Origin of the sequence: Arachidicoccus rhizosphaerae (assembly GCF_900107765.1) — a bacterium.
GTDB lineage: Bacteria > Bacteroidota > Bacteroidia > Chitinophagales > Chitinophagaceae > Arachidicoccus > Arachidicoccus rhizosphaerae.
This window is the reverse complement of record NZ_FNQY01000004.1, coordinates 57,672-254,200: the sequence shown is the minus strand read 5'-3', so window position 1 is coordinate 254,200 and position 196,529 is coordinate 57,672. Positions and strand designations below refer to the sequence as shown.

The window sequence follows — 196,529 nt, the reverse complement described above, 5'->3', positions numbered from 1 at the left end:
AAAATTGGGGGTACATACTCCACCAGTTTTTGACTATATTTGAGGACAGATGCCGACTTTAAATTTTCTGTTTACACAATATTTTTGACAGTCTCTTTTATCAATCGTTTTTAACGGCTCTGATAAACTTTTCTACCCACTGTGGTAAAATACTTGAATAAAGTTCTATAGCTCCATTTTCTATAAACACAATTTTTTGAGGGAAGGATTCTGAACTTCCTGTAGTGATAGAATTATCAAATAAAGTAATGGAATCAAAGGATTTATAAAAAGAATGAAGATTTTTATAACCGTGTTCAAAATTATATTTTATGGATTCCTCAGCCACTTTATGTCCACCCAATTTGACTCTAATGGAGACTCTTTGGACACACTCCTCTATTGTGCTAATCCCCATAAATATTAAATGGGCCTTATAACCTGCTGTTTGAAATTGGCGAACTGAATAGGTGGGGTCCTCCGAGCTGAAATTTGTTTCAAATGCAAAGTTACCTTTCGCTTGAATAGCGGTGTCCTTAGCTTCCTGAAAGTCTATTTCGTTTACTCGATTACTTAGAATATCGCTCCCTATCTCTGGAAACTGATGTTGTAGACGACTAATATATTTATCGCCGTCGAAAACTTCAAAATCGGTATCTACTAAGGTTGCTGAAAATAAACTTTTTCCAGCACCATTGGGACCAGCAATGACATATAAATTGGGGCACATGGAAAGCTTTACAATTGTTTTATAACTACTTCCTTTGATGTATGACGATCTTGGCGAATTAGAAATGTTTTCCCATCCGGATATTGATGGATGAATTGGTTTTTTCTAATGCAATGCTTATCTCTGTATACCAAAGGGATATTGCGACTTGCCTGAATTTTAAGTGCAGTATGCAAAGTCTTTTCCAGGCGTTTGTTTAACTCCTGAAAAGCGGGACTCATTTTATTTTGTATCTGCCTTTTAATAGTCATTTTATCCTTTAATGTTGATTGGACAAAGATACAATTTTTTGGGGATAAGAAAGTTACTTTTTATATGGATGTTAATATTGTATTAACTATTAATATGTATGTAATTGTTTGATTATAAATATAATATTCTACCTATTCGTTCTTCAGACTCCGGATAGGGTTTATGCCGGCCGTTTGCCGGGTCTGTATATAGACAGTCAGAAAGGCCAACAAGATTACCAAAAGATCCGGCAAAATAAATAGCTGTATAGACAGCGGTATTCTGTACAGCATCGTCTGCAGGAATTTTCTGGCAGCGAGAACCGTAAGAGGTGTTGCTATAACAAGGGCAATGATAACGAGTTTTAGGTAATCTGCTGTCAACAGCCGGATAATGCTCCTGGCAGAAGCGCCGTATACTTTGCGTATGCCGATTTCTTTTTTCCGGCGTTCAGAAGAAAGGACGGAGAGCCCGAAAAGGCCCATAAAAGAGATCAGAACGGTAATCAGACCGCCAAAAAAGAGGATCTGACGCCATTTCTCGATGTCCCTGTATGCAAATTTATTAGTGTCCTGCACAAAATTATAGCTGTAGGGCGATAGCGGATATACTTGTTGAAAAGTGTTTTTGATGGCGGACAGGGCGGCGGACGTGGCCTTAGGCTTGATTTTGATATAGTAGGCATTCAGCTTGCTGAGGTCCTCCCACTCAAATACCTGTGGCCCAACCTCTTCGTTCATCGAATTATAATGATAGTTTTTGACCACACCGATGACCTGCATAATTTTATTGTCCTGTGTAGTAAAGGTGATCTTCTCACCAATGGGGTCACGCCAGCCGGCCTCTTTGGCAAAGGCCTCATTGACCAGTACCTTGTCGATCGAATCAGTCGGATTGGAATAGGAAAAATTACGGCCGGCGGTCATGGGGATTTTGAGTTCCGTCAGGTAGTTGGGTGTAATAAGGTCCTGACGGAAATTCATGACGGTTCCGCTGCTGATTTTGGCAATGGTTGAGTTCTGACCGGCATTCTTTGCGCTGACTTCCAGAACGTTCGGATTTTCTGATAATAATTTGGTGAAAAGCGGCCCCTTTGAATTAACATCGTATTGTTCAATTGAAACCAGATTGCTGTCATCATAGCCCAGATCGGCACTCGTAATATAATTGAATTGCTGGTACAGCACGAAGGTGAGTGCAACTAAAAAGGCTGCCATGACAAACTGAAAAACAACCAGCGTCTTCTGGAAATAATTTTTTCCGGCAACCTGAAATCGGTTGTACAGAATTTTGGTAGGATCAAATTTGGTGAGCACGACAGACGGGTAGAAGCCGGCAAGAAAAGTGGTCAGCATAAACAAGGTTATAAACTCCAGGATCAGTCTCACATCCAGCAGGTAGGACAGGGAAAGCGACTTGTTGGAAAGTGTGTTGAACAGGGGCAAGACTGCTTTTGTCAGAATCAGCGCCAGCACAAATGCCAACAGGCAAAGCAGCAGAGATTCGCCCATAAACTGGCTGATCAGTTGCTTTTTACTGCTGCCAACTACCTTGCGAACGCCGATCTCCTTAGCTCTTTTAATGGAGCGGGCGACCGTCAGATTGATAAAGTTGATACAGGCGATGAGTAGTATGAATAATGCGATAGCCGAAAGAATATAAGCATTGGTGATATTTCCTGTAGGGACAATACCGTTACCTGAACTGATGTTTTTATCCAGATGCATCCGTGTGAAGGGTTGCAGATGGTATTCTGGCAGAGAAATAGCGTTTTCGGCCATCCCGAATTTTTGAAGCATGGCTTTAAAAGTACCGGTGGCGTCTTTTGCGAAATAATTTTGCATCTGGGCTTGCACCTGGTCTTTGCTGGCACTGGGATCCAGCAAAATAAAGGTATTTAGATAGGAACTAAACCAGTTTTCTGGATTCTGCTCCTCAGCCTTGCTGAACCTGAAAGGAGCCAGTGCCTGAAATTGAATGGAGGAGTTGGCCGGACAATTGGCCGCTACCGCTGTTACCCTGTAGGGAACAAACGCACTGTCATCTTTTAGCTGGACGGTTTTACCAATAATATCCGTCGTGCCGAACTGACGGATGGCCTCATCTTTTGACAGCACGATCGAGTAGGGATCTTTAAGGCAACCTGCAGCATTTCCTGCCAGTAACGGAAAGGTGAACACGTCAAAAAAGTTCGGGTCCGTCCTGAATAACCGTAAGGACTGCACTTCATTACCCTTTTTTATATTGGTCCCGGCTTGCTGGTAACGGATATAGGCTTTGATGCCGGGCACATTCTGGGCAAACCGAGGCCCTTCCAGCGCACCTGTAATACTTTTCTCGTTGGTCTCGCCCTTGGCCGTCATCTTTTCTGTGACCCTGTAAATCTGCTGACCTTTCTCGTGAAATTGGTCGAAGCTTAACTCATCCTTGACGAAAAGGAGAATAAGAATGCTGCAGGTAAGGCCAATACTGAGCCCCAGTATATTAATAAAAGCAAAGATTTTAGCTCTTTTGAGATTTCTCCAGGCAACTTTCAGGTAATGTTTGAACATCGTATTGGGCCATTTAAAATGATGACATAATGGATAATATAAGATTCATCAATTCAATACGATTCTAATGCCGTACTTATAAGTCATCTAAGATGAACATGTTAAGAACTTTGCCCGCTCCAGGTACTGTCCGTTTTTGATACACTCCCGCCAAAAGCGGACAGTTTGTTGTCGTGCCCTGTTATAACATATCCTTTGTTACCGATACCCAAGAGGTGTTCCGGCCATGAACTTTAGCAATCTTTTGCAGAATATCGTTTGGTGTATAGTTCCCAATAATTATCATAAACCCTCCTGGGATATTTCCTTTCTGAATATCCAAATCACATTTCTCCACTTCAAAAACTGCTTTTCGAGTACCCTAGCCAGGTGATATTTGGCCATCGCTGAAATTGTTTTGATTGGAGACAATGATAGTAATTATTCGGAATTTAGGAACCATCCCGACAAACATTCAACAGCCAGCCTTCATGATATCCTTGCCAATCCAATCAATATAAATGAACTTTTAAAAACAGATCTGGATCAAAAGAGGCACCTAAAGAAACTATGATCTTGAATTTTAATTATACGGACACCATCGAACAATACCTACAAAATACATCAATACCGAAAAATATCATGGTCAATTATATCCACGGTAAACTTAATGATCCTCATAATCCTATCATCTTCGGATTCGGCGATGAACTCGATACCGACTACGCCAAAATGCAACTGGAGAAAACCAATGACTATTTCGAGCACATCAAATCCTTCGGATACTTCAAGACTTCCAACTACTATAACCTCATTCGTTTTCTGGACTCCGATGAATACCAGGTCTTCATTCTCGGCCACTCCTGCGGTCTTTCCGGTCGTACTATGCTTAATATGATCTTCGAGCATGAAAACTGTAAATCCATCAAAATCTACTATTATCAGGAAAATGAACACAAGAATAACTACACTGAACTTACCCAGGAAATCTCCCGCCATTTTAAAGACAAACCCATGATGCGTCGCAAAATCGTATCCATCGATAAATCTTCCCACATGCCGCAGGTAGACTAGGAGCTTCGATATAATTAAATCCAAGCGCCTGATGGTTTTGTCAGATTCTGACACTGCCGCATTTATTTTTGTGTCTCGGTTAGCTGAAGGGGATTTGCCGAAAACCCTATTATCAAAACAGAGTAGGCTATCACAATTATAAATGTAAAACTATGGGTATCCTATCAGGTTTACTGGCTACTTTAGCCTCGTTATTAGGCGGTCTGGGTCTTTAGTATCCTCCTCCTACTATCAAACAGCAGAATCAAGCTGTTGATAATTCATTAAGAGGTCGCTCCGGAATTTATTTTACCTGAGCGGCCTTTTAAATATAAAATACGTGGCCACCGATTTCAAAAATTCCATCATTGATAATCAATCTATACAGATTATAATTTTCCCTAATTTTAAAAATTCCCCTCATCCTCTGATTTTTCTGTTCTCAAATCTCGTTATCTTCGTTTAAGTATTTACAAACGCATTCGTTTTTGCGTTGAATGTTTTTGCCACTAACTAATGAAATCCACCCGGATTTATTGATTGACTGACTTTGTCTTGAAAACTATAAACGGACTTAACTATTGCCTTTATGCAAACTTGTATTCCATTAAATGAAAAAACTGTTACGACTGTCTTTCTTCTCGGCCTGATTATCCTACTGTTTTTCGCAGGCTGCGCCGTCGTGAAAACCAATTACTCCTCTGACATAGCCAAAGACGCCACCGTTTATTACTATCTCCCCGAAACATTGCTTAATATTCATGTGACCGCTAAAGTGGCCGTGGTCTACACAAAAAAAGACAGTGTACTTACGCCATACAGCAGAGTCCTTTCGGAGCGTTTTGAACTCATGCCCGAAATGATCGCCGATACGAGGGAATTGTTATCGCTGAATTACAAACCTAATGCATTGATGACGGATTCCATTAAATACGCGGTTAATGCCAAAGGACTCCTAGAAACTGTAAATGTTGTCACAGAAGACAAAACTGCCGCTATAGTTGAGGCTATTGCCCAAGGATCAGAGGTTATCCTTCCCCTTTCAGATGCTGATAAAAAAAATTGGGCAGGCGACCAACCGATACTTGCTGGTTCCTTTGTTAAAATAAAAGACTTTACAGATACCATTGCAATCAAGGTGTCTGAATTATCACAGGTACCTAAAGAAGTTCATTGGAATCTGGTACTCGAAAATGAAGTTAAGCCCGAGGCTTTACCAGCAACATTGGCTGCTAATTTTAATATTTCGTCAGATAATCTGTCTAAACTTCCACGTGCAGTTTCTAGACCAGGAATTGATACTACAATTGGGTATTTGCTGACTAAAAGGGATAGTAATAGAAGAGAAGTTAAAGGTATTTTAACCAGACCCCTTAAAAATATAACCGTTAAGATAAGTCCGATTTCAGAATCGAAACCTGATCAGATCCAGTCACAAACCTCATATGTGACAATTGCGGATCCCGGTAAATTAATCGTGATCCCTATTAAAAGAACGGCATTTGTTCGACAAACAAATAATGTTACTATCGCTGACGGAGTCGTTCTGTCTAATTCAATCTACAAGCCCTCCTCCGTGGAAGGCTTCATTTCCATTCCCATCAATATCGCTAAATCCATTGTCTCCATTCCCGCGCAGCTCATCCAGTTCAGAATCGACAATACCAAAAGGTCAACCACCCTTGAAAACGAAAAATTGAATTACGAAAAATCACTGCTGCAAAATCAAATGTACACCCTGCAAAAAGGTCTGCAAATGGACAGCCTGCAACTTGAAATCCAGAAGGCAGATATAAGGAGTCAACAGGCCCTCGAAAAGTTGAAAGCGGAACTCCAAACCAGTCTTTCCACCGCACAAATCGCCCAACTCCAAACCCAACACCAGCTCGACAGCCTAAAACAAGTCATTGATTCATTAACAACTCAAAATTGACAATTAAGGCTAACTATTTAAATTTTCTGATTCCCCTCAGCCCCAAAAACAGTCCTACGGTCGCGCCGTACTTTTAGCCTTGGCCGCTCAGTATGATCTGGAATAAGATGGCGCCAATTAGGGCCGAGAGTATTGGAACCACGCGCTTGATCATGCTCCTCATAAATAGCCTTAAACAACATCACATTTTCATTTATAGGCTGTTCGCCCTTAACTGAAAATCCTTCTACCTGATAAAATCGTCTAATTCTTATCAGGTAGGGGTACCCGATAACCGAATACGCTGTTGGTGGACAGTCTTTCTATCCTGGCTATTAAAATTTCTTGCCTTAAATAAGCCAATATCCTCATTGTCAGTAGACGATTCACTAGCATAATATCCACTTTATTTTGTCGCTATTACCCCTCAGATATATGTGCTGATAGATTTAATTTTGGTAAATAATTAAACATTTAAATTATGCGCAAATTAATGATGAAAATGTCCATTTCTGTTGATGGTTTCGTAAGCGGAGAAGACGGAAAAATGGACTGGGTCTTTAAAAGTTCAGATGAAGAATCCCGGGCCTGGGCGGTCGGAGTATCTGCGGAAGCAGGATTAATTATTATGGGGAGGAAAAGTTTCCATGCAATGGCTCCATACTGGCCCTCTGCCACCGGACCATTTGCTGCGCCTATGAATGCAATTCCTAAAGGGGTATTCACTCAAAAGGGCTATGATCCGACAAGTAGTATCGCAGATAAAGATAAAAACCTTCCTGCCGCTGCTTCCTGGCTAGAGACAAGAGTATTTAACGGCGATCTGGCAGAAGAAATCAAAGCGCTCAAAGCAGGTGAAGGAAAACCCATTGTTGCTATTGGAGGTGCCGAGTTTATGAGGAATCTCATTGCAACCGGACTGGTAGATGAGTATCAGCTGGCAGTTCACCCTGTTTTCTTAGGCAAAGGACTACCTATTTTAAACGGAATAACAGAAGCGATGGATGTAAAGTTAATAGAGGCCAGGTCGTTTCCGGGCGGTATTGTTGTCCATACCTATGTCCCTGAATCCAAGCAGGCGTAAAATATATCATCCCTATTTACGAATCAAAAACGCTGCACATTTAAGGCAGCGCTTTTGATAAAATTTAGTTTTTGATAAATTTGAGCTTAGAGTGACCAATGACTCCAAAATAAATTCCCGAACTCAGGCTATGCACATCTATCTTATTATCTCCGGCACTTAAGCTTTCGGTAAGGACCAATTTCCCGGACCCGTCATAAATATGAAGTGTTTCGTTTGTAGTGGTCTGTATATGTATGAAGTTGTTTGCGGGATTGGGTGTAAGTGTTATGCCATTTTTGGCTAGCGGATCTTGAATGGTGACCACGTCACTGTAATCAGGGTTTCCGTTTTTATTAATTAGTTTCAGTCGGTAATAAGCAATTCGCTCATTTTGGACAGCAGAAAAATGATAGCTTTTGCCACTGCCTTCAGCTTTCACGGACCCAATCCTGATAAAGGCAGCCCCGTCGAGGCTTTTTTCAATTTCATAACCTTCAAATTCGGATTCTACGCCGCTGGTCCATTTCAAATCCGCATTTCCGTTATTTATTTGCCCTGTAAATGTTTTTAAGTCTACTGGCAGTGAAAATGTAGTTGTATTGAGAAATACAGACAGCGTACCGGTTGACATATCTAGTGCAGCCAGGTCAGGTTTATTGTCATTATTAAAATCTTCACTTAACATGGCCACCGTATATACTGCGGGAATCGTGCCGGCCGCTGAAAAAGTGCCTGGAGCGGAAACGTTATTCAAAAAAATGTCCAGTGCATTCGCGCTCAAGCCTGAGACTATAAGATCAGTCAATCCATCTCCGTTAAAGTCGTTGCCAGCGAGCGCTGTAGTCCCCGACGGTGTAGCAAGCGGTCCAAACACGGCAAAGTTTCCATTTCCGTTATTGATTAATGAGAAAAATGCATTGTCATTAAAAGAGGTCGATACAATATCAGGCTTGTTATCGTTATTAATATCTTTAATGACAAGTGAAAATACGGTTGTACCTGCTGCATAGGAATTTGAAAGGGTAAATGTTCCGTTCTGATTATTTAAGTATATTTTAATATCATTTACGTCGCCGTTCTGAGCGTACTGGCTGCCAATGACAATATCATTAAAGCCGTCCCCGTTAAGGTCCCCGACGGCTGCACACCAGGGGGTCTGCCCTGCATTCTGGCTACCGGCTACGCCAAAGCCGCCATTTCCATCATTTTGAAAGAAACTCAGCCCATCGGACGCACTGGTAATGATCAAATCAAGATTGCCATCGTTATTAAAATCAATTGATTCCAGATCCGTAGGGTTTTGGGCTGTTTGAAATGTAGCTCCTTGTGTGAATTGACCAGGATTGCTTGGATTATTCAAAAAGATATCGACTTGCCCATATCCGCTTTGAATACCTTCGATCACCGCGAAATCCTGATAACCATCTTTATTAAAATCCCCTATGGTAATAGCATAGCCTGATTGTGTTAAACTTTGGCTGAATCCTGACTGGAAGGTGCCATCTCCTTTATTCAGTAAAATTGTAACGCCAGTAGCCTGCATGCCTATACCAATAATATCCTTATACCCGTCCATATTGAAATCTGCAGATCTGATTTTCGAAAACGTGGCATTTGGTAAAAATGAATAGGATACAGGATCGGAAAAGCTTATTTGCGCTTTAAGGCTCCCGCAGAAGGCAAGTGTGCAACCTGATAAAATTATAAGTAAAAGTCTTTTCATCTTCAAGGACGGCGTTTAGCAGAGGTAAATAATTTAAATTAGCCCTACAAAGGAAAAAAGAAATAACATAGTATCACCTACCCTGACGGGTGGTTTTTATGAAAAGTAGAAGATAGTCCGGTCGTAGGCAGGCTCTCATTTTACAGTTATGCATAACATGCAGTAATCAGAGAAAATTTTCTTTTATAACTTTCGTCTGAAAGTGAAAGCCCGTTATTTTTAGGTTTACTGTCCAATCTATCGCAGATCCAGGGGCTATATCTGTAATTGGTTGCAAAAATTACAGTCCCCATTTCTTTTAACAGAATAGCGTTCAAGAGCGAATTGTTTTACAATAAGTTACGTAGAACAACAATGATTGCTTCTGTTAAAAAAAATGTTTGTTGCGAGATTAATTTGTCTACCTACTAATAGGTAGGTACATTTGCTGTATGAATACACGGGAAAAGATCATTCAGGTCGGCGATGAATTAATCCGCAATAGAGGCTATAATGCGTTTAGCTTTAGTGATATATCAAAAGAACTAAAGATTAAAAACGCTTCCATCCACTATTATTTTCCCACCAAATCCATGTTGGTCATCTCCATTATCCAAAAACATGAGTTGATTTTGGAAAAATTCAAAATGTCAGTCTCTGCAGGAAGCAGTATGGAAAAGATGACGAAGTTCCTTTCTGTTTACGCTGCCGGAAGGTTCAATAACAAGATCAGTATCCTGGGGGCTCTGACCAATGATTATTACACTTTTGAAGCGCCGATTCAGACCGAACTTAAAATCCTTATGGAAAACACATTAAACTGGTTAACCGATACCCTAAAAGAAGGCAAGACAGGGGGAGAGTTCCATTATAGCATGGACCACAGAACCAAAGCACTTATGATCATTACAAACATCCTCGGTGCAGAACAGCTGGCAAGAATTACATTCAAACATGATTTTCAGGAAATCAAGGCCACGCTCCTTGCAGACTTGACAAAATAAGAAAACGAAAATGAGAAGAGTAGTAATAACAGGAATGGGTGCATTAACACCGATAGGCAATAGTGTTCCGGCGTTTTGGGCATCCCTGATTAAAGGGCAGAGCGGAGTTGCACCGATAACCAAATTTGATGCAGAAAACTTCAAAACAAGATTTGCTGCGGAAGTTAAAAATTTTGACCCGCTGGATTATATGGAAAGGTCTGCCGCAAGAAAATATGACCTGTTCACCCAATATGCACTGGCCGTCACAGAGGAGGCTATCAGGCAGGCAAATATTGACTTTGAAAAACTCGATAAAACCCGGATTGGAGTTATCTGGGGTTCCGGCAATGGAGGCATCAGCACTTTTCAGGAGCAGGTTACGGCGTTTAATAATGGTGACGGTACCCCAAGGTTCAATCCCTTTTTTATTCCTAAGATGATTGTAGACATCGCAGCTGGCGTAATTTCAATAAAATATGGTTTAAGGGGCGTAAACTATGCCACGGTATCAGCCTGTTCCACTTCTAATACCGCCATTATTGATGCGTTTAATTACATTAAATGGGGAAAGGCGGATATGATTATAACCGGTGGATCGGAAGCGCCCATCACAGAAGCGTCTGTCGGCGGTTTTAATGCGGCCAGAGCTCTTTCCACTAATAATGAAAGCCCCGGTACGGCATCAAGGCCGTTCGATGTCACCAGAGACGGATTTGTAATAGGCGAAGGGGCAGGGGCTATTATTTTGGAAGAACTGGAATATGCCAAAAAGCGGGGAGCGACAATCATTGGAGAAATAGCAGGCGGCGCCATGGCGGCCGATGCCTATCACCTGACAGGTACACATCCTGACGGTGAAGGGGCGGTTTTAGGTATGCGTCTGGCACTGGAAGATGCTCAGGTCGGCCCCGACCAGATTGGCTACCTGAACGCGCATGCCACTTCTACCAGCCAGGGAGACACAAGTGAGCTAAGGGCAATCGCTCAGGTTTTTGGCCGGTCTGATCGAATAAATATCAGCGCTACTAAATCCATGACCGGTCATCTATTGGGCGCTGCAGGAGCCATTGAAGCCATTGCCTGTGTATTGGCGATAAAAGAAAAGACCATTCCTCCAACTATTAACACAACGCAGGTAGATCCTGAGTTTCAAAACGCGTTTAACCTTACACTGGGGTCGGCTCAGAAAAAAGAGATTATCTATGCCATGAATAACACATTTGGATTCGGCGGCCATATTGCAACCAGTATATTTAAAAAATATGATAACAGTTAGCCCGGTTCTGTACTATTTTTTAAAATTTGAATGGAATATTCATCAATGCTAAAAGTAAAGGTCAATTTTTCTTTATTTGTTTTAGAAAGCAAGAGCAAGAATAGGGTAGCCGAATTTACTGTAACCAACTTCAGATGAAGGTAGACATGGATAACCGCGTTAATAGAACTGTATGGAATAGTTCTGGCCAATATGGCTGGAATCTTATTTCATATTATGAATTACGGCTTCACTTTCCCAGTCTTCTAAATGGTATTGCGTTGTATCATCAGGCTTTTGTTATGTCTTGAACATAACGGTATGCCCTAAAAGAAGGCCTTCAGGATTTTTAAAGAGACTATTTGTTGATTAACCCTTTTTTATCTGATTCAAGAATTCCTCCAGATCATTCAAAGTCGCCGTAATGCCTTCCTTGAAGCCCATTTCAATCATTTTTTCCATACGTTCCAACGATTCGTTATAAATAGAAATCCTGACGCTTGTGATGCTGTCATGTTCACGAAAGTCTAATGTCCAGTCAGAGCCAGGTAATTGTTGATTTTCATTTTTATCAGCAAAGGTGTTGAAAAACTTGAATTCAGAGATGGGCGTTATAGACGTATACTGTTGTAATGCCCAGCTTTCTGCACCCTCTGGGCTGACCATTGCGTAAAACCTTCTACCACCCACTTTAAAATCCATTATTTTTGTTTTGGATACCCAGGGTTTGGGCGCCCACCACTGATCTAAAAGTTCTTGTTTGGTAAAAGCATCCCATACGAGAGATTGTTCCGCATTAAATTCCTTATGGATGAATACTGTTTTTTTTGACTTATCCACGGTAAAATTGAATAATAAATGGTTCATTTTTCTTTATTTTTTATGGTTAATAATAAATCATCCAGTTGACTGAATCGGCTTTCCCAAATTTTGCGATACTGATGGAGCCATTCGTCGATTTCTTTCATTTTTTCAATCTGCAAAGTATAGTATATCTCCCGGCCCTTTGTTTGTTGTTTTATAAGGTCGCATTCCTTAAGAATTCGCAAATGTTTGGAAACAGCCTGCCTTGTAAAATTGAAATTGTCGGCAATGGCATTTGGAGTCATGGCCTGCAAGGCTATTAGAGCGATAATGGCTCTTCTTGTTGGATCTGCGATTGCCTGGAAAATATCTCTTCGCATTACGTCTAAGTTGTTTTATGAAACCGATTAGTTGCAAATATAAGTGCAACTAATCGGTTTCGCAAACTTATTTTCGAAGGATTTGAATATTCCAACTTCTGGATTCTTAACTTATTGATATTAGTTGATTTATATAATGATAAAGGAAGAAGTGATTCAGAGCTAATGGATAATCAATGAAAATGAAAGTTCATGTATAACCGGATGGGAATAACTACACCAAAATAGGAAATAGCATTTTTAACGTCCTCAAAGTTGTATTAGACAGCATTACAGTCATTATACCCTGATATTTAATATTCCACCGGAAAAGGATCCATAAAAGCAATATTGTTTTCCAATAAATATTCTTCATTTTCCTGTAACAGGCAAAGGTTGAGATCACTGACCATCTGTTCTTTTGCTATGTCCTGACCAATAAAGACAATTTCATTAATTCGATCTCCCCATTTTTTACTCCACCCACTTTCAATTACCTGCTGATTATAAACAAAGGCCGGGTATTTTATCCTGTCAGAATATGGCATACTGCACCACCAGACTCCGGCTTTGTCTAACCTTGAGGAACCTCCTGCCTGGGAGAAATTAAAAGCTTCATCTGGCCTGGATGCCAACCAGAAGAGTCCCTTGGCCCTGATTACACCCATGGGATAATCTTTATTTAGGTAGTTCCAGAATCTCTGCGGATGAAATGGACGTTTATTTCTGTATACAAATGAACTGATTCCATATTGTTCCGTTTCTGGTGTATGACCATCCGTCTCCAGTTCTTTTTGCCAGCCGGCAGACATCGAAGCCTCTTCAAAATCAAAATTTCCGGTGCCTATTATCTCTTCCAGATGAACCTGGCCAAAGCTGGCTCTGATGATCTTAGCTCCAGGGTTCAGTTTATGAATGGCAGCTTCGAGTAAACCAACCGTATGATTGTCCACAAGGTCAATTTTATTTAGCAAGATTACATTCGCGAACTCAATCTGGTCGGTCAATAGATTTACAATCGTTCTATCATCTCCCTTCATATTAGTCAGGTCCCTGTCCAAGAGTAAATCCGAGGTGCTGAAGTCGCGGAAGAAATTCTGACAGTCTACCACGGTGACCATCGTATCGATATAACTGAAGCGGGAAAGGTCGATGTGATTTACCGGATCCACATAGCAGAAAGTCTGAGCAACCGGGATAGGCTCACTGATGCCGCTGCTTTCAATGAGAAGATAATCAAACCTGTTTTCCGCCGCCAACCGCTCCACTTCCTTAATCAAATCTTCCCTTAGGGTACAACAGATACAACCATTGCTTAGTTCCACTAGTTTCTCTTCGGTACGGGAAAGTACTTGCTGGTTTTCAACTAATCTCGCATCCACATTTACCTCACTCATGTCGTTGACGATGACAGCCACTTTAAGACCTTGCTTATTATGGAGTATATGATTCAGCAGAGTGGTTTTGCCTGCCCCCAGAAAGCCACTCAGAACTGTGACGGGGAGTCTTTTTATTTGCTTATCTGTAGTCATAAAATCTGTTTTATTATTGATACAAGAGTGCAAACATAAGGAAATTATCCATAAATGCAACAACGTTGCAAAAAATAAATATAGAAAGTATTTCAAATGAAAAGTATTCTGCAACTCATAGTTTATTTGTGTTATGGGTAAAGCGCTGATGGCAATTTCAACAATTTCTTTGCTCCCGCGCTTTTTTAGGTTAAAGAGATTCTATTTACCTGCCCTAGAAGGGCTTGAATTACCATCATTGTTTTTTTGACAAAATGGCCTGAAAGAAAAAGCCAGTTTGCTTTGACTTTAAATTGCGCTGCAATCTATTTATCAAATCATACAACGCTTTGATTTTGCCTGCGCCGGATTTTTTTTATTCTTTTGTACAAAAAATAGCAAACGAATATCAATAGGATAGTGCCGGTAATCCTTACCGCGTAATATTCGTCTGGTTTCTTATAAGGAGCAGTCCAAAATGAATTTGGTTTCAGATACATATATCCATTTCTGTTGTCCAGCACCATATTAAATCTGTGTAGTAAATCTATACCGAGAATCGCCCTTAAGCCTGGAACTTTACCCATTTCTCGAGTCTTAAAATGGAACCCTTTCATTTGATAATTAGCCATGGAAATGCTTGGCGCAAACCCTTGATTCAGGCCTATCAGTGAAGCCAGTTGAACCATCAGTCGCAAGGTCATGGTTGCATCATTATTGTTTAGAATCGTGGTCCAGGCTCCCGTATCAAACATGACCCAGCCACTAAGTGTCGAATCAGACAAATTAAGGTGTACAGGAATATAAGGTATAATTCCCTGATCCAGAATCAGGTTCAACTTGGTATAAGATTGTATGTCCAAAGGCAGCGTATCGCGTATAATCAGTATTTGTTTGTTATAATCAATCTCCAAAATTCTGTTTTTAAATAGGGCATTACCCAATACCAGATCTTCGGCTGGCTGCAGATTTTTAGCCATCAGGACCGGGAGGCTATCCCAGGTCAGTTTGCCTAATTTCAATTGATTAATGGTGCTTAAAGGCACCTCGTTCACACCATCTGAATTCGATAGCATGGTTTTCTGATCAAACTGAATTCTGACTTTTGGAATAGAGCTTTCATTAATAACAATGCCGCCGGAGCCCAGATCTAATTGGCAATTTTTAACGGGAGATCCATTTAATTGGCCATTCAGATAGAGTTTTCCGTTCTCTCCCAAATGAAAAGGAAGTGTATCTGGTATGCTGTTTGTCATCGGGGCATGAAGCAGGCTCCTGTCATCTTTATATCGGGTAACAATTCTTGTATAACAACTGTCCTTTCCATCCCGCAAGATGATAAAATTATATTCATGGTTATACTCAACATTAAAGGCCAGGCTGTCCTGATCTGTGATAAAGGTGACCTTATGAGCAGATTCTGGAATCTCTACGTAATAATCGTCAGGTTTTCGCTCCGGCACCATCCGCCAAAATCCGTTTTTCAGGTGCTTGCCATCCCGGATATCTATCGGGACGTCACCAGATTTTAATACCGGGAGTTGCTGTTGCGCCGCCGTATGGGTACTATATTGCAGCATCATAAGCAACATAAGAAATGCCAGGACCCGAATATTCATGGTTTTCATAGGTATTAAAGTTAATCAATGCCCGGTTTATTTCGTGGACTTTCTGATAGATATTCCTGATGAGCTTTTTCTGATAGATAAAATAGCGCTTAAAATTTTACATACCTGGGGCTGATGCAGATAAAATATATGCCGTTGCCTAACGACCCGATGTCAATTCATTTACTTACGCCAACGCCCCTTTTATTATTTGGCCGGTGTCGATGAAGCGTTGCATTTAAAGAACCTGTCAACTTCTGCTGCAGGTACAAAGGTGAAGCGTAAAAGTTCTTTTAATTTAAATTGTATGAGGATACTTTTATTTGCTGTCCAGGCTCTTCATAAACGCAATTATGTCATTTTGCTCATCTTTAGAGAGGCCCAGGCTGTCGGTTGAAAGCGTTTGGTTCGGAAGGTCAATGCCTAAGCCTACGGCTCCGGCATTATTATAAAACTCCATTACTTCTTCTAGCGTATTATATACTCCGTTATGCATATAAGGAGCGGTTTTAGATATATTGCGGATGGTAGGAATCTTAAAGGCATATTTATAAGAGTCAACACCTATTATCGCATAATATCCTAAATCAGGATCCAAGGTAGAATCCGTAAGGCTTTTAGGAGTGCCAAGGACTTCTGTTTCACTTTGTATGTATTTAGGAGGTGTTATGCCATTAAATAATGGCATAAAATGACAGGTACCGCATTTCGCTTTTCCCATAAAGAGATTAAAGCCTCTGATTTCCTGCTGACTCAATTGATTTTTCTTTCCCTGCATATATTCATCGAATCTGCTATTTAGTTTTACCAGGCTGCGGACATAAGAAGCTAAAGCATTCGTGAATTGATCGTTATCAATTTTATTATCCCAATGGTTGCTCGGGAATGCCTGGGCGAATAATTTTTTATAAGTAGGATTATTACGCACATATTGAATGGCAGCGCTTAAAGAGCCATCCATCTCATGTTTATTACTGATAACGTCCCTAATCTGATCCTCTAAGGTAAGTGCCCGCATGTCATAGAAATAATTGGACTGCAGCGCAGCGTTTACGAGTGTCGGAGCATTTCGGGAAATATGTTTACTGGAATCCAAAATATCGGCAGGTGTTACCTGCCCGTCTGTATAATCAAGATCAGGCTGATGACAACTGGCGCAGTTTCTGGTATGGGTGCCGGATAGCATTTTATCATAAAAAAGCCTTTTGCCTAAAGCAACTTTGGCAGGAGTGATATCAAATTTAGCGCCGGGAGTAAAGGCGTTTACATTGAAAGCACCCGAATCAAACATGGTATTGATATCCTGGTTCAGCAAGCGGTTGTAATGGATCTTAGGTCCAGGCAGTTCCTTTTCTAACTGATAAATTGCTGAACTGACCGGATTGGCAAAAAGAGTAATAAAAGCGGCTCTGTCAAAACTATTAAAATCCTGGTGGTCTTTTAGGTAGGCTTCTGCAGCTATTAGCTGATTTAATAATTCAGGCTGATGTTTTCTGTCAATATAATAACTTAGGGCTTGTCGCAGACTATTGATCGCAACTGCCGCTTCCTGTATACTGTTTAAGCAGAGTGATGCATCATAACCGGTTATACCTAAGGTGATGATTCTGAATATTTCCAATTTAGCAGCGTCCAGTATGCGCCAGTCTACGAAGCCATGATCGGCGTAATAATCAATCAGGTAGTCGGTATTATGAATCAGATAGTTGATGCCATCTGAAAGTGCTTTTGGGCTATTCGTATCAATCTGAGGATAAATAAGCTCCTCGATTACCTGCAAACCCATTGGATCCGACCCTCTTGCCAAGGTTGGATCCAATAAATCCGCGTTTTCTATTTCCTGTACGGGAGGACCGTTGAGCCGGTTGGTTAAATCAGCTGTAAAATAACTGGTAGCCCATTCGAATTTTTTAAATAATAATCTGGACTTTATAAAACAGTGCTCGACTTCTTTTTGATTAAGGTGCGGCTGGCTTGCTACCAAAAGCAGGCTGTCCTGAAGATAATCACGGAATTGCTGGATTTGCTGCTGTATCTCCCGGTGTATTTTTTTTGCCCGGGAATGATTCTCTTTTTGATTATAGGCGTTCTGTTCCTTGTTTATAGAGGTAAAACCTGCCATAAATAAGCCTAATAATAACAGTAAAACCAGTCCCGTCTTCCGATATTTCATCCTCTTTGCCTTTTGCCTCCTACTGGCTTTATTTAAATATTAAGGCATTTCTGAGCGGGCTGGCATTTTTGTCTCTGTCTGCCAACGGCGCAAGTCCCCATCTTTTTTCTATAAATGCCAGCAGGCTTACCGTTTCATACTGTGTATGATCCACAAATTTCTTTTTAGCGAATGGTCCGATGATAATAGCGGGAATACGGCTGCCAGGGCCAAACTGGTCTATTTTAGGAGGGTTTACATGGTCAAAAAAGCCGCCAAATTCATCATAAGTTAAAATAACCAGGGCATCTTTACCATTAGGCCCGTTCAAGACATCATTAATAAGATTGACTGCCAGTTGTTCTGAAGAATAAACGGCTGAAGCTCCTGGATGTTCATCATTTCCTGCACCCGGTTTAACAAAGCTGACACTGGGAAGGGTACCTTCTTTGGCTGCTTTAATAAAGTCATTTTGATCCTTTAAATGTTTACGTCCTTCTGTGCCGGGTTTGTAATTATCAAAGTATAGGAACGGCTCATGGTTATAGGCGAAATTATTTTTTCTCCCGGCCACTGCATCATCCCAGCCTTCAGAATACCAAGCCCAGGAGATATTTTTTTCACTTAAGCGGTCTCCAATGGTTGGGAAGTTCTGAGAAGGTAAAAATTTAGAGGTATCTGATTTTAAAGGATAAGGCCAGTTTCTGGAGAGCACATGGTTGATAGCATAGCCATCTGGGGAAACTACACCGTCTTTAATGATTTTGCCGTCTGGCCCGATTTTGGCCACTTCTGATTCAGGGGCATCCGGCCATGTCGGAATTCCGGCGGAAATCAGGAAAATGTGGTTAAAATAGGAACCTCCATATACGCTTTGGAAAAAATTATCACAAAGCGTGTAATTATGGGCAAACTGATATAAAGGCAGTTTTTGAGTACTATAATAGCCCATGGCTAATCCCTTGGAATCATTATAGGCGGCGAATTTGTCCATTTTTCCGCCATCGATCTGCAACTGATTGTGATAAAACCGGTGGGTTACATCGGGGGTAGGCTTATCATTTGGGACATACTGGTCAATATTAAAAAGCTTGTTAGGCAGGTTGGTCGGGAATGAATTATTTCTTGGAATAGCAGGCAGGTACTGGTAGGGTTGGCCTTTTTTGTCCACTTGTACAAAATTACCTTTTATAGCATTATCTATTCCATTGGCTCCCTTAAATTCACCATAGAGATTGTCAAAACTGTGGTTTTCCATATAAACCACCACAACATGTTTGATCTGATTAATTCCTTGATCGAAGGTTGTTTTCTGGTTCTGTGCTTTTTTGGCAGTGCCACAACTGGCTAAACCAAGACCAATCAGGCCAGCATACAATAATCGGGATGAACGCATTTTGAATTTATTTTGTTTTTTGTTTGTTTCGCGACGATTGAATTAAATAAAAATATTATTTGATAGATTCCTGAAACCGTATAAGTAGAATAATAAATCCGCCTTTATCACAATTTCGATGTTCGTTCAGGACCTACTCCTAATCTCCTTTATTATTACCCGGTCTTTAAACCTAATACTCCTGTAGTTATTCAATTTCTTCCCTACAAATATAGGGGTTTGAGGCTTTTTTAAATGTTATTCAATTTTAATCGCTTTAAAATAATGACTTTAAATAAAGAGGAATACAAAGACCTGAATGCCTTGTTTTGAGTCTGGTTATTGATAACTTTTAGACTTTTAGTGAGGTAGATATAAGAAAATCTGGAATTTAAATGTTAAACACCAGAAAGCTTATTAATAAAGTAATATCATTCTCAGGGCGTTGGCCGAAGATTTTTTGTTAACTTAGAGACCTGTTTGGTGATTCAGATAAGGTATATCGGTCCATTAATATTACTAGTGTCATCTTATATAATTAAATTTTATGATTAAACGCTTTAAACGTTTAGCCGGACTCATAACCATCATGGGGGGGCTGCTTTCAGGAAATGTCTTACTCGGGCAGGGAAACCCACCTGAATCTATTAAAATTATACCCGAGCCGGTAAGTGTATTGCCAGGGACCGGAACCTTTTCTTTGCCCAGTCAACTCGTCGTGTCTTATCAGGGAATCGAAAAAGGAGAAAATGAGCAGATGGATTACGTAAAGGCGGCCTTTATTCGAACGATGCATCAACAAAATAATTCCATTCAGATCAAAGAAGCAGCGTCTGCAGCCAGTAAAGCTGACGTTCGATTTGAACTTCTATTGAAAGAAGATACTGCTTTAAAACAAGAAGGTTATCGGTTAACGGTAGATGGCAGGGGGATTAAGGTAGTGGCCAATAAACCGGCAGGACTTTTTTACGGTATTCAAACGCTTAGGCAATTAATGCCTGTGATGGAAATGACCACGGGAGCCATTCATGAACAGCAAATTGTTGGGATACCTTGTGTAGTCATTGCAGATTATCCCAGATTTGGCTGGCGTGGGCTTATGTTGGATGTATCCAGACATTTTTTTACCAAGCAGGAAGTAATGGATTATATTCAGGAAATGTCCCATTACAAATACAATATGTTTCATTGGCATCTGACGGATGATGAGGGATGGCGTATTCAGATTAAAGCATTTCCTAAACTGACAAGTGTAGGGGCATGGAACGTAAAAAAGACAGGTTATTTTGGTACTTTCTCACCGGTGACTGCGGATGATAAATACGACTATGGCGGATTCTATACTCAGGAGGATATAAAAGAGGTGGTTGCTTTTGCTAAAGCTCATTTTATCAATGTCTTACCGGAACTAGATATGCCGGGGCACAGTATGGCTGCCATCGCTTCATATCCGGAACTTTCCTGCACACCCGGAGCTGATAAATATCATGTAAGATCCGGAGAGGCAGGCTTTATGGATTGGACAGACAGTGGTATTGTGGCGCATTATGATAATACCCTTTGCCCGGCTAATCCTAAAGTCTATGACTTTCTGGATAAAGTATTCGGGGAAGTAGCGGAGTTATTCCCTTTTGGTTATATTCATATCGGGGGAGATGAATGTGCTAAAACGTTTTGGAAAATAAATCCGGAAATCCAGGCCCTTATGAAAAAAGAGCACCTGAAAAATATGGATGAGGTGCAGAGTTATTTTGAGAAAAAGGTAGAGAAAATTGTAGAATCCAAAGGCAAAAAAGTAATTGGCTGGGATGAAATATTGGAGGGCGGTGTAGCGCCCAATGCTGCCATTATGAGTTGGCGTGGAGAAAAAGGAGGGATTGCCGCCTCTAAAATGAAGCACGATGTGGTTATGAGCCCGACGACCTATGCTTATCTGGATTATATGCAAGGGGATCCGGCACTGGAACCCCGCGTATATGCTTCGCTTAGACTCAAGAAAGCTTATCAGTTTGATCCCGTTCCGGCGGGTGCAGATCCGGCTTTTATTAAAGGTGGACAGGCTAATTTATGGTCAGAGCAATTATATAATATCCGACACGCCCAGTACATGACCTGGCCCAGAGGGCTGGCGATTGCCGAATGCCTTTGGACACCTAAGCATCAGAAAAACTGGGATAGTTTTGTAAGCAGGGTGGAAGCGCAGTTCGCTCTTTTTGACAGAGATAGCGTAAAATATGCCCCCAGTATGTATGATCCTGATATTGCAGTTAGTCAAAACGGGGATAGCACCCTTAAAATTACGCTCTTAAAAGAGCTGGATAATATTGATCTCTATTATAGTGTAGACAATTCTTTTCCGGATAACTTTTACCCTAGATATACAGTGCCATTTGATCTGCCCAAGGACGCTGCCATGCTCCGGGTGATCAGTTACCGGGACGGCAAACCAATTGGCAGGCTGATTACTATTAACCGCAACGATCTTGAAAAGCGTAATAAAAAATAACACAGCCTATGAAACGCCTAAGTTGTATGATTATCGGATTGCTATTGTATGGCTGGAGCCCGGCCCAGCCATATACGGCAGGCAGTTTTCCTGATGTAATAGCCTCAGGTGCGCAAGGGGCGTTCCATGTTCAGGGGATGGCCGTTGATAGGCAAAACGGATGTGTCTATTTGTCTTTTACGGATAAACTTTTAAAACTGGACCTAAAGGGCCATCTTGTGGGGAGCGTTACAGGGCTGGTGGGGCATTTAGGAGATCTCACCATGGATGCCCGCACAGGCAAGATATATGGATCTTTAGAATATAAAGATGATGCGATAGGCAATGGTATCCGGCAAAAACTTGGGATAAAAGACAGCAGTGGGGTACATTTTTATATAGCAATCTTTGACGGTAGTCAGATTACCCGGCCTGATATGCCGGCCACTGATCCTAGTATACTTAGAGCCGTCCATCTGCAAAATGTGGTAGATGATTATGAAAGTAAGGTTGAGGATAATGGGAAGGCATATAAGCACAGGTACGGCTGTTCGGGTATCGACGGTATTACCATTGGACCTGCATTTGGCGCAGAAAGCGGCCGTAAGGGTAAAAACTATTTATATGTTGCCTACGGTATCTATGGAGACACTTTAAGGACCGATAATGACAATCAGGTGATTGTGCAGTTTGATGATAAGGACTGGTGGGATAAGTACGGCCGCCCGCTAATCCAAAGTCATCCGCACCGCTCCGGTCCTTCCAAGCCCCTGCATACTTATTTTGTTTATACCGGTAATACGACCTATGGCATCCAGAACCTGGAATATGACGCTTATACAGGTAATTATTACGCGGCGGTATATGCGGGCAAAAAGTCCCGTTTTCCAAACTATGACTTTTTTGTGCTCGATGGTCATCGCAGGCCGCATAAGGGAAAACTGCAGGTCGATGACCGGCAGCAAAGGGCTGATTTTCTTTCGCTGGCCAGTAACGGAAAGGCTGACAGTTCTTCTGGGGTCCGGGGCTGGCATTTTAAATGGGGCTCAACCGGGATTTTTCCATTAGGGGACGGTTATTTTTATATATCGCATAATGGCAAGTCCGAAGACGGACAGCAGCAGACCACTTTATATAAATACAAATGGACGGGAGCCAGTGCTAAAGACGATGCTCCGTTTACAAAAATATCAGTACAGTAGCCCTGCATTGATCACATACTGCGGGAAGAGCAGCTTCATTAAGATTAAATAGTGTCAGCGCATTGGGAGTAATTATAGCTTGCCTCAATACGCTGACACTATTTGTTTATTTGTCAAAATCCGGGAAAGGCCGACCTTTACCCGTCTCACAAAGCTGTTTAAGGCTTTTTAAAAACAGGGCCCAGACATAATTACAACTGGCAAATTCATCGGACATTTCCTTCCAGTGAGTATGGGAGAAATTAAGCATGGTACCCTTGATATTTGCCTCCAGCTCAAAACGGATACTGGTGTCTGCCCACCCTGGATGGGCATCTATAACGTTCCATTTTACCAGATCGTAGTGATGCAGCGTGGCCACTTGAATCCTTATCTCATTTTCCTGCTTGGATCCAAAGCTAAACTGGATGAAATCACCCGTTTGCGGGTCCTCCCGTTCACTTATGACACTTGGTGTCCACCAGCCTTTGAGTCCTGTCACTGTGGTCAGTGCCTTGTATACCGTTTCTATGGGTGCGTCAATTCTTAATCGATGGTGGATATCTATATTCGTTGAACTGGAAACGGGTTCGGGTTCTTTTTGAATAGTGGCGTCCTCTTTGGGGGTGGGTTCTCCTGTGCCCGTTGTAATCAGTTGCTTCAGGCTGCCTTGTATATAATGCGTCCAGGCGTCCTTGCATAGATCATAGCAGCTGTAAGCGGGGGTGAGTTCTTTATGGGTGAAAGTAATTAAGGTGCCTCCATTTTTTGCCTGGATATCAAAAATGATATCAGAATCCTGCCATTCATGCTGGTCTTCCAGGAATTTAAAGCGGTTTTTGAGTACATGCCATCTGACTTTTTGTTCACTAAGTTCCATGATTTGGAAGGTGGCTTCATGAACATCCTGGTAATGATAATCAAAGATACTGTGTAACTGATCGGTGTCTCCTTTAATATTCTCAGACCACCAGCCTCTGACATTATTTATGGCTTCAAGGACCGATGACGGTGTCTGGTCTACTGTAAATTGAATCGTAAAATCTTGATTTTTCATGGTTTTTTTGATTTTGAAGTAAGCGTGTTTTAGATTATGCCATTGAATTTTGATGTTTTATCGTAAATGTTTAGAGTGTTTTGCTGTGTTAACAGGGCGATACAGCGAAGTTAAAGGTAAAAGTCAGTTTGGATACAGTGCGATATAGACAATCTTAGGTGGTGAATTGGCCAAAATATTACTGTATCTTTATCCAAATAGTACATAGCTATGAAACATCTGACAATTTTAGTGCCTACCGGCGACGGGAATAATCTCAGCAGTATTGTTGGGGCCTTTAAGATCTTTTCCAGGGCCAATGCTATCTACAAACAGCGTCATGGACATGAAGTATTTAAAATTGAGTTGGTAGGCTTAAATGACTGTGAACAGTATTATGGGGGATTGTTTTCTGTGCAGCCACAAAAGACGATTAATGAGCTGAAAAAGACGGATTTAATTATTATTCCTTCCTTGAATCACTGTTATGAGCAAGCTGTGGATCAAAATGCAGCGATAGTCGACTGGCTCGACGCTCAGTATCACCGGGGAGCAGAAGTGGCCTCCATTTGTACAGGTGCCTTTTTGCTGGCTGCCGCTGGATTACTGGACGGTAAGACTTGTTCTACACACTGGTCGGCCGCCCATGATTTTAAGGAGAGATTCCCGGCAGTTGATTTACAGATTGATCAGATTATTACCGATGAGCAAGGGATCTATACCAATGGAGGGGCATATTCTTTTCTGAACCTGATTATTTATCTGGTGGAGAAGTTCTATGACCGGTCAGTAGCTATATTATGTGCCAAGATTTTTCAGATAGAAATGGACCGAAATAACCAGTCAAGTTTTGCGGTCTTTACCGGGCAGAAAGCGCATGAGGATGATATCGTCAGGCAGGCGCAGCTTTTCATGGAGGATCATTTTATGGAAAATTTTTCATTGGGTGCTTTAGCCGGGCAATTTGCGGTGAGCAGGCGCAATTTTGACAGGCGTTTTTTAAAGGCTACCGGTAACACTCCGCTGGAATATCTGCAGCGTATCCGGGTAGAATCTGCTAAAAAAATGCTGGAATCAACTTCTAAAAATGTGACAGAGGTGATGTATGAGGTAGGCTACTCGGATGTGACGGCTTTTAGGTCCGTATTTAAAAGGATAACGGGGCTAACGCCTATAGACTATCGAGGCAGGTATCATAAAAGTGCCTTAGTTTAGGTATATAGCTCCTTTTTTTCAGTGTGGGTATGCTTTAAAAATCATTTATTGGACATTTGAGCTATCTTTATTATAAATAAGCAGTTTTAAATACAATGAAAATATCTTCAAAGACTATTCGCGGTTTATTATTGTTTTTCTTGATTCTATTGATCTTGTTTGTTATGCTGGACTCGAAGGAAGATAACCGGATTTACAGTATACTAAAATATCTTTCTGCTTTGGGTATGGTTGTATGTTCCGTAATTTATGGGAAGGTCAAAAAGCTCAGATAACCTTATTTGTTCTGGATACTGAATGCTTATTGGAGTTGGTTACTCATTTTCTTTTTTATTTATCCCAGACTAAGGTGCACCTGCCTACAGCGAAAAACTTTTTACCGCCTTTTGTTGTAAGCGCCGTATAAATAACAGCAAAACTGCCGTCTTCCTGTTCAATCGCACATAAGGGTGTCCTGGTGCTGTGATCGCCATTTTCTGCCCAGATATGGTCCTGGAACTGTACTTTGACTCTCTGCTCACCAGTCCAGTGGAGTCCGTCGCTGGAAAGGCTATAACCAATCTGCTGATCTCCGAAACTATCAAAAACCATCATATACCTGCCATCTTTTAATTTTGAGACCACCTCGTTTTCCATAAATACTTTGGCAACGCCAATGGGGTTAAAGCCTTCAGGCATCCTGGTCCAGGGACCGGACAGCTTTTTGGCGAATGCCATACCGGTGGGCCAAGGGCCTCTGGGTACATGATTATGCCCATCGTACATCGCATACCAGGTATTGCCTACTTTATAAGGGTTAAAGCAGGCAACGGCCTGCTGTCCTTCCCAGCGCTGGCTATTGCTATCCGGCTCAAGTACAATGCCCATATCTGCATAGGGACCGGCAATGCCGCCTGTGCCATTAACCGTAGACTTTGCCCGCCAGATTCTGCCGGAATAATCATTGCCGGCAATCTCTGCTTTCGTTGAATCTCCAGCTCTGTATGCTACGTAAAAGATATTCCAGGCGTCTTCCAGGTGATTGTATTTAACGCCTGTCACCCAGACCTCTGCTCTGGGGTTCGTAGCGGTTCTGCCTGGTATGCTATTGACGATGGTGGACTTTCTATGCCAATGGAGGGCGTCCTTACTGGTCCAGTAGGCAATACGCATATCTTTATGTGGCCGGTCAAACATCTCGTTGATAAACATATGATAGGTGTCCCCGATTTTGATAACCTGCCCAGTTTCAAAACCGGATTTATTATGGCTGGAGATCACATCCGGGTTTTTACTGTCAATAACAGGTGATTCAGGGGCACTCTTCAGGATCAGCCTCGTGGGTAGCTGGGCATCAAGGCTTCCAGTCAATATAAATAAGGAACTGAATAACCATACAATCAGTGCAAGATTGTTTGATTTTATAGTAAACTTATTACACGTCATTGTTTTTTATTTTTCTGATGATGGGCGGTCGCTGGTATCATAGGTGTTAGTCTGCCAGCCATTGGGGCGCTCTGGTTGGCAGTTTTTGAAGGTGATATTGCGGGAGGCCGGGCCTTGCACATCCATCACCAGCTTCCTCGCTTTCGTATTAAAGCGGGTATTGTCAAAACGCATATTGCGACAGTCCAGTAAGTGTATCGCGGTGTCTTTTGTGGATATCAGGGCATTTTTAATGCTAAAACTATCCACATCAGCAGCTCTGAGCAGATTATCGGCATAGACCTGAAGGTTCTCTATCTGCACCTGGGTTAAAGGACTTTCAGGTATGGCATTTAATTTAATAAACCACTCAGCGCTGTCTATTTTTATATTCTTAAAGTACGTATGTTTAAAGGAGGGCGTGAGCGCATTTACGGGTCTGGCGGGTAGTCTGGCAGCCAGGTCGCCAACGTAAACGGTGCTGCCCAACATATCCCACTGAAAAGCCTTGCCTGTTGTAAGCATCCGGATATTTTCATAATACAGACTGTCTCCGCCTCCGCCTCTGGGACGTCTGGTTTTAAAACGCAGTCCGACATTGGTCTGTTCAAATAGGCAGTTTTGTACAAATACGTTTTTAATCATGGCAGCGGTCTCGCTGCCAATGGTGACGCCACCATGTCCTTTAATGGCCAGGCAATTGCGGATGACGACGTTCTCGGTAGGCTTGTTGACCCTGAGCCCGTCTTCGCCTCTGCCGGCTTTTAAGGTAAAGCAGTCATCGCCACAGCTTAAGGTGCAGTATTCGACCAGTACATTTTTAGAAGAAGAAATATCCATGCCGTCACCCCTTGGAATGCCTACTGAATGAACAGTGATCCCTCTTATAATTACATTGTCGCAATAAACAGGCACAATGTTCCAAAAGGCAGTATTTTCTAAAGACAGGCCTTCTATAAATACGTGGGTGCAGTTAATGGGAGAAATAAACATGGGTAGAAATATATAACCGCCATTTTTGCCGTCATATACCCTGTCTTTAACGGGTGTTTTATATGACACAAAGTCTTCTATAACGATGGAATCCATCACCTGATTTCTGACAGACCCATTCAGGGCCGGACCAATAAGTTTTCCCTTGCCGGTAATGGCGATATTGTCGGCGTTATTTGCGTATATACAGGCACCTAAAGACATGACTTCAATTCCTTCGCTACGGGTAAAGACGGCTGGCTGATAGTCCTCCACCGCGCCACTAAAGCTAAGCGTGGCCTGGTCGCTGAGATGTAAATTGATATTGCTTTTTAATTCGATTCTGCCCGTTTTCCAATGACCAGCGGGGATGAGCACGGTTCCGCCTCCTGTGGCACTGAGCTGGTCAATTGCTTGTTGAATGATCGTTGTGACTGATTTGCTGGTATCTGCGCCGTTGTTTGCTATATTAACGGTGGTGTCTGGAAAATCAGGCCTTTTAAAATCCACTGTGGCAAAAGGTGCTTTAATTGGTGTAATTGAGTCCGGCAAGTGGGCTGCACCTACCTGCATGCTATCAGGCAGGTAGTCCAGGAAGTGATTGCGGTCACGATCACTGCCAGACGCACAGGCGCTGAAGGTTAATGCCAGCATAATTAATAATACACCTAAAAGGCTACGTACAGGTAAAAAATAATTGAAACGCCCCTTTTGCAGATTAAACATCTATAATAATTTATATGGATGATGAATGTCAGATGATGCTTATTGCTGATTTTTCAATAGAAAATAACAATAAACGGCGCAAATATCAGGGGGCTATTGGTATTTGCTTCCAATCACTAAGTAGGTGTAAAGATATGGTATTGTTTTTTAAAACTGTCCTGCTCTGTCCTGCAATTTGTTTGCCCCCCGGGGGGTTAAACAATGGTGACGCCCAAATTTTTAAAAGGAGTCAGCTCTTTATGATCCGGGGATGAATTGGTGATAATCGTGTCAATAGCTTCTACGGGGCAAATATAATAGGGATCTGCTTTATTAATTTTCTGTGTAGTGGCTAAGGCAATGGTTTGTTTGGCCATGGTGACCATTTGGGCTTTTAGCTGTGCTTCTTCGTAGTTTTTTGTAGTAACACCCAGCGTTGGATGAATACTGCAAATCCCAAAAAAACAAATATCTGCTCTAATAGATTGAAAGGTCTTAATGGTATCTTGTCCCATGGTTGTAAAAGTATCTTTATCCAGCCTGCCGCCTGCAAAGATCACCTCCGATAAAGGATGATCCTCTAAGGCGTTGGCAATAGGGAAGCTGTTGGTGATAATGGTAATGCGTATATCAGGAGGAATGCTGGCGGCTACGGCCAGGGTGGACGTGCCTCCATCGAACAGGACGACCTGGCCATTAGCCAGAAATTGAACGGCTTTTGCGGCAATAAGATCTTTGGAATCCTGATCATAATGCTCCCGGGCTCTATAGTGTCTGGGTATGGAAGAGTGGGGAACAGCGCCGCCACGTACTGCTTTTAATAAGCCACGCTCTGACAGGGACTTAATATCTCTGCGTATAGTGTCCTCAGAGACCTTAAGCTCTTTACTGAGCTCGGGCAGTAATACCCGCTGGTCTTTGCTAAGTATCGATAAGATCAGATTGAGGCGCTCTTCTTTAATCATATTGCAAAAATATGCAAAATAATGCAGGTATGTGCAATAATATGCATATTTGTAGTAAATTTGTTGCATGAAGCATCTAATTAAACGAAAATCAATCGCCATTGATATGGATGGCGTTCTGGCAAGTGTTGAACCGCAGTTGGTAAAATATTATAATCAGGTCTATGGAGCGAGCCTCACTTTGGAGCAAATCCAGGGTATGTCTGGCGCTGAGGCTTTCCCAAAAGATGCAGCCACCCGTAAAATGCTGAATCTGCCTGGTTTTTTCAGAGATTTGGAGGTGATGGAAGGTGCTGTGGACGCAGTGAAGAAACTCATGAAGCATTATGAGGTATACGTGGTATCTGCGGCCATGGAATTTCCACTGTCGCTCATGGAGAAGTATGAATGGCTGCAGCAGTATTTTCCTTTTATCGACTGGCATAATATTGTCATGTGTGGTGATAAAAGTATTATTAATACAGACTATATGATTGATGATTATTGTAAGAATCTGGATGTATTTAAAGGTAAAACGCTCATGTTTCACGCGTATCACAACACAACTTTAGATCACCATTACCGGGTTCGTTCCTGGCAGGAAGTGCTTAATTGGTTTGAGCGGGAACTTGACCTGGAATTAAAGGTCACTTCCGAAAATTAGGACAGTTCCCTAATCAAATATGGATTACCCTCTGTTGGATGTTCTGGGTTCAACAGGGGGTAATTTTTTACATATCAATCCATATAGGATGCGCCAATAGACTTTGCCCTCTGCTGGTGAAATCTGACTTCAAAATCTGCTTTCTTTCCGTTTTGCCATCTTAAAGCTTTATTGAATTGATTGTTAATCTTTTCTGAAACTAATTTTCATTTTTTTTATAATTTTTGAAAGGAATTCTTCTAACTGTTTATTTAACAATGGTTTGAGTTTTATAAATATGATTAAAATAAATGTATAATTTCTTTTAATTCAGTAAATAATGTTCAGCTAATTAACGGTCATTATTTTGTGTGCCTGCTGGCTGTGAATTTAGATTTGATATCAAAAAATTAATAAAAAAGGAAAGTTTTGTATAAAATAATGTAAATAATCGACAATGTTTATTTTATATATGAATTTATCTTTGACTTATAAATATTCAATTTGTTTTTGAAACCCCTAATACCGGGTAAATAATTGTTAAGGAATTGTAGATCAAAAGCTGCTTTTAAAAGCTAAATAAAGTGGCAATTGTTAGAGATTTTGGCATTTGAGCAATGTTTTTATTTCAGGGGGATTCCAGGTTTTTCCATAAATATTAAAAATTAAAATCATTTTATCACTGCTTTGAAAAAATTAAAAAATGAGTAGACAAAACATGAAATTTGTATTTCTATTCCTGCTCACCCTTTGCTGTACTGCGCTCTTTGCACAAGAGCGGACGGTTAATGGGGTGGTTGTTGATGGAAAATCCGGGGAACATCTCCCTGGTGCTATCATAAGTGCCAAGGGCAGACCCAGTAATGTGAGTACCAAATACGATGGCACTTTTTCTATTAAACTACTGCCTACAGACTCGGTTTTAGTGGTTTCTTTTATTGGTTATAAAAGAGTGCAGCAAAAGGTAGGTTCAGAAGATTTTATTACGATTCGATTGGATTCCACAGTTTCTGCTGATTTAAATGATGTCGTTGTTGTGGGCTATGGAACTCAAAATAAAAGGGATATCACAGGATCCATGGCAACGGTTAATTTGAAGCAGATCGAGGATATGCCTGCCGCCTCTATTTCTGAGATGTTGCGTGGGCAGGTGCCTGGCTTAAATGTTTCCGGCGGAGCACAAAGGCCGGGTGAAATGGCCACACTCAGCATCCGTCAGCAGTTTAACTGGGGCAAGGATGGTGGAAATGAGGCACCTTTGATTGTTATTGACGATGTGTTGCAGGTGGACCCGCAAACAGGTCTTCCGACGCTGGACCGCTTCAATCAGCTGGATCTCTCTGAAGTGGAAAGCATTACTGTTCTTCGGGATGCAAGTGCCGCCATTTATGGTTCCAGGGCTTCTCAGGGTGTTGTCATTGTTAAAACTAAAAGAGGCCAGATTGGTGCGCCTAAAGTAACTTATAGTGGAAAATTTGAACGCAATGATGCTGTTAGCCATAGTAAGGTGATGAATGCCAGGCAATATGGTGAATATTCCAACAGTTTCAACAAGGCGCTGGGCCGTAGCGACGATTATCAGTATTCAGCGGATGAATTAAATATGATGGATACGCTGAATTATGATTGGTTAGGCAACGATTGGAGAGCTGCTAATACCATGCAGCACTCTTTGGATATCAGTGGAGGATCGGATAATGCTACTTATTTTATGGGTGCATCCTATTATACACAAGGCGCAAACTTAGGAAAACAGGATTTTGATCGCTGGACCTACCGCGGGGGAGCCGATGTGAAATTAATGAGCGGGTTACATCTGGGGGCGACCATAGCGGCATCCAATACCAATGTTGAAAAATCTTTTACCAAGATCAACTTTAGTGACGGATATGCAAATGGTGGTGAACAAAATGACTATAGCGTCTTATTGCATATGCCTAAATATATTCCATGGATATATAATGTAGATGGCCAGGATGTATATGTTTCTCCGCCTTTAGGTTCTAACAGAGCCGGTAATGTTAAGGGTAATAATTCCTTAAGTAACTGGAACTATTATGCATTATTGAATAACGGATCTAAAACAACTAATAAGAATTTCAATTATAATGTAAACTTCTCTTTAGCCTACGATGTTCCATTTATACAAGGCCTCAGCTTTAAATTGAATTATGGTTTATCACAGGCTGCTACCAATACCGAACAGATAATGATGCCGCAGATGCTGTATCAGGCAACCACGATTGCTTCTGCTGGCATGCATTTATTCAGTGAGACAGAGGATGGTAAATTTAAGGCGACCAATAATACCGCAAATTCCCGTGTGACATATGACAATACAACCTCTAAAAGCGAGCAGTCCAACTTTTTCATAAATTATACCAGGAGCTTCGGTGATCATAATATTACAGCGATGGCTTCAGTGGAAAAATCGACCAATGAGCTGGAAGATCGATATCAGATATATGATAATCCTACTGCAGGTATCTACAACGGTACTTCTGTAAGCGCAGGTACACTAAATGATGGAAATACTATCACTTATAAATATGAAAGTGGTAGTCTGTCCTATCTGGGCCGTGCCAGTTATAATTATAAACATAAATATCTGTTTGACTTTGTGTTCCGCACAGACGCTTCAACAGTATTTGCTCCGGAGAATTATTGGGGATTTTTTCCCGGAGTGTCAGCTGGCTGGGTAATCTCTGACGAGCCTTTTTTCAAAAATAATATTCAATGGATGGACTTTCTGAAGTTCAGGACATCCTGGGGTATAACGGGTAATAATAATATTAAAGCCTGGAAATGGCTGCAGGTATATACAGCACAGACAGATAAAGGGTTTGGTTTCGGGAGTGACGGCGGTTTATATACCACTGGCATGACCCCCGGGGTGACGCCTAACCGGGATGTTCACTGGGACAGAACGCTGCAAAGAAACTTCGGATTAGATATGGATTTCTTAAAAAACCGATTATCAGTAACTTTTGATCAGTATTTTAATTCTACTTCAGATATGTTAACGGATATGTCCAAGGCTATAAATACACCTATATCCGTTGGCGGAGCCTTTGCAGAACAGAACTATGCCGCTGTTAATGCCTGGGGCTCAGAATTGTCCATTACCTGGAAAGATCATGTCGGAGATTTCAGCTATTCCATTGGTGTCAATACAGGACTGGGCAATTATAAAGTGACTAAATATTATGATCAGGCATTTGCCTATCCTTCAGAATCTACCACCAGAAGAGCAATGGGGAATTATGGTATCGTGCCGGTATGGGGTTTCAAGACCTGGAAACAGACTTCGGGCGGAGATGGTATGCTGAGAACAGATGCCGATATTGACAATTACTGGAACTATCTGTCCCAGAATGCGGCCAGTTCCGGCGTGGATGGAGCAGCTCCGAACTTTTTGGGTATTACTGATAAATCGGGTTTGAAAAAAGGTATGCTGGTTTATGAAGATGTAGCCGGTGACCTGGACGCAAACAGCAAAACAATTGCAGGACCCAATGGTCGGATTGAAGCTGATGAGGATTATGTGAAACTTAAAAAATCCAACAGAAGTTACGGACTTTCCACCAATATCAATTTAGGTTGGAAGAGCCTGTCCTTATACATGCAGGTGGCCACTTCCTGGGGTGGAACACGTTTTCTGGATTATGTAAAACAAGGAACCTCCAGCACAAATGCGATGTGGGGACAACCTATTTATCTGGTAGACATGTATGATGAAGATACCAATCCAAATGGTAAATACCCCAACATTGCCTATTATGATAATTTCGGCGGTTCACAATCCGATTTCTTTATGCTGCCAACTTTTAGAATGGTCATCAGAACCCTGAGTCTGGGATATACGATGCCAACTAAGCTGGTCAATAAGGCCCGGTTGAAAAGCGCACGTTTCTTCCTCTCTGGTAACAATTTGTGGGATTTATATAATCCATATCCTAAAAAGTTCAGAAATATGTACGATGCAGCAGATGTAGGTTATCCTACTTTGCGTACCTGGGCCTTAGGTGTAAATATTGGATTCTAAAACAATAAATTTCTAATTATAGATTATAAATTATGAAAAAGATATTTTATTTACTGATCGGGGTCTTGCTGGTCATTACGACGGGATGCAGCAAAAAATTCCTGGAGGATATGCAGCCTTATAACCAATACGGGGAAGATCAGGTATTCTCCAATGAAGAGCTGACAGAGTGGTATATTGCCCGGTTATACAACTATTATTTTGTGAGTTATAAGAATCCATTGCAGAATGTGATCGGACTCTATAATACGAACAGGTCCAATATGACGGAAGAAATAGGAGGGACGATACCTGACTATATTAATTCCACGAAGACGCTCGTCAATGCAACTGATGCAGACACTTATTATGGAACTACTTCCTCCAGTGTAACCAATAACCCTTATACGCGCATCAGGTACTGTAATGATCTTCTGGAAAAGATGGAAGAGCCTGTTTCCGATCCTTTATCTGCGGATTTTAAAAAGGAGGCTAAAGGTCAGGCTTATATGCTGAGGGCATTGCAATATTTTGATTTGGTCAGGGTTTATGGGGGAGTGCCGCTGGTGTTGAGTGTTCAGAATAACAGTACTACGGATGCATCCATTCAGACACCAAGATCCTCTTCTTCGGAGTGTTTTGCGCAGATTATCAAGGATCTGGATTCAGCTGCAGCGTTGCTGCCTATGGTGTGGGATGATTTAAGTGATAATTACGGCAAGTTTACCGCGGCTGCCGCCATTGCCATGAAGAGCAGGGTTTTACTAACTGCAGCAAGTCCTTTATTTAATAAAGATTGGGATAATCAGGGTAGTGAAAAATGGAAGGCAGCCTTACAGGCAGGTCTGGATGCGGAAACAAAATTAACAGCCGCCGGTTACGGACTGTATGGCTCAAGTGCGAAGGACTGGTCAAATATGGCCTTCACCGGCAATACGGCCTTTAATAAGGAAGCTATTATGGTGTTTTTATTCAGCAGTTCCTCCACTTCATCAGAAGGGTATAACAATACATGGGAAGATCAATTACGACCAAAGGATTATGATGGGGATGGCGGATTATCAGCGACCAAACAAATGTTGGATTTATTCCCTCTGGCTAGCGGGCAGAGACCAACGGCAGCAAATGGATATGTAGATACTTTCTTCTTTGAAAATCGTGATCCCAGATTTTACCGGACTTTTGAATTCTCAGGAGAAAAGTGGGGCATAAAAGGTAATGAAAACAAAACGACCTGGTTTTACCGTTGGAAAAAAACTGAATCTGGTTCAGCCACTTATTATGGGACTAATCAGACCAATAGTCCGGCTATTGTTCGGAAAAATTCAAATCCTAATGCGGACAGCACCGGCTATTCCTATTCTAATACGAGTATCATAGAATATCGTTATGCAGAGTTACTGCTCAATATTGCAGAGTGTTATGCGGCCACCGGCGATATTAGTCATGCTATTGAATATATTGGGAAAATAAGAGCCAGAGTAGGTATTCCTTCAGATAATAACTATGGTGTAGGAAACTTAAGTACTAAATATCAGGCCATTGAAGCTGTATTATATGAAAGAAGGGTAGAGCTGGCCTATGAAGGAAAAAGGTTCTGGGACATTCAACGCTGGATGTTGTATGATAATACTGATAAGAGCGGCAGTTCGGTCTCTAAATTGGGATTAACGCCTATCAACGGAACTGCCCGTGAAGGTTATTACTGGCAGGCAAAAGACTATTCAGACAGTGACCCGTTGACAGCTGAGGACCGCAGTATTCTGATTGATCCGGATGCTGCTGATTTTAAAGCCCAGCTGGATAGCCTGAAGGCCATCTATCAGGCACACTTTGTCATGACGCCGCTTGATAAACCTTGGGATCAGGTAAATAGTACGGCTACTACCATTGAATTTCAGCCGAACTATTATCTGTCGGGCTTGCCTGCTTCTGTACTCAGTACAAACAGCTGGTTGGAACAAAACCAAGGTTGGAATGATTATTCAGGGGCAACAGGTAGTTTCGATTATCAAAATTAGAAGATTTAATGTTTGATTATAGGGTTTATTGATTTTCGTAATTGTAGCAATATTTCTGGCAGAAGAATTAAGTATTCTGTCCAGAAATATTTGTTTTGGAGGACAATATGCCGGATTAAATAGATGTAAGCAGCTGATATTAATCCCGTCCACCTGAAGGAGTTTTTTGAATTTAACTGGAATAATAAAAGATAATAGATGCACCGCTCACCCATCAAAATAAAACCTTTATGCTTTGTCCTATGGGCCGTTGTGTTCAGTAGCTTTCAGCTAAGTGCGCAGCAGACCGTGGTTAAAGTTGATTTTAATATGTCTGGCAGAAAAACTGCTGAAGTGAATGCCTTTGGTTATACCCCCTGGGAAGTGGTTAACGGAGGACCGGATACGTTAAGAAGGGAAGGGATTGATTTTATCGTCTCTGCGGCAGGGGACCAAAAGTTAAATGCGTCCTGGTTTAAGGCCGGAGTGAGGGGCGAGGCCAAGGCGAAGTTTTCAGATGACGGGCTTATGGTTCGCCAGGCGAGCGATGGCAAGTCGAGTCAGCCAGAAGAAATCCGGCTTCGTATCAGGGGATTGACACCGGGTAAGCATACGTTGATCACCTACCATAATTTAACCGATCAGTTAAATGAATCAGATCCTTGCCCCTTGGATATCTATGTAGATGATAAAAAGGTAATTTCAGGGCTGCATCCTACTATCCGCGCATCCAGGGTAGAGGACTGCGCCGTGGCTGTTTTTGGTTTAAACGTGATATCCGGAAAGGACATTGTTGTAAGGTTTGTGGCAGATGGTAGCGGTAATGCATCTTATCATAAAATAATCCTGAATGGCTTTCAACTGGATGGTATAAATCCCGCCTTACAGTCCAGATCGCCTTTGCCTGCTAACAGAGATGAACATATTCAGATCAGTAAGGATGGTAACAGTCTTTTAAAATGGCAGGCCGCACAAGGAGCGCTTTCTCATGAAATCTATTTTGGTACGGATTCCGCACAGGTAGCTACTGCAGGTACTAAATCTCCCTGTTTTAAAGGGAGTGCCGCGGCCGCAGATACGAGTTTTACGTTAACAAAGCTGAATAGTCTGGATACTTATTACTGGCGAGTAGATGAGGTATTTGGCAATAAGACCATTAAAGGTCTTGTATGGGAATTTCGCCTGAGGCAGCTGGCATTTCCAGATGCGGAAGGATACGGGCGTTTTGCCCGTGGTGGCAGAGGCGGAAAGGTCGTTGCTGTCACGAATTTAAACGACGACGGGCCGGGTAGTCTGAGGGCAGCGGTAATGGATAGTTCCGGACCAAGGGTCATCATTTTTAATGTAGGTGGGGTGATTGAATTAAAATCCAGGCTAGTGCTCAGTACTCCTTATGTAACCGTTGCAGGGCAGACCGCGCCCGGCAAAGGAATTTGTATTCGGTCTGCCCCTTTTGGTGTTACCGGCAATGATGATATGGTCCGTTTTGTTCGCGTACGGGTCGGAGACGGGCCTACTTATGACGGAATGGGGCTGACAGGAGCTGATCATAGTATTATAGATCACTGCTCTATCAGTTGGACAAAAGACGAGTCTTTTAGTTCCAGGGGAGCGCACAATATCACCCTGCAAAGGACGCTTATCTCTGAGGCTTTAAATGCCGCGGGACATAAAAATTACCCAAAGGGTAAAGAACACGGATTTGCCGCAACAATTGGCGGAGATATCGGAAGCTTTCATCATAACCTGCTGGCCGATTGTTACGGCAGGAACTGGAGCCTGGGCGGAGGACTGGTAGACGGCCATTATGGCGGCAGAATGGACATAAGAAATAATGTCGTGTATAACTGGGGGCACCGTGCCACTGACGGTGGCGCGCATGAAGTAAACTTTGTTGGCAATTACTATAAACCCGGTCCGGGAACAGACTTTTTTTATGCTTTTAATGCACAGCATGAGGGCGTTGGCCTGGGGATGCAGCGTTGTTTCTTTGCAGGTAATATAATGCCGGGGTACTTTGACCTGTCAAGTCAGCAGGCCGGGAGGAAAATTAGTCACAGCCATGGCGATACCAGCAGTTACGCGACCTATGTGGATCAACCTTTTTTCCCGTCCTATGTGACCACACAAACAGCCGAAGACGCTTATAAAGATGTGCTGTCCGATGTAGGCTGCAATGCCGGCGGACTGGATGAGCATGATCAGCGTATTATTTCGGAAACCTTAAAAGGTGTGACTTCCGTAACAGGCAGTTATACTCATAAAAAAGGCTTTCCTGATAAGGTGGCTGATGCCGGTGGTTACGAGGATTATCCCACTACTCATCGTTCAGACAACTGGGACACGGACCAGGATGGTCTGCCAGACTGGTGGGAAATCGCTCGGGGGCTCAACCCGCATTCCGCAAAAAATGACAGCAGCGAAAGCAATGCTGATCCGGATGGGGACGGGTTTACCAATCTGGATGATTATTTAGACTGGATGGCACATGCACACTATTCAAGTGCGCAGGGAGGACCTGTATATATTGACCTGAAGAAACTCGCGGTGGGGTATCAGAAGGCCCCTCAATTTACGGTGACTCATATTTTAAACGGGAGGGTCAAAATCGAGCGAGATGGGCAATTGATATTTACGCCGGATATAAATAAAGGACAGAATACCAAACTGGGTGGCTTTGATTTTACCGTTAAAGATGCCAGGGGTAGCTCCATGACGCGTAAAGTAAATATAGCCATTGGGGTGGACATTGACCAGTAACTATTTTCATAATATGTAGTGATTCACCACTATTGGCAGGAAGGAAGCTTATTTGCTGTACCAGTTGGACAAGGTCATGGTATTTTAATTTTAAGGAATCAAATAAATCTTATAAACGATTGAATTATATGGAGCTGATGGATGTTGTAAAATCCGGAGACCGGCATTTGAAAAGATGCTTTCATTTGGCAGGAGGGCATTTGTTGCTTTTTATGGTACTGCTGCTCCTACATCCCGGATTATATAGTCAGTCTTTAAATAGTCAGAATGATCCTTATGTTTTAGCCTACCAAATGGAATCAACGGGCAGAATTAAATATGGAGCAGAAAGGCTTGCGGAAACATTTAGAAAAGTAGGTTACCGCATTGATTTAATAGGATTCAGGCAGTCTGAGTCGCCTGTTACCCCTCAGGCGGGAAGAGTGATTTATATCGGAACCAGCCGTACTAAATTTTTAAAAACACTGATTGCGTTACAAAAAACGAATCTTCGTCCTGATACGGTTAAGGAAGGATTTAGCCTGCTGGGTTGTAAAGACGGAAAACTGGTGATTGCCGGCGCCGATGCGTCAGGCACTTTATACGGATGCCTGGAATTGAGAGATAGAATCCTGCATCTGGCATCAGAGAGTGAAACTGCAACTGGAAAGCGTCTTTCACTAAATGCTTTGATGGACACCCTCCACTGTAGCGATCAGCCCCAGATGGTGCTTCGGGGAGCGTGTATCGGACTTCAGAAAACATTTTTGTTGCCTGGCAGAGGTACTTATGAATATCCGATTACCAGAGAGAATTTTCCGTGGTTTTACAATAAAGAGTTATGGATTAAATATCTGGATATGCTGGTAGATAACAGAATGAACACACTGTATCTCTGGTCAGGTCATCCTTTTGCTTCCTTAGTACGGTTAAAAGAGTATCCGGATGCGGTGGAGGTGGATAGTGCTACTTTTGCTGCGAATCAGCATATGTTTGCATTTCTGACAAAGGAGGCTAATAAAAGGGGTATTTGGGTGATCCAGGCATTTTATAATATAATCGTTTCCAAGCCCTTTGCCGAAAAACACCATATTAAAACACAGGATAGAAACAGACCGATTTTGCCTTTGATTGCCGATTATACCCGTAAATCTATTGCTGCTTTTGTACGGCAATATCCAAATGTGGGCTTACTTGTTACTTTGGGGGAAGCAATGGAAGGCGTGGGTCCGGATGATACTGAATGGTTTACAAAGACCATTATTCCTGGCGTAAAAGATGGACTGAGCGCGCTGGGAGAAACCCAGGAACCTCCGATTATATTAAGAGCACACGATGCAGATGCTCCGGCCGTCATTGCAGCGGCCAAGCCTTTATATGGTAATTTATATACAATGGCCAAATATAACGGTGAGGCCCTGACGACTTATCAGCCAAGAGGATCCTGGGCTGAGCTACACCGTACCTTAAGTGATATAGCACCTGTTCAGGTAGAAAACGTGCATATTCTGGCAAATCTGGAGCCTTTCAGATATGGTGCCGATGATTTTATTCAGAAATGTGTCCAGGCGATGCATAAGATTTACGGCTCAAACGGCCTGCACCTGTATCCGCAAGCCTCCTACTGGGACTGGCCTTATAGTGCTGATAAAACAGACCCGAGACTCTTGCAAATCAATCGGGACTGGATCTGGTATAGTCAGTGGGCCCGTTACAGCTGGAATGCTGACAGGGACAGGGCCTCAGAAAGGAAGTACTGGGCTGGTCAGCTGGCGGGGAAATACGGGAGCAGCCTTGAAACGGGATCAGAGATATTAAAGGCATATGAAGCCAGCGGAGAAATTGCTCCGAAGCTGCTAAGGCGATATGGCATAACAGACGGAAACAGACAGACCTTAAGTCTGGGTATGACAATGAGTCAATTAATTGATCCTGAGAGATATGGTTTATTCACGCTTTTATATACCTCTGAATCTCCCGAAGGAGAAATGATTACGCAATATGCTAAAAGAGACTGGTTACATGAAAAACATATCGGAGAAACGCCCGTGCAGGTGGCCGGTGAGGTAGTCCAAAAGGGTAAGGAAGCGGTGTCTGCCATAGAGGCTGCATCCGGCGGCGTTACAAAGAATCTGGATGAGTTTAATCGGCTGAAGGCAGATATGTACAGCTATCAGTATCTGGCATCCTTTTATAGCAACAAAGCACTTGCGGCCCTGAAAATTTTACGATATGGCTATAGTCATGATATCTCCGATTTGGAGAAAGCTGTCCCTTTAATGACAGCGAGTGTGGAAGCTTTCAGACGACTTGCTCAGGTTGCGGGTGCTCATTATTTATATGCCAACAGCCTGCAGACAGGAGCAAGGAAAATTCCTATGACGGGCAAAGATGGTCAGTATAAGCGCTGGTCTGAGCTATTGCCGGTTTATGAAGGGGAGCTTACGCATCTTAAACAAAATATTCAGTCGCTTAAATATCATAAAGATGCAAAGTCTGCCACTGGCAGCCCATGGCATCATTTGCGGCCGGCTTCCGTGCATTTTCTGGCCCCGTCTGTTGCGGATCGTTTAGATGGAAACGGCTTGGGCAGTTATTATATACAGCAAGGAAGTAAAGATATGGCGGGTACGTATCCGCTAATGAAATCCGCCCGCCCTTTTGCTGACACAACGGCTGGATTTGATTCTATGGCAGTCGCTTTGACTGGGCTTCATGGCATACAAGTGAATCGTAACAGGCAGGTTCAGGCAGGCACCAGATTGCGATTTAAGACGGATCAGCCCGTCACTTTATTTGTAGGATATTTTATTCAGAAATCAAAAGTGCTGCTCAAGGAGCCTGAACTGGAAACGGACGCCAGTGCCAATGATTATGGGCAGGCTGCAACAAAAATAGCCAACGGCGCAGCATTAGGTGGGTATCCGGCAATTAACATACATACTTATACCTTTGACAAAGGAATACATGATTTACAGCTGGGTAAGGGCATCTGTTTATTACTGGGCTTTGCAAAAGGCAGTGCTGATGATTTGCCGGCCTTTGATGCCGGGATTGGTAATGCGGGATCTGCTCCTGATTTGGACTGGCTCTTCAGATAATCCTTTTATAACTTAGATAATGATGGTAGTGGTAAAAATGAAAAACTTTATGGGAAGAAATAAAATAATATATAGTAAGGCAGGAGACTGCAAATATGGAAGGGTGAGCAGCGTCTGCATCACATGCTTACTATGTATTTTATTTGGTTTAGCGAAGGCACAGCAAAAGAGCAGTTATAAGCAGCAGGATCCCGTTCATAAAGCACTGATACTGGATCCTTCCATCATGCAGCGTCAGGTTACCTTATTTAACAGCCAGGACAGCGGGGATGTGGTGAATTATGTTGATAATGCGGATGCATATCAATGGCTCAGTGCGAATATTCCGCTATTTGACTGTCCGGACAGCACATTGCAACAGATTTATTATTTCAGGTGGTGGAGCTTTAGAAAACATTTGGTGCAAACTCCCTTCGGATTCATATTTACAGAATTCATCACACCTGTAAAATTCGGTGGGGCTTTTAATGGGATAAGCTCCGCTACAGGGCACCAGGTGTATGAAGGCAGATGGCTGCGGAACGCTGCTTATATTGAACAGTATGCGGCTTACTGGATGTTTGGAGATCCTCAGCAAAAAAAGCCTGTATTTCATAAATTCAGTACCTGGATTGACGATGCCGTTTATGGGCTTTATTTAGTCAAAAACAACAGCGCATATGTGGAAAGGATGCTGCCGGCACTAGCGGCTGATTATAAAAAATGGGAATCGGAAAATTTATTGCCTAATCAGCTTTTCTGGCAATTCGATGTAAGAGATGCCATGGAAGAGTCCATCAGTGGTTCCAGAAAAGTTAAAAATATGAGGCCTACGATTAATAGTTATATGTTTGGCAACGCCGCAGCTCTTGCTAAAATGTACCATTTAACCGGGCAGCAGGAGCAGGCCGCCTTTTTTGAAAAGAAAGCGTCCCGGCTTCGGACACTGGTAATGGACAGTCTCTGGGATCCAAAAGCAGGATTTTTTGAAGTGAAGCATCCAAATGGAAGATTTGCGGATGCCAGAGAGGCCATAGGATTTATTCCCTGGTATTTTAATCTGCCTTATGACGCTAAAACTTATGCGATTGCCTGGGATCAATTAACAGATACCGCAGGTTTTAGCGCACCCTGGGGGATTACAACGGCAGAAAGAAGACATCCTTTATTCAGGACACACGGAACCGGTCACGGTTGTGAATGGGATGGGGCTGTATGGCCTTATGCCACAACACAAACCTTAAAGGCGCTTTCCAATCTTCTCAATAACTATAAGCATCAGAATAACATGTCCAAAAAAGTGTTTTTTGATGCGCTCCATAAATACAGCTGGGCCCAGCAAAAAGATGGCAAACCTTTTATCGGAGAATATCAGGATGAAAAGACCGGATTCTGGCTTCGTAATAATCCGCGCAGCAGGTATTATAATCATTCAGGATTTGCGGATCTGGTCATTAACGACCTGGTGGGTATTAAGCCTGCTTCGGGTAATACATTCATCATCGCACCTTTGATTCCAAAAGGGGCATGGGACTGGTTTTGCCTTGATAACGTAAGTTATCATGATAGAAATCTGACGGTCCTCTGGGATAAGACAGGTCATCATTACGAAAAAGGCAAAGGATTCAGGGTGTTTGTAGACGGCGTCCAGGTAAGGCATAGCAAAACGCTGAAAAAAGTGGTGATTTCCTTATAGTTTGGCAGGCATGAAACTTTGTGGTATTACAGAAATGATTATTTATGAATGACAACTACAGATATTTACGGAAGGCGGTTTATATAGCTTTATTAGGTCTTCTGTCCACTGGTTGTGGAACAAATTCAGTGAGCCAAAAGGAGCTGGCACCTGATGCTCTGATTTTATGGTATAATCAACCGGCTGCCAATACGGACTGGACGGATGCGCTTCCCGTTGGCAATGGTCATATCGGTGCCATGATTTTTGGAGGTGCAGATACGGATCATATTCAGTTTAATGAATCTTCGCTTTGGACGGACGGTCCAAGGTCCTATGCGCATGAGGGGGCATACAAATATTTAGATCAGATAAGAAATTTCCTTTTTACCGGTAAGCAGCAGCAGGCGGAACAGTTGGCTGAGGCGCATTTCATGGGCGTTAAAAATCATGATCCCGAGACCTACCGGAAGTTGCGTCTGGCATGGCTGAAAAAGATCCGTCGTGACACGACGGCTGCTGCTGTAGCTTATAATGACGCTGACTGGCCCGTTATGCAGTTGCCACTGTTGAACGGATGGGAGACAGCCGGACATCAGGGCCTGGACGGAGCCGTATGGTTCAGAGTGGGTTTTGATGTGCCTGAAGATTGGAAAGGCAAAGACTTGTTTATTGATTTAGGACGTATCAGAGATCTTGATTTTTGTTATGTGAACGGTAACTATATAGGACGTGATTCCGGCATATCCACTAAAAGGCATTATTTAATACCTGCCAGTGTATTACACACGGGGCGTAATCTGTTAGCCGTGCAGGTGGTCAACTTTTTTGATAAAGGCGGCTTTACCGGGGTAAAAAATGACCGGCCGTTTTTTGTCGCATATCCCACGGATAAAACCCCGAAAGGGGGTGTTAATATTTCCCGAATCTGGAAATTTTGGATTCAGGATGATAACCCACCTGCTTATCCGCAGTATGAGGCTAGCTACCAGCCATTTGGTGATATTTTTATAAAAGATGAAGGCAGGCTTGCCGATGGGGAAGTCAAAGATTACAGACGTTCTTTAGATATCAGAAATGCGCTCTCTGTTGTTACTTATAAAAGAGGAGGTGTCACTTATACCAGGAATTATTTTGCCAGTGCGGCAGATCCGGTGATGGTGATTGATTTAAAGGCGGATAAGGCAGGTGCTGTTCAATTTGAGACTAATTTCGGAACGGTTCATAAAGAACATCGATTCTTTAAAATAGACGATCAGACGATAGGTTTAAAGGTCCAGGTAAAAAACGGTGCCCTGTTTGGCGTGAGCGCCTTAAAAGTTAAGGCAATTGGCCCTAATGCCCGGGTGAGCGTTACTGACAGCGCTCTAAAAGTCCAGGGAGCGGACAGCGCAGTGCTATACCTTGTGGCGGCAACGAATTTTATCAGCTATCAGGATGTATCCGGCAATCCTGACAGCCTTTGCAAAGCCTATCTTGCTTCCTTGGAAGAAAATAAAAAGAGTGATTATAGAGAGTTGCTGCAGCGTCATCAGAGGGTTTATCACCGCCTGTTTGACCGTTTTGATATCCGGATAGGGACTCGATCAAGATCTGATCTTCCAACGGATCAACGGATTCGTCAATTCTCCGTGTCTACTGATCCGGGACTGATAGATTTGTATACACAATATGCCAGATATCTGATGATCAGCGCAACACCTCCGGGCGGCCGTGCTGCTAATTTGCAGGGAATCTGGAATCCATTACTTACACCGCCCTGGGGGTCTAAATATACCAGTAATATCAACCTGGAAATGAACTACTGGCCGGCGGAGCCGCTTAATTTATCTGCCTGCACGCAGCCATTATTTGAGCTGATGGAGACTTTAGCTAAAACAGGAGCCGTAACTGCCAACAGGCATTACGGTGCACCGGGCTGGGTACTGCATCATAATACGGATATATGGGGGGCCAGTGCTCCTATAGATGCGGCCAAACACGGTATTTGGGTTGGAGGAAGTGCGTGGCTGAGTCATCACTTATGGGATCATTTTGCCTTTACGAGAGATACTGTTTTTTTAAGGGATACCGGCTACCCGATTATGAAAAAAGCCGCGGAGTTTTATGTGCATTTTCTGGTAAAAGATCCTGTAACCGGATTTTTAGTGTCATCCCCTTCTAACTCTCCTGAACACGGGGGGCTGGTAGCAGGGCCCACCATGGATCACCAGATGATCCGCGACTTATTTGAAAATTGTATTCAGGCAGGGACTATTCTAGGGGTAGATCAATCCTTCAGGGATAGTCTGGAGGATAAATATAATAAAATAGCACCCAATAAAATCGGGCGGTATGGCCAGTTGCAGGAGTGGATGCAGGATTTCGATGATACCAGCGATACGCACCGCCATGTATCTCATTTATGGGGGGTCTATCCTGGTAATGATATCAACTGGGAAAAAGATACGGCTATGATGCGTGCAGCCAGACAGTCTTTGATTTACAGAGGGGACGGGGGAACAGGCTGGTCCCTGGCCTGGAAGGTAAATCTATGGGCCAGATTTAGGTCAGGTAACCATGCATTAAAAATACTGGAAGAATTACTGAGACCGGCTGAGGGGGCCGGTGGTGGAGAAAGAGGGGGTGTTTATCGTAATTTAATGGACGCACATCCGCCTTTTCAGATTGACGGAAACTTTGGTGGTGCTGCAGGCGTCGCTGAGATGCTGATACAGAGCCAGAATGGATATATTGATCTCTTACCCGCGCTGCCTGATAGCCTTGAAACTGGCTGGGTCAGCGGCATCTGTGCCAGGGGTGGTTATGAATTAAATATCTGGTGGAAGCATCACCGGCTTGAGAAAGTAGCCATAAAGGCAATAGCCGGCGGTAGTTGTAATGTGCGATATGGCGAGTTGCATAGGGCCTTGTCCGTGAAACCGGATCATTGGTATTATCTGAACGGTCAACTGGAAACGATCAATCAATAGGCATTTTTTATAAGTAACGGGAATAGTAAACAGGTTCGTGTTTTTATCTTATGAATATGGTTATCAGAAAACATAAAAAAATATACGGCAGTGAGGGGGCCGGTAACCGGCACATAGCTGATTTGATAAAAGCGGGGTGTGTTTACCGGAGGTTATACCGTGCGGTTTTTGTTGCGGCATTTTTTATTTTCCTTGCTCCGGTGTTGCAGGCGCAGCTACCCTGGAGTTCTGATACCCGTGCAGATATTTTACTCGATAATGACTGGTCCAGCGTGGCGGACAGTTCTGGTAGTCATAATTTTGATGGATTTGAAAAATTAAGTTACCGGCCACACAACTGGAAAGTGGTAAACGTACCACATAACTGGGATGATTATGGCGGATATATCCGTAAGAAGCATGGTAACAGACACGGGGATGCCTGGTATAGAAAGTATTTTGACGCGCCTTATGACAGCACCAAATCCTGTTTTTTATTTTTTGAAGGAGTGAGTTCCTATGCGACCGTGTACTTAAATGGTAAATTGGTCGGACAGCATAGCGGCGGGAGAACGGGTTTTAGTGTAAATATTACCTCTTTTTTAAATGCCAGTGGAAAAAAGAACTTATTGGCCGTGTATGTACAGCATCCGTCGTCAATAAGGGATTTACCCTGGGTTTGTGGAGGTTGTTCTGAAGAAATCGGCTTTTCCGAAGGTAGTCAGCCTATGGGTATTTTCAGACCGGTGCATTTGATAGAAACCGGTCAGGTGCGGATTATTCCTTTTGGCGTCCATATTTATAATGACACAACGGTGAGTGAACGGTCGGCCACCTTATTTTGGGAAACCAGCTTGTCAAATGATGCAAAAAGATCCAAAGACGTCGTGATCAGGCAACGTTTACTGGATAGAAACGGCCGGCTGGTCAGCACAGCCCGGCAGCGTATAGTCATAGGAGATAGCCAACAAACGATAAGCGGTAGCCTGAGGCTGGCAGGTGATGTAAAATTGTGGTCATTGGCATCTCCGTATTTATATCAGCTTCAGACCAGCGTAATCGATATTTCCACCAGGAAAGTCCTGGATGAGGTGAGTACTCCTTATGGTATTCGTTGGATTAAATGGCCCGATTTAAACAGCCAGGCGCCCAGGCAGTTCCTACTCAACGGTAAGCCCGTTTTCATTAATGGGATTGCAGGCTATGAACATGCTTTGGGTAAAAGCCATGCTTTTACCGCAGAGGAAATTGCCACCCGCGTAGCAATGATTAGGGCAATGGGCTTCAATGCTTTCAGGGATGCTCATCAGCCGCATAATTTAAGATTTCAGTATTACTGGGATCAGGAGGGCCTGCTGTGGTGGCCTCAGTTCTCGGCGCATATCTGGTTTGATACGCCTGCCTTTAGAAAGAATTTTTTACGGCTGCTGAAGGATTGGGTGCTGGAGCGAAGAAACAGCCCTTCGAATATTATGTGGGGGCTGCAAAATGAGAGTAAGCTCCCAGCTGATTTTGCCAGACAATGTGTGGCTTTAATCAGAAGTCTGGATCCGACTGCTTCCAGTCAGCGGCTGATCACCACCTGTAACGGAGGAGAGGGAACGGACTGGAACGTTTCTCAGAACTGGAGTGGAACTTATGGGGGTAATCCGGATACTTATAGTGAAGATCTCAAAAAGGATGTATTGGTAGGAGAGTATGGTGGTTGGCGCACGGTGGATTTACATTCAGAGGGAGGCTTCCGTCAGGATGGCCCTTATAGTATTGAAAGCTGGTGTGCTTTACTGGAAAAGAAAATCAGATTGGCATACGCTGTTAAAGACAGCGTATGCGGTGAGTTTTTATGGCTTTTTAATTCTCATGACAATCCGGGAAGACAACAGGCAGCAGAAGGATATAGAGATCTGGACAGAATCGGTCCCGTTAACTATAAAGGGATATTAACGGCCTGGGAAGAACCTACGGAGGCTTTCTATTTATATGCTGCTAATTTTACGCGTGCGGATACGGCGCCGATGGTGCATATTGCCGGCCACGACTGGCAGGAGCGTTGGACAGGCATAAATGAACCAAAAGATATCACTATTTATTCAAACTGTGATTCGGTGGTACTGTTTAATGGAAAGGGGCAGGTCTCACTTGGCGGCAGGACACGCGGTGGAATCGGAACGCACTTTAGCTGGAAAGGTGTTTCGCTAAGATATAATCAGATATATGCGGTTGGATATTATAACGGAAACGCAGTTTGCTCGGATGAGATGCAGGTAAATAATTTGCCAGCCCCTCCTTTTCCCGTCATTAAAAAGCGGGATAATGCAGATGAAGATGTATTGGCGCCAGTTCAGGGTTACCAGTATGTATACAGATACAACTGCGGTGCGGGGGCTTACACAGATCATTACGGGAACGTATGGTCCGCAGACCGTAACTGTCTTAACTGCGTAACCGGAAAGGAATTCGGTTCCGTTTCCTGGACAGCAGATTATAAAGGGTTGCCTGCTTATTTTGCCAGCCAGCGCTCGGTGAATGACCCCGTTAAAGAGACCAGCGATGATCAGCTTTTTCAGCGTTTTCGTTATGGAAGAGATAAATTGAAATTTATATTCCCGGTTACAAATGGCAGGTATATCGTGCAGCTGTTTTTTATCGAGCCCTGGTGGGGCAAAGGCAGTCATTATAATTGTAATCGCTGGCGAGATTTCGATGTTGCAATAAATGGAAAAATTGTATTGCCGCATTTTGATATATTTAAGGAAGCGGGTAGTCTCAGGGCATTAAAGAAAGAAATACCTGTGGAAGTAAATAATGGTCAAATTGTAATTGATTTTCCCAATACGTATAGCGGTCAGGCGGTCATATCAGCCATCGCTATTGCCAAAAAGACCCTAGATCAGACATTGCACAAAAAGCAGATACCGCCTGTAGCCAATTCGCCTGCGCCGATATTGTCCGCCATCAGGCCAGCAGAACCGGCAAACGGAAGTTCAAACAGAAATGCTACCGGATTTATAGTACAAGACTGGTTAAACACAGGTGATGAGTTTGACATAGAACCTGTTTTGAAGCCTGGCATAACTCAACCGTATAATAGCGCAATAAAAGATTTGATACACCTGCATATTTCCAGTTTGCCGGCAGCTTTATTTGGAGCGCAGTGGCTGGCACTAAAGAAGGGATATTTGAAAGAGGCTACTGAAAATAAGTGGAAAGCCACAGGTGATCTTAAGTTATATGTCGGATTACAAAACAAGGATAGTGCTGAGATTAAAAAGCTGGAAGGACAGGGGTTTGCCAATACGCTTCAGTCTGTACTGGTTATAAATAGCAAGAGCGAAATGCCAAAAAAGGACAGCCTTATCTTACTGGAAAAGGATCTGAAGACGGGAGATGTACTTTTTGTTGAGCCCTGGTGGTCACGGAGTCTGATTGCTTTTAAACCTGCCAGCCAGATGCAGCCTCCTTTTGATCAGAAGCCGGAATTTACTTTTGGGATAAAGGATGCGGACGGCCGGCACAAAGGAAAAGTAGTTCAAAGAGATAATAAGGATTGTCTGCTGTTTAAGGAAGCGGGGTTAAACGCTTTAAGCTGGCCATTTGTAACAGGGGTCGCTGATTTTCATTCTTTTCAGGTGAAATATGCCTATGAAGGGACAGATAGCCTTCGGGCTAATCTGACGCTCACGGCCTTGGACGGCACGCTGCTGGCATCCAAGCAGATTTGGCTTACACCTACCAGAAAGGGCAAGTGGAACAGTAGCGAACTGGTAACCCCTACAATGATTAATGCAGGCCATTATCAATTGAAAATCAGTTGGGAAAAGGATAAAAATCCTTTAAAGGCCGGAGACGTTTACCTTTATAATATGAAATTACGGTAAGCATTTCTTGCATATAAATCCATTAACTACCCGCAATGCTCAAATTGACGGGTAGTTGTATTTTATAAGATATTGATTTGTAGTTTTTAGCGGTTGTATGACAAATCTGAAGGTTTTCACGACATCGCTCAATTCCGGGTAAATGTCCTGAATGTGTATGATTATGATAATTTTCTACAATCTTATGAAAATAATAAGGAAAGTTATATTTATATATAAAATTAACTTTGACATATAAATATCGAGAATTAGTCCTGTTGTTTTAACCGAAAAGAAATCTACATTAAAAATCGCGTTATTATTAAATATTAAAGGTCTGAACAATCGGGGATTCAAAATAACAAATGTGTGTTAAGTAAGTGACGAGGGGGCTCCAAGCGGCTTTTCCACATTTGTTTTCCCTCCAATTAAAATTAAAAAGCAATGAAAAGTGTTGTCGCGAAATTATTTTTACTGAGTATGGCAATCGGCGGTTTAAATCAATGGACAAATGCCCAGAATCTGAATACAACTGCAAAGGAAGATCCAGGCTATGTTAAGGTTATTCAACAAAGGGTCTCTAAAATTGTAGAACCCTTACATCTAAAAAACCAGGATAAGGCGGGGAAAGTTCAACGGGTCATTGAACAACAGTATTTTGATTTAAACAGAATCGATCAAAACAAGCAGACGGCTCTTAGCGCCGTTAAAACCGGTACTCAGGCAAAGCAGGCTGAGAAAGCTGAAATGGCCCGGATTAATGAAAATGCCACTGCAAGTGTTGATTCCTTACATCCTCATTTTGTAAGTCGTTTAAATAAATTATTAAATAAAGATCAGGTAGCAGAGGTAAAGGACGGTATGACCTATCATACCCTGGAAGTAACTTATGGTGCGTACACGGATATGCTGCCTCAGCTGACCAGTAAACAAAAAAAGCAGATTATGCAGTGGCTCGAGGAAGCCCGTGAACATGCAATAGATGGCGGAAGTTCCAAAGAGAAACATGCCTGGTTTGGTAAATACAAAGGCCGTATCAATAATTATCTGTCCAAGTCAGGTATTGATATGAAAGAGGCGGAGGTTGCCTGGAAAAAGCGAAGAGACTCCGCTGGTAAATAAAATAGGTTAATCAATTCAAACATAGATTGCGAGCCATATGATTCCTTTGTTGACTTGATAGATTATAAGCGGAAAATCAACAAAATTATTTAGTGAAAGTGCCGGTTTATATAGCGCTTCCCTATTTGTATTAGATTAGATAAGATGTGATGGTTGGCTTTGAGCCCGACTGAACCGAATAAAGAACTTTGTATCCTGCTGCAATTGGATAAGTTCCCGGGAGTACCCTGGTATTGGTTGTAGATCAGTTGAAAATCGTAACAAATTTAAAAAACAAAATTAGTCAAAATTAATTAATGAAAAATTATTCTTTGCCTTTACTCTTTTGCACACTGCTGATTGGCGGATCAAAAATTGTCAAGGCACAGTATCCGACAATCACCGCTCAGGTGCGTGATTCCATTAAACATTTTTCAGATGGGTTTGAGGCGCATTCGGATTCCATGTGGAAAATAGCCTATCCCATCGTTGAACAGGAAGCAAAAGAAGGCAAGCCCTATATTCCGTGGGCGGCAAGACCTACTGATTTGCCGCAATCGGCTCTTCTGGCCTTTCCCGGAGCAGAAGGAGGGGGCGCGCATACGGAAGGCGGAAGAGGCGGCAAGGTATATGTGGTAACCAGCCTTGCGGATCATGGACCTGGCAGCTTCAGAGAAGCCTGTGAAAAGGGTGGTCACCGGACCATCGTTTTTAATGTTGCGGGGGTTATTCATCTGCAAACACCTATTATTTTAAGAGCGCCTTATGTTACCATCGAAGGGCAGACAGCTCCAGGCGATGGGGTATGTATTGCCGGGGAGTCATTCTGGATTAATACACATGACGTTATACTTCGTTATATGCGGTTCAGAAGAGGTAAGACCTGGGTAGGCAGAAGAGATGATGCTTTAGGCGGTAACCCTGTTGGTAATATCATGATTGATCATGTATCAGCCAGCTGGGGATTAGATGAGAATATGTCTATTTACAGACACATGTTTGATCCTGGAGACGGATCCAAGGAAGAAAAGCATGGAACGGTCAATATGACTGTTCAGAACAGCATTTCTGCTGAATCGCTGGATTACTGGAATCATGCTTTTGGTTCTACGATGGGCGGGGAAAACTGTATGCTGGCAAGAAATTTATGGGCGGATAATACCGGTAGAAACCCCTCAATCGGTTGGAACGGTATCTTTAATTTTGTGAATAATGTCGTATTTAACTGGCATCACCGTTCAACGGATGGCGGTGACTATACTTCCTTATATAATATAATCAATAATTATTATAAACCCGGTCCTGTTACGCCTAAGGATGATCCTGTAGGGTACCGGATCCTAAAGCCTGAATCCGGGCGCAGTAAACTTCCCTATAAAGTATTTGGGAGAGCCTACGTGCATGGTAATGTAGTAGACGGTAATGAACAAGTTACAAAAGATAACTGGGATGGTGGCGTTCAGATGGAAGGTGTTGACGGAGAGCTGATGACGCTAGATAGTGCTCGCAAATATTTCCCGTATATGAAATGGGATAAGCCTTTCCCGCATGCCTCCGTGACAATTTTACCCGCTCAGCAAGCTTTTCAATATGTCTTAAATAATGTTGGTGCAACCTTACCCGTCAGAGATGCGGTAGATAAGCGCGTGGTGGAACAGGTTCGGACGGGTAAAATTGCTTATAAGGAAATCAATACGGATGATGATTATCAGTTTAAGGTTCGTAAATTGCCTAAGGATTCTTATAAATTAGGGATCATTACGGAAATTAAACAAGTGGGAGGTTATCCTGAATACAAAGGAACTCCTTATAAAGACAGTGATGCAGACGGAATGCCGGATGCTTATGAATCTAAAAATGGCCTCAATCCAAATGACCCGTCGGACGCTTCCAAAGAAGCTAAAAATGGGAAAGGTTATACCAATATAGAGGTATACCTGAATAGTGTCGTACCGGTAAATACGGTAAGGCCTGATTATCAGCCATCTTAAATTTTGTTTTGTTTGAATAATGCGTGGCCGATTATAGGCCGCAAAGTAAGTTTTGATGTTGAAAGTAATGTGTTTCTCTTTTGACCCGAAAAAGAGAAACACAGGCTTTCTGAAAACTTTTTCCGGATGTACGCTGTATTGAGTTTTCAGGTGGCCTAAGCAATAAATTATAAACCGAAAAATGAATAGAAAAAATTTTCTATCCGGTTTTCGAATCTAAATAAATTATGAATAATTCTTTTAATTTGTCTCAGACAAATTCTTTTAATAGTGGATTTGTGCGCAAAAATATTCTGTTGGCGGTTTCCTTTTTAATGATGGGGGCTGCTGCAAAAGCGCAGTATCCTAAAATACCGCCTGCTGTTCAGGCAAAATCAGACAGCGCATTAGCCGTTGAACAAAAGCGCTCCGATGAGGCCTGGGCAAAGGCATTACCAATTGTAGAAAAAGAAGCCCAGCAAGGCAAGCCTTATGTTCCATGGGCCTCTAAGCCTGAGGATCTGAAACAGGCGAGCATCGTTGCCTTCCCGGGTGCCCAGGGAGGAGGCGCTTATACGCCCGGCGGAAGAGGCGGAAAGGTATATGTTGTCACCAGTCTGGAAGACCGCGGGCCAGGTACATTCAGAGAAGCCTGCGAAAAGGGAGGTGCGAGAACCATTGTATTTAATGTCGCAGGAATTATCCATTTAAAAAGCCCGGTAATTATACGGGCTCCCTATGTAACGATTGAAGGACAATCGGCTCCTGGTGACGGTATCTGCATTGCCGGTGAGTCAGTCTGGATTAATACGCACGATGTGTTGATTCGTTTTATGCGTTTTAGACGCGGCGCCACGGATGTCGGAAGGCGTGATGATGCTTTGGGCGGCAATCCGGTGGGAAATATCATGATTGACCACGTTTCAGCCAGCTGGGGATTAGATGAAAATATGTCCATATACAGACATGTATATGACAGGGGCGGCATGAAACAAGAAAAAATGCCGACTGTAAATGTAACCATCCAGAACTCCATATTTTCAGAAGGGTTAGATACTTATAATCACGCATTTGGAAGCACCTTAGGCGGTTTGAACAGTACCTTTATGCGCAATCTGTGGGCTAATAATGTAGCCCGTAATCCTTCTGTTGGTATGTATGGGAGTTTTGGTTTCGTCAATAATGTTATATTCAACTGGTGGAACAGAAGTGTGGATGGCGGAGATGATCATTCTTTTTATAACTTTATCAATAACTATTATAAACCCGGTCCCATTACACCTAAGGATGAACCCATTACCCATAGAATCTTAAAGCCGGAAGCGGGAAGAGATAAACAACGGGTGAAACATTATGGAAAAGCCTATGTGCATGGGAATTATGTGGTGGGGAGTAAGCAGGTGACAAAAGACAACTGGGACGGCGGTGTGCAGATTGAAGATATGCCCAATGCAGGGGAGTTTACTGCATCTGTTAAAGTGGATAAGCCTTTCCCGTTAAAGGGAAACGTCAGTATCATGAGTGCAAAGAAAAGTTATGATTATGTGTTGAATAATGTAGGCTCGTTTTTGCCAGTTCGTGACCCGGTAGATACCCGTGTTATAAAAGAAGTAAAAACAGGTCAGATTGTATATACTGAAGGGGGCAAATCAGGGGTGACACCGTACATCAAACGCCGGATGCCGGCAGATTCGTATAAGAAAGGAATCATTAGTGATATTAGTCAGGTAGGAGGCTATCCGACCTACAAGGGAACGCCCTATGCAGATGCAGATCGGGACGGTATCCCTGACAGCTATGAGACAAAGCACGGTTTAAATCCAAATGACGCTTCCGATGCCAGTCAGTTAGCCAAAAACGGTGACGGCTATACCAATATCGAAGTCTATTTAAACAGTCTTGTTCCTTTAAAAAGAGTGAGACCTTAAGATTACCTGTTTTTGCTGTTGCCTTAGCTGATTTAATCACCAAAGTGTAAATTTAAAGTATGAATCAAAAGCGCTACAAAATGAAGATGGGTACAAAAAAACTAAAGCAGGAATGTATCATTCCTGCTTTAGCTATTTGTAGGTCTTCGGTGGCAAAATCCAGCCTGAGTTGTGTCCTGATTTTCGTCATGAGTCTTGGTTATGGACAAAATAAAAAAAATAATGAGGAGGCAAAACCCATACCGCCATTAGAGTGGAATAAATCAGGGGGCTTCATTTACCATGCCGATTCTCTGGGGAATAGAATAGTTGATTTTTCTTATTGTGGATATATGGCTTCAGATGAAGCTATTGCTAAGGCCCTGCCTGTTAAAGTATTGGTTCCTGTTCAAAAGGAGGATGCCACAAGGGTGATTCAGTCGGCGCTGGATTATGTTGGCGGACTACCTGCGGACAGTGCAGGCTTCAGAGGAGTCGTATTGCTGGCACCTGGCACCTATCATGTAAATGGCACCATTGAGATTAATAAATCCGGTGTGGTGCTCAGGGGTTCGGGGCCGCAGGCAGATGGAACGGTTATCGTAGCAGAGGGAACCACCAGGGCCCCGCTGATTAAGGTTCTGGGGAAAAAAGACAGTATTGTGGCCCCGGCAGTGCACATTTTGGATCCTTATGTACCTGTTAATAGTGCTTTTCTGACCCTTCCGGATCCTGCAGCCTTTAAAAAAGGAGACCTGGTTGTCATCCACAGACCCTGCACGGATGCATGGATAGAAAAGTTAGGCACTTCCAGTTTCGGGGGTGGTGTCTCTGCCCTGGGCTGGAAGGCGGGGGCTGAAGATATTTTCTGGAGCCGAAGGGTAAAAAGTGTGACCAGTAAAGGGGTAGAGCTGGATGCACCCATAACTACAGCCCTGGATAAAAAATATGGGGGTGCCACGATAGCCACCTTCAAATGGCCTGGAAGGATAAGCCGGGTGGGTGTTGAGAACCTCCGGTTAGAATCTGCATTTGACCATAGCCAACCTAAAGATGAAGACCACAGATGGATGGCCATCGTTGTAAATAATGCAGCAGATGGATGGGTCAGAAGGGTTGACTTTAAGTATTTTGCCGGTTCTGCCGTCAGCCTTCTGGAAGGTGCACAGCGTTTTACGGTAGAGGACTGTATCGCCACCGATCCTGTTTCTGAAGTCGGGGGGCAAAGGCGGTATGTATTCAGTACTACCGGACAGCAGAACTTATTTCAGCGTTTATATAGCGAAAAGGGCTACCATGATTTCTCTGTAGGCTACTGCGCTGCAGGACCGAATGCTTTTGTACAGTGTCAGGCAGAACAGTCTCTGAGTTATAGCGGTCCGGTAAATTCCTGGGCATCGGGTGTGCTTTTTGACATTGTTCGCCTGGACGGTCAGACCATAAAATTTGCCAATTTGGGTCAGGATGAACAAGGGGCGGGATGGAACGCAGCCAATTGCCTGCTTTGGAACTGTTATGCCTCTATGGTAAACGTGGCTAAGCCGCCAACGGCGCAAAACTATGCTTTTGGAACCTGGTCACAATTTGCAGGGGATGGTTATTGGGCGGAATCCAACAACTGGATCACACCCAGAAGCTTTTTTTATGCGCAACTGTCCTCAAGATTAGGAAAACAGGTGGATAATCAGGCCCGACTCAAACCATTTGAGGGAGAAGCCAGCAGTAGCCCTACTGCACAGGCAGCGGCCGCTCTGACAAAGGAAGCTTATCAGGCTGCTACGACCATGAAGGACTGGATTGAAACTGTAGAAAAATCGGATCCGATACCGGTAGCAATAAAAGGTGTAAAAACAATAGAGCAAATCGGTATTCAACCTGCTGCGAAACCGGTCGCCATTACCCCTATGACCCTTCAAAATGGCTGGCTTGCAAGAGGCGGTGTGGTGCTGACAGGAGCCAGACAACAGACACCCTGGTGGTTTGGAACGGTAGAGCGCGATTTTATAAGCAAAGCCAAGCCCGCGATCACGAGGTTTGTCCCCGGCAGGACCGGAACCGGTCTTACCGATAACCTGGATACAGTCACCAGTCAAATGAAAGACAATCATATTTTGGTGATGGAACAAAATTATGGTTTATGGTATGACAGGCGAAGAGACGACCATGAAAGAGTGCGGCGTCAGGATGGCGATGTCTGGCCGCCATTTTATGAACTTCCCTTTGCAAGAAGCGGACAAGGCATTGCCTGGGATGGATTAAGTAAATATGATCTGACAAAATATAATCTTTTTTACTGGTCCAGGTTGAAAAGGTTTGCCGAACTGGCAGATCAAAAAGGTCTGGTATTAATCCATCACAATTATTTTCAGCATAATATTATTGAAGCGGGAGCGCATTATGCAGATTTCCCATGGCGGCCGGTTAATAATATTAATCATACCGGATTCCCCGAGCCTGTAAATTATGCGGCGGATAAAAGGCTTTTTATGGCGGAACAGTTTTATGACGAAACAAATCCGGACAGAAGAAAACTCCATCAGGCTTTTATCGATCAGTGTCTTGAGAATTTTAAGGAAGAACATAACGTTATACAGTTTATTTGTGAAGAATTTACCGGCCCTACTCATTTTGTCCGGTTCTGGCTGGAAACAATCAGAGACTGGGAAATTAAAAACCATAAAACGGGGGTAAATGCACCTTTTATTGGTTTAAGTACCACAAAGGATGTCCAGGACAGTATATTAAAGGATCCGGATTTAAATAAACTGATTAAAATAATTGATATCAGATACTGGTATTATCAGCAGGACGGATCTGCTTACGCACCTAAAGGAGGCCAAAGCCTGGCTCCCAGACAACAGGCGCGGCAGTTTAAGCCCAAAAATACCAATTTTGAACAGGTGTATCGGGCAGTAAGAGAATACAGGGAATTATATCCGGATAAAGCAGTCATGTATTCTGCCAAAAACGCACCTGAACTTGCCTGGGCCAGTTTTATGGCAGGCGGCTCTTTGCCGGATTTACCAACAGGGGTGGCTACTTCATTTTTGACGGCGGCTACCGGGATGCATATTAAAGATCTGACAGCTACTGCCGGGAAAAGCTATGTACTGGGTGATGATAAAGGAAATTTTATTATTTACCTGCCGAAGGCAAGTACTTTAAAAAGTGGAGCTCCAGGCTTTAAAGGGCGTTATAAGGTGGAAAAAATAAATCCTGAGTCAGGAGCTGTGATAGCGGACTTTACCTTAAAAGATGGCGATACCTTACAGGCGGATCAGGGAGATACTGTTTTCCTATTAAAGAAGTAATGGGCCCTCAGGACTAAATATTATTGCTAAAAGAAAAGCTATGAAATTCATGAGCAGCGATGTATCACAAAAGTTATTCAAGCCTAAAATAAAGGGAAAATCCGTTAAGGCAGGACTTGCGACAGCTGCGGTTGCACTGTTATTGGGCGGATGCCAATCCGGAAGCCGTCAAAAGGAATCAAAAAAGGCGCAACAGGAGGATGGGACTGCGTTTCCTATTAAAGTGTCTGATAATCACAGGTATTTTGTGGATCAGTCCGGGAAGCCGTTTTTCTGGCTGGGTGATACCGGCTGGTTAATACTAAGCAAGCTCAGGCAGGGACAGGTAGACAGCTATCTGGAAGACAGGGCAGACAAAGGGTTTAATGTGATTCAGGTGATGGTTATTCATGATCTGGCTGAAGAGAATGCAGACGGCCGGACGGCCTTGATCAATAAGGATCTGAGCAGGCCTGATACGGCTACGGCTCAGGGAGGTCATATACTTAATTATTGGCAGGGCTTGGACTCTCTTGTGGTAAAAGCGGACAGCCGTCATATGTTGGTCGCCTTGGTGCCGGTTTGGGGCTCTGTAGTAAAATCAGGAAAAGTAAGTTCAGACCAGGCAACGTCGTTTGCCCGTTTTTTAGCACACAGATATCATAGCGCTAAAAATGTGATTTGGTTAAACGGGGGGGATATTCCAGGCAGTGATTCTCTAGGTATCTGGCAAGCTATCGGGACAACTATAAAATCAATAAATCCCCAACAGTTAATGAGCTTCCACCCAAGGGGAAGAACACAGTCCTCTACCTGGTTTCAGACGGCTGAATGGTTGGATTTTAATGTATTTCAATCAGGCCACCGCCGTTATGATCAGGATAATGAATCCGGGAGCCTTAGATATGGTGAGGATAATTATAAATACGTATTAGACGATTATCAGAAAAAGCCAATAAAACCAACACTGGATGCGGAGCCGTCTTATGAAGGGATTCCACAGGGATTGCATGACTCCTTACAGCCGAGATGGGATGCCGCATCCATTAGGAGATATGCTTACTGGTCTGTGTTTGCAGGTGCCTGTGGTTTTACTTATGGAGCGAATGCAGTGATGCAGTTTTATGATCCGTCAACAGGTTTGGCAGGGGCGTACGGCGTGACTAAAAGCTGGCAACAGGGGCTTCAGGATACAGCCGCCGGTCAGATGATCTATCTGAAAACCTTAATGTTGAGTAAACCTTATCTAACCAGGGTGCCTGATACGGTCTGCGTGCTGGATCAGGGGGAGAAATATAATTACGTGGCGGCCACAAAGGGGCCCGGATATGCCATGTTTTATACGCCGAACGGCAGAGCATTTAAAGTTGACCTCAGTGAATTACAGTTAAATCATCAAAAGGTTAATATCAGCTGGTTCGATCCGAGGACCGGGGAAATTTCGCCAAAAGAAGCAGTGATTACGGAAAATACTTACGATGCCCGGCCACCGGGACAAAAAGGGCATGGTAATGACTGGGTACTGGTGCTCCAAAAGGCAGGTTGACAATGACTCTTTTTGTTGATTTAAATGGGCTATTCAAAACGGATAAATCGTTTGAATAGCCCATTTTGTGATAATATATGATGATATAATGCAAATTTATGGCAAGTTATTATTTATATATAAATGTACTTTTGATATATAAAGTGACGAACGTTGATTTGTTTTATAATATGCAAGGCGCAAATCATCAGGCCATGAATATATGGGGAGTAGTGCGCTGAGCTTCTGATAATAAGTGCAGCTTTTGAGGGTTTTATGTTTTGGCGATCAATTTATTTAAGTCCGAATTTAATGCAACAGAAAAAATCGATTTTTAAAGCATTGCTGCTTTGTTATAGCAGGCTTTTCTCTGCCCGGTTGGGTGGGGTGCTATGGTTATGCGTGATGAGTATGATACTCACCACCTCCTGCCAACGGCATGCTTTTTTATACACTTCGTTTCACGAACCTGCTAATCAGGGATTAAGACTATTATATAGTCAGGATGGCTACCACTGGGACAGCTTACCGGGTATTTTTTTACAACCTGAAGTGGGTCCGGATAAGATTATGAGAGATCCTTCCATGGTTCAGGGACCGGACGGTGTTTTTCATCTGGTGTGGACCCTGGCCTGGAAGGGGAACCACGGATTTGGCTATGCCAGCTCTAAAGATCTTATACACTGGTCTGAGCAAAAAGTAATTCCTATCATGAGTACACAGCCGCAAACGGTGAATGTCTGGGCGCCTGAACTCTTTTACAGGAAAAAAAATAAGGATTTTTTAGTCGTCTGGGCATCTACCATCCCTTTTAAGTTCGCTAAGGGCATTGAAGATGAAGATAACAACCACAGACTATATTACAGCATAACAAAGGATTTTAAACATTTCAGCAGCCCTGAACTCTATTATGATCCCGGTTACAGCAGTATTGACGCGACGCTGGTGCAAAGAGGCAGTTCAGATTTTGTGCTGGTATTCAAAGATAATACGAGAAATGAAAGGGATATAAAGGTCGCTTTTGGGAAAAGCGCACTGGGTCCTTTTACCAGTTCGTCCAAAGCGTTTACACCTATGTATAGTGAAGGGCCATCTGTACTCAAAACAAAAGACGAATATTTAATTTATTATGACTGGTACAGGCAGGGGCGGTTTGGTGCTGCCAGAACCAGGGATTTTAAGCATTTTGAAGATATAACCAATAAGGTAGTAGTTCCTAAAGGGCATAAACATGGAACAATTCTGCCTGTATCCCGTCGTTTTTTAAATAAACTGAAGGCCAAAAGGCGCTAGTGATGCGTTAAAACGGGAACTGATTTGTGTAATAAGAATTGAACAACAAATAGCACGGATATCATGAATAAAAAAAGCCTCCTTCGGGACTGTCTTATTATCCTTGCCGGATTAACCGGCCTGGCTGCTTCAAAAGCTGAGGCTCAGGATACGGTGCATTATAGTGGTAAGCAACAGGTGAATGTTGATTATCACGATGGACGACTCCCGATGGCAGTTGGTGTTCATAACCAACAGATTTTCAGAGCAAACAGACAACATCCCCAGTTGGCAGAAGGCTATGGCTGGACGTATAACCATCAACCGATGATGGCTTACTGGAATCAGCAGTTTTATGTTGAATATCTGAGCGATAAAGTTGGAGAAAGCGTCCCGCCTGGTCAGACATTATTATTGACCTCCAAAAACGGACAGGACTGGACACAGCCTAAGGTCGTTTTCCCTATTTACCGGATACCAGATGGTACAACCAAGCCGGGGGTGGATGGAGTTGCTAAAAACCTGGATGCGGTCATGCATCAGAGAATGGGCTTTTATGTCACCAAATCAGGCAGGCTTTTTATATTAGGTTTTTATGGAATTGTTCTCCATGCACATGATGATCCAAATGACGGCAAAGGAATCGGAAGGGTAATAAGGGAAATTTATAAAGATGGTAGTTGGGGACCGATATATTTTATTCATTATAATCCCGGATGGACCACTAAAAATACGGCTTATCCTTTTTATACAGAAAGTAAAGACAAGGGCTTTGTTGAGGGATGTAATGAATTAATGGGCAATCCTTTAATGATGATGCAATGGGAGGAAGAGACGGACAGGAATGACAGTCTTATTCCTTTAAAGAAAAATTACAAGGCGTTTAATTTTTATCATTTACCCGATGGGCGCGTTGTCGGCCTGTGGAAATATGCGTTAACTGCCATAAGCAAGGATGATGGGCATAGCTGGCCGGTGTCTGCGCTAAGAGCTCCAGGTTTTGTTAATTCGAATGCGAAGATCTGGGGACAGCGTACCAGCGACGGGAAATATGCAACGGTTTATAATCCATCTGAGTTTAGATGGCCGCTGGCCATCTCCACCAGCAGTGACGGATTAAATTATACCAATTTACTTTTAGTGAATGGAGAAATCGCTCCCATGCGCTACGGAGGAGCCTATAAATCCTATGGCCCACAGTATACCAGAGGAATTATTGAGGGCAATGGACAGGTGCCGGATAAAAATCTCTGGGTGACTTATAGTATGAATAAGGAGGATATCTGGGTGGCGGATATCCCCGTTCCTGTGACCAGCACTGTGAAAAATCAGGCAGATGATGATTTTAATGCATTACCGGATGGCCAGGAACTGAGGTGGTGGAATTATTATAGTCCGCTGATGGCGCCGGTAAGGATAACTAAAATGAAAAATGGTCGGAAGGCTTTAACATTAAAAGATAAAGATCATTTTGATTATGCAAAGGCAACCCGTTTAATACCGCCGGCCAGATCCCTGGTGACTGAAATTAACTTAATGGCTGCTCAGAATAATCTGGGACATCTGGATATTGAGTTCCAGGATAGTGTAGGTACAGCGGCTATTCGTTTAAGTCTTGACAGCCTTGGGTCTTTTTATACAAAAGCCGGATACAGAAATAAAGAAATCATGCATTATGATGCAGATAAACTGTATCATATTGAAGTTAGCTTAAATACCGATAACCGGTTTTATACGGTAAATGTTAACGGACAGGAGAAAATGCGCAATCTGTTCTTTGCACCGGTCCATGAAATCAGCCGGGTTGTATTTAGAACAGGCGGCGTAAGAAGATTTCCGGATGCAGATACGCCGACAGATCCTGTGGATGATTTACCAGACGCCGGTAAAACAGATCCGGAAGCAACTTATTTTATAACCTCATTTAGGACAACAGCTCATTAGAAATGAAAATAAAAGCAAAATATCGGAGGCGGCATCCTTTAGCCAGCATCAGGTTCTGGGGACTGCTGATGCCAGGGATGCTCGGCTGGATCAGCGGCGTTTCTGCGGCTGTCACTGTGCCACAGGTGATTGGTAATAATATGGTACTCCAAAGAGACAAACCAGTGTCCATATGGGGAGAGGCTGCTCCTTTAGAAAAAGTATCCGTGCAGTTTAAAGGACAGTCCTTGCAGACAACTGCTGATGCGAGCGGACATTGGCTGGTGGTGCTTAGTCCTATGAAGGCCAGCGCGACACCTGCTACAATGGAAGTGTCAGGCACTAATAAAATCGTGTTACATAATATCCTGGTGGGAGAAGTCTGGCTGTGTTCCGGTCAGTCCAATATGGAATATACAATGAGGAAAAACAGCAAGGTAGCATCCACATCCCTGCCGGTTGGCTATCAGCATTCCCCGGTAAATGCCATTCAATATGCTCATAATGATGAAATCAGAATATTTTTAGGTTTGAGAAAGTCGCTGGAAAAACCGCATCCTGAGCATGAAGGCTGGTCTGTTGCTGAAGATTCTGCACTTCGATCCTTTTCCGCAGCGGCCTATTTTTTTGCCAGAAAAATAAATAAGGAATTAAAAGTGCCTGTAGGCATGATTGCGAATGCCATTCCTGGCAGTGCAATTGAACCCTGGCTGGCCGGTCAGATTACAGCCATTGAACCATCTAGTGATCAGTTGTATTTTGATTACAGCAATCCGGGTAAATTTTATCCATCGCTGGTTCAGCCTTTAGCACCTTTTACACTTAGAGGTTTTTTATGGTACCAGGGCGAAACGAATTGTTTTATGAATGACAGCTTGCAATATGCCTACAAAATGCAGGCTTTGATTCACCAGTGGCGTACGCTTTGGGGAGACCGTTTATTGCCTTTTTATTATGTACAAATTGCTCCTTTCTATTACAGTAAGAATAAAGGAGACTATGCGCTGGATACATTCAGTTTACCTAAATTTTGGGAGGCGCAGTCTTTATGCTTACAGATACCCAATACGGGCATGGCGGTAACTACAGATTTACCCGATAATTTAAATAATATTCATCCGCCAGGAAAATGGGCAGTTGGGGACAGGCTGGCAGACATAGCGCTGGCTAAGACCTATGGTCAAAAAAGATCGTTCAGCGGCCCCAGCTTTAAATATGCAAAGACTGTTGGAAATAAATTACTGCTGTATTTTGATCATGCGGAAGGCGGACTCAAATCCAGCAATGGAAAGCCGCTGGATTATTTTGAACTGGCTGCCAGAGACGGAAAATATTACCCGGCCAACGCTAAAGTAATAGGTGATCATATTGAACTGTCCAGTAAAGAGGTGGCAGATCCTGTTAACGCCCGGTTTGCCTGGATAGAATCTGCGCAACCTGATTTTGTGAATCAGGCGGGGTTGCCGGCTGTACCGTTCAGGACGGATAGTCCCTATAAAAACATTAAATTAAATTAGGCTATCCGTAAATTCTTGGATAGAATATTGAACTAAAGGAATGAAAAGAAATGTAATTAAAAACACGGTATTGGCTGGTTTGCTCTTTTTAGCAGGACTGTCTTTTACCCATGTCTGTGCCCAGGAAAATACCCAGACGCAGGTAGTCATGCTATCAGGAACCGGTAGTGATCAAAGCGTGCCATGGGCGTTTTATTGTACGGCTGGTAACAACAGTGGGAAATGGACAACGATTCCTGTTCCATCCAACTGGGAATTGCAGGGCTTTGGCGGGTATAATTACGGGCTGGATAAAGATAGCCTTAGACTCAATGAAAAAGGGATTTACAGGCATTCTTTTAATGTGCCGAAGAGTTGGCAGGGAAAAGTAGTGCGCATTGTTTTTGATGGCGTAATGACAGATGCTGATGTGAAAATAAACGGCAAATCTGCAGGACCTGTTCATCAAGGTGCTTTCTACACATTTAAATATGATATTTCAAGGCTGCTGCATTTTGGGAAGGAGAATCAGCTGGAAGTGATTGTTTCAAAAAATTCCAGTAATACTTCGGTTAACAAAGCAGAAAGAAAAGGAGATTTTTGGATTTTTGGAGGTATTTTCAGACCTGTCTATCTGGAAGTTTTGCCTGATATTTATATTAACCGCGTATCTGTTGATGCAAAGGGCAGCGGAGACTTGAACGGCCTGTTACATATTAATCTGCCTGAAAAAAGTAAGACTGATTTTAATAAAGGATTGACGGTAACGGCCCAGCTTTTGGATGAAAAAGATGGTAAAATCGGAACCCTTTTAAAGGGCGACCCCACGGGTCAGGATAACCGCCCGCTGGAGGTCATTGATTCGCTGAAATTAAAGCAGCACCAACTGGTTTTTCTAATTCACGGCCACTATGGTAAAACAGAAATAAAACCCTGGACTCCTGAAACACCGCAGCTCTATAGACTGCGGGTTCAACTGCTAAGGGATGGAAAACTGATTCATGAAGTTGTAAAGAAAATCGGATTCAGAACGGTGGAAGTGAGGCCAAGGGACGGAATATATGTTAACGGCGTAAAAATTAAATTCAAAGGGGTCAATCACCATAGTTTTTGGCCTTCCACAGGCAGAACGATGTCCAAAACGTTAAGTATAAAGGATGTATTGATGCTGAAGGATATGAATATGAACGCGGTTCGCATGTCTCATTACCCGCCGGATGCTCATTTTCTGGATGCATGCGATTCATTGGGTTTATTTGTTTTAGACGAGCTGACAGGATGGCATCAGCATTATGATACACAGGTAGGATCAAAGTTAGTTGGTGAAATGATGGTGAAGGATGAGAATCATCCAAGTATCGTTATGTGGGATAATGGCAATGAAGGGGGGTTTAATTTTGATCTGGATCATCTCTTTGATCAATATGATATCCAAAAAAGACCGCTTATTCATCCCTGGGCTGTCTTTGGTCATATGGATACCCAGCATTATATTAATTATGACTATGGCAATGGAACTCATCTGCATGGTCATGAAATTACTTTCCCTACTGAATTCTTACATGGCCTTTATGACGGCGGGCTGGGTGCCGGGCTGGGTGATTATTGGCGGGAGATGTGGTCTAACCCGCTGTCGGCAGGAGGGTTTTTGTGGGTCTTCGCCGATGAGGCAGTCGTGAGAACGGATAAAAATGGCATCCTGGATGCTGATGGAGATCACGGTCCTGATGGTATTGTCGGGCCATATCATGAAAAAGAAGGGAGTTATTTTGCGATTAAGGATATCTGGTCGCCCGTATTTATTGAACATAGGGAAATTACACCAGGTTTTGACGGGATATTCAGGGTAGAAAACCGGTATGATTTTACTAATTTAAATACACTTACTTATCAGTGGAAATTAATGCAGGGAGCTCTTCCTGTAGTCAATGCTCATGCGAAAGGTTTTAATCAATTATCTCCCGGTTATAATGCCCTGCTGTCTGGTTCCGTTGTATTAGACAGTGGTTTCGTACCTGAAAATAAATTGCCCGACGTACAGCCCCATGAATGGGGTGCGCTTTCCATTGATTTGCCCCGTGATTTTGAAAAGGCAGATTACTTGTCTTTGGTAGTGAGAGATGCGAAGGGGGAGATTATTGTGGCTAAGACCTATGCAATACGCAGTCCATTGCAAAAAGCGGCTGCAACTGTGCAGAAACTGCATCTTACCCGGCAAAAAAATCAGGTACAATGGCTTATTGACAAGCAACCTGATTTTTATGACATCTCAGACGGTAAGGATGGTGACTTCAGTTACCGGTTTGATAGGGCTACCGGTGTTTTGACAAAAGTCGTAAAAGAAGGAAAGGAGATTCCCTTTAATAACGGTCCTGTTTTATGTGATGGATCGGCGCAGCTAAAAAGCTTTGATATTTCTGAATATAAAGATTCGGTCGTCCTTACATCCAGTTTTGAGAGAAAAAGTGATATTCAGAAACTTACCTGGACTGTTTATCCGGACGGGGTATTGAAATTAGACTGCGGATATTTCCCGCATCAGTATGATTATGATTTTATGGGGCTTAGCTTTAACTTTCCTGAAAATCTGGTGACAGGTGTAAAAAGAATGGGTGCAGGGCCTTACAGGGTCTGGAAAAACAGGATGGAAGGAGTGCAGCTGGGGACTTGGGAAAATCGTTATAATAATACCATTACCGGTGAGAATGTTCCGAAAATGATTTATCCTGAGTTTAAAGGATATTTTGCCAACCTGTATTGGATGCAGTTACAGACTAAACTAGTGCCTATTACCGTAATATGCAGTTCAGAAGATGTTTTTGTTAGACTGTATACGCCTGATTCTGCCAACAAACCTTATAATACGGCACCCAGATTCCCTGGTGGTGATATTTCCTTTATGCATGCCATTAACCCGATCGGAACAAAATCTCAGGTAGCTGAAAATATGGGTCCTTCCGGCAGAAAAAATATGTATTATGATTATGGGAAATCTATGGATTATGCCAAACCTTTAGTGCTGTATTTCATCTTTGGCGATAAGTCTGATAAATAATTAAAAATTGATTGTTACTATCACATATAAACAAAATATTAAAAAGATCGGACTTGATGAAGCGTGCCTGAGGAGCGTTCATGCTCTATGGGCATCTGTTGCACGTCGGTTATTTTTATTCGCCGTCATGCTTATGGTGGTTATGGTCTCAATAGCTGGTAACCGTTTATACGGAGCCGATGTCATTGCAGAGAACCTGAGTTGTGCAGGCATTACCGCACCCAATAATCTGGATATGAAAACACCGGAATTAAGCTGGCAGATCACCGTGGGGGCAGGTATTAAAAACGTGCTGCAGACAGCCTATCAGATTCAGGTCGCCAGCGATTCGGCGATGCTAGTGACAGGCGCAGCTGACCTATGGGATAGCAAAAAGATGATCAGTGACCAGCAATTGAATGTAGTCTATGGAGGCAGCCTGCTGCAGAGTTTTCAGAAGGTTTACTGGCGGGTCAGGGTCTGGACAAACAAGGGCGGCTCTCCATGGAGCAAAATCAGTAACTGGCGCATGGGAATGTTGCGTATTTCTGATAGGAAAGCAGAATGGATCGGTTATGATCATCCGTTCGAAGGGGATACGATCATGAAATTTCCCAGGCTTTGCTCCAGATATCTGAGGCGGGGATTTACTACTGATAAAAAAGTGAAGTCCGCCATTGCCTACATCAGTGGATTAGGCCTTTATGAACTGCATATTAACGGGCGGAAAGCAGGGGGCGGGGTATTAGCACCTGCACCCACGGATTATACAAAAACTGTACTCTATAATGCGATTGATGTAACGGATCTGCTTCGGGCTGGTGAAAATGCGGTTGGCGTTATATTAGGTAATGGACGCTTTTTTGCGATGCGACAAAATTACAAAATCTGGAAGTGGCGGACCTTTGGTTTTCCAAAACTTTATTTTCAATTACGCATTGAATATGAGGATGGTAGTATCAAAAATGTTGTTTCAGACAGGCACTGGGATATCTCCGGAAAAGGGCCCATTCGCAATAATAACGAATATGACGGGGAGGTTTATGACGCGAGAATGGAACTGGCAGGCTGGGATAGTCCGGGGTATACCTGTCCTCATAACCTATGGCAACCCGTTGAATGGGTGGATGCACCTTCGGGGGTATGGAAGGCGCAGCTGAATCCGCCCATGAAAATTATGCAGCGTCTGAAGCCCCAAAGAGTACTGCCTGCTGCTGATGGAGGCTTTATTCTGGATATGGGGCAGAATTTTGCGGGCTGGCTGGAGATGGCCTTAAATGGTAATGGTCACAGAGGCGATACGGTTCAAATGACGTTCGCGGAGAGTCTGGTTAAATCAGGGGATAGTTATCAATTGTACAGGGCCAACCTTCGCGATGCAAAATCAACGGACTATTATGTAATTAAAGGGGAAGAAAAGGAAACCTGGCATCCTGTTTTTACCTATCATGGATTTAGGTATGTAAAAATAAATGGTTATCCGGCTAATCCGAGCCTGCGCCCTACCCTTAAGGAGGTGACAGACGTGTTTACGGGTGATGTGATTTACGATGATCTTTTGCAAAATGGCCAGTTTACCTGTTCAGACAGTACCATTAATCAGATTTACCAAAATGCAGTCTGGGGTATACAATCAAATTATAAGGGTATGCCGGTGGATTGTCCTCAGCGTAATGAACGCCAGCCATGGCTGGGTGATCGTACCACGGGTGCATATGGGGAAAGTTTTGCATTTAATAACCAACTCCTTTATGATAAATGGTTAGGTGATATCAAAGATGCACAGCTGGTGACAGGAAGTATTCCGGATGTAGCACCAAATTTCTGGATGTATTATAAGGATGATGTTGCCTGGCCTTCCACATTTTTAACCGTCGGAGAAATGTTATTTCATCAATACGGAGATTCTGCCATCATTCAGAAGTGCTATGCTTCCATGAAATTATGGATTGAATATATGCGGAAAAAATACCTTAAGGATGATTTAATAGATAAAGATAGTTATGGGGATTGGTGTGTACCTCCTGATTCTTTAAAAGTCATTCACAGTACGAACCCTTCTAAAATAACGGATGGCGCTTTAATCGCAACGGCAACCTTTTATCATGATCTGCAACTGATGACCCGCTTTGCTGTGATAGCCAGGCAACCGGGGGATACTTCGGATTATCAGAAGGCAGCCAGGCAAATAAAGTCGGCTTTTCAAAAGAAGTATTTTAATCATAGTGCCGGCTATTACGGTAATAATACGGTTACGGCGAATCTTCTGCCCCTGGCATTCGGACTTGTTGATTCGTTGGATGAATTAAAAATTTTTAATCATATCATTCAAAAGACCAAAGAGGACTATAATAATCACATCAGTTCAGGCGTAATTGGTATTCAATGGTTTTTAAGGATGTTGAGCCGGTATGGCCGTAATGATCTGGCAGTCCGTATTGCAGCAGACAGAACTTATCCGGGATGGGGATATATGGTAGCCAACGGCGCTACCACTATCTGGGAGCTGTGGAATGGCAACACCGCCAATCCCGCCATGAATTCTCAGAATCATGTGATGCTTTTAGGAGATTTACTGATCTGGCTGTATCAGGATCAGGCCGGAATAAAATCTGATAATCATTGGGTGGGATTTAAGAAAATACAATTTGAACCATTTTTTACCGGCCGGTTAGATAGTGTGAGCGCCACTTTTCATTCAGGGTATGGTTGGGTCAAAAGTCATTGGGTGAAAAAAGAAGGTTCATTAAATTGGACCATCCGGATTCCACCGGGGACAACAGCCACTGTTCATATTCCGTCTGGATTGAATAGCGTGTGCTTAGATGGTAAATCTGTGACGAACTTATTAAGTCAGGAAGGGAAACGGCAGATTGAATTGGGTTCAGGTTCTTATATTATATCCGGAAAATTCTTAGTTGATAAATAGATCGTTAATAAAGTGTCCCTTACATATAATAAGCAGGGGGTGCTTAAAAAATGTAATGAATATGAATAAAAAAAATAATTTGTCTTTTACCTGTAAGGGCCTTTTTGCAGCGTTTTTGTTGTTTGGGTTATTAACGCATACAAATACGCTGTATGCCCAGGACGGTCTGGATCAGGAAGATGTACAGAAGATTCACCAAAAGGCTGCCAAATGGGTAGATGCCATCCATCTAACGGAGCAACATACAATAGATAAAGTGACAGGTTTTGTCATTAATCATCTGAGCGCCGTTTATAGCTGGAATAAGACACATGATTTTACGGAGGTGCCTGCCGGGATAAATCCAAGGACAGGTGAAAGGTTAACGGAACTGGACCGGAAAATGATCGTACAGTCATCCATGCCTGAAAATGTTCATCAGGATTTAATGGATAGCCTGAAGCGCTATCTAAATGAACAACAAGTGGAAGAGATACTGGATGGCTATACAGTCGGGAAGGTGGCTTTTACCTTAAAAGGCTATCAGGCCATTGTTCCCGGTTTGACACAGACGGAGACCGCAGTCATTCTCAAGAACTTAAAATTAGCCAGGGAGCAGGCTATTGATTATAAAAGTATGAAGGCCATCTCGGCGATTTTTGAAATTTATAAGACAAAAAATGAGAAATATCTGAACGAAAACGGCCGCAACTGGCATCAGCTATTTAAAAATTATGTCAACAAAGTTCAGGCAGAGAAGGCGGCAAAGCAAAAAAGATAAATGGATTGTAGGTAGAACATAGGTTTGAATAAAATAATTGGTGAAGAAAATAAGTATATAATGACGATTAGAAAATATTTTGGATGGAAGCCCCTGATGATTTACATGGTTGCAGCAACTTCCATGGTTGTAGTGATTTCATGTAGTGCAGCCAGAAAATCAGCAAAATCTGATGATAGCGGAACTGCTTACTGGAAAGCGGGTATTGTTAAAGATGAATTTTTATACGATACAGCCCCTTTTCCTTCCTGTCATTCTGCTACCATTGCCCAGACTCCTGGCGGAATGGTGGCCGCATTTTTTGGTGGTACAAAGGAAAGAAACCCGGATGTTGAAATATATGTTTGCAGACAAGTCGGAGGTAAATGGACCGCTCCCCGGTCTGTAGCCAATGGAATACAAAATGATACTTTACGCTATCCAACCTGGAATCCTGTTTTATATCAGGTGCCTGGCGGGGACTTGCTTTTGTTTTATAAGATTGGTCCCAAACCCTCCGAATGGAAAGGCTGGATGGTTCGTTCCAAAGATAATGGTAAAACCTGGTCGTCTCCTGACGCGCTTCCGGAAGGCTTTTTGGGGCCCATTAAAAATCAGCCTGTTTTATTATCCGATGGCAAAACCCTTCTTTGCCCTTCCAGTACGGAAGACCATGGCTGGCATCTGCATATAGAAAAAACAACCGATTTTGGAAAAACCTGGACCATGACAGGACCTATTGATAACGGACAGTTTCAAGGGGCCATTCAGCCCAGTATACTAGTTCATCCTGATCATCGTATCCAGTTACTTTGCAGAAGTAAAGACAGGGCGATTTTACAATCCTGGTCAACAGACGGTGGCAATACCTGGAGCGCACTCACCAGAACGGAGCTTCCCAATAATAATTCAGGAATTGACGCCGTGACGCTCACTGGCGGGAGATTCGCCTTAGTTTATAATCATGTGATTCCACCTGAAGGTAAGGCCAAGGGCGCCAGAACCCCGTTGAATTTGGCCATTTCAAAAGATGGTATTCACTGGGATGCGGCGGCCATATTAGAAGATTCGCCAATCAGTCAATATTCCTATCCTTCCATTATTCAGTCTTCTGACGGGAAATTGCATGTAGTATATACCTGGCGTAGATTAAAAATCAAACATACGGTAATTGATCCGGCTAAATTACACAGTTTACCTATCCGGGATAGTATCTGGCCGGCAGTGAAAGGATATGTGGCCCCTGTGCCTGAGGGATAATTTTAATAGATTTTACTAAAATTTGAAATATGACTCATTTTCAGATTGAATTAATTCAGAAGCTTTTCAGGGTATCAAAGATGAAAGCAAGCTTACTTGCTATTCTATTGGTGCTCGCAGGTGTCGGTGTTAAAGCACAGCAGCAAAAGCCTTTATATGACAATGTCTTTCAAAATACGGATAGTCTGTATAAGCTGCCCTTAAAAGAAGTGATCCAGCAGATTGAATCAAGATTTAATGTGAAAATAAGATATGCGGCGGATTTAGTTAAAGATAAATGGGTGACCTATGCATTCTGGCGGTTCAGGCCTTCCCTGGATGCGACATTTGAAAATGTGCTGACGCCTTTAGATTTAAAAGTAAATCCGGACGGAGATCATAAATATGAATTGAAACCATTTGAATATTATAGGTGGCCCGTTAAAGAAGGCTGGGCAACGCTCGATGCGATCGCAGGTCAATATCACGATAAACAGAGTTGGGAAGCACGTAAAGATTCCATCCGAACCGAACTCTATGCAGCCGTTGGTTTGTTTCCCATGCCCGCAAGGCCAGATAAACCTGTGATGCTTACCCCGGAAAGGAAATATGCTGATTACCAGGTACAGAATTTCGCCCTTGAAATTTTACCGGGGCTATATTTGAATGGTTCTATTTATCAACCATTGAAAGTAAAAGGCAAAATTGCGGTTATGTTGAGTCCGGATGGGCACTGGACAGATCAGCGATATCGGAAAGATTGTCAGATCAGGTGTGCCACGCTTGCTAAATTAGGCGCAATGGCGATCAGTTATGATTTATTTGCCTGGGGGGAGTCCTTATTGCAGTTTAATGGAGAAGATCATAGAAAAAGTTTATCGATAACGGTCCAGACGTTAGGAGCCATCAGGCTATTGGATTATGTGACATCTCTGAAACAGGTAGATACTTCCAGAATAGGGATTAGCGGTGGCTCCGGGGGCGGGAGTCATACCGTGCTGATAGCGGCGATGGATGCCCGCATTAAACTGAGTGCTCCGGTAGTTTCCGTTTCTTCCTATTTTTATGGCGGGTGTCCTTGTGAGAGTGGCAGGGGGATTCATGAGTGTGGCGGTGGGACGGATAATGTGGAATTAGCGGCTATGGCGGCTCCTAATCCTCAGTTATTAATTTCAGATGGCCATGACTGGACACAGCACATGCCAGAGCATGATTTTCCATATCTGCAAAGGGTCTATAGTTATTACGGTGCTGAAAACAACGTGGTCAATGTTCATTTACCCAAGGAATCTCATGATTTCGGACCTTCCAAACGTACCGCACTCTACCGATTTGTAAGCAAATATTTTCATTTGCCAATAGATAGAATACTAAATAAAGAAAACCATATTGATGAATCCTTTGTTCATATTGAACCTAAAGAAGCATTATACACCTTTGGGGATCACGGACAATATTTGCCAAAGGATGCAATAAAAGGCTATGATCAATTAGTTGAAGTCTATAACTCAGCTATGCGGTCTGCACAATCGGACTGGAATAATAAATAAGTATTTGAATAAAAAGAGGGATATGAATAGAGTTGTTACAGATTTATCGCTGCAGCGGGTGACAGGACGTCAACGGTTATGTATAGGTCGTTTGTGCGGGGTGAGTTTTGTGCTATTGCTGCTTTTTTTTAATTTTTGTTACGGGCAGCATGCAGGAAAGTCACCTAAACAATTAGCAAGGGAGCCTTATACGATCTATGTGTCACCACGGGGCAGCGATTCAAATGACGGAACGAAGCTATTGCCTTTAAAAACGATCGGTTTTGCTGTTCGCAAAGCCAGGGATGCGCGTAGGTTAAAGTTGAATGTGACTGCTGATGGTATTGAAAGAGCTGTTCAGATATTGTTGGAAGACGGGGACTATCAACCGGAACAGACGGTTGTCATCAGACCGGAGGATGGTGGAACTTCGCTGGCTCCTACTATAATGGCAGCGCTGCATCCCGGGCATGTTACCATAAGCGGGGGCAGGGAAATAACCGGGTGGCATAAGATTGACAGCAGCGATCCTCTATATGATTTAATGGCTCACAGGGCGTTAGCTGAAGTTTATGTTGCTGCACTGCCAGAAGGCTATGGAGCAGATTTGAATTTCAGACAGCTCTGGGTAGGTGGACATAAGGCTGTCAGGGCTGAGTTACAAAACGGGGGGAGTAAGGGTATTAATATGCAACGGATCTTAAATTGGAACCATAAAGACGAAAGCTGCTGGATTCCCAAACCCGCTGACTTTAATCCTTTGGAGGTGGCAGGTATGGAAATGGTGATTCATCAATGGTGGGCAATTGCCAATCTCAGGATAAAATCTGCCAGGGTCCAGGCTGACAGTGTAGAACTTTATTTTTTGAATCCAGAGTCCCGAATAGAATCTGAACATCCATGGCCGGCGCCCTGGATGTCTGCAAAAACGGGAAATTCAGCTTTTTATTTATCCAATGCTGCCAGCTTCCTGGATACAGCGGGGGAGTGGTATCTGGACAGAGCCAGACAGAAAGTGTATTATATCCCAAGGCCCGGGGAAGATTTATCACGTGATAAGGTAGTATTTCCTTACCTGACCAGTATCATCAGAGTTGAAGGAACAGATATGCAGTCTGTAACAGATTTTCATTTATCAGGGCTTGCCTTTAATTATTCGACCTGGCTACGTCCTTCCCAAAAAGGCCATGTCCCATTGCAGGCGGGAATGTATCTGCTAGAAGCCTATAAACTTAAAAAGCCCGGTACCAGACAGAAAGCAGGACTGGAGAATCAGGCATGGATCGGGCGACCTCCCGGAGCGGTCGAGTTACAGTATACACAGAATGTGGTTATTAAAAATTGCAGGTTTCAGCATATGGCCTCTACGGGTCTTGATTTGTTAGAAGGCACTGCAAAAACGCTGGTAGAAGGAAATCTGTTTAAAGATATCGGTGGTACCGGGATTCAGATCGGGACTTATTCGCCTGAGGGTTTTGAAACGCATTTGCCCTATAAGCCGGCAGATCAGCATGCTGTTTGCCGATTTGATACCATTCGTAATAATCTTGTGACAGATGTAACTAATGAAGACTGGGGCTGCGTTGGGATAAGTGCAGGATATGTTCATGATGAACGCATTGAGCATAATGAAGTTTCAGACGTATCCTATTCCGGTATTTGTGTTGGCTGGGGCTGGACTAAACAGATAAGTGCTTTGTCAAATAATAAGATTGTTGATAATAAGGTGACTCATTATGCTAAAAGGATGTATGATGTGGGCGGTCTTTACACCTTATCTGCTCAACCCGGAACCCTCATTGAAGGGAACTATATAGACTCCATATACAAGGCGCCCTATCCTCATGACCCCGAGCACTGGTTCTATTTCTATCTTGATGAAGGTTCTTCGTTTATTACCATTAAAAATAACTGGTGTCCGGCGTTGAAAGTGATGAAAAATTCAAATGGTCCCGGAAATACATGGGAGAATAATGGTCCTGGTGTACCCGATTCAATTAAAAATAATGCAGGATTGGAAGCCGGGTTTAAGTATTTGCTGAAATGGAAAGTACAGGATAGCGGCTGGCCGATTCAGCCTATACCTAAGATTCATAATGATTAATTATAAAAAAATGGGACAAAAAAAATTAAATATTGGCATTCTGGGACTGGGAGAGGGACGAAGTGCTATGTCCGCAGCTTTAAATAGCCCCTTACTAAATTTGCTATTGGTATGTGATCTGAATGAAGATATGTGCAGAAGACGAGCGGAAGAATTTGGCTTTCACGCGTATACGACAAAGTATGAAGACCTGTTAAACCATGCTGATTTGGATATTATCGCTATCTATACACCGGATCACTTACATGCAAAACATGTGAAGCAGGCCCTGGAAGCCGGCAAGCATGTTATCTGCACAAAGCCATTCATTGATGATTTAGCGGATGCGGCCGGTTTGCTGGAACTTGGACGTAAGACGGGGCTGCGTTGCTTTGTCGGTCAGAGTTCTCGTTTTTTTGAACCGATGCGCAAGCAGCGACAGGATTTTGAAAAGGGCGCAATCGGGGACCTGATCACCATAGAAGCTTACTATCATGCAGATCACAGATGGTTTTTGGAAAAGCCATGGGCACTGGAAAGCTCTTTTAAATGGTTATATGGAGGCTTGAGTCATCCGGTTGATTTTATCAGGTGGTATTTACCTCATCTGGAATCGGTTATGGGGTATGGGATGCTGAGTTCCAATGGAAGGGCTGGTGGATTGCACCATGAAGATACCATGCATTTTATTTTTAAGTCCAAAGATGGCCGGGTCGCCCGGGTTAGCGGTTGTTATACAGGGCCGGTCCAGCCTGTTGTCCGCGACAGTGAAATGAGCTGTATTCTTCGCGGGACAATGGGGTGCAGTCAGGGTGATTATATGGATTTGCGTTACGCTATTACTAATAAGGAGGGAGAGGAAATAGTTCAGACATGGGAGCATAAGCTGAAGCATTATTTCAGGTTTGAAGGCAAAAGTCATCATGCAGGAGAATACCAGAATTATATGGAATATGTGGCGGAAGCTATTTTGTCGGATAAGCCCGCCTATCCGGATATTCGTGAAGGCATCGGAACGGTGGCTGTCTTACAGGCCATGGATATGTCATTGAAAACAGGTCAGCCAGTAATGATTGATCCTTTATTGGAAGGCTTTGGTCTTCCGTCGCTCTGATGCCAGTATTTTAATTGACAAATTCCTGAATATGAACGGTATATATAATTCTTTACAACCAGTCGATTTTTTGATTGTCATTGTGTATCTGGTGATACTCTTTGGCCTGGGCTATTATATCTCTTTTGTAAAGAAAAGAAAGCAGGATGAAAATCTGTTTCTGGCGCAGCATACTTTAGGCTGGTCAAGTATAGGCCTGAATATGTGGGGGACGAATGTCGGCCCTTCCATGCTGATTGCTTCTGCCAGTATCGGGTATTCAACAGGTATTGTCGCAGGGAATTTCGCGTGGTATGCCTTTGTATTTATCGGACTTCTGGCGCTTTTTTTTGCACCCAGATATCTGGGTGCAAAAGTTTCGACCCTGCCGGAATATATGGGACTTCATTTTGGTCCCAAAACCAGAAATATACTGGCCTGGTATACGTTAATTACCATACTTATTTCCTGGCTCTCCTTAGGTCTGTTTGCCGGAGGTATTCTGGTTCAGCAATTGCTGAATATTCCCATGTGGCAATCTGTGCTGGCCATGATATTACTGGCGACATTTTTTGCTGCTTCCGGCGGGTTAAAGGCTATTGCGCTGACCAATATGTTTCAGATGATCTTACTGATTGCGGTCTCCTTGCTGCTTGTTTGGCTTGGAATTCAAAAGATAGGCGGGATAAGCCAGTTGTTTGAGAAGACACCGGGACATTATTGGAACCTACTATTGCCTGCAAAGGATCAGTCCTATCCCTGGCCGGCTATTATTTTAGGATACCCGGTGATGGGAATCTGGTTTTGGTGTACGGAACAGTCTATGGTTCAGTCTGTTCTGGGTGCTAAAAGTCTGGAACAAGGACAATTGGGCGCTAATTTTATTGGTTGGCTTAAAATTCTGGATGTTCCATTGTTTATATTACCCGGAATTTTGTGCTTTATTTTATACCCGCACATGAAAAATCCGGACGAGGCTTATCTGGTGATGGTCACCCAGTTGTTTCCTGCCGGAATGAAAGGGTTAATTATAGTAGTGCTAATTGCTGCTCTTGTTTCTAATATAGGATCTTCCTTAAATTCAGTCAGTACGGTTTTTACGATGGATATCTTTATAAAAAAGTACCAGCCAGCAGCCTCTAATAAAGATATAATTAGAATCGGCCGTTGGGTAACCGTCGCAAGTGCAGCCCTGTCTGTCATCATAGCCCTTGCCATCAATTCGATAAAAGGATTGAACTTATTTGATGTTTTTCAATCGATCCTCGGCTTTTTAGCTCCTCCCATGTCTGTGGTATTCCTATTTGGTATCTTATGGCGCAGAACAACTGCAAGAGCCGTTAATATCGTTCTGACTTACGGCACCGGCTTCAGTGTGCTGGTAGGGGTGCTGTATTTGTGGGTTTTTCCGGCAAAGCAAAATGCCTGGTGGCCGCATTTTTTGTTACTTTCCTTTTATATATTTTTGATTTTATCGATCGTTTTGTTCATCGTTTCCAAAGCCGGTAGTAAGGACGCGCAAACTTTTGAGGGGCAGCCTGCGCTTGATTTTGTTTACAAAAAGCCCGGAGGGAAAGTCATTTTCAGTTGGGTGGCTTTGTCTTTGGTGATGCTGGCCCTGTATTTATATTTTAACGGACATTAAAAGTTGTTTATGAATCAGTCCTCTTTGACTTGTAGATATTCAAATGTGGCAAAGGCATTAAAAGCCGTTATTTTAACGCTTTTGATGATCATGCTATGGCAGTCGGCATTATTTTCCCAGGGAAACTTTCCCGGATCAACGGCCGGTGTAAGGGCTGGAGAGGCGACCTGGATTTGGTATCCTGGTGATTACGCTATCTGGCTGGCCAATAAAATGCAGAATCGGCGCACCGAAAGAGGGTCATTTTTGCCCGTTTTCTGGAAAATGGACAGTCATTATGTGTTGGTGGAATTTCATAAGGATTTTGAACTGAAGGCGCCCGAAAGGGTTCGTATTGCCGCTGAAGGAAGATTTAATATTAAAATAGACGGCAAGGCGCTGACAGGGAGTCCGGAGAATATTGTCATGCCCTCGGGAAAGCACCGCCTGAGTCTAAAGGTGTTTAATCAGGCAAATGTGCCTGCAGTTTTTGTCAGTGGCGACGACGTGAAGTCAGACAGCAGCTGGAAGGTGACTTTTGAAGATAAGGAATGGATTGATGCCTCCGGAAAAGCGTCCGACAAATCCGGTACTATCTATCAGTCAGTAGGTTATTGGAATTTTAATAGTGCATTGCAGAAGCCTTCGCAGTTTCATCTTAGGACAAAACAAAAGCAGGCCGTAAAAAAAGAATTTTTGCCAGACGGATCCATACTGCTTGATTTTGGCCAGGAGACTTTTGGTTATGTCCGGCTTAAAAATATTACCGGTAAAGGGGTGGTACGAATGTATTATGGGGAGTCCAGAGAGGAAGCGCTCTCTAGGGACAGTTGCGAGACATTGGACACGATAATGCTGCAACATGCCGTTTCCGGTTTTGATACCATGACGGCTTCAACAAAGGCTTTTCGCTATGTTCAGATTTCAACCCCAAAAGGGTTAAGCATAGATGATGCAGACATGCTTTATGAATATGCGCCTGTTACAACCAGAGGCTCATTTAGCTGTTCAGATACTTTGATTAATAAAATCTGGCAGGTAGCTAATTATACTTTACACTTAAATACCCGTGAATTCTTTATAGATGGGATTAAAAGGGACCGTTGGATCTGGTCCGGAGATGCCTATCAGAGTTATCTGATGAATTATTACTTATTCTTTGATCAGCCAACGGTTAAAAGAACGCTTTATGCGTTAAGAGGGAAAGACCCGGTTACCAGTCATATTAATACTATTATGGATTATAGCTTCTATTGGTTTATGGGAGTTAAGGACTATTTTGAATATACGGGGGACTCGGCACTGGTCAGAACAATTTATCCCAAGATGGTTACCCTGATGGATTATTGCCTGTCCAGAAGGAATAAAGACGGATTTATGGAAGGTTTGCCAGGAGACTGGGTATTTATTGATTGGGCAGACCATTTAACAAAACAGGGGGCCCTGAGCTTTGAACAGTTGCTTTTTTGTCAAAGTCTAAAAACAATGGCCATTTGTGCCCGTGTTTCAAATGATTTGAAAGGAGCAGCAGAGTACAGTAAATTATCCAATGAACTAACCCGAAAACTCTTTGATGTATTCTGGGATCAGAACCGGCATGCTTTTATTCATAGTGATATAGGCGGCCGGAGTGGTGAACAGGTGTTCAGATATACGAATATGTTTGCCTTGTTGTTAGGCTATCTGGATAGTGCAAAGCAAAAAGAGGTAGTAAGTCATGTGCTGCTGAATAAACAGGTACAGGCCATACATACGCCCTATATGCGTTTTTATGAGTTAGAAGCGCTCTGCGCTGCCGGGAAATTAAATGTTGTGACCGGTGAAATGAGGAACTATTGGGGTGGAATGCTGGCCAGAGGAGCTACCAGTTTTTGGGAACAATATGATCCGGCTGCCAAAGGGGCTGCCCAATATGCAATGTATGGAAGGCCTTTTGGTAAGAGTTTGTGCCATGCCTGGGGGGCAAGCCCAATTTATCTGTTAGGAAAGTATTATTTGGGTGTAAAACCGACCAGTCCCGGCTATCAGACTTATGAGGTGCGGCCTCAGCTTGGAGGGCTGAAATGGATTAAAGGAACCGTGCCATCTGCAGATGGAGATATTCAGGTTTATTGTGACGCAAAAAAGATTTCAGTCAAAAGTAGTGGTATTATCGGAGTGGGTACTTTGATTATTCAGAGTAAAACGCCACCAACTACTGTTCAGGGCACAATCAGGAAAATACAGGATGGCCTATATAAAGTAGAAATTCTGCCTGATCAGCAATATGTTGTAAATTACGTAGCGATGTAGTGATCTATGTTGTGCGTAATTAGTGAAGATTAAATTATTAGTAAAGATGAGGCTTCTTAGAAGATATGTTTTTTTATGGATGGTTCTTTTTCTATTTAAAAGGCTGGATGGTCAGATTTTAAAGGTGGATTGGCGGACAAGTACCGAAAAGTTGCTGATATCCGGCAAACAGCCTCGTTTTAGCTGGGAGTGGTCCGTAAAGGACGGGGCTGCTGATCATTTTAGCGGGATTACCGGCTATCAGGTTATCGTTGGTTCTAAGAACGAATTAGAAAAGATAATCAATAGCCCCAGCCCCGAGATGGCGATGGTCCATACCGGGGAAAATAGCGGGACGGGGCTGATGTGGAATAGCGGAAAAGTCATATCTGGCAATTTATTGTATGCTTATTACAACAGTCCCCGGCAGCTTCAATCAGATCATCTTTATTATTGGGCGGTTAGAGTCTGGAACCAGGCAGGGAAGCCTGTCCGCTGGAGTCCCCTGGATTCTTTTCAAACCGCATTATATAAAAGAAAAGATTTTGAGGGTGCCAAATGGATCGGTAAAAGTCAGCTGCGCAAAAGTGATAGGATTTTACCAGGAGATACGGCTTTAAAGGTAAAGGGAAAAGACGGGGTGATTAAACCGTTGCCTTTTGGGACGGAAAATGATAGTTTGCCTTTATTCAGGAGGGTATTTGAACTCTCTGGTCAAAATAACAATATCCAGAGAGCTACGCTTTATATTTCAGGTCTTGGGCAATTTGAAGCCAGTATTAACGGAAAAAAGGTGGGGGATCATTATCTGGATCCGGGCTGGACAAATTACCAGAAAGAGGCCTTGTATGTCGGCTTTGATGTCAGTGACTTATTGATCAAGGGTCAGAATGCAATTGGAGTAAGTCTTGGAAACGGTTTTTATTATGTTCCGAATAAAAAAGGGTGGTACAAAAAACTATTGGTCCAGTATGGTTATCCGAAAATGATCTGCAGGCTTTCTATTCATTATAAAGACGGATCTGTTCAGAATGTGGTATCTGATGAAAGCTGGCAGACTGGCAGCTCTCCGATTCTTTTTTCCAGCATCTATGGAGGCGAGCTGGAGGATGGACGCATTCAAGATGATAACTGGAATAAAGCAGGGTTTAATGCAGCTGCGGCGGGATGGAAAAGCGCAATTGCTGTTACTGACACGCCGCTTGTTTTGAATATGCAGCAGGAGGATCCGGTTAAAGTAATGGAGAAATTTACTCCCCGTTCTGCCATGCCGGTTTTAAGCAATGGTGACAACTCAAAAGTTACCGGCTGGACCTTTGATATGGGACAGAACTGTTCCGGTATTCCCTATATAGAAATAAATGGGAAAAAAGGAGATACAATAATTTTAAAGCCAGCAGAGTTATTGCAGGATAATCATGCGGCAAATCAAAAAGCGACAGGCAATTATAAATTAGTCTATGTTTTGGGTAAGGATGGCCTGCAAAAATGGCATCCTGAATTTACGTATTACGGGTTCAGATATATTGAAGTAGAGGGAGCTGTGCCTAAAGGCAAGCAAAACCCGAATAGACTTCCGGTAGTTGAGCATTTGGAGACCTGGCATATTAGAAACAGTGCTCCCGAAGCTGGTCAGTTTAGTTGTTCTAATGATTTATTCAACAGGACAAACGCGCTTATAAAATGGGCGATGAAGAGCAATATGGTTAGTTTACTGACGGATTGCCCTCATAGAGAGAAATTAGGGTGGCTGGAACAGGTTCACTTAATGGGTAGTTCCCTGCGTTATAATTTCGCGGTGTTACCCTTACTGAAAAAAGCACTGAGTGATATGCGCAATGCGCAGACCCCGGATGGTCTGATTCCCGAAATTGCGCCTGAATATACGGTTTTTACCTGGGGTGGGGATATGTTTAGAGACTCACCCGAGTGGGGTAGCAGTTCAATTATTGTTCCCTGGTATATTTATGAGTGGTATGGAGATTCAACTGAGCTGATTAAAAATTACGATATGATGGTTCGCTATCGCAATTATTTAAAAGGGAAGGCTAAGGATCATATTCTATATCAGGGCCTGGGTGACTGGTATGATTTAGGTCCTAATCCTCCGGGAACCTCTCAGTTGACACCACAGGGTCTGACTGCAACGGCCATCTATTATTATGATTTGACGATTCTGGCCCGTACAGCCAGTTTATTAGGACACAAAGAAGATATGGATGGGTATATAAAGGAAGCTAAAGAGGTTAAAGCGGCATTTAATAAGCTGTTTTTGCATATGAAGCCTGCCCGCTCAGGAAGTATTACCGCCTATTATGGGACAGGAAGTCAGACGGCAGATGCCATGGCGCTGTATATGGATTTGGTGCCTGATACCTTACATGATGCAATTGTCCGAAATTTAGTGAAAGGAATCGTTAAGAGTGGTTATAAGCTGACAGCCGGAGATATAGGTTACAGGTATCTGCTATGCGTACTGGAAAAGGAAGGTTATAATGAAATTATTTTCAAAATGAACAACCGAAGTGATGTGCCTGGATACGGGTATCAATTAGCGCATGGAGCGACGGCCTTAACTGAATCCTGGCAGGCACTTCCAACCGTTTCCAATAATCATTTTATGTTGGGACACATTATGGAATGGTTCTATTCCGGAATTTTAGGTATCCGGTTAAACCTAACCCAAGCCTCTGATAATGATACGAACCTGCCACTAGTTATAGAACCACAGATGGTGGGAGATTTGAAATGGGCAAAAGGCAGTTATAACTCTGTTTATGGACCCATTCAGGTAGCCTGGCAGAAAAGTGCGCATCATATTGAACTGAAAGTAGTCATACCCGTCGGACTGGAGGCAGAGTTAAGGCTGCCTTATCATAAAGGAGCAAAACCAGCCGGTGTCGGTTTGTCGCAGCTAACCGTCAAAAAGATAGGATCGGATCGGTATTTCGTGACAAAAGTCAGAAGTGGACATCATTTATATTCAATTAATACTAAGTAAGACCAGGGGATAAACGGAAGTAATTTTAAAATGAAAGAAATGAAATTAAAAAGGGGGCATCCTGTTTTAAACAATGGAATAGCAAAATTCTGGAGGATGAATCAAAGCTATCAGAGTCTTATAATGGTGCTATTCGTGTTGGGTGGTTGCCTGGCAAAAGTGTGTGCGCAAAAAAATGTATCGGCACTGTCTGTGCCAGAGCAAACGATGAACGCTGTTTATCAGGAAGTAAAGACCCCCTATAAGTATGGACTGGTCATGGTGCCGCCTTCCAATGACAAAAAGATGGATTGTCCGAGTATATTTAAAAAGGGCAATAGATGGTATATGGTATATATTATTTTTGATGGAAGAGGTTATGAAACATGGCTAGCTACTTCAAAAGATTTGCTTCATTGGGATAATAAAGGCAGACTAATGGCATTTTCTGATAGCGCGGATTGGGATGCCAATCAAAAAGCGGGGTATGTCGCCCTGGAAACAATAAAGTGGGGCGGCAGCTATAAATGGCAGACCTACCAAGGAAAATACTGGATGTCTTATTTTGGCGGCAACAGCACCGGGTATGAAAAAGGACTCTTGTCGATCAGTATGGCCTGGTCAAAACAAGATCCAGGTAAAGTTCATGAGTGGAACACGCTGGGACATCCCGTTTTAATGTCTACGGATAAAGATGTACGATGGTGGGAAAATCATACGCAGTATAAGAGTACGGTTATCTGGGACAAGAAATTGCATACCGGATATCCCTTTATCATGTATTACAATGCGAATGGAGACAGTTTATCTAAAACCAGAGGAGCGGAAAGGATCGGGATGGCTGTTTCAAAGGATATGACCCACTGGATTCGCTATAAAAAAGACCCGGTTCTGGATCATTTTCAGGGAATAACCGGTGATCCTGTGATCCAGAAAATAGGTAATGTATATGTGATGTTTTATTTTGGAGCTTTCTGGAAAACGAAAGGAGGTGCATTTAACCGGTTTGCCTGTTCCTATGACCTGATTCACTGGACGGATTGGACCGGCGAAGATTTAATAGCGCCGTCTGAACCCTATGATAATATGTTTGCTCACAAATCCTTTGTAATTAAACATAAAGGAGTTGTTTATCATTTTTATTGTGCCGTTAATAAATCTGACCAACGTGGTATAGCTGTGGCTACATCTAAAGACTTGGGGAAGAGTACATTGCAGTTTGTTTCCCCGCCAGTTAAAAAATTAAAGAAAAAATAGTGCAATATTAAAATGATTGCGCTGAATTGTTTTCCAGATTACAAATAGATATGCATTTAAAGAAAGTATTATACGGTCGTCAGAGATTTACGCTGCAAAGTTGGCATTCGCGGAGCATTTGCCTGCGGCTGTTGGCCATACTGTTATCGGGAATCATCGGTCTCCATCTGTCCAGCTGTGATGCGGTAACTGGAAAAGTCGATTATTCTACTGAAAAGGTACTACTGGATTCCAACTGGGCGTTTCATGTAGGGGCTGTAGATTCTCTTAAGTTGTTTAATGATACCAGTGCGATGGACAAACCTGAAAACCTTGGCTTTCAGCAGGTAGACCTGCCCCATGACTGGAGTATCACAGGGCCGTTTGATAAGGGGAATCCCGCAGGCAATCAGGGGGGCGCGCTTCCTGGTGGCATAGGCTGGTATTTTAAATCATTTACGTTAACGGAAAATGACAGCCTTAAAAATATCTGTATTGCTTTTGATGGAATTTATCGTAAAAGCAAAGTTTGGTTAAATGGACATTTATTAGGGGAGCGTCCGAACGGTTTTATTTCTTTTGAATATACATTGAACCCATATCTGAATTTTGACGGGAGACAAAACAGATTGATTGTAAGGGTGGATAATAGTGAACAGCCTAATTCCAGATGGTACTGCGGATCTGGTATAAACCGGGATGTCTGGTTGATTAAAAGGGGGCCTTTATACATTAATCAGAGCGAAAGCTATTTTTATTCCTCCACTGTCAGTATACCCAATAACAGACAGCGTGAGTATGCACAGGGTTCTGCCACGTTGCATCAGCATTTGGTGTTAAACGGAGCCAGTGCTACTGTAAAACCTTTAGAGATTAAGCTGACCCTGTGGGATGCTTTACAGCATAAAGTGGGAGAAAAAGTTGAAAGACTGTCAGCTCAGAACAGCGGCGTTATCAATACATTGGATGCTGAATGGCCACTGAATAACCTTCGGCTGTGGTCGCCTGCTCAGCCGTACTTATATACATTACAGATAGAAGTTACTCAGGAAGGAAATATGGTGGATCGTTATCGGCAAAAAATTGGATTCAGACATTTTAGGTTTGATTCCCAAAACGGCTTCTATTTAAATGGAGAAAGTACTAAGATTAAAGGAGTTTGTCTGCATAGTGATTTCGGCGTACTGGGGACCGCCTATAATTACAGTGCCATGCATCGTCAGTTAAAACTTCTTAAAGAGATGGGGTGCAACGCAATACGCACTGCGCATAATCCTCCTGCTCCAGGTATGCTTGATCTTTGTGACTCGATGGGTTTTTTAGTGATGGATGAAGCTTTTGATATGTGGGAAAAGAAGAAGACCAAGTTTGATTATTCCAGGGATTTTAAAGCGTGGCATAGAAAGGATTTGGAGGACCAGATTAAAAGAGACCGCCGTCATACCAGTATTATCTGTTGGTCAATTGGTAATGAAATCAGGGAGCAATTTGATACGAGTGGCATTAGATTGACCAGGGAATTGGTGGCCCTTGTAAAAGCCTTGGATACTACAAGACCCGTTTTATCTGCCATGACCGAGACGCACCCGGATAAGAATAATATTGCTAAATCCGGCGCTTTAGATCTTATGGGATTTAATTATAAAATTGATCAATATGATAGTTTGCCGATCAATTTTCCAAACTCCTGTTTTATTGCCAGTGAAACCGTTTCTGCCCTGGAAACCAGAGGCGTTTATAAAAATGAGCCGAAAGATACAATTGTTTACATGCCTGTTGGCTCTCAACAGAAATTTGCCAATAATACCAATGGAGACTGGACGGTCTCGGCCTATGATAAAGTAGCTGCCTATTGGGGTACAACCCATGAGAATGCCTGGCGGGCTGTTAAAAACCGACCTTTTATCGCCGGAACTTTTGTCTGGACAGGCATTGATTATCTGGGAGAGCCTGTGCCTTTCCCGTTTCCGGCAAGAAGCTCGTATTATGGTATTATTGACCAGGCCGGCCTCGTTAAGGATGTTTATTATTTTTATCAAAGTGAATGGTCAGATTCAGCTGTGCTGCATCTGCTGCCTCACTGGAACTGGGGGAAAGGTCAGCATGTAGATGTTTGGTGTTATTACAACCAGGCAGACATGGTGGAATTGTTTCTCAATGGCAAATCGCTGGGTAAGCGCCATAAAGCTGACGGACAAAAAGGGGATAATGAATTTCATGTCAGCTGGCAGGTTCCTTTTTTACTGGGTACCTTAAAGGTAGTCGCCTACCAGAAAGGGAAAGCTGTAAAAACGACGGAAGTGAAAACGGCGAGTGCACCTTCCCGGGTTAAAGTGGATGTGGATTTATCCGGTTTCAGAGGTGTCAGCGGAGATTTGTGTTATCTGACATTGCAGCTTGAAGACGAACAAGGTAATTCAGTACCTGATAATGACAGGCTCCTGCAATTTGACATTAATGGGCAGGCTAAACTGGTAGGCATAAATAATGGTTATCAGGCGGAGCTCAGATCATTTCAGTCAGAACAATATCCTACCTGGAAAGGTAAATGTGTCGTTGTCGTACGACCAGAGACGGCCAAAGGAAGTTTTACTTTGAATGTCAAAGGACAGGGAATCAGCACTGGAGCATTCAAAGTAAATTTTGGAAAATAACTGCACCTGTCTAAGTATTGGAAAGGGGTATTATTAATATGAAATCAGGATATATATGTATAAGTGGAAAGTGGGCGGTAATAAGGTGAAATTAGGTCTTATATTTTTAATGGTGACCGGCCTTGTTTGTTGCTGGAATGGATTAGATGCGCAATTGGTAGATGGAACGCCGACGGCTGTTTCACCCGTTCCCGGGGCGGGCATGCTGGAGCCTTTTGAGGTGCCGCAAATTACGGCCGTTAACCGTGACAGATCAAGAGCCACTGCCTATTCTTTTGCCACTATTCAGGATGCCCTTGCCGGAAATCGTGCCACTTCCAGATATTTAAACCTGAATGGGAAATGGGCTTTTAAATATTGTGCTACTCCAAAAGATACTGCGAGCGCGACTGATTTTTATTTGAAGCCGGTAAAGGGGTGGGACAGCATTAACGTCCCTTCCAGCATGGAAATGCAAGGCTACGGCAGACCTATTTATAAAAGCGCGGTTTATCCGTTCAGGCCGGTGGATCCTCCCTATATTCCTGAACAGGATAATTCGGTGGGATATTTTCAGCGGAGTTTTAATCTTCCTGCTGATTGGGCAAACCTTCATATTACCCTCCATTTTGGCGGCGTAAGTTCCTGTTTTAAGGTGTGGGTCAATGGCAGATATGTCGGATATGGAGAAGATAGTTTTTTGCCCTCTGAGTTTAATATAACGCCGTATTTGCAGTCCGGTCAGAACCGTCTCTCCGTTCAGGTGATTCGCTGGGGTGATGGAGCGTATCTGGAAGATCAGGATCAATGGCGGCTGAGTGGGATTCAAAGAGAGGTGTATTTAATGGCTGAGCCCAAACTTAGAATTGCTGATTTCTTTTATCAGACCCGCCTGGATAGTACGTATGAACATGCACTTTTGCAATTAAGGCCCAGGTTGGAGAATTTTACAGGAGATACCGTTGAGCCTCATGCCATCTTAAAAGTACAGTTGTATAATAAGGAAAATAAGCCCTGCTTTGAGGATAACTGGCAGATGGAAGCGGATTCTATTGTCAATGAATCTTATCCGAGGCTTGATAATGTCAAGTTTGGTCTCATGGAACATACAATAGCACATCCGCATTTGTGGAGTGACGAAGACCCCTATTTATATACAATGGTGCTCAGCCTTTATGATGGCAAAGGGAATCTGACAGAAGCTAAATCCGTGAAAGTAGGATTCCGGGATATCGCATTTTCCAGCAAAACAGGGAAGCTGCTGATAAACGGGAAAGAGACCTATTTGTATGGAGTTAACAGACCGGTGCATGATCCGGTAAAAGGCAAGGCGTTGTCCAGAACTGACATATTGAAGGATGTAAAGACCATCAAACAGTTTAATTTTAATTGTATAAGAACCAGTCATTATCCGGATGATCCATATTTCTATGACCTTTGCGACCAATATGGTATTCTGGTGATTGATGAAGCAAACTTGGAGACACATGGGCTGGGATCAAAATTGAGTAATGACCCAAGGTGGACGGCTGCTTATTTGGAAAGAGTAACCCGAATGGTGAACAGGGATAAAAATCATCCCAGTATTATTATTTGGTCTTTGGGCAATGAATCAGGCCGGGGGCCAAATCACGCTGCTATGGCAGGCTGGGTGCATGATTTTGATATTACCAGGCCCGTTCATTATGAACCTGCACAAGGCACTCCTCAGGCAAAGGGATATATAGAACCGGATGATCCCAGGTATCCCAAACCAGTGGATCATCCGCACAGACTTCAAAATCCGGTGGATCAGCCTTATGTGGATATTGTATCCAGAATGTACCCGGGTATTTTTACTCCTGAACTGCTTGCCAATCAGAAAAACGGGGATGACCGGCCTATATTTTTTGTGGAATACAGTCATGCCATGGGCAATTCCAATGGAAACCTGGCCGAATTCTGGGATGTATTCAGGAAGACAAAAAGAGTGATTGGCGGCTGTATCTGGGAGTTCAAAGATCAGGGTTTGATAAAATATACCAAGGACAGTCTGGCCTATTACGGCTATGGTGGCGATTTCGGAGAAAAATATTTTGATGATTTTACAATCAAGGGTATAGTAGCCGCTGACGGACGGCCTAAGCCGGCAATTTACGAGTGCAAACATGTATTTCAACCCATTAAAACAACCTGGAAAAACGTGCATACAGGGACTGTTAATATTCTGAACAGAAGTGCCAGTCAGGACCTGTCTAAATTTGCTGGTACTTTAGAATTACTAATGGATGGGAAAGTCATAGCCAGAAAAGCCATACCCGTAAATTTTGGTACATTAAAAGCGGGAGATTCCAGTCAATTGCAGCTGTCATCCTGGTTGAGCCCTTGGGTGACCAATAGGAAAGGCCATGAATTTCTATTAAATATTCGCTGGACACTTAAAGACAGTACCTCCTGGGCTCCGGCAGGCTTTGAGGTGGCGCATGATCAGTTGGTGATTACAGCTCCGGTAGTTCATGAAGGTAAGCTGATTGATGCAGCCATTGAAAATAATGCCGGTTCCCTGTCAATTGGCAGGTCAAATAATCATTATGTGATTCAAGGATCTGAATTTAAATGTCAGTTTTCCACGGAGAATGGAGCATTGGATGGGTTTGAAATTAAAGGAGTTCAATACATAAACAGCGCTTTATTGCCTCACTTCAGCCGTCCTCTGACGGATAATGACCGTAGAGGATGGAAGGCGGATAAACTGCTGGCACCTTGGTATCATCCTGAAATTCATCTGCAAAGCCTGACTGTGGATTCTTTAGTCAATCATAAAGGTGATATAACCGATGTTTTGATTCATGCGCACTATTCGCTGCTGGAGGGCAAGGCACTGGTAAAAGTAGCCTATCATATTTTTAAGGAAGGGTATATTCATGTGCAGCTTGATTTTAGTCCGGTTTTAAAAGATTTGCCGGATTTACCAAAAGTAGGTATGCAAATGGAAATTGATTCTTCGCTTTCGCAGGTAAACTGGTACGGGAGAGGCTTATTGGGAAATTACCAGGATCGCCGTACTGGATTTATGGCAGGTATCTATCAGTTACCCTTACATAGCGCTGCGTTTAATGAACCCTATGTGGTGCCTCAGGAAATGGGCAATAGAACAGATGTAAGGTGGATGAGTTTTTCCAGGTTAAAAAGTCATCCTGCAAGCACCGGATTAAAGGTTGTTGCAGATAGTTTACTAAGTATGAGTGCATGGCCATACACTGAACAAAATATTAATGAAGCCCGGCATACCATTGATTTGAAATCTAATGGCAGTATAACCCTGAATATTGATTTAATGCAAATGGGAGTAGGGGGTAATGATAGCTGGAGTATTATTGCTCAACCGCTGGGTAAGTATATGATTAGCGCTAAAAACTATAAATATGGTTTTTATTTAATGCCGAATCAAAAAGAGCAATAGCTAGGAGATGGTGTTTAATACATTCGTTTATTGAATTGCGGAAGCTGCATAAAAAATCCTATGGTATTAAAGTCTTATTGCCATAGGATTCAATTGGTTCAATATAGTCGCTGAGACGGTTGTAAAGAGGTGTTTTAACAGCTCAGATATTTTTTCTTGTATTCAAAAGGTGTAACGCCTGTCACCTTTTTAAAATGCCGGTAGAAGTTGGAGATGTTGTTAAATCCGCTTTCAAAACAAATGATATTAGTAGGTATTTTGTCTTCTATCAGCAATTTGCAGGCCTGACTTACCCTGATTTCATTTAAGAAATTATAATAGGTCTTTTTGGTCATCGACTTAAAATACCTGCAAAAAGAAGTCGTACTTAAATGACTGATGGCAGAAATTTCTTCTAAGGTGATATCGTTTTTGTAATTGGAAAGCGTATAGGCGCAAATTTCATTCAGCCTGGCCTGATCGTATTCGCTGGATTTGGGCGGGACATTATGAGAAATGCAGATAGGCGTTAACTCTGAAGATTCGGCAAGTGTTTTGAGTATTTTCAATAAAATGATAATCCTGTCCAGATTGGTTGCCTCCATTGCTTCAAGCATGAAGCCGGCAATTTTTTCTCTTGCCTCACCTTTTACGACCAGTCCGCTTTTCGCTTTCTCAAAAAGGCGAGGTAATAAATAGGCTTCCTGCAATTGAAAAATATCCTTCCCCAGGCATTCCGGATGGAAATGAATAGATAACGCTTCTGCATCCATCTGGTGACCGGTTGCATTTGCGTCTTTATTAAATCTCCAGATATGGGGTATATTTTCTCCAAGTAAAATCACTTCACCTGATTCAAATGGCGAGATATTATTGCCAATATACCGGGAGCCATTACCGCGCTTGATATAAACCAGTTCCATTTCCGGGTGATAATGCCAATTGGTTTCCGTGTGCTGCCGCTTAAATTCATGGCGGGCTACATAGGAACTATTAGCTAGCAGGGGAACTTTATGGAATTGAGGTTTCATAATCTGCTTTTTTAAAAAGGTGAAATATCAGAATGTATGATAAGGGCAGGTGTTGTTAATATGGCACCTGTTGCCTTTAAAGTTTATTTGATTTTTAATTAAATATGTGTCTTAGGAGGCCTGACTCACCCTGTCCAAAGTCATAAACAAATTTAAGAAAGTTCTTTCTAATCCTTACTCATTATCTATGCAATCGATGCCGGGAAAATAAGTGCCTGAAAGATAAAAGGTTGAGGGCTTAATTGATAAATTCTGTGAATACTTTTGATAAGATTTTGGTGCTTTTATGTAGCTGAGTTTAAGTAAATTTACACGAGTTAAATTTTATCGGGATGTAGCGGCGCTACCCCCTTTATCATCCAATAAATCATCTGAGTTTTCAGAAAAAAATCAGATTTTTTCCTAATTACAATGCTACAACAGGTTAAGTTCAGATATGTCAGATAATACCAATAATTTTCTTCCGCTAAGAACCGCGGTTTTTTGCCTGCTGTTTGTAAGCCTTTTACTTATTCATGAAGCAAAAGGCCAGAACATTAAAAGGCAGGCACCGGACGTTGCCGGATTTAATGAAGCTAAGCCCTGGGTGCTTTGGTATTGGATGGAGGCCAGCGTTTCTAAAGCAGGCATCCGAGCTGATCTGGTAGCCATGAAACAGCAAGGAATTGCAGGCGCTTATTTGGTTTGTATAAAGGGGAAACCTGATTCCTTACTGATTGATCCGCCTGTTGTTCAGTTGACACCCATATGGTGGCAAATGGTGAAATATGCTTTTACTATCGCGGATAGCCTTGGTTTAAAACTGGGGATGCATATAGGAGACGGTTTTGCAACTTCAGGAGGTCCGTGGATCACACCGGATTTATCGATGCAGAGAATAGTCTGGTCAGATACGAGTATTACCGGCGGCAAAACAGTTCAGCTTACATTGCCAAAATCAAAGGATATTAAAGCCGGATATTATCAGGATATTGCTGTTTATGCCTTCCCGGCTCAAAAAGGAGCAGAAGGGGCACCGGAGCAAGTAAAGCCCGTCGTGACATCGAGTGTCAAAGGACAGGATCCCGGTGTATTAATCAATGCTGATAATACCATTAATTTCTCCAGTAAGGAGCCTTGTTGGATTGATTTCGCTTATAAGGAGCCGTTCACCTGCAGGACAATTGAAATCAGGACTAAGGGAATAACTTTTCAGGCGAAAAGATTGCGTATTTTTATAAGTGATAATGGCAGGGATTACCGGTTTTATACACAACTGGAACCCGCTCGCAGCGGATGGCAGGATTACTCGCTGCCTGTATATTATTCCATTGCGGCTGTAAGTTCAAAATATTTTCGTTTTGTTTATGATCCGGCAGGCACGGAACCCGGCAGTGAAGATCTGGATGATGCTAAATGGAGTCCCAGTTTAAAACTAACTGGCCTGATATTAAGCAGCCGTGCCAGAATTCCTCATTTTTTGGGAAAATCAGGAGCGATCTGGCGGATTGCTAAAAGAGCAGATACTGCCTTAATTCCTGACAGGGATTGTATTACAGTGGATAGTGTTATCAATATAACCTCCTTTTTACAGTCTGATGGCAAGCTTAAATGGAGGCCGCCGCCTGGTAAATGGACGATACTCAGGATGGGCCATTCTTCAACCGGTTCCATTAACAGCACGGCAGGCGGAGCAAAAGGTTTAGAAAGTGATAAGTTTAATCCCAAGGCCGTAAAATTACAATATGACAGCTGGTTCGGCCAGGCAATTAAAAAATTAGGTCCTGAATTAGCGGGTAATGTACTCAGGGTTTTTTATATGGACAGCTGGGAATGCGGATCGCAGAACTGGTCTCCCGTTTTCAGACAGGAATTTTTAAAGCGCAGAGGTTATGATCCGATACAGTACCTGCCAGTGATGGCTGGTTACCCGATCGGCTCAGCCAGTCTGTCTGAAAAGTTTTTATATGATGTCCGTCTGACTATTTCGGAACTGTTGAATGAAAATTATTTTGGAACCTTACAGCAACTGGCGCATCAGGGTGGCTATCAGATTGCAGCTGAAGCTACAGCTCCGGTAATGGTGGGGGACGGGATGCGTCATTTTGATAAAGTAGATTTTCCGATGGGAGAATTTTGGTTAAGAAGCCCTACGCATGATAAGCCTAACGATATTTTGGATGCTATAAGCGGCGCTCATATATATGGTAAAAGCGTTGTTCAGTCCGAGGCATTTACTGAGCTTCGTAATAAATGGGATGAATATCCCGGGATGTTAAAAGCCTTGCAGGATCATCATTACGCCATGGGGATCAACCGGCTGGTATTTCATGTTTTTGGTGAGAATCCCTGGTTGGACAGAGCACCAGGAATGACACTTGGCGGAGTTGGTTTGTATTTTCAGCGCAATCAGACCTGGTGGCCCATGGTCCGTGGTTGGATGGACTATACCAGAAGGACACAGGCTTTGCTACAGCAAGGTACACCGGTTACTGATATTGCAGTTTTTAACGGGATGGAAATCCCATCCAGGTCAGTTTTGCCAGACAGACTTATCAAAACCTTGCCTGGATTATTTGGAGCAGGCAGGATACTTGCGGAAAAAAGCCGGCTTGAGAATAAAGGGAATCCGTTACAGCATATTCCTGAAAAAGTGACCTCCTCCGCAGGGATTACGACTGCAAAGGACTGGGTAGATCCTTTAAACGGGTATAAATATGACGCGGTGAACGCAGATGCTTTAGTCCGGTTAGCGCACATGAATGCGCAGGGAGGGGTTTTATTTGGCGGTGATAATAGTTATAGCGTCCTGATCGTGCCGGATTTAGAAAAGATGGATCCGGACAGCCCGTTTATGACCCTGGATGTGGCCCGCGCACTATTAAGACTTACCAGGGCAGGGGCAACCTTAATTATGGACAGATACCCAAGGTATTTATCTGGTTTGGAAGCTAAGGGCAGGTCTGTGGACTCTTTACATAAAGTAATAGAGGAGCTGTTAGGCTCAGCGTCTTTTTTTAAGGCACACCGGGATAAGGATTATATTCGGTCAGTAGGAAAAGGACGCGTTTTTTTGGGTGATTACGGACAACCGGATCTCAGTCTTTTAGATATTTCTAAGGATTTTAAGGCGACAGATGCTACAGGCCGTCAGACCAAAGGGATTGCCTGGAATCATAGAAAAATAAATCCGCAGATGATTGGTGAGCGGCTGGCATCAGCAAATCCGGATGTGCCTGATCTGAAAAAGTTAGGAGTCTCCGATATTTATTTTGTGTCCAATCAATCGACTGAAGAAAAACTGATCAGCGTGAGTCTGCGGGTCTCTGGGAAGCGCCCTTTGTTGTATAATGCGGTTACAGGGACGCTGACGAATGCGTCTGAATGGAGCACCAATAAGCAGAGAACCGAGCTGACATTAAGACTGCCAGTCAGCGGGTCTCTTTTTATCTTATTAAAGGATGTAGACAATGAAAAAAATGCCTCCGGTAAAGCAGAAAGTGTGACGGGGCTGTCAAATGATCCCTCCGGGGTTCAGGATTTAAAAGGGCCCTGGCAAGTTCAGTTTGATCCAGCCTATGGAGGACCAGTCAGACCGGTGGCTTTTGATACTTTATATGATTGGCGAACATCCATATTAGATAGTATACGCTATTATTCGGGTATTGCCAGTTACAAGATGCGATTTAACTGGAGCAGTGGTAAAGCCATTTCAGGGGCAGTTAATCAGCGTATTTTACTAGATCTGGGTCAGGTTCAAAATATAGCCAGCGTTCTTTTAAATGGAAAGGATTGTGGTGTCGCCTGGACCATGCCTTATCAGCTTGATATTACAAAGAACCTGAAGGAAGGCGAAAATATATTGGAAATCAAGGTGGCTAATACCTGGGCGAACAGGATTTTACGAGATGAAGCACTGCCTGTAAATGAAAGACAAACCTGGACAACCTGTCCGTTTAATTTACAAGGAGATACACTTCTGAGTGCAGGATTGCTGGGCCCTGTTCAACTGATACCCGTAAACAAGGACAGGGCTGTTGACAATTAGATTCGGACCTTGCAAACCTCTTATTTAAACCAGATTTTTAAAGTGTTTTAATTATGCGTATGAAAACCAGCGGTCGTTTAAAATATCACTACTTTACGCCATGGAAGGCCTGCTTATTGATGGCCGGATTTTTATCCTGTTTTTATTCAAAAGCACAAAACAGTGTGAGAGAGCCGGGAACTCCTTTTCAAAATGCGGGCGTTACGGATACCAGACACAGCCCGTATGCCAGGATGCATGGGGTTCCGATGCAGTCGGTTCAATGGACAAATGGTTTTTGGGCGGACTGGTTTGAAGTCTGCGATAGCTCTATGGTGCCCAATATGTGGAATTTGTTTAATAACGACAGCCTGAGCCATGGATTTAAAAACTTTAAAATAGCAGCCGGTCTGGATACGGGTATTCATGTAGGTCCTCCATTTATGGATGGCGATTTTTTAAAGTGGCTGGAAGGCGCTGCTGCTGTATATGCCCATACCAGGTCTGCAAAACTGGATAAACTGATGGATGATGTGATTCAGGTAGTGGCCAAGGCACAAAGACCGGACGGTTATTTAGGTACACAGGTAGAAATTACCGCAAAGCTCCATCCCGATTCTTTAAAAGTTTTTGGAGACACTTTGAGCTTTGAGGCCTATAATATGGGACATTTAATGACTACGGCCTGTATTTATTACAGGGCCACGGGGAAAACCAGTTTGCTTAATGTGGCCCAAAAGGCGGCCGGGTTTCTGGAAAAATATTATGATCACTCTTCACCCACCCTTGCCAGAAGTGCCATCTGCCCGGCCCATTATATGGGGGTTGTGGAGCTTTATAGAACGACTGGTGATAAGAAGTATCTGGAACTGGCCAAAAAACTAATGAACCTCAGGGATGGTGTGACAAATGGCACGGATCAGAATCAGGACAGGATCCCTTTCAGGCAGCAGCGAACGGCCGTTGGCCATGCCGTAAGGGCTAATTATTTATATGCAGGGGCTGCAGATGTCTTTTTGGAAACAGGAGATAGTTCCTTGTTTAAACCTTTGGACGCGATATGGAAAGACGTGGTTTATCGCAAGATGTATATTACAGGTGGCTGTGGCGCTTTATATGACGGCGTTTCGCCTGACGGAACTTCTTATCATCCCGAAGAGATTCAACAGGTGGCTCAGGCATATGGACGACCTTACCAGCTACCCAATTATACGGCTCATGATGAGACCTGCGCCAATATCGGTAATCTGTTATGGAATTGGCGCATGTTGCAGATTACGGGTCAGGAGAAATATGCGGATGTATTGGAAAGAACCTTATATAACAGTATCCTGTCCGGGATTAGTCTGGATGGAAAGACTTTTTTATATGCCAATCCTTTGGCATATAACCGTCATCAGCCATTTACCTTACGCTGGTCGGAGCTGCCAAGAGATCCTTATATAGGCTATTCCTTTTGTTGTCCGCCAAATGTAGTCAGAACCATTGCCGAAGCCAGTGATTATGTGTACGGACTGGATCAGCAGGGACTATATATTCATTTGTATGGAGCCAATCAGCTGGAAACCGTAAGTGATAAAGGAGAAAGGATCTCTATTAATGAAAGCACCGATTATCCCTGGGATGGTAATATTTTATTGACACTTGCTGCCATGCCCAAAAGCAGCTATTCTCTTTATTTAAGGATTCCAGGCTGGGCCAATGGGGCCTCCGTAAAAATAAATGGCCAAAAGGTGGACCAGGAGGTTCTTCCCGGTTCTTATCTGACGCTTACAAGATATTGGAAAAAAGGGGATAAAATTGAGCTCGATTTTCCCATGGAAGTAAAACTGATGGCAGCTAACCCAATGGTTGAGGCAAACCGGGGGCAGGTAGCGGTACAAAGAGGTCCTGTTGTTTATTGCCTGGAATCTGAGGATTTACCGGCAGAGGTAGGTATAACGGATATCTCTATTGATAAAAACTGCAAATGGACTGCGGTAAAAGAAAAAATCGGACCTCAAACACTGGTGGCGCTGGAAACGACTGCCCAATTAAATACACAGAAACTCAGTAAGGATTTGCTTTATTATCCGCTATCAGCAGGCGCGGCCAGGCCTGTTAAAATCAGAATGATTCCATATTATGGTTGGGAAAACAGAGGCCGCGACGATATGGAGGTCTGGTTGCCACTGGCAGGTAAATAGAATAGACAAAAATCTGCTGAAGGAGATGTCTGATGATTTAAAAATAAACAGATCTGGCGGTATTTTATACATATAGCCATCAGATCTGTTTGTTTTTAATGATAAAACGAATGTTTATCTAAAGGCCGGCATAACTCATTATTATAAATGAGGCGGCCAGGGTAATTAAGGCGATAATTAAAATACTATAAGTTTTTCCGGAGACGTTTTTCCATTCTTTCATGCCTATGCCTACCACAAAACTAAAGAAAATCAGCATGGACATATGGATGACCCAGCTGGCAAATTGCAGATGCCCCATTTTGACATGCCCCAGTCCGTAAAAAAAGAATTGCATACACCATAGAATGCCGCCAAAGGCGGACCAGCATATGTTCTTCCATAATCTGGCCTTATCCGGTATTATCTGATTATTCTCTTTGGATAAGTAATGGCTGCTGCTGAACTCTTTGAATCGTTTTTCTCGGAGGCCAAGTATGGTAAACCAGATGAAGTTGATCACAAAACATCCACTGGTTGCGATCACGAGTTTGGCATTCCCCTCAAATATGCCTGCACCTTTTTGTGCGGCAATATCAGAGACGGGCTGCCCGTATTCTAAGGCAATATTAAATACACCCGACAGAACACCCGCTATGATTGCCAGCAAGAGGCCGAGACGCATATTAAACTGCTTTGTGTGTATATGGCTGCCTGACTGTGATAATTTAATTTCCTGTTCTTTCTTAAATCCGGCCACACCGCATAATCCTACGCCAATCATGGCAATGATCATACCGACGGCGATGATATGTCCGTCTTCCCCACCAAAATAGGTGCCTAAAGTCCCGTGCAGCAAAAGCGGTAGCAGAGTGCCCAGTACTGCTGACAGACCTATGGAGATGGCATAGGTGAGGGAATAGCCAATATAGCGGGTGGCAAAGCCGAAGGACATGCCGCCGAAGCCATACATCCCCCCGAATAAAAAGGTTAGCCAGAGCGTTTGGGCGGAAGCTTCGTGAATCACATCGAAAAAATGAGGAATCGTCAGTAACGCTAAAGCTAATGGCGTCAAAATCCAGGCAAAAAGTGACTGGATGAGCCAGTAAGATACCCAGGACCATTTTTTAGTTTTATGAAAAGGTAAATAGCAGGTGGAAGCGGAGGTGGCTCCGATCGCATGTAAGCCGATGCCCTCAATCGGGTTGGGTGTCATCATTGATTACTTATTTAAACTTTACTGGAATTATGCACCGGATTGTAGTTTGGCCAGCAGGATATGGTCGCACACCATCACCAGCGTATCCTGTTGATTAAATACTTCTACATGTTCGACGATTTTCCCAAAACCCGGTTTTTTATCCAATACCGCTTCGGTAATGGTTACTTTCGTGCGGATGGTGTCACCTATAAATACGGGCTTTATAAAACGTAATCTGTCGTAGCCCTTTGAGAAGGCTTCCGGATTAATCTGGGTAGCCGTCTGGCCAATGGCGATGCTAAAGATTAAAGTGCCATGTGCAATTCTTTGTTTAAATGGCTGCGTTTTACACCATTCAGCATCCATATGATGAGGGAAGAAATCACCTGTCTGACCAGCGTGTAAAACGATATCACTTTCTGTAATTGTTCTGCCTAGGCTTGTTCTGGAGTCTCCTAATGTATATTGTTCATAGAATTGTTGGTGGATATGCATCTGATGAATTTTTCTGTATCAATAATTATATAATATTCCCTGTAGGGATATGGTGGCCGTCTAGTTTATCGGACTGGTAGGCAGCTTCCACCAACTCCATCGTATGAAAAACATCCTCAACGTGATTGGTTAATATGCTGTCTGAACCTTCTTTGAATCTTTGCAGGGCGAACATGATATTTCTGAAGGCATCCGGGAACCAGCTTTCCTGAATATTCAGTTTTTGCCATCCGGCCTTTGTTGGGTCATTAGCCAGATAATAATCAAATGCGTCACTTGTTCCTTTAGGGTAATTCAGGAGCAGGCCCATTTTAGCCTTGATAACACCTTGGGTGCCTTCCCATTTGATAAAGCTTTCCTGCTGATCCGGGCCAAAGTTATGGTCATGGTTGGTGTTGATAACTGCTCTTTTATTTTTGCCATAAGAGAATACCGTGGTGGTCCTGGTGGAAGAAAAGGGTTTGTCAGGATGCCCGAATGTTTTGCTGATAATGCTATCAGGTTCCCCAAGAAAACTTCGGATCAGGTCCATATAATGGATAGAATGATAAAGGATTTCAAGTCTTTTGTTGACCGCCACATGGGGGAAGATCTCCCAGGGCGTATAGGTGGTGAGTCTGACTTCCATGTCGTAAATGTCTCCCAGGAGTCCTTTTTGTATCATCTGGCGGGCAATATGCACATAAGGCGCATACCGCAACTGACAATTGATGGCTGCTTTCAGTCGTTTCTTTCTGCAGAGTGCCAGTAGCTCTTGCGCTTCCTGCAGCGTTTCCCCCATTGGTTTTTGGATGAGTACCGTTGATTCATCGGGCAGGTGCTTTAAGATTTCCATGTATTGGGCAGGCATAAGGGCCATGTCATAAATGACGTCCTTGGGCGCAATGCTGACGGCCTCCTGTATGGTAGCGAATACGCGCGGCACGTTAAAGGTTTCGGCCAGTGCTTTTGCTTTGCTGATGGTTCGGTTGACAATGGCAAATACTTCCAGTCCCGCCTCCGTATAAGCGGGTAAATGGGCATCTCTGACAATGCCACCGGCTCCGATTATAATAATAGGGACCGGCGTCTCAGGCTTTGGATAGCGAAGCTGTACCCGGGTAATACTGCTGATGTCAATTAATTTATCCATTATGTGGTTTCGTTTTTAGATTCCGGTATTTAATTTACTGCCGGAGTGCTTTGCAGCAGATCAATTTTTTGTTGTGCAGCAAAAAGGATACTTTCTATTTCTTGGGTTGTGGTGCCGGTTTGTATCATCACCTCATCAATAATTTGTGCGATGGCCGGCCAGTTGGGCCAGTCGGGTAATTCCCTGGCCAGTTCGTGTATGGCTTCCAGCTGATTAAAAAACGGTAACTGACTATTGACCTCCGGGTCATGCCAGGTAGATTTTCTGCAACCAATGCCTCCATTTAAAGTGAGGGCAATATCATATTTGGGTTGGGAGGCAAATTGGATGAAGTCCATGGCCACAGCGCTGTTGGCAGAGCCGCTTGCGATGCAGTACATCCAATAAGAATTAGGGCATACGGAAGGCTTGTCCACCTGATGGGGGATAGGGGCTACGCCTATTTTATCTTTAACAGGACTATTGTCAAGTTGGGCCGCATAAGTGGCAAATCCAAACCAGTTGATCATCATGGCAAGTTCACCGCCGGCAAATGCTGCTCCTAATTTGACGGAATCCATATTGAAAGAGTCTTTGTGGAGCGCATGGCTGCTGTTTGCGAGTTTGCGGTAAAAATGCAGACCGTCTATAATCCCCTGGTTTTGCAGGTTAATGGATGGATTGGCTGAAGTGAAATCCGCCCCCCTTGTCCAGGCCTGTATACAAAAATCATATACGGCATTATGACCATCCGGATAAGCCGCCAGGGCAGTACCGCATAACCCCGGTTCTTTATTTTGAAAATAACAGGCTATATCATAAAAAGTCTCCCAGTTTTTAGGCGGTTCAAGTACATAGCCATACTGCGCCAAAAAACCGCTGCAATGCCTGGGATCCTCAAATAAGTCCTTTCGGTAGATAAGACATTCCGGTCCGTCATGGAAAGGGACTGCGAAGTGATTATTTCCGGATTGCTGGCTTCTGAGTAATGAAGCGGGCCACGGGGTAAAATAATCTTCCTGTTGAATCAAAGGCTCTATGGGAAGCACTGCCTTTGTTGCGATCGCCTCTTTAATCCAATCGGAGCTGATAAGGGCTATATCCCAATGGCCGTTTTTCAGTCCGTTCTCTGTCAGCAGGGAACGGTGGAGCTCAGGGAGATCCATCGCTGCAGCACATAGCTCAAGTCTGCATCCTGATTCAGCGCAGAAATCCTGCCATCTTGCTTGTATGAATCGCTCAAATGGTTCAAATTTTCTGATTGCAATATGGAACTGACCTGTCTGCATAAGGATTGAAAATGGGTCTGATTTATTAAATATTTTAATGATTCACTGATTTCTCCTTTATTAAGTCTGCGAGTAGCGTGTCATCAATATGTTCATTATCCTGACCTAAAGTAGGCGTGCCTTTTTCAGACAACATTGGCTGTCCATTTATAAGTATAGGACAGCGTGTTGTTTCAAAACTGTATCCATCCTGCATGACAACCCTTTGGGTTTTAATCGTCTCTTTTAAGGAGATATCTGCCAGTAATTCCCGCCAACTTTGAACCTGAGCACACCAGATATCTGCCGGTTCAAGGATTGCCAGCCAATGATGGGTAGACTCGGTACTCAAATGTGCACCCAAGATAGCTTTTATTTGTTCACGATACGTAAACCATCCTGCAGGATCGGTGTAATTAATTAATTTTTGGCAGTTAATAAGTTCTCCTAATTTGTTCACCGCCGTCATGGCTATGGCCAGGTAACCATCCTTGGTTTTATAGATGCCGTATGGAGCACCCAGATAAGCATTTGCATTATTTTGTAAGGTGCGTTCCGGTAACTGGTGACCGTCATTTAAATAACAGGTTATCGATTCAAATTGCAGGTCACAGGCTGATTCCAGCATACTGACCTGGACAAGGGCGCCCTTGCCGGTGACGCCGCGCCTGATCAGACTGGCCAGTAAGCCTTGCACTAAATGACCGCCTGTTGCGATGTCCACCAGCGAGATGCCCATGGCCACAGGGGCCATGTCCGCATTGCCGCTTAAGTAACACATCCCGGTCAGGGCCTGTAATAATAAGTCCTGACCGGGCTTGTTTTTCCAGGGACCTTCCGTTCCGTACCCGGAAATTTCACCGTATATGACATTTGGGTGAATGGCTTGAATGGTAGTATAGTCCAGTCCCAGCCTTTCCATCACGCCAGGACGAAAATTATGCATGACAATGTCCGCTTTTTTGATCAGTTCCAGAATCTTAGCAACATCCTGCGGGCGTTTTAGGTCGGCTATGTAACTTTCTTTATTTCTATTGATGGCATGAAATACAGAAGAAGCTCCGTTCATTTGTACGTCGGAGATATACATATGTCTGGAGATATCCCCTGTTTTCGGCCTTTCTATTTTTATGACCCGGGCCCCGAGGTCGGCCAGTTTAAGACTGGCGGAAGGGCCGGATAAAAACTGACTCAGGTCAATTACCAAAATATCTTCTAAAGGTTTATTCATGTGCTGCAGGTTAAATATCCATTTTTATATGCATTCTTAATTATAAGAGTGTTTGTTCCAGTTGTCTGTTGTCAGCGCCGACTTCCGGCCCTGGTTTACTGCTCCTGAAAATATGGCCGTCAATGCGGATAGGGCACCGGGTGGTTTTGAGTTGCTGTCCGTCAGCAAGGGTGATGGATTGTTCAAGATTCATCGCAAGGTAGCCCGGATGGCTGGTGAACTGATCATAATTCTGTACCTCGGCACACCATATGTCAGCAGGTTCGAATATACTGAGCCAGTGTCTGGTAGACGCACTGGCCAGCGCACTGGCTATGGCAGCCATAATCTGATCCCGATGGGTGAAGCCGTCTTCGGCCAGCGGTATGATCTGTGGCAGCTCCAAGGCCGCTGCCAGATACTTTAAATCCTCCATGGCCATGGCCAGGTGTCCGTCGCTGGTGGCATAAATGCCGTATGGTGCACTCAGGTAGGCGTGCGCATTTCCTTTTAAAGCGCGATCAGGCAGCTTCCCGCTGTCGTTTAAATGCGTGGTAATGACTTCAAACTGAAAATCAATAAGGGATGAAAGTAAATTAACTTCTATCAGGGCGCCTTTTCCTGTTTTGGATCTGGCAATCAGTGCCGCTAAAATGCCCTGCACCAGATGTGTGCCACACATATAATCAGCTATAGAAAGACCGAAGGGGACAGGTGGATCATTCTTGTTGCCAGATAACCAGGTGAGTCCGGATATAGATTGTAAAAGGAGATCCTGACCTGGTTTTGCCTGCCATTTTCCCTCTTTGCCATAGCCGCTGATTTCCCCATAAATGAGCTTTGGATTTATCCGGGCACAGTCCCTGAAGCCTAATTCCAGTTTTTCCATTACGCCAGGCCTGAAATTATGGATCAGCACATCCGCCTTTTCAATGAGTTTTTTGATTTTGATTAGGTCGGAAGGGTCTTTCAGATTGGCACTGTAGGAAAGTTTATTTCTGTTGATGGTATGGAACAGTACGCTATTATTGCCGGCAAACAGATTGCGGATGGCCAGCTGTCTGCCGCCTTCCCCGGTTCCCGGCCTTTCTATTTTAATAACCGTTGCACCTAAATCCGCCATCCGCATACCAGCTGACGGACCGGACATATATTGGCAAAATTCAAGTACAATCAGATTTTCTAATGGTGCCATCAGTTGCGTTGGTTTAAAAGTTGGTCTAATTGGTTTAATACGTTTTTGGGATTTCCGCCGCTTATCAAATACTGCCTGATGATATCGCCTGCATGGTCCTGAAAATGAATGTATCCATTGTATCTGGGTCTCAAATAGGCTCTTTTAAGCGCGGGTAGTGTTTGCTGAAAGAACTGGTTTGTGGCTGCATTATTGGCCCCGGAACTCCAGGCTTTCATATGTGCCGGCTGACCGCCGTTGTCAAAATACAGGTGTTCCTGAATATTCGGGCTGGTCGTATATTGCAGATACGCTATTGCCTTGGTCCTGTGCAGGCAATATTGAGAGACGGCCAGTCCTGTTCCGCCAATGGTAGAAATGAGTGGTGTGTCATTTAAGCGGACCAGATCTGTAAAATGTAAAATATGGTCAGCGTATCCCGGTCTGGAATAATTGGTATAACCATATGCGAAGGGGCAATAGCTGAAGGAGTCAGAGGCGCTAAGTAATTCGTATACTTTAATAGGGTTAAGATCAAAACAGACCGGGTCTGTTTTGTCCGTCAGGGATTTATATAAAGATAATGCCCTTAGTCCCGTGGTCTCGCTTATGAGTCTGCCCGGTGATGTAAAAGGGTTTTCACCCAGGGTGCAGCAGAACATATAAAAGTTCATCAGAGTATCTACCGCGATGCCGGGCAAAATCACCTGGCCTTGTTCAGCCAGCTCCAGGACATCGTCAAAGGTGGCAGGAAGCGGCCGGTTATTTTTTTGAAACCAATCAGGCCGGTAGCTGGCTACCGGCGTCGCTGCATCCATAGGAATGGCCCAGGTCTGTCCCTTATACGTGTAGCTCTCATAAGAGGCTCCGACTGTTCCCTGTAACTGATCCTGTAAGAAGCGCTCAGGCAGATATTTATTAAGTGGTAAGAATTGCTGGTTTTCGGCGCTGAAACCTATCCAGGGGTAATCGATAATCAGTAAATCATACTCCTTAGCCAGGCTGCTTATGGGCTTATCTGCAAAGTCCTGAAGGCTACGCTTATGCCAGATGATCTCAATATCCTTATGTAATTCCATGAACCGCTGTGCCGTAGCGACCAGCGGCGTATACCCCCTGCTATGATCCCAGGTGATGCCTTTTAAAGTAATCTGCCCCAAATTTTCAAATTTTTGTCATTCAAATATAAATATAATATTCATAAATAAACAAAAATGGCTTTAAAATTATTATTTTTGTTCCCGTTGAATGGCGTAAATTCACAATTCATATATATAAACCAAGAACCAACATATGGCAAAAAAGAAATCTGTCGAGGAATCCGAAGTGAAATACCATGCCCCCGCCCTGGAAAAAGGGCTTGATATTCTGGAGTTTATATCTGAAGAAGGCCGGCCGCTCTCCCAGGCGGATATCGCTCTTGGCATTAATAAGAATCCCAGTGAGATTTACCGGATGCTGGTCTGTCTGGAGCAACGAGGGTATCTGCTGCGGGATGAAATCTCCGGAAAGTATAAGCAATCCCTGAAATTATATAATCTCTCTCACCGGCACTCACCCATTGATGAAATCAGAAGGGCCTCTCATTATCCAATGGATGATCTAGCTGATAGCATTAAACAATCCTGCCATCTCGGGGTTTTATATCAGGATAAACTGATTGTCGTTTCTCAGTCAAGAAGTCCCGTTCCTATTGCGCTGTCTATTGAGGAAGGAAGTACCTTTCCTGTCATGCTGACTGCCTCAGGCAAGGTACTGTTGGCCTATATGGAAGAAAATGAAAGGCTTGAACTCCTAAAGCGAAATGATCTTTTCAATGAGTTTCCGCTTAGAAAACAACAGAAGTTTTTAAGCTCACTACAGGACATTCGGGCAGACGGTCATTTTATTACCGGCAGTGACCTGGCCAAAGGAATTATGGATGTTACAGTGCCGGTAATGAATGGAGACAGGGCCATCGCCTGTCTGACCATTGCCATATTATCCGTTCAGCTTAAAGAAGAAGTAAGTCTGGAACAAATCGCTAAAAAAGCCAAAGAAACGGCCCGTCGTATTTCTGTGAACCTGGGTCTGGAAGAAAGAATTCTTGCAGAGAACTGATTTTTGGGACTGCGTATCCTGTGCTGATATTTTTTTGAGGCTGCCTGCTGATTTTCCTACATCTGCAGGCAGTCCCTTTTTTAAAACTACTGACCAGCCGCAGGTTTTTTATCCAGGTAATTGATGATGTCTTTTTGCCTATATGCAGGTAATACTTTTAAGGCAGATAGTTTGCCGTTTTTCAGCCAGGCCTCCACGGTCGTCTGCCTGGTTGCATGTAACTTGAAATGGACATCAATGTCTTTTGGCCAGGCCGCAAAAAGGATGATGCTGTCTCCTGCCGTCTGAAGCAGCATTTCCTGTAATCCAATCATCGCAGACCCGCCCCAGTTATGATCCGGCACCCAGTCAAATCCCGGCCCCCAAAATGCAGGGAATCGCCTGGGGCCATCTTTTAATTTCAGCGCGGTAAGATCAAAGGCCTGCCTGGCAAGTCCTAATCTCGCTGCAAAAATATTATCCTGTTTCCAGCCTATATAGCTTCTGTTTTTAATGACGTTCGTGTCCAGATTCCAGGTATTTAATGCGATATCCAGATCCGGCTTTCCCACGCCGTAGATACCCCACGGATAAACCGGATAGAGTTGCGGAGATTCCTGATTATTAATTCTGGCCCAGGTAATGGCAGGAGCTATGGCCTCCTTGCCTTTAATACGGGTCAGCGGCAGTGGTGGTATTCTTTTTTGAAACCCCGCTACATAATCCCTGTCTGTTTTATCTAATAAAGTATCAGGGAGTTCCAGCAGTTCACCGGTAATTGTTTTCAGTGCGGCAATGGTAGAGGATGCATTATAAGCAAGTTTATAGGTTTCAGCGCCGGAGCCGGGATAGAGAATTAGATGGCCGTTTCCATCCAGGGTGCGTGCCCCTCTTTTTTCAGCCAGATACTGGTAGTGCGCATCAAAGAAGCTGAGACAACTCTTAATAAAGGGCAGATATGAACGGATATCCGTATTGTTATAATCTCTGGCATCCAGCATCATTTTACAAAATTCCAGCACCGTATCCCATTCATATTCCAGCCACGCGTTGTATTGCATGCCCGGATCATATCCCGGCGGACGTTTCCAGCTGTATTCACTTGGATTGGGTAAGCCAAAGTTTTCCAATTGTTCCGTAAAGGCTGCACCTTTATGATGCCAGTATATCAGGCTTCTTAGTTCAGCTGTTTTAAGGAGTCTGTTGTAAAAATCAAAACTGCTTTGCAGTAAATCAAAGTCTCCGCTTTTAAGCATTGGAAAATAAACAAGACGTTGATTCTGGGCGGTAAAAGTCCCGCCCCCCCAGTTTCTGAAGTCCGGGGTAAAAGGATAGGTGCTGTCTACCAGTACCGGGTCATATGTAAATAAACCGCCGTTGAATTTTGTGGGGAATTTGCCATAGGCATTGGCCCCCAGCATATATCTGAACAGCTGATAATTTCTACCCATGGTAAAATAGCGGTAACCGGAACTGTCCTTTGCCCTTTTAGGAGAACTGTCGTCACCGGTGTTATAATCAGGACTGATGTCAATGAAACTTCTTTGCCAAAAAGATTGCCACCATTGCCTGGTAACGGCCCAGTCCTGTGAAACCTGGCTGCCTGTTCTGATGCTTTGTTTTAATTGAGAAACCCAGCCTGTCAGGTCAGGCGTCTGCGTTGAACTGAGTTGTATATGGAAGCTAAACCCCGCTACCGGCTTTCTCGTGCCAAGTCTGTAGCCTGTATAGGGTGTGGACAGGTAAGTGCCTGCAGTGGGCGACAGCGCCATAAACTCCGGTGCGCACAGCAGGCCACCGGAGATCCTGTTTTTAAGCGGATCATACAACTCGTTTTTAACACTGTCCAGTTTTTGTTGATGGACCGTTACATCAAATACCGTTTTGTCACCATTGGCATGAAAGAAAAGGATGCGTCCCCCTGTTTGCTGATCATACCCCGTACTGATGCTATCCTTTTTCATCAGAATAATGCCCTGAGGTCCGAATTTATAGGAATTCTGATTGTTCTGTTTGCCTTTAACCGTGTGATCCTTATCGCGCCAGCTCTCATAGGTAATCAAGGCATTAAGATTGCTTGGTCCTTTATGGTCATAGGTTAGATTGCCGTGAATAGCAGGATGGCGGACATCCACCCAGAGATGAAGCGTCACGGGCCGGCCATCCACACTGCCTTTTATGTAAATACTGCCATCCTGAAGATGAAGGCTCTGATTGAAGCTGGTATGAACAAACGGGTTAGGGCTTACATGGATACGGATGCGGCCTAATTTTAATAACGTGTTATTTTGATCAAAAGCGTCACTTTTGGCCATATAAAATAAAATATCCCCCTGTTCGGTCCAGACGTTCAGCCCGATGTCTCCGCCACCCAGCGGCATGGATCCGGCCGCGTTAAGGCTGAACCGGGGCCAGCTGATATTGTCTTTCTGAATGGAGAATATAGGCATCCGGTTATTTTGTGCCGATACTTTGTCAACAGAGACAACTAAACTTAGGCATAGACCTGTCAATAGCCAGAGACTGAGCCTTGCTCCGGCAATTAGGTGCCGCTTTGCGAAGACCTGTCTATTAGAAAGGCGATCGGATACGGGTATTTTATGGTATTTGTATTTCATCCTGCTTTACGAAAATACAAATTGATGGACATTTATTCCGGTGTGATCCGGGGCCCGGGGTAATTACATCAGGAAAATGGACAAAATGTATCAATAAGCGGCAAAGAATTGCCATAATCCCCTTATTGAACTCTGAGATAAATCTCTGTATTTATCCGGTTAACCCCGAGGCTGTCAATTTTTTCTATGCCTGACTGGGTCAGGGTGTCTCCCTTTATGGTAACCGTGAAGGAAAAATCATGGTTCTCCCACTGCCTGGCATTACAATATTCAAGATGTTCGGTGTAAATACTGTCTTTAAGGCTATAATGTCCGCCGCCTGCTGCAAATAAAGAGGCACTGTCTTTTTGGACGGTATGCTCCAGGAAGGCAAAATGATCCTGGTTGATGATTTTAATAAAACTGGTGTCCCCTGTATAATCAGTGAGGGTCGTATCTCCATTTTCTATTAAGCGTCCTTGCAGCAGTTTCCAGGTACCGGCAAGCGGACGGTGCTTCGCATCAGGAGGCGGCGAATCTTCGGGGTTGCGCCGGGCAGATTGACAGCCGGCAAGCCATAAAATCAGCATGGCAGCCAGCAGGCAGCGTATTAAACTTTTCATAGTTGTATTTTTTAGCGTCAGTGATTGTCGCATCGTTTATGAGGTTTAGGTTCTGTAGAAAAATAAGGATGTATGAATATAAAAAATATATTTCGTTTTTCACCTTTACCGGGCCTGGTATTATCCGGCGCTTTAAAAATATTTGCTGTTTCAAGTGGGATGGCCGAACTTCACATTTACCTTAAAGCAACACCCTTTTAGTAATAATTAACATGAAATACAAAACCAGACGCAGGATTTATGCCGGGCGGTTCATTTTGATGCTGCTTGCAGGTTCCCTGTGGACGATTGAATGCCTGGGCCAAGACAGCCTGGCCAAGGACAGTCACCCAGTCTCCGCAATATGGAGCCGACTGGGGCACTCCCATGATCAGCGGGACACCAGTTATATAAAAGCCTATGGACATGATATTACGGGGCGGCTCTATTATACCCGTGCCAATACAGGATTAACGCTCAGAGCGCCTGGGCAAAAATCTTTTGATTATAAACCCAATAATTCAAAAGGACTGGGCCTGGGTGTCAGTTATCGCTACCTGACGCTGAATGCCTCCTTTAAGGTGCTGGGAACGGATAAGGATAAAGGGAAAACGCATTCATTGTCGCTGCAGACCTCGTTATATAAAGAGCAGTGGGTGTATGATTTTGTGTATCAGCATTTTAAAGGGATGTACTTAAACCCGCAGGAGGTATATAATTCGGCGGGGCAATATTATCTCAGGCCTGATATTAAAAGTACACTGGCGGGAATTGACTTCTGGCGGATTTTAAATTCTGACCGGTTTTCCTATAGAGCAGTGATGACACAAAATGAATGGCAGGTAAAATCTGCAGGGACTTTACTATTAGGTGGAGAACTTTATTATGGAAACACTAAGGGCGACAGCGCCCTGGTACCTGCTGCTCTGGCGGCCAATTATCCGCAAGCCGGTGTGGATAATATCCGTTTTTTCAGGATAGGAGCCGGTGTGGGATATGCCTATACTTATGTATTTAAAAAGCATTTTTTTGCATCAGGAGGCGTCACCGCTATAATAGATTATGCCACTACAAGAGAGTATCAGGGCAAAGATTTTAAGAGCGTAAATGCCTTGTCTCCGAATGTTAGTTACCGGATCAGCCTTGGCTATAATAGCCGTCGTACCAATATTGTTGCCTCCTTATTCAATAACAGCATCCCCGCGCACAGCGCCCTGTCAGGCAGTAATTATAATAATTTTAATCAGCAGTTCAGAATTACGATTGCCAGACGGTTTAATGTCGGGCATAAAGTCAGATCCAAGATTTTAAATCCTGTGGATCAACAGCTTGACAAAGTGGAGGATAAAGTAAAAAAACTCCAGGGAAAATAATGACCAGCTAGCACTTGGCTGTGCAGACACTGGCTTTCAGGTCTTTTTGCTGCATCTGAATCAGTAGCATGGTCAGGCCTATGCCGATGACGACCATTAAAATACCCACAAGGATTGGAGAGCTATAACCAAATCCTGCAGCTATGGGCAGGCCACCGGCAAATGCGCCGATAGCATTGCCGATATTAAATGCCGCCTGTGTGGCGGATGCACCCAGAATTTCCGCTTCCGAAGCGATTCTGATCATTAATATCTGAATAGGAGCGATCAGGGCAAAGGAAGAGGCGCCGGTTAAAAAGGTGCCTACCAGGGTTAATAATTGATTAGATGCAAAAAAATAATCAAGCAGCAGGCTGGTGGTGACGCTTAACAGACAAATCAAAAGCGCACTCGCCGGCGCTAGTTTATCGGCCAGTTTTCCCCCCAGAATATTACCCGCAAACATTCCGACTCCTGCTACAATCATAATGTAGGGTACGGCAGTTGCTTTAAAATGGGTGATACTGGTGAGCATAGGAGAGATATAACTAATCCAGGCAAATAAGCCACCCGTTCCGATGGCAGTGATTAAAATCATGACCCACACCATAGGCTTTTTAAAGATTCCCAGCTCTTTTTCTATGGAACCGTTTTTGTTAGCCGGCAGATCAGGAAGTACTTTGGCTATAAAAATAAAAGTCAGAAAGCCCAGCAAGGCGATTAATCCGAAAATATATCGCCAACTGGAATGTATGCCGATATAGGTGCCTACGGGCACCATAATAATATTTGCTATGGTGAGACCGGCAAACATGATGGACATGGCGGCGGCCTCTTTTCCCCGCGTGGCCAGTCTGGCAGCCACGACGGAACCAACACCGAAAAAAGCACCGTGGGGCAGCCCGCTCATCAGACGCGTAAACACCATCATGGCATGGCCTGTGGATAAGGCCGTAAGTCCGTTAAAAACCGTAAAAATCGCCATAAGTATCAAAAGCAATTTTTTAGGTGCCAGTTTAGATCCTATAATAGCAAATAGCGGAGCTCCGATGACGACGCCCAGGGCATAGGCGGCAATAAAATGGCCAGCCTCCGGAATAGAGATTTTAAAGTCACCAGCTACCTGGGGTAAAATTCCCATCATAATAAATTCCGTAGTACCAATACTCAGGCCTCCGAGTGTAAGGGTTAATAATTTTTTATTTTCCATAGGAAAAATATTTTTTCGCAGATTTGTGCCGGACTATCTCTTTATTTTTATTCTTGTTGATTTGACACAAATAATAAGCAGCAAAGTTACAACCAAGTTCTCGTTGTAACGCCCGTAAGTATTTTTATAAAATTTAATATAAGGACCCTGATTTTACACCGGGTGCATTTTTAAGCATATTTAAGCGTTTTACTGAAGCATAATTGTCTGATTTTTATTAAATTGCATGAATTGCAAAAATGATTTTCACACAGTTCTAATCTGCTGTTAATAAATGGGTTAGAAGGTAAAAAACAGGAAAATGTCAAATCAAATTAAAACAGCCCTGCTCGCATACGGTATGTCCGGTAAAATCTTTCATGCGCCTTTTGTAAAGGCACATGAGGGTTTTGAACTTTATGCAGTTTTGGAACGCCATTCAAAAACTGCAGCTACTGATTATCCGGGGGTTAAAAGTTTCGATACTATGGAGCAGTTGCTGGCAGATCCGGCAATTGAGCTGGTGATTGTAAATACGCCCAATAACCTTCATTTTGAGCAGACCAAAGCGGTGCTGGAGGCGGGTAAACATGCGCTGGTGGAAAAGCCGGTGACCAGCAGGCCTGAAGAGCTGGAAGCCCTTTTTGCACTGGCCGATCAGGTAGGCAGACAAGTGCTGTTTTATCAGAACCGCCGATGGGACAGTGATTACCAGAGTGTTCTGGCTATGGTCGCCGGACAGCATTTAGGACATATTCACGAAGCTCATTTCAGGTTTGACCGTTATAATTTGACATTAAGTCCGAAGAAGTTTAAGGAGATGCCTATTGATGCCAGTGGCATCCAATACGATTTGATTCCTCATGTGCTGGATCAGGCCATCGCCTTATTTGGCGTGCCGGACCGGTATTATAAGCGCCTTTTAAATTTAAGACCCGAAAGCCGGGTAAATGATTTTTGCAGCATTCAGTTAAGCTATCCGGGTAACCTGGAAGTCTACGTGGCAGCAAGTCTTGTAACAGCCAGGCAACCCCCCGCTTTTAGGCTATACGGGGACAAAGGTTCTTTTGAAAAAATGCGAAGTGACGTACAGGAAGATCAGTTAAAAGCCGGAGTAAAACCGGTGGATCCCGGATATGGACATCCGCCGGAGGCGCTGGCCGGATTATATACTAAAGCAGGAGATGAAGTGCAGCCTGCCATCTCTATAGCAGAAAATGATTCTAATTATCTTGGCTTATTTGAAGCTGTTAATCAGACTATTAGGAATGGAGCCGCATACCCTGTTAAACGAGAACAGGTATTGGCTCAGATTCGTATACTGGCCGCTGCGGCGAACTAAAGCTGCGGGTATATGCCGGTTTTATTTTTATGCGCCAATAGCCACAAATATTTATTATTTTTGGAATTATCGCCTCCTTCAGGTATTTGACAAAAAATGAATTGATGTAACTGTGAATATATTTGAAATAATTGAAATAGATTCTTATTCTGCTACCCCGAAGTATACGCAACTGGCCAGTAGTATTTTATCTGCGGTTGAAACAGGTGAGCTTAAAAAGGATGATCTATTACCTTCCATTAATGAGATCAGTGCTTCTCTGGAAATTTCCAGAGACACGGCAGAAAAGGCCTACCGGCATTTAAAAAAACTGGGGGTGTTGGATTCTGTGCCTGGAAAGGGTTATTTTATCAATGCCATGGTGCAGAAAAAGCGCCATAAGATACTTTTACTGTTCAATAAGTTAAGTGCGCATAAAAAAATTATTTATGATGCTTTTGTAGCCGCACTGGACCCCGATACACAAATTGATTTTTATATTTATAACAACGACTTCAATCTTTTCAAAAAGATATTATTGGAAAGGCTGGATCAATACACGCATTACGTATTAATTACCCATTTTCTGGAGGAAGCTCCACCCGTAAGAGAACTGATTGACCAGATTCCTAAGGATAAACTGATCCTGCTGGATAAGAAAATGTCATTCATGGAACCGGAAATGGGTTATAGTGCCGTATACGAGCGGTTTGAAGAGGATATTTATGGAGCCCTGCAGGCTGCCAATCACCGGCTAAGGAGTTATCAGCGTCTGGTGCTCATCTTCCCGGGCAAAAGTTATTATCCCAGAGAAATTATCGGAGGATTTAAACGCTTTTGTGAAGAGATGTTATTTGACTATGCCATCGTCCCGGATACAGGGTCTGTTCAAATCGCGGTAGGGGATGTTTTTATAACGGTAATGGAAGATGATCTGGTAAAACTCATAGAGATCATCAAAGACCGTCAGCTGAGTACCGGTAAAGATATCGGAGTTATCTCTTACAATGAAACACCTATTAAACGAATCATTTTAAGTGGGATCACCACAATTTCTACTGATTTTATTGCAATGGGCAGGGAAGCGGCTGCACTGATTTCTAAAGGAAAGAAAGCGTTGATCCCGATTCCTTTTAAGACGCATTTAAGAGACTCTCTTTAATGTAGTTGTCTGTTGTTTGCCGGAATCCCGGTATTGGTATCATTACCTGAAAGGCTGCCTTTATCCTGCCTGTTTTTTTATATTTTTGTAGCAGGCAGGGACTTCCATTGTCGGCTCCTGCTGCTTTTCCAACATGAGCGTTTAAATAATATGCCAATATTTTTTTATATAAGAGGGTTTCTCAAGCATATGTCCGCCTTACGGTCTGCTTGTTTAAGAGGCAGGGGCACAGGTGCTTTATATGTATTTTGTATCTGTGTTATACTCCTCATTATGAGTGGCTGTACTTCTCATGATTTTGGCCATAGTATCGGAACGGAAAAAATCAGTTTTAATCAAAGGTGGACTTTTCACAGAGGGCAGCTGGACAGCACACAGGTATTTATCAGTGGACAGCTGCCCATGAATGGTCTGATTGATACGTCCCGTTGGTATAATATTATGTTGCCTCACGACTGGAGCATTTATGGAAAATTCTCCAGGCAGAATCTGGAAAAAAACGGGGGGCATGCCTTACCTGTCGGGATAGGCTGGTATCGAAAGACGTTCAATCTTCCCAGCTCCGACAGGTATAAGCATATTTTTATTGAATTTGAAGGAATATATCGTAACAGCACGGTCTGGATAAACGGACACAGGCTCGGTAATCAACCGGCCGGCGATATTGGTGTCACCTATGATTTGAGTAAGTACCTGCATTTTGACGACCGCTCCAATGTGCTAGTGGTAAGGGTAGATAACCGGTCGCAGCCGGCCGCAGACTGGTATACCGGATCCGGGATCAACCGCAATGTCTGGCTGATAAAAAAAATGCCCATAACAGTGGACGAAGTCGAAAGTAATTATGCAGCCAGCATTCTGATGCCCCATAGAAATGATTCCGTCCCTTCCAATAGGATAGGAGATGCAACTGCTGTTTTAAATCAGGATTTGGTCATTGATAATATGGGGATGCCGCCCATTGAAGAGGTAACGGATAAATATGAGAAAAAGGAGCTGGAAAGTCAGCAGCAGCGGCTGGGTCTTAGAATACAGATTAAGACGACCATTTACGATGCCAATAATTTTCAGGTGGCGCAGAAAACCGGCTCTGTAAAACCTACCAGGGGTCGCCAGCATGTAAAATGGCAGCTTAAAGTCAGGGATCTGAAGCTCTGGTCTCCGGACGAGCCTTATTTATATACCTGGGAAGTGGAACTCAGACAAGGTAGTCATGTAATAGACCGTATCCGAAAACCACTGGGTTTTAGGGATATACAGTTTGATTCCTCTAAAGGATTTATTTTAAATGGGGTTCCTACTGCAGTCAAAGGTGTGTGCATGACGGGGGATTGGGGACCGCTGGGGACCGCCTATAATTACAGTGCGATGACAAGGCAGCTCAAGATGTTGAAAGATATGGGCTGTAATGCCATCAGAACCATCCATCAGACGCCAGCTCCGGAATTACTTTCTTTATGTGATTCCATGGGTTTTTTAGTCATGGACGAAACTTTTGACAACTGGAAGGCGCTTGCCGCTACAATTTCCAAAGACTCCATTGAAACCTGGAGCTTTCTAGGGCAACTTTCTGATTTAATTAAAAGAGATCGTTATCACCCCAGTGTATTTATCTGGTCTTTAGGCAATACCGGCAATCTGGAAAATGATACGCTAGGGGTTAAAATGGCTGCGGCCATGATCCGGGTTATCAGAAGTCTGGACAGTACCCGGATGATAACCGCTGCCATGAATAATATGATGCCTGAAGAAAATAAACTGGCGCGCTCCGGTCTTTTGGACGTATTGGGCTTTAATTACCATAGCAGGCTTTATGATTCTTTGCCCCGTTTTTACCCGGGTCAATCATTTATTGCAACCGAAGTAGCCGGTGCATTAGAATCAAGAGGTTCCTATACAGCCCTTATTCCGGATTCTACTATGTATTTACCGGCCAGCGCTAATGAATCATATGCGGATACAACAGGAACAAACTGGGCTGTCAGCGCCTATGATTTATATGCTGCGCCCTGGGGGGAAACGCATGAGCAGGCGCTGCTCGATGTAAAAAACAGAGACTTTATAGCCGGTAGTTTTGTCTGGACGGCTTTTGATTATATGGGTGGGCACTTACCCTATCCCTTTCCTGCCAGAAGCGCTTACTCTGGCATTGTGGATATGGCAGGACTGCATAAGGATGTTTATTTTATGTACCAAAGTGAGTGGGCGGCAAAGCCTGTTTTACATGTGTTCCCTGAATGGAACTGGAATGCGGGAGATACAATCAGTGTCTGGGCATATTATAGTCAGGCGGACAGTGTGGAGCTACTGCTTAACGGTGTTTCCCTGGGAAAGCGCAGTAAAGGAGATGGCAAACCCGGAGACAGCCCCCTGCATGTATGCTGGCGCGTGCCGTATAAGGCCGGCAAACTTGAGGTGGTATCTAAAAAAGAAGGTCAGACGGTATTGACCGAGGAAGTCAAAACAGCAGGTGGCGCCACCCGCCTTGCCGTTAGCGTGGATCAGGCATTTTTCAGAGGTATTACGGGCGATTTGATTTTTGTTACCATCAGGCTGACGGATGAAAACGGGGTTCTTGTTACCAGTGATGACCGGGAGATTGAATTTTCCATTAAAGGTCCTGCATCGCTGGTAGGATTAAGTAACGGATATCAGGCCGGAAGCCGTTCTCTAAAAGGGCACATAATGGGTACCTGGAAAGGAAAGCTGGTGGCCTTTATTGAACCTAAAGTCAATAAAGGACATATTGAACTGGATATGCAGGCCGCAGGAATGGAGGAACAAAGAGCGAGCATCCTGGTAGGGGAATAACAATTAACCGGACGGATAAAAAGCAAAGGAAGATTTTTATTGCGGGGATTATATCGGTAGCCGTAAAGTAGTTCTGTGAGCTCAGTTTCAGCAGTTAATCTGCCGGTAAGATTGCTATTGTCATCAAAACGCTTATGGAAGGTAAAAATGCCTGAAAACTCCATGCAAATTTTGCAAATTCCGGATTTTATTTAAAAAAAAATGTAAAATATAACTCGGCTAATTTTTGCTGTTTTTTTTGCCATGAAAAAATCAGCCATGGCTACCAATGGCTGCCCTATATCATCCTCAGCGCTTTTAGTGAAAAGTAATAGTCAGTAACCCGTTAATGATATTATTTATTTTGTTAATGCAAAAAATTACAATCGGTTGTTTATTTGTCAAATATTGTTAAAATTAACACTAATTGCCCTATCTTTATTGTACTCTTAACAATTTAAGGGTGTTTGTTGTTGCTTTTCGAAATTCTATTTTCTCATCCATTATTATTTGACCCTATGAACAGAAAAAGTTGTTTGAAAAAAAAGAGGTCGCTTCTGCCCATTGCATGCCTGTTTATGCTGCTTGGAGCGGTAAAAGCGCAAAATCAAAAGGAAATTAAAGGGGTGGTACAAGATGAAGCCACCAGCGAACCCATTCAGGGGGCTTCCGTGCAGGCTACCGGAACCAAGGCGGGAATGCTCACGGACAGGGCAGGTAAATTCTCCTTGAACATTCCTGACACGGCAACCCAGATAACGGTCAGTTATGTCGGCTTTGAGGTTAAAACCGTACCACTGGCCGGTCAGTCTTTGAGTAGTCTGGTGATTCAGCTGAAGGCCGCTGATAAATCCCTGCAGGATATTGTAGTCGTCGGATACGGCACTCAAAAAAAAGTAACCATCTCCGGCGCCGTTGCTTCGGTTCAGGGGACAGACCTTCAGAAAGCACCGGTGACCAATCTCTCCAACTCGCTGGCCGGAAGGCTGCCTGGTGTGACCGCGATTCAGTCCAGCGGGGAGCCGGGTTATGACGGCTCTTCCATCAGAATCAGAGGAACGAATTCACTGGGTAACAGTGACGCCCTGATTGTCATAGACGGAGTCCCTAACAGAGCGGGCGGACTGGAGCGGCTTAATCCAGCTGACATAGAGAGCGTGTCTGTGTTAAAAGATGCTTCTGCCGCCATTTATGGTTCCAGAGCAGGTAACGGCGTTATCCTGATTACCACCAAGCAGGGTAAAACAGGCAAGCCCAGATTATCCTATGATTTTAGTTACGGGCTGCAGCGTCCGACCAGGACGCCTGAGATGTCTGACGCCGTTCAGTATGCCAAAATCCGTAATGAACTTAAAATCTATGATAATGTACCCACCGATGAATGGGAGGCGGCAACGAAGGCCTTTCAAACGGACGGGGTATATACAACGACGGCCGGAACTACCGTCACGGCAGATTTTACACCTGATGATATGCAAAAATATGCAGACGGATCTGATCCGTTAAATTATCCGAATACGGATTGGTTCAAGACGACCTTGAAAAACTGGGCACCTCAGCAAAAGCATAATGTGCAGTTAAGCGGGGGGACGGATAAAATTCATTATCTGGCTTCTTTGGGCTATTTGGATCAGGACGCTTATTATAAAAATTCTGCTACGGGTTATCAGCAGTATGACATGCGCATTAATCTGGAAGCTAATATTAATCAATACGTCAAAGCTACATTAGGGGTGACGGCCAGAGAAGAATACCGTCATTTTCCGACACTGGGTGCGGGCGATATCTTCAGGATGCTGATGCGTGGCAAGCCAACGGAAATTGAAGTCTGGCCAAACGGATTGCCGGGGCCGGATATTGAGTACGGCCAGAACCCTTATGTAATTACCACTAATTTAACCGGCTACGACAGAGATAAAAGAGATTATTTTCAGTCCAACGGTAAAATTGAAATAAAAATTCCAGGCGTAGAAGGACTGAAATTATCCGGGATCGCTTCCATAGATAAGATGTCAGGCAGAAGAAAGCTCTGGCAGATTCCCTGGACTTTGTATTTCTGGGATAACGGTGAGTTTCAGGATGACGGCGTAACCCCGGACCTCACCGGTCATGTGCGCTCTCCCTATACAGACCCAAGGTTAAAAGAGTGGGCTGCCAGTCAGCTTGCGGTGAATCTGACGGGGTTATTGGATTATCAGCACACTTTTGGAGGTGCGCACGAAGTGACATTCCTTGCCGGGGTCAGCAGAGAAAAAGTTGATAATGATGATTTTTATGCCTATCGCCGTTATTTTATTTCTTCTTATCTGGATCAGTTTAATGCGGGCGGCACCCAGGAGGAGGACCTTGGCAATGACGGGCCAACCGGAAATCCATACGGGCTGTTCCAAAGAGCCAGACTGAGTTATTTTGGCAGAGTGGGCTATAACTATAAGGAACGCTATATCGCTGAATTTTTGTGGCGTTCTGACGGGTCTTATATTTTCCCTCCCAATAAACGTTTTGGGTTCTTCCCGGGTGTGAGTCTGGCCTGGCGTGTATCGGAGGAGAATTTCTGGAAAAATAATCTTTCCTTCATCAATAACTTTAAACTGCGGGGTTCCTGGGGTAGAATGGGAGCAGAGGCTTATACACCAGGAACCAGCAATCTGGCCGAATATCAGTATTTAGCCACGATGGGTTACAGTAGCTATATACTGGGCGGACAGGAAGTTAAATCCTTGTATGAAAAAGTGGTCAATAATCCTGATTTTACCTGGGAAACTGCCAATAATACGGATATCGGATTTGACGCGAGTCTGTTGAATAATCATATCAGTATTGAGTTTGATTATTTTTCAAATAAAAGAACCAATATTTTGATTACTCGTGGTAATTCCATACCTGAAAGTTCAGGTATTACAGATAAACTCCCTCCGGTTAATCTGGGTAAAGTAGATAATAAAGGCTGGGAATTTAAGGTAGGATATAACGGGAATGCCGGTGATGTCCATTACAGCGCCAGCGTGAACGGCGGATATTCTAAAAATAAAATCATATTCTGGGATGAAACACCAGGAGCTCCGGATTATCAGAAATCTACCGGTTCACCTGTAAACAGTTTTCTGGCTTATCAATATGACGGTGTGTTTGCCAATCAGGCGGAGGTTGACGCCAATACGATTGATTACAGTGATATAACCGGTCAGATCAGACCTGGTGATATGAAGTTTAAAGATATCAACGGCGACGGTAAAATTACGGGAGATGACCAGGTGCGACTGGATAAGACCAATTCGCCCTCTTTTACGGCAGGTTTAAATCTGAATGTAGATTATAAGGGTTTTGATTTGTCCGTATTGTTTCAGGGAGCTTTTGGCGGCCTGCAATATATCGGGCTGACCGAATCCGGAGATATCGGAAACTTTACGAAATGGTCTTATGATCATCAGTGGACAGTAGACAATCAAAGCGCTACGGATCCAAGACTGGCCAACCGCAACAATACTTATTATGCAGATATGAATGTAGCCGGTAACAATACCTATTGGCTGCGCAGCAATAATTACGTGAGACTTAAAAATATGGAACTGGGCTATACCTTACCTGAGGAAATGCTGGATAAAGCAGGTATCTCCAGACTCCGTGTCTTTGTCAATGCACTTAACCTGATTACCTGGGATAAAATCAAGATCTGGGATCCGGAATCAACTTCCTCCAACGGACAGTATTATCCACAGGCCAAGATCATCAATTTCGGGGTGAGTGTTCAGTTCTAAATCTATTTTAGTCATGTATGGTTATGCAGTACATAAAAAATTAATTAGTATGAAAAAGTCAATTAAAAATATAATATACCTGTTCTTTGCTGTGGGGCTACTGACGGTAAGTGGCTGTAGCAAGGATTTTTTAAATCAGCAACCGCTGGATGCTGTTCCCTCCGATCAGGTGTGGAAGGATCCGGCACTCGCCTCAGCCTTTATTACGGAAATATACAATGGCCTGGGTGTTGGCGGATTTGAAGAGCAGATGCTGGCTTCTTTATCAGATGAAGCCGTATTTACCCATACGGGACGCAATATCAACACCATCAACGAGGGTAGCTTAAGCCCGACCATTTTAGGCTGGGTATCCGGTACTTATGCCTATGCCAATATGTATCAAAGAATCCGTGCCTGTAATCTGGCAATAGAAAACCTGACCAGTGCAGAGACGGCCATTACGGATGCAGCTACCAATGAGACGCTCAGAGGGCAGGCCTATTTTTTACGCGCCTATTATTATCATCAGCTCGTCCGTTATTATGGCGGTGTGCCGCTGATTACAAAACATTATGAACTCAATGATACATTCTCCATAGCTCGTAGCAGTTTTGCGGATTGTGTCGATTTTATCGTAAAGGATTGTGACAGTGCGGCGGCCTTGCTTTCTGATAAAACCATGTCCGCAGGGCAGGCAAGCAGTATCGCTGCACTGGCCCTGAAATCAAGGATATTGTTGTATGCAGCCAGCGACCTGCACGTAGCGTCCAAATTGGAAGCATTATCAGACTTTAGTGATAATGATCCCAATTATAATATAGACCAGCTGGCCTATACCAGTGGCTCTCAACAGGAACGCTGGGTCAAGGCCAAGGCCGCTGCACTGGAAGTGGTAAATAAAGGCGGAGGCGGTTATAAACTGGATCTGACTGCGAAAGTGTCTGCCGCAGAAGGTACGGCCAATTATATCTCCATTTCAATGGGCGGAGGTAGCAAGGCCAGTGGCGTAGACGCATCTGCCAGTTCTGAACTCTTATTTGCCCGGTATTTTATTGCCAGTAAAAGTGAGGATGGAGAATATGTTGGTCTGCATAACGGACCAAACGGTTATCATAACTGGTCAGGTAATACCCCTATTGGACTACTGGTAGATGATTATGAAATGGCGGACGGCTCTAAATTTAGCTGGGACGATGCCACGGAAAAGGCACATCCTTATGATAACAGGGACCCTCGTTTATATGCCACTATTTTATATGATGGTGCGGGATGGAAACCTCGTAGTAAAATATCCGGTGACGTAGATCCGGCTAATCAGATCCAGACGGGCAGTTATGATCTGGTGGATAGTAAAGGCAATAAGATTACGCAGGCCGGTCTGGATACCAGGAGTAGTTCCATTGAGGACTGGAATGGTTCAAGGACAGGGTATTATATGCGTAAATTTATTGATCCTGATGATAATATTATTGATGCCAATGATAAGCAGTTCGTACCATGGCCTTTCTTAAGGTATACTGAAGCCGTACTAAACTATATTGAATGCTGCCTGGAGACGGGCGATGAATCAACGGCTAAAAGTTGGTTGAATAAAATTCGTTTCCGCGCCGGTATGCCGGCAGTAACTTCAACGGGTGCGGCGTTGATGGATGAGTATCGTAATGAAAGAAGGATAGAACTGGCCTATGAGGAGCATAGGTACCATGATTGCAGAAGGTGGATGATTGCACCGACTACCCTGGGGCGTAAGATTACCTTTATTAAAATTACCGGTAATTTCAAAAGCGGTAAAACCATGAAGGCGCCTTATCATCACGATGAGAGCATTTATGATTATACCTATACCCCCTATACGGATAATGCCCACGAAAACAGAACATGGGTGAATAAAATGTATTTCAGGCCTTTCAGCCGTAATGAAATCAATAAAAATCCCTTGTTGGGTCAGAATCCGGGTTATAGCGAATAAGCGGACAGCATGACTTACGGATAAGTGAATGATTATTAAGTATCGACACCAGGCTGGGGTCACCAGAACAGGCAAAATTTTATTTGCTTGGATGGGCGGCCCCGGTCTTTTTTATGTATGCATGTAGTCTTTCACGGCAGCCAGACGGCACAAAATCCAAACAAAGAGGTGGCCGGGTTTTATGATTTGAAAGGAATGGTTTAATTTTAGGGACTTTCATTTTTTTTATCCAAGTAAAATAACGTTTACATGCAATTAGACATAATATCTAAAGGTTCGGACCCGCGTGGCAGCGCCGGTCATGTCCGAGGTGCCAGAAAAGTACTGGCAGCCGGTTTACTGGTGCTATCTGGTCTGGCAATGACTGGACTACAGCCTGCAAAAGCACAGCAGGAAGGTAGTACCTATGTCTGGCCTACAGATAGTCTCGTATTAAAAAAGCTACATCACTGGCAGGGGGAGAAGTTCGGATTACTCATGCACTGGGGGACTTATAGCCAGTGGGGTATCGTAGAAAGCTGGTCACTTTGTCCCGAAGATGTACCCTGGGCGCAGCGTAAAGGCCCCTATGCAAATGATTATTTTACCTATAAAAAAGCTTATGAAAACCTGCAGACAACCTTTAATCCGGTTGATTTTAATCCCGATAAATGGGCCGCAGCAGCCAAAGATGCCGGCATGAAGTATGTCGTCTTTACGACCAAGCATCATGATGGATTCTGTATGTTTGATACCAAACAGACGGATTATAAGGTCACATCGCCTAAAACACCTTTCTCCGGTAATGCTAAAGCCAATATTGCGAAAGAAGTATTTAAAAGTTTTAGAAATGCCGGCTTTATGATTGGGGCTTATTTTTCTAAGCCTGACTGGCATGTCCCATATTACTGGTGGCCTTATTTACCGCCCAAAGATCGTAATGTAAATTATGATCCGGCAAAGCATCCTGATATATGGAACAAATTTAAACAGTTTACCTATAATCAGATTCAGGAACTGATGACCGGTTATGGTTCAATGGATATTTTGTGGTTGGATGGTGGCTGGGTCAGGCCTTATACGCAGGAAGAACAAAAAGAGCAGCGTATTTTTAATCAGGATATAGACATGGCCGGCATTGCGGCAATGGCCAGAAAAAATCAGCCGGGACTTATTGTAGTTGACAGAGCTGTGGGAGGACCTTATGAAAATTATCAGACACCGGAACAACAGGTGCCAGACAAGCCTTTGGATCATCCATGGGAGAGCTGTATTACGATGGGCGACTCCTGGAGTTATGTGCCGGATGATCATTATAAACCTGCCAATACACTCATTCATTTGCTGGTCCGTATTGTATCCAGAGGGGGCAACTTTTTATTAAATATAGGGCCCTCTCCAAAAGGCGACTGGAGTGATACGGCCTATGCCCGTTTAAAAGAAATAGGTAGCTGGATGAAAATAAACGGAGCGGCTATTTATGATTCTAAGCCAATTGCTCCTTATGCAAAAAATAATTTAGTGTTTACGCAATCCGAAGATGGGAAGTCAGTGTATGCCTTTGTCCTCACTGATGACAAAAATGACGGAGGTGATTTCGGGGTACCTCATAGCATTAACTTGCCGGAAGCATTAAGAACGGAATATGCAAATATTACGGTTCTGGGGAGACCTGCCTGGAAAACCAGGCTGAATAAAAATACGGGAGAAATAGCCATCACCCAAAAAGGTAACTCATCTTCCGCCATTAAATATGCCCTGGTTTTGAAGATGGTAAAAAAATGACCGGTAACCATAAGTCAGCGCTAGCAACCTGTGTTCGGTTTTGTGGCAATTGTTCCAAAACCGAACACAGGTTTTTTGATTTACTATATAATCGTTTGATACTCAGAATTTAATTGTTGGCATATACTTTATGGTAGGTTTTTAAAAGGGATAAGTCATGGTTTTATTTAATTTAAAATCGGCCTATAGAAATATTAAGGTACAGCGTTATTATAGTCTTCTGCATATTATTGGGCTGGGTATCGGAGTGGCAGCTGCTATATTTATATTTTTATGGGTGAGATATGAGAAAAGTTTTGATCAGTTTAATCCGGAAGCGGGGCACATTTTTAGGGTAAATAATGCGTATGCCGGTTCGGATGGGACCAATACCGTTTGGATTGCTTCCCCGGCCCCCCTTCGTAACATTGCGCTCCAGAATAAAGCAGTTGCCGCCTGCGTCAGAATTGGTCCGGATTACGCCGCTTCCGTGATAGAATATAACGGCAAAAAGATATTTGAAATTGGTAGCGTAACCCGGTTTGTAGATGCTGATTTTTTTGACTTTTTTAAACTACCGTTATTATCCGGAAATGCAGGTTCTGTTTTACAACAAAGTAATAACGTGGTCCTGTCAGCATCGATGGCTAAAAAGTTATTCGGAGCGGAAAATCCTGTCGGAAAAATAGTAACCCTGCATAGTAAAGATCAGTTTGTTGTGTCAGGGGTTGCTAAAGATATGCCTGCTAATACCTCGCTTAGCCACCTGGATATATTTTTACCCTTAACATTTATTGCTGGACCATATAAGCGTCCTCTTGATAATCCTCTGGATAGCCCAAAAAGCAGCCATACCATCGATGATGATTACGGAAATTTTGATTATAGCGTATTTGTCAGGTTGGTTGCCGGCAGTGATATACACGCAGTTGAGTCTCAAATAACAAAGGTTTATCTGGATTTAGGCGGACCTGGAGTAAGTGGAAATCTTTTTGTCCTGCAATCCTTAAAAGACATGCATTTAATAGATGAATATGGCAGTAAGTCCACGCTTTATTTAGTCAATGCTTTTAGCTGGATCGGGTTATTAATTGTTTTTATTGCCTGCATCAATTATGTAAACCTTTCTACGGCAAGAGCTTTGGTAAGGTTAAAGGAAGTCGGCGTAAAAAAAATCCTGGGTGCTAATAAATTAAATTTATTGGGTCAGTTTATGCTGGAGACCAGTCTGTTATTATTGGCTGCGTTTATGCTGGCCCTGGCCCTGGTCTCAGTTATGATGCCCATTTACCAGAATTTATCCGGACAGCTATTCAGTATGGATCAGATAACAGGTGGCTTTGTTTTGAAAATCCTTGCGGTAATTATAGGTGCATTTTTAATATCAGCACTATATCCTGCCTTGTTGCTGGCTGGATTAAGACCGTTGCAATTTATGAAGGGGGGCGGAGATACTGGTCGTAGTAAGTACGGCTTGCGGCGTGTACTGGTTGTTTTTCAGTTTGCTGTTTCCGGTATTATTATTTTCGGTACAGTGATAATGTTGCAACAGATGCACTTTATAAAGACCAGGGATATCGGCTATAACAGGTCTTTGGTGTTGACAGTCGATATGCCCCATGAAATGATGATGCATAGTACAGCCGTACTCAATATGCTGGCAAATAGTCATTCAATTGAAGCCGTGACAACAGCGAGTGCTATGATTGATCAGGTAGATAATAGCAGTGGCAGTTTTGCCATTGAAGGCCGAAAGGATATTGATATTTTGTTTAACGATATGGAAATTGCGCCCGGGTTTCTGGCCGCCATGCAAATAAAATTATTACAAGGGCGGGACTTTAATGGCACGGCCGAAGATTCCGGACATTTTTTATTGAATGAAACGGCGGTGAAGACCCTTAATTTGAATAATCCTGTCGGACAACAGGTCGTTTATAATGGCAGAAAAGGGATCGTGACAGGGGTTATGCGGGATTTTAATTTTACCAGCTTGAAGCAAAAGATTGCGCCTTTAATCGTATTTAGCAGGCCCAGTAAAAATGGCAATCATGGAGGGGTACTGTATGTAAGGGCGAAGGCGGGTTCGGTTGATCAGGCTATCGAAAATACGAAGAATGTTTTCAGGCAGTATGCCGGAGCGCAACCTTTTAAATATGACTTTCTGGATCAGAATTTTAAAAGCGCTTATGATACTTTTAACCGCTCTGTTTCCTTATTGAATATTTTCTCTGTCATAGCCATCCTTATTTCCGGATTAGGATTGTTTGGTCTGGCCACCTATACAGCAGAAGCAAAAACGAAGGAAATCGGTATCAGAAAGGTACTGGGTGCTTCAAAAAAAGATATTGTAACACTTATATCCAGAGATTTTGTCTGGCTGATTTTACTGGCAGCGATGATAGCGATGCCAGTCGGATCATGGATCATGCACCACTGGTTACGCAACTTTGCCTATAAAATTACCATTGGCCCCCTTGCTTTTATAGAGGTGGTCCTATTTATGATGACCGTCACTTTGGCCATTATAGGGTCAAAAGCGCTGCAGGCGGCCAGTGCCAATCCTGTCAAAAGCCTGAAAAGTGAATAGTTTTTATTTCCTGTATTTTATTTTGGCATGACCGTATAGGTAGGGTCTTCCATGATATCCACCTCAATAAATCCTGCAGCGTCCTGAAGGACTTTACGGCAATCGGGACTTAAGTGTTTAAGCACGACTTTCTTTCCGGCGGCCAGATACTTTTCTGTAATATTTTTAAGCGCATCAATGGCGGACATATCAGCGACTCTGGACTGCTTAAAATCAATAATGATGTGTGCAGGATCCTCTTTGATATCGAACTTTTCCAAAAAAGCGGTGGTACTGCCAAAAAACAGGGGACCGTATATTTCATAGATTTTATGCCCGTTACTGTCTATGGATTTTCTGGCCCGGATTCTTATGGCATTGTCCCAGGCAAATACTAAGGCGGAGATGACAACCCCAATTAATACAGCCAGCGCCAGGTTTTTTAATAGAACGGTGATAGCTGCAACTAATATGCCTACGATAATATCAGATTTGGGCATTTTTTTAATGATTCGCAGGCTGCCCCATTTAAAGGTACTGATGGCCACCATCATCATAACACCAACAAGCGCCGCCATGGGTATCTGCTCAATGACAGGACCTCCTACCAGAATAATCAATAATATGGTTAAGGCGCCTATGATACCAGCAAGCTTCGTGCGGGCACCTGCTTCAATATTTACTAGTGTCTGAGCTACCATGGCGCAACCACCCATACTGGAGAAAAAGCCATTTATTAAATTAGCCGCTCCTTGAGCCATTGCTTCTTTATTGGCGTTGCCTTTTGTCTGGGTCATTTCATCCACCATATTCAGCGTCAGTAAGGTTTCAATAAGCCCGACGCCTGCCATCAACAGCGAATAGGGGAGTATGATTTGCAGTGTTTCCAGGGTTAAGGGGACTGCAGGGATTTTAAATGCCGGAAATCTTCCACTGACTGTTGCAATGTCAATGACTTTTTTTGTGTGAATGCCCAAAGCAAAAACCAGTAAAGAGGTGATGATAATGGCTACCAAAGACGCGGGAACTGCCCTGGTGACTTTTGGAAAAACTAAAACAATCGTAATTGTCAGAAGAGTCAGTGCTGCCATAATAAATAAAGGTGTACCTGTCAGCCAGGAGGTCACTTCACCTGTTGTGATCTTAAACTGTTCTATCTGTGCCATAAAAATGATGATGGCCAGACCATTTAAAAAACCGTACATCACCGGCTGGGGGATGAGCCTTACAAATTTACCCAGTTTGAATATGCCTACCAGCGCCTGAAAGATGCCCCCTAAAATAATGGCGGCAAAAAGATATTGAGGACCGTGTGTTGAAATCAGTGCAATGAGAACGACGATAGTTGAACCGGCACCTCCTGAAACCATACCGGGCCTGCCACCAAAAATGGCAGTGATGAGCCCCATGATAAATGCTGCATATAGGCCAATTAGTGGCGTAAGTCCCGCCAAAATGGCAAAAGACAGCGATTCTGGTATCATTGTCATGGCTACTGTCAGGCCTGCCAGGATTTCTGTTTTTAAACGAATGTTTTTTAATGCTTTCAGTGCAGAAGTAAATGCCATATAGGAGTGAAATCTTTCAGAAAAGTTCTGTGTATGTTTTTAAAAAATGTGTGCAAAGGTAGGCAATACCCTAATAAAGAGAAAAATGAGCACCTTATTAATTAAATAATGGATTAAATACGATCTGTATTTTTTGCAGACTCACTATTAATCAATAACTTTATTATTGAATCAATAATTTAATTTTAAATTACCTGAATCATGAAAGCGGTTATACTGGCAGGCAAATTTTTTGTAGTCATCTGCTTATTGTTGCTGGCTGTCTGGGGAGATAAAATACCGAGTCCTTTCAACAAAATGCTGTGGACAGCGGTAATAATAGTTATGCTTATTAATCTGGTTTTAACGGTTAATTCAAATAAAAAGAAACCCGGAATCAATAAATAGTGAGAAATTTTGTACGGTTTTGTCGAAATGACTGAAAATTCTTACAAAAAAAATAAAAATTATATATATGAAGAAAGTTTATAATAGATTCCTTGAAAATTGCCCTTTAAAAAATAAATTTTGAATTTCAGGGTAAAATAGGGGTTTTGGCATAGGCTTTGCTCTAAATAAATTCTCATAAGCAGTTAGTTTTGGTTGCGGCCCCTATATCCATAGGGGCCAATTTTTTTAAATGATTTCTTACTTAACCGCTGCTATCTTTCCTTCCTGATTAATTTTTAGCATCTAAAGTAATAGCTATTGTATAAAGTAAAGATGTTATATGTGTTATCTGATGGTTAAATAAGCCCCTATTGAGCTAGTTATTACACCGGACCGCATTTAAGAGGTGTCATTTGTTCTCAGGGGAAGAAATGCCGCAGGAGAAATACATAATTGGCTTTTTACAAATAAATAAAATGCCAGCCATTCATTTATGGTACAGGAAATAGAATTTATTTAGAATTGATGCTCAATGCCGGCCTTTAATAAAAGGGAAAATCATCAATAATTTTCATTTTATTAAACTTTCAATCAGCGGCTGTCTATTATAGGTTAATCGGCAAATTGAAGCGCAAGCCTAAAGAGGTTTCCGGAACTCTTTTAGGTGATCATGGATCAAGTTGAATTCTTGGGGGATTATCTCTTTTATCCATAGATTTTTGCCAACCGGAACAAAAAGAAATTAATATCCCTTACCCCTCTTGCTGAAGATCTAAAAGACTTGATTTTTGCATTAAAAGCTTCTGCTGAAGCATTGGTATTTCTGTTATTAAAATAATTGAGTATTGCCAGGTAGTGAGTTTGAATTGACCGAGAAACTGTTCGAAAGGAATCTATTGCGGTATCTTCCACTTCATTATACCATAAAGCCAGCTTCTTGAATGCCTGTTCCTTACTGGTGCATTTACGGAATATGGAACTAAGTTTCTGTGAAAGATCATAAGCTTTTTTTATGGCCGGATAACGTTCAAATAATAAATCCGCCCGCTGGGCTTGTGAGGGTGCCCACTTGTTCTGTGGCTTGAATAACAGATATCTGGCTCTTGCCAGCAGTTGTTTTGGCGTGTCTCCGTTGGCCAAAACTTCGGGTACATATGGCTTTTCTTGTTTTTTAGCCTCTTCTATCAGCTTGTTTTCCAGATCCAGCTCCTGCCACCGGTATTTGATTCTTATCTCCTGTACGGCCTCACTTGCCAGCTGCTGTACATGAAAGCGATCCACGACCAAGTGTGCATGAGGGAAACAACGGCTGGCGATAAGATGCATATTTGCTGCCATGTCCAAAGTCACCTCCTTAACTGCCTTTCTTAAACCCTCACTGATTTTTTGTAAAACCGTGATGACATCCTCGGATTTAGTGCCCCTGACCATAGCGACAATAGCTCCTTTACGGCCTTTAGCTGCTTTATTCGTGACTACAGTATAAAGTTCATCTCCGGACAGGGCTGTCTCATCTATACTGAGATATTCCCCCATGTTTTGCTCAAGAATCAGCCATTTACTTGCATGGTCTTTATGTTCCCAATTCCTATAATCGCTAATATGATGCTTATACTGTTGTTGTAACTGCTTGCCATCCATCTGGTAATGACGGGCTAACTGGTGGCAACTAACGGGTTCATTATCCAAGTGTACCTTTTAAAAAATCGGCAAACTCTTTAGTCAGCCGTGTGCCTTTCATCACCAAATCCCAATCACGCGATACGATTGCTCCAGTATCCGGGTTTTCCCAACGGCGCCTTTTGATACTCAGTATCACTTTATGTTCACGGATAGGAAAGTCCTGGATACGTACTTCAGGATAAAAGCCTTTAGAATGGAACTTCTGACCTTTATATTCTTCAGGAAGTTCATTTTTCTCTTCTAAAAACAATATCAGGCCATCCTTGTCTTTTAAGATGTTTACTAACTCAAAATAATCTAGGGTTCCCTCAGGAAGGAGAAAGCGTATCAGATCTACAAATGGTTCCAACGATTGTCTATTTAAGCATGCAAATCTATGGATAAAAGAGATAATCCCCCAAGAATTCAACTTGATCCCTGATCATCTACATCAATGACTTGATGATCATTCACAATAAAAAAGGGTTCCTAAATTGGAACCCTTTTTTGTGGGAGTTGAGGGGCTCGAACCCCCGACCCTCTGCTTGTAAGGCAGATGCTCTAAACCAACTGAGCTAAACTCCCTGCCGTAATTGGAGTGCAAATATAGGCTGAGATTTTTTACTACCAAATTTTTTTTCGAAGAAATTCAAAAATAATTTTTTGAAGGGGTGGACAGGGGGAGAAAATGGAACCCATTTTCTTTATACCTTTACCCTCTTTTGAGTCTAATTATACTTATGATAGAATATAACAAGTTTGTTTTAGAAAATGGTCTCAGAGTCCTGGTTCATCCTGACGATACAACTCCTATGGCGGTTGTAAATATTATGTACGACGTGGGGGCCAGAGATGAAGATCCGGGCAAAACGGGATTTGCACATTTGTTTGAGCATCTGATGTTTGGTGGAAGCATAAATATTCCGGATTATGATGAACCCCTGCAATTAGCCGGTGGGGAAAACAATGCCTATACGACCAATGACCTGACCAATTATTATCTGCAGTTGCCTGCCCAGAATCTGGAAACAGCATTTTGGCTGGAAAGCGACCGCATGCTAAGTCTGGCCTTTGGCAAAAAATCTCTGGAAGTACAGCGTAAGGTAGTCTGTGAAGAATTTAAAGAACATTATATTAATAAACCTTATGGTGATGTCTGGCATAAATTAAGAGAACTGGCTTATAGCACCCATCCTTACCGATGGATGACCATCGGTAAAGAATTAAAGCATGTGGAAGACGCCACCCTGACGGATGTTAAAAATTTCTTTTTCAAACATTACCGGCCCTGTAATGCTATTTTAGTAGTGGCGGGTAATGTACAGTTGGAAGAAGTAAAAAGGTTGGCCGAAAAATGGTTTGGCCCTATTGAAAGCGGGACGCCTTATCAAAGGTCCTTACCTCAGGAACCCAGGCAGACGGAAGACCGTTATTTAAAAGTGGAGGCTGATGTCCCGGTCGATGCGCTATATATGGCCTGGCATATGAGCGACCGGCTGAGTCCTGAATATTTCTCCACGGATTTACTCACAGATATCCTGGGAGGCAGTGCCTCCAGCAGACTCTATCAGAAATTAGTTAAAGAGCAGCAATTGTTCTCCGGAATTTCCTGTTACCATTTAGGAACCCTGGATCCCGGACTGGTTGTCATTGATGGTAAGCTAGTCGATGGTGTGACCATGGAGCAGGCAGAGACAGCTGTCAGAGCAGAGGTAAAAAAAATCATGGAAGCGCCAGTAACGGATAGAGAGCTGCAGGGCGTAATTAATAAGACGGAAAGCATGATCGCCTTTGAGGATATGAGTGTACTCAACAGAGCGAACAGCCTGGCTTTTTATGAGCTGCTGGGAGATGCAAGTCTGATTAATACCGAACTGGGCCGGTATCAGAATGTTACGGCTGCAGATATTCAGCAGGTTGCCCAGCAAATTTTCCGTGAAGGCAATTGCAATGTTTTGCAATACAAAGGCAAAGCAAAGAACTAAATAAAACCGACAATTACCCATGTTAGATAGAAAAAATGCGCCGCATATTACAGACCCGGTAGACTTTGATCTGCACCTGAAATCAGTAGCTGTGGCGGAACTTAAAAATAATACACCTGTGTATAGTATAGATGCAGGGGCGGAGGAAGTAATGTCTTTGGAACTGCTCTTTGAAGCTGGGTCCGCATTGGAATCCAAGCCACAGGTGGCTGTAGCCGTAAATAATCTGATTAAAAACGGTACTTCTAAAAAATCTGCCTATGAGATTGCAGAAACCGTTGATTTTTTTGGCGCTTATTTAAATACCAGCTGCAGTACGGAATACAGCAGTATTACCATTAGCTGCTTAAGTAAACAGTTGCCCAATTTGCTTCCATTGCTGGTAGAGTTGCTCACAGACAGCCAGTTTCCTGAACAGGAACTGGATATATATAAGCAAAACAGTCTGCAGCGCCTGGAAATGAATTTGAAAAAAGGCGAGTTTGTCGCAGGGCAGTTGATTGATGCCTATGCCTACGGACCTTACCATCCTTATGGAAAGTATACGCATAAAGAGGATCTGGCGGCCTTAAACAGGCAGGATTTATTATCCTTTTACAAAGGACATTATACCAACGGACGCGTAAAGATTTTTGTGGCGGGCAGGTTACCAACGGATATTTTTGCCCTGTTAAACGATAGTCTGGGTTCGCTGCCTTTTAATCAGGCGTCTTCCTTACTGACTACCATCGATTATGAACATGACCCGGATAAGGAAAAGGTGCATACCGTCACAAATGATAAAGGCAGTGTGCAGGGAGCCATCCGGCTGGAAAGGCTGATGCCTGGAAGAAAAAGTCCGGACTGGTCAGCTCTTACCGTACTCAATACCGTCTTTGGCGGTTATTTCGGGTCCAGGTTAATGAGTAATATCAGAGAAGATAAGGGGTATACCTATGGCATCCATTCTTATTTGCAGGGCCATCTGCATGAAAGTGCCTGGGTGGTTTCTACGGAAGCCGGCAGGGATGTCTGCCCGGATACGATTAAGGAAGTCTGGAAAGAAGCGGATTTATTAAGAACCACATTAATTGATCCGGAAGAATTATTATTGGTCAAAAATTATGTAGTGGGGAGTGTGCTGGGTACACTGGACGGTCCTTTCCAGATTATCAACCGCTGGAAGAGCTATATCCTTCATGATTTACCCAAAGATCATTTTGACCGGCATATGGAAGTCGTGAAGTCTGTCAGTGCAGCTTCACTCAAAGAGCTGGCAGGTAAATACCTGGACGAATCCTTGTTTTATCAATTGACCGTTTATTAGTATATTTAAGGTATCAACAAAAACACCTTTTATGCGAATTATTGGTAAATTACTCGTTACGGCACTGGCGGCCATCATAGCAGCAAATTTGTTGCCGGGCGTCACCTTATATGGCGGATTCTCTGCTATTTTACTTGTGGCGGTTCTAGCGTTGCTGAATACTTTTATCAAGCCGCTACTGGTGATTCTGACCATTCCGATTACTATTCTGACGCTGGGTATATTTCTACTGGTCATTAATACCCTGATTATTAAATGGGCGGCCATGATATTGGGGCCATCGCATTTTGTGGTGAGTACCTGGTGGGCGGCCTTCTGGTTTAGTATCGTGCTGTCTATTGTCACTTACCTGATAGAAGGATTGATCGGCAAGGCAGATAATGACTAACGACGCCTAAGGATAGGTAAAAAAGGACGGAAGCGCTGACAGAAATCAAAATACATTACCTCAGTTACATAAATAAGCCCCGCCTGGTCAGTCGCTTAAAATGGCGACTCAGGAAGCGGGGCTTATTTATGTAATCAGAAATATTGTTGGAATTAAGTTCCGGGTGGCTAAATCTTCCGGTGGTAGGGCAGGTCCTTAGTTGATGACATCCACACCAGGGTGCTGCGCCGGATTGAAAACAAATTTACTGTCTGGCAGGCTGGCACTTGTGTTAATATCCGTCATATTGAAGGAGACGGTATTGCCACCTTTTTCCAGAACAGTTGCTTTAGTAATCATGTTTTTAGCCTTGTTGACATAAACGGTTACCTTTTTAAAGTTCTTTCTGGCATCAACAGGAGTCAGATCAATTACATAAAAACTACCTGCAGAGGAAACCATTTTGGATGTTAAATCGTTTTGCACAAAATTGCCGGAGAGTAATTTCTGGGGATTCAGGGTGCCGCTGTTATTATCGACAGCGCCGACGGTTACCTCATCACTTCCGTTAAAATTCCAGGTTTTCTGGCCGTTGGAAAAAATCTCGTTGTCGCCTTGTTTGATATAATATTTATTGCCTTTCAGGGCAATTGTACCACTGATTGTCCCTAACTTATGCTGATTTTTATCCGTAGTAGAATAAGTAAAATTAGCCGTGGCTCCTTTGGAAGCTTTAAGGGTATTACTTACTTTTTGTAAAACAGCACTCGCAGAAGTCTGTGCGAAACTACTGCCAATCAAGGCAATAGATACAAATGCTGCGGTCATCATCTTCTTAATCATATATTTTATTTTTATTTAATATAATTGTTCTTATTTTATTTCGGGTGCAAAATTACATGTAATTACCCGCATTTTGGACATCAAAGCTTTGTCTATGTTTAATGAACGGTTTGGTATTATGGTATAAAAGGAAAATTTAATACCAAACTAGGTTGATTGCGTGGTTTTTAATCTTTAATTAACGAATGATTCCAAGGGTGGAAAATATTCCTTTATATATTGCCGAATAAACGTAATTTTGCACTCTTTATGAAGAGAATCTTCCAATTTTCCCTAGTGGGTCTGATAATGCTGGTATCTTCCTGCGCTTCAAAATATTCCAAGATTTTGAATAGCAAGGACAATGAACTACGCCTTAAAAAGGCCAATGAATATTACGAGAATAAAAAATATGCGCATGCGGAGGAATTGTTTCAGGATTTGTTTCCTTACCTGAGAGGTACCCCGCGCCATGAAGATGCTTTTTATAAATTTGCCTACAGTGCTTATTACCTGAAGGATTATGAAAGTGCATCCATGGCCTTTCAGACCTTTATAGAGACATTTCCCAATAGCTCTTTAGTACCCAATGCGGATTATATGCAGGCGTATTGTCTGTACCTGAGTTCACCTAAAGCTGAACTCGATCAGACATCCACTCATAAGGCCATGGGGTTATTGAAGGCATTTGTGACCAATTATCCGCAGTCGGATAAAAAGGCGGAAGCAGAGGACCTGATTAAAAAGTGTAATGAGAAACTGGAATTAAAAGAGTATCTTTCCGCTCAGCTCTATTATGATTTAGGATATTTTAAAGCTTCACATCTTTATTTTGATTTGTTGCTCAGCGATTATCCGGGATCTGAAAAGGCTGATCAGTATATGTATATGATTGCTAAATCCAGCTACGAATATGCGAAAGTAAGTATTCCGCAGGCGCAGCAGGAACGCTACGAACAGACAGTGGAAGACTGTACCAATTTCTTAGGACAGTTCCCTGACAGTAAATTTAAAGAACAGGCTACCCAGATGAAAACGGAAGCCGAGAAACAATTAGAAAAATATAAAAAACTTCAAAATGAGCAAACTCAGAAGACAAGTTAGTCCTAGTATTCCTAACGTCATTGAAACCAGAAGTTTAGTAGCAATAAAAGGCAAAACCGGCAATCTGTATAAATCTATTGCCATTATTGCCCGCAGAGCAGGTCAGATCAATATCGCTATCCGCGAGGAGCTGCATTCCAAGTTAGATGAATTTGCCAGCCACACAGACAGTCTGGAAGAAATTCATGAAAACAAAGAGCAGATTGAAATCTCCAAGGCCTACGAAAGGATGCCTAATCCTGCGATTCTGGCTACTGAAGAATTTATGGCTAATAAGGTATACTTCCGTGAAAACGACGCCGATTTATTCGAATAGTCTTTTCACAGAAAACTTACTTTTTTAAAAAATATATGTAAATGCCACTCGGACTTGTCCCTGTGGCATTTCGTGCATAGAGCAGGTGAGGGTAAGGGGAAGTCAATAAGCTAGATTAATTGGGCAATCTACCCTACCTTTAGTGTCTTATTATCCACTATTATTGTAATGGCCATGCAATTAGAAGGCAAGAAAGTATTATTAGGTATAACGGGCAGTATTGCGGCTTATAAAATTATTACGCTGACCCGGTTGCTGGTGAAGGCCGGCGCGACAGTGAAAGTTGTTATGACCCAGGAGGCCACTAAATTTGCCTCTCCTTTGGTACTGAGCACCCTGTCTAAAAACCCCGTTACCCAGGATCTGACCAGTGGAGATAACTGGAATAACCATGTAATGCTCGGCCGCTGGGCCGATTTGATGGTTATGGCTCCCTTAAGTTGTAATACACTCTCCAAAATGGCGCATGGAAGTTGCGACAACCTGCTGATGGCAGTCTATCTGTCAGCCACCTGCCCGGTGTTGGTTGCCCCGGCCATGGATGCCGATATGTGGCTGCATCCGGCCACCAGAAATAATCTGGACATCATAAAGGGATATGGTCACAAAATATTAAATGTGGAGGCCGGAGAGCTGGCAAGCGGGCTCATAGGGGAAGGCCGGATGGCTGAACCTGAAGCGATATTCATGGAGATTCAGGCAGCTTTAAGAACGGACGAGCTGAAAGGCAGAAAAGTACTGATTACTTCCGGGCCTACTCACGAACCGCTGGACCCGGTTCGCTTTATTGCCAATCATTCCACGGGTAAAATGGGCGCTGCGCTGGCGGAGGCTTTTTATCTGAAAGGAGCCGAGGTTATTTTTATATATGGCCCGGGTAGCAGATTGCCTGAGTTTACAGGCATTAAAAAACAGGCGGTAATAACCGCTGCCGATATGTATGAGGCTGCCATGCAACATTTTGAAAAAGTAGATGTGGCCGTTCTGGCAGCGGCAGTGGCCGACTATACCCCCGCCACGGTTTCCGATAAGAAAATAAAGAAAAAACAGTCTTTGTTTAATCTCGAACTCAATAAAACCCGGGATATTCTAAAAGCCCTGGGTGAAAATAAAGGCAGTAAGTTACTGATCGGTTTTGCACTGGAAACAGATCATGCACTGGAAAATGCAAAGAAAAAACTGCAGGAAAAAAATGCAGATTTTATTGTATTGAACTCGATGGGGGATACCGGTGCGGGTTTTGGCTATGATACCAATAAGGTCAGTATCTTGAGTCGTGATGGAAAAATTAGTGAGAGTGTGCTGGATACAAAAGCCGCCATCGCAGCCTTTATTATCCGGACGACTGTGTGCAGTCAATGGTAAGGACTGGATAATAAACTGCGAACTGAGCCTGGTAGGCAGCCTGATCTGCTATCCAATAAAAGCGGTCGTCTTTTCGTTTAAGTCTTACTGGTCATCATTTAATTTTAGCATAGATGGGAGTTGCAAATCCTCATACAGGTAAAGCTTTTGACAATAAAAATATAGCCCGGACAGTGCTTTGTAAAAGCGTTATGGTCATCTGCCTGCTATTCACTATGCTTAGCGCGGCTTATAGTCAGGAACTCAACGCCCAGGTAACGGTTGTGGCTCCTGAACTGGGTACGACCATTGACGCTTCGCTCATCACCAATCTGCAAAAACAATTAACGGATTTTATTAATCAGCGTAAATGGACAACAGATCAGTTTCAGCCGGAAGAAAAGATTAACTGTAATTTTGCCATTGCCCTGACTGGTATTGCCAGCCAGGATGTGTATGAGGCAAGACTTACCGTTCAGGCGGCAAGACCTGTCTATAACTCCGTTTATCAGTCCGTATTGGTCAACTATCAGGATGGTCAGTTTATTTTTAAATACAGGCCTTATCAGCGGCTGGAATTTAATCCTTCCCAGGTGGCAGGAACAGATGCACTGGCGGCTAATCTGACGGCCACTATTGCCTATTATATCAATATTATTCTGGGGCTTGATTACGATTCCTTTGAACAGGGAAAGGGAATGCCCTTTTTTAAAAATGCCCAAAGCATCGTGGTAGGTGCGCCCAGGGCCAGTAATATAAAAGGCTGGCAGTCTTTTGACGGTCAGCGCAACCGCTATTATCTGTCCAGTAATCTTACGGCGGCAGGTATGGAAGACATGCACAAAGTGATCTATAAATATTTCAGAAGCGGTCTGGACAGCATGTATAGTCATCCGACTCAGGCAAGGGCACAGGTGCTGGAAGCGCTACGTACCTTACAGAAGTTCAATCAGGCACACCCCAATACAATGATTGAACAGTTTTTTATGGAAAGCAGAACAGATGAATTGGTGGGGATTTTTAAACAGGCAGCTCCTGAAATAAAAGCAGATGCACTTTCTGTTTTAACGCAACTCAATCCTAATGGAGCCAATACTTTTAATGAGGAACTTAAAAATTAATGCGGCTCTGATAAAAATAATTTGCAGATGAATCCATTTTCTTTGAATAAAAAATATAGAAAAACTGACACTACAAGATACATAATGGCCGCAGCGGTGATGCTGGGTTTGCTGGCTGCCGGTTGCAAGCCTAAATATCCAAAGGGGATCATGCAGCCGGATGAAATAAAGCCGGTCCTTTTTGATGTAATGGTCGCCACTGAGCTCAGGCAGATGGACACCGCAGCCTTGGCCAAACTGCATATCAGAGACAGTGTTACACTAGAAATCCACCGGGTGCTGAAGGCGCATAATGTCGATGACTCCTTGTATTTCAGGAGTATGGCTTTCTATGAAGCGCATCCTGATGAGTTGAAAACCCTGCTGGATTCCACAAGATCCTATGGTAATAAAATTCAGGATTCCCTGCAAAAAAAGCGTTTTACAACTATTGATTCTACTAAGAAAGGGACTGCGGGGCCTGTTGCAGTCCGACCTCACCCTGATAGTGCCATAAAATCACCCAAAAACACTGAAAATCCGAGTGTTAAATCACCGGTATCCGTTCCGGTTGAAAAAGTTAAAAATCACGTGAAAAAACTATAAAATTTAGATATTTGTTTAAACAGATAGTAAATAATTAATCTTAAAAAACTAAATAAATCTCCGACTGTGAATTAATTTTTATAATAATTTATTTAATTTGTTCATTTTCTTTGGTTTGTATATAAGATTAGTTTAACTTTATCTCCGAATCTTCATCTTAAAATGCTAAAAAATGAGAAAGTCAGATCTGGTAAACAACATTTCCGAGAAGACCGGCATTCCTAAAGTAGATGTGCTGGTAACCATCGAAGGTTTTCTGAAAGAAGTAAAAGAAAACCTGGCAGAAGGCAACAATATTTTTATTAGAGGTTTCGGTAGTTTTATTGCCAAGAAAAGGGCAGCTAAAATCGGCCGTAACATTAAAAAGAATGTAGCCGTTGAAATTCCGGAACATTATATTCCGGCATTCAAGCCTTCAAAAGAATTCGTTAATGATGTCAAAGACAAGCTAAAAACGAAGTAACTTCGCACAAAATTTAAAGTGTGAAAAAGCAGCAGTTAATTCTTATTGGAAGCGGGTTGGTTATTATTTTGTTGATTTATTTCTTCGGTAATACAATTCCTCCAAAAAGTACGACGGCTGGCATGGGTGGTCCGGGTGTTGGCGCTGAAGTGCCCGCACTGACCACCCATGATGTTTTATCTGCAGCCAAATCCAAGCTTCCTCCCGCCGAACAGACGCGCATCACCACACTGGAGAATAATGTAGACAGAGGTGACGTAAAAGATCTGAAAATCAAACAATATGATCAGTTATCCCATTTCTGGGGAGATACGGTAGGAAATATGCCTTTAAGCTCTTATTATTTAGGAGAATCAGCAAAATTGGAAAATTCAGAACAAAATCTTACCTTTGCAGCCCGAAAGTTGTTGTCCTATGTGTTTGTTGAGCAAAGTCAGCCCATGCAGACCTGGATGGCCACTAACGCGAAAGAGTTATTTGAAAAGGCATTGGAGATAAATCCAAAAAATGATTCCGCAATCGTAGGACTCGGAGGATGCTATATGTTTGGCAACCTTTCCGGTAATCCTATGGAGCAGATCCTGAAAGTACGTAAAGTCGCTGAAGAGCATCCGGATAATCTGTATGCACAGATGATGCTTGCTTTGGGAGCTGTTAAAACCGGGCAATATGATAAGGCAATTGAACGCTTTTTGATTGTCATTAATCATCAGCCGGGCAACCTGGAAGCCATTTTTAACCTGGCAGATGTATATGACCGGGAAGGAGATAAGGCCAATGCAATAAAATGGTATCAAAAAGCGCAGCAGATAATAGAAGTACCTGAAGCGAAAAAAGAGATCCAGCAAAGAATTGAAGCATTGCAACAGCAATCATAAATATTTTTTATAACTATAAAATTCATTTACAACTATGCCTTGTGGTAAAAAAAGAAAACGTCATAAAATAGCGACGCACAAACGCAAAAAGAGATTAAGAAAGAACCGTCATAAGAAGAGATAGTCTGAACACCCGTTTCAGATAGATTTCTGCTATGATGTAGATTTTATATACTATTAATGCCAGGTCATTCCTGGCATTGATAGCCTATAAATGGCCTATCAGATATACCTGAAAAGTATAACACCTTTACCTTCCTGCAGCTTTTATTCCTTTCCCAAATATAATAAACGGCGGCTCTACGGTAGGTGCATTTTTATGTCCGGCAGTCAAGGAATTCATTGATTGATTCAATAGCCAATCAGTCTTGAGATGAATATAATTCCCAGGCAGTTGCGGTTAGCACCTCAAAAATCAGTTGCTGTTACCAAGGGTAATATAAATCAGTATGCCACTACGTAGTTGCTGACACTATTAAGGCCGACTTTTAAAACCCCCTGGCTTTTAATAAAAACAGAGATGTATAGGTTATGCAGCCCTGGTCGTTGCATTTCTTACAAAGTATCTGTGTATAACACATAACCATAACGGGCATCAACAGTTTTTTGTCTTTTTAAAAACTAATGATCATGGGTAAGTTATTGAAAACACGGCTTTAGTAAGCCGTCCCGGATCAAAAGGACAAAAATATTAAAAGAAGCAGTTATGGCTTATTTTCTCCCGTGCTATCCAAAATAGTGTTGATGGTTCAATGTAACATGGAACAACCTGCCATACAACCTGATATGCAGGTAGCCGGAGAATCACCTTTAAAAAGATATTTGTGGATAAAGAATTGATTGTCAGGAGTACCCAAAAAGGGGTGGAACTGGCATTACTGGAAAATAAAAAATTGGTAGAACTGCATAATGAGCAGGCTGAAGCAGGTTTTGCGGTAGGAGATTTGTTTTTTGCCAAAGTCAAAAAACTGATGCCTAGTTTAAATGCTGCCTTTGTGGATGTAGGGCATGAGAAAGATGCTTTTTTACATTATACGGATCTGAGCCCTTATATCAAGAGCCTGATTAAGTTTACCCAAAAGGCGCAGCACGATAAGACGCCGGGCGGTTTTGATTTTTATAAGTTCAATGTAGAACCCGAGATTATTAAAACCGGTAAAGTCACTGAAGTATTAAACGGCCGTCCCAATTTATTGGTTCAGATTTTAAAAGAACCCATTGCCTCCAAAGGACCCAGGTTAAGTTGCGAGATTTCCCTGCCGGGACGCTTCATCGTGGTGACGCCTTTCAATAATGTGGTAGCTGTCTCTAAAAAGATTCATTCGGCAGACGAGCGCAAAAGACTGCATAAAATCGTTGAATCCATTAAGCCCAATAATATCGGGGTAATTGTCCGCACGGCGGCCGAAGGAAAAAATACTGCTGAACTGCATGAGGATTTACGCAGCCTGCTGGACAGCTGGAAAGAAATCCAGTTAAGTCTGCGGACAGCTAAAACACCGACCAAGGTACTGTCTGAGGAAAATAAGACCACCAGTATTCTCAGGGACTTACTGACCAAGGATTTTAATAAAATTGTAGTCAACGACAAGGAACTATTTGAGGATACTCTTAAATATATTAAAAAGATTGCGCCCAGTAAGGCAGATATCGTCAAGTATTATCAGGAACCGCAGAATATTTTTGATTCCTATGGGATTACCAAGCAGATCAAGGCTTCTTTTGGTAAAACCATTAATCTGCCCAGCGGTGCCTATCTGATTATTGAGCATACCGAGGCCATGCATGTCATTGATGTGAACAGTGGTTATAAGAGTATCAGCAACAGCCAGGAGGAAAATGCGCTGGCTACCAATCTGGAAGCAGCCGAAGAAATTGCCCGCCAGTTAAGGCTCCGTGATATTGGCGGCATCATTGTCGTGGATTTTATTGATATGAAGAGCCCGGAGAACCGTAAAAAAGTTCAGGAGGCTATCAGCGAACACATGAAAAATGACCGGGCCCGTCACGCCCTGGTGCCTATTTCCAAATTCGGAGTCATGCAGCTGACCCGTCAAAGAATGCGTCCGGAAATCAACATCAATACAGCGGAAGTCTGTCCGACCTGTCATGGAACCGGTAAGGTTACTTCCACTTTCCTGCTGGTAGACGAGATTGAAAACAAGTTAGGTTATCTGATTACCCATTTACATAAAAATATTACCATAGAAGTACATCCGATTGTCTATTCTCATCTGACCAAGGGCTGGTTTAACTCCATCAAAAAGCAGTGGAAAAAGAAATTCAGGGTGCCCATTAATATTATAGAAAATAGTAATCTGAATCTGATTGACGTTAAATTTTACAATCAGGAAATGGAAGAAATTAAAATTTAAAGCAACCGGCGAAGGGGCCGGTAAAAGGCTGGCAATCAGGTGCTGAAAGGCTCCGATAATTTCCATTATATATAGATGAAAAATTTAATTTAAAATTTATAATTTATTGAAATTTAATAATTTATAAAGGTTAATTAATAAAAATAGCCTCCTGTTCAGGGAGGCTATTTTTATGTAGGTTACACAGAAATTTATTTTTAGAATTTGAGGCAATCCCCTAACTTAGCAGCAGATTTTAATGAGTTAGTAAGTAGGAGGTTGGTGAGTAATTACCAGCCTCTTGTTTTTTCTTTCCTTGAACGGATACCAGAAGGTCGCCGCCAATAATGCAATATAACCTGCCGTTGACACAACGGCCACTATCTTCCAGACCCACTGTCCGTTGGTGGCAAAAAGGTCTTTAATTTCCCCGTATACCATATTTAAATTTAAGTAAATCAGTAGGGCAGCTACCAGCCAGCCCAGTAGTTCCGTACGCTTTTTAATGGCAAATTTGCCCATCTGATAACGGTCGCTGACAAAATAAATCAAGGGGATAATGGCGAATGCCAGTTGAAGGCTTAAAATGACCTGACTGAAAATTAGCAGTTTATCCAGCTCGGATTCTCCATAAATCAAGATGACGCTCACTGCCGGCACAATCGCAATGAGCCGGGTAATCAACCTGCGTAACAAAGGGTTTAAACGCAGATTCAAATAGCCTTCCATGACAATCTGACCGGCCAGCGTGCCGGTGATGGTAGAGCTCTGGCCGGCAGCAATCAGGGCGATCGCAAATAACGTAGGTGCCAGCTTGGATCCTAATAAGGGTTCCAGCATTCTATGCGCATCTTCCAGATTGGCGATGGAGGTATTGCCGGTCGTATAAAAGACGCTGGCCGCCATAATCAAAATGGCGGCATTGACCAGAAATGCCAGGTTCAGGGCGACGGTAGCGTCGATGGCATTGTATTTTAAGGCAGTTTTTATCCCTTTTTCAGTTCTTTTTATCTTACGGGTCTGTACCAGGGCGGAGTGCAGGTAAAGATTATGTGGCATCACGGTTGCCCCGATAATGCCAATGGCAATATAGAGTTCCGCCTGGTTTAAAGAAGTGGGGACAAAGCCTTTTACGACATCGCCCATTTCCGGTTTTGCCTGCAGTAAGACAATCAGAAAGGAAAAGCCGGTAATGGCAATCAGCCCGATAATGAACTGCTCCATTTTGCGCATCCCCAGCCTTTGCAGATAAAACAGCAAAAAAGTATCCAGGACGGTTATCAGTACACCCCAAAGTATGGGAAGCCCTGTCAGCAGATTGATACCAATGGCCATACCCAGCACCTCGGCCAGATCGCAGGCCGCAATGGCCAGCTCTGCCAGTATATATAAACAAAAATTGACGCTCCTGGGATAAGTCTGCCGGTTGGCCTGCGCCAGATCCTGCTGGCGAACGACGCCCAGGCGTGCGCACATATTTTGTAATAACAGGGCAATGAGATTGGATAACAAAAGAATCCAGATTAGCTTATAGCCAAACTGTGCGCCTCCCTGCAGATCCGTGGCCCAGTTGCCCGGATCCATATAACCAACACTGACCAGGTAGGCCGGCCCGATAAAAGCCAGAATTTTTTTCAGGCCTTTGCCCCTGCCACTGGTGGTATCAATACTCTGATGAACATCGCTTAAGGACTTATGTACGGAATGATGGGTTTGATTATGTTTAGAAGATGACTGTTTCATAATGCACGCCTGTTGCTGTGTGCTGATTTTTGTTATTACGATATACAAATATACATCATTAAATTTGGGTGACCTAATTTTTTTATTTGTATAGGTAAAATAATGATTGTTTGTTTGTGGGGTTTTTCAAGTGGGAATGTGTATAAATTACCCGTCTTAATAGAACCCGTAGGGGGAATTTATACTATCTTCGAGCCTGTTTTATTAACCCTGCAAAGAAGTATCATCAACTGTCATGAGTGATTTTAAATTAGGCTCATTTTATCCGATCAGTGAAAAGTATAGTAAACGTGTGGCTTATTTTTCAATGGAATATGCCATACATCAACCTTTAAAAATATATAGCGGCGGACTGGGGTTTCTGGCAGGCAGCCATCTGCGCAGCGCCTATGAACTCAGCCAGAATTTAGTGGGTATCGGTATACTCTGGAAATTCGGTTATTACGACCAGATCCGTAACCAGGACCAGACCATGAAGGCCGACTGGTCGGAAAAACATTATCGTTTTCTGCAAGACACCGGCATCCGGTATACCATTAAAATTCATGAGGCGGACGTCTGGGTAAAAGTGTTGTATCTGGCACCTGAAGTATTTAAGACAGCCCCCCTGTTTTTACTCAGTACCGATTTACCGGAAAATGACTATGTCAGTCAAACCATCACCCACAGACTCTATGATGCCAACGAGGCCACGAAGGTCGCTCAGTATATATTACTGGGAGTAGGAGGCGCCAAATTACTGGATTTGCTTAATTTTGACGCAGCAGTGTATCATTTGAATGAAGCGCATGGTTTGCCGGCGGCCTTTTATCTGTATCAGAAACTGGGAACCAAAGAAGCTGTTACGGAAAAACTGGTATTTACCACTCATACGCCCGAGGAAGCAGGCAATGAAAAACATAGTATTTATCTATGTGAGAAGATGACCTATTTCTGCGGATTATCCCTTGACCAGGTAAGGGCATTAACCGGTATCCAGGGAGATCAGTTTGATCATTCTCTGGTTGCCTTACGCTTTGCAAGGCTGGCCAACGGAGTCTCTCAGCTTCATGGACGCGTGGCCAGCGAAATGTGGAGCCATTATCCCGGAACCTGTAAAATCATCTCCATTACCAATGCCCAGAACTGGACTTACTGGGCCGATAAGCAACTTTACAGGTATTTTAATCAGGGCGAGGATTACCTGATGGATGACCGTAAATATTATCTGAAAAAAAGAGCGTTTGAACTGGTCGCTGACCAGACGGGTAAAATATTTGATCCCAAAGTGCTGACCATTGTCTGGGCCAGAAGGTTTGCAGGCTATAAAAGAGCCGATCTGCTGCTGCAGGATGAACAACGCTTTTTGAAACTGATTGAAAACACCTGTTATCCCGTACAGATTATTTTTGCCGGCAAGCCTTATCCGATGGATTATGCAGCCATCGGTACCTTTGACAGACTGGTCAATGAAAGCAAAAAATATAAAAATGTGGCTGTTGTGGTTGGCTATGAACTGACACTCAGCAAGCGGTTAAAACAGGCCGCCGATATCTGGCTGAATAATCCCAGAGTGCCCAGAGAGGCATCCGGTACCAGCGGCATGACTGCTGCTATGAATGGCGCGGTTAATTTTTCCACGCATGATGGCTGGATCCCGGAATTTATCAACCACGGACATAACGGCTTTGTCGTACCCCCCGCGGATTATCAACATATGCAGACCCATCAGCAGGATGAATATGATTTGAATAAACTCTATGAAATCCTGGAAGGACAGATCCTGCCTACTTATTATGATGAGTACGACACCTGGCGCCAGATTCTTAAAAATGCGATGCGGGATGTCCGCTATCAGTTTGATAGCAACCGGATGACGCATGAATATTATGAATTGCTTTACTAGAGCGTAAACATCCCATTAAGATTCTTATTTAAATTCCTTCCAAAGGAAAGATTTCAGCGGAGTTACGCCCGGAAATTTCTCTTTTCGAAGGAATTAATTTTTTGCAGTGGCAAGAGGCACTGCGGGTATTGAATGTTATCAAAGCGTCAAGTGATTGTGGATGAATGCTATATTAATATATACATGATAAGTAGTTGTTTAAATATTAAATTAAAATTGTTTATTTTAAGTTTTATTTGAATTGGTATGATTTTTAAGGTATCTTAGTAACAAAATCTTATAATTATGGGTATAATTTCATGGCTTTTATTTGGTTTGATTGCGGGAGTAATCGCCAAGGCCTTACATCCGGGTAAAGATCCGGGCGGCTGGATAGTGACCATCATTATCGGTATTTTAGGCAGTTTCGTAGGCGGTTGGATCGGATCGGCCGTCCTTGGTTGGGGCGACGTAAGCGGCTGGAACTTTAAAAGTTTCGCATTAGCTATTGTCGGCGCCGTTATCCTGCTGTGGATTTATGGGATGATTAAACGCAAATCTTCCAGTACCTAACAAAAAAATTAGACTGTAAAACCTCTTTTCTGCGGCAGGCTTAGGAAGCTCTCCGGTGGGAAAGAGGTTTTTTTATGGACGGGCGCTGTGTGTTGGCCTGGTTTTCTTTGAATTTAGCGCCCTGAATTTTAAATAAAACAGCCTCTTTTTACGTTACATAGGGGTTCATGCAGCGTAAATTGTATTCCTCTTTTTTTCTGCGGGTATGTTTCGTACTCCTGGTGACTATGCCTGCTCTTTTGCATGCGCAGCAGCTGGGTAATTTACGGCATAAGAAGATACCGACAGGCAGACTGATCGGGGGGCATCCCTGGCAGGTGGATAGCCTGAGCATTGTACCGGGCAGTTTTCAGCTGGAGGGAACTGCAGGCGGTTACCGGTTAGAGGAAGCGGCTGCTACCATCAGCTGGCAACCGGATGCCATCAACAGCGGTTCCTCGGATAGCATATGGGTGCATTACAGGGTTTTCCCTTTCTTACTACAAAAGCAGACTGCCAGATATGTGTTGGATACCAACAGCGCGGCCGTCATCCGGCCGCAGCCTGAATACCCGGCCACAGCGCAGTCGGCCACGCTGTTTAAGTTTGGCAAAATAGATTATAACGGTAGCTTTGGCCGGTCCATGAGTATCGGTAATAATCAGAATGCTGTTTTTAATTCTGAATTTAACCTGCAGATGAATGGCTTTATCGGAGACAGCATACATCTGACTGCAGCGCTGACTGATGATAATATTCCCATTCAGCCCGATGGCACCACTCAACAGCTCAATGAGTTTGATAAAATACTGCTGCAGTTCAGTAAAAAAAACTGGGAAATCAACCTGGGTGATATCGATCTTCGAACCGAAGGCTCTTATTATGTCAATTTTTATAAAAGGCTGCAGGGAGCCAGTTACCGCCAGCAGGTAAAGCTGGGAAGTGCCATTAAAAACAGTACCATTGTCAGCGGGGCCATTGCCAAGGGAAAGTTTGCCCGAAATGTACTGGCCGTCTCGGAAGGCAATCAGGGGCCATACCGGCTGCAGGGCAATAATAATGAACTCTATTTTGTGGTGTTGGCAGGTACGGAAAAAGTATATCTGGATGGTGCCCTTTTAACCAGGGGGGAAGACCAGGATTATACCATTGATTATAATCAGGCGGAAATCACCTTTACCCCCAGGCATATGATTACCCAGGATAGCAGAATTCAGGTGAGCTTTGAGTATGCGGACAGAAACTACCTCAACACGATGATGTATGTCCAGAATGCAACCGAGTTTTCGGATAAAGTGACGCTCACGGTTTCTGCCTATAACAATCAGGATTCTAAGTCTCAGCCCATTAACCAGACCCTGGATGCAGGAAAAAGAGCTTTTCTAGCGGAAATAGGTGACAGTATTCAGAATGCCTTCTATCCCTTTGCGGATATGGATACATTTTCTACAGACAAGATCATGTATAAGAAAATAGACACCTTGTATAACGGCGTGCATGACTCTGTATATGTATATTCCACCAGTAAGGATAGTGCCAGGTATGCACTGAGTTTTGCTGAAGTGGGTACGGGTAAAGGAAATTATGAACCGCTGCTGAGTCTGGCAAACGGTAAGGTCTTTACCTGGGTGGCTCCTGTAAACGGGGTGCCGCAAGGCAGTTATGAACCGGCTGAGTTCCTGGTGACCCCGAAAAAACAACAGTTGCTTTCTGTCAAGGTGGATTACCACCCGGATAGCAGTTTTCTGTTGTCTACGGAACTGGCCACCAGTAATACGGATAATAATACCTTTTCCACCCTGGGTAACGGGGATAATACCGGCTACGCCGGTAAAGTAACCGCCACCAAACGCCTGAGCTGGCAACCTAAAAACGGGGATGCTGATCTGGGCTATTATCTAAACAGCACAGGATCTTTTGAATTTCAGTCTGCACAATTTAAAACCATAGAAATCTTAAGGCCTGTGGAATTTGCCCGCAGCTGGGGGCTGGAGCTGATTCCGGAAAACAGTGCCGATAAGCTGGGGAGCATACAGTTCGCACTTAGCCAGAAAAAACTGGGCGAGCTCTCCTATGGCTTTCAGACGTATTTAAGACAGGACGGTTATAAAGGTTTTAAGCATGAACTGGGCTATCAGCATAACAGCCTAAGCGGCTGGAATTTCAATGAAGGTCTTTCCTATACAGGGATTCATATGGCGACGGCAAAAGGATATTACTGGAAGCCCGCTTTGGAACTTAGCAAGACCCTAAAAAAGTTTCACAAGCTGACGCTGGGCGCCCGCTATGAGGCGGAACGCAACCAGATTCAGCAGGGTCAGACGGATTCCATGTGGCTGACCAGCTATAGTTATGAGACCCTGTCTGCTTTTGTAAGATCTGATCCGGCGGCGGTGAATAACTGGCAGCTCACCTATACCGGCAGAAAAAATAAATTACCCGTGGGCAACCGGCTGGTGGGGTCTGATCATAGTCGTAATCTGAGCTTTGATCTGAGTCTGCTAAAAAATCGCTATCAGCAGATCAAATTAAAAGCAACGTACAGGGAGCTGACCCTGGATGATTCTGTACTGACTACGGGCAGTGTGCCTGATCGTAGCTTTCTTGGAAGAGTTGCTTATAATGTCCGTAGTAAATCCGGCTTTTTGTCCGGTAATGCCCTATATGAAACCGGCGCCGGACAGGAACAGAAAAGAGATTATAGCTTTTATGAAGTTTCTCCGGGACAAGGACAGTATACCTGGAACGATTATAATAATGACGGCATTCAGCAGCTCAATGAATTTGAACTGGCGGCATTTAGTGATGAAGCTACTTTTATTAAAATCTATACCCCGACCAATGAGTATATTCAGGCGGATTATACACAGTTCAATTATAGCGTGCAGTTAAACCCCAGAAAGATTATCGCGGATTCTGCTACCGGCTGGAGCGCTTTTGTACGCAAACTGCAGTTGAGGTCTTCCCTGCAGTCGGCTAAAAAGCAGTATGCTATGGGCGGTCCGGTTTTTAATCCTTTTGCTACCGGCGTGGCGGATTCCGCACTGCTCAATTTTAATTATATATTCTCCAATACGCTCAGCTTCGGCCAGCTCAGCAGCAAATGGGGCCTGGATCTGACCCGGCTGATTAACTATAATAAATCATTATTGACCTACGGATCAGAAGCGACAAAAATTACGACCTGGGATCTGAAAGGGCGCTGGCAGATTGCGCCCGCTTATAATTTCGTCTGGCAGCAGCAGTTTGGTACCCATGACCTGCTGACGCCTGCATTTGAAAGCAGAAATTTTGCCCTCACCTCCATGAGTGCCAATCCGACGCTGACTTATACGAACCGTACCCGGTTCAGATTAACGGGTGGGTATGAATATGAAAAGGTAAAAAATAAAGCGATATATGGTGGGGAAACAGCCACCAACAGCAGCCTGCAGCTGGAAGGGAAATATAATGCGGTACAGCAGACCAGCCTGACAGGCCGTTTTCAGTATACACATATCGATTTTGACGGGGATCAGTCCAGTACGGTAAGTTATAATATGCTGCAAGGACTGTCACCCGGGAAAAACTACCGCTTTGTCCTGGAGTTGAATAAAAGGCTGATGGGAAGTCTGGAACTGAGTTTTCAGTATGAAGGTCGTAAATCAGGTGACGCTAAATTTATTCAGATCGGCAGAGCCAGTATCCGGGCTATTTTATAACGGTCCCTTTTTAGTACCCGGCAGTCCGTTAAGGATTGGCGATTCTGGTTAAGATAAAACCATAGCTGTCCTGTTCATAATAACCGAAAGAGCTGGGGTTATTCTGGTTGGCCTGATAGGTGATATGCGACTCCTGCTGACTATATAAACCCACTGCTTTTTCAAAGACGATGTCTGCAAATAATTTTTCCTGATAAAGGCTCTGATCAAAGTCTCCGGGATTGCCGTTGGTCTGGTCGGTCTGATGCACGGTAAGAAAATCAGCTACAGAAAGGTCGTAGGTATACGCCCAGCCATAATAGAAATCACCCGGATCCAGTTCAGAGGTAAAATAGCGGTTGCCATCCCAGCTGTAATCCTGTTTCACAGGATCCGTCAATATGATAAAACGCTGGTTATGGTTATTGACAAGACTAGCTGTATGTTCAGAGATGATAAGCCGGTAAGTTATTTGATAGCTCCAGCCGCCGGCTCCGGTTTGATTACTGCCTGTTTTGATATAACGGTAGACCGGATAGGTCGTGTCCTGTTCACTGATGGTGGCCACACCCACACTGTCTTTAGCCGTGTAATGGACCGTGTCCATGGCGGCTCCGAAAGGAGCGGCTACAATAGAGTCCAGATTATAGTAGGAGAGCTGACCTGCCGATACCGGCAGGTATTGCTGGTAAGGGGTCAGCGTGCCTGCATAGTCCTCCAGGGAGGATTTGGAGCAGCCGCTAAGCGCCGTCAGGCTAGCCATAAAAACAGTGAGGACCGTTAAGGCTGCCCCGGCTCTTGACAGCCCCGTAGTGGTCTTTTCGCCGTCTTTCTTTTTATTTATATTATTGAAATATATGAAATTATATATGTTTATATTTTTTATCCGGATCATGTTAGTGGTGGTGTTCTACTGAGTATATGTGTTATGGAAGTCGTAAATAATTTGATACCCTTTGGGTTTTGTATAAAATAAACAGGGCTGTTTACCCGTCTATAATAACGGTAAACAGCCCTGTTTATTTTTTTTGAAGGGACATTTTATTGTGTGGTGGCCCTCGTATCCATTTTTAACTGCGTTCAATGGCACGGATCCATCTTTCCGGAATCTCGTTTTGGGTGGCCAGGATATAATCTGTATAGCTGCAGGGCAGAAAATGGCCGTCCGGTAAGGTCATCCACCAGCGGCCGGTTTTTTTGCTTTGTAAAAAAGTGGTTTCCATCTCGGCAAAAGCCAGGTGGTACTCATTAAAATTTTGTCTGGACTGGATATCCGCTTCCTGTTTTCCCTGCTGTATGCCATCCACCAGATACCAGGCCAGATGACTCAGCTGTTTAGCAGTCTGAGAGTTTCTATCCAGATGCTGCTGGTATTCATAAAAACCGACACTGGATACTTTACTGCTCATACCGGCAAATTGCATGAGCCGGCAGGCTTCTTCCCCGTTTAGTCCGTTAGGCGTAATCAGATTGGCGGGGGCATGACCGCTCTGTATGGCAGAGATATCCAGACTGATGATATCAGAATGACGGATGGCCGGTTCCACTTCCTCAATCTTTTCTTTGACCCGGCCAACTCTGACGCAGTCAAAGCGGAGCCGGTCAATCACTTCCAGCATTTCCGGGTGCACGAAATAACTCTGAAAGGCCAGATGATTATAATGATTTAAATAGTTGGGGCTTTTGGTAAACATATCCAGTAAAAACCTTTCCGCCGGTGCCTGGGCATCGGTATCCATATCCATTTTGGCATCGATGCAAAGCAGATCATAGGTCCTGTCCAGCTTGCTGTAGGCATCGCACTGCGCGGTGGTTAAATCATGAGAGCCTCCGATGATAAGAATCTTTGCCTGTGGCAACAGTAGCAGTTCAGAGACGACGGTCTTTAAAGCGGCATAGGAATCGGCCATTGTTTTGCCGGTGGTAATATTGCCAATATCACAGATTTTGACGCTTTTATGCCACTGATAGAGCTGGTAGAATTCAGTGCGGAAATTATCTGCCGCGGGTGTCCCTCTGTTGGGATATCCCTTCCCTCTGTACTCTCCGATACCTACAATAATCAGGTCTGCCCCTGTCAGGTCCGGAAACTGTTCTTCATAGCTGTCGATATAATATCCAATCTGGGAGGTTTTAAAGCCTTCGTCCTGGGAGAGTTCAAAAAGATGTACGGGTTCTAGAAAATCAATGATGGTTTGTTCGTTAAATGATGACATGTGTAAAGCGTAAAAATTTTAGACAAAAATAGGGTAAATGACCCATTTTGAGTGAGCTGTACAAATCTTTGCTAAATAAATTAAATAATTCATGTGTTTCCTATTTGGAATCAGTTGTTTATAATTCACGTGCCGATGCGGTTTTTCTGATAAAATCCGGGCCTGAAATTCCCTAAATTAGGCGTTTTAAATGGGGTTAAATCCCTTAAAATTTCGTAACTTCGCTACACTTTTTAAAAAGCCTAAAACGTAATTTTTAAATAAACATATGAGTCAGGAAAATACGCCGGATTTAGATCATGTAAATGAACAAGTACAGCATAACGAGAAACAACCTAAAACCTATGGAGCAGACAGTATTCAGGTCCTGGAAGGCCTGGAAGCTGTCAGAAAAAGACCCGCCATGTATATCGGCGATGTGGGGGTAAAAGGATTACATCACCTGGTCTATGAGGTCGTGGATAACTCCATTGATGAAGCCCTGGCCGGATATTGTGATACGATCGAAGTCACCATACATGAAGATAATTCTATTTCTGTTCAGGATAACGGTCGCGGGATCCCAACAGGTATAAATACAAAAGAACAGAAAAGTGCCCTGGAAATCGTCATGACGGTTTTACACGCCGGGGGTAAGTTTGATAAGGATACTTACAAAGTGTCCGGCGGTTTGCACGGGGTAGGGGTCAGTTGTGTGAACGCCCTGAGTACGGAGCTGAAAGCCATTGTTCACAGAGAAGGAAAGATCTTTGAACAGGTGTATCATAAAGGGGTGCCTGATGCACCGGTCAGAGAAACCGGTGTGTCGGATAAAACCGGCACTTATGTTCATTTCTGGCCGGATAATACGATTTTCCAGACCACCGTTTATCAGAAAGATATCCTGGAATCCAGGTTAAGAGAACTGGCCTATCTGAACAGAAGAGTCCGTATCAGCTTAACGGATAAAAGAGAAGTGGATGAAAACGGTAATACTTACCGCAAAGAATTTTATAGTGAAGGCGGTATCGTCGAATTTTTAGAGATTCTGGACAGACATGCCAAACGTACGCCCATTATTGCCAAAAGTCTGTATGTGGAAGGCTTTGATGAGGGGTCTAACGTGACCGTTGAAGTCGCCATGAGCTATAACGATGATTTTAAGGAGCACATTTTTTCTTATGTCAATAATATCAATACCATTGAAGGAGGTACGCATGTAACGGGCTTCAGACAGGCACTTACACGTGTCTTTAAAAGTTACGGAGACAAGGAAGGATTATTTGAAAAAGCCAAAGTGACCGTTGAGGGAGATGACTTCAGGGAAGGACTGTCATCCATTATCTCTGTAAAAGTTCCCGAACCTCAGTTTGAAGGACAGACCAAAACCAAACTGGGTAACAGCGAGGTGAGCGGTATCGTTCAGACAACAGTGGCCCGTTCCCTGGAGGCTTATCTGGAAGAAAATCCAAAGGAAGCCAAAAACATCATTCAGAAGGTCATTTTAGCAGCGCAGGCCAGGGTAGCCGCCAAAAAAGCCCGCGATATGGTACAGCGTAAGTCTGTACTGAGCGGTAGCGGTCTGCCGGGTAAACTGGCGGACTGTTCTGAACGCAGTCCGGAAAAATGTGAGTTATACCTGGTGGAAGGAGACTCTGCGGGTGGTACGGCCAAGCAAGGCCGTGACAGATCCTATCAGGCTATTTTACCATTAAGAGGTAAGATTCTGAACGTAGAAAAAGCCATGGAGCATAAAATCTACGAAAACGAAGAAATCAGAAATATCTTTACGGCCATGGGGGTTACGATCGGTACGCCGGAGGATCCTAAAGCCCTTAACCTGTCCAAGCTTCGCTATCATAAACTGATTATTATGACGGATGCCGACGTGGATGGTAGTCATATCGCCACGCTGATTCTGACCTTTGTCTTCCGTTATATGAAAGAACTGGTGACCCAGGGTTATGTATATATCGCGCAGCCGCCGTTATATCTGGTTAAAAAAGGCAAGGAGCAGGAATATGCCTACAATGAGGAACAGCGCAAAGGACTGGTCGCAAAACTGGGCGGTGGAAAGGATGACAGCGTCAACATCCAGCGCTATAAAGGTCTTGGAGAAATGAATGCAGACCAGCTCTGGGAAACGACGATGGATCCGGCCAGAAGAACCCTAAAGCAGGTGACGATTGATAATCTGACAGCGGTCGATGAGACCTTTGCGATGCTGATGGGAGATGACGTTCCACCAAGAAGAGCCTTTATTGAAGAGAACGCCACCTATGCGAGAATCGATATCTAAAGATGCTTGATCCGGATATCTTATCCGGGTTAAGAGAAATGATATAGTATAATATACCAATAGCAAAAGCCCTTCTGTCATCCATCACCGGATCATACAGAAGGGCTTTTGCTATGGTCATGGCGATGCACCTTTTTATCAGGTTGCGTCAGCCTCCGGTTGCTTACAGTATTAAAATCAGCACGAGGATAATAATAATGATGGCGCCTACAGAAAGATAGATACCGCCACCCATCGCGCGCGCTTCGGTTTTCATGCTTTTCAGCTCGGTTTTTAATTCTTTTTTCTCTGCGCGGCTCAGATTGGACTTGTCCATGTCTTTAATCTCATTGACCCGGGCAATGATTTCATCGAGCCTTTGCTGCTGCTGCGTAGTTAATTCTTTTTTCGCTTCAGCGACTGCTTTTTTGCCCGGACCTCCGGATGCCATGGCACTTTGGAATCCAAAAGACAGCGCGAGCGCCATTACGAAAATGCTGATTGATTTTTTCATGGATATAATTTTTTAGTTGAAAGGTTAATGCGTGTAAAAATCTATTTTTCTAGGACATCCTTGTCAGGTGTGCCCGTTAAATGTTTTTTATTTTTATCTGCGGCGGTCAGCTGTTTTTACTAGCGACGCTGTCTGTTTTTTATACACTATTTTTTGGTGGCCACAGTCCCCGTGCATGGATCCTTTTCCCGTCACACCCTTTGTCTTTTTAAATTTTTCTTTTTAAAATTACGGTAATTCTGGCAATTACCTGTTTTTAAAAATAAATATTTAATGGCTGTTCATCCAAAATCCAGGCCGAACTTTTTAGAATTAACAGGCCAATTGAGTAATTTTGCGCTATGCAGTTTATGATACCTATCAGGATACCCCAGGTGAGCCCGGGCATAGATTACCGGCAGCAGATTATGCTGACAGGATCTTGTTTTACGGAGCATATCGGTCAGCGGCTTTCAGAACTCAAATTCAATACGCTGATGAACCCGAACGGTATCCTGTTCGATCCCATCAGCGTGGCTGACAGTCTGATCAGCTATATGGAAGGGCGGACCTATCAGGAACAGGACTTGTATTTTCATCAGGAGCTCTATCATAGCTGGAAACATCACAGCCGTTTTTCTGCTCCCGACCCCACAACCGTGATCCAGGGCATCCATCAAAGTCAAAAGGCGGCATCGGCATTTTTGCAAAAAGCAGACTGGCTCATCATAACACTTGGATCTGCCAATAGTTACCGTTTGGTAGCTACCGGACAGACGGTGGCCAATTGCCATAAGGCCCCCGCACAGACTTTTGAAAAGCACATGCATACGACCGATGAGATCATCACGGCTCTGGATGGCATGCTGTACCGGCTTTTCCGGTATAATCCAGGTCTTAAAATAATATTTACCATCTCTCCGGTGCGTCATATACGGGACGGCATTATGGAAAATAACCGCAGCAAAGCCAGGTTGCTGGAAGCGGTACATCATATGGTGGATAAATTTGACCGGCTCTATTATTTTCCGGCCTATGAGCTGGTGGTAGACGTGCTGAGAGATTACCGCTTTTATGACATTGATTTAGTCCATCCCAATTACGCCGCTACCCAATTTGTACTGGAACAGTTCGGACAGACTTATATGGACGGCGCCACACTTGAACTGATGGACAAACTCGATAAGATCCGCATTGCAAGGGCGCACAAGCCCTTCCATCCGGACTCTGAGCGGCACCGTAGTTTCAGGCAGAAAACCTATGAGCAGATTCTGGCATTGCAGCAGCTGCATCCTTATCTGGCCCTGGAAGAAGAACTGGCTTATTTCAGGTAAGGGTAAGGGAGGATTGGAATGTTAATTTAAAACGATTGTTTGTTAGTTTGTTTTTCCTGCTGTATATTTGGATGTGAACTTAATTATTAAAATACAGTTATCCAGGCTCTCCTTTCTGAGAAGCACCTGTTCACATATCCCATAGATATAGGTTCTTATGATGTATTGTTTCGCTCCTTTGCTGCCGGCAACAGGAGCTGTCCCATTATTTATATACCTAAAACCCATATGTGATACAATGACAAAAGTTTTAATTATAGGAGGTGGTAAAATTGGTCAGGCCGCGGCTTTTATGCTGCATCAGGATGCCCGCTTTGAAATTACCGTTGCCGATCAGAATGAAAATCTGCTGAACCTGGCTAAAACAGATGGCCTGAGCACCCTTTCTTTCGACGTACAGGACACCCAACAACTGGAAGCCGCGCTGGAGTCCCGGGATATGGTACTGAGCGCCTGTCCCTATTTTTTAAATGTACAGATTGCAAGGGCGGCAAAAAAGACGCATACCCATTATTTTGATTTAACGGAGGATGTAAGGGCTACGGGTGAAATCCGGCAGCTGGCCCAGGGGGCGGACGTGAGTTTTATGCCGCAGTGCGGTCTCGCCCCTGGTTTTGTCAGTATTGCTGCCTATGATTTATGTAAGCAGTTTGACCGTCTGGAATCGGTCCGGCTCAGAGTGGGCGCTTTACCGCAGTTTCCGGTTAACCGTTTAAAATATAATCTGACCTGGTCCACCAACGGGCTGGTCAATGAATACTGTAATGGTTGTGACGCCATTGTGGCGGGTAAAAGAACCGTGGTGCAGCCTCTCGAAGGCTATGAACATCTGATGGCAGATGGCATAGATTATGAGGCTTTTAATACCTCGGGCGGTCTGGCCTCCCTGGCCGAGGTGCTGGAGGGTAAAGTTCAGTCGCTGGATTATAAAACCGTGCGTTATCCGGGGCATCGGGATCTGATGCAGTTTTTACTGGAAGACATGGGTTTTATCCATCGCCGGGAGCAACTGGTGGAACTGCTGGATCAGGTGCTGCCTTTTGCACCCCAGGACAAGGTCCTGGTTTTTATTACGGTGAGTGGCGAAATCAGCGGCAGGTTTACGCAGAAGGTCTTTACCAGAACCATTTTAAACCAGGAGGTCTCCGGTAAACCCATGACTGCCATCCAGGTGACCACGGCCGGTTCTGCCGCTGCGGTGATGGATCTGCATGAGGCCGGCAAGCTGCCGCAAAAGGGTTTTATCCGTCAGGAGGATGTACAGCTGGCAGAATTAATGCGGTCTCACTTTGTCAGGTTTTATCAGTAATAAAAAAATATTATCAACCGTATTAAATAAACAGATCATGAGTATGAATATAAAAGAGATGGATATGAATTCCACGCTGGATCAGGTACTGGCGGGGCTGATGCGCCGCTATAGCGAAAGGGTGCCTGATGTGCAGAAAATAATTCAGGCAATGATACGTGTGGGTATGATCAAAACAGCCAAAGATATTGAAAATGATCATATTGCCTTTAGGACAATGGGTGTGCCGGGTCTGGGCATCCGGTCCCTGGAAAAAATCTTTTTACATTATGGGTACCAGAAAAGAGATTATTATCACTTTGAAGCAAAGAAACTGGACGCCTACTGGTATAGTCCGCCCGGGGATACCTATCCCAGAATATTTGCCAGTGAGCTCAGAGTGGGGGATCTGAGTGAGAAAGTACAGGGTATTATCCATCAGTATACCGATACGGTAAAGTCAGATCCCGTGGATCAGCTGGACCTGGATGACGCGGTCCAGGTGGACCGCTATCTGCATACCGGTCTGTGGCCCCTGCCTACTTTATCTGACTATACCTCTTTGCTAGAAGCGTCAGAATACGCAGCCTGGGTGATTTATAATCATTATTACCTGAACCACTTTACCATCAGCGTCCATAATCTGCCGGCAGGTTACAATACCCTGGAGGCCTTCGATCATTTTTTAGAAGCAGAAGGGATTAAACTAAGTAGCGCCGGAGGCACTATTAAAGAAAGTAAGGATGGCAAGCTCCGCCAGAGCGCCACGGTGGCTGGCAAGATAATGGCCCGCTTCAGTGATGGCGGCCAAAAAGAAATTGCGGGCTCCTACGTGGAGTTTGCGGAAAGAAAAGTCCTGGATCCTTTTATGGACTTACCACCTGACAGCATTCAGCGTAAGCATCGCAGAGACGGATTTGAAACGGGAAATGCGGACAAAATCTTTGAAAGCACTTACCGTGCACAGACAGACCGGTAAAGACTGCCGGTTATTTAACGTATTTTAATTAAGCGGATCTGCTGGTGCAGATCCGTTACCCGGCCGGGCCGGGTAGCTTAAAAGAATAAAACAGTATGGATAAACACAGTGAAATACAGACAGTATTGGATCAGTTCGGCATTGGCCGCCAAAACAGCGGGGCCCATGACGGGACGGCGCAGCTGTTAACCAAAGGCCCGGAAATAGAAGTCTATTCTCCGGTGGATGGTGCCCGGATTGCAACGGTTGCTACCGCTGCAAACGAAGATTATGAAAAGATCGTCCATAGTGCCGCTGCGGCATTTTTACAGTGGCGACTGTGGCCGGCACCCAAAAGAGGCGAAGTGATTCGCAAATTTGCCCTGGCCCTGAGAACGCATAAAGAGATGCTGGGCAAGCTGGTCTCCTATGAGATGGGCAAGAGTCTGCAGGAAGGGGCAGGAGAGGTTCAGGAAATGATTGATATCTGTGATTTTGGCGTCGGTCTGTCCAGGCAACTCTATGGTCTCACCATGCATTCAGAAAGGCCTGACCATAGAATGTATGAACAGTGGCACCCCTTAGGTATTGTCAGCATTATCACGGCTTTTAATTTTCCGGTAGCCGTCTGGAGCTGGAATGCGGTGATAGCGCTTGTGACCGGGAATGTTACCATCTGGAAGCCATCAGAGAAAACACCGTTATCAGCCCAGGCCTGCATGCATATATTAGCTGCAGTGTTCAAAGGAGCCGGCGTACCGGCAGGCGTCTGTAACCTGATACAGGGTACGGCAGGGACAGGCGCACTTCTGGCAGCGGATACTAGGATCAGTCTGGTTTCTGCCACAGGATCCACTGGGATGGGCACGGCGGTGGGCCAGGTCGTGGCGGCAAGGCTGGGTAAATGTCTTTTGGAGCTGGGGGGCAATAACGCCATTATTATTACCGCCAGCGCTAATTTAAAGCTGGCGCTTACGGGCGCCGTTTTCGGCTCTGTAGGAACGGCAGGACAGCGCTGTACTTCTACCAGAAGGCTGATCATACACCGCCTGGTGTATGACCGTTTTGTGGAACAGTTAATAAATGCCTACCGTCAGTTAGTGATCGGCAATCCGCTCGATCCGGCCGTACATATGGGGCCATTGATTGATCAGGGTGCGGTAGAAATATATGAACATGCTTTAACGGAAATTGAAAAACAGGGCGGCAGGATACTCACCCCGTCGGGCAGACTTACAGGTCCGGGTTATGCATCCGGATGTTATGTCAGGCCCGTTATCGCCCAGGTGCAGCCGGATTTTGCGATTGTACAGACAGAGACCTTTGCGCCTATTTTATATGTCATGGTGTACGATGATTTACAACAGGCCATTGATATACAAAACGGGGTTCCGCAGGGGCTGTCATCCGCGATTATGACAGATAACCTGAAAGAGGCAGAGCGGTTTTTATCTGTCACCGGTTCTGATTGCGGCATCGCCAATGTCAATATCGGTACTTCCGGCGCAGAAATCGGTGGTGCTTTTGGCGGGGAAAAACATACGGGCGGTGGCAGAGAAAGTGGATCGGATGCCTGGAAATCTTATATGCGACGTCAGACCAGTACGATCAACTATGGCGATGATTTACCGCTGGCCCAGGGGATCGACTTTCATCTGGGATAAATCAAAAGAAAACAGACATGGGGGCAATTTTACGCCTCTTCATGTCTGTTTTTCCAGGTTTTTAAAAAGCTGCAATATATCGTATAAGTCCAGCCCTGCTGACCGATATATTCAAAAACCTTGGCTGCAAGATCAGAGGCGATTCCCTGCCCCCTTAAATTGCGGGATACTTCAATATGGTGGAGGTCTATATGGTTATCCTTCAGGCCGTACCTGACAAAGGCGTAGCCCTCGGACCCCGGGATGGGGAGTTCCAGCTTGTGTTCAGCGGTATTGTTGATTAATGCAAGTGTGGTGTATTTGTTATTCATGAGCCTGGTTTTTCTTTTTGATGGTGCTGCTTTTACCGTAGGCAGGTCAGGTGATTTTCATCCATAAAAACTGACTGTCCTTGCAGGCGCGCAGCACTAATTCTTCATTTTCTTTTTCAAAGATAATAAATTGATGGGCATCGATGGTCTCCTGACAGATCAATAACCGGCCACTGAGTAAATATAAGAAGCTCCACTTACCGGGCGCGCTGTTTAATTGCATGGCCTTCTGGCTATGCAGGGTGCCTTCCATCAGATGCAGCCTGTAAAAAGTGGTCGTGCTCAGGTTTACTTGCAGGGCGGGTATGGAAGACTGCAGCGTAGCAGCGTCGTCATACCCGCCGGCCAGCAGACTAAGCGCGCCGCCGGGCGCCGTATAGATCGGCAGCGCTTCTCTATTCGTTACAGTTTCATGTATGTCACGAATCTCACTATTTGAAAAGACTTCTAACAGGCGTCCTTTTTCTTTAAGAGCCGGATGGACCGTTAGTGCGGCGGACTCTTTATCTGCCTTTAAGGCAGCGGAGATCTCTAATTGAAAAGGGAAGGTACCCGTGGGCCCGGGACTCTCTGGCGTACTGCCAGTCGCTGGTACCGGAATGCTAAGGCGAAGCGTTATTTCCTTAAAAAGAGGGCTGTGTGGGGACAAGTCAGGTTGGGGCAGAAGCCGGCAATTTATATATTCCTGCTGCTGATCCGTGCGACGGATTGCTGGATGTTGGATATGCAGGATTTTTTTGAACATGATCATTGTTTTTGGCCGGTGACCAAAGGCATAAATAAGTATTCCATTAAAAAAGCAGTCATCCGTTTACGTTCAATAGCTTAAAAGAATGACTGCACTGTTGTTATTCCAGATGCCCGAATTTTCCCTGGTTGAAATCGTTGATGGCTTCAAAAATTTCCTCCTGGGTATTCATGACAAAGGGGCCATAACTGGCGATGGGCTCATCAATGGGCAGGCCGCTCATCAGCAGCAAAGTACTGTCCTGAGCCGCTTCTATACGGATCTCTTCCCCTTCGTGTTCAAACAGGATAAAATCATGCTCATGGAAGATTTTATCTCCTGTTTTACCCTGACCGTGCACCGCAAGTATGGCTGTATTATGCGTTGAAGGGATAGTGACCTGAAAAGAAGCGCCCGCCTCCAAATGGATATCCAGCAAATTGAGCGGAGTATAGGTCGCTGCGGCACCTTTTTGTTGCCCGAAATTGCCTGCAATGACTCTTACCTGACCCTGGTTGTTGTCCAGGGGGACGACCGGGATATCTTTATTTGTCAGCGGCTGATAATGAGGCGCTGCGGACTTATCCTTTTTAGGAAGATTCACCCAGAGCTGTACCATTTCAAAATTGCCGCCTTTTTTTGAAAAATTTTCCTCATGGTATTCTTTATGCAAAATGCCACTGCCTGCCGTCATCCACTGGACGTCCCCCGGGTGGATCACCCCGCTGTTGCCGGCACTGTCGTGGTGGGCTACGCTACCCTGATAGGCAATGGTAACCGTTTCAAATCCTTTGTGCGGATGCACGTCTACTCCCCGGATATGATCTGAGGGGCCAAAATCAAATGCTGCATTAAAATCCAGCATGAGAAAGGGGCTGATGCGTCTTTGCGCCAGTGTATGGGGGATATAATTAAATACTCTGAAACCGTCTCCTACCATGTTTGCGCTGGCAGGCCTCGGGATAATTCTGTCTATTTTCTTTTCCATTATTTACGTTGCTTGTATTGTTTAAAAAATCAGGTACACTTCATGAAACCCGGTAACGGACCGGCCTCGACTCTAGTTAAGGCAGATTCTGAAAATGTCATTTTCAAAAGTGCCATCCATTATCTGCACGCTGGGAGGTATGCTGCGTATCAGCTGGTCAACGCTTTCCGCCCAGGTTAAAGCAGTCTGCTTTTTCTGGCAGACAGGTGGTGTCTGTTCCAGCGATATAATCTTTAAGAGTTTTCGCTCCTCCATCGTGCTGGAAAATCCTTCATATAGGACGGCATCATACGGCAATTGATAAAGTTGCTCAATCGCATTTTCAACGCCGGTTACCACGTCAATTCGATGCGGACTGTCTACGGACTTTGCCAGACGAAAACTCTCATTGCTGTCTACGATAATCAGGATGCTATGTTTCATAATTACTCCTTTTTTTGACAATACAAAGTTCGTTATGGCAAAATAAGTGCCCAATAACCCAGATTAAGGAAATGGCTTAATCCAGGTTAAGTGATTTTTGTAAATAATTGATTATAAGTTTTTTAATGGATTGTTTAAAAAATGGGCATCCGGCTCGAAGTGGAGGCTTCGGGCCATTTTAAAAGCAGGATAGGTGAAGTCTATCCCGGAAGCGGGGTATTATTGATCATTTTGGAGAAAAACTCAGGAGTAACCCCGATAAATGACGCAATCTGCTTATGTGGCAACGATTGGGTAAGGGTGGGGTAGAGCTGGCAAAAATTGGCAAATCTTTCGATGGCCGGCTGACTCAGGTTGCCAATCAGTCTTTGCTGGTAGGCCATCACAGCGTTTTCTGCCAGTATGCGAAAATGCCTTTCCAGTTTGGGGAATTCCTTAAAGGCATAATCCAGTTTTGATTTAGTGATAAATAGGTATTCGGTAGGTTCCAGCGCCTCAATAAAAAGCTCCGCCGGCTCCTGCCTGCTACTGCTTTTCATATCGGTCATCCACCAGCTGGCCGGCGCAAATTGAATGACATGTTCAAAGCCATGGCTATCTAACTTATAGCTGCGCAGTAGTCCTGAAAGGACAAAAGCCACGCCCTGACTGATCTCCCCTTCCTGCAGTAAATAATGCTTTTTTTTCAGGCTCCTTAGTTGAAATAGCCCATCTATTCTTTCCAGTTCATCCTGTGTGAGATAAATATTGCTTAACAGGTTTTCTTGAAGTAATGGATGCATGGGGCGTCTGTTTTTGGGGTGAGGATATTGGCTGTCTTATACGGGACCAGTAATTCCGTGTTTTTAAGTTTAAAAGTACTGAATTTTTCCTGGTTCGCCCGTCTTTAATCCGTAGCAGCCACTCAGTCATAAATTGCCATGAAATCACTGCTTAGATGATGGTACTCATGGATAAAAAAATCCGGTCTGCCGGTAAAACAATCAAATTGTTTTCGGCAGACCGGATTTGTATAATTAAAGCGTGAACGCTTTTTGCGCTATGATAAGCCTTGATTAGTTTTTCTGTTCAAAGCTCTTACGGATGATGTTCAGTGCAGCGCCATGTCTGAACCACTCTATCTGTTGTTCATTATAGGTGTGATTGACCTCAAACTGCTCAGTAGTGCCGTCTGCATGATGTAATACAATGGTCAGTGGTTTTTCCGGAGTGAAAGTGGTTAAACCAAGGATATCAATCACATCATCTTCCTGGATTTTATCATAATCGTTTTTATCCTGGAAGGTCAGACCCAGCATCCCTTGCTTTTTCAGGTTGGTCTCGTGGATACGGGCAAAACTCTTGGCGATGATGGCACGTACACCCAGGTGACGGGGTTCCATGGCTGCATGCTCTCTGCTGGATCCTTCGCCATAGTTTTCGTCTCCCACTACAATGGTGCCGATACCGGCAGCCTTATAGGCGCGCTGTGTGGCAGGAACAGGACCATATTCTCCGGTCAGCTGATTTTTAACGCTGTCTGTCTTTTCATTAAAGAAGTTAACAGCACCAATCAGCATGTTGTTGGAGATATTATCCAGATGGCCTCTGAATTTCAACCATGGGCCGGCCATGGAGATGTGGTCAGTCGTACATTTCCCTTTTGCTTTAATCAGCAGTCTGAGGCCTTTTAAGTCAGTGCCTTCCCACTGGGCAAACGGAGATAATAACTGCAGGCGGTTAGAATCGGGAGATACCACGATCTGGATGGCAGAACCGTCCTCTGCTGGTGCCTGATATCCCGGATCTTCTACATCAAAGCCTTTGGTAGGCAGTTCATCACCGGTAGGCGGATCGAGTTTTACTTTCTCCCCGTTTTCATTTGTCAGATAATCTGTCAGCGGGTTAAAGGTCAGATCGCCCGCGATAGCGATGGCCGTCACCAGTTCCGGAGACGCAACAAAGGCAAATGTATTGGGGTTGCCATCTGCTCTTTTAGCGAAGTTACGGTTGAAAGAGTGTACGATGGTGTTCTTTTCTTTTTTCTCCGCACCGACTCTGTCCCACATACCGATACAAGGTCCGCAGGCATTGGTCAGGATTTTAGCGCCGATGGATTCAAAAACATCCAGGATACCATCACGCTCAACTGTATAACGAATCTGTTCAGATCCCGGGTTGATTAAGAATTCTGCTTTGGATTTAAGGTTCTTTTCTGAAACCTGTTTGGCCAGTGAAACGGCGCGGGAGAGGTCTTCATAGGAGGAGTTGGTACAAGATCCAATCAGACCGACTTCTACTCTTTCGGGCCAGCCCTGTGCGTCAGCCACTTCTTTTATTTTAGAAATGGGGGTAGCCAGATCGGGTGTGAAAGGTCCGTTCAGGTGTGGTTCCAGTTCAGAGAGGTTGATTTCTATAACCTGATCAAAATATTGTTCCGGATTAGCATACACTTCCGGATCACCGGTTAAGTGTTCTTTGATGCTGTCAGCGATATCAGCTACTTCCGTTCTGCCGGTAGCTCTCAGGTAACGGCCCATGGATTCGTCGTAACCAAAAGTTGAGTTGGTCGCACCGATTTCAGCACCCATGTTACAGATGGTACCTTTACCGGTACAGCTGATGGAGGTAGCACCTTCCCCAAAATATTCAACGATCGCACCGGTGCCGCCTTTTACGGTCAGGATACCGGCAACTTTCAGGATAATATCCTTAGGTGCTGCCCAACCGTTCAGTTTGCCGGTCAGTTTAACACCGATTAATTTAGGCCATTTTAATTCCCAGGGAAGTCCTGCCATGACATCACAGGCGTCAGCACCACCAACACCAATGGCAATCATGCCAAGTCCGCCGGCATTTACCGTATGGGAGTCTGTACCAATCATCATCCCGCCTGGGAATGCGTAATTTTCCAGAACAACCTGGTGGATGATCCCGGCGCCCGGGCGCCAGAAACCAATGCCGTATTTATTGGATACAGAGCCCAGAAAATCATAAACTTCTTTACTTTCCTGTTTTGCGAAAGCAAGGTCTTTTTCAGCACCTTCCTTGGCAATGATCAGGTGATCACAGTGTACAGTGGACGGAACCGCAACTTTCGGGCGGCCGGCCTGCATAAATTGTAAAAGAGCCATCTGCGCAGTGGCGTCCTGCATGGCTACACGGTCAGGTGCGAAATTAACATAATCGTGTGCTCTTTGGAATTTCTGTAAGGGTTGATCGCTGTGTAAGTGTGCGTATAATACTTTTTCAGCAAGTGTGAGAGGAGTGCCGGTAGCGGCGCGTGCTTTTGCAATTCTGTCAGGTAGCTCACTGTAGACCTTTTTGATCATGTCAATATCAAAAGCCATAACATTACAATTTAAATAGTGTGATATAAAATTGTTGCAAAGTTACTGAAAACAGATGGATATATAAAACTTCTATCTGTTAAAATTTGGTATGCCTAATTTTCTTTATTTGATTCGCCTAATGAACTAAACTATTTGATAATTATACGCTTATGGGGTTTTATAATCCGGTTTTTTAATTTTTTGGAGATTTTGTATATTTGTATGTCCTTTTTGAGGTCTTATCGTCTGATTGGCTTAAATATTGCCTTTGACAGAAAAATTTCGGCCTTATTTAAAGGATGCATTGAGGAGTTTAAAGATAATTTAGATGAACAGATTCAGAAGTTTTATTGAATGTCGGGCTTTCGGGGTTTGTGCCGCAATTGGTACTAAACTGGGGATTGCAAGTTCCCGTATACGGTTATGGTTTATCTATATCTCTTTTCTGACATTCGGTTCCCCGGTCATCATCTATATGGTGCTGGCTTTTTGGATGAATATCAAACGTTATGTTTTATTTGCCAGACGTAATCCGCTAAAATACTCCGATTAATAAATGAGTCCGTTTAAGTCCGTCTGTTTAGAGATTCAAAAATGGATAGGTCTTTCATTGAACGGCTACCTGGCTCATCCGGGCGGGTCTACCGCACAGCGGGAAAAATGCTTCTTTTTTTAAGCAATTTCAGATGCTGCCTTTATCTTTTATCTTCTCTGTTTTTCTCATTTTTTATTTATTTTTCTCAGCTTGAACGCATTGGGCATTTGTACCACCGTTGCCGTAGCAGTTGTTTTGCCACATTATTTTTTGGCAGCATGATCCGCCAACAGAAAATATCACGGTTTTTGTTCTGTCCATAGGGATTTTTCCGGGATTCATATATTTTAAGGGGGCATTCCCTTAAAAATCAATATCTTTAATGTAGCTCTTTGTCAGATCATGGGGCTAATTATCAATTCACACAATAATTTATGAACAACCAACGAAAATTAATAGTCTGCTTATTGCTGATGGTAGGGGTCGGTTTCTCTTTCTCCTGTAAAAAAGTAATCGATAATGGCAGCGGGGATGGAACGGATAGTACCTCTACGGATGGATATTTAGGCAATTATACCTTTAGTAATTCTAAGTATGATTCTTTGTATATGTATGCGAAAGCCTTTTATCTGTGGAATAGCGATCTGCCGACCTTTCAAAAATTCGATCCTGCCGGTTATAAGAACGGCGATTCTTTAAAAGGCCTGCAAAATGAACTCTATGCCCTGACGCAGATTCCCATAAATCCTGAAACCAGTGAACCTTATGAATATGATTCTGATTATCAGGGAGAGTCCAAATATTCTTATATGCTGCTCACGGCTGATAATACAGGCGGTGGTAATTCTTCTTTTGTCGTAAAACCCAATACCCAATCCTTTACACTGGATGGTTATGGAAATGATTTAGGGATTCATTTTGGTTTTACCAATCCGTATGCGGTGGACAGTGCGGGGGATTATATTTTAAAGAATGGAGAAAGAACCTATGATCAGGATACGGTCATTACGGTGCTGAAATATGTAGATAACGGTTCTCCTGCCCAAAAAGCTGGCCTCAAAAGAGGGGATATTATTTATAAAATGAATGGAGAAGCCAAAGGATATAACGACTTCAGCTCCAGCTCCGCCCTGAATACCTACTATAATGATATCCTGGATGGCACAAGTCTGGATATTGTGACTGTTGATTCTTTATATCCGAAAAGCGGCAAGAGAAAAGAGACGACTAGTAAATTAACCAAGAAGCAGTATGACTTTAATCCGGTCATCCTGGACTCTGTTATCAGCCTGCCTGGCGGCATAAAAGTAGGTTATCTGGTGCTGGAAGGATTTACGCAACTGGATAACGCAAAAGCTCCGCTGGATAAAGCGCTCGCCAAATTTGCAGGTGTATCTGATTTAGTAGTGGATCTGCGCTATAATGGAGGGGGCGCTGTAGAGACTTCTGAATACCTGGCGAATGCCTTTGTCGCCAGCGGTAATGATGGTAAGACTTTGTTTTCCATGAATTACAATGACAGCCTCAAAGATGAGTCCACCTATTCTTCCTTCCTTAAATCCGTGCTGAAGTCTCAGAAACTCTATAATGATGACGGCGTAACGCCGAGCGGCAAAACTACTTTGGATATTGACTATAGCGTTAGCGGTAATACGGAAAAGGTCGCCAAATCCGGTTCTATTAAAACGACCAATAACCGGATATTTTTCATTGTAGGTGGCGGAACGGCCTCAGCCAGTGAGCTTTTGATCAATGCGCTTAAGCCTTACAATAACGTAGTTTTAGTTGGCGCCTGGTATGCGGAGACGCCGGAAGTAGATGCGGATAATAACTATGAGATCAGAACCTATGGTAAACCGGTCGGATTCTTTGATCTGAGACTGGGTGATTATACCATGTATATGTCCATGTTCCAGTCCTTAAACGCAGATAGCGAAGGGGATTATTACAACGGCTTCTTAACCGATGCCCTGGGGTATGATGACGTGCTGACTGATTTTGCAAAATCCGAAGATCCTTATGAATCACTGAACAGGATATTGCAATCCCTGGATGATACTTATAAAGTGCCGGGTGCGAGCTCCAGAGTCGGACTGCATACCAGCTTTAAGAGCAGAAGAATAGAAAGTAATGCAGTGTTGCGTCAATCTTTGAACAGCTTTGAAAAAGCCCAGAATGAACGTAATTTTAAACCCATGGTCAGAAAGACCTTCAGGTTAAAATAGGATAAGACCGTGCCGGTTTAGATAAAGCATAATAAAATGCCTGGTCAGACTTTAAGACCAGGCATTTTTATTCACCAGCGCTGACGTTACAGTAGTAAAGAGAAACCCGGTTATCCACGCTCTGGTAAACAGAGTGCAGATAACCGGGTCTGTATGATAATGACGATTGAATGCGTCTTATCTTATGCAAATTTTTTCGCATCTTCCAGAAACTTAGCCAGGCCGATATCTGTCAGCGGGTGTTTCAGTAAGCCCAGGATGGGTTCCAATGGAGAGGTGACAACGTCTGCACCGGCTTCAGCACACTGAATGATATGATTAGAGCTGCGGATGGAAGCTGCCAGGATCTCAGTTTCAAATCCCTGAACGGCGTAGATTTCTGCAATCTGAGAAATCAGATTGATGCCTTCCCAGCCACTGTCATCGATACGTCCGATGAAAGGAGATACGTAGGCTGCACCTGCCTTGGCGGCTAAAATGGCCTGCCCGGCGGAGAATACCAGGGTACAGTTGGTACGGATACCATTGTCGGTAAACCATTTGATGGCTTTTACCCCGTCTTTAATCATGGGGACTTTTACTACGATATTTTTATGCAATGCGGCCAGTTTTTTACCTTCTTCTACAATGCCTTTAAAATCAGTAGATACAACTTCAGCGCTGATATCACCGTCTACGATATCGCAGATGGTTTTATAATGCTGAATAACGGCTTCATGACCCTTAACGCCTACTTTAGCCATTAAGGATGGGTTGGTGGTTACACCATCCAGGATACCTAAATCATTGGCTTCCTTAATCTGTTCCAGATCTGCCGTGTCAATAAAAAATTTCATCAGTCTTTTTTTTTTAGTTTAATGATTGGTAAAATATATCTTTCTTTATTCTTTCCTCTGTTTTGTCTTGCGCGGCGCATAAGAGAACCGGTGCGTCGCAATCTTCCCTCAAAGGTACGCAAAAATTAAAATTAGAATTAATAAGTATAAAAAATTTGCATTTAGTTGATATTGGCGCTTAGCCATTGAATAATTGCGGGCTGGTATGGTCTGCAGCCGGTTAAACCTTCAGATTTTCACCTGCCGGGCTTGATCATCTGCCTAAATAAAGCTTGGAAGTAGGATATATAAGAGGAATGCGTCAGGCATATTTGCTTGACAATTCATCCGTTAACCAGACTGCCTTCAAAAAATAAGTATTGGGGAAAAAGAAGGCAGGCTACTCACATCGCGCCGCTACGACCACCTACTCTTGCTGCCTTCCGGCCCTGGGAGGGTTCAGTAGGAGCTGGCCGTGTGAGACCTGCCGGGTGCAAATGTAAAAGGCTTAAGGTTAAATGCCAAATTTTATGACTCGTTTTGTGAAAATAAAAAAACAGATCCTGATTAAAGCCGGTGCTTTATCAGAATCTGTTCAGTTTTTTCTGTTCCCGTTATAAGGCGAAGTGTCTGTAGTATGGTTGAACCCGGTGGTAAAGACACTCACCTGAAATAAGTTAACCTTATGGTTGACTTCGGTTTATACGTTAATATAAACTAGAAATCTTTTTTAGCCACTCCGTCAGCTATTGCTTTCAGCGCGTTGGTTTCACTTAGGATCGCACTCATTTTATTGCCTTTGCCGTCATCGCCTTTTGCGATATAACCGCCTCTGGCCGTCTTTGAAACTACTGCATTGTGCATGGGTACGTTCTTTTCTTTTGTTTTCAGACAATAAGCCTTAATGAATTTTGAAGTGTCCATCTTTTTAGTTTTTAATTGATCAATCTAATAAAATTATGGGCAGAGAATGCTTACTGGAAACCTACCCTGAACCCGGCCTAGAGGTTAAATGTAAGTAGATTTTGGGAAAAATCGGGCAATTGGGAAACGTTTTTTGCCAAAATAAGGATTTAACATCCTGCTGATTATCATGCTGTTTGTTAATTATCTAAAAGATTCAAGTGTAACTGATTGAAATTCTGTAAAGAAGACAATTTAAGGTCGGCGGCTGCCCATCTTTCTTCCTTGTAATGTTCCGGTCCGGGAACAATGACACAGCGCATTCTGGCGGCCTTAACGGCGATCATCCCATTAAAAGAATCCTCAAAACAAATGCAGCTGGTAGGCGGGGTCTCCAGGGTCCTGGCACAGTTCAGATAGACCTGCGGATGGGGTTTGCCATGGGGCAGGTCTCCGGCCGAGGCAATGGCGTGCAGGTATTTGCCGATCCCTAATTTATTGACTACCAGGTGAATCAACGGGAGGGAAGAAGAAGAGGCGATGCCTATTTTAAAATTCAGGCTGCTGAAAAATTCAAAAATATGATTGACCCCCGGCATCACAAGGCCTCTTTTATCCACCTTATCCATTACGGCAGCCAGGATTTTAGCTTCTGCATTGTCGTATTCGGTTGCTGTAATCTGGTGTCTGGATAGCCACCACTCCACAAACTCCTTGGTTCTGAGACCCGTGGTAGTTGCGTACTGGCTGTCGGAGAGCGTGATGCCGTATTCAGCAAAGATTTCCTGGGCAGCCTCTTTCCATAAGGGTTCACTGTCAATCAGCAGGCCGTCCATATCAAATATTACCGTAGATAAATGCATAGCTTTTTTAATTTTTAAATGCTTTTTGTGTGGTATGAGTTAAGCAGGTGTCAGTAAATTACGCTGATCCCGCTCTGGTGTATAAGTATGTTTAAACCGGCGGTGACTCCAAAGATAACCCGGCGGATCTTCCTCAATTGTTTTTTCCAGCAGCGCTGCGGTTTGCAGCGTAATGCTGCCTTTAGGCAGATGGCCGGCCGCCCTGGTCAGGCAACTGAGTCTGGTGGTATAATAGCCTCTTTTAATTCTTTTAATGCTGCAATACACCACGGCATTATTCATGAGCCTGGAATTGGCATCCGGCCCTTTGGCAAAGGGCGTCAGCCGGCCAAAAAAAGGCAGCCAGTAGGCGCTTTTTAAAAACCGGGGATTCTGATCGGCCACCAGCACAAAGGCCTTGCGCTCACTGGCATAGGGTTTATACTGTTCCTTGAATTTTTTACTGTCTATTAAAACAGTCCCGAACCGTACCCGGATACGTTGCATCAGCCGCTGGGCAACAGGGCTCGATACATGGGCATACACCACTAACTGGGTATAAGGATTATTTAAGCTATAAGCCAGATTACACCATTCCCAGTTAAAAAAATGGCCTAAAACAAAATCCACGCTGAGCCCTTGCTGATAAAGTTCCTTCAGCAGGGCATCCTCACAATGAAACCGCCTGCGGATGGCTTTGGCAGGCAGGGAAATCAGTTTGATCAGCTCCACAAAATTATCCGTAAACCGGTAATAGAACTGTTCTGCAATCGCTTTTCGCTCCGGCGCTGTCTTTTCCGGAAAGGCAATCTGAAGATTATGTAAAACAACGGGTTTTCTGTAACGGATAATGCGGTGCAGGATAAAGGCAGCCAGGTCACTGATTCCATACAGCACCCGAAAGGGCAGTAGTGAGATCAGGTAGAGTAAACCGTATACTAAATAATACATGTTTGCCGACTGCTTTTGTGGACCGGTATTTTCTCCAGAAAATCACCGGAATAAAGATTATAAGCCGCAAATATACAAATAGGGCAGCTGACTGCTGCCCTATTTGGCAATTATTACATAAAATATGATAATTTTATAATGTTTAGGCGCGGCTTATAAAATGACGCTTTGGAGTAAATCACTTTTCTCCGGGTAATCCGTATTAAAATGTAATCCCCTGCTTTCCTGGCGGAACTGAGCTCCTTTGACAATCAGGTAGCCCACCGTAATCAGGTTGCGCAGCTGGCAGAGCTGGGGGGATACCTGCGCCTGTTTATACAGGGCTTCCGTTTCTTCGAACAGTAAATCCAGGCGGCGCATCGCTCTTTCCAGACGTACATTGGTGCGCACGATGCCCACATAATCACTCATGATCTGTTCGAGCTCCTTGACGCTTTGGGTAATCAGTATCATTTCCTTCGGTTCGGAGGTCCCCAGGGCGTCCCAGTCCGGCAGTGTCAGGCTGGCCATTTCCTGATTGAACTTTTGCAGGCTGCCTTCCTGGTATTGAGCCAATACATCCTCAAAAGCCCGGTGGGCGAATACCATGGCTTCCAGCAGGCTGTTGCTGGCCAGACGGTTGGCGCCATGTAAACCGGTGGAAGAACACTCGCCGCAGGCATACAGATGCTGGATGGAGGTTCTGCCATGCAGGTCGGTCTTTACGCCTCCGCAGCTGTAATGTGCTGCCGGCGCTACCGGTATGCCGTCCTTAAAGACATCGATTCCTATGTTTTTACAATGCTCATAAATATTGGGAAAATGCTGCATGAACTTTTCTCTTTCAATAGGAGAGCAATCCAGATAGACATGCTGCGTCCCGTGTTTTTTCATCTCACTGTCGATGGCTCTGGCTACAATATCACGGGGTGCCAGATCTTTTCTGGGATCATATTTTTCCATAAAGGCCTCGCCTTTATGGTTGCGAAGCACGCCGCCTTCGCCCCGGACTGCTTCCGTAATTAAAAAGGCAGGAGAGACACCCGGCTCAAAAAGAGCGGTCGGGTGGAACTGGATAAATTCCATGTTCTCAATGCGCCCCTTGGCGCGGTAACTCATGGCCACCCCGTCTCCGGTGGCCACCCTGGGGTTGGTGGTGGTACGGTAGGCCTGGCCGCAGCCGCCGGTAGCCAGAAGGGTGGCAGAGGCTAGTATTTTTTCAATGGAGTTGGTGTTACGGTTCAGGGCATAGACCCCATAACAGGTGATATCTTTGGAAGACTTCGTGACCAGATAACCCAGGTGATGCTGTGTCAGAAGCTCAACGACGTAGTATTCATCCAGCATCCGGATATTATTGTGCCTTTCCGCTTCCGCTATCAGGGCTCTTTCTATTTCCTTACCGGTTACGTCCTTATGGTGCAGGATCCGGAACTCGCTATGGCCGCCTTCTCTTCCCAGATTATAGTCACCGTCATCATTTTTATCAAAACGGGTTCCATAGCCGATGATTTCCCGGATCCGGTCGGGTCCTTCCTTCACCACCACCTCCACGGCCCGGGGATCACAGAGGCCGTCGCCGGCGATCAGCGTATCTTCTATATGTTTGTCAAAACTGTCTTTTGCAAAGTCCCAGACACCGGCCACGCCGCCCTGGGCATAGTTGGTATTGGTCTCTTCCGGTGATGGCGCTTTGGTGAGCACGAGGATTTCCTTATCCGGCAAAGCCTTCGCTGCCTTTATGGCAAATGTAAGTCCGGCTATTCCCGAACCAATGACCAGTAGATCCGTTGTCATAAATGGATAGATGGTTTTTGTGTAATGATTGAGTTGTATCAGGTTATTAATTATGCAGACCAAAATTAAGGAATATTCCTGCTTGGCAGGTAGATTAATTGGCCCACCGGCTTAAAATTTCGGGTAAACAGCCCTTTTTTTGGGGGGAGATACCATAAAAAAGCCACTTATTCCCGGAGGAATAAGTGGCTTCGATGCATTAAAAATCAGTCATAAATACCAGGTCTCTGTTGAGATAAGGCCTTGTATTAACCTTCTTTATTACGCAGGCCGGCGGCTTTAGCCATGTAGACACCGTAATAAATCAGGTGGAATACCACCATTATCAGAGAGAAAATTACCAGGCCTTCATCCGACCCCTTGGTATTAAAATGATGACAAAGGCCAAGGATGGCTAAAACGAGGGTCAGCACCAGACCGCTGATGGCGGTGATTTTATAGCTGCGGCTATGATCTTTTTGGGAATCCGCTGCATTCAGGTTGCTTTTTAAAATACCTCTGGACAGATAGATATCCAGTCCGATCATCATCCAGGCAATCAGACGAATCCAGGTATCCAGCGGTAAGAATACCATCATGAATAAACAAACCAGAACGCCCAGGATAGGCACCAGCGGCACAAACGGTGTTCTGAATGCTCTTGGAGCGTCCTTCATTTTACTGCGCATAACCAGCACCCCGATACAAACCAGGATAAAGGCAAATAAGGTACCGATGCTGGTCATCTCACCCACAATGCGTCCCGGGATAAAGGCTGCAAAAAGGCTGACGAAGAGCATGAACAGTAAATTGGATTTATAAGGTGTTTTATGGCGTGGATGCAGTTTAGAGAAAATACCGGGTAACAGTCCGTCATTACTCATGGAGTAGAAAACCCGGCTTTGTCCTAACAGCATCACCAGGATCACGGAGGAGTAACCCAGCAGAATGGCTACAATAATCAGGGTATTAAGCCATGGATAGGCAGGCGTCACCACGCCGCCTGCGCCGACGGTACCCATTTGCTTGATGGCAATGGCTACAGGCGCCAGGTCACTGCTGCCACCGGTATTGAACATGGTATAATGGGCCACACCGGTCATGACATAGGCAAAGGCGATATAAAGGACGGTACAGATAACCAAAGAACCTAAAATGCCAATAGGCATTGCTTTTTTAGGGTTTTTAGTCTCCTGCGCCGCCGTGGAGACGGCGTCAAAACCGATATAGGCAAAAAAGACGACGGCCGCCGCTCTGACCACACCTGACCAGCCGAAATGACCGAACTCGCCGGTGTTCTGGGGGACCAGCGGGGTGAGGTTGGCAGGCTGTACATAATGAATACCCAGGGCGATAAATATGACCACAATGGAGACCTTAACCACCACGATGATGGCGTTGACCCAGGCGGATTCACTTGTTCCCCGAATCAGGATCATGGAGATAATAACGACGATAAATACAGCGGGTAAATTTAAAATGCCGGGTACGGTATCAAAAGGAGTAGCCGTGAGCATATGGGGTAGTGCGATGTCAAAACTCTTGAGCAGTTCGTTGAGATATCCAGACCAGCTGGAGGCAACGGTGGCGGCTCCTACTGCGTATTCCAGCACCAGATCCCAGCCGATAATCCAGGCGATAAACTCACCCATAGTGGCGTAGGAATAGGTATAGGCACTGCCCGCGACAGGTATCATGGAGGCAAACTCCGCATAACACAGACCGGCAAAGGCACAACCGACAGCCGCAATAATAAAAGAAATCATAATCCCCGGGCCGGCCATATTGGCTGCAGCAACCCCTGTTATGGAGAATAGTCCGGCACCAATGATGGCACCAATACCCAGGGCTACCAGAGAGCGGGCACTCAGTGTTTTTTTCAGACCATCCGTCGCAGACGACTCGGCAATCAGGGAACTAATTGACTTTTTGGCAAATAAGCTCATAGTAATATTTAAATATTCTTAGATAAGTTATGAGGTGGAAAATTAAGGATTAATTCTAAACTGTTTAACAAAACCCCCGTTTTTTTGGCCTTTTTGAATAAAAAGAGGGTAAATTTCCCTGATATCTGTTTGTTTTGTTATCTTTCCGGGTTTTGGCGCTCCACACGCATTGGAATACTGAAGATATTTTGAAGGATATTTACCGGTGTGGCTGCAGTGCTGAAGATTTTAAATAAATTTGACCGCCGGGCCCCGCAGCACACGAAGTTTCAGGTGGGAGTGAGAAAAATAAAAGCTAATAGCTGTTTGTTTATTATCTTGCACCGGTTAAAAAAGTGGATCATAGTCATAACTTTTATTCTGTAAATAAATATAATGTGCTTCTGAAAATCAATTTGTTGGATCTCTTTTAAGGAAGAGGCAACTGTTTTCAGGGCGTTTTTTAAGTAAAGAAATTGCATGAAGCGTAATTCCAAGAACCGTCTGACCTTATATATTATCATTGCCATGGCGCTGGGCGCCATCATCGGCTATATTGCTTATAAATATATGCCCAAGCAGGATATCCCAACCCTGGTATCCATTGGTAAAATGATGACTACCTTGTTTTTAAGGTTAGTACAGATGATTATCGCTCCACTGGTACTTTGTACCTTAACGGTAGGCATCGCTAAATTAGGGGATTTAAAAAGTGTGGGCCGCATCGGTGGCAAGGCCATGCTTTGGTTTATCACTGCCTCCATTGCCAGCCTGTTTATCGGACTGATGATCGTGCATTTGGGTAAACCGGGAATGGGCCTGAATCTGGGCACCGCCACCGGCGATGTGGGAGATATCATCTCCGGAACCCAGTCTTTCTCTGCCGAGAACTTTATCAACCACCTGGTACCTAAAAGCGTGATAGAGGCCATGGCGGACAATGAGATTTTGCAGATTGTCGTATTTGCCATGTTTCTGGGCGTATCACTGGCCGCGCTGGGCGAAAGGGCGAAACCGGTGGTAAAAGCGCTGGATACCTTATCAGAGGCCATCCTGGTTATGGTGGGATATGTCATGTACACGGCCCCCATCGGCGTATTGGGTTCTATTGCCGGGACAATGGCCGTGAACGGCCCCGGTATCTTCTGGTTCTATGGAAAATACCTGCTTTGGTTTATGGTGGCCATTGCCATCCTATGGCTCTTAATGGCACTGGTCGGTTATTTTATCCTGGGTAAAAGGCTGCTGCCGTTGCTGAAACATATTATTCAGCCTATGATTATTGCCTTCAGCACCACCAGCAGTGAAGCAGTATTTCCGGTACTGACGGAAGAGCTGGAGAAATATGGCTGCAAAAATAAAATTGTTTCCTTCGTATTGCCGCTGGGCTACTCCTTTAACCTGGACGGCTCCATGATTAATATGACCTTTGCCTCTATGGCGATTGCCCAGGCCTATGGCATTCATCTGGATATCGGTACGCAGATCACCATGCTGTTTGTACTGATGCTGACCAGTAAAGGAATGGCCGGCGTGCCGAGAGCCTCCCTGGTAGTGGTGGCCGCCACCTGTGCGATGTTTGATATTCCGCCGGAGGGAATCGCCCTTATCTTACCGATTGATCATTTCTGTGATATGCTCCGCTCCATGACCAATGTGGTAGGCAATGCACTGTCCACAGCGGCCGTCAGCAAATGGGAGGGAGAACTTAAAGATCCTGTTCTGCTCCAGCAGGAAGCGGCAAAAGCCGCCTGATCTTTAACCGGGAAAACCTAGGTACCGTTATAAGCCGCTGCCGCCAGTCGTAAATTCGGTAAGTGGCCCCCCGCAGCCGGTAATTTTACAACGGCTTTTTGCTATCTTTGACCGGATGTCTGAACCCGGCGATTCCAGGAAGAAGAAGCCTGGTTGTTGTGCCGGGAGCAGGGTAGCACGCACTTAGCTGATCTTTTTTACTGATTATTATTAAATAATATTTAAGTTTAATTTTAATATTAATTATCAAAGTCGATGTATAAGAGTCGCCTCGCTGCCTTACATTTGCTGGAGAACCTGGTTTATATCACAGAGAACTTTTTGAAAGCTATTTAATTAGAATCCATGCTGGATGCAATACTATTGAGTTTTGACTGGAAACAACTGTTAAGCCCCGAATTCTATATACAGGCCGGTGGATTGTGGTTGATTTTGTTTATCATATTTGCGGAAACAGGATTATTTGTCGGATTTTTCCTGCCCGGTGATTCCCTGTTATTTATCGCAGGCATATACAGTGATGACCTGGCCAAATCATTTTTTGATACCGGCAGCCCTTTTCTGAACCTTTTGGAAATTATCCTGCTGGTCTTTTTGGCAGGCGTGCTGGGCAATATCTTTGGTTTTTGGTTTGGCAGTAAAAGCGGCCCCCTGCTGTTCAAGAAAAAAGATACCTGGTACTTTAAGAAAAAGCATTTGCAGCAGGCGCATGATTTCTTTGAAGAGAAAGGCGGCGGCGCTCTGATTCTGGCCAGATTCTTACCTATTATCAGAACCTTCGCACCCATTGTAGCGGGTATTGTGAAAATGGAGAAGAAAAAGTTCATGCTGTTTAATATGATAGGTTCCTTCAGCTGGGCGGCACTCATGCTGGCCGGTGGACACTATCTGTATAAAGTCGTGCTTAAAACCTATAATGTTGATCTGACCCATCACCTGGAATATATTATTATCATCCTGGTCGTCATCACGACAGCGCCGGTGATCATAAAGATGATCAGAGGCGACAAGGGCAAAAAAACAGGCCAGAAGATTACCGAAGACCCGCTTTAATGATTGAAAGGGCAGACAACCGGACTTAGTGGTTCCGCCTACTGTTTTTTGTAGATTAACCAGTATCTTTACTACTGAAAAGCAAATTATTATATATAATAAGATAATAAAGATGCCAACAGCAGTTAAAACCGAGAGTCCGGCCCCTGAAAAGCACTGTTACGTAAAGCCAGGTAAAGCATATATTCCTGTCAGAGGACTGCTGCTGCAATGGATACTGCTTATATGCCTGCCCTTTGCATCTTTGGCGCAGGACAGCCTGCCTGTAAATCTAAAAGGTAAGCCGCTTAATTTTGATATCCATTTACTGGATCAGTTAAATCCCGATACACCTTCCAGCAAGTTTATGAGTCAGATCAGTAATAGCGCCTACTGGTTACCGGCCTCCATCACCCTGGCAGAGCTGGGATATGGATTTATTGCAGATGACCCTTTGAATAAACGCTATGCGGTGGAAACGGGCGTCACCGTAGGGATAGGGCAGGCAATGTCCATCGGGCTGAAGCATCTTTTTAAAAGGCCCAGGCCTTTTATGAGTTACCCGGATATCATCCATCCCATTAATTACGGAACCGGCCCTTCTTTTCCCTCCGGTCATACGACCCTTGCCTTTTCCACTGCCGCCTCCCTTGCGCTTACGCGCAAACAATGGACCGTTACCCTGCCCATTACACTTTGGGCGGGATCGGTAGGTTATTCCAGGATGTATCTGGGCAGACATTATCCCACGGATGTGCTGGGAGGTCTTGCCGTAGGAATTGTCAGCGGAATTTTAGGACATTGGGTGACAGGAAGGATTTACGGGGATTAGCCGCAGGGGCGTTGTAAGCCAAATAGCGGGCACTTTTGCAGGTGGAAAATAAGCACTAATTTTGGATATAAGGATGGGCTGATCCGGCAAAGGCCGGGTTGGTAAAAAGATCGCTTAATTATTTGATTAATCAAAAAGCCTTATAGAAGACCAGTCAAGTTATTTAAAGAAAATATATGAAGGAAGCAGTAGTACAATTAGTGCAGGAGGCGCAGGTGTTTGTCCGGGCTTTTTTTGCCAATCATGAACAGGAAAAAAGAGCCTATCATAACCTGGCACATACGCAGGCGGTAGTGGCCGCCGCTGAAGAGATCAGCAGTCATTACCAACTGGAAGACGCGGATTATGAAGTGGTGATGGTGGCCGCCTGGTTCCATGACGTGGGATATCATATCGACCCGGATCAGCATGAGCAGGCGGGAGCGGATGCAGCGGCTGCTTTTCTGGAAGCGCACGCGGTGGCTCCCGGACTAACGGATCAAGTGAAAGGCTGTATCCTGGCTACAAAGATTCCACAGCAGCCAAAGGGGTTACTGGAAGCTATTGTATGCGACGCCGACCTTTTTCATCTGGGTCGGGACCGTTTTAAAGAAATCAATGGTCTGATGTGCCAGGAAAAAGCTAAAGTGCTGGGCAAAGAACTGTCCAGGCAGCAGTGGCGGCTGGGCACCATTGCGTTTTTGGAATCTCATCATTATCATACGGATTATTGCCGGATGTTGCTAACGGATAAGAAGGCGGCTAATCTGGCCGCCCTTAAGAAAAAAGCAGCGGAGGTGGCCTCCCGGCAAAGCGGCGCTGAGGAGACAAAGGACGCCGTTTTGCCGGAGTCTGAACAGGGCCCTGCTTTGCCTGCCACCGCCGCCTCCCTGGCAGACACCGGTCACGAGAAACAGGAAAAGAAAAAAAACAAGGATAAAGAGAAGCTAAAAGAGAAGAAGGAAAAAAATGAAAGGCCCGATAAGGGCATTGAAACCATGTTCAGGGTAACGGCAGGCAATAACCAGAAACTCTCCAATATGGCGGACAATAAAGCGCATATTTTAATTTCTGTAAACTCCATTATTTTATCGGCCGTCATCAGCCTGCTGCTGCGTAAATTAGATGCCCACGAAGAATTAATTATTCCGACTTTTATTTTGATCACCATCAGCCTGATCACCATAATTTTTTCCATCCTATCCACCCGTCCGACCATTCCCAGAGGAACCTTTACGGAAAAAGATATCGAAGAGAAAAAAACAAACCTGCTTTTCTTCGGTAATTTTTATAAAATGAATCTCGAACAATATACAAAAGGGATGTGGCAGGTGATGGATGACCGGGATTTCTTATATGGATCCCTGATCAAGGATGTCTACGCGCAGGGCGTGGTGCTGGGTAAGAAATACCGGTTACTCAGGACCGCATATAATGTGTTTATGTATGGACTGATTTTGTCTGTGATTGCCTATATGATTGGCGTAATGGTTTCTTAAACCGGATATGAATGAGCATGAAATCCAAGGGTAAATTTACATATTTTGACAGAGATTTAAGCTGGCTTTCTTTTAATGAACGGATTTTAATGGAAGCCGGCAGACCCGGTGTACCGGTAGGAGAGAAACTGAGTTTTCTGGGTATTTTTTCTTCTAATCTGGATGAGTTCTACCGGGTCAGGATGCCGGCCATTCTGGCCTTAAAACACCTGGACGTCCGGGAAGAGACCTTCAGCGGGCAGCAGCACCTGCAACAGACTTCCCCTGCAATAAGTGCGCAAAAAGAGCCGCCTGAAGATATAAAGGAAGTAAAACCGCCGCATAACCAGGCCGTGCCCCAGCCGCCGACGCTACCTAGCAGCGCCTGCGCTACCGCGGAGCTGCTAGGGCAGGTACGCAGCATGATCGACGGACTGCAAAACAGATTCGGGCTGATGCTGCTGACAGATATCTTACCGGATCTGCGCATGGCTGGCATTGATTATAAATATAACGCCAGGCTGCCTGAAAATATTGATCCCAGGATCCAGGCCCGTTTTTTTGAAAAGGTGGCAGCGCACCTCACCATGGTCTGGCTGGCCGACCAGCCCGGCCGGGAGGCTAATACCGGCAACCGTCCGGAAAAAAAGCTAAGGGCCAGGTTTTTTCCGGAAAATGATCAGATCTATTTACTGGTACCCGGCATACTTCGCGGGGCGGCTGGACTGGGGATTATCCGGATACCTGCCCTGGACTGCGGGCGTTTTGTCAGTCTGGAAAATAAACAGGGGCTGACCACCACCGATGTATGGATGCTGGATGATATTATCCGCATGCATATCCCGACTATATTCAGCGCCGATTTTATTTATGAAGGCAGTTACAGCTTTAAACTCAGCCGGGACGCTGACGTGGATTATAAAGATGAGTATGGAAAAGATCTGGCCAGCTTTATTCAGCGTCAGATCGGAAAAAGAAATTACGGACTGGCGACCCGTCTTTTATATGACACCCAAATGCCCAAAGATATACTGGGGCGCTTAACAGAGGTACTCAACTGCCCTCAATCGGCGCTTGTGCGTGGCGGCCGTTACCATAACTTAAAAGATTTAATGTCTTTTCCCATAAAAGGACATCATTACCAAAAATGGCCGGTCCTTAGGCCGGACTATGCGCTGTATGACGGCGGCAGTATCTTAGATGGCCTGCTGACCCGCATTGAGCAAAACGATCTTTTACTCAGCACACCCTATCAGGACTATAGCGCCGTGCTGCGGTTTTTTAATGAGGCGGCCATCAGACCGGAAGTGTCAGAGATTGCGGTGACCCTGTACCGGATTGCCAGTGATTCCCTAATCGCCCATGCGCTGATGACGGCCGCTCAGAACGGCAAGCAGGTAACGGTATTTGTGGAACTCAAAGCCCGGTTCGACGAAGCCAATAATATCAAATGGGCCCGCAAACTGAAGGCCGCCGGTGTCAGAATTGTTTATAGCATCTGGGCCTTAAAAGTGCATGCAAAAGTGGCGCTGGTAAAACGCAGGGTGCCGGGCGCTGCCCTGAAATACTGCGGGGTGGTGGCAACGGGCAATTTTAATGAAAACACTGCCGGCGTTTATGCAGATCATATTCTGATGACTTCCGATAAACAGATTACGGCAGACATCGAAACGCTGATGCTCTTCCTGGAGAAAAGAGCTACGCCGGAAGGCTATCAGTTTTTTAAACCCCAGCGTTTGCTGATTGCAGGGTTTAATCTGAAAGCGGCTTTTTTATCTGAGATAGGGCGTTGCAAGCAGGCGGCCCTGAAGGGACTACCTGCCGCAATTACCATTAAACTCAACAATCTGGAAGAACAGTCCCTGATAGACGCTTTATATGAAGCGTCAGGGGCAGGCGTTAAAATCCGGATGATGGTTCGAAGCATTTGCCGGTTAATTCCCGGCAAACCCGGTCTTAGTGAAAACATCGAAGTCTACCGGCTGGTGGACAGATACCTGGAGCACAGTCGTGTCTTTATTTTTGAAGCCGCGGGTGAGCAAAGCCTGTATATCGGATCAGCGGACTGGATGAACCGCAATATTTACAGAAGAATTGAAGTCTGTTGTCCTGTCCTGGATGAGCAACTGGCCAGGTCCATCAAAGACATGGTGGAGCTGCAATTTGAAGATGAGCTCCACCTGGTCCGGTTTTCGGCAGAGATGACCAATGAATGGGTGATCTCCGAACAGCAAAGAGCTGATTTTATAGACGATCCGCAGACTGCTGAAAAAAATAGAGCCGCACAGCTGGAAACTTATCAATACCTGAAAAACCTGCAGCAGGCGCCTGAAAAGGAAAGGTAGTGATGCTTTGTTCTTCAGGCCGTTTTTTTAAAATAAAAAAAAATGAAAATATTATCTATACTATCCGCTGTTATCACGCTTGGCAGTTCTCTGAGCCTGCCGGTGGTGATGGCGAGCTGCCGGTCCGGGCAGCCCGGTCGCCAGGCGGATAGCACGGTCCTTACGGCTACCCAGCATAGTACGGCGCCTGAGAGCGCCGCTGCTCAAAATGATTTTGCTTACCGCCTCAGCCAGCCCACGGCTGTTTATCAGTTGCCGGAAGAGCTGAGGGAAGTCTCAGGGATCCGGTTTTTACAATCAGACAGCCTGCATATATATGCAGAGCAGGATGAGAAGGGAAGGCTTTACCAACTGGCGCCGGGAGACAAACAAGCAAATTATGTTGATTTTGGGAAAGACGGAGATTATGAAGACCTGGTCTTTTTAGGCGGGAAAGCCATTTTTTTACGGTCTGACGGGGATCTGTTCAGTATTGATCTGCCTGCTTCTTTTACGGCGACACCGACTAAGACGGTGGAAGTACAGCATATTCACCGCCTGGTCCCCAAGGGAGAATATGAAGGGTTGTATGCCGATACGGCCACTAGTCAGCTTTATATGCTCTGCAAGCAGTGTGCAAAGGAGGATCATAAAAAATCGACTTCTGTTTACCGGCTGGACTTAAACGGCGGTAAATGGGTAAGGGGCGCCTCTTTCCAGGTGGACGTGACCCGGATCAGTGAAATGGCTTATGCCCGGCAGACCAAGCAAAAGGGCAAAAAGAAAAAACACGAGCCTGCTACAATCAATTTTAAGCCTTCTGCTATTTGCAGAAATCCTGCCACCGGCGAGTGGTATTTATTATCCTCCATCAATAAAATGCTCGTGGTAACGGGCAGCGACTGGCAGGTGAAATCCGTGCAGCCCTTACCGCCGGGGTTGTATCCGCAGCCCGAAGGCATGTGTTTTGATAAGGACGGTAATCTGTATATATCCAATGAAGGACAAAGCCCGGGCGGAGCCACTCTGTTGAAATTTACACCGGTGTCCTAGCAGCTAAGCTATATGGGCAGGTGAAGCGGAGCTATAAAGAAGGTGAATCATTGTAAAGAAGGGTTGCAGAACAGAAATCAAACGGCGTATGCTAATTAAATTTACTCATCTTATCCAAATTGTCAAGTGCTCTTTAAGGCGTCCCGGAGCACTGACTATCCTTTTGGCAATCCTGCTTGCAGGACCCTTAAGATCCCGGGCGCAGTCTTTGGTTCAGTCCGCTAGGCCAGCCGCACCTAAAAGGCCTGCGGCAGACACCACTGTTGTAGCCAGAATAATAGCGCTTGGAGGCAGTGCGAAAAAACAGCCTACGGATCAGCTTCGTCAGGTGGTGGCAGCCGCCGCAGGCCAGGTGCTGGCCGGGAAAACAACCGTTTTGTATCTGGGGGACAATCTGCCGCCTAGTGGGCTGGGCAGTTCTGAGGAGGCGCAAAGTCAGGCGGCCGCTTTGTTAAAAGAAAAATACCAGCCTTTTATAGCGCAGGGTGTGCCGGTCTATTTTATGCCCGGAGAAAAAGACTGGGATAACAGCGGACCGCAGGGGCTGGTGAAGATTAACCGGTCCGGTGCTTTTATCCGGTCTTTAGGCGATAGTCTGGTAAGACAGGTGCCGGAAAACGGCTGCCCCGACCCACAGCTCATCCAAATATCGGATCAGCTGGTCGTTATTGTCATGGACTCCCAGTGGTGGCTGCATGTATTTGATAAAGACAACAAAGGCGCAGACTGCGGCTGCTTAAATGAAAGGGATATTGTCAGCTCGCTGAGGGAACTTTTATACCAGAACCGTTATAAAACCATTATTCTGGCCACGCATCATCCTTTCCGTGATTATGGTCATTATAACGGCGATTTTACTGTAAAGGATCATATTTTTCCGCTGACCCGTCTGCAAAAGGACTTATATCTGCCACTGCCGGTAATAGGCAGTTTATATCTTGGCCTGAACAGCGTTTTTCAGACGCCGCAGCAGCTGCATCATCCCTTGTATCAGGGGATGCGCTCCATGGTCTCTAAAGTCTTTACAGGCTTCCCCAACCTGATGCAACTCTCCGCCCATGAAGGAGGACTGCAGGTCATTGGAGGGGACGGCCATACTTCTGAAGATAAGCAGCCGTTGCAGATCATCAGTGCAGGGCTGCAGGGAGGGCAGGGCACCGCACTAAGTGGCAAAATGAGCCAGTTTCATGTAAATGAACCCGGTTTTGTGTTGCTGGACCAGCTGGCAGACGGAAGGGTGGTGATTAAAATAGAAGCCGGTAATCAAATCGGCGGCTTCCCGGAGGTTTTTCGTTATGTCTTCACCCCAAAACCCTACCAGGCAGTGGAACAGCGGCAGTCCTTAAAGATTGCCGCAGATAGCATGATGGCAGCGCCGCACGCCGCTTACAATAAGGTGTCGGGCATGCATAAATGGCTCTTTGGTAAAAATTACCGGGAGGGGTGGGCGCTCCCGGTAAAGCTTCCGGTACTTCGGGTCTCCGATATCCACGGCGGCCTGCAGCCCCTGAAGCTGGGCGGCGGCTTCCAATCCACTTCTCTTCGCATGGCGGATCCTGAGGGCCGGCAATATACCCTCAGAAGTGTAGAGAAGAGCTCCGATTTGATTACCCCCGAAGCCTTCCAGGGTACTTTTGTAAAAGACTGGCTGGATGACGCCACCAGTGCCCAGCATCCTTACGGTGCCCTGGTGGTTCCGCCGCTGGCAGAAGCGGTAGGCGTGCTGCATGCTAGTCCTGTAGTAGGCGTGGTGGCACCCGATACGGCTCTTGGTGCTTACGGAAGATTATTTGAAGGAAAGGTAACGCTTCTGGAAGAGCGGGAACCCGCAGGTAATACGGATAATACCCTGGAGACCCTGGATAAATTACAGGAAGATAATGACAATGATTTTGACGGCGAAGGGTTTTTAAGAGCCCGGGGACTGGATTACCTGCTGGCTGACTGGGACCGCCATGAGGATCAATGGCGTTTTCAGAAAACCGGCAAAAAAGGAAAGCCGAAGTATTACAGAGCCGTTCCAAGAGACAGGGATATGGCGCTCAATGTGACCCAGGGCTTCATTGCTGATATCGCCAAAAGGCTGATACTGATGCCCCGTGTATTTGGCTTTAGCTATAAAAATCCCATGCGCGGCAGCAATTATTATTTTTATAAATCAGATTTTTTGGATGCACATCCCAGTTTTCAGATTGGATTTGACAGGTGGCACCAGATTGCCGAGGCGCAGCAGGCAAAGCTGACGGACGCCCTGCTTGACAGCGCGCTGCATAGGATTCCGGCGCCCGTGCTGGCCTTAAAGCATGATCAGTTACTAAGCCAGCTTAAAGCCAGAAGAGACCACCTGGCAGCTGCCATGGATAAATATTATGCGCTGAGTAATAAATTCGTGGATATTCATGCCAGTGATAAGAATGAATGGATCTCCATAAAGGATGCGCCGGATGAAAATGCGCTGGATATTGTCATGCAGAAAATCAGTAAAAAAGGCAATATCCAGGATACTTTAATGTACAAGCGCTACCCCAGAAAGGATACCCGGGAAATCCGGCTTTATTTAGGAAAGGGCGATGACAGCGTTTTTATTGACAACCCAAACAGTACGGTCCGCTTACGTCTGATCGGAGGCAAAGGACATAAATATTACGATGTGGCCGCTTCCAGAAACCGGATCCGGGTCTATGATCATCAAAAGGAAAAGTATTTCGGAGAGGATAAAGACCAGTTAAAAGTTTCCGTAAATCCCGACAGCACGCAGACAGCTTTTATGACCACCAACCGGTATAATACCGTTCTGCCACTGGTTACCGGTGGTTATAATGCGGATGATAAGCTCAGTATCGGGGTGGGCGCTAAATTTATCCTGCAAAACGGATTCAGAAAAACGCCTTACAGCTCTACGCATCAGATAATGATCCGCCATTCCTTTGCGACCAAGGCCTACCGCATCGCTTACAGCGGTGTCTGGAAATCCGTTATCGGTAAGGCTGATCTGGTGGCTGATCTGGATGTTAATGCGCCTAATAATACGCAGAATTATTTTGGCCGTGGCAACCAAACGGTGATGCAAAAATTTGAGGGTTATGAAAAATATTACCGTACCAGATTTACCACGGTCAATCTCTTTACCGGCCTCCATTGGAACTTTAATAAAAAAGATTTACTGCAGGTAGGCCCCGGATTCGAATATTATCATATGGATCCTGCTGATAACAGCGGCCGTTTTGTGGAGGTAAATCCAGGCATGATCGGCAGTTATGACAGTGCGACCCTTTTTAAAGATAAGCTGCATGCCGGCCTGAGAGCAGTCTATGAAATGGATCATCGAAACAACAGTGTGCTGCCCCAGTGGGGCGTCTATGCCAGGGTAGAGTTAAAGGCTTATAAAGGGCTCAATGATTTATCCCGTAACTTTGCCCAGCTGCTTCCCCAGCTGGCCGTCTATAAACCGCTGGATAACCGTAAATCGCTTATTTTAAGTGACCGGATCGGTGGCGGACTAAGCGTCGGGCAGACAGCGTTTTATCAATCCGTCTTTATAGGAGGGGAGGGTAGTTTACTGGGATATCGTAAATACAGGTTTGCCGGGCAGCAGGCACTTTATAATAACCTGGAGCTGCGCTGGTCGCTGATGGATTTTGGGAACTACATTATTAAAGGGGAGTTCGGGCTTACAGGATTCTTTGATGTCGGCAGGGTCTGGCAAAGCGCTCAGCGTTCGTCCAAATGGCATAACGGCACGGGCGGCGGGATTTATTTTGCGCCGGCCGGCCTTACGGTGTTTAAGTTCGTCATGGGACACTCAGCCGAAGGGTGGTATCCTTATTTTACCATGGGACTCAGATTTTAAAAAAACAGGGTCTATAGACAGACGGGCCACAGCTGCATGCTTTACCCGTAATTATACATTAAAACGATTCGGATGAAAGCCGAAATAATATATTTAAGTGATCAGAGAAGCGCCGGCGCTTCCCCGGAGACCGTACTGTCTCTGGGGCGGTTTGCCGCTTTTATCAGAGAAAGGGTGCAGCAGGAAAAAGGGGCAAAAGTTCGCTTTTTCGAATATATGCTGGAGCAGATGGCTTTATATCCTGAACTGGAAAAAGAAATTCCACTGGAAAAGATCGTGGAGTATAAAGACATTCTTGAATTTATTCAGCTGGCCCTGTTGCCGCCTGTCACGGATGAAAATGACAAGTACTGGGCCCTCAGTCTGCCTTTCTCCCCGGTAATTTTTTACGGCACGAGGGCTATCTATCATTTTCTGACAGATAAAGAGGGCTTTTTAAGGGGCAGTATTATTCATTCCATGACGCAGGAGGAAAAGGTCCGGCATCTGCAGTCTATTTGTTATACGCTGGCGCTGGACCGGTTATATCAGAAAAAGCTGCCCGTGAAACTTGAAGTCTATCAGTATCTGTCAGCCGGTGTGGATAATCTGCAAAGGGCTTATAAGGTGCAGTTTGATTCCAGTTTTGTGGAGGTCCGTTTTTCAGGCGCTACGTTACCCGATCTGAATCTGGAGCTGATTGAAGTCCATGACAACCTGATCACCCAGGAGGGGTTGCAGCTGCTTCAGGAAGCGCTTCCCCTGGAACTTATTCGGTTTGAAGGTTTTAGTGTGGTCCAGGTCAGTGACGTGACTGCAAAAAGGGCTATTGAAAATATTAAGAACAGCATCGTAAACCTGAAGCCCGGCGTTATGGTGTATGACGAAGTAGCAGAGGCCATTAAGTCTTTAATAGGCAGCTCTCATGTAATCATCCGGCTGATACCCATGCTCAGGGTTAATAACCGGATGGTACTGGATGATGTGGGCAATATGGGTAAACAGCTACGTGAAATCTGTACCAAAAATAATGTAAGGGAAAAGGTATATCTGGAGGCGGTGGAACGCTTTTTCAAACACCCGGAAATGGTGCTGGATACGGACGTCCGGGAAGCAACGGCGCCTGCCGAAGCCAGGGAGATGTACCGGATGATGGAAAATATGGGGGTGAAAGGACTGATGATTCAGCCGGTTTATTTTAATAAACAGCTGGTTGGGATTTTTGAAGTCTTCGCACAGCAAAAAGGTATTGTAGTCCCTGATTTAATGACGACGGTTGATCCGGTGATCCCACTACTGGAGCAGCTGTTTCAGGCCCATATCGATGACTTTGACGCGTCACTGGATAAAGTGGTCAAAGACCGGTTTACTTCTCTGCAGCCTTCCGTTCAATGGGCCTTTACGGAGGCCGCCTGGCAGTTTTTACAAAAAAGAAAACTCGATAAAAAGGCGCAGATCGGCCGGATCCGTTTTGAAGAAGTGTATCCTTTATATGGCGCGATAGATGTCCGAAATTCTACGATTCAAAGAAACCTGGCACTCAAGCAGGATCTGCATAAACAACTCAATTTACTGGTAGAGCTGCTTCAACAGCTTAAAAAAGTTCATTTTCTGACCATTATTGATGAGATGATTTTTAAATCCAGGGGGCTGATTCAACAGATCGACCAGCAGTTCGGAACCGATGAGCAGTATGAAATCTCCCAGTTCCTGGAATCTGAAATCGTGGCTTTTTTACTGCATTATCATGAAAATTATAAGGCCGCGGAGCCGCTGATCAACCAGTATTATATGGATGCGGGCCCCGGAGGATTTGCCTATCAGAACAGAGACGATCTGGAACAGTCTTTGGGGCTGCTCAATGCCACGATCGGCAGTCTGCTGGACAGGATGAATGATGAGATCCAGATGGAGTATCCCTGCTATTTTGAGAAGTTCCGCTCCGATGGGGTGGAATATGATATCTATATCGGGCAGTCCATTACCCCCGAACGCTCCTTTGATCCCATGTATCTGAGAAACCTGAGGCTCTGGCAGCTGACCTCCATGGCGCTCGTGGCCAGGCTGACCAGGGCGCTGATTCCGCAGATGAAAAAAAGACTGGAAACGACCCAGTTGATTTTTATTCATGCAGGGACCATTGATATAGAATTCAGAAATGACGAGCACCGTTTTGACGTGGAAGGTGCTTATAATATCCGCTATGAAATTATTAAAAAGCGGATCGATAAAGTGCATTTAAAAGATTCGGAGGAAAGGCTGACGCAACCCGGTAAAATAGCGCTTGTCTATTTTCAGCCACGTGATATTGAGGAGTATTTAGGGTATATCCGTTATCTGCAGCAGCAAAATGTGCTGCTGGATGATTTAGAGTATCTGGAGCTGGAAGAACTGCAAGGGGTGGCCGGACTCAAGGCGCTTAGAATTGGCGTTAATATGGAGACCGAGGATATGGAAGCCTAGCTGATGTTGTTGTCAGCACACCCTGGATGAAATCTGTTACGGACGCCATAAAGATTAACAGGCTGATGACGGGTTGCGGATTAAATTCGGCTTACCTTTAGGTCAGCAATTTTTCCTTTTTAAACCGTAAACCTAAGGACTCCGTGCATACCATTGAACCATTCTTTAACTGGCGGTATCTGTATGAATCAGAAAATGACGAACGCTCTCCGTTTTACGGCAGGACTTATAGTGAGTTTGAATTTACAGACGCTATATACAATTATTATATTCATCCGCAATGGGATAATTTCGGGAGTTCGACCTTATTTTGCAAAATCATCTATGCCGATTATGACATGCAGTTTGCGGTGATTGAACTGATTGGAGAATGGAATGACGCCATTGAAAATGATGTAATGACCCTTCGCTATAATCTGACTGATTTTTTATTTGATCAGGGCATTACCCATTTTATTCTGATTGGCGAGAATATCCTGAATTTTCACGGCAGTGATCAGGAGTATTATGAACAGTGGTATGAAGAAATCAGTGAGGCCGAAGGCTGGGTGGTGATCCTGAATATGCCGGAGCAGTCCCAGGCAGAATTCAAAAAATACAAGCTACAGTATTATGTGGAACTGATGCAGCTGGAAGACTGGCGGGTATATAAACCGCATCATCTGTTCCAGAAAATTGACAGAATAATTACCGCCAGATTGCAATAGGCGTGTCCTGTATACACCAGGCCGTTCACTCGGGTGATTTTCCGCCACTAGGCAAGCGGAGGATTCTTCGGCTCTAAAGCGCGTTTTTTCTTTTTAGAGAGGACGATATATGCGATAATAACACCTGCCAGCATACACAAAGCGCCAATCATAAAATGAATGCCCGGGAAGATAAAAGGAGCTTTTTGCGAGGTGAAATAAGCGAAGCTGCCATTCATGATGATAGGCCCGATAATAGAGGTCAGGCTCATCAGACTGGTCAGCGATCCCTGCAGCTCACCTTGCTGGTTAGCGGGGACTTCCCCCGAAATAACGGCTTGCAGGGAAGGACCGCAGATGCCGCCCAGGCAATAAGGGATTAAAAATGCGAACATCATCCAGCCCTTACTGGCAAAAGAAAATAAAATAAGTCCCAGCACGTACAGGCTCAGTCCCAGATAGATGCTTTTATTGTTGCCTAGTTTAGGAACGATGATCCGGGTCAGTCCGCCCTGAACCGCACCCACCAGGATGCCTACAACGGCCAGGGAAATCCCGACCATTTTCTCAGACCAGTTAAAGCGGTAAATGGTAAAAAAGTTCCAGTTACTCTGCACGGCCTGGGCTCCCAGATAAATCAGGAAAAAACAGATCGCCAGCTCTCCGATTTCCGGATGGCGGGTTAAAAATCTTAAAGAACCGAACGGATTGGCTCTTTTCCAGTCAAATTCCCGTCTGTTCTCTTTGGGCAGGGATTCCGGCAGGAAAAAATATCCATAAATGCAGTTTAGAAGGCATAAAACGGCAGAGGCATAAAAGGGCGCTCTGATACCAAAATGGGAAAGCAGCGCGCCTAATGCCGGACCCAGTACAAACCCCAGCCCGAAGGCGGCGCCGATCAGGCCGAAGTTTTTGGCCCGGGTGGTACTATCCGGACTCACGTCGGCGATATAAGCGGAGGCGGTGGTAAAGCTGGCTCCGGTAACGCCTGCTACGACGCGTCCGAAAAACAGCAAGGCATAGGAGGGCGATACGGCCTGCACGATATAATCTATTCCAAAGCCCAGCAGGGAGAGTAACAATATGGGCCTTCTGCCATATTTATCGCTCAGGTTACCGATAATGGGGGCGCACAGGAACTGGACCACGGCAAAAGCGCTCAGTAAATAGGCGCCATAGGTGCTGGCCTCGTTAACGGCGATGTGTTTCAGCTCTGCAACAAGGTCTGCTATAACCGGAATAATGAGTCCCCAGCCCATACAGTCAATGAGCAGGGTAACGAAGATAAAACCAATGGCGGATTTTTTCGACAGGGGCATAAAGATGTATTGAGTCTACAAATTTAAGAAACCTGTTTTTAAATTGCCAAATAATTTGGAATTTTATTGACGGGTGGCCACTGCCGGCCTATTTAGGGATCCGGGGCTGCCCGTCAATAAAAAAGCGTTGAAAAGTATCCTCACTCGGTACTTTCCAACGCTGTTTCCTTATCCGTTTTCAGCTGAGGAGCCGGGTCTGCTTATTTGCTGGCCACCTGTTCCTCATTTCTGAAGACGACGATACCGTCAAATACATCCACCAGTACGGGATGATCCCTGTCGATTTCTCCGGCCAGTATTTTCTTACTGAGCGGATTGACAATGGCTTTCTGGATGAACCTTTTTAAAGGCCGGGCGCCGAACTGTATGTCATAGCCGTTTTCACTCAGGTAATCCATGACGTAATCGCTGAAATCTATATGAATGCCACCCTGGGCAATCTGGCGTTTTAATTGTCTGAGCTGGATATTGATGATGTTTTTGATTTCCTTTTTCAGTAAAGGATGGAACATGACAATTTCATCAATACGGTTTAAGAACTCCGGCCGGATGGTTTCCTTTAAGAGATTCATGACCTCATCCTTGGCGACCTGCTCTGCTTTATCAATGTCGTCCTGATGATTTTCAAATGCATCCATGATTAAATGACTGCCGATATTGCTGGTCATGATAATGATGGTGTTTTTAAAATTCACCGTGCGGCCTTTATTATCTGTTAAATGACCATCATCCAGTACCTGCAGCAGGATATTAAACACATCCGGATGTGCCTTTTCGATTTCATCAAATAAGACGACGCTGTAAGGTTTACGACGTACGGCCTCCGTTAATTGTCCGCCTTCTTCATAACCTACATAACCGGGAGGAGCACCTACCAGTCTGGAGACGCTGTGTTTTTCCTGGTATTCACTCATATCAATGCGGGTCATCATGGATTCGTCGTCAAATAAGAACTCCGCCAGGGCCTTGGCCAGTTCTGTTTTACCGACACCGGTTGTTCCCAGGAAGATAAAAGATCCGATGGGTCTTTTAGGGTCACCCAGGCCGGCCCGGCTTCTGCGGATCGCATCAGACACCGCGGTGATGGCCTCCTGTTGTCCGACCACTCTTTGGTGAAGATGATCTTCCAGATGTAATAGTTTATCCTTTTCGCTTTGCAGCATACGGCTAACGGGAATGCCTGTCGCCTTGGCTACGTTTTCGGCAATATCCTCAGCGTCTACTTCTTCTTTCAGTAAACGTTTCTCAGAGATATCCTGAAGTTCATGGTTGGTCTGGTCAATGATTTCCTGCTGTTCTTTTATTTTTCCATAGCGGATTTCAGCTACTTTACCATAATCCCCCTCTCTTTCTGCCTTTTCTGCTTCCAGCTTCAGCGAATCAATAGCCGCCTTGGCATTCTGCATTTTTTCAACGACCTCTTTTTCCTGCTGCCATTTAGCTTTATAGGTATCTCTTTCCACCATCAGATTGCCGATATTGGTATTGAGTTCCTTGAGCTTGGCCTGGTCGTTTTCTCTTTTAATGGCTTCTCTTTCGATT

At 44.0% G+C, this 196,529-nt stretch carries 123 protein-coding genes, 1 tRNA gene, 1 other RNA gene and 1 pseudogene (1 of these 126 only partly in view); 78 read left to right on the top strand and 48 right to left on the bottom strand.

Annotation, left to right across the window (positions count from 1 at the left end; all coding sequences use genetic code 11):
• Window positions 1-100: 100 nt before the first annotated feature.
• Both BLU80_RS05615 and BLU80_RS05605 read right to left on the bottom strand, forming a co-directional pair.
• Complete coding sequence (locus tag BLU80_RS05615) at window positions 101-709, bottom strand: ATPase (RefSeq protein ID WP_091394735.1); 609 nt, start codon at window positions 707-709, stop codon at window positions 101-103.
• Window positions 710-1,092: 383 nt separating this feature from the next.
• On the bottom strand, window positions 1,093-3,492 hold the full coding sequence (locus BLU80_RS05605) for an ABC transporter permease (RefSeq protein WP_091394728.1): 2,400 nt from the start codon (window positions 3,490-3,492) through the stop codon (window positions 1,093-1,095).
• A 540-nt stretch (window positions 3,493-4,032) separates the two neighbouring features.
• Here BLU80_RS05605 and BLU80_RS05600 point away from each other — a divergent pair.
• The 3 genes and pseudogenes from BLU80_RS05600 to BLU80_RS05590 all read left to right on the top strand — a co-directional run.
• Window positions 4,033-4,545: pseudogene (locus BLU80_RS05600) on the top strand (AbiH family protein); the annotation flags it as partial.
• 568 nt (window positions 4,546-5,113) lie between these two features.
• Window positions 5,114-6,457, top strand: a complete 1,344-nt coding sequence (locus BLU80_RS05595; RefSeq protein WP_091394722.1) for a hypothetical protein — start codon at window positions 5,114-5,116, stop codon at window positions 6,455-6,457.
• Between the two features lie 460 nt (window positions 6,458-6,917).
• Window positions 6,918-7,520: a dihydrofolate reductase family protein gene (locus tag BLU80_RS05590; RefSeq protein WP_091394720.1), complete on the top strand. Its 603-nt coding sequence runs from the start codon at window positions 6,918-6,920 to the stop codon at window positions 7,518-7,520.
• 64 nt (window positions 7,521-7,584) lie between these two features.
• On the opposite strand, the gene BLU80_RS05585 is transcribed toward BLU80_RS05590, so the two are convergent.
• A complete protein-coding gene (locus BLU80_RS05585) occupies window positions 7,585-9,078 on the bottom strand; it encodes an FG-GAP-like repeat-containing protein (protein ID WP_211481757.1) in 1,494 nt (497 codons plus the stop codon).
• A gap of 578 nt (window positions 9,079-9,656) precedes the next feature.
• Here BLU80_RS05585 and BLU80_RS05580 point away from each other — a divergent pair.
• Complete coding sequence (locus BLU80_RS05580) at window positions 9,657-10,208, top strand: TetR/AcrR family transcriptional regulator (RefSeq protein ID WP_091394713.1); 552 nt, start codon at window positions 9,657-9,659, stop codon at window positions 10,206-10,208.
• A gap of 10 nt (window positions 10,209-10,218) precedes the next feature.
• The gene (gene fabF / locus BLU80_RS05575; protein ID WP_091394710.1) at window positions 10,219-11,466 is read left to right on the top strand and encodes a beta-ketoacyl-ACP synthase II; all 1,248 of its coding nucleotides are present in this window, start codon (window positions 10,219-10,221) and stop codon (window positions 11,464-11,466) included.
• Between the two features lie 348 nt (window positions 11,467-11,814).
• On the opposite strand, the gene BLU80_RS05570 is transcribed toward fabF, so the two are convergent.
• The 6 genes from BLU80_RS05570 to BLU80_RS05545 form a co-directional block, all read right to left on the bottom strand.
• On the bottom strand, window positions 11,815-12,312 hold the full coding sequence (locus tag BLU80_RS05570; RefSeq protein WP_091394708.1) for an SRPBCC family protein: 498 nt from the start codon (window positions 12,310-12,312) through the stop codon (window positions 11,815-11,817).
• Complete coding sequence (locus tag BLU80_RS05565) at window positions 12,309-12,629, bottom strand: ArsR/SmtB family transcription factor (protein WP_091394706.1); 321 nt, start codon at window positions 12,627-12,629, stop codon at window positions 12,309-12,311. Before BLU80_RS05565 ends, BLU80_RS05570 begins: the two co-directional genes overlap by 4 nt.
• A 293-nt stretch (window positions 12,630-12,922) precedes the next feature.
• A complete protein-coding gene (locus BLU80_RS05560; protein WP_091394703.1) occupies window positions 12,923-14,140 on the bottom strand; it encodes a GTP-binding protein in 1,218 nt (405 codons plus the stop codon).
• 317 nt (window positions 14,141-14,457) lie between these two features.
• Window positions 14,458-15,747, bottom strand: coding sequence for an aspartyl protease family protein (locus BLU80_RS05555; protein WP_091394700.1), 1,290 nt, complete (start codon window positions 15,745-15,747; stop codon window positions 14,458-14,460).
• 298 nt (window positions 15,748-16,045) lie between these two features.
• Window positions 16,046-17,899 (bottom strand): cytochrome-c peroxidase, encoded by a 1,854-nt coding sequence (locus BLU80_RS05550; RefSeq protein ID WP_091394697.1) that lies wholly within the window; start codon window positions 17,897-17,899, stop codon window positions 16,046-16,048.
• A 28-nt stretch (window positions 17,900-17,927) separates the two neighbouring features.
• A complete protein-coding gene (locus tag BLU80_RS05545; protein WP_091394694.1) occupies window positions 17,928-19,274 on the bottom strand; it encodes an alkaline phosphatase family protein in 1,347 nt (448 codons plus the stop codon).
• Window positions 19,275-19,800: 526 nt separating this feature from the next.
• Between BLU80_RS05545 and BLU80_RS05540 the strand changes: the two genes are divergently transcribed.
• Both BLU80_RS05540 and BLU80_RS05535 read left to right on the top strand, forming a co-directional pair.
• Entirely contained in the window at window positions 19,801-21,759 is a 1,959-nt protein-coding gene (locus tag BLU80_RS05540; protein ID WP_244518755.1) for a beta-N-acetylhexosaminidase, read from the top strand.
• Window positions 21,760-21,767: 8 nt separating this feature from the next.
• Entirely contained in the window at window positions 21,768-22,940 is a 1,173-nt protein-coding gene (locus tag BLU80_RS05535) for a hypothetical protein (protein WP_091394692.1), read from the top strand.
• A 106-nt stretch (window positions 22,941-23,046) separates the two neighbouring features.
• Here BLU80_RS05535 and BLU80_RS05530 read toward each other — a convergent pair whose 3' ends face one another.
• On the bottom strand, window positions 23,047-23,976 hold the full coding sequence (locus BLU80_RS05530; RefSeq protein ID WP_091394689.1) for an SRPBCC family protein: 930 nt from the start codon (window positions 23,974-23,976) through the stop codon (window positions 23,047-23,049).
• A gap of 210 nt (window positions 23,977-24,186) precedes the next feature.
• On the opposite strand from BLU80_RS05530, the gene BLU80_RS05525 reads away from it, so the two are divergent.
• The gene (locus tag BLU80_RS05525) at window positions 24,187-25,170 is read left to right on the top strand and encodes a GlxA family transcriptional regulator (RefSeq protein WP_091394686.1); all 984 of its coding nucleotides are present in this window, start codon (window positions 24,187-24,189) and stop codon (window positions 25,168-25,170) included.
• Between the two features lie 330 nt (window positions 25,171-25,500).
• On the opposite strand, the gene BLU80_RS05520 is transcribed toward BLU80_RS05525, so the two are convergent.
• From BLU80_RS05520 to BLU80_RS05510, 3 genes are all read right to left on the bottom strand, one after another.
• Window positions 25,501-26,595, bottom strand: a complete 1,095-nt coding sequence (locus BLU80_RS05520) for a glycoside hydrolase family protein (protein ID WP_211481756.1) — start codon at window positions 26,593-26,595, stop codon at window positions 25,501-25,503.
• 6 nt (window positions 26,596-26,601) lie between these two features.
• Window positions 26,602-28,272 carry a glycoside hydrolase family 28 protein gene (locus BLU80_RS05515; protein ID WP_091394684.1) on the bottom strand — a complete coding sequence of 557 codons (1,671 nt, stop codon included), beginning with the start codon at window positions 28,270-28,272 and terminating at the stop codon, window positions 26,602-26,604.
• Between the two features lie 194 nt (window positions 28,273-28,466).
• Complete coding sequence (locus tag BLU80_RS05510; RefSeq protein ID WP_091394797.1) at window positions 28,467-29,216, bottom strand: DeoR/GlpR family DNA-binding transcription regulator; 750 nt, start codon at window positions 29,214-29,216, stop codon at window positions 28,467-28,469.
• A gap of 67 nt (window positions 29,217-29,283) precedes the next feature.
• Here BLU80_RS05510 and BLU80_RS05505 point away from each other — a divergent pair, with 67 nt between their 5' ends.
• From BLU80_RS05505 to BLU80_RS05365, 29 genes are all read left to right on the top strand, one after another.
• A complete protein-coding gene (locus BLU80_RS05505; RefSeq protein WP_091394681.1) occupies window positions 29,284-29,859 on the top strand; it encodes a 5' nucleotidase, NT5C type in 576 nt (191 codons plus the stop codon).
• A 682-nt stretch (window positions 29,860-30,541) separates the two neighbouring features.
• A complete protein-coding gene (locus tag BLU80_RS05500; protein ID WP_091394678.1) occupies window positions 30,542-33,883 on the top strand; it encodes a SusC/RagA family TonB-linked outer membrane protein in 3,342 nt (1,113 codons plus the stop codon).
• 32 nt (window positions 33,884-33,915) lie between these two features.
• Entirely contained in the window at window positions 33,916-35,883 is a 1,968-nt protein-coding gene (locus tag BLU80_RS05495; protein WP_091394676.1) for a RagB/SusD family nutrient uptake outer membrane protein, read from the top strand.
• A 309-nt stretch (window positions 35,884-36,192) separates the two neighbouring features.
• Window positions 36,193-38,622, top strand: coding sequence for a T9SS C-terminal target domain-containing protein (locus tag BLU80_RS05490; protein WP_139188092.1), 2,430 nt, complete (start codon window positions 36,193-36,195; stop codon window positions 38,620-38,622).
• A gap of 128 nt (window positions 38,623-38,750) precedes the next feature.
• Entirely contained in the window at window positions 38,751-41,702 is a 2,952-nt protein-coding gene (locus tag BLU80_RS05485; protein ID WP_091394670.1) for an alpha-d-galacturonidase, read from the top strand.
• Between the two features lie 49 nt (window positions 41,703-41,751).
• Complete coding sequence (locus tag BLU80_RS05480; protein ID WP_170831149.1) at window positions 41,752-43,377, top strand: MGH1-like glycoside hydrolase domain-containing protein; 1,626 nt, start codon at window positions 41,752-41,754, stop codon at window positions 43,375-43,377.
• Between the two features lie 44 nt (window positions 43,378-43,421).
• Window positions 43,422-46,328, top strand: coding sequence for a glycoside hydrolase family 95 protein (locus BLU80_RS05475; protein WP_091394666.1), 2,907 nt, complete (start codon window positions 43,422-43,424; stop codon window positions 46,326-46,328).
• 56 nt (window positions 46,329-46,384) lie between these two features.
• The gene (locus BLU80_RS05470; protein WP_170831148.1) at window positions 46,385-50,185 is read left to right on the top strand and encodes a malectin domain-containing carbohydrate-binding protein; all 3,801 of its coding nucleotides are present in this window, start codon (window positions 46,385-46,387) and stop codon (window positions 50,183-50,185) included.
• Between the two features lie 423 nt (window positions 50,186-50,608).
• A complete protein-coding gene (locus tag BLU80_RS05465) occupies window positions 50,609-51,286 on the top strand; it encodes a DUF3826 domain-containing protein (RefSeq protein WP_091394660.1) in 678 nt (225 codons plus the stop codon).
• Window positions 51,287-51,582: 296 nt separating this feature from the next.
• Window positions 51,583-53,256, top strand: a complete 1,674-nt coding sequence (locus BLU80_RS05460; protein ID WP_091394657.1) for a pectate lyase family protein — start codon at window positions 51,583-51,585, stop codon at window positions 53,254-53,256.
• A gap of 227 nt (window positions 53,257-53,483) precedes the next feature.
• Window positions 53,484-55,163 (top strand): pectate lyase family protein, encoded by a 1,680-nt coding sequence (locus tag BLU80_RS05455; protein WP_317042136.1) that lies wholly within the window; start codon window positions 53,484-53,486, stop codon window positions 55,161-55,163.
• Window positions 55,164-55,222: 59 nt separating this feature from the next.
• Complete coding sequence (locus BLU80_RS05450; protein WP_091394654.1) at window positions 55,223-58,453, top strand: DUF6298 domain-containing protein; 3,231 nt, start codon at window positions 55,223-55,225, stop codon at window positions 58,451-58,453.
• Between the two features lie 40 nt (window positions 58,454-58,493).
• Window positions 58,494-59,978, top strand: a complete 1,485-nt coding sequence (locus BLU80_RS05445) for a glycoside hydrolase family 140 protein (protein WP_211481754.1) — start codon at window positions 58,494-58,496, stop codon at window positions 59,976-59,978.
• Window positions 59,979-60,269: 291 nt separating this feature from the next.
• Entirely contained in the window at window positions 60,270-61,250 is a 981-nt protein-coding gene (locus BLU80_RS05440; RefSeq protein ID WP_091394648.1) for a glycoside hydrolase family 43 protein, read from the top strand.
• A 63-nt stretch (window positions 61,251-61,313) separates the two neighbouring features.
• Entirely contained in the window at window positions 61,314-63,173 is a 1,860-nt protein-coding gene (locus BLU80_RS05435) for a sialidase/neuraminidase family protein (protein ID WP_211481753.1), read from the top strand.
• A 2-nt stretch (window positions 63,174-63,175) separates the two neighbouring features.
• Window positions 63,176-64,669 (top strand): sialate O-acetylesterase, encoded by a 1,494-nt coding sequence (locus BLU80_RS05430; protein WP_244518754.1) that lies wholly within the window; start codon window positions 63,176-63,178, stop codon window positions 64,667-64,669.
• Window positions 64,670-64,709: 40 nt separating this feature from the next.
• Window positions 64,710-67,703 (top strand): glycoside hydrolase family 2 protein, encoded by a 2,994-nt coding sequence (locus tag BLU80_RS05425; protein WP_091394645.1) that lies wholly within the window; start codon window positions 64,710-64,712, stop codon window positions 67,701-67,703.
• 127 nt (window positions 67,704-67,830) lie between these two features.
• Entirely contained in the window at window positions 67,831-70,611 is a 2,781-nt protein-coding gene (locus tag BLU80_RS05420; protein WP_091394641.1) for an alpha-L-rhamnosidase, read from the top strand.
• 61 nt (window positions 70,612-70,672) lie between these two features.
• Window positions 70,673-71,371, top strand: a complete 699-nt coding sequence (locus BLU80_RS05415) for a DUF3826 domain-containing protein (protein WP_091394637.1) — start codon at window positions 70,673-70,675, stop codon at window positions 71,369-71,371.
• A 60-nt stretch (window positions 71,372-71,431) separates the two neighbouring features.
• On the top strand, window positions 71,432-72,610 hold the full coding sequence (locus BLU80_RS05410) for a sialidase family protein (RefSeq protein WP_244518753.1): 1,179 nt from the start codon (window positions 71,432-71,434) through the stop codon (window positions 72,608-72,610).
• Window positions 72,611-72,639: 29 nt separating this feature from the next.
• Window positions 72,640-74,139 (top strand): DUF4974 domain-containing protein, encoded by a 1,500-nt coding sequence (locus BLU80_RS05405; RefSeq protein ID WP_244518752.1) that lies wholly within the window; start codon window positions 72,640-72,642, stop codon window positions 74,137-74,139.
• A gap of 22 nt (window positions 74,140-74,161) precedes the next feature.
• On the top strand, window positions 74,162-76,222 hold the full coding sequence (locus BLU80_RS05400; RefSeq protein WP_091394634.1) for a right-handed parallel beta-helix repeat-containing protein: 2,061 nt from the start codon (window positions 74,162-74,164) through the stop codon (window positions 76,220-76,222).
• 10 nt (window positions 76,223-76,232) lie between these two features.
• Window positions 76,233-77,315, top strand: coding sequence for a Gfo/Idh/MocA family protein (locus BLU80_RS05395; protein ID WP_091394778.1), 1,083 nt, complete (start codon window positions 76,233-76,235; stop codon window positions 77,313-77,315).
• 31 nt (window positions 77,316-77,346) lie between these two features.
• Window positions 77,347-78,939, top strand: coding sequence for a sodium:solute symporter family transporter (locus BLU80_RS05390; protein WP_091394631.1), 1,593 nt, complete (start codon window positions 77,347-77,349; stop codon window positions 78,937-78,939).
• 9 nt (window positions 78,940-78,948) lie between these two features.
• On the top strand, window positions 78,949-81,210 hold the full coding sequence (locus tag BLU80_RS05385; RefSeq protein ID WP_244518750.1) for an alpha-L-rhamnosidase-related protein: 2,262 nt from the start codon (window positions 78,949-78,951) through the stop codon (window positions 81,208-81,210).
• Between the two features lie 46 nt (window positions 81,211-81,256).
• Window positions 81,257-84,190 carry a family 78 glycoside hydrolase catalytic domain gene (locus tag BLU80_RS05380; RefSeq protein WP_091394627.1) on the top strand — a complete coding sequence of 978 codons (2,934 nt, stop codon included), beginning with the start codon at window positions 81,257-81,259 and terminating at the stop codon, window positions 84,188-84,190.
• 39 nt (window positions 84,191-84,229) lie between these two features.
• The gene (locus BLU80_RS05375; RefSeq protein ID WP_244518748.1) at window positions 84,230-85,426 is read left to right on the top strand and encodes a glycoside hydrolase family protein; all 1,197 of its coding nucleotides are present in this window, start codon (window positions 84,230-84,232) and stop codon (window positions 85,424-85,426) included.
• 50 nt (window positions 85,427-85,476) lie between these two features.
• The gene (locus BLU80_RS05370; RefSeq protein WP_091394624.1) at window positions 85,477-88,059 is read left to right on the top strand and encodes a glycoside hydrolase family 2 TIM barrel-domain containing protein; all 2,583 of its coding nucleotides are present in this window, start codon (window positions 85,477-85,479) and stop codon (window positions 88,057-88,059) included.
• 55 nt (window positions 88,060-88,114) lie between these two features.
• Window positions 88,115-91,480: a glycoside hydrolase family 2 TIM barrel-domain containing protein gene (locus BLU80_RS05365; RefSeq protein WP_211481752.1), complete on the top strand. Its 3,366-nt coding sequence runs from the start codon at window positions 88,115-88,117 to the stop codon at window positions 91,478-91,480.
• Between the two features lie 134 nt (window positions 91,481-91,614).
• Here BLU80_RS05365 and BLU80_RS05360 read toward each other — a convergent pair whose 3' ends face one another.
• Window positions 91,615-92,490, bottom strand: coding sequence for an AraC family transcriptional regulator (locus BLU80_RS05360; protein ID WP_091394620.1), 876 nt, complete (start codon window positions 92,488-92,490; stop codon window positions 91,615-91,617).
• A gap of 436 nt (window positions 92,491-92,926) precedes the next feature.
• On the opposite strand from BLU80_RS05360, the gene BLU80_RS05355 reads away from it, so the two are divergent.
• Together BLU80_RS05355 and BLU80_RS05350 are read left to right on the top strand one after the other, a co-directional pair.
• On the top strand, window positions 92,927-96,517 hold the full coding sequence (locus tag BLU80_RS05355) for a glycosyl hydrolase (protein WP_091394618.1): 3,591 nt from the start codon (window positions 92,927-92,929) through the stop codon (window positions 96,515-96,517).
• Between the two features lie 53 nt (window positions 96,518-96,570).
• Window positions 96,571-98,682, top strand: coding sequence for an aceric acid hydrolase (locus BLU80_RS05350; protein WP_211481751.1), 2,112 nt, complete (start codon window positions 96,571-96,573; stop codon window positions 98,680-98,682).
• Between the two features lie 118 nt (window positions 98,683-98,800).
• Here BLU80_RS05350 and BLU80_RS05345 read toward each other — a convergent pair whose 3' ends face one another.
• From BLU80_RS05345 to BLU80_RS05315, 7 genes are read right to left on the bottom strand one after another with little or no spacing between them, the layout of a single operon-like run.
• Complete coding sequence (locus tag BLU80_RS05345) at window positions 98,801-99,880, bottom strand: L-rhamnose/proton symporter RhaT (RefSeq protein ID WP_091394615.1); 1,080 nt, start codon at window positions 99,878-99,880, stop codon at window positions 98,801-98,803.
• A gap of 27 nt (window positions 99,881-99,907) precedes the next feature.
• Window positions 99,908-100,357 carry a MaoC family dehydratase gene (locus BLU80_RS05340; protein WP_091394610.1) on the bottom strand — a complete coding sequence of 150 codons (450 nt, stop codon included), beginning with the start codon at window positions 100,355-100,357 and terminating at the stop codon, window positions 99,908-99,910.
• Window positions 100,358-100,382: 25 nt separating this feature from the next.
• Window positions 100,383-101,489: a Gfo/Idh/MocA family protein gene (locus BLU80_RS05335; RefSeq protein WP_091394606.1), complete on the bottom strand. Its 1,107-nt coding sequence runs from the start codon at window positions 101,487-101,489 to the stop codon at window positions 100,383-100,385.
• A 29-nt stretch (window positions 101,490-101,518) separates the two neighbouring features.
• Window positions 101,519-102,757 carry an extracellular solute-binding protein gene (locus tag BLU80_RS05330; RefSeq protein ID WP_091394603.1) on the bottom strand — a complete coding sequence of 413 codons (1,239 nt, stop codon included), beginning with the start codon at window positions 102,755-102,757 and terminating at the stop codon, window positions 101,519-101,521.
• Between the two features lie 34 nt (window positions 102,758-102,791).
• On the bottom strand, window positions 102,792-103,967 hold the full coding sequence (locus BLU80_RS05325; RefSeq protein ID WP_091394600.1) for a CaiB/BaiF CoA transferase family protein: 1,176 nt from the start codon (window positions 103,965-103,967) through the stop codon (window positions 102,792-102,794).
• A 40-nt stretch (window positions 103,968-104,007) separates the two neighbouring features.
• A complete protein-coding gene (locus BLU80_RS05320; RefSeq protein ID WP_091394596.1) occupies window positions 104,008-105,141 on the bottom strand; it encodes a CaiB/BaiF CoA transferase family protein in 1,134 nt (377 codons plus the stop codon).
• Complete coding sequence (locus tag BLU80_RS05315) at window positions 105,141-106,280, bottom strand: extracellular solute-binding protein (protein ID WP_091394592.1); 1,140 nt, start codon at window positions 106,278-106,280, stop codon at window positions 105,141-105,143. The genes BLU80_RS05320 and BLU80_RS05315 overlap by 1 nt, the downstream gene beginning before the upstream one ends.
• A 133-nt stretch (window positions 106,281-106,413) precedes the next feature.
• Here BLU80_RS05315 and BLU80_RS05310 point away from each other — a divergent pair, with 133 nt between their 5' ends.
• Entirely contained in the window at window positions 106,414-107,220 is an 807-nt protein-coding gene (locus BLU80_RS05310; protein ID WP_091394588.1) for an IclR family transcriptional regulator, read from the top strand.
• Between the two features lie 86 nt (window positions 107,221-107,306).
• Here the strand turns inward: BLU80_RS05310 and BLU80_RS05305 are convergent, their stop codons facing one another.
• The gene (locus BLU80_RS05305) at window positions 107,307-109,817 is read right to left on the bottom strand and encodes a DUF5703 domain-containing protein (protein ID WP_139188091.1); all 2,511 of its coding nucleotides are present in this window, start codon (window positions 109,815-109,817) and stop codon (window positions 107,307-107,309) included.
• A 122-nt stretch (window positions 109,818-109,939) separates the two neighbouring features.
• A complete protein-coding gene (locus tag BLU80_RS05300) occupies window positions 109,940-110,419 on the bottom strand; it encodes an LptM family lipoprotein (RefSeq protein WP_170831146.1) in 480 nt (159 codons plus the stop codon).
• 212 nt (window positions 110,420-110,631) lie between these two features.
• On the opposite strand from BLU80_RS05300, the gene BLU80_RS05295 reads away from it, so the two are divergent.
• Window positions 110,632-111,771: a DUF4421 domain-containing protein gene (locus BLU80_RS05295; protein WP_091394580.1), complete on the top strand. Its 1,140-nt coding sequence runs from the start codon at window positions 110,632-110,634 to the stop codon at window positions 111,769-111,771.
• Between the two features lie 7 nt (window positions 111,772-111,778).
• Here BLU80_RS05295 and BLU80_RS05290 read toward each other — a convergent pair whose 3' ends face one another.
• On the bottom strand, window positions 111,779-112,960 hold the full coding sequence (locus BLU80_RS05290; protein WP_091394577.1) for an MFS transporter: 1,182 nt from the start codon (window positions 112,958-112,960) through the stop codon (window positions 111,779-111,781).
• 301 nt (window positions 112,961-113,261) lie between these two features.
• On the opposite strand from BLU80_RS05290, the gene BLU80_RS05285 reads away from it, so the two are divergent.
• From BLU80_RS05285 to BLU80_RS05255, 7 genes are all read left to right on the top strand, one after another.
• Window positions 113,262-114,281 carry a Gfo/Idh/MocA family oxidoreductase gene (locus tag BLU80_RS05285; RefSeq protein WP_091394573.1) on the top strand — a complete coding sequence of 340 codons (1,020 nt, stop codon included), beginning with the start codon at window positions 113,262-113,264 and terminating at the stop codon, window positions 114,279-114,281.
• Between the two features lie 112 nt (window positions 114,282-114,393).
• On the top strand, window positions 114,394-115,422 hold the full coding sequence (locus tag BLU80_RS05280) for a GntR family transcriptional regulator (RefSeq protein WP_091394569.1): 1,029 nt from the start codon (window positions 114,394-114,396) through the stop codon (window positions 115,420-115,422).
• A gap of 273 nt (window positions 115,423-115,695) precedes the next feature.
• Complete coding sequence (locus BLU80_RS05275) at window positions 115,696-118,233, top strand: glycoside hydrolase family 2 TIM barrel-domain containing protein (RefSeq protein ID WP_170831145.1); 2,538 nt, start codon at window positions 115,696-115,698, stop codon at window positions 118,231-118,233.
• A 515-nt stretch (window positions 118,234-118,748) separates the two neighbouring features.
• Entirely contained in the window at window positions 118,749-121,970 is a 3,222-nt protein-coding gene (locus BLU80_RS05270) for a SusC/RagA family TonB-linked outer membrane protein (protein WP_244518746.1), read from the top strand.
• A 49-nt stretch (window positions 121,971-122,019) separates the two neighbouring features.
• On the top strand, window positions 122,020-123,921 hold the full coding sequence (locus tag BLU80_RS05265) for a RagB/SusD family nutrient uptake outer membrane protein (RefSeq protein ID WP_091394762.1): 1,902 nt from the start codon (window positions 122,020-122,022) through the stop codon (window positions 123,919-123,921).
• A 249-nt stretch (window positions 123,922-124,170) separates the two neighbouring features.
• Entirely contained in the window at window positions 124,171-125,685 is a 1,515-nt protein-coding gene (locus BLU80_RS05260) for an alpha-L-fucosidase (protein ID WP_244518744.1), read from the top strand.
• Window positions 125,686-125,842: 157 nt separating this feature from the next.
• Entirely contained in the window at window positions 125,843-128,254 is a 2,412-nt protein-coding gene (locus BLU80_RS05255; protein WP_091394557.1) for an ABC transporter permease, read from the top strand.
• Between the two features lie 17 nt (window positions 128,255-128,271).
• Here the strand turns inward: BLU80_RS05255 and BLU80_RS05250 are convergent, their stop codons facing one another.
• The 4 genes from BLU80_RS05250 to BLU80_RS05230 form a co-directional block, all read right to left on the bottom strand.
• On the bottom strand, window positions 128,272-129,801 hold the full coding sequence (locus BLU80_RS05250) for a SulP family inorganic anion transporter (RefSeq protein ID WP_091394554.1): 1,530 nt from the start codon (window positions 129,799-129,801) through the stop codon (window positions 128,272-128,274).
• A 1,074-nt stretch (window positions 129,802-130,875) separates the two neighbouring features.
• Window positions 130,876-131,859 carry an ISAon1 family transposase gene (locus tag BLU80_RS05240; RefSeq protein WP_091394549.1) on the bottom strand — a complete coding sequence of 328 codons (984 nt, stop codon included), beginning with the start codon at window positions 131,857-131,859 and terminating at the stop codon, window positions 130,876-130,878.
• Window positions 131,852-132,202: an ISAon1 family transposase N-terminal region protein gene (locus BLU80_RS05235; RefSeq protein ID WP_170831144.1), complete on the bottom strand. Its 351-nt coding sequence runs from the start codon at window positions 132,200-132,202 to the stop codon at window positions 131,852-131,854. Before BLU80_RS05235 ends, BLU80_RS05240 begins: the two co-directional genes overlap by 8 nt.
• Window positions 132,203-132,342: 140 nt before the next feature.
• Window positions 132,343-132,417: transfer RNA gene (locus BLU80_RS05230), tRNA-Val, on the bottom strand.
• A gap of 155 nt (window positions 132,418-132,572) precedes the next feature.
• On the opposite strand from BLU80_RS05230, the gene BLU80_RS05225 reads away from it, so the two are divergent.
• From BLU80_RS05225 to BLU80_RS05215, 3 genes are read left to right on the top strand one after another with little or no spacing between them, the layout of a single operon-like run.
• Entirely contained in the window at window positions 132,573-133,817 is a 1,245-nt protein-coding gene (locus BLU80_RS05225) for a M16 family metallopeptidase (RefSeq protein ID WP_091394546.1), read from the top strand.
• Between the two features lie 19 nt (window positions 133,818-133,836).
• Window positions 133,837-135,123, top strand: coding sequence for a M16 family metallopeptidase (locus BLU80_RS05220; protein WP_091394543.1), 1,287 nt, complete (start codon window positions 133,837-133,839; stop codon window positions 135,121-135,123).
• Between the two features lie 31 nt (window positions 135,124-135,154).
• A complete protein-coding gene (locus tag BLU80_RS05215; protein ID WP_091394540.1) occupies window positions 135,155-135,511 on the top strand; it encodes a phage holin family protein in 357 nt (118 codons plus the stop codon).
• 195 nt (window positions 135,512-135,706) lie between these two features.
• On the opposite strand, the gene BLU80_RS05210 is transcribed toward BLU80_RS05215, so the two are convergent.
• A complete protein-coding gene (locus tag BLU80_RS05210) occupies window positions 135,707-136,333 on the bottom strand; it encodes an outer membrane lipoprotein periplasmic chaperone LolA1 (RefSeq protein ID WP_091394537.1) in 627 nt (208 codons plus the stop codon).
• 249 nt (window positions 136,334-136,582) lie between these two features.
• Between BLU80_RS05210 and BLU80_RS05205 the strand changes: the two genes are divergently transcribed.
• The 8 genes from BLU80_RS05205 to BLU80_RS05170 all read left to right on the top strand — a co-directional run bounded on the left by BLU80_RS05205 (window position 136,583) and on the right by BLU80_RS05170 (window position 144,498).
• Complete coding sequence (locus tag BLU80_RS05205) at window positions 136,583-137,416, top strand: outer membrane protein assembly factor BamD (RefSeq protein ID WP_091394535.1); 834 nt, start codon at window positions 136,583-136,585, stop codon at window positions 137,414-137,416.
• Window positions 137,391-137,732 carry a DNA-directed RNA polymerase subunit omega gene (locus tag BLU80_RS05200; RefSeq protein WP_091394532.1) on the top strand — a complete coding sequence of 114 codons (342 nt, stop codon included), beginning with the start codon at window positions 137,391-137,393 and terminating at the stop codon, window positions 137,730-137,732. The genes BLU80_RS05205 and BLU80_RS05200 overlap by 26 nt, the downstream gene beginning before the upstream one ends.
• Before the next feature lie 174 nt (window positions 137,733-137,906).
• The gene (coaBC, locus tag BLU80_RS05195) at window positions 137,907-139,097 is read left to right on the top strand and encodes a bifunctional phosphopantothenoylcysteine decarboxylase/phosphopantothenate--cysteine ligase CoaBC (protein WP_091394529.1); all 1,191 of its coding nucleotides are present in this window, start codon (window positions 137,907-137,909) and stop codon (window positions 139,095-139,097) included.
• A 113-nt stretch (window positions 139,098-139,210) separates the two neighbouring features.
• The gene (gene porD / locus BLU80_RS05190; RefSeq protein WP_244518742.1) at window positions 139,211-140,197 is read left to right on the top strand and encodes a type IX secretion system protein PorD; all 987 of its coding nucleotides are present in this window, start codon (window positions 139,211-139,213) and stop codon (window positions 140,195-140,197) included.
• A 27-nt stretch (window positions 140,198-140,224) separates the two neighbouring features.
• Window positions 140,225-140,782: a DUF4296 domain-containing protein gene (locus BLU80_RS05185; protein WP_091394526.1), complete on the top strand. Its 558-nt coding sequence runs from the start codon at window positions 140,225-140,227 to the stop codon at window positions 140,780-140,782.
• Window positions 140,783-140,954: 172 nt separating this feature from the next.
• Complete coding sequence (locus BLU80_RS05180) at window positions 140,955-141,245, top strand: HU family DNA-binding protein (RefSeq protein ID WP_091394525.1); 291 nt, start codon at window positions 140,955-140,957, stop codon at window positions 141,243-141,245.
• Between the two features lie 20 nt (window positions 141,246-141,265).
• A complete protein-coding gene (locus BLU80_RS05175; protein ID WP_244518741.1) occupies window positions 141,266-142,123 on the top strand; it encodes a tetratricopeptide repeat protein in 858 nt (285 codons plus the stop codon).
• 824 nt (window positions 142,124-142,947) lie between these two features.
• Window positions 142,948-144,498 (top strand): Rne/Rng family ribonuclease, encoded by a 1,551-nt coding sequence (locus BLU80_RS05170; RefSeq protein WP_091394522.1) that lies wholly within the window; start codon window positions 142,948-142,950, stop codon window positions 144,496-144,498.
• Between the two features lie 243 nt (window positions 144,499-144,741).
• Here BLU80_RS05170 and BLU80_RS05165 read toward each other — a convergent pair whose 3' ends face one another.
• A complete protein-coding gene (locus tag BLU80_RS05165; RefSeq protein ID WP_091394520.1) occupies window positions 144,742-146,220 on the bottom strand; it encodes an Nramp family divalent metal transporter in 1,479 nt (492 codons plus the stop codon).
• A 235-nt stretch (window positions 146,221-146,455) separates the two neighbouring features.
• On the opposite strand from BLU80_RS05165, the gene glgP reads away from it, so the two are divergent.
• The 3 genes from glgP (at window position 146,456) to BLU80_RS05150 (ending at window position 152,337) form a co-directional block, all read left to right on the top strand.
• Window positions 146,456-148,105, top strand: a complete 1,650-nt coding sequence (glgP, locus tag BLU80_RS05160) for an alpha-glucan family phosphorylase (protein WP_091394518.1) — start codon at window positions 146,456-146,458, stop codon at window positions 148,103-148,105.
• A gap of 285 nt (window positions 148,106-148,390) precedes the next feature.
• Complete coding sequence (locus BLU80_RS05155; RefSeq protein ID WP_091394516.1) at window positions 148,391-148,657, top strand: GlsB/YeaQ/YmgE family stress response membrane protein; 267 nt, start codon at window positions 148,391-148,393, stop codon at window positions 148,655-148,657.
• Between the two features lie 167 nt (window positions 148,658-148,824).
• Window positions 148,825-152,337 carry a hypothetical protein gene (locus tag BLU80_RS05150; RefSeq protein ID WP_091394513.1) on the top strand — a complete coding sequence of 1,171 codons (3,513 nt, stop codon included), beginning with the start codon at window positions 148,825-148,827 and terminating at the stop codon, window positions 152,335-152,337.
• A gap of 28 nt (window positions 152,338-152,365) precedes the next feature.
• On the opposite strand, the gene BLU80_RS05145 is transcribed toward BLU80_RS05150, so the two are convergent.
• Window positions 152,366-153,211, bottom strand: a complete 846-nt coding sequence (locus BLU80_RS05145) for a hypothetical protein (protein ID WP_091394510.1) — start codon at window positions 153,209-153,211, stop codon at window positions 152,366-152,368.
• 175 nt (window positions 153,212-153,386) lie between these two features.
• The gene (locus BLU80_RS05140; protein WP_091394508.1) at window positions 153,387-154,532 is read right to left on the bottom strand and encodes an arginase family protein; all 1,146 of its coding nucleotides are present in this window, start codon (window positions 154,530-154,532) and stop codon (window positions 153,387-153,389) included.
• Window positions 154,533-154,800: 268 nt separating this feature from the next.
• Between BLU80_RS05140 and gyrB the strand changes: the two genes are divergently transcribed.
• Window positions 154,801-156,810 carry a DNA topoisomerase (ATP-hydrolyzing) subunit B gene (gyrB, locus tag BLU80_RS05135; RefSeq protein WP_091394504.1) on the top strand — a complete coding sequence of 670 codons (2,010 nt, stop codon included), beginning with the start codon at window positions 154,801-154,803 and terminating at the stop codon, window positions 156,808-156,810.
• A gap of 163 nt (window positions 156,811-156,973) precedes the next feature.
• On the opposite strand, the gene BLU80_RS05130 is transcribed toward gyrB, so the two are convergent.
• Window positions 156,974-157,303, bottom strand: coding sequence for a hypothetical protein (locus tag BLU80_RS05130; protein ID WP_091394502.1), 330 nt, complete (start codon window positions 157,301-157,303; stop codon window positions 156,974-156,976).
• A 341-nt stretch (window positions 157,304-157,644) separates the two neighbouring features.
• Between BLU80_RS05130 and BLU80_RS05125 the strand changes: the two genes are divergently transcribed.
• The 4 genes from BLU80_RS05125 to amaB all read left to right on the top strand — a co-directional run bounded on the left by BLU80_RS05125 (window position 157,645) and on the right by amaB (window position 162,526).
• Window positions 157,645-158,616, top strand: coding sequence for a GSCFA domain-containing protein (locus BLU80_RS05125; RefSeq protein WP_091394499.1), 972 nt, complete (start codon window positions 157,645-157,647; stop codon window positions 158,614-158,616).
• 238 nt (window positions 158,617-158,854) lie between these two features.
• A complete protein-coding gene (locus BLU80_RS05115; RefSeq protein WP_091394495.1) occupies window positions 158,855-159,925 on the top strand; it encodes a saccharopine dehydrogenase family protein in 1,071 nt (356 codons plus the stop codon).
• 37 nt (window positions 159,926-159,962) lie between these two features.
• Window positions 159,963-160,883, top strand: coding sequence for a DUF1338 domain-containing protein (locus tag BLU80_RS05110; protein ID WP_244518739.1), 921 nt, complete (start codon window positions 159,963-159,965; stop codon window positions 160,881-160,883).
• Window positions 160,884-160,978: 95 nt separating this feature from the next.
• Window positions 160,979-162,526 (top strand): L-piperidine-6-carboxylate dehydrogenase, encoded by a 1,548-nt coding sequence (gene amaB / locus BLU80_RS05105; RefSeq protein WP_091394492.1) that lies wholly within the window; start codon window positions 160,979-160,981, stop codon window positions 162,524-162,526.
• Between the two features lie 29 nt (window positions 162,527-162,555).
• Here the strand turns inward: amaB and BLU80_RS05100 are convergent, their stop codons facing one another.
• From BLU80_RS05100 to BLU80_RS05075, 6 genes are all read right to left on the bottom strand, one after another.
• Window positions 162,556-162,837 carry a GNAT family N-acetyltransferase gene (locus BLU80_RS05100; protein WP_091394489.1) on the bottom strand — a complete coding sequence of 94 codons (282 nt, stop codon included), beginning with the start codon at window positions 162,835-162,837 and terminating at the stop codon, window positions 162,556-162,558.
• 46 nt (window positions 162,838-162,883) lie between these two features.
• Window positions 162,884-163,582 (bottom strand): hypothetical protein, encoded by a 699-nt coding sequence (locus BLU80_RS05095; RefSeq protein ID WP_091394486.1) that lies wholly within the window; start codon window positions 163,580-163,582, stop codon window positions 162,884-162,886.
• A gap of 103 nt (window positions 163,583-163,685) precedes the next feature.
• The gene (locus BLU80_RS05090; protein WP_091394483.1) at window positions 163,686-164,552 is read right to left on the bottom strand and encodes a pirin family protein; all 867 of its coding nucleotides are present in this window, start codon (window positions 164,550-164,552) and stop codon (window positions 163,686-163,688) included.
• A gap of 72 nt (window positions 164,553-164,624) precedes the next feature.
• Entirely contained in the window at window positions 164,625-164,975 is a 351-nt protein-coding gene (locus BLU80_RS05085; protein ID WP_091394479.1) for a hypothetical protein, read from the bottom strand.
• Window positions 164,976-165,175: 200 nt separating this feature from the next.
• Entirely contained in the window at window positions 165,176-165,757 is a 582-nt protein-coding gene (locus BLU80_RS05080; protein ID WP_091394476.1) for a Crp/Fnr family transcriptional regulator, read from the bottom strand.
• A 273-nt stretch (window positions 165,758-166,030) separates the two neighbouring features.
• Complete coding sequence (locus BLU80_RS05075) at window positions 166,031-168,304, bottom strand: aconitate hydratase (RefSeq protein ID WP_091394474.1); 2,274 nt, start codon at window positions 168,302-168,304, stop codon at window positions 166,031-166,033.
• A 310-nt stretch (window positions 168,305-168,614) separates the two neighbouring features.
• Between BLU80_RS05075 and BLU80_RS05070 the strand changes: the two genes are divergently transcribed.
• Together BLU80_RS05070 and BLU80_RS05065 are read left to right on the top strand one after the other, a co-directional pair.
• Window positions 168,615-168,839, top strand: a complete 225-nt coding sequence (locus tag BLU80_RS05070; protein WP_091394471.1) for a PspC domain-containing protein — start codon at window positions 168,615-168,617, stop codon at window positions 168,837-168,839.
• Window positions 168,840-169,255: 416 nt separating this feature from the next.
• Complete coding sequence (locus tag BLU80_RS05065; RefSeq protein WP_091394468.1) at window positions 169,256-171,046, top strand: S41 family peptidase; 1,791 nt, start codon at window positions 169,256-169,258, stop codon at window positions 171,044-171,046.
• A gap of 182 nt (window positions 171,047-171,228) precedes the next feature.
• Here the strand turns inward: BLU80_RS05065 and fsa are convergent, their stop codons facing one another.
• The 7 genes from fsa to BLU80_RS05030 form a co-directional block, all read right to left on the bottom strand.
• Window positions 171,229-171,882, bottom strand: a complete 654-nt coding sequence (fsa, locus tag BLU80_RS05060) for a fructose-6-phosphate aldolase (protein WP_091394464.1) — start codon at window positions 171,880-171,882, stop codon at window positions 171,229-171,231.
• 369 nt (window positions 171,883-172,251) lie between these two features.
• Window positions 172,252-172,351: signal recognition particle sRNA small type (gene ffs / locus BLU80_RS05055), an RNA gene on the bottom strand.
• Window positions 172,352-172,578: 227 nt separating this feature from the next.
• Window positions 172,579-172,785: a hypothetical protein gene (locus tag BLU80_RS05050; RefSeq protein WP_091394461.1), complete on the bottom strand. Its 207-nt coding sequence runs from the start codon at window positions 172,783-172,785 to the stop codon at window positions 172,579-172,581.
• 179 nt (window positions 172,786-172,964) lie between these two features.
• Window positions 172,965-173,627 (bottom strand): hexitol phosphatase HxpB, encoded by a 663-nt coding sequence (gene hxpB, locus BLU80_RS05045; RefSeq protein ID WP_091394457.1) that lies wholly within the window; start codon window positions 173,625-173,627, stop codon window positions 172,965-172,967.
• A gap of 39 nt (window positions 173,628-173,666) precedes the next feature.
• A complete protein-coding gene (locus BLU80_RS05040) occupies window positions 173,667-174,557 on the bottom strand; it encodes a lysophospholipid acyltransferase family protein (RefSeq protein ID WP_091394453.1) in 891 nt (296 codons plus the stop codon).
• Window positions 174,558-174,710: 153 nt separating this feature from the next.
• The gene (nadB, locus tag BLU80_RS05035; RefSeq protein ID WP_091394451.1) at window positions 174,711-176,333 is read right to left on the bottom strand and encodes an L-aspartate oxidase; all 1,623 of its coding nucleotides are present in this window, start codon (window positions 176,331-176,333) and stop codon (window positions 174,711-174,713) included.
• A gap of 248 nt (window positions 176,334-176,581) precedes the next feature.
• Window positions 176,582-178,258 (bottom strand): amino acid permease, encoded by a 1,677-nt coding sequence (locus BLU80_RS05030; RefSeq protein WP_091394448.1) that lies wholly within the window; start codon window positions 178,256-178,258, stop codon window positions 176,582-176,584.
• Between the two features lie 459 nt (window positions 178,259-178,717).
• Between BLU80_RS05030 and BLU80_RS05020 the strand changes: the two genes are divergently transcribed.
• The 9 genes from BLU80_RS05020 to BLU80_RS04980 all read left to right on the top strand — a co-directional run bounded on the left by BLU80_RS05020 (window position 178,718) and on the right by BLU80_RS04980 (window position 193,689).
• On the top strand, window positions 178,718-179,992 hold the full coding sequence (locus BLU80_RS05020; protein ID WP_091394440.1) for a dicarboxylate/amino acid:cation symporter: 1,275 nt from the start codon (window positions 178,718-178,720) through the stop codon (window positions 179,990-179,992).
• Window positions 179,993-180,337: 345 nt separating this feature from the next.
• Entirely contained in the window at window positions 180,338-181,045 is a 708-nt protein-coding gene (locus tag BLU80_RS05015) for a DedA family protein (RefSeq protein WP_091394436.1), read from the top strand.
• Between the two features lie 112 nt (window positions 181,046-181,157).
• Window positions 181,158-181,856 (top strand): phosphatase PAP2 family protein, encoded by a 699-nt coding sequence (locus BLU80_RS05010; protein WP_091394433.1) that lies wholly within the window; start codon window positions 181,158-181,160, stop codon window positions 181,854-181,856.
• 176 nt (window positions 181,857-182,032) lie between these two features.
• Entirely contained in the window at window positions 182,033-183,334 is a 1,302-nt protein-coding gene (locus BLU80_RS05005; RefSeq protein WP_091394430.1) for a Pycsar system effector family protein, read from the top strand.
• An 11-nt stretch (window positions 183,335-183,345) separates the two neighbouring features.
• Window positions 183,346-185,658 (top strand): polyphosphate kinase 1, encoded by a 2,313-nt coding sequence (gene ppk1, locus BLU80_RS05000; protein ID WP_091394427.1) that lies wholly within the window; start codon window positions 183,346-183,348, stop codon window positions 185,656-185,658.
• A gap of 42 nt (window positions 185,659-185,700) precedes the next feature.
• Window positions 185,701-186,690, top strand: coding sequence for an SdiA-regulated domain-containing protein (locus BLU80_RS04995; protein WP_091394423.1), 990 nt, complete (start codon window positions 185,701-185,703; stop codon window positions 186,688-186,690).
• An 88-nt stretch (window positions 186,691-186,778) separates the two neighbouring features.
• Window positions 186,779-190,540 carry a BamA/TamA family outer membrane protein gene (locus BLU80_RS04990; RefSeq protein WP_091394420.1) on the top strand — a complete coding sequence of 1,254 codons (3,762 nt, stop codon included), beginning with the start codon at window positions 186,779-186,781 and terminating at the stop codon, window positions 190,538-190,540.
• 72 nt (window positions 190,541-190,612) lie between these two features.
• A complete protein-coding gene (locus BLU80_RS04985) occupies window positions 190,613-192,982 on the top strand; it encodes a hypothetical protein (RefSeq protein WP_091394416.1) in 2,370 nt (789 codons plus the stop codon).
• Between the two features lie 143 nt (window positions 192,983-193,125).
• Window positions 193,126-193,689: a hypothetical protein gene (locus tag BLU80_RS04980; protein ID WP_091394413.1), complete on the top strand. Its 564-nt coding sequence runs from the start codon at window positions 193,126-193,128 to the stop codon at window positions 193,687-193,689.
• Between the two features lie 47 nt (window positions 193,690-193,736).
• Here the strand turns inward: BLU80_RS04980 and BLU80_RS04975 are convergent, their stop codons facing one another.
• Both BLU80_RS04975 and clpB read right to left on the bottom strand, forming a co-directional pair.
• The gene (locus tag BLU80_RS04975; RefSeq protein ID WP_091394409.1) at window positions 193,737-194,987 is read right to left on the bottom strand and encodes a TCR/Tet family MFS transporter; all 1,251 of its coding nucleotides are present in this window, start codon (window positions 194,985-194,987) and stop codon (window positions 193,737-193,739) included.
• A gap of 200 nt (window positions 194,988-195,187) precedes the next feature.
• On the bottom strand, window positions 195,188-196,529 hold the 3' portion of the coding sequence (gene clpB / locus BLU80_RS04970; RefSeq protein ID WP_091394406.1) for an ATP-dependent chaperone ClpB. It continues 1,271 nt past the right edge of the window; 1,342 of the gene's 2,613 nt are visible here — the last part of the coding sequence; the start codon falls outside the window, past its right edge; the stop codon is at window positions 195,188-195,190.

Excerpts from the sequence above, each read along its gene's own strand:
- BLU80_RS05615 (WP_091394735.1), bottom strand. The coding sequence starts at position 709 with ATGTGCCCCAATTTATATGTCATTGCTGGTCCCAATGGTGCTGGAAAA.
- BLU80_RS05605 (WP_091394728.1), bottom strand. The coding sequence starts at position 3,492 with ATGTTCAAACATTACCTGAAAGTTGCCTGGAGAAATCTCAAAAGAGCT.
- BLU80_RS05595 (WP_091394722.1), top strand. The coding sequence starts at position 5,114 with ATGCAAACTTGTATTCCATTAAATGAAAAAACTGTTACGACTGTCTTT.
- BLU80_RS05590 (WP_091394720.1), top strand. The coding sequence starts at position 6,918 with ATGCGCAAATTAATGATGAAAATGTCCATTTCTGTTGATGGTTTCGTA.
- BLU80_RS05585 (WP_211481757.1), bottom strand. The coding sequence starts at position 9,078 with ATGGACGGGTATAAGGATATTATTGGTATAGGCATGCAGGCTACTGGC.
- BLU80_RS05580 (WP_091394713.1), top strand. The coding sequence starts at position 9,657 with ATGAATACACGGGAAAAGATCATTCAGGTCGGCGATGAATTAATCCGC.
- fabF (WP_091394710.1), top strand. The coding sequence starts at position 10,219 with ATGAGAAGAGTAGTAATAACAGGAATGGGTGCATTAACACCGATAGGC.
- BLU80_RS05570 (WP_091394708.1), bottom strand. The coding sequence starts at position 12,312 with ATGAACCATTTATTATTCAATTTTACCGTGGATAAGTCAAAAAAAACA.
- BLU80_RS05565 (WP_091394706.1), bottom strand. The coding sequence starts at position 12,629 with ATGCGAAGAGATATTTTCCAGGCAATCGCAGATCCAACAAGAAGAGCC.
- BLU80_RS05560 (WP_091394703.1), bottom strand. The coding sequence starts at position 14,140 with ATGACTACAGATAAGCAAATAAAAAGACTCCCCGTCACAGTTCTGAGT.
- BLU80_RS05555 (WP_091394700.1), bottom strand. The coding sequence starts at position 15,747 with ATGAAAACCATGAATATTCGGGTCCTGGCATTTCTTATGTTGCTTATG.
- BLU80_RS05550 (WP_091394697.1), bottom strand. The coding sequence starts at position 17,899 with ATGAAATATCGGAAGACGGGACTGGTTTTACTGTTATTATTAGGCTTA.
- BLU80_RS05545 (WP_091394694.1), bottom strand. The coding sequence starts at position 19,274 with ATGCGTTCATCCCGATTATTGTATGCTGGCCTGATTGGTCTTGGTTTA.
- BLU80_RS05540 (WP_244518755.1), top strand. The coding sequence starts at position 19,801 with ATGATTAAACGCTTTAAACGTTTAGCCGGACTCATAACCATCATGGGG.
- BLU80_RS05535 (WP_091394692.1), top strand. The coding sequence starts at position 21,768 with ATGAAACGCCTAAGTTGTATGATTATCGGATTGCTATTGTATGGCTGG.
- BLU80_RS05530 (WP_091394689.1), bottom strand. The coding sequence starts at position 23,976 with ATGAAAAATCAAGATTTTACGATTCAATTTACAGTAGACCAGACACCG.
- BLU80_RS05525 (WP_091394686.1), top strand. The coding sequence starts at position 24,187 with ATGAAACATCTGACAATTTTAGTGCCTACCGGCGACGGGAATAATCTC.
- BLU80_RS05520 (WP_211481756.1), bottom strand. The coding sequence starts at position 26,595 with ATGACGTGTAATAAGTTTACTATAAAATCAAACAATCTTGCACTGATT.
- BLU80_RS05515 (WP_091394684.1), bottom strand. The coding sequence starts at position 28,272 with ATGTTTAATCTGCAAAAGGGGCGTTTCAATTATTTTTTACCTGTACGT.
- BLU80_RS05510 (WP_091394797.1), bottom strand. The coding sequence starts at position 29,216 with ATGATTAAAGAAGAGCGCCTCAATCTGATCTTATCGATACTTAGCAAA.
- BLU80_RS05505 (WP_091394681.1), top strand. The coding sequence starts at position 29,284 with ATGAAGCATCTAATTAAACGAAAATCAATCGCCATTGATATGGATGGC.
- BLU80_RS05500 (WP_091394678.1), top strand. The coding sequence starts at position 30,542 with ATGAGTAGACAAAACATGAAATTTGTATTTCTATTCCTGCTCACCCTT.
- BLU80_RS05495 (WP_091394676.1), top strand. The coding sequence starts at position 33,916 with ATGAAAAAGATATTTTATTTACTGATCGGGGTCTTGCTGGTCATTACG.
- BLU80_RS05490 (WP_139188092.1), top strand. The coding sequence starts at position 36,193 with ATGTCTGGCAGAAAAACTGCTGAAGTGAATGCCTTTGGTTATACCCCC.
- BLU80_RS05485 (WP_091394670.1), top strand. The coding sequence starts at position 38,751 with ATGGAGCTGATGGATGTTGTAAAATCCGGAGACCGGCATTTGAAAAGA.
- BLU80_RS05480 (WP_170831149.1), top strand. The coding sequence starts at position 41,752 with ATGGGAAGAAATAAAATAATATATAGTAAGGCAGGAGACTGCAAATAT.
- BLU80_RS05475 (WP_091394666.1), top strand. The coding sequence starts at position 43,422 with ATGAATGACAACTACAGATATTTACGGAAGGCGGTTTATATAGCTTTA.
- BLU80_RS05470 (WP_170831148.1), top strand. The coding sequence starts at position 46,385 with ATGGTTATCAGAAAACATAAAAAAATATACGGCAGTGAGGGGGCCGGT.
- BLU80_RS05465 (WP_091394660.1), top strand. The coding sequence starts at position 50,609 with ATGAAAAGTGTTGTCGCGAAATTATTTTTACTGAGTATGGCAATCGGC.
- BLU80_RS05460 (WP_091394657.1), top strand. The coding sequence starts at position 51,583 with ATGAAAAATTATTCTTTGCCTTTACTCTTTTGCACACTGCTGATTGGC.
- BLU80_RS05455 (WP_317042136.1), top strand. The coding sequence starts at position 53,484 with ATGAATAATTCTTTTAATTTGTCTCAGACAAATTCTTTTAATAGTGGA.
- BLU80_RS05450 (WP_091394654.1), top strand. The coding sequence starts at position 55,223 with ATGAATCAAAAGCGCTACAAAATGAAGATGGGTACAAAAAAACTAAAG.
- BLU80_RS05445 (WP_211481754.1), top strand. The coding sequence starts at position 58,494 with ATGAAATTCATGAGCAGCGATGTATCACAAAAGTTATTCAAGCCTAAA.
- BLU80_RS05440 (WP_091394648.1), top strand. The coding sequence starts at position 60,270 with ATGCAACAGAAAAAATCGATTTTTAAAGCATTGCTGCTTTGTTATAGC.
- BLU80_RS05435 (WP_211481753.1), top strand. The coding sequence starts at position 61,314 with ATGAATAAAAAAAGCCTCCTTCGGGACTGTCTTATTATCCTTGCCGGA.
- BLU80_RS05430 (WP_244518754.1), top strand. The coding sequence starts at position 63,176 with ATGAAAATAAAAGCAAAATATCGGAGGCGGCATCCTTTAGCCAGCATC.
- BLU80_RS05425 (WP_091394645.1), top strand. The coding sequence starts at position 64,710 with ATGAAAAGAAATGTAATTAAAAACACGGTATTGGCTGGTTTGCTCTTT.
- BLU80_RS05420 (WP_091394641.1), top strand. The coding sequence starts at position 67,831 with ATGCTTATGGTGGTTATGGTCTCAATAGCTGGTAACCGTTTATACGGA.
- BLU80_RS05415 (WP_091394637.1), top strand. The coding sequence starts at position 70,673 with ATGAATAAAAAAAATAATTTGTCTTTTACCTGTAAGGGCCTTTTTGCA.
- BLU80_RS05410 (WP_244518753.1), top strand. The coding sequence starts at position 71,432 with ATGACGATTAGAAAATATTTTGGATGGAAGCCCCTGATGATTTACATG.
- BLU80_RS05405 (WP_244518752.1), top strand. The coding sequence starts at position 72,640 with ATGACTCATTTTCAGATTGAATTAATTCAGAAGCTTTTCAGGGTATCA.
- BLU80_RS05400 (WP_091394634.1), top strand. The coding sequence starts at position 74,162 with ATGAATAGAGTTGTTACAGATTTATCGCTGCAGCGGGTGACAGGACGT.
- BLU80_RS05395 (WP_091394778.1), top strand. The coding sequence starts at position 76,233 with ATGGGACAAAAAAAATTAAATATTGGCATTCTGGGACTGGGAGAGGGA.
- BLU80_RS05390 (WP_091394631.1), top strand. The coding sequence starts at position 77,347 with ATGAACGGTATATATAATTCTTTACAACCAGTCGATTTTTTGATTGTC.
- BLU80_RS05385 (WP_244518750.1), top strand. The coding sequence starts at position 78,949 with ATGAATCAGTCCTCTTTGACTTGTAGATATTCAAATGTGGCAAAGGCA.
- BLU80_RS05380 (WP_091394627.1), top strand. The coding sequence starts at position 81,257 with ATGAGGCTTCTTAGAAGATATGTTTTTTTATGGATGGTTCTTTTTCTA.
- BLU80_RS05375 (WP_244518748.1), top strand. The coding sequence starts at position 84,230 with ATGAAATTAAAAAGGGGGCATCCTGTTTTAAACAATGGAATAGCAAAA.
- BLU80_RS05370 (WP_091394624.1), top strand. The coding sequence starts at position 85,477 with ATGCATTTAAAGAAAGTATTATACGGTCGTCAGAGATTTACGCTGCAA.
- BLU80_RS05365 (WP_211481752.1), top strand. The coding sequence starts at position 88,115 with ATGTATAAGTGGAAAGTGGGCGGTAATAAGGTGAAATTAGGTCTTATA.
- BLU80_RS05360 (WP_091394620.1), bottom strand. The coding sequence starts at position 92,490 with ATGAAACCTCAATTCCATAAAGTTCCCCTGCTAGCTAATAGTTCCTAT.
- BLU80_RS05355 (WP_091394618.1), top strand. The coding sequence starts at position 92,927 with ATGTCAGATAATACCAATAATTTTCTTCCGCTAAGAACCGCGGTTTTT.
- BLU80_RS05350 (WP_211481751.1), top strand. The coding sequence starts at position 96,571 with ATGCGTATGAAAACCAGCGGTCGTTTAAAATATCACTACTTTACGCCA.
- BLU80_RS05345 (WP_091394615.1), bottom strand. The coding sequence starts at position 99,880 with ATGATGACACCCAACCCGATTGAGGGCATCGGCTTACATGCGATCGGA.
- BLU80_RS05340 (WP_091394610.1), bottom strand. The coding sequence starts at position 100,357 with ATGCATATCCACCAACAATTCTATGAACAATATACATTAGGAGACTCC.
- BLU80_RS05335 (WP_091394606.1), bottom strand. The coding sequence starts at position 101,489 with ATGGATAAATTAATTGACATCAGCAGTATTACCCGGGTACAGCTTCGC.
- BLU80_RS05330 (WP_091394603.1), bottom strand. The coding sequence starts at position 102,757 with ATGCAGACAGGTCAGTTCCATATTGCAATCAGAAAATTTGAACCATTT.
- BLU80_RS05325 (WP_091394600.1), bottom strand. The coding sequence starts at position 103,967 with ATGAATAAACCTTTAGAAGATATTTTGGTAATTGACCTGAGTCAGTTT.
- BLU80_RS05320 (WP_091394596.1), bottom strand. The coding sequence starts at position 105,141 with ATGGCACCATTAGAAAATCTGATTGTACTTGAATTTTGCCAATATATG.
- BLU80_RS05310 (WP_091394588.1), top strand. The coding sequence starts at position 106,414 with ATGGCAAAAAAGAAATCTGTCGAGGAATCCGAAGTGAAATACCATGCC.
- BLU80_RS05305 (WP_139188091.1), bottom strand. The coding sequence starts at position 109,817 with ATGAAATACAAATACCATAAAATACCCGTATCCGATCGCCTTTCTAAT.
- BLU80_RS05300 (WP_170831146.1), bottom strand. The coding sequence starts at position 110,419 with ATGAAAAGTTTAATACGCTGCCTGCTGGCTGCCATGCTGATTTTATGG.
- BLU80_RS05295 (WP_091394580.1), top strand. The coding sequence starts at position 110,632 with ATGAAATACAAAACCAGACGCAGGATTTATGCCGGGCGGTTCATTTTG.
- BLU80_RS05290 (WP_091394577.1), bottom strand. The coding sequence starts at position 112,960 with ATGGAAAATAAAAAATTATTAACCCTTACACTCGGAGGCCTGAGTATT.
- BLU80_RS05285 (WP_091394573.1), top strand. The coding sequence starts at position 113,262 with ATGTCAAATCAAATTAAAACAGCCCTGCTCGCATACGGTATGTCCGGT.
- BLU80_RS05275 (WP_170831145.1), top strand. The coding sequence starts at position 115,696 with ATGAGTGGCTGTACTTCTCATGATTTTGGCCATAGTATCGGAACGGAA.
- BLU80_RS05265 (WP_091394762.1), top strand. The coding sequence starts at position 122,020 with ATGAAAAAGTCAATTAAAAATATAATATACCTGTTCTTTGCTGTGGGG.
- BLU80_RS05260 (WP_244518744.1), top strand. The coding sequence starts at position 124,171 with ATGCAATTAGACATAATATCTAAAGGTTCGGACCCGCGTGGCAGCGCC.
- BLU80_RS05255 (WP_091394557.1), top strand. The coding sequence starts at position 125,843 with ATGGTTTTATTTAATTTAAAATCGGCCTATAGAAATATTAAGGTACAG.
- BLU80_RS05250 (WP_091394554.1), bottom strand. The coding sequence starts at position 129,801 with ATGGCATTTACTTCTGCACTGAAAGCATTAAAAAACATTCGTTTAAAA.
- BLU80_RS05225 (WP_091394546.1), top strand. The coding sequence starts at position 132,573 with ATGATAGAATATAACAAGTTTGTTTTAGAAAATGGTCTCAGAGTCCTG.
- BLU80_RS05220 (WP_091394543.1), top strand. The coding sequence starts at position 133,837 with ATGTTAGATAGAAAAAATGCGCCGCATATTACAGACCCGGTAGACTTT.
- BLU80_RS05215 (WP_091394540.1), top strand. The coding sequence starts at position 135,155 with ATGCGAATTATTGGTAAATTACTCGTTACGGCACTGGCGGCCATCATA.
- BLU80_RS05210 (WP_091394537.1), bottom strand. The coding sequence starts at position 136,333 with ATGATTAAGAAGATGATGACCGCAGCATTTGTATCTATTGCCTTGATT.
- BLU80_RS05205 (WP_091394535.1), top strand. The coding sequence starts at position 136,583 with ATGAAGAGAATCTTCCAATTTTCCCTAGTGGGTCTGATAATGCTGGTA.
- BLU80_RS05200 (WP_091394532.1), top strand. The coding sequence starts at position 137,391 with ATGAGCAAACTCAGAAGACAAGTTAGTCCTAGTATTCCTAACGTCATT.
- coaBC (WP_091394529.1), top strand. The coding sequence starts at position 137,907 with ATGCAATTAGAAGGCAAGAAAGTATTATTAGGTATAACGGGCAGTATT.
- porD (WP_244518742.1), top strand. The coding sequence starts at position 139,211 with ATGGGAGTTGCAAATCCTCATACAGGTAAAGCTTTTGACAATAAAAAT.
- BLU80_RS05185 (WP_091394526.1), top strand. The coding sequence starts at position 140,225 with ATGAATCCATTTTCTTTGAATAAAAAATATAGAAAAACTGACACTACA.
- BLU80_RS05180 (WP_091394525.1), top strand. The coding sequence starts at position 140,955 with ATGAGAAAGTCAGATCTGGTAAACAACATTTCCGAGAAGACCGGCATT.
- BLU80_RS05165 (WP_091394520.1), bottom strand. The coding sequence starts at position 146,220 with ATGAAACAGTCATCTTCTAAACATAATCAAACCCATCATTCCGTACAT.
- glgP (WP_091394518.1), top strand. The coding sequence starts at position 146,456 with ATGAGTGATTTTAAATTAGGCTCATTTTATCCGATCAGTGAAAAGTAT.
- BLU80_RS05155 (WP_091394516.1), top strand. The coding sequence starts at position 148,391 with ATGGGTATAATTTCATGGCTTTTATTTGGTTTGATTGCGGGAGTAATC.
- BLU80_RS05150 (WP_091394513.1), top strand. The coding sequence starts at position 148,825 with ATGCAGCGTAAATTGTATTCCTCTTTTTTTCTGCGGGTATGTTTCGTA.
- BLU80_RS05145 (WP_091394510.1), bottom strand. The coding sequence starts at position 153,211 with ATGATCCGGATAAAAAATATAAACATATATAATTTCATATATTTCAAT.
- BLU80_RS05140 (WP_091394508.1), bottom strand. The coding sequence starts at position 154,532 with ATGTCATCATTTAACGAACAAACCATCATTGATTTTCTAGAACCCGTA.
- gyrB (WP_091394504.1), top strand. The coding sequence starts at position 154,801 with ATGAGTCAGGAAAATACGCCGGATTTAGATCATGTAAATGAACAAGTA.
- BLU80_RS05130 (WP_091394502.1), bottom strand. The coding sequence starts at position 157,303 with ATGAAAAAATCAATCAGCATTTTCGTAATGGCGCTCGCGCTGTCTTTT.
- BLU80_RS05125 (WP_091394499.1), top strand. The coding sequence starts at position 157,645 with ATGCAGTTTATGATACCTATCAGGATACCCCAGGTGAGCCCGGGCATA.
- BLU80_RS05115 (WP_091394495.1), top strand. The coding sequence starts at position 158,855 with ATGACAAAAGTTTTAATTATAGGAGGTGGTAAAATTGGTCAGGCCGCG.
- BLU80_RS05110 (WP_244518739.1), top strand. The coding sequence starts at position 159,963 with ATGAGTATGAATATAAAAGAGATGGATATGAATTCCACGCTGGATCAG.
- amaB (WP_091394492.1), top strand. The coding sequence starts at position 160,979 with ATGGATAAACACAGTGAAATACAGACAGTATTGGATCAGTTCGGCATT.
- BLU80_RS05100 (WP_091394489.1), bottom strand. The coding sequence starts at position 162,837 with ATGAATAACAAATACACCACACTTGCATTAATCAACAATACCGCTGAA.
- BLU80_RS05095 (WP_091394486.1), bottom strand. The coding sequence starts at position 163,582 with ATGTTCAAAAAAATCCTGCATATCCAACATCCAGCAATCCGTCGCACG.
- BLU80_RS05090 (WP_091394483.1), bottom strand. The coding sequence starts at position 164,552 with ATGGAAAAGAAAATAGACAGAATTATCCCGAGGCCTGCCAGCGCAAAC.
- BLU80_RS05085 (WP_091394479.1), bottom strand. The coding sequence starts at position 164,975 with ATGAAACATAGCATCCTGATTATCGTAGACAGCAATGAGAGTTTTCGT.
- BLU80_RS05080 (WP_091394476.1), bottom strand. The coding sequence starts at position 165,757 with ATGCATCCATTACTTCAAGAAAACCTGTTAAGCAATATTTATCTCACA.
- BLU80_RS05075 (WP_091394474.1), bottom strand. The coding sequence starts at position 168,304 with ATGGCTTTTGATATTGACATGATCAAAAAGGTCTACAGTGAGCTACCT.
- BLU80_RS05070 (WP_091394471.1), top strand. The coding sequence starts at position 168,615 with ATGAACAGATTCAGAAGTTTTATTGAATGTCGGGCTTTCGGGGTTTGT.
- BLU80_RS05065 (WP_091394468.1), top strand. The coding sequence starts at position 169,256 with ATGAACAACCAACGAAAATTAATAGTCTGCTTATTGCTGATGGTAGGG.
- fsa (WP_091394464.1), bottom strand. The coding sequence starts at position 171,882 with ATGAAATTTTTTATTGACACGGCAGATCTGGAACAGATTAAGGAAGCC.
- BLU80_RS05050 (WP_091394461.1), bottom strand. The coding sequence starts at position 172,785 with ATGGACACTTCAAAATTCATTAAGGCTTATTGTCTGAAAACAAAAGAA.
- hxpB (WP_091394457.1), bottom strand. The coding sequence starts at position 173,627 with ATGCATTTATCTACGGTAATATTTGATATGGACGGCCTGCTGATTGAC.
- BLU80_RS05040 (WP_091394453.1), bottom strand. The coding sequence starts at position 174,557 with ATGTATTATTTAGTATACGGTTTACTCTACCTGATCTCACTACTGCCC.
- nadB (WP_091394451.1), bottom strand. The coding sequence starts at position 176,333 with ATGACAACGGATCTACTGGTCATTGGTTCGGGAATAGCCGGACTTACA.
- BLU80_RS05030 (WP_091394448.1), bottom strand. The coding sequence starts at position 178,258 with ATGAGCTTATTTGCCAAAAAGTCAATTAGTTCCCTGATTGCCGAGTCG.
- BLU80_RS05020 (WP_091394440.1), top strand. The coding sequence starts at position 178,718 with ATGAAGCGTAATTCCAAGAACCGTCTGACCTTATATATTATCATTGCC.
- BLU80_RS05015 (WP_091394436.1), top strand. The coding sequence starts at position 180,338 with ATGCTGGATGCAATACTATTGAGTTTTGACTGGAAACAACTGTTAAGC.
- BLU80_RS05010 (WP_091394433.1), top strand. The coding sequence starts at position 181,158 with ATGCCAACAGCAGTTAAAACCGAGAGTCCGGCCCCTGAAAAGCACTGT.
- BLU80_RS05005 (WP_091394430.1), top strand. The coding sequence starts at position 182,033 with ATGAAGGAAGCAGTAGTACAATTAGTGCAGGAGGCGCAGGTGTTTGTC.
- ppk1 (WP_091394427.1), top strand. The coding sequence starts at position 183,346 with ATGAGCATGAAATCCAAGGGTAAATTTACATATTTTGACAGAGATTTA.
- BLU80_RS04995 (WP_091394423.1), top strand. The coding sequence starts at position 185,701 with ATGAAAATATTATCTATACTATCCGCTGTTATCACGCTTGGCAGTTCT.
- BLU80_RS04990 (WP_091394420.1), top strand. The coding sequence starts at position 186,779 with ATGCTAATTAAATTTACTCATCTTATCCAAATTGTCAAGTGCTCTTTA.
- BLU80_RS04985 (WP_091394416.1), top strand. The coding sequence starts at position 190,613 with ATGAAAGCCGAAATAATATATTTAAGTGATCAGAGAAGCGCCGGCGCT.
- BLU80_RS04975 (WP_091394409.1), bottom strand. The coding sequence starts at position 194,987 with ATGCCCCTGTCGAAAAAATCCGCCATTGGTTTTATCTTCGTTACCCTG.